Genomic DNA, 230,686 nt, shown 5'->3' on the forward strand with positions numbered 1-230,686 from the left:
AAAAAAATTCTTGAAGCTATCACATACTCGTTAACACAATTTGAAAATGTAAAAAGTGTTCAGTTGCAGATGCAAGGAAAGGCGCTAAAGGAAATGCCAGTGGATGGTACCCCAATTGGTAAAGGATATTCACGAGCTAATGGTATTAATGTAAGTGACGAAGGAGCAGCAAATTTAATTGAAAGTCAAACAGTTACGATGTTCTACCCAGCTGAACATAACGAAAATCGCTATTATGTACCTGTAACTCAATATGTGGAGCAAAAGGAAGATATTGATGAATTACGCGCAGTTGTTGAAAAGCTTATTGAGGGGCCGGGGCTGGAAAAGAATGTGACACAAGTATTTGACCCTAAAACAACATTGACAAATAATCCTTCCTTAAAAGATGGTATTTTACATTTAGAGTTTAATGATGAAATATTGATGGATGGTAAAAAATCAGTTATTTCTGATGAAGTGATGGAAACGATTGTACGAACAATGACGGAAATAAATGGAGTAGATGCTGTACAAGTTGGCGTAGAAAATGTAGAAAAGCTAGTAAATGAAAATGGAGAAGCTTATACAAAACCAGTAACAAAAGAACAATTCACACCGACAGAAAAATTATAACTCAAGGGAGGCTTATCGATTAGGCCTCTTTTTTCTTGTCTTTAAAATTCATATAGGTCACCCTGCTAAATATCATGTATTTCTATAGTGCTTTTGATAAAAAATATGTTAAGCTAAGGATTGTACAAGGAGGAATAAGTCTGAAATAACCTATAATTACTTTTTAAATTAAAACGACATACCAAATAAGCCATCACAGATGACTTTTAAAAAAATTATAAACGGGATAGCATTTATCTAAGTTACTGTAGTTTCCGGCATAGCAATACGAAAACTTTGAGATTTTGTAAGGGCAATAGCTTGTTCTACCGTTATCTCACGATTTACAGGAAGAACATCTGATTTTCTATATAATCTGGGTTATAAGATTCTTTTTTCTTCAAAATGTGGTAAATTGCAGTTAACAGCATTCGTGCTATGGCGATAATGGCACGCTTGTGACCGCGACGCTTTTTAATGCGTAAGTAGCGGTTTCGGATTTCGGGATGCTTTTCGCTTTTGACTACAGCGGTAGCGCACTGTACCAAAAGAGGTTTGATATATACTCCAGCTCTCGACACCCTAACTGACTTTTTCTCTGCCGGCACTTTCGTTATTCGTTGGTGTAAGCCCTGCCCAGGAACACAAATGCTTAGCTGTCGGGAACACGTCCATAGAAACTCCGATCTCAGAAACCACGGCAATGGCAGAGAAGATGTTTTTAAAAGACGGAACAGTTAAGATCAAGTTAATTTCTTCCATATAGGGCTCGGCAAGAGAAAGTATCAGTTCTTCAAGGTCAGCTTTTCGTGCTTGAAGGTTTTCAACATGCTGATTAATAACCGTTAGCTTACCAGCTTGTTCGGGTGTGATAAAACCTTCGATGGCAAGTTTCAGTTCTGGGATTTTTTTATCCATGGAACCGTGAATAAGAGACTTTATTTCAAATTCTGTGTTCGTTGGATCTTCCAGTAGTTTACGGATGATGTTCATAGAACTTTCGCCAAACATATCTGAAACTACACTGCCAAGTTGGATGTTTGAAACCGTCAAGCTGTTTTGAAACCGATTCTTTTCACTTGTTCTAAAATTCGTCAACTTAAAACGATAACGCATGAGGTCACGAAGTTGTCGAATCGCTAATGGAGCATAAAGCTTCCGGATACAAGGTCATGCTTGAATAAATCAGTAATCCATTTGGCATATTTTTATCCGTCTTTTTGCCACGGATAGCATTAACGTATTTCGGATGTCCAAAGTGATGTTGCAGGAATCCTCTAATATATTAAACACGGGAATCCAGTATTCCCCAGTAGATCCCATACAGACATCCTTAAAATTGTTTTCACAAAGCCATTGTGACAGCTCATCCAGCCCTTTGGTGAAGGTTGAAAAGCGATGGCGTTTGTAGGAAGTAACTCCTTTTTTGTTTGTTGAAGCGATACAAGCAACAACAAAGGTTTTTGTGGACATCAATTCCACAGCATATTGGGTAAAATTTTTAAACCCATAAATGTATTTCCTTTCTAGAATAAACAGGGATAGAACAGTATTGATTGATTGCCCGGCTATAAACGAGCATGTTTATACAAAGATAAGTCTGCGTGCTTAAAATCACACTTATTTGTGCTTGAAAAGGCAACCTACACATATAATAATGCGGTCACTCGGTACAGCACCTCACGTGATTTGTAGTTAACTGAGCATCCCTATACATCTAGAATAATAAAAAAATCGCTCGGCACAAGTACATTTCATGCAGTTTTGTGCCTTGAGCGAGAGCGAAAGGAATGGTTATAATAATGAGAAGTGATCAACGTAATGTAAATAGTTTACGACCAATAACAATTATAACTGATTTTCTTCAGCATCCGGAAGGTTCTGTGCTGATTCAGATAGGTAATACAAAGGTGATATGTAATGCCAGTATTGAAGATCGGGTTCCTCCGTTTATGCGTGGCCAAGGGAAGGGCTGGATTACTGCGGAATATGCGATGCTACCTCGAGCAACGGAACAAAGAAATATTAGGGAATCGTCCAAGGGAAAAGTAAGTGGGAGAACAATGGAAATCCAACGGTTAATTGGCAGAGCACTTCGCTCTGTCGTTGATTTGGATAGTATTGGTGAACGGACGGTTTGGGTCGATTGTGATGTTATTCAGGCAGATGGAGGAACAAGGACTGCTTCCATAACTGGAGCGTTTGTTGCAGTTGCCTTGGCTTTGGCAAAGCTGGTAAATGATAAAGTGATACCTAACATGCCAATCACGGATTTCCTTGCTGCCACTTCCGTAGGTGTCATGCCGGATGGTCAGGAAATTTTGGACTTAAATTATGTGGAAGATTCCCAAGCATATGTTGATATGAATATTGTAATGACTGGCTCCGGTGAATTTGTAGAAATTCAGGGTACAGGAGAAGAAGCAACTTTTACAGGTAAACAGTTGAATGTTATGTTGCAATTAGCTGAAGAAGGATTACTCACACTGTTTGACAAACAACGTGAAGCATTAGGAAGTGTTGCCGAACTAATTGATCAACGCATTTCCCAAAAAGGAGAAACAGAATGAAACGTGTGATTATTGCTACGAAAAATGAAGGAAAAGCAACGGAGTTTAAGGAGCTTTTTAGAGCTTATCAGATTCAGGCTGTTTCATTAAACGACTTAAAAGAGTTGCCTGATGTGGAAGAAACAGGCTCTACATTTGAAGAAAATGCCACCTTAAAAGCAGAAACAATTGCTTCCCTTTTATCTTTACCTGTTATTGCAGATGATTCAGGTTTAGTAATTGATGCTTTAGATGGTAGACCTGGTGTTTATTCAGCAAGGTATGCCGGTGAAGAAAAAAATGATCAGGCCAATATAAACAAGGTTTTGTCAGAACTAAAAAATATTCCTGAAAATAAGAGAACAGCAAAGTTTGTTTGTGTGCTAGCTTTTGCAAAGCCTGGTATGGAAACAATGTTGTACAAAGGATATTGTCACGGTAGAATTGCCAACTCGCCAATAGGAACAAACGGTTTCGGTTATGATCCAATTTTTATACCAGATGCCAGACAGTTAACGATGGCTCAGTTGACCCAAGAGCAGAAGAATGCCATTAGCCACCGTCATCATGCACTTAAACAACTAGAAGCAAGTCTTAAAGAACAGGATATAATTTTTGAAAGATAGGATGAAGGTCAATGCCAAAAGTACTTATATTGAGTGATAGTCATGGATTAAAAAAAGAACTTGAGATTATTAAGGATCGACATCAAGTGGATTATATGATTCATTGCGGCGATTCAGAATTGGGACTTGATGATAAGGAAATGTCTGGCTTTTATTCCGTTAAGGGTAATTGCGATGTAGATACGCGCTATCCTGAGGAGCAAACTTTGACAGTTGATGGACTTGGTTTCTTAATAGTCCACGGCCATTTGCACTCCATTAAAAGTAATTTATTGCAGGTTGCTTATCGAGCGGAGGAGTTAGGGGCACAAATCATTTGCTTTGGTCATACACATGTCGCTTTTAGAGAGCAACATGGTAAACAATTGTTTATTAACCCCGGCAGTATCCGACTACCACGTGGAAGAAAAGAAAAAACATATGTTATTTTAGAATGGGATGTAAAAGAAAATATACACGTTCATTTTTACACGACTGACGGCGACCGCTTAAAAGAAATGAATTATACAGCCTCATTGTAATTATTTAAGTATATACAAAAAGCTCACTTATCTTTAGTGATATGCTCCCCTTAGCTGGACAGATTAAAAAATAAAATCTGTTGACTTGAAGGGGAGTTTTTTGTGTAAATAAACGGTTTTCCAAAGAGGGAAAAGAGGAAATATTGTGATATTTAATTAGGAGGGAGTAATTACAAGGGCTTATTTTCGCCGAATGGTAGGAAGAAAGAAAATAAAGGATGGTCATTAAAATTAATCAGCCATCCTTTACGTAACGTCAATTTGAATTTGCGGATCGTTCATCGCATTAGAAATGGTTTGCTGCCAGCGTTGAAATGTTTCGTTTCGAACACCATAAATAATCGCACCAGCTGCACTCATAGCAAGCAATAAAGTCATCATATTTCTACGATTATTTATTGAAATCACCACCTTGTTTTTAAAATTTTTCCTAGAATATGTTGTAGTTGTAACAGTATTATTAATATATTCGCTAATAATATGCTGGAATGATTTTCCACGCATTTAGATTGTGAGTATTCTTAGAAAAATTGGTTAAGCTAATTATGATCAATTTGAAAGGAGAATTAGCTTGAAGGATAGAAAATTTTTTCTTGGTTTTTTATCGATCGTTATGTCGTTAGCTTTCTTATTTGGATGTGACGGAGTCGATGAAGATGAACCAGATCCAACAGAAGAACCGTCTGAACAGCAGCAGGAGAATAATAACGATGAAAATAATAGATAAGAATCCTATTCCCAAAAGTTTAAAAAGACTTTTGGGAATAGGATTAAAACACGAAATTTCAATTTAATGACACCAATTATGAGTAAATAAATTTGGACTTTTCGTTAGTCTTAAAAAGCTGATTATGGGATAGATTAATAGTAAGACCTATACATCCTGCTGAAAGGAAAGACCTTTAGTAAAAGTAAAATAAATAGCAATATCATTATTAACTCCTCATCAAAAGTTAACATTTATAAAGGTTATCTAAAAGGTAATGGAAAACATGCCGCATCCAAATTTAAGGATGGAGCAAAACTATTATCCTATCATACAGCGAGAAAAGAACATTCATATGTAGGAGTGCTTAAAGATGAATATATCATGGTGGATGTTGATGATATAGAAGAGACTGAAATACTTCTCGACATAGTCGAAGACAAAGATATTCAATGCTCAGTCTTAGAAACAACCACGGAATGCACTTTTATTTTCGTGGCTATGATCTAACTGCTAATAAAATAAAATGATACTCCAATATTGGTATTTATTGTGATTACAAACTTGGTATTAAAAATACAGTGGATCCCATTTACGACTAGTATTCATGGATAAGGGTACCGTTTATCCAGAAAAGGCAGTGATTACGCCCACGAAAGAACATGACAGGAACCAACTGGAGGTTCTTGTGGATGATAAAGAAGCCGTGTATGTGTTTGATCGCGGCTATGTAGACGATGAACGTTTTGATCGAATGACAGATGATGGCTATTTCTTCGTTTCAAGACTAAAGAAGAATCCCGTCATTCGTGAAGTTTATTCTTTTTCACTTCCTGATGATAATACGGTTCTATCCGACAAAACGGTCTACATCGGAACGACAAAAAAACGCACAGAAAACGTCTTTCGTCTCCTTGAAGTCATGGATACAAAGGGAAATCTGTACGTTTAATCACGAATCGCTGATTCAAGTGCCGAAGAAATCAGTGGCATTTACCGATCTCGCCGGGCAATTGAACTATTTTTCAAATGGCTGAAGCAACATGTAGAAATAAAGCACTTTTATGGAATGAGCGAAACTGCTGTACAGAATCAAGTGTTTTTAGCGCTCATTACCTACTGCTTGCATATTCTCGTCCAACTTGAGATAAGAAGTAAAAAATCTCTACTGCGAATTGCTCGCCGGTTAAAGAGAGCGTTCTGGAAACCATCCTACGTCTGAACTAGAAAGTTTGAAGGAAGATCCAGTCCGTAAATCAGCTGTTGCCGTTGTCGCCTTGGGTTAATTGTATATTTTTATCAAATGGACAGTGCCAACTTTCTTCAGGTTTTGACTTTTTGGCTCAAAATCATAGAAGGTCGTTAACTGAATATTCTTGTTTTTTTATGTAATGCTAGTGACTAAAAATATTAAAAACAAAAATAAGCGTGGTACCTTCTCCATTTTATGGTGGTTACCATACTTATTTTTTTACTTACTGGGTTTTGTCCCAACCTCATACGTAAAAAAGAGGAATGATTAAGGTGAAGGTTCAAAAATAATATGTCTTAGTAAAATTTATATACTTTGTTTAAATTTACTTGTAAAGGGTAACTCTCCTTGCGCTGTCTAGCTTTAGTTCAGTTTAATCGTTAATCTAGGGCTATTTATCATTCCCCTTTTTCTCACGTCTATGGAGAACGTTATTAAGTTTTATACAGAAACTAATTACCTTTTGGTTATTCTGTCGTAAAAATATAGAAGAAAATATAGTCCTTATCATGATCATGGTTAAAGGGATTTATTTAGTTGTTAAATTTAACATAACAAGGCGTATACAATAGAAGTAGTATTTATAGACGGTAACTATACATTTTGAATTATCGCTATTTCCGAGTGTGAAGCGAGTAAGCGTAAGGTGTCCATTGCCTTCTTCAAATTAACTCGTCTTTGAAGGAAAATAGTGGGATGTTACACTGCTCCACAAACATTAACTAATCATGGCGTTTTTTACGTTTTTTACGTTTTTCTTCATCAATATCAATATCAACACGTTCTCTTTCATCAATATCAACATCAACGGAAGAATTACCACTTCTAATGACTTTAGCAATATTCAAATTACGGTTTTTATTTTTTAGATTATTATCATTATCATTGTCATTATCATTATCTACTCGGATGTCGCTATCAAAATCTACGTCCGCTCTTGCATCAGCGTCAGCATTAGCGTCTGAAAAACTGAACTCTTCTTCTCTACGCTTGTTTCTTTTTTTCTTATTTGCTTTCCTCCACATATAGATTTACCTCCTTCATTATTTTCGTTCTAATTTATCTTATTCGTTATTTACTTTTTGGAGTTGGCTTTTATCTTGAGTAAATAGTCTCTTTTAATTACATAATACAAATTAAAAAAGAGTTAATTTCCATAAACAATTCAATAAATTTTGCACTTTTAGTATAATGCAACTAACAGGGGAATTAAGTTTCAACTAAGATGGGAGATGTCAGTCAAGGCGCTTTATGTAGGGGAATGTCATAGCCTTATCGACAAAACATTAGCGCAGGCTAAACAGATACATACACAAATCAAAAACGTCCAGAAAAGCATAGAAGGCATTATAGCCTTAGAGGAAGCTTTTAAAGGGAAAACAGCTAAATTCTATTCGAACATTTTACAAAGAGGCACACAAGCCATTTCTGTTGTTTCTAGAGGGGTTCATCGCCAATTACTCGGATACGTTACGTGAAATAAAACAGTCCGTTGATGAACTGGAACCGGACAGGAATGGAGTTATTTCGAGAGGACTTTCTTGCGGGTGGTGTTCAGCGAGGACTTAAACGGGCAGAACATGCAATGATGCTAACCGATGAAGCAAATGCCGTCCTCCGATCAGTCAGAGATATTATTAACATTCGGAATATAGATGACGGAGAGTTCCTGGATAAAGTACAACATGCAAAGAAAATGACTCATCAAACGATTGAAAAGCTTCGGCACAATACAGCTAAGCTAGAGCCTGTGGAGCAAGATCTTCATACAATGAAAGGCTATGTAAGTCAAATTAGAGAACTAGGAAACAGTGGTCAGATAAATATTGCAACGTGCCAGGCAAGAAAGATAGCTGATCAAAAGATTCATCAGAAACTGATGCAAGGTCTCGTGAAAAAGGCTGGAAAGAATGCCATAGATTTAGAAGTAATCATGGGGGAGCTTGAAAACGGTGATTTTCAAAGTTTATTCCACTAGCAGCGATTCCCATTAATTATTTGCAGAAACATTTTGGGCTGAAAACAATGAATTACAGCTATCGTGCTATGCATGCCGTTTTAGCAGCAACAGGAGATAGTTTAACTGTAGATGAATTTGCCACGCTTAAGCATCAGATTGTTTCAAAAGTAAAGTTTTCGGATTAAAGGGAGTAAGACAAGGAATTTATTACGTGAGTAATCATCAAGCTAGATGTATTTGTTTGTCTAACTATATAATAAGGAATTGCTTTGCTTTTTTAAATCATGAGCAAATCGGTATCCTATTGATATCTTTTTAGAATTTACGTACCCCACTTAACAAAATAAAAACCCTTGTAAACACAGTGTTTACAAGGGTTCCTCAATACGTCCCAGGAGAGATTCGAACTCCCGACCCACAGCTTAGAAGGCGTTCTGTTATAAATACGCACACTTATACGCACACTCAAACGTTATTCTGACGGGTGTAGTAACGATATATAAAGTCTCACAGCTAACTAATACGGCTTACATACTCCGAATATTTAGTCTTACAGCGCAATTATAACAGTTTATCTAAATTTTGTCATTATTATTCTTCGTCAACCAATACTAAGATTTCATCTACTGACTTTAAATTTAATTCATTAACTATTTTTGTTAAAACTTCAATTGGAATTTGTTTACTTTTATTATGGTAGAGATCATGTATTGTTGCTCTCCTAACTCCAATGGCATCCGCAAGTTGTGCTTGAGTATAACCTTTTTCTTTTAATACCTCATCTAATCTTATTTTTATCTTCTTCATATAAGTTCTCTCCTTATTTGTTTTTCTTAGTACAAGTATAAATTTAATTACGAAAATAGTAAATTCATTATTGACAATTACGAAAATCGTAATTATAATAGATGTATAAATTACGAAAAACGTAATCAGAGGAGCGAATCAAAATGAAAACAATTAATGACAACAACGGAACTGTAACAATCACTGCAAACTACGGAGAAGTAGCCGTTTTGCAACTTGCGCTTAGCAAGTTAATTGCGTACTCAGATGAAAAAGAAGTGGAAACGCTAGCGACTCGACTGCTTCACGAAGTTAGTAATCCGGAAGTAAATAACTCGGAGGGCAAGTGTGCGCACTGCAACAACGGAATTCTAGACGTTAACAACGCATGGCACGGGATTGGCGAAGCTGAATCGGAAAAGTACGTCGTTTGTTCACTCGCCTGCCTAGCGAAACATACTAAAAGGCGACAAGCTATCCGAGACTACCTATACCAATACGTACACCCGGCGCAGTTACCGGAATGGGTCGAGGAAATACTTTTAGATTATAATTACTCGCCGGAACAACTAGACGAAATCAAAAAAGAACTACGAGAGGTTGGATATACATGTTAAATTACTATAACGAAATAAACAAGCTACGCCAAAAGATAAACGAAGATTTTGAGTTTTACCGCAAGAAAAACAGCTTGATTGATCGGAGGCTTAATGAACTAGGCAAGCGAGGGGATATCCGAAGGACAGCCGACGAAATGCAAGAACTGTTAAAGCAACGTCAGAAAGTAAAAGACGCTTCACTACAATTAATGCCGATATGGGATTTGTTTAGGCACGGTTGGGACGAAGCAGAAGAACGCTTTCAAAGAGCATTAAGTTATTCAAAAAATTCGAAAGGGGAGAATTAAAAATGAAAAAAGAAACGGCACAAGTAGTAGTTAAAAAGACGGTTGTAGGCTGGTTCAACGTGTATTTATTCGACGGGGAAAAACAAGTCGGCTGGGGGAACGTATCTCCGCAGCGGTTCGTAGAGTTGTTTCCGGGCAAGTCGCTCGACTTTAGGTTAATGGCGGAGGAGGTTACGCAAGGACAAGTCGATAGGATTTTCGGGGCGGGTGTTTTAGTGGCGTGAAAGGAAAAAGCGAGGGACGAAATTAGGAAGTTGTTGGAAAATATAAACTTTAATTTAATTGACCCAAATTTTCATTTTTACGATCTATATAAAGTAAGAGGGCAGAAAAAGTAAAGATAGTTGCCCCACTTTTGGCAATCAATGTGGCAATAAGTAGTAGGGGAGAAAAATAATCGTAAAAGTACGCAACTTTGCTATGGATTTTCGTTTATATAGATGAATGATAGAAAATCGAATGTCCCAAACAGTGGTAGTTACTAGGGAATGTAAAGTAGGGGATGAAAAAATTAAATTTATTTGTACCAAATTTATCAATTTGCGTCGTGTGCATAGTAGAGGGCATTACGGGGCTTTGCTTCGTTAATATAAAAAACAATTTAAAGGAGAGATTTTTAATGGAAAACGTAATGAGCAGTAAAAAAATCGAATTAATAAGAGAGTTTATGTCTACTGGTCAAGATGAGGAAGTAGTACAGGACGATTGGGCGGGTTTTTTAGTAGATGACGCAGTTATAGAAGTTATACACGAATCAGAGTTTGTTAAGTATATTTGCGAGAGAATAGAAAGCACCTTAAATATTTATGACTTTGATATAAATTTCCTAGAAAGAGCTACCGGGGTAAGTAAAAATGTTTTCGAGTCCTTAAAAAAGGAGTGTTTCGAAAATACGTACAGTCAAGCAGTAGCTTCTATTATCGCAAACACAAAAGGCGTAATAGAGACGGCAAAACTAGCACTTTATTATTACGGGATAAACCATTTTTTCGGATTATCTGGAAGAAGAGAACCAGATTATAAAACAGACGATGGTTTTTGCTTGTGGGTCGTTAACTGATCCGCAAGTTTCTCTTTGTACTATAGGGCGGGCGAGTGCGTAAGCAATGATTTCGGAAATTACGTGTAGTTATGGGGCATTTCCACTACGTTTCATTTGCCCCCAAGCCTTTTTTGCAAAAGCCTTGTATCGTCCAGTACTTATATTACTTTATCGGAGTTACTTATTTTTGGAAACAGATCAAATAATACATAGCCCGGCTTGTAAGTGATTTTCTTACAAGACGTAGGTTTTTAGATGTCGTAGATACATGACGCAAATACATGGCGGACATATAAAACGCATGTTGTTTCCAACCTTTTTCGGCGGTATATGTACTATGTATTTTTCGGAGTATCTTTTAACGTAAGTGGGACTGATATAGAAGATGAGTAAGCAAATCCGAAAATCAAAGAAAAAAGGAGTAAAATATTGATATATAGGTGTATTTTGACGATAAACGAGATTTTAAAATGCACACAAAATGGTACCTATTTTTTCGATAATGCACACAAAATGGTACCTATTTTTTAATATGGAAAAACCAAGAACTACAATGTAAATTTTCTGTGACAATTTTAGTTTTTACCCTGTATTTTTGCCGTTTAGTTGTCTTATATAGATGCGGGAGGGCGAGTTTGGAGGTTGTTCGTTCTTTCTTTATATTTTCAAACTTTACTGTAATTACATGCAGTAATTATTTTAAATGGCGACACTTTTACAATAGTAGGGAGGGTTTAAAATGGCTGATAAAAAATATAAAGTTATATTGAATATAGCAGTTGCTAGATACCTACTCAAGAAAGGGTTTATTATTAAAGATGTTAAGCCATCAGTAAAAATTAGAGGGAGAGTAGCATTTGTCTTTGAGTTAACACCGGAATTAAAACAAACCCTCTTACATTATAGTGAAAACAAAAAATAGTAAGTTTACAACCTCTTAAACAACTAATAAAACCACAAAAAGGGGAAATGTAGAGATGGAACCGGGAACAGGGGCGAAACAATTCGCAAAGGAATATTATGGTGTAACAAACGAAATAGACATTATTACCGTTCTGCAAAAATTGAATTACGAAGGTCTACACAGTATAAGCGTCGATAACCGAATGAAGAAATGTGTTTACTGCGGTTATTATTGGAGAGACGATAGTTTACGTAATACTAAAAAGACGTGCTGCGAGGAATGCCATCGGGGTAAAAAGACATTACAAAGACGTAAGCAGAGGGCAGATAAAGCCTTAACAAATCCTAATAAGAGGACACAAAAAGACGACTACATAAGTTGGTTAGACTATCCTTTTTGGATTGGCGAAAGTTCTATGGAAAATGTAACTGCAAATTACGAAGTGTCTTACAGTATTGATCACATCGATTATATTTACACTAAAAATCGAATATACGGAGAAGGAAACAGGAAAAGAGTTACGGAAAATATAGACTATGATGAAATGGATTACGATTAATTTAAAATAGCGACACTTTTACATATATAGAGGGGCTATAAACAAAGGCTATTTTTTTAGCCTAATTACTAGATAAAAATAAAGAAAGGAGGTAGTTTAATTGAGTGATTTCCCGATTGAACATAATAGTTTATATGTTATTAGGAAAGTATATCGACTAACTATGGCAGAGATGGCGAAAATACTCGAGGTGAGTCCAACTTATATAAACGCCATTGAAAAAGAACGAGAACCTTTGACGGACAATATACGTTTAAAATTAATTAAGCAATTCAAATTAAATCCTGCAAGATTAGCTGAAATAAACGCTATTCACGATAGGTACACATATCAACTAAATACTTTAACTAATTGATAAAGCGCTAGGTACTTAAGGTAACCGGCGTTTTTATATTTTATATTTTTAGGAGTGATCAACTAAAATGACAACCAATAATTATCGTGATTTTAAGGCAGAACAGCAGGCGTACAAGGAATTAAATCCAAAAACACGGAAACAAGTCGTAGAAATGACGCAAAACTTTATTATGCAGGACGGAGTAGCAATTGACTTGGAAACAGGCGAAGTAATTACGGATAAGTTATATATCGAGCCTAAGATTAACGGCGAAGTATTTAAAGGTAAGCAGACGGTTGACAATTTAGCCAAACATCAAACGGTACACGGCGGCTTTGTATTTGCGTTTTTTGAGGCATACAGATCAATGCACGAGAGATTCCCATTTTTAAGTAAATCGGACTTAGCTAGATTAATGTTTGTTGGGACGTATATAAGTTGGGAAACTAATCACTTGGTATACGATAATGGTAGACCGATAAACAAGAAAAACCTAGGGGAGTTGTTAGGGATGAGCCGTAATGCTTATGCAACTTTTTATAGGTCTTTAACAAAAAACGGAATACTGTCCGAAGCTGAAACAGGGTTGATTGTCGACTCTTCATTGTTTTTCCGTGGCGACCTTAGTAACGCACCAGAGCAAACTAAGAATTTACAGTACACACGAATGTTCCGAAAAACAATCCGGGACTTGTATAACATGTTCAATGGGCGAAGTATTAAAAAACTAAGTGTAATCTATGAAATTTTACCATATGTAAATTTTAACTATAATATAATCTGCCATAATCCAAGTGAAGTACAACAGGATAAAATCACACCTATGACAATAAAAGAATTAGCTCAAAAGTTAGGCTATGCGGATTATCGTAAATTAATGCGAGCGTTAAGAGATATAAAAATAGACGATATTTCTGTATTCGGTTTTTTCTCTGTTGAAAGAGACTCCCGGAAAAAGAAAGTAGTTGTTAATCCAGCGGTAGTTTATGCGGGGAACGGCAAGCATTTAGAAGCAATAAAAATACTATTTCGATAATAAACGCTAGTTACAAAAATAAAAAGTAACGGCGTTTTTTATATTCAATTTAAAAAAAAGAGAGGAATTTTAAACTATGGAAAAGAAAAACGACTGGCTTGAAAAGCGAAAAGAACTAGAACGAGAATTACTCGAGGCTATGCAAAAGGTACGGCACTACAACAGAACCTTGCGCCCTTATCGTACTGTAACCGATAGCGACTACAAGCAAGCTAAAAAGGACGTAACCCGGTTAGCTACCGAAATTAGTAATGGCGACCGGGAAGCAACCAAGCCCGCCGATCCGTACGAAGGCATGTCCGTCGCTCAATTACAGCAACTTTACGACGACAAAAAAGCCGAATACAAAGGCGGAGCAGGTAGCGGACGACAAGCAGCGGAGTTATTGACGATTAACACGCGTATTCAAGCTTTAGAAGCAGGCGAGGCAGGTGAGTAAGCATAACAACGAACTGTGGAAGCAAGAACCGGGGTGGCTAGCAGGCTACACGGAAGATCGCGAGTTGATAAGGCGGATTAAGCGATACAAACATGATTGGCGTATCACTGCCGACTACTTCAAAAACGGAAAGCTGATCGGCGTCCATTTCAAAATACCAAGCGAGCAGAGACGCCCGGCTGAACGTATGTTTGAATGTAAGGTTAAGTCAGATTAAGTCGTGGAGGGGATAAACTAGTGTACTGCATAACTAAGCAACACACGCATGTTGGTAACTTACCGCCTCAAACAACGTTAATCAAAATGGACAAGGACGGTAATAGTAGCCATTTAATCGATAACGAGGTCGTTTTAATCGTACAAGAGGACGAAAACAAGTACGAGATTACTTGCGGCAATAAGCTAATCGCACAAGGGATATACGACAATATATTTCAAACTGTCGATAGTTTGCGGAGGTTTGGATTGCCTTATCCTGATGTAGCCATATATACACACGAGGACGAGGAAACAGGAGAAAAACGTAGAGTAAGGCGGAAATACAGCCTCTTTGAAGAAGAAATACGACCAATAATTGTAAAGGTGGGGCAGTTAAATGGCGAAAAAATCGAACCAAAGTTTACGAGACTTGAAAGACCTCAATATGCGCAAAAAGATGACGGAGGGCAGGAACTGGACGCAGAGAATGCTTGCGGAGTTGGGCAACAAGCAGCGACAAAATAGAGTAAGGGAGGTCAATTAGTGCTATATAACGTTTATATTCACAAAGCAAGCGATGGCAAGAGATCGGTGTACGCCTATTTTATACAAAACGCATCAACGGGAAGCTACTCCGAGCATGTTATCGTCAAAAAGATTAAACGTAAGCAGGCGGAGGCGAGCGACAGGGAAAATGATTTTAAGGCGTTTCGAGCGATTATTAGACATACCTTCAAGCAAACCGATGTGCATAAAGCTAATTTCATTTTTGTTAATACACTTAACGAGTTTTTATATCAACTGGTCGGTGCTGAAGAAACCGAGCATACATATTTACGTGATTCCGCAAATTGGTTACTTCAGCGGTTTGTTGACTATAAATTAGAGTGGTCAGACGGTGAAGAACACCAAGCCATAGCGGTAATCGATAATGGAATGCAAGAATTAGAGCGACACAAAAGCGTATTATATCGTTTTCAGCGGTTAATCAAAAAGTTAAAAGGAGAGGAATTAACACATGAGTAAAGACGTAAGAACGGTAAAAGTTGAAAAATCGCAGGAACTAAAGGACTTAATCGCAAAATATCAACAACTGCAACGGCAAACAGAGGAACGTCGCAAGCAGGTGCAAGAACAGGCGGAGAAAGTGCAAGCGGAGTTATCGCAAGCCCATCAGCAATTAGAGCGCGCAATGGACGATACCCTCGCTGATCCAAGCAAAGAAAACGAAGAAAAGGAACGGCAGTTGCGTCGTAAAATTGCCGATCTACAATTCGATTTACAAGGCGCACAGGGGCGTAAAGATAGGGCGTTTAGATCGGGTTCATCCGACGCCAACGCAACTGCAAGGCAAGCGGTTCACCTCGCAAAACAAGAAGCACAAGACGCGATAGCACAGCACTTCGACACCGTTAAAAAGCGAATTGAGGACGCTAAGTACGAGTATTTAAAGGCGCTTGTTGGTTATCGACAATTTGAATTAGATGTAGAGCAGGGGATATTTTTTGATACGGTGCAGGCAGTGGGACAGGAAAATACAAACGTGCAACGACCAAGCGTGCCGATTTTATATCCCTTTAGGTTCCCGTCGGATGGTGATAATTTTTATGGAGTGGTTGATGTAGAGGTTAGCAGAGCATATAAACGCGGTATAATTACGCGCGGGAGTGTGCGACCGGAAAGAGAAATTAACTAACGGAGGGGCTGATGCCTCTCTTTTTTATTTAAGGAGGTGGTAAAAGTTGAAAAATAAGTTTGCTAAGGTATTTAGCTACACATTTGCAACCGTCATTTTAGTAGGCATGTTGTTAGCAGCAGTAGGATTAATGGCAATTGGATTAAACTTTATTTACAGCTTTTTATAAGCGATTGGGGGAGGGGTCAATTTGAACAACAAAAAAGACATACAAGATATAGTGGTTAGTTGCAATAATAAGGTTGAACATATGATAACTACTAAGCCAAGTCGCCTCACATATGAGAGAGCGGCTTTTTTAGTTGTGCAAGCTGAGTTAAAGCTTAAAAACTTAAAACTAAGCGCAGAGGATCGACAGCACTTCGCAATGTTACGTCTTGCCATGCAGGAACTCCGCAAAGCCCTACAAGCGGGCGCTAAGGGTGATCGCAAAAAACACGACGTACATATGCAAAAGTCGCAAGACCTAGCCAATGAGTACGCAAGGCGCGTTGATAGCTAATGGTCGGAGATGTACTGGTAAAAATAGGAGCAGATATATCGGACTTTACTTCCGGGCTAAACCGAGCCGCTCGAGATATGAGTTCGTTCGGCGATAGGATGAGTACGATAGGCACAACGGCAGCTACCGCATTCGGCGCGATTGCAACGGGAGGTGTAGTAGCGATAGGGGCTACGGTTAAAGCCGCGAGTGACTTTGAATCGGCGTTCGCCGGAGTCGAGAAAGTGCTATCAGGTTCGGAGCAAGACTTCGCAAAGTTAGCTAAAGGCATCCGCGACATGGCGAAGGAGATACCAGCAAGCACGGAAGAAATCGCAAAAGTTGCGGAGGTTTCTGGGCAATTAGGCGTAAGCAAGAAAGACTTGCTCGACTTTACACGAACAATGGTCGATTTAGGTAACACGACCAATTTAAGTGCGGAAGAAGCGGCGACGTCAATCGCTAGGTTTTCGAACATTATGGGAACGTCGTTAAGCGATGCTGACCGTTTAGGTTCGGTTATTGTGGACCTCGGTAATAATTTTGCCGTAACTGAAAGTGAGATTACCGCTATGGGTATGCGATTAGCTGGAGCAGGTAAGCAAATCGGATTATCAGAGTCGGAGGTACTTTCGTTTGCCGCATCTCTATCGAGTTTGGGACTTACGGCAGAAGCCGGAGGTAGCGCATTTTCTCGAGTTTTCCTAAACATGAAAACGGCGACTATGGAAGGCGGCGAGTCATTAGAAAACTTCGCTAAAGTTGCGGGAATGTCTACAGACGAATTTACAAAATCATTCGAAAAGGACGCAGCGGGGGCAGTATTATCGTTTTTAAAGGGATTAGACTCAATGAACCAAGAAGGCGGTAACACAGTCGGCATGTTAAAAGACCTCGGTCTAAACGAAATTATCGTTAGAGACTCGCTATTAAGGGCGTCAGAGGCTACTAACGTCTTTAGTGACGCATTAAAAACGGGAACATCAGCTTGGCAGGAAAACAGTGCGTTAACAGAAGAAGCGGCTAAGAGATACGAAACATTTGCCTCAAAAGCTGAGGTTTTGTGGAACAAGATACAAGATATCGCTATTTTAATCGGAACGCCGTTAATGGAAGCACTATCTCTTATGATTGAGGGTATAACTCCGGTAATTGACGCAATGGGGCGATTAGCCGAATGGTTTGCAAACACAAATCAGACGTTTCAAATGTTTATTTCGTTTGGCGTTATCATCGGAACTGTTCTCGCTGCACTTGCCGCGGGAATTGGAATAGTAATCGCTGTAGTCGGTCAAATGATGATCGGGTTTACGGCTGTAGCTACTGCCGTTGGTCTTACGTCAGTAGCGTTAGCTAAGGTAATCGCAATAGTAGGCGGAGTTATTGCTGCAATAACAGCTATTGTCGGTATAGTCGTGTGGGCGTATAGCGAATTTGATTGGTTTAAAAATACAGTAAACGCCGTTTGGGATGCGATTAAAACAGGAGTACAGGTCGCGTTTGAGTTTATCCGCGAGATAATTACGACGGTGGTTAACGCGGTAGTTTCGTTTGCAGGGGAACAACTAGCGAAGTTTCAAGCGCTTTGGAACGAACACGGAGCGGCGATAGTTGCCGGAGTAAAGGGCGGATTTGGGATAATCAAAGCCGTAGTGTCGGGAGGAATGTCGTTTATTAAAGGGATTTTTCAAATCGTCTGGCCGCAAATCTCAACCATCGTAAAAATAGCTTGGGGCTTGATAAAAACAATCGTAGGTTCGGCTATTGACATTGTTGTAGGTCTGATCGATGCTGGAATGTCGATAATGAAAGGCGATTGGGAAGGCGCTTGGGATGCGATAAAAGGTATCGGTGAAGATATTTGGCACAACATCGAAGAATTCTTTAAAAACATCGATTTAATGGAAATCGGTAAGGACGTAATCGGCGGTTTTATCAATGGTATCTCTAGCATGGCAGACGGCGCAATCGAAACAGCTAAAGAAGTCGGAAATAACATTAAAAATACGCTAATAGACTTCTTCGACATCAACTCACCGTCTCGTGTTATGCGCGATGAAGTGGGTAAAATGATCGGTAAGGGTCTAATCGAAGGTATGGACGCAGAGTTACGGTCGATACAAAAAATGGCGGAAAGAATTGCCCAAGCGGCTACTCCAGAACAACCTAAACTAGCCGGCTTCGACACCGGACAAATGCGCGCACATACTCGTACAGCTACGGCAAGGCTACAAGCAGAGTTGAGTGCGAGCGGTTCGGGCAGTGGGAGCGAAGTATTTTACGAGATGCGGGACGAGATTCACGAAATGCGAATGGAGTTGAGAAAACAAAAGCAGATGATCGTCGAAATGGATGCTAGAGAGGTAGGTAGAGCGGTCGAACGCTATGTAACCGAGGAGCAGAAATTTAACGAACGAGTGCGGAAGAGCTTCCTTTAACCAGTTGAGGCGTTCCTTTTTGGAGGGGCGTCCTCTTTTTTTTTGCCAAAATTAGGTTATTATGCGAAAATACTTATAAATTAAGTAAATTGAATTAGGTAGTAAGGAGGGGGAGGTTGGATGAAGAAAATAAGAGAGTGGCACAAAAACCTATCTAAGCCAAAGAAAATTGTGTTATGGGGTATCATTTGTTGGTTATTTATTGCAAGTGCGGTTAGACAGTACATCGGGGAGGACTCAGCTTATTCACAGGAGAAATCCAAAGAAGCGGTAGAAATTGAAGAGAGGGAAAAAGAGTTAGAAGAACGGGAAGGTAAATTAAAAGAAGCTGAGAGAAAAACTAAAGAGGAACAGCGGAGAGCGGAGAAGGAACGGGAAAAGGCAGAAAAAGAAATGGAAGAATTGGAGCACGAGAAAAAAGAGCTAGAGGAGAAAAAAGAGAAAGAAGCTAAAGAAAAGCGTGAGAGATCAGAGAAGAAAGCGAAGGAAGAAAAGAAAAAAGTAGATAAGGAGGAGAAGAAGAAACAAGAGAATAAGAAAACCAAAAAAGAAAATAAAGTAGCTGTTAAAGAAAAAGACAAAAAGAATCCTAAACCAAAAAAGAAAAAAGACCTTGAAAGTTGGGTCGTTAAAACAATAAATGATGAACTAGGAAAAGAATCCAATACAGATAAAAAACGTATAGCAAAAGTTGATTTGATAGATTACGTATTCACCGAAGATAATGACAAAGACCGAATTGTGAATGTACATATTAATGCCGACGATAGTTTTACTTCAAAAATGATTGGTACAGGAATACTATCTAATTCATCTGATGTATTCCAAAGGCTTTTTAAAGATAAAAGAGTCGCAGAAGTCGGATTGTTTTGGCAGCTAGGAACGGTGGATAAATATGGAAACACTTCGGAGGATGTTATCGCTAGGATAATATTGAAACGCGATACCTTTGAAAAGATAAACTTTGACAAATTCCTTTACCAAGACTTTGAGCATGTAGCAGATTCCTTTTTTATGCGAGATGAATTTAAAGAACATACAAACTAAACGTAAAACCCGTCAAGGCTAATTCGGACTGGTCGTTAACTCCGGCAAGGTACGGAGGGTTAACTTACGAAATCCTCGGCGAACCATATCCGCACGTAGTTACGGTTAAAACTGGACCAGGTAAGCGTAATATTTACATACATCCGAGTACGGGCGCGCTGATTAAATAGCGGAACGAATTAAAGAGCGAATTTCCAAACGGACATTTTCGAAATACATTCGGAGGTGTCCGTTTTTTCGATTACGTAGATTTTCACTAAAACTAAAGCGTATGAGGCGTTTTGTGTGTCGCGGGTATTAATACATTCGCAATTAAATACAGACGCCTTTTTCTCGCTTATTTTTATAAAAAGCTGTCAGTTACACACATTTTTGAGCGGAGTATTTGTGGTCGACGTCTACCACAACCTAAAACGGACGATGTCGTCCTAATTGTGCCACGTGGAATATTTTGAATCAAATCTTGCTTGTGACAATTTCTCACGACCATATCTAATGCTGAATAGGTTCTTCGCATTTTGCGAATAGCTCCTCCCATTTTGGGAGAATCGGGCGTATATTCTTGTTTGTCAAAATTACGATTGGTATTTCGGTAGATTAGGTTGATTCTGCGGAATGCTTTTGTAAAATTTGCAAGAGGCCGGTTCGCTTTCCTCCTAAAACTCAAATACGTTGTATGTTATGGCATCGTCATTTCCGACCCTCCTCGTATTTTCTTCGTATATAGTGGAATCTCCATATAGCCTACGATAAGTATCGTTCTCCCTCCGCAAGTCCTCGTAGTCCTCCGGCTGTATATACTCCGTTTTTATTTCTAGTTCTCTTTCCGCCAACTGCTCGTACTTTCTCGCCGCTATCTCTGCACTGTTACGTGCCTGCTCTAACTGACGCTCCGTTTGTTTCAATTTACGCTTAACTTCCCGTAACTCTCTAACGGTCATTTCATCAACCGTTTTGGTTTTACCGTTAGAAAGAGTGTGTTCTTTGTTTCGTTCTTCTTGTGGAAGCGTTGCTATTTCATAAAGAGCTCGGAGTCCTTTTTGAGTGTACGTACACTCATTTCCTAATTCATCAGCAACTTTAATGAACTTATCTGCCTGCGCTCTATCTATTTCGATTTCTTCTTTACACCATTTCGACCATTCCCCGTGGACAAGATCATTCTCTTTTACGTGTTTCAATCGCCTCCCAATCTCGAAAATTGCTTCGCCTGCTACTTGTTTGTAGGCATTTATTTCGGCTGTTATTATGTTTATGTCAGAAGATAGCTCCTGATTTGGTTGTTCTCTTACTTCGTTCAACTTTCTCACTCCTTTATTCAGTTAGCATTTTCCGAAGTATCTTTATAGTAGTTATTTTTCGGAATGTATTACATGACCCGGACTTGAAAGTGATTTTCTTTCAAGGACGTAGGTTTTTCTTTTTTTTTTACTTACTCCGAAAAGGTACTTAATTACGTCTATTTTTTAGCGCTGGTATCTTTTCTTGTTAAAAGAATAGTTCTTGTTAAAACATGGTTCTAGTTAGTGCAACCTACATCCATGGTGGCTACAGACCACGTGACTACAGGTTGCATGGATAGCTATGTTAACTCCTCCGGCTCTTCGTCTTTTTTCATTTGCGTATATGCTTTGTTGATCGAGTAGTTCCCGCTAAAGACTAATTCGAACAAGTCTGGACGACTTTTATAGACTGCGAGTAAATAAGCCATTGACGATTTACCTATTCCGGCTTTCTTTGCGAGGATTTCGTTTGTTTTTCCTCCTTCAATCGATTGTTCCAAATTTGGAACATTTGTTAATCTTCCTAATTCTCTATTCAATCTCTCTGCGTTCTCCGCCTGTCTTTCCCTAGCCTTCCTCCGTTCTTCCTCGTAAAACAGTCGAATTACAATCGCAGCTTTTTGTCCGTTTTTCAAGTCGTCTCGATTTAGTTTGGTTTCGGTAATATACATAAAAATTGTACAAAATCGGTCATAAGTACTTATTTATTTATCTACGTAAGTATCTGTATGTGTCTAAGTAATTAAGTAAGCGGACGGAAAGGTCGAAGTTTTAAATTTTGTAGGAAATTTTTTTTAATGACGGAGTTGTTTCGGCTTTTCCTCTCGTTTCCTTGTTGTATCCCATAATTTAGGAGGTCAAAATGAAAAAATGTTGTACGCAAATTGCGCAGGTCAGGCAAACCCGATCCAAAAACGAACACCCCCGCCCCCTTTCCTCGTTTACTTTTCCGATCATTTATTCTGTTTGTTTTCAGTGGAGCCTTAAGCGGGTTTGAGGACGTTACGCCTTCCCTTGCTTGCCTTTGCTGTGCTCGTCTTGGCTTGTCTTGTGCTGTGCTTACTTACTCTGTTGTTCTTTCATTGGGTTATGTCTGTGTGTTGAATGTAATCTTATACCTATTTCCTTACATACGATATCTTGTATTATAAGCGTTATATAGTTGACTATCATTTGAATGTACGTTAATATGGAATTACCACATATAATCATACATACGATTTGCTATAAAAGGGGTGGGGAAATGACGAATACGGTAGACGTACAACCGTTAAGATCTACCGAAGAAATAGAGGAGTTCCGAGAAGCCTTAAAAATAGCAGGAAAAGGCGTTGGGCAAATGAATCAATCAGCACGTAATTTGCTGCTCTTTACTATTGGAATTAATACTGGGCTAAGAATCGGCGATATAGTAAGGCTAAAAATAGCAGACGTAAAAGGACGAACAAACTTCACAATTCGAGAAGGCAAAACGCAGAAAAAGCGGACTGTTCACTTAAACGCAATAATGGCGGACATAGCCGAGTACATAACAGAATATTTACCAGACAAACCAGACGACTATTGGCTGTTTCCTAGTCGTAAAGGAAACGGACATATCACAACGACGCAGGCTTATCGGATACTTAACAAGGCGGCAGACTTGATCGGAAGGAACGACATAGGAACGCATACACTCCGAAAAACATTCGGCTATCACTATTACCAGCGTACAAAAGACGTAGCAACGTTAATGGAAATATTTAATCATGCAGATCAAGCGACTACTAAACGATACATCGGAATACGTGAGCAGGAAATTGCGAAATCACTTCGGGATTTTCGGCTGTAAAGGGCGGGCTAATATCGTAGCTCGCCTTATTTTGTTACGTGAAAATTTCGGAGGGTTCGTCTCGTGAACGCGTTGCCCGGCAAAAAGAAGCCAAAACGTTTTGGAAGGCACGCGCAACCGTCCGATGCCCTGCATATACTATCCGCAAGTTTAGCCGACTTGGGATCGCTTTGAATCGCGGAGAAATGCCTTATAATGTCGTATACAATTCCGCTTAATTTTCGATTCCCTCATTATATGCTACGGAAAAGGTAAATAAGTCACAATGACTCTAAGAAAATATCGGCATATGTAAACGAATCATAACAATAGTAAATCGTGATGTTTCCGATTCCTTCATTAATATGTTACGTTTCAGTACGTAGTCACAATCCGTTTACATTGCCCTTTGCCCGTTTTACACTTTGCTCAGCTAAATAGGTGCAGTCTAAGCACCGAGTCGAAGCATTACCTCATAAAAAATATAATGTGTTTTCAAATTACTAATTTGTAAGTCATTGGTTAATGTTTAGTTATTTTTCTTATATGGTGTTCCTGTATACTTACGTAATGGCGAGTGTTTTGAATGTTGTTGCCTTATGTGATCAGAGTTCATTTGAATATATTTCCGAGTAGTTTTAATGTCCGAATGATCTAGTATTTTTTGTAATGTAAATAAATCTCCTCCATTTAATAAGTAATCCCTAGCAAAAGTGTGCCTAAATTGATGAGGGTGTAATGTTTCCATTCCAATTTTCTTTTTAAGCCTATTTAAACGTTTTCTGAAAGCTTCTGAATTAAAAGGTTCACCGTAAGCATTTAAAAATATTAAATTACTCTCTCCAAAATATTCTTTTGATTCTTGGTGTAATTCTAATAACCTTTTAGTAACCTCTCGGCTTATTGGAACATCTCGATATTTTCTGTTTTTTGCTACCTCTGATGTTACAGTTACTTCGTTAAATTTTGTGTTTACTTGATCGATGGTTAACGTAACAGCCTCATTAATACGTAGTCCACTATCCAATAATAGATAAATTAACGTTTTGTCTCTCCATTGAGCGTACTGTCTCTCGTCCAAGGAACCTAATATACGACTTATTTCTTCTTCCGATAAACCTTGAACTTCTTCTACTTGATCTGTCCTTACGGGTTTGATCGTTGCCATTGCGTTGGTGGTTGTTATTCCTTCTGTATACCAAAAACGGCACATCGTCCGTAACGTCCGTAGCCTTATATTTACTGTATTAGGGGACAAACCCTCTTTTTTACTTTTTCTATTCTCATCTTCCTCGTAAGTTTTTCTTTCTTTTAATAGATACATAATATATTTGCGGATTATATTCGGTGTCAACTCCTTGAGAAGAAAATCAGGATTTCCAGTATAATCGAGGAGATAACGAATATGGCGACGATATTCTTCCACAGTTCTACTGCGAACTCCTTCCGCTTCTTTTGCCTGAATGAACATTTCTAATGCTTCACTTACTGTAATATCAGTTTGTTGGACATCGTAAAGCTGTTGGACGTTTTGACGATCTGTGTCCCTTTTATTAGGTTTTCTCGTTCCTATGATTTTTTTACCCAAAATAAAAAGCCTCCTTTTCTACGGATTATGTCCCGTAAAAGGAAGCTTCTGAGTCCGACAAACTGTAGCGAAAATACATCGTTACACTTATCGACAAACTTTAATATCAACACTCATCGAATATTCTCTACGTAGTGTCATGCGTGGGTTTATAACGTTCAATACGTCCCAGGAGAGATTCGAACTCCCGACCCACAGCTTAGAAGGCTGTTGCTCTATCCAGCTGAGCTACTGGGACAAATAATATATGGAGCGGGTGAAGGGAATCGAACCCTCGTCATCAGCTTGGAAGGCTGAGGTTTTACCATTAAACTACACCCGCATTGAAATAGGTTTGAACGATCGTCGTTTTTACCGACAAGAATCATTATATAAACTTACGTCAGATTTGTCAACACTTACCGGTAGAATAATTATATTTGTTATTTTAGTAAAAATGTGAAAATATATAGCGCAATCGAAAAGAGCTCTATAGCTAATTTAAGTTTTAGAGCTCTTTAGAAAAATATATGTTAATTAATTTCATTGGTTAATACTTCAATATGCGTTTTTAATTTATTTGTTATCTCATTTCATTCTTCAGTCATTTGTAAAGGTCTCAGCTTCGGCTTCTTAGCTTTGGACGGCTTGGGTTATGTCTGTTAATTGTTCAGATGTCTGTTCAATATTTTGCATAATATCATCAATAACAGTTTTAATTTTATCTGTTGCATGAGAAGAGTCTTTTGCCATCTTCCGGACATCTTTAGCAACGACTGAAAAAGTGCGTCCCTGTTCCCAAGCTTTAGCTGCTTCAATCGCTGCATTAAGACCAAGCAAATTCGATTGTTCGGAAACGTTATTGATAAATTGAGTCACTTCATTAATTTCCTCGGAATTCTGTTTGAAGCATTCGGAATGTGCAGCGATTTCCTGAACAGTTGCTGATAGTTCTTCCGTTTGTGAGAGCATATGATGTACTCTTCCTTGGATATGATCGGACAGGCCTTCCAAAGACTGAGTAATTTCAAGGAATTGGTACTCTTGATCTAAACTGACTCCAATGCCTAGACAGCCTGCCAGTTCACTGTTATCGAATAATGGAATGCCAACACCTTTAAATGGTTCCCCATATTCTGGTAGAGTTTTAATAATCATGCGTCCTCGGTTGTAAATTACTTGTCCAAATAAATCATGATAATAAAATGGATCTCCAGTATTTACTTTCGCATCAAGCGTTTTGCCTGGTGCATAATATAAGAATTTTTCTAAATCAAAACACCAACAAATATATTCTCGTTTTGTAACAACTCTGTTATGATTGGTGCAGTCTCAACTACATTACGCAGTACAGCAGAATTAATTTGTTCCGCATTCTTCATATTGTTCACTCTATACTAAAGACTTTTAGCGACTGCAGATCGCTTGTCGTAAAAATCTGCTAAATATGCTTGCTCAAAAGCAAATCCTGCACGAATTAACAGAGATTCATAGTTATATATACTTACAAGTTGAAGTCCAATTGGTAATCCATCATTAGTTAACCCCATAGGAAGCGATAATGCGGGATGACCAGTTAAGCTAAATAAGCGAGTAAATCTAGTCAGAGAACTAAAGATATCTTCTTCTAAATCGTCGATTTCAATTACTTCTGTATGAATTGGTTTAGGGCTAGCAGGCAAAGTAGGTGTTGCGATAATATCGACCTCCATTAGAACTTCGTCAACTTCACTGGTTGCTATCTTTTGCCAATGTAGGGCTTTTAGATAATTTATTGCAGGGATGGTTTTACCTTGTTGTAGATGTGTTTTTACATCTTCGCCGAATTGATTCAACTTACCAAGAAGATTTTTTTCGTGTGTAGATGCTCCTTCAACTAGTGCAATCGGAAATACTTGGCCGCTAGCTTCTTGTACAGATGGCAGCTCTATTTCCATAAGAATCGCACCGAGTTTTTCCAATTTTTGGAGGGATTTTTGATATGAAGTGCGGATTTCTGGCTCTAAATATTCGGTAAAATATTTAGTAGCAACACCGATGCGCATCCCTTTAATATCTGTTTGACAATGTTCAAGATAAAATCTATCTGTTAATCCGTACATAACAATGGCTAAATCTGTGATGTTTTGTGTCATAGGACCAACGTGGTCTAATGTCCATGATATTCCCTGCAATCCATTTGTTTTTATCTTTTGTCTAGTGGGCTTGAGCCCGACTATTCCACAAGCAGAAGCAGGAATGCGGATCGAACCTCCTGTATCAGTACCAATGGAAGCAAATCCTAAGCCAGCAGCGACAGCAGCTGCTGACCCACCACTAGACCCTCCCGGGATGTGATCGAGTTTCCATGGATTTTTAACTGCACCATAAAATGGATTGTTTGAAGTGATGCCAAAAGCAAATTCATGTAAATTTGTTTTCCCTAAATTAATTGTATTCGCTCTTGTGAATTGTTTTACAATGGTAGCATCCTCGTTTGGGATGAAATCTTTAAAGATGTACGAACCGCTTGTCGTTTTTATTCCTTTTGTAAAAATTAAATCTTTATACGATATCGGTACCCCTTGAAGCACATTTAATTGCACTCCATTCAGCCAGTTTTTTTCAGCAATGCGAGCTTGAGCTAAAGCTTGCTCATGAGAAATGGTAATAAATGCATTTACCGTTTTGTTGACCTCATCTATTCTCTTTAGCTGTTCCATTGTAATCTCGATTGGCGAAAATTCTTTATTTCTGTAGCCGTTGATAAGATCGGATATTGACATCGTTTCTATCATGAATAAGCCCCCTATAATTACGGTTTAAGGATTTTATAATATTTTCTTATCCAAATGGTGTGATTAAACATAGTCAAAAACTGAGCCGTTATGTTTCGTTATTGAAAGAATATTCCGGGTTCTTCAAAGTCTCACTTTATTATTATCGGTTCTAGCAATTAAATAGTTTACTAAAATTTAAACATATTTCGGTTAGATTGAATGTATATTATTTTTTATTTAAAAAGATAAATTTTAGTTCAATTATAGATTTTTAATAAAATATGATGTGATTCGAGTGTGGCAAAAAGAGGTGTGGACAGATGATAAAAGAGTTACCGGATTGGATAGAAACTCTAGAAAGTGAAGATCTTGAATTTATTAAGCAGTTTGTTTTAAATTCTGGATCCTTAAAGCAAATTGTTAAAATTTATGATGTATCCTACCCAACGGTAAGAATTAGATTGGAGCGGTTAATAGGAAAAATCAAAGTGACAGAAACAACGGAACAGAAAGCCTTTATTAAGCAGTTATCAATTGATGATCGTATTCGAATCGAAGACGCAAAACAGTTATAGAAAAATATAAAGAAGAAAGGAAGAAATATAATGAATAAAATTGAACCTGTGTTTATTTACGCTGGTAACTGCAATATTTCCTTTCCTTAAGCCGTAATAAGTATTTTGGGGACCGGTACATCCAGCGATGCTAGTAATGTTTATGGGAAAATGGAGCCTTTTGTTGCTGTGCTGATTCTTACGATTGTCGGATTACTTTTTTTGACAGAACAAACACAAAAAGCGAAAAAAGAGACACAAGAACGCAGTAGAAAAGAATTAAATAAAATGAAAACACAAGATATTAATTAGGAGAGGCAATTAGTAGGATAAAAAGTGCTACGTATAGTATCCAATCAATAGAAAAAGAACCCAATTTTCCAGGATAACCATTTCTGGAAAATTGGGTTAGAATGACTTTGTAACAAGTTAAAGTAAATTTTCCCTTGTACCAACGTGTTTGCAGATGTCTTTCTATTTCACCAGAGTTAGTATTAACATAAAAAGCTTCATTAATATAGTTGCTTTTGATGATTATTTTCCATTTTCTTTCCATCCTCTAAATAAAAATTTAAATGCTTAATTACACGTAAGGTATAAAAATTACAGTAGGTTAAATGTATAGGTGGATGTTGAAAAAGCCTGTCTATAACACATTATCTTTTTTTGTTCTTAGCACCCCATGCTAAAAGCACATCTTCATGCTCACAAAACCTAGAAAAGCTTCGACAGCGATACCTCACGTAGGGAAACATCGCATCGACACGTCTCGATCTTTCAATGATATCTGTGATCTTAGCTGACCTCTACCTTTTTTAAACCCGCACTTATAAGCATTTTATTAATGAAGAGCAATTGTTTTCCGTTTATACTGAAAATGATAAAATATATTAATATCCATATATATTTATTATTTATGATTTTTTTGAATCTATCTAGCAAGTGCAAACGTATTAATAAATGAAGGGTTAAAAATAATTTCTTTGTACAAAAGATCATAAAATTTTTAAGCTGAAAATAAGACGACATCAGTGGTAAATTAAACTCCGTAAAGGATTGGTATTGCTCTTTCTTTAAACATCTTATATTAGATGGACGATATTATGAGAGAAATGGTTCCTCAATACCCGATTGGTTTAGGGCTACAGGACAGAGTTGCTACGACAGCAATACTTAGCGGTTTTTCGAGGACAAGCTTCTTGAATAGTCATCGCGATTTTTCAAGGACAAGGAAAGCTTCGAGAGCGATGATTTTTCAAAACGTCACCGATCTTAGACTTTGATCTTAAAAAACATTCTTTGAATGGTGTTTCAACTAAATCTCGTCGGAAGATATCCGGAGCGATTGCGTTTTTGTTATTTACTTAATTATCTATGGTTATGTTTTAAATGTATACCTTCCACTCATTGAAATGTTGTCTTGGATTTCTCATATCTTTTAACTCCATTTAAATACGCATACGTACTTTAAGCCAAATTTGTTTAACAAATTATCGGAGTAAGGTTTCGAATTTCTTTGCTTAGGGAAAAAATATTTAGTACGTTATAGTTAATTCTGTTATGATAAACATAGAAAGGAGGAGCAGTATGCAGCAACCGGAAAATGTAATTCTTTTTCCGAAATGGCGCAATGTTTTAGAGGAAGAAAGCTTAGCAGCACTTAAAGCAAGAAGGTTCGAGGAAGCGCTAGAAAAATTAAATCAATTATTAAGCTATCAGGTAAATAGCTATGAGATTATTAGTGGCAAGCTTATTTGTTTAATTGAATTGGGTCGGTATAAAGAAGCTCAAGAAATATGTGAAGATGTACTGCAGCAAAAAGATAAATATTATTATCATTATTTACATATTTATTTGACAGTTCTATTTCAAACAAACCAATATGATTTGCTGATGGAACAGGTCGAAGAGGAATTTGAAAAACAAGAATTGCCAGCATTGTTAAAGGAACAATTTGATCAGCTATACGAAATGAGTAACAAAATGAAAGCTGATGTCGTTGTCGAACATACTACAGTATACTTAGATGATCTGGAACAAGCGATTGCCGCTAACGATTATCAAAAGCAGTGGCATTTGATAGAAGAATTAAGAAGAACAAAAAGTGAGCCTACTAGAAATGTACTGGCTCTCTTGGCAGCAGATGATATACACCCGGTAATTAAAACAGCTATTATAGTTTGGCTTCAGGATATTGAATATAAAGAAACTGTAGAAATACATAAATGGGGAAAAAATATTCAACTGCAACCACAAGCTATTGGTGATATACATAATCATACACTTGCAAGGAAAATATTGTTACTTATTAGTGATTTAGAGCAAAAAAATCCTACCTTGTATGAACTGTTAAAGCAGTTGTTATATCATTATATTTATGTTAGGTTTCCAATATTGCCAGCCAATAAGGAAGCAGAAAGTATTGCTACAGCTTTAAAAACCATTGGCACCAAGTATTTAAATAGTCATGATAAGCTTGGTGAAGAACAGCGGAATATAAATGATTACATAGAGGAAATTGAACAGTGTGAAACGCTGTATTCCAGTGTGATTGAAGAAAGCTAGAATGAATCGAAAATGCTTGAAAGGCATAGCAATTATGTTATAATAAAATGGTTGTAAATCTTGATCATTAATGCAATTGAACGTGTGAAAAATGAAGGACACAATAGATTTTGGAGGGAATTATATGTCAGTCAATTGGGAAAAACAAGAAGGAAATGAGGGTGTACTTACATTTGAAGTAAGTGCCGAAGAATTTAATAAGGCATTAGACAAAGCATTTAAAAAAGTTGTTAAGGATGTACAAATCCCTGGATTCCGTAAAGGAAAGATACCACGCGGATTGTTTGAAAAGCGTTTTGGGGTAGAAGCACTCTATCAAGATGCAGTTGATTTTGCATTACCTACTGCCTATATGCAAGCAGTAGAAGAAGCTGACATTGAGCCGATAGATCAGCCGGAAATTGATATCGATCAAATTGAAAAAGGAAAGCCGTTAATATTTACTGCTAAAGTAATGGTAAAGCCTGAAGTAAAGCTTGGTGAATATAAAGGATTAGAAGTAGAAGACGAAGAAGTAGAAGTAACAGATGAAGATGTAATGCATGATCTTGAACATCAACGTGAACGTCATGCAGAATTAGTAATTAAAGAAGAAGGGGAAATTGAAGAAGGCGACACGGCTGTAATTGATTTCGAGGGCTTTATTGATGGAGAGCCTTTTGAAGGTGGAAAAGCAGAGAACCATTCTTTAGAAATTGGATCTGGGCAGTTTATTCCTGGTTTTGAAGACCAACTAATTGGCAAGAAATCTGGAGAAGAACTAGAAATAAATGTTACCTTCCCAGAAGATTACCATGCAAAGGAATTTGCAAGTAAAGATGCTACATTTAAGGTCAAAATTCATGAAGTTAAATCTAAAGAATTACCAGAACTTGATGATGAGTTTGCAAAAGATGTAGATGATGAAGTGGAAACACTTGAAGAACTAAAAAATAAAACAAAAGAGCAATTGCTAGAGCAAAGAAAACAAAATGCTGAAAATAAAAAACAAGAAACATTAATCGAAAAAGCAAGTGAAAATGCTGAAGTAGATATTCCTGAAGTAATGATAGAAAATGAACTTGATCAAATGGTACAAGAATTTGAACAGCGTCTGCAAATGCAAGGTATGACATTAGAAATGTATTCTCAATTCTCCGGTCAAGATAAAGATGAGCTAAAAGAACAGATGAGAGAAGATGCTGAGAAACGTGTTAAAACAAGCCTTACTCTAGATGCAATTGTGGAAGCAGAGGGTCTGGAAGCATCTGATGAAGATGTGGAAAAAGAACTTGATAAAATGGCGGAAATGTACGGCACAGATAAGGAGCAGATCCGTAAAATGCTTGGTGCAAATACTGACGCCATAAAAAAAGATTTGAAGAAAAGAAAAGCAATTGATTTCTTAGTTGAACAAAGTAAAGCTGTTTAATGTTTTCAAATGAGGTATAGAGCATAGATAATTAGGTAACCATGAAAACAAGGTGTGGACACACACCTTGTTTTTCCGTATCTGGAGATTGAAGTATGTTGTTTTTGTCGAATTTTGAAAAATGAGCGATTGGTAAGTTCATTTTTGCACGGAGATAAATTTTAACCTAGAAAACCGTTAGCAAGTTTAACCAGTTGAAAGCTAGACGAGCCTCGTTAACAATTACATATATTGGGTTCTCTCGCTAATTTGTAATTCAACCGTATTTTTCCATAGACTTAAATTAAGTTTTTAACATATAGTATTACGAGTACACTTAAAAATGGATAAATAAAGCCTGACGTTGTATACTTATTTTCTAGGTTGATCTTATTGGCAAATTAGATTGTGGTGATTACAAGAAAATTGTTTAGTCATTTTACTTAGAATAAATGCAAAAAAGGTTTATTATTTTGTATTTTAAATTCGATCTGATATGATGACTATAAGTTGAAACCTGATAAGCAAATGAATGATAAGAGATTTAAACTTTTAGGGGTGAAAATGGATGTTTAAGTTTAACGAAGAAAAAGGACAATTAAAATGTTCGTTCTGTGGTAAAGGCCAGGATCAAGTCCGTAAGCTGGTGGCTGGACCGGGCGTTTATATATGCGATGAATGTATTGAATTATGTACCGAAATAGTAGAAGAAGAACTTGGAACAGAAGAAGAAACAGAGCTAAAAGAGATACCAAAACCACGAGAAATCTGTGCTATCTTAGACGATTATGTAATTGGTCAAGAAAAAGCAAAGAAAAATTTATCCGTAGCTGTTTATAATCATTATAAGCGGATTAACTCACCCAAGAACAGTACGGATGATGTGGAACTATCCAAAAGTAACATTGCCATGATTGGACCTACAGGTAGCGGAAAAACGTTGCTCGCACAAACACTAGCTCGAATTATCAATGTGCCTTTTGCGATGGCAGATGCGACTTCCCTAACGGAAGCAGGGTACGTTGGTGAGGATGTGGAAAATATTCTGCTTAAACTTATTCAAGCAGCGGACTATGATGTGGAAAAAGCCGAGAAAGGGATTATTTACATCGATGAAATTGATAAAGTTGCCCGTAAATCCGAAAATCCGTCGATCACTAGAGATGTTTCAGGTGAGGGGGTACAACAAGCATTATTGAAAATTTTGGAAGGTACAGTAGCAAGCGTTCCTCCACAAGGGGGAAGAAAGCATCCACATCAAGAATTTATTCAAATCGATACCACAAATATTTTATTTATTGTCGGGGGAGCATTTGACGGTATTGACCAGGTAATTAAACGCCGTCTTGGTAAAAAGGTAATCGGCTTTGGTTCTCATGAAAAACAACAAGATCTAGACATGGGAGAGATATTAGAGAAGGTGTTACCTGAAGACCTTTTGCGCTACGGTCTTATCCCGGAATTTATAGGTAGGATTCCAATAATTGGAAGTCTGACTCCATTAGATGAAGAAGCGCTTGTACAAATTTTGACAAGACCAAAGAATGCGCTTGTAAAGCAATATCAAAAATTGTTCCAGATGGATAATGTTGAATTAGAGTTTGAAGAAGAAGCACTTAAAGAAATTGCTGCAAAAGCTATTGAACGTAAGACAGGTGCACGGGGACTCCGTTCAATTATTGAAGGGATCATGCTTGATGTTATGTTTGAACTGCCTTCTAGAGAAGATATAGAAAAATGTATTATTACGAAAAAAACGGTGGAAAACAATGGTACACCAACACTTGTCTATCGTGATGGAACAGTAACCGAGGGTATTGAGAAGCACCCAAAAGAAAGTGCATAATTATTGAACGCCTAAATATGGATACATGGGAGACTGACTTTATTACACACCATTTGTAACAAGTCAGTCTCTTTTTATCACGCATCTGAGGTGCAGCAAGACTTCTCTTCAAGAGCTATTCTAAGTGGGAGATAACAGTACCTAAATCCCCGATTTGTTCGGATGACAGGACAAGGGAAGGTTTCGGCAGGAATACATCGCACGAAGAAAAAGCGCTTTTCTTTTTCAAGGACAAGGGAAGGCGCAGGAATACATCATATTTTTCAGGGACGCCCGAGATGATAGCCTTTGTTCCACTTCTTATCTGTAGAAAAAGCCCTACGTAGCGAAGTTTCACAGTTCATTGCATAGCTACTTCTGTTTTTTGGATATAATAAGTACAAAAGTTAGTTTTCCATTGATTTTTCCTAAAATCGCAATTATGCTTTTTTAATTGGGAGAAAAAATTTTTACGTTTACAAATGTAGTACTTTTATATAAAATTTAAGAACGTATAATAATACACATTACATATTTTTTGGAGGTACATACCATGACAAATGATAACAGGCAGCTTCCCCTCCTTCCTTTACGTGGATTAATCGTATTTCCATCAATGGTATTGCATCTTGATGTAGGACGAGAAAAATCAATTGCTGCATTAGAAAAAGCAATGATGAATGACCATTACATATTTTTAGCTGCGCAAAAGAAAGTGCGTTTGAAAGAGCCGGAACCAAAGGATATTTATCGAGTTGGTACCGTATCTGTGATTAAGCAAATGATCAAGCTGCCAAATGGCACGATGAGGGTACTAGTAGAGGGCATCTATCGTGGAGAAGTTGTTCGTTATGTGGAACAGGATCAGGAATTTATCGTTGACGTTGATAAACTACCGGATATTGAAGCGGATCATCATGAGCAAGAAGCACTGAAGCGATCTTTATTAAATCAATTCAAACATTATAGCCAGGTTTCACAAAAAATTACGAATGAGACTTTCGAAACGGTAGCAGATATAGACGAGCCTGGCAGAGTAGCGGATATTATCACTTCTCATTTATCATTAAAAATAACAGACAAGCAAACATTACTAGAAATACAAAATATTAAGAAACGTCTGCAAAAGTTGATTCGATATATTTCCAATGAACAAAAAGTGTTAGATTTAGAGAAGAAAATAGGTCAGCGTGTAAAGACGTCAATGGAGAAAACACAAAAGGAATATTATCTACGTGAACAGTTGAAGGCAATTCAAAAGGAATTAGGAGAAAGTGACGGAAAAACCGGAGAGGTTGGCGAATTAAAGGAAAAGATCGACCAGTCTACGATGCCGGATCGTATTCGAGCTGTAGCGCTTAAGGAATTAGATCGGTATGAAAAAGTACCACAAAGCTCAGCGGAAAGCTCTGTTATTCGTAATTATATTGAATGGTTACTTGTATTGCCGTGGACAGAAAAAACGAATGATACCATTGAAATAAAACGTGCAGAGGAAATTTTGAATAAGGACCATTACGGGCTTGATAAAGTGAAAGAGCGCGTTTTAGAGTATTTAGCTGTCCAAAAATTAACCAATTCGATTAAAGGACCAATTCTTTGTCTAGTTGGACCGCCAGGTGTGGGGAAGACATCGTTGGCCAAATCAATTGCAAATGCGATTAATCGAAAATTTATTCGTATGTCGTTAGGTGGTGTGCGTGATGAAGCAGAAATTCGTGGGCACAGGCGGACATACATTGGAGCGATGCCGGGACGAATCATTCAAGGAATGAAAAAGGTAAGAACGATTAACCCTGTATTCTTATTGGATGAAATTGATAAGATGGCACATGATTTTAGGGGAGATCCTGCCTCTGCACTTTTAGAAGTGCTTGATCCGGAGCAAAATAATCAGTTTAGTGACCATTTTATCGAAGAAACATATGACCTATCAAATGTGTTATTTATAGCAACTGCTAACTATATAAATAATATACCTCGACCTTTACAAGATCGCATGGAAGTTATCTCTATTTCTGGATATACTGAAGTGGAGAAGCTGCACATTGGTAAACGGCATCTATTGCCAAAACAATTAAATGAGAATGGATTGAGAAAAGGCCAACTGCAAATTCGTGATCAGGCACTGAAAAAATTGATCCGAATGTATACACGGGAAGCTGGAGTTCGTAATTTAGAAAGAAAGTTAGCAACTTTGTGTCGTAAAGCAGCAAAGATAATTATTTCAGGAACACAAAAACGAGTAGTTATTACGGAAAAAAGCCTTGAGGAACTTTTAGGAAAGCCGTTATATCGTTATGGACTGATGGAGCAGGAAGATCAGGTTGGAGCTGCAACTGGGTTAGCCTATACAGCTGTAGGCGGAGACACATTAACAATCGAAGCTTCCCATTATCCAGGAAAAGGAAAATTAACTCTTACCGGAAAGCTCGGAGACGTGATGCAAGAATCTGCTCAAGCAGCATTTAGCTATATTCGTTCACGTGCAAATGAATTAAAAATTGACCCACTATTCCATGAAAAATATGATATTCATATTCATGTCCCTGAAGGTGCTACGCCAAAAGATGGTCCTTCCGCTGGAATAACAATGGCCACTGCATTAGTTTCTTCATTAACAGGTCGTGCCATTAAGAAGGAAGTTGCGATGACTGGAGAAATTACACTGAGAGGGCGTGTTTTGCCAATAGGCGGATTAAAGGAAAAAGCGTTAAGTGCACATCGAGCTGGAATTACAAAGATCATTATTCCGGAGCTAAACGAAAAAGATATAGAATCCATCCCAGAGAGTGTACGAAAGGACTTAACCTTTATTCCTGTTCGTCACTTGGATCAGGTATTAGAACATGCATTGGCAGGAGGTAAAAATGAAGGTAACCAAAGCTGAAATTGTTATAAGTGCTGTGAGTGAACAGCAGTATCCAAATGATCAGCTTCCAGAAATTGCTTTAGCTGGTCGCTCGAACGTTGGCAAATCTTCTTTTATTAATACATTAATTAACCGAAAAAACTTAGCCAGGACTTCCTCAAAGCCTGGAAAAACACAAACATTGAACTTTTACAAAATTAACGATGCGTTTTACTTTGTCGATGTACCGGGTTACGGTTATGCGAAGGTGTCTAAAAAAGAACGGCAAAAATGGAGGAAGATGATGGAGGACTATTTTACAAAACGATCCTCTTTAAAAGCGGTTCTGCTGATAACGGATATTCGCCATGAACCAACGGACGATGATTTACAGATGTATGATTTTTTGAAGTATTATGAGCTTCCAGTAATTATCATTGGTACAAAATTAGATAAGATACCAAAAAATAAACGCGCCTATCATGTAAAGCGAACAGAAGTCACTTTTCAAATAGAAACGGGGGACATGCTCATACCATTTTCCGCTGAAACTGGGGAGAATAAAGATGAGGCATGGTCTAGTATTCGTCATTATTTAGGGCTCTAATTAAAGTATAGTTAAGAAATATAAGTATAGCAAAACGAGACAATCGCCTACGAAAAGACGATTGCCTCGTTTATTATTACACTATAGTAAAGTATAAAATTTTAGGGTTTATAGTATAAGAAAAACTACAGCTTTCGCTAAAGACTTGGCGACAAGCCAAGTTTTTCTAATCTAGGAAATTATTTTTGTATTAAATTTATCCCGCATGTAAGGTGCCGTAAGACTCCCATATTAAGATCCTGAGTTGGTACAAAAAGGTCTAAGAGGTAGAAAACGGCACCTAAATGCCCGATTGGTTCAACTAACATTCCGTGTAAAAAGCGTTCCACGGAATGAAGTTTCACTTTATCCCGCATGTAAGGTGCCGTAAGCCTCCCACTTCAAGATCCTGAGTTGGTACAAAAAGGTCTAAGAGGTAGAAAACGGCACCTAAATGCCCGATTGGTTCAACTAACATTCCGTGTTCCACGGAATGAAGTTTCACTTTATCCACACCCAGTTCCAATGCTTAGCCCCTCAAGGTGTACTTCACTCCTTCTGCAAACAGTCTCCTTGTTAGAGTTTCTTCCCTTATCAGAGCTGACCAAGGTCTTCTGGCTTTTGTTCTACTATAGGAAAGTATAAAATTTTAGGGTTTATAGTATAAGAAAAACTATAGCTTTCAGCCATAAAGACTTGGCGACAAGCCAAGTTTTTCTAATCTAAAATATATTTCTTATTTCCGTTTTTTTAATAAATAGATACCGGCAATGATTAATAAAATCGGCCAGAACTTTTCCATGTAATCAATGATGATATAAATCCAATTAAACCAGCTAGGAAGCCTTACAGAAAAGATCATGATAACACTAATGGCAATCAATATTAATCCAGGCACGAGACCTTTTTTCGTTTGAAAAAAGCGAATCACAAACGCAATGCCGACAATAAGGAGATACATTCCCCAATGATCAATCCAAAATGGATAGTATGCCAGTCCATAAAAATGAATGCCTAGCCCTAAAACAATTGTACCATTGAATAAATTCTGATAGTTTTTTGTTGCATAACTATGTATGACTAGAACAAGTCCAATTAAAATGATGATTGTCTGCCAAGAATAGAAATTATTAATAATGGGGATGTTTAATTGACGAAGTAAAAAAAACACGCCAATTCCAATTAATAAATAGGCTGTCAAGGTATGCTGCTTTTTCATTCTTTCACCTCATGTCATACAAATCGAATTCTTGCTTCTTTACTGCTATTATGTTAAAGTACAGTCGTGTTAGATGGTAACGACTTATACGTTTAATGCTATCATATTGTTTCAAATTATGTTCACATTTTATTAATTTGTAACGAAATATACATGTTATAATGAAAAATAACAAGCGATTTACTTTATACTTATTATTAAGTAAAAATTTATATTTATAATAGTGATAATAGGGGAATGAGAGCAGGATTATTTGGGGGTAGGTACAATGCATATTTTAAAGGTTGGATTCAATTATAAGACAGCCCCTGTTGAAATAAGGGAAAAACTTGCATTTTTAGAAGAAGATGTCGACCAAGCAATGAGAGCATTAAATGAGAGAAAAAGCATTTTGGAAAATGTTATTGTCTCCACATGTAATCGTACGGAAATTTATGCAGTCGTCGATCAGTTGCACACAGGGCGCTACTATATTAAACAATTCCTCGGTGATTGGTTTCATGAAGAAATGGCTACATTTACCTCTTTTTTACAGATTTCTGAAAATGATGAAGCTATGGAACATTTATTTCGTGTTGTTACTGGACTCGAATCCATGGTACTGGGAGAGACACAAATTTTAGGACAAGTTAGACAGGCATTTTTAACCGCTCAAAAAATGGAAACAACTGGAACAATTTTCAATGAATTGTTTAAGCAAGCAATCACTTTTGGAAAGCGTGTACAGAAGAATACAGCAATAGGCGAACATGCGGTATCTGTCAGTTATGCTGCAGTTGAATTAGCAAAAAAAATATTTGGCAACTTAACGGACAAGAAAGTTGCTATATTAGGTGCGGGGAAAATGGGTGAACTCGCAGTAAAAAACTTTCAAGGTTCAGGTGTAAGACAGATTACCGTAATTAATCGCACGAAAGAAAGAGCAGAATCTTTAGCAATGAAATTCACAGCTGATGTAGAACCAATTGAAAATTTACCAAATATATTACAGAAGGTAGATATTTTACTTACCTCAACAGGCTCATCCTCCGTTGTCTTAACAAAAATAATGATGGAATCGGTACAGAAACACCGAAAAGGAAGTCCATTATTTCTTGTAGATATTGCTGTTCCAAGAGATATAGATCCATCGATTAGTAAATTAGACAATGTTTTCTTATATGATATCGATGATTTACAGCATATTGTTGATGAAAATTTAGAAGCAAGAAAAAAAGCTGCACAACAAGTGGAATTAATGCTAGAAGATGAAATTGTCACTTTTAAAGAGTGGGTGAAAACGCTAGGAGTAGTACCAATTATTTCTGCATTAAGGCAAAAGGCGTTATCAATTCAAGCAGAGACGGTAAAAAGTATTGGCAGAAAAATGCCAGATTTAACGGAACGTGAGAAAAAAGTGATCAATAAGCATACGAAAAGCATTATCAATCAATTGCTTAAAGAGCCGATCAACCAAGCAAAGGAATTGGCAGCAAAGGATCGTTCAGGAGAAGCCTTAAAGCTGTTTATTGATATCTTTGGCATTGAAAGAGAAGTACAGGAAGAAATGGAAAAACAAACAAAAAAAAATCAGATAATCACGTCAATGAATGATAAACAAGTATCCTTTCCTTTAATGGATAAGATAACAACCATATAATGAGAGGATTTCACCATATGGTAGAATTAAAATGGCTTTATGAGTTTATATTAATTATTCACGGGTTAAGCTTGATGGGATACTTTATTGATTTTATTCAGCACAACCGGAGGGTTAACCAAACAGCCTTCTGGTTGCTTGGATTGGTTTGGATTATTCAAACCATTTTTTTATTCTATGAAATGTTTTTTGAAAAGAATTTTCCAATCGTTACGTTAAATGATAGTTTATTTTTTTATTCTTGGGTATTAGTAACCATCTCTTTAGCTGCCAACAAGGTATTTCCTGTTAATTTTATCGTGTTCTTTACGAATACATTCAGTTTTTTTATTCTACTATTCTATTTATTATCCGATGCACAAAAAAACTTAGAAACACATGGGGTGCAACTCGTCCATGAAATACTAATGGCACATATTGTCATTGCAATTATTTCATATGGATTTTTCACGCTGTCCTTTTTACTTTCCTTTATGTATTTAATTCAATACCGGCTGTTAAAAAGGAAACAAGGCTTTAAATGGATGTGGCGTTTCGGTGATCTGAAGCAGTTAGATGGTTATGCTTTTAAAACCGTTACAATTGGTGTGCCTTTATTGTTAATTGCTATCATTTTAGGGATAGTTTGGGCTTATGTGTCCAATTCCGTATTTTATTGGGTTGACTTAAAAACAATTGGTTCGTTCTTTGTATTAGCTGTTTATATTGTATATTTGGCCATACGGATCATTAAAAAGTATAAAGGGAGGTCTATTGCGATATATAACACAGCAGCCTTTCTTCTATTATTAATTAATTTCTTTTTGTTTAGTACATTATCAAATTTTCATTTTTAGTTATGGAGGAGGATTCATTTGCGAAAAATTGTTGTTGGTTCACGAAAAAGTAATCTGGCAGTAACACAAACAAATTGGGTAATAGAGCAATTAAAGCTAGCGGGGATACCAAACGACTTTGAAGTTAAAAAAATTGTTACAAAAGGGGATCAAATACTTGATGTTACGTTATCTAAGGTAGGTGGTAAGGGACTATTCGTTAAAGAAATTGAACAAGCAATGTACGATAAACAAATTGATCTAGCAGTACATAGCATGAAAGATATGCCGGCTTTGATGCCAGAAGGTCTTGTTATTAGTTCTATTCCTGTCCGAGAGGATCATCGTGATGCACTTATTTCTAAACAAAATGTTCGATTTCAGGATTTGCCAAAAGGGGCAATTATCGGCACAAGCAGTTTGCGCCGAGCAGCTCAATTGTTAGCTGCTCGACCTGATATCAAGATAAAATGGATACGTGGAAATATCGAAACACGAATCAGGAAGCTAAAAGAAGAAGATTATGACGCAATTATTTTAGCAGTATCGGGTTTAAAGCGAGTTGGATTAAGCGAATCCTTGATAACAGAATATTTGGCTCCGGACATCTGTGTGCCAGCAGTGGGTCAAGGTGCGCTTGCAATTGAATGCCGGGAGGACGATCAGGAATTACGAGAGATCTTGGCAAAAATAAATGATGAACCGACTGCTCGTACTGTCCGAGCTGAGCGGACTTTTCTTCATTTACTAGAAGGAGGGTGCCAAGTTCCAATTGGTGGCTATGCTTACTTAGAAGAAGATACGATCATTCTTACGGCATTAGTAGGGACTCCAGATGGTAAGACGATTTTAAAAGAAGTGGTACGAGGAAAGGATCCAGAGACTGTCGGAAAAGAAGCTGCTGATTTATTAAAGCAACGAGGTGCTGATCAAATAATTAAACAGGTAAAAGAGGAGCTTGACCAGTAATGGAATTGCCTTTTAAGGGACAGCGGATTCTAATAACCCGGGAAAAAAATAAAGCTGCTGTGTTTGCAGAAAAAATTCGCAGTTTAGGAGGGGAACCATTACAAATCCCCCTCTTAACCATTGTATGTAAAGATACAAAAGACACTTTTTATTATCTTAAAGGAGTAAAGGATTACAGCTGGATTTTTTTCACCAGTGCTAATGGGGTCGATTGTTTTTTTCGGCTTGCTGAACATTATCATATTGGTTTAAACTGGATTGGAAATGTTAAGATAGCAGTCGTTGGTAAAAAAACTGCTAATGCTCTAGCAAAATGGATCAATTATGAGGTTGATTTTATTCCAACCTGTTTTAATGCTGATACGATGGCAGCTGAATTTTTACAAGAATATCCCTTAGCTGATAATCTTTTGCTTATTCGCGGAAATCGTTCACGAGATGTATTACCGAAATGCTTTACAAGAGCTAACAAAACATTTGCTTCACTTGAAGTGTATGAAACACATATAAATAGGCAAATGGAACCTTCATTAAAAACTGCTATTGGAAATTCAATAATTGATTATATTACGTTTACCAGTCCATCTACCGTAGAAGCCTTCGCAGAGATGACGCCAATTCGAAACAAAGCACCATGTGTTTGTATCGGTACGACAACGGAACAGCGGGCAAGGGAGCTTGGCTTTCGGCCCGTGCTCACATCAAGCGAATTTACGATTGATGGCATGATTCAGTGCATGCTGAAAGATCTTAAACAGAAAGGAAGATAACCGTGATTAAAACACCGGAATTTGCTCGTCATCGGAGATTAAGAAATTCTCAAGCGATGCGAGATTTAGTAAGAGAAACACATTTACATGTTGATGACTTTATTTATCCAATGTTTGTTGTAGACGGAGAAAACATCAAACGAGAGGTCCCGTCTATGCCTGGCGTATATCAGGTTTCATTAGATTTATTAGCTGAAGAAGTAAAAGAACTTGAACAGCTAGATATAAAGGCTTTAATTCTATTTGGTGTACCTAAGGAAAAAGATGAGCAAGGTACGGGTGCCTTTGTTGAAGATGGTATTGTACAAGAAGCAACGAGATTAATTAAGAAGGAATTCCCGACGATGCTCGTACTCGCAGATACATGTTTATGTGAGTATACATCACACGGTCATTGTGGTGTAATTCATAATCATGATGTCGATAATGATGCATCATTAAAATTATTGGCAAAAACAGCAGTTTCACAAGCAAAGGCCGGAGCGGATATTATCGCACCATCTAACATGATGGATGGATTTGTAGCAGTTATTAGAAAAGCATTAGACGAGGCTGGTTATACAGAAATTCCGATTATGTCGTATGCTGTTAAATATGCTTCTTCATTTTATGGACCATTTCGTGATGCAGCAGATAGCACACCACAGTTTGGTGACAGGAAAACATATCAAATGGATCCAGCTAATCGATTAGAAGCAATTCGAGAAGCAAAATCAGATGTAGCTGAAGGTGCTGACTTTTTAATCGTGAAGCCAGCTTTAGCCTATTTAGACATCGTTAGAGAAGTAAGAAATAATTTTGATGTACCTATAGTAGCTTATAATGTTAGTGGTGAATATGCTATGGTTAAAGCTGCAGCACAGAATGGCTGGATTGATGAACAAGCGCTCGTCATGGAAAAGCTTGTGTCGATGAAGCGTGCTGGAGCAGATCTCATCATTACCTATTTTGCAAAAGCTGCAGCAAGATGGTTGAAAAATAAGGAATAGGGGGATTTATGGATGGCTAATTTTACGAAATCAGTAGATGCTTATAAAGAAGCAGTAAATTTGATGCCTGGTGGTGTGAACTCACCTGTACGTGCATTTAAGTCTGTTGGGATGTCACCTATTTTTATGGATTCAGGAAAAGGCTCTAAAATCACTGATATCGATGGTAATGAATACATTGATTATGTGTTAAGCTGGGGTCCATTGATTTTAGGTCATGCGGATGAGCGTGTCGTAACAAAGCTAAAAGAAATAGCAGAAAAAGGGACGAGCTTCGGTTCGCCAACTTTACTGGAAAATGAACTTGCTCAATTAGTAATCGAACGTGTGCCATCAATCGAAGTTGTGCGGATGGTTAACTCGGGAACAGAGGCCACGATGAGTGCCCTACGAGTTGCTAGGGGCTACACAGGAAGAGATAAAATTGTAAAGTTTGAAGGAAGTTATCATGGGCATGGAGATTCGCTTTTGATTAAAGCAGGTTCAGGTGTAGCAACACTTGGGCTTCCTGATAGTCCTGGTGTACCAAAATCCATCGCACAAAATACGATTACTGTACCATACAATGATTTAGATGGTGTACGCGATGCTTTTAAAAATTATGGAGATGATATTGCTGCTGTCATCCTTGAGCCTGTTTGCGGTAATATGGGGGTCGTACCACCAAAAGACGGTTTTTTACAAGGCTTAAGAGAGATAACGGAACAACACGGTACATTGTTAATCTTTGATGAAGTAATGACAGGTTTTCGTGTTGACTACAACTGTGCTCAAGAGCATTTTGGGGTTACACCGGATATGACTTGTCTTGGTAAAGTAATCGGTGGTGGTTTGCCAGTGGGTGCATTTGGTGGTAAACGAGAAATAATGGAAAAGGTAGCACCAACCGGTTCTATCTACCAAGCAGGTACGTTATCTGGAAATCCATTGGCTATGACGGCAGGTCTTGAAACATTAAAGGCATTAGATAAATCCTCTTATGAAAAAATTAATCAAAAGGTAGACCGATTAGCAGCAGGTTATAAGGAAGCTAGTGAAAAGTATGATATTCCACTTCATATAAATCGTGCTGGTTCAATGATGGGTGTCTTTTTTACTAATGAAGAAGTAATTAATTTTGCAACTGCTCAAACTGCTAATCTCGATCATTTTGCAAAATATTACCGTCTTATGATTGACCAAGGTGTCTTCTTACCGCCATCACAATTTGAAGGTTTATTCCTATCTACTACACATACAGATGAGGATATCGAACATACTGTTCAAGCGATTGATATTGCTTTTTCAAAATTAAATGAAACAAATTAAAGGGATTTTCATTCATAATTTCTTTTTCCTCCTTAGGTAGACAGATTCAATTAAAAAATCTGATTGCTTAAGGAGGATTTTTTGTACTATAGGAAAGTATAAAATTTTATGGTTTATAGTATAAGAAAAACTACGGCTTTCGCTAAGGACTTGGCGATAAGCCAAGTTTTTCTAATTTTAATCACATTTAAAAAGGATCCACGCGGTGTAGACCTTCTGGTTTAGAGTATGTATTAAGAAGTAACAATAAAGAAACCATGGCTAATAGTAAGTGTAAAGCAGATGATAGCCCCAGTTAGACTTACACTTAAAACCTGAATATTTTCAGAACATTGAGATATGTTTTTAAGCTAAAATTCCATCCTTCTTTAATTTGTATTAACAAAACAACAGTGGTCCAAGTGATAGCCTGGTTGTAACTTATACGTTGAACATTAAAATCTCTACTGCTTGTCTGATCTTCAGTATGTATGTACCAAGAAATAATGTGAGGTGTCTTTTTGATCGACTGTTTAAACATCTTCCATAAGATGTTCTACTTCGAATGTTAGCATTTCTTTTTTGTACTTTACAGATTGGATTGAAAGGCATATCCGAATGATCTAATTCATATAAATGGAATTAGGTATTTACATCATATATGCCACCATATGATGGAAGGAGGAGAAAGCACGTGACAAACGATAGTTCGGTATTTCGTTTTGAATTAAATGAAACGCTCTACTTTGAAAAAGGACAGGAAGTAAACGAAATGCGAGGTGTTTCTTTAGAACCGGACATTTCTATTCATTCCTTTCACGATTATATTACCATCAAAGGGATCATTGAGTTGAAAGGAGAATATGAAAAAAGCGATCGTTTTCAAGTGAAAGAAGATATAGAAACGGATGATTTTCATGCTAAGCGATATGTAGAAGCAGTGGAAGAAATGGATAACGATCTTGCTATTTTTTCTCATCGCTTTCCGGTAGAAATTTCTGTACCAGTAAATCGAGTAGCCGATCTAAATGACGTCAGCGTTTATATTCAAAGCTTTGATTACGAAGTCCCAGAACCGTCTAGGTTCCGCTTATATTCCACGATTGAAATCCATGGCCTCAATAAATATGGCCAATTTAGTCAATCCGAGAATAATAGCGAATTAGATTCTGTACTTTCGGATATGGACAGAGAAACGGAGAGTAACACAGATGTAGAGGAGGAGCAATTCGAATTTGAATTAAAACGCCCAGATGAAGAAACGATGGAGGAGCAGCCAAAAGAAGCGGTGGATTTGCCAATGTTTTCTACTGATGAAGAACAGAATCAGGAGACCGAAAGAAATAATACTTTTAATGATGCAATTGTTGAAGAAACAACTAAGGAGGAAGAAGCAAAAGACATCGTACAAGAAGATACGAAAAGGAAAGAAAATGAAGAAAAAGAGTCTGCAAGCAAAGACGATAAAGAAACCGATGAGACTGGAAGATGGAAATATAAAGAGACCAAATCATTAAAAGAATTTTTTGCCAACACTTCTAAGGATAAAGCGGAAGAGGTAGATGACGAAGAGGATGAATATGATGAGGAAGATTTACATGACGAAGATGAAGAGTACGATGATCAAGACATACACGATGAAGATCATGACATGGAAAGAAAAAAAGCAGAAGATTTTTCACCGGAAATAAGGGAAAACAGTGATAACCAGGAAGATAACGAACGAGTACGAGCTGTTAGTTATTTGTCGGATATGTTTAGTAATTCAGAAGAGGAAAGCTATACAAAGATGCGGCTTTGCATTGTGCAAGAACAGGACACGATTGATTCCATTGCTGAACGGTATCAGATTTCTGCACTGCAGCTAATTAAACTAAATCGATTAGATGAAGATTATGATGTGAAGGAAGGACAATTATTATTTATACCCCATAAGAAAAAATAAAATCTTCCATCCGTCGGAGTAATGGAAATTCCCACGAATGGTTTATTGAAGTTTCACTTTATCCCGCACAGGTGCCGTAAGACTTTCACTTCAAGAGCCTCGAGTTGATACAAAAAGGCCTAAGTGGGAGAAAACGGCACCTAAATGCCCGATTCGTTCAAGGGCCTTTAGGTCATACCCTTGTGGTACTAACATTCAGTAGGAGATGGAAGAAAACTCCTACTGAATCGAAGTTTCACTTTATCTCTTGCCCTTTCTGTTTTCCGAGATAGAAAGGGTATTAAGTTAGTAGAAAGAAGCATGATAAAATTTGATTATTTCTATAAGTGATGTAGGTAGATTATTTCTATAAGTGATGTAGGTAGTCACCTACGTGAGAAACTCGTTGCGCTCTCCTATTTTCGTGACAGGTAAGAACACAAATAATAGTTTGTGGATACAGCAAAGTATAGCCGTAGTTTTAAGGTGTTTTTACATCGTACATATTTTTCAAAAAAAACAAATTGGGTCAAGTAAACAAACAATGAAAAGGGAATTCTCATATCTAACATAAGCATTGGAATTAGGTGGTGACAAATGTGGAGGACATAAAAGCAGTTTTGCAAGCATATTCGGTTCAGCCATTTTACATTGAAAAGAAAACTGACCACCTCTATTGGGTACAGGATCATCAGCAGCAATATGCATTAAAACAGAGCCACTTAACTCTTGAACTGATACCGATGTGGGAAAAGGTATACAGAAAAGCATATGAACAAAATCTATACGCTGTTTTACCTGTATATTTAACGAGGCAGGGAAATATTTTCCAGTATTATAAAGGTAGTATCTATTATTTAACACCTTGGAGAGGCGAAGCGGTAACTACATTTGATAAGCTAACAGCGGAAAGATTCTTTCATAACATTGGCAGGGTGCATGCTAAAACAAAACAGCCACATTCGGTTGTGACAGAGGATTTTTCAACAACCTTTCAACAATATAGAGACCATTGTGAACAGCTAAAACAACAACTGCTCGGTTTTGTTGAACAATACGAAAAGAACCGTTATATGTCCCCATTGGAATTACTTATTTGTACCCAATACAGAGATATTGATTTTTGCTTACAGGAGGGCATCCGGCGAATCGATCAACTCATTTATGAACAGGAGACGGAAAAAAATTGGAATTACAGCCTCTGTCATGGGAACATATACGCATCACATATCCTTAAAAATAAGGAGCAGCTCTACTTTATTAATTGGGAAAAAGCAAGGTTTAATTATCCTGTTTATGATTTAGCTGACTTTTTCAAACACGAAACAAACCATTATGATACGCCTATGGATACATTTCTACAAGCATTTGAATATTATATGAATGAAAATAAATTATCTAAAAAAGAGCTTTATTTACTTATTATCCAATTGTTAGATGCACAACCATACTTAAAACAATTAGAAATGCATGCCAGATCTAGAAAAACAACGATTGAGCAAATCGTTGAATTACAATACGAATTTCGCCGGATATTATTTGGGTTGCATTTTTCTGCTTATGTTGAGAATAAATACGAGACATTGAATTTGGATGATTTAGATGATGAGGAAGATTAAATCCATTCCAAGTAAAACGCAATAAATAGACCAACAAGGATGCCCAATAAAAACACATCAAGCGTAGTCGGAAAAAACAGTGTACGAATTAATTGAAAAATTAATATCGGTAAGGTTACCCTTTCAATTATGATAATACAGTTTCTCGCCCAAGGCGGAAGTCGGTACCGATAATAGCGTGCCATTTTATTCGCCTCGCTTTCACATGATTTTGAATATGTAATATACTATATGTATAGAAACAGGTTAGTTGTGCAAACCTTATAAGGATGTTCAAAAAATCAGGTGAAAAAACTACAAAAATACTATTGTACGAATCAGCGCTGGCGTGCCATCTTTTGTTGTTTAGGAAACGATATTCGTTCCTAAATAGTGAATAACTTTTTTAAAAAGTAGCTTCATCGTCTCAGCCACACATCGCGATTTTTCAAGGACGCCTACGAACTTAACCTTTGATCTATTGCTTCAAGGACAAGGAAAGCTTCGGCAGCAATACATCGCACGCAGAAAAAGCGTTCTTCTTTTTCAAGGAGAAAAAGCACTCCTTGAATGAAGTTTCCCTTTTTTCGTCAGAAGATCTGCCGTTTGTACGTCGCTAACCGAGCGCTTCTAGCTTTTGTTCATACCTACTAATAGAAAGAAGTTGACGGAACTATAGATTACATATAAAATAAATCTATTCCTAATATAATTTCATTAAATGTGTAGAGTGGGAAGAGTACAGAAAAATTGTCACAAAGAAAGGGAAATCAAAGGCTGAAAGTTTCCTTGACGGATGATCTGGAAGGTCGCCCATGAACAGCTTCTTTGAACAAAGCTTTGCGGGTTTGCCTAAGGTTTTAGTAGAAGGAGCCGGTTTGTATACCGTTATCAACCAATGAAGTGTGTATACTGCATTTTTTCCTATTGTCAAAGATGATTGGTGAGAAGCCAAAAAGTATACAAATAAAGGTGGTACCACGGAAAGCATACCCTTTTCGTCCTTTCTTTAAGGATGAAAAGGTTTTTTTATACTATAGGAAAGTATAAAACTTTAGGCTTTATAGTATAAGAAAAACGATAGCTTTCGCCATAAAGACTTTGCGACAAGCCAAGTTTTTCTAATGTTAGAAAGGAGAAACTTTAGTGCTGAAGAGTAATACGGTATCGTGAATATTCTAAGCTTAAGCGAAGGCTAGGCTGTTGCTTGTACCAAAGCTTATCGTCAACTGAGTTCTCGTTAATTAGACGTTATAAAGTGAAACTTCCATGAGTGGGGTTTTCTTTCACCCCCCACTCATGGTTAGTACCTTAATGGTATGACCTAAAGGCCCTTGAACCAATCGGACATTTGACTTTCCGTTATCCCCCACCTAGACTTCTTCGATCCCTCTTACTCTTGAGGTGGGGGTCTTACCGCCAGTTAGATGTGGGATAAAATTGTATAGAAGTTGATTCTTTCAAGTAAGGTACAATTCGCATGTCATCTCTACCAGCGGTTAGTTAAATTGAGAAAAATGCAAATATTCGTCTATAATGTTCTAAGTTTCCATCTGGAACAAAGGAAAAAATTACTTTATCAATTAAGGAGGAATTATGATGAGTGAAGAACAAAAACCATCACTTTCTGCTAAATATAATCCACGTGAAGTAGAAAAAGGGCGTTATCAGTTTTGGTTAGAAGGAAAGTATTTTGAAGCAACAAATGATAAAGAAAAGGAGCCGTTTTCTATTGTTATACCACCACCAAACGTTACTGGTCGCTTACATCTAGGTCACGCTTGGGATACAACGATGCAAGATACGATTTCACGGATGAAGCGAATGCAAGGCTATGATGTACTGTGGCTGCCAGGAATGGATCATGCCGGTATTGCTACACAGGCAAAAGTAGAAGCTAAATTAAAGGAAGAGGGGACGAATCGTTATGAATTAGGAAGAAAAAAATTCCTTGAAAAAGCTTGGGAATGGAAGGAAGAGTATGCTAAGTTTATCCGCAAACAGTGGGGAAAGTTAGGTCTTAGCTTAGATTACTCCAGAGAGCGATTTACTTTAGATGAAGGTTTGTCGGATGCAGTAAAAGAAGTATTCGTTAAACTGTACGAAGAAGGGTTGATTTACCGGGGCGAATATATTATCAACTGGGATCCGGAAACGAAAACGGCTTTATCTGATATCGAAGTAATTTATGAGGAAGTTCAGGGGAAATTTTATCATATGCGCTACCCGTTGAAGGATGGTGAAGAAACGATTGAAATTGCGACAACTCGTCCTGAAACGATGCTGGGAGATACGGCTGTAGCTGTACATCCAAATGATGAAAGATACAAGCATTTAATTGGTAAAAAGGTAATTTTACCGATTGTTGGCCGTGAAATTGAAATTATCGCTGATGAATATGTTGATATGGAATTTGGTTCCGGAGCAGTAAAAATAACCCCTGCCCATGATCCAAATGACTTTGAAATTGGTAACCGTCATAATTTGGAACGTATATTAGTTATGAATGAAGATGGATCCATGAACGAAAACGCTGGAAAATATGAAGGTTTAGATCGGTTTGCTTGTAGAAAACAAATTGTCAAAGATCTTCAAGAACAAGGGATATTGTTTAAAATTGAAGACCATGTTCACCAAGTCGGTCATTCAGAGCGGAGCGGAGCTGTTGTAGAACCGTATCTTTCTACACAATGGTTTGTTAAAATGCAGCCGTTGGCAGATGCGGCGATTAAATTGCAACAGGGAGAAGAAAAGGTTAACTTTGTTCCCAAACGTTTTGAACGAACGTATTTAAATTGGATGGAAAATATACGCGACTGGTGTATTTCCCGTCAATTATGGTGGGGACACAGAATTCCTGCTTGGTATCATAAAGAAACAAATGAAATTTATGTCGGTAAAGAACCTCCAGCTGATATTGAAAATTGGGAGCAAGATGAAGATGTTTTAGATACATGGTTTTCATCAGCATTATGGCCGTTTTCTACAATGGGGTGGCCAAATACGGATGCAGAGGACTTCAAACGTTATTTTCCGACTGGTGTTCTTGTTACAGGCTATGATATTATCTTTTTCTGGGTTGCTAGAATGATTTTTCAATCGAAGCATTTTACGAAGCAGAAGCCGTTTCATGATGTGCTAATCCATGGATTAATTCGTGATGCAGAAGGAAGAAAAATGAGTAAGTCATTAGGAAATGGCGTTGATCCAATGGATGTCATTGATAAATATGGTGCCGACTCATTGCGGTATTTCTTATTAACAGGGTCAACTCCCGGTCAGGATTTGCGATTTCATTGGGAAAAGGTAGAATCAACTTGGAATTTTGTCAATAAAGTTTGGAATGCATCCCGTTTTTCACTAATGAATTTGGAAGGTTTCACTTATGAAGATATTGACCTATCAGGAGAAAAATCACTTGCTGATAAATGGATTTTGACTCGCTTAAACGAAACCATTGAACATGTTACAAAAAACACGGACAAATATGAGTTCGGTGAAGCCGGACGTCATCTTTATAATTTCATTTGGGATGAATTATGTGACTGGTATATCGAAATGGCAAAATTACCATTATATGGTGATGGTGAGGAAGAAAAACAGACAACTCGCTCTATCCTTGTCTATGTTTTAGATCAAACGATGCGCATGCTTCATCCATTTATGCCATTTATTACGGAAGAAATTTGGCAACAATTACCACACCGAGGCGAGTCGATAACGGTAGCTAAATGGCCAGAGAAACGAGAAGAACTTCACGATGAAAAAGCTGCGAAAGAAATGAAACGACTAGTTGCCATTATTAAGTCCGTCCGTAATATTCGTGCAGAAGTCGATACACCAATATCGAAGCCGATTCAACTTATAATTCAGGCAGAAAGTGACCAAATTGTTCAAGAATTAGAAAGTAACCGTCATTATTTAGAGCGTTTTTGTAATACGAGTGAACTAATAATTTCGGTAAATGTTAAAGCTCCAGAAAAAGCGATGACCAGTGTCGTAACGGGTGTAGAATTATTCTTACCGTTAGAAGGTTTAATTGATTTCGATAAGGAAATTGCTAGGCTCGAGAAAGAACTTGCAAAATGGACAAAAGAAGTAGAACGGGTGCAAAAAAAACTTGCCAATCAAGGGTTTATTAATAAAGCACCAGAAGCTATTGTTGAAGAAGAAAAACAAAAAGAAAAAGATTATCTTGATAAACAAGCGAAAGTGCAAGCAAGACTGAATGAACTGAAAGGATAAATTAGGTTACACAAAGGCAAAGGAAAATGAACAGGCTGGGGGCCTATAATCCCTGCCTGTTCATTAATTGTTCGCTTATATGTTTTACATATAAGCGCAGAAGATTGATATCACTGACAGCACTTAATGTACGAGAACCAACCACATCTTCAATTTCATTAAAAAGTAATTCTCCATTTAAGCCAACTAAAAAATCAATTCCTACCATGTCAAATGGGAAATGGTCCACGATTTTTTGCACCATACGGTATTCCTTTTTCGTTAGGTGATATAAGCTTGCACTCCCTCCAAGCTTATAGTTTGCTCGAAAATCTGTGTGACTTTTTCGTAAAACAGCAGCGATAATATGTTTTCCGATTACAAATACCCGGACATCTTGTCCGTGCCTTACCTGGCTGGACTGAAGGACGAAATCGGTTGCCGGTAGTGATTTCTTATAAGCTGTATATTCCTGTTCATTTTTGATGAAATAAACTTGTTGTCCACCTCGTCCGCCTACCTCTTTCATAACAAAGGGGTACGGAAATGGCGGATTTGCTGGTAAGTCTAATTTTTTACAATAGACCGTATCAACCATGGGGATACCTAATGGATTAACGTAGTGATGTGTCAATGCTTTATGATTACAAATCGTTGCTATTCGTGCATTGTTACATACCACCACTCCACATGTTTCCAGATGCAGGCTAAGCATTGGATCTACCGTACGGACAACAGCAAAATCTGGTAAGACAGGAAGGGTTTTATTTAATAACACAGTATGTTTATTATTCAGAACACCGATGGTTAGATTTTCCCGATGGATTAGTTCAAGCTCGATCGATTGTAAAGCAGCTTCTTTAATGAACCAATCGATGTAGGCCTGATTGATACCAATATCTTTTTTACTGTAGATTAACCACCCTTTAAGCATTGTACACTCCTTCCATTCAGTCACTTTCACTGATTGCATGTAAAATATAGTCTATCATAAAATCTGCTACATTTATTCCGGTACAGTCGTATAAATTATGAATATGCGCATTGGAGTTAACTTCACAGACAATGGGGTTCTGATCAGGACCAAATAATAAATCCACACCAGCAAAATCAGCACCAATTGCTTTCGTTGCTTTAATTGCCAATTCTTGCTCGATGTCATTTGGCTGATATGCTTCCATCGTTCCACCTGCTGTAACATTGGCCCGAAAATCATTTGCCGATTGACGTTTCATTGCTGCTACAACTTGATCGCCTACAACATGCAGCCGTAAATCTACACCATAGCTGGAAGTAATAAATTCTTGCAACATAAAAGGATTTGTCCCTAACGTTTCCATTTTTGTAGACAATTCCTGCTCTGTATGTACAAGATATACCTGTTCACCAAAAGAACCAAATGCTTCTTTAACAATCATAGGGAAACCAAACGCCTCGACTGTTGATTGAATAATCGTTTCTTTAACCTCGGTTGCGAAAAATGTCTTTGGATAAATAATCGTTCTTGGAATAGGCAAGTTGACTGCCGCCAGTTTTTGATAAGTAGCAATTTTATCATCACTGATTCGAATTGCCTCTGATTGATTAAATACAGGAATGCCAAGCAACTCCAGCTGCTTTGCTAAGTAAATATCTTTATCCGTAAAGACAACATAATCCGGTAGCATCTGTAAATGGTCTACTAAAATTTGCAAATTGCTTTTTGCTAAATAAGCGAGCACATCCCTATTGGAAAAAATAGTAGCCTTGCTTCCATTCTGTTCTGCCGCTGATTGAATCCATTCAGCAAAGTCAATAAATTTATTACCTGGTAAACTATCATTATATATAATCCAACCATTTTTGTGCATGTTTTCGTTCCTTTCTGATATACTGATAAACATCGACAGAATTAGCATGGATGGAACCAATACTTAGTAATGTTTGAATAGTATATGTAATCGGTTTTTACTGGATAAATCTAAAAAACATTTATGAGAGGATTGTACATAATTGCAAGCAATGAAGCAAATAGAATCATTTTTAACGAAACGAAAAAAGTTAGGAATAAAGCCCGGATTAGAGCGAATGGAGCTATTGCTCAAGTTGCTTCAACATCCGGAGCGTCAACTAACTGCTATTCATATTGCTGGAACGAATGGAAAAGGGTCTACCTCTGAATATATCAAGCAGGGACTCCAAGCAAACGGCTATACGGTGGGTGTTTTTACGTCACCTAGTTTAACAGGGCTACGCGGTCATATTGTTTTTGGAAATAAGCCTATTTCTGAGAAATCCTTTTTAGCTAGTTGGGAAGAAGTTTATCCAGCTATCGAGTCACTAGATGAAAAAGGAATGCACCCAACGGAGTTTGAAATTTTGACTGCAATTGCGTTTCTCTTTTTTTCAAGACATGCAGAAATTGCAGTCATCGAAGCAGGAATGGGAGGAAGAGAGGATACAACGAATTGTCTTCATCCCATAATATCGATCATAACAACGATTGCGAAAGATCATACGGCATACCTTGGGGATACAATCACTGATATCGCTTCCCATAAAGCTGGTATTATTAAACGAAAAACACCTGTTATTATCGGAGAATTGCCACAAGAAGCGAAGGATGTTGTGAAAGACGAAGCAGTAAGTAAACAGTCATCCATCTATCAGTTAGGCAAGCAATTCTATTTTCGTCAACTTCCTTATTCAGATAACCAACTAAACATGGAGTGGAAACTAGCTGGTGAAAAACCAATACAGCTTACATTATCCATGTGTGGAAAGCATCAATTAGCGAATGCCTCACTTGCATTGATGGCTTTACATCTTCTAAGACAGAAAGGGTTAGCTCTGGATTTAGTTTGCGTCCAATCAGCGTTTAAAAAGGTGCAATTAGAAGGAAGGTTTGAGTTAGTTTCTCAACAACCACTGGTCATTGTTGATGGGGCACATAATCCTGAAGGTATAAAAGCTTTTAAAGAAACGGTAGAAAGCTATTTTCCAAATCGAGAACGTCATCTATTATTTGCAGTATTTAAAGACAAGGATATGGATAGGATGATCGGGCAATTGCAACATACATTTACATCCATTAATCTTACAACATTTGATCATCCGCGGGCAGCAAGTGTACGTGAATTACAGAAGTTTGAAGTTAAAAATAAGATTCAAGTCCATCCTTCATGGATAAAAGCAGTAAAGCGAATGAATAGTCAAGAAGCTGTTTATTTTATTACTGGATCCATCCATTTTATATCTTTAGTTCGCGCTTATCTAAAACAGCGAAACAAATAAGATTATGTAGAAGATTTTCTTAAATTGCTGACAAGCTTCGTCTTACTTTTTAGTCCTGCTATGCTAGAGTTGAGAGGAACTCTACGAGTAGGGAGGAAAGACAGTGAATGAGGACAAGCGTAAAATAACTGTATGGAAGAACGGAAAACAAGTAAAACTGTCGATGCACCAACCGAGCAGTAATGACTATGCTTCCGGAAAGAAAGAACAAGCTGCTACATTATCTGATGTGGACGAAGAACCAATCCCAACGTATACGAGAATAACAATAGATGAGGAACCCGAGCCCCATCCCTTTTTAAAGATGTTAATAAAGTTTAAGCCTGTTATCGTTGCAGTTGTTTCTGCCTTACTTATTGGTTCATTTCTTGGTGTAATGCTATTAAAAATGTTTGTAACTATTGATAATAACGGAAATGCAAGTGAAGAAATTAACCAGGTAACGGCTATTAACAATGATGAAAAACAAACTAATGCAACTTCAACTACTATCATTGAACCGCTCCAAGCTTTTGTCATACAAGCAGGAGTATTTTCTACCGAAGAAAATGCTAAAAGGTGGCAAGCAACATATCAAGACATTGGTTTTCCTACGGTTGTCTGGGAAAAGGATCGTCAGTATTACTTATTGTTAGCTGCTGCCCCTACAAAAAATAAAGCGACAGAGCTCAAGAATCAAGCAGCTTTGTCAAAAATGGATGTGTATGTAAAAGAATGGGAAACGGATAAAAAAGAGCTTGCTTTAACAAAGGAAGAAAGCAAATGGCTTGAGAGTTTCATAAACACGTGGGAAAAAAGTATGGAGCAACAGACATTTGATAATGATACATGGGCTTCTTTACAAAAAACGGTTCCTGAAGGTTCAAAAAAATTCCAAGATTTATCAACTTTAATGAAGCAGTATATCAACATTAAAAATCAAGTTGATCCTTTAGAAACAGGCACGCAATTGTTAACGTTGTGGCATACACTATTTGTTTCACTGGAAGCAAAATAACTGATCTTGTTTAACGAATCATCGTCAATTCTACTTTTTCACTAAAGGATAAAGGAATTTTAAAGTTAAATTGCCCACTTATTTTATTAAAATGGCTGTTTGTCTATGATGTTTTTCCTTTGTAAGATATTAGTTATATCTGACAAAGGAGGAGATGTAATGGTGATGTCGCCAATTATGATGAAAGACGTACCAAAGCTTGACCGACCAAGAGAAAGATTATTGAACATTGGTCCAAAACATGTGTCCAATGCTGAATTGCTTGCTATTATTTTAGTTAGTGGTACAAAGGAAGAATCTGTTATTTCACTTGCAAATCGGGTTTTGATACATTTTGAGGGACTAAAACTATTACGTGATGCAACCATTGAAGAATTAATGACCATTAAAGGGATAGGTACAGCAAAAGGAGTCTGTATCTTAGCGGCTATTGAATTGGGTAAGCGAATGCAGAACATAGTCTCTAAGGAGCGGTATGTCATTCGTTCTCCTAAAGACGGAGCGGACTACGTAATGAAAGAAATGCGTTCATTAAAGCAAGAGCATTTTGTTGCTCTTTTTTTAAACACAAAAAACCAAATTATCCATCGGCAAACGATTTTTATTGGTAGCCTTAATTCTTCTATTGTGCACCCCAGAGAAGTTTACCGTGAAGCCATAAAGCGCTCAGCAGCCTCGATTATTGTAATCCATAATCATCCTTCTGGTGATCCAACTCCTTCCCAAGAAGACATCCATGTTACGAGAAGATTGACCGAATCTGGTAAAATGATCGGTATTGAACTTTTGGACCATATTATTATTGGCGATCATACATTTACTTCTTTAAGAGAAAAAGGATATATTCAATAATCTATTAAGTTTCTTGGAAACCAAATATATAAAGTCTATGCTCAAAAGAGGATGAAAAAGCTCAAAGTTGGTGAAGATTACAACATCATTAGAATAACTTAGCTTATCGCCAAGTCTTTAGCGAAAGCTGTAGTTTTTCTTATACTATAAACCCTAAAATTTTATACTTTCCTATAGTATTAAAAAAGAATTTTTTCTTCGCTCGATGTATTCCTTTCTTTTAAAATCAGGTACTAGCACGTCCTCTACAAGAAGTTCAGATAGAAGTGGTGCAGTTTCGAGTAAAGAAAGTGTATGTCGTTAAGCACAGCTTTGAAGAAATTCGCTTGCGTTATTTTTACTGGACTTTTTGTCCATCCTTTATAAAGAAAGAAGTATCCAGATTTAAGATAAATAAAAAACTACTATAAACACTATCTATTTTACTTTTTTTTTCGTATAATATTATAGACGAGTCATTGGTTAAGCGCCATTTTTCAATTAGTTATGGAAAGTGGCGCTTGTTGAGCTTATATTTAGAGAGTAAGCCTATCCTAAGATTGGAGTAGGGATATATAAGCATATAAGAATTGTTTTACTTTTTGTTAAGAAAACGAGATAATAAAAGTTAACTATGGAAATAACTACATAATATTCACTCACATGTATGTTACTGGAAAGGGAGATTTTTTTGGGATTATTTAGTTTTTCTCAGGATTTAGGTATAGATTTAGGTACAGCAAATACGCTTGTATTTGTAAAGAGCAAAGGTGTAGTTGTAAGTGAACCTTCTGTAGTGGCAAAAAATAACCGAACAGGAGAAATTGAAGCTGTTGGTAGCTCTGCACGCAATATGATTGGACGTACGCCGGGAAATATTACCGTTATTCGGCCAATGAAAGACGGGGTAATTGCTGATTATGATACGACATCAATTATGATGAAATATTATATTAATAAGGCAATGAAAAACCGTTCGTATTTTGCTAAAAAACCAAATGTCATGGTTTGTGTACCCTCTGGAATTACCATGGTTGAAGAAAGAGCGGTTATTGATGCAACGAAACAAGCTGGAGCTAAAGAGGCTTTTCCAATTTCTGAACCTTTTGCAGCGGCTATTGGAGCTGGGCTTCCAGTTTGGGAGCCGACGGGAAGTATGATTGTAGATATTGGTGGAGGAACGACAGAAGTAGCCGTGATTTCTTTAGGAGGCGTAGTCACTAGCAGGTCGATACGAACTGCTGGAGATAATATGGATGAAGCAATTACGAACTATATTCGTAAGTATTATAATTTGATGATAGGTGAAAGAACCGCTGAGTCCATAAAATTACAGATCGGTGTAGCTGGAGAAGTAACAACGAATGAAGAAATTGATATACGAGGTCGTGACCTTTTAACTGGCTTACCAAAAACGATTACTATTACTGCGGAAGAAATTTCTAAGGCGTTAAAGGATACGGTGGATTCCATTGTTGATGCTGTGAAGAATACTTTGGAAAAAACACCACCAGAGCTTGCTGCAGATATCATGGATCGGGGCATCGTGTTGTCTGGCGGAGGTTCTTTACTAAAAAATATAGATAACGTCATTAGTGAAGAGACAAAAATGCCCGTATTTGTGACGGAGAATCCATTAGAAAGTGTAGCGATAGGTACTGGGAAATCATTAGAATACATTCAGCATTTCCGATCCCAAGCGAATGTGTCCTCTCGCTCTACTATGGAATAAGTTGGTGTTCTTATGTCTTTTTTACGAAAAAAGAAATTATTTATCTTTTTAATCGCCTTCATCTTAATTGTAGCGTTAATTGGTTTTTCTTTAAGGGATCGGGAGGACCTGACAATAGTAGAGGAAATTGTCAATGACACAGTTGGTTGGGGGCAAACGATTATTCATGCTCCAATTAATTTTGTAACAAATATCATTACTAATATAGATGACTTTAAAGATACGTATAATGAAAATCGTATATTAAAAGAAAAATTAGCTGAATATAAAGGCCTTATTTATGAGGTTCAAGAGCTTAAAAAGGAAAATGAAGATTTGCGGAATACACTGGAGCTTACAGAGTCGGATTCGATACGGCATTATAAGCCGATTCAAGCAGCGGTTATCTCGAGGTCACCAGAACGTTGGTTAGAGCAGATAACGATTAATAAAGGGAAAGACGATGGTGTAAAAGAAAACATGGCTGTCATTACACCAGAAGGAATGGTTGGCAAGGTTCTGACGCCGTCTAAAAATACGGCTACCGTACAATTACTTACTGGGTTTGACCAATTTAATCGTATTTCTGGAATGATTTCCCGGAAAGAAAAGGAAAATAATATTTTCGGAATGATTGAAGGCTTTGATAAAGAAAGCAAGCATTTAATCTTTCGGATTATTGAAGAGTCTAAAAAAGATGTTAAAAAAGGCGAATTGGTAGTTTCATCAGGAATGGGCGGTGTCTTTCCTGCTGGGTTACCTATTGGAAAGGTGAAAGAAGTCGTTCCAGACAAATATGGATTGACAAAAACTGCTTTAGTAGATCCATCCGCAGATATTTATGAGATCAATCATGTTATAGTTGTGGATCGTTCTCTGCAAACGGATAATATAGAAAGTGAAAAGGAGGGCGAGTAATGAAACGCGTATACTTGCCTCTCATCCTTTCTCTAGTTCTTGCTCTTGAAGGCGTAGCATTAGAGTTGCTGCCTAGCAATTTATTAAGAACAGACCTATTGATCGTTCCGCATTGGGTACTTGTTATTCTGGTGTTTCTGACGATTTTTTATGATTATGATAGTACGTACTATTCAGTAATGTATGCATTAATATTTGGCTTGTTAGTTGATATTGTTTATACGGATGTATTGGGTGTATATATGTTTTCATATGCTCTAACCATTTACGCAATTCATAGTATGAAAAAACTTTTACACGGTAATATTTTTGTAACAGTTTTATTAGGTGCGGGTGGATTAGTACTTAGTGATATTATGATTTATCTTATTTATATGATTGTTGGATTAACAGATACTGTTTGGGTGGATTATTTATCTAGTCGTCTCCTACCAACCGTATTGTCCAACTTACTCTTTCTGCTCGTTTTATATCCAATTCTTGCTAAGAGGCTTATGAATTGGAGAAAAGAGCATATAAACAAAGACAGTATGCTATAATTAGACGGCTTTTCTAAATGGATAGAAAACAGTTCTCAATGCTAAGCCAAGTTTTCTAATGGATAAAATGAGGTGAACGTGTGGCACAGGAGAAGAGACAATTAATCACTATGAAAGGCACAAAAGATGGATTAACTTTATTTATCGATGATTCCTGTTCGTTTAATCAAGCGTTGCAGGAGCTAAAATATAAAATGAATGAAAGTAAACCTACAACTACAGAACCCGTTGTGGCTGTACGAGTGAAATTGGGCTCGCGTTATCTGCGAGAAGAGCAAATATCAGAGTTAAGACAGATCATAACAAATGAAAATCGCTTCACCATTCATTCCATTGAATCTGATGTTGTATTGCGAGAGGAAGCTCGCCAATGGCAAGCAAATAGTGAAATTAAGGCGGTCAACCGAATTGTCCGTTCTGGCCAAGTCCTTCATGTCACAGGTGATTTATTGCTTATTGGTGATGTGAATCCAGGTGGAAAGGTAATGGCTACTGGTAATATCTACATAATGGGAAATTTGCGTGGTATTGCGCATGCAGGGGTCGACGGGGATACGCGAGCATTTATAGCAGCATCTTATATGAACCCTAGTCAGTTAAGGATTGCACATTATATAAGTCGTGCTCCAGATTATGAATCTGATGGTGTGTATATGGAATGTGGGCTGGTTGATGAAGAGCAAGATAAGATAATTATTGATCGACTCCAGGTTCTTCCACAAAAGCGTAAAGAAATTAACAGATTCGAAAGGAGAATGCAAAATGGGTGAAGCGATCGTTATTACATCTGGAAAAGGTGGAGTTGGAAAAACAACGACTACAGCGAATATAGGTACAGCTTTGGCTTTAATGGAGAAAAAAGTATGTTTGATTGATACAGATATTGGTTTAAGAAACCTAGATGTCGTTATGGGGCTTGAGAATAGGATTATTTATGACATTGTCGATGTGATTGAAGAAAGATGTAAGCTAAAGCAGGCACTAATTAAAGATAAACGATTTGATTATTTAACATTATTACCAGCTGCTCAAACAAGCGATAAATCTTCTGTTACAACAGATGGAATGAAACGGATTATATCGGAACTCAAACAAGAATACGATTATATTCTTATTGACTGTCCTGCAGGTATTGAACAAGGATTTCAAAATGCGATTGCCGGCGCAGATAAAGCAATTGTTATTACAACACCAGAGAAATCTAGTGTTCGGGATGCAGACCGAATTATTGGGTTATTAGAAAAAGAGGAAGTGGTAGAACCGCCGCGTTTAATTATCAATCGTATACGGAATCATATGATGAAAAATGGAGATATGCTTGATATTGACGATGTACTGCAAATTTTATCCATTGACTTAATTGGCATTGTCATTGATGATGATGAGGTAATTAAAGCATCTAATAAAGGAGAGCCTGTAGCTTTTAAACCAAGCTCGAAAGCATCGATTGCTTATCGTAATATTGCAAGAAGAATACTAGGGGAAACGGTGCCTTTACAAAGTTTAGATACAAATAAAGGAATGATGCAAAAGGTAAAAGAGTTTTTTGGTATACGTGCTTAATTTGCATGCACGTATCTGTTAGATGGTTCACAATTAATACTACTAATTCTTCCGACTGTATAGAAATGTAGGGGAATCCCTGCATTTTTTATTTTACTATAGGAAAGTATAAAACTTTATGGTTTATAGTATAAGAAAAAATATAGCTTTCACCATAAAGACTTGGCGATAGGCCAAGTTTTTCTAATCTAGGAAATTATATCTCCTGCCTACATGGCGAATAATTTTTTGAAAGAGGAGTGTTGTTGTCCTAGCCTAAGCGCTAAAGCTAACGAGCAAACTTCGATATCTTCTGGTTTTTATAAAAAATGATTCTCTCATTTCTAACATATATTCTCATGCTACTTCATAGACTTGTACAAAAGCATCAGAAGGAATGTGAAGATGATGAGCAAAAGAATTAAGCAGGTACGCCGATCGATTGAACAAAGAAAAAAAGTTCGTGGAATTCAAACAAACGGAATTGCGCAGCAGCAGATGTTTTCTCCTTTTGTACAAGAAGAAGAAAAGCACGGTTATTCGCCTATCTACGATGATTCAGGATCATCTAGTACGATGAAAAGTAAAGTGGTAAGTAATTTTTTATTAAAAGCAATTCTTTCTGTTCTGCTATTTTTATCTATTGCTATTCTTTGGCAAATTAATTTACCTCAGTTAGAAGAACCTAAAGCTTGGTTAACGAATGCCTTGACAGAGGAATTTCCATTTGCCAAAGTTAATGCGTGGTATCAAGAAACATTTGGAAGCCCCCTTGCACTTTTACCTGGAAGTGATTCAGCGGTCGAATCAAAAGATAAACAAGCAATGCCTGTTAATGGAAGCGTGTCTGAATCATTCCAAATGAATGGGACAGGAATAAAAATAACACCAGAGGGAAAAACAGCTGTTACAGCATTAAAACAAGGTGTGGTAATTTTTGCAGGAAATGATCAAAAAACGAAGCAGACAATCATTGTGCAACATCCTGATGATAGTCAAACGACGTATGGTTTTTTAAGTAATATTGATGTTCATTTGTACCAGCATGTATCTGCCAATCAAGTAATTGGTCAATTTAATCCTAGCAAAGAAAATAAATCCGTTTACTTTTCTATCGAAATGGACAACCAATATATTGATCCAGTACAGGTGATTCAAGTTGACGACGTGGAATAATCTATTCCCAAAAATTCACTTTCATCCAATACTACTATTGTTTATTATGATTTCTTTTCTTACTGGTACATTTGTAGAGCTGTTTATTTTATTCTCTATCGTTCTGTTTCATGAACTTGGTCATTATTTAATGGCTGTTAAGTTTAACTGGCGAATACGGAAAATAATGCTCTGGATATTTGGTGGAGTAATGGATACAGAAGAACACGGAACAAGACCAATTTATGAAGAAATGTTAGTTATTTGTGCAGGGCCATTTCAGCATCTGATTCTTCAGTTTATCATCGTCATCGTCTCCGAAGCCCATTTATTTTCGCAGTCCATTTTGGATTTGCTTTTTTATTATAATACCGTTATCTTTTTATTTAATTTATTACCTATTTTCCCTTTAGATGGGGGGAAATTATTGCAGTTATTCATGTCAAAATATATTCCGTACAAAAAATCCTATTATTTTACAGTTTTCTTTTCCATGGTTGTATGTCTTTTATTGATTATATTACAGCTCACAGTATTTTCATTTACATTAAGTACCTTTTTTCTGTTTATTTTTTTGTTTATGGAAAATAGAATGGAATGGAAACGGCGAACGTATGCATTTATCCGATTTTTACTTAAACGTTATGAAAAGCGTAATAAGTTTAGAAAACGAACGAGTCAAATTCAAGTTATGGCTAGTGATTCTTTAATGGATGTATTTTCAAATTTTTACCGAGAAAGAAACCATACGATCTATATTAAATATCCTAATCATACAACTCAAGTTTTGCATGAATCTGTATGTTTGCACCATTTTTTTTCTAAAAAGAGTTATATTCAAACAATCGGGGAGGTAGCAGATAAAATGAAGTGAAACTTTATTCCGTGGGGCATTTCCTTCATTCCCTACGGCTAAGAACTTGATCAAATGGTTATCATCTCGAGCGTCTTTGAAAAAACGCGATGTGTCGCTGTCGTAGTCTTCCATGTCCCTGAAAAAGTAAAGCGCTTTTTCTACATGTGAGTATATTCAAGAAGTTTTCTCCTACTGAATGAAGTTTCACTTTATTTACAAATAAGAGCGCCAATTCGGTAACGGATAAGTTTTACTTATTCCTAAAAACTAAAAATTAGGGAATGAAGCTGTTTTCTTTGTTTCCTATTTATTAGCCCCAATTTTATTGTAATAATATTACAGAACAACCTTGACAAATTATAAACATACATGGTAGCATAAATACGTTATTCAAAAGTAGCACCAGTGCTACAACCGCACAGAATAGGTTTAAAATCCCGGTTTGTGGGTACCTGTATGGCGAGTCTGAGTAAAATAGGAGGTGCAAAACGTATGTATGCTATTATTGAAACAGGTGGCAAGCAAATCAAAGTAGAAGAAGGACAAGAAATCTACGTTGAAAAAATTGCTGCAGACCAAGATGAAACGGTTACATTTGAGAAAGTTCTTTTCGTAGGCGGAGATGATGTGAAAGTTGGAGCTCCTTATGTTGATGGGGCATCTGTAACTGCAAAAATTGCTAAACATGGACGTCAAAAGAAAGTGACTGTTTTCAAATATAAACCAAAAAAGAACTATCATCGTAAACAAGGTCATCGTCAACCGTATACAAAGTTAGTTATCGAGAAAATTAATGCATAAAGGATTAGCCTATGATTCAAGTAACTGTATTTCGTGAGGGTGGACAAATTAAAGCATTTGAACTTTCAGGACATGCTGGAAGCGGTCCGTATGGATATGATTTAGTATGTGCTGGAGTATCTGCCGTTTCAATTGGTTGTGTAAATGCAGTTATGACTTTATGTGAAGTAGATCTTGTTATTGAACAAGGCGGTGATGGTGGTTATCTTCATGTAACGATACCAGATTATATCTCTAAGCAAAAGATGGAGCAGGTACAGCTGTTATTTGAAGGGATGCTAGTATCACTAACTTCCATTGAACAAGAATATAATGAGTTTATTCATATTCAAACGAACTAAGGAGGTGCATTGTTATGCTACGTCTTGATCTTCAATTTTTCGCAACGAAAAAAGGGGCGGGTAGCACAAAAAACGGTCGTGATTCTGAAGCTAAACGACTAGGTTCGAAGCGAGCTGATGGTCAGTTTGTTACTGGTGGATCTATTCTTTATCGCCAACGTGGTACAAAAATTTACCCTGGTGTAAATGTTGGTCGCGGTGGGGATGATACACTATATGCAAAAGTTGACGGTGTTGTAAAATTCGAACGTTACGGTCGTGATCGTAAAAAAGTAAGTGTTTATCCTGTTGCAAAAGAAGCATAAGGAATAAAAAAACTCCAGCCACATGTTGGCTGGAGTTTTTTACACATGAAGACATCGTAAGATTTTAACGGAAACCCATCCAATATTGTGAAAATTAGGTGATGGGCTTAGTGTAGTAAGGTAATTTTCGCTGTGCTAAAACTTATCACGAACACAGTTTTTTAATAAGATCTTTCAATTTTTTAGGATAAATATAATTAATTCCTTGATGGAACGTTTTCTTCCAGCAGATGATGAATGAACTTTTTGAGTTTTTCTGTTATACTTTTTGACATGGTGGGAGGACGTTATATGAAAGCGGAAGATGTTGTTCAGCTTATTCAACATTACCGGCATGATTTATTGAATCATTTACAAATTATTCATGGTTATGCTTCTATGGGAAACATCAAAAAAGTAGAAGAAAAGATAACAAAGGTCATTTCTTCGTATGACGAAGAACGTAAATTAATGTATTTACAAGCAGTTGAATTTTTTATATGGGTGCTTGAATTTCCATACATGTATGAAGATTTACGATTAGAATACGATATACATACAGAAAAAAGCTCCATTTCCCGATCAGATATACACATAACAAATCAATGTAAACAATTGATGCGACTTATTCAAAAGATAAAACATGAAGATGATCTGGTAAATATTCAACTGAAAGTAAGTAATGAAATACACCACATGCTGAAGTTTTATTTAGCTGTTTATGGTCTGGAAAATAAGCAACAGCTAAAAATACAGCTTGAAAGAACAAGTTTTCCTTTTTCCATATCCTTAATAAATGAGACAGACAGTATAGCATGTTCCTTTCTAGTTCCTTGTGATGAAAAGAGGTGAATGTATGTTTGTAGATCAGGTTAGTGTCTATGTTAAAGGAGGAGATGGCGGTAATGGGTTAGTTGCTTACCGCCGTGAGAAATATGTTCCTAAAGGAGGACCAGCTGGTGGGGATGGCGGTAACGGCGCAGACGTTATCTTTAAAGTAGATGAAGGATTGAATACCCTAATGGACTTTCGATATAATCGTCATTTTAAAGGAAAACGCGGCGAAAATGGCATGAGTAAAAATCAACATGGAAAAAATGCTAGTCCATTAATCGTTTTTGTACCACCGGGAACTACTGTCATAGATGAAGACACGAATGAAATAATTGCTGATTTGACAACGCATGGTCAGCAAGCGGTTATTGCAAAAGGCGGACGTGGCGGTAGAGGTAATACTCGTTTTGCAACACCGACAAATCCTGCTCCAGATATTGCAGAAAATGGTGAGCCGGGGCAGGAGCGAATGGTTAAGGTAGAACTAAAATTAATTGCTGATGTCGGATTAATCGGTTTCCCTAGTGTTGGAAAGTCAACCTTTCTATCGGTTGTGAGTGCCGCTAAACCAAAAATTGCGGATTATCATTTCACAACGCTTACGCCAAATCTTGGAGTTGTGGACACAAATGATCAGCGCAGCTTTGTAATGGCAGATTTACCTGGATTAATTGAAGGCGCTCATGAAGGGGTTGGATTAGGCTATCAGTTTTTACGCCATGTGGAAAGAACGAGAGTACTTGTTCATGTGATTGATATGGCAGCTATGGAAGGCAGAGACCCTTATGAAGATTTTGTGAAAATAAATCAGGAGTTAGAGAAGTATGATGAAAAGCTAAAGAAACGTCCGCAAATCATCGCAGCCAACAAGATGGATATGCCGAGCGCAAAAGAAAATATTACGAAGTTTAAAGAAAAACTGCAAGATAAGTATCCGGTATATGAAATATCCGCGCTAACAAAGGAAGGGCTTCGCGATATATTATTTGCTATTGCGGATAAGCTTGAAGAAATTCCAAAAGAGGCGATCGACGAAGATATAGAGGAAAAAGAAAAAGTAATTTACCGATATCGTAAAGAAGAAACACCATTTACGATTGCTAGAGATGATGATGGAACTTATGTGTTAACAGGTCAAAAATTAGAAAAGTTGTTTAAGATGACTGACTTTAATCATGATCAAGCCGTGCAGCGTTTTGCTCGTCAGCTCAGAAGAATGGGAGTAGATGAAGCGCTACGGAAGCGCGGTGCGAAAGATGGAGACACGGTACGGATTTTAGATTTTGAGTTTGAATTTATTGATTAGCGGTTAAGAATTATTTAAATAGATGAAAAAGCGTCAGTTAAAATGGAGTAGCAAATCGTCTTGGCTCGTTTCCAAGCGGTTTAGCTACTCGAACTATATGTTGTCAGAAAATTCATGTTCCAGATAATGATTGAAAAAATAAGGGGGATATAGCAGTGGCAACAACGATTGGCTATTTAGGGCCAAAAGGAACATTTACAAAGTTAGCAGTAGATAAAGCATTTAATGGAGAGGCAAAGCACAGTTTTGCTACCATACCAGAGTGTATTGATGCTGTAGAAGCAGAAAAAATAGATATTGGTGTTGTGCCGCTGGAAAATGCGATTGAAGGGACTGTACAATTAACTGTCGATTATTTAGTCCATCAAGTGCGGTTGCCTATCATGGCAGAAATTGTTGTACCAATCCAGCAACATCTTTTAGTTCATCCAGAATTCTCAGGTGAATTGGTTGATATTAAGGAGGTCCATTCTCATAGCCATGCTATCGCCCAATGTCATCAATTCATACATCAGCATTTACCGAACGCATCCATTCATTATTCATCATCAACTGGAAAAGCAGCAGAAATGATTAGTGAACGAAAAGGACCGATTGCAGCGATTGGTAATCAATTGGCTGCACATTTATATGAACTGAAGATGATCCGAAAAAATATTCACGATTTTCCAAATAACCATACACGATTTGTCGTGTTGAGTAAGAATAAAGAGTGTGTAAACATTCATCATCCTGTACAATCTGAAAAAACAACTTTACTGATTACTCTTCCAAGTGACTTTGCTGGAGCACTTCACCAAGTATTATCTGCCTTTGCTTGGAGAAAAATGAACCTATCAAAAATTGAATCACGACCAATGAAAACAGGTTTAGGCAATTATTTTTTTATTGTAGATGTAGATCAACCTTATGATAATGTTCTATTTCCCGGGGTGAAAGGGGAATTAGAAGCATTAGGATGTCAGCTTACGATTCTTGGTACGTATCCCGTCTATCAATTAGATAAGCTTTAAGAGAATGTTCAAACAGTTAGGTATAAAAAACATAGCAATTTCAGTGAGAATCTGATGAAAAATTTTAGCTTGAAGTTATCCAACGAAGTCAACCTATGTAAGTGGTCCCTCTCTTTTTAAACATCTTGTACTAACTTGACAATATTTTGAGAGAAACGGATCCAAGTCAAAAGGACAGGAAAAGCTTTAGCAGGCACACATCACATGCAGAGAAACTGTCCTTCTTTCTCCACAAGCGGCGTTAGTTGACCTTAGGTTTTTTATATGCACTTTAAGTAGTGTAAATAAACGTCGAAAAGAAATATAATAGCTATTCCATTTATATAGCTTGGCTGTGGACTTAAATTAATCAACATTTAATCTTTCCTTGCATATGTTGGTATAGAGAAATTAGCCCAGATATGACAAGAGAGGAGTTTGATTAATTTTGAAGATACACATTGTACAAAAAGGGGACACTATGTGGGAAATAGCTCAACAATATGGTGTGGATTTTGAAGAGCTAAAGCAGTTGAATAGCCAAATTTCCAGTCCAGATATGATTATGCCGGGAATGAAAATTAAAATACCAGGTTCATCAAAAGCTGTAAAGCAAAAACAACACCAAATGAAGCCAAAAGAAAAGCCGATGCACCCGTATAAAGAAATGAAAACAAAGCCAATGCCAGTGATTAAGGAAGATGACAAGAAAAAACCAAAAATGCCAAAACCCAAAATGCCAATGCCATCTATGCCGGCAATGCCTGTTCAACCCATTATGCAAACGCCAGTGATGGGGCAGGAATTTCAAAACTACACGACAATTAATTTTCCGCAAATGCCAGCAAAACCCGAGCATAAAGTGAAGCCTGTCAAAAAGGAAAAGCCAAAAAAAGAAAAGATTAAGGAGAAACCAATGCCGAAACCAATGCCAATGCCACACGTACCAATGGTGCCCCTATGCTGCTATGTAATGGACCCTTGTTACCCGCAGATTCCTTTTCAAATGATGGCACCTTTACCATATCATAGTGTAGGTATGTATCCAATGCCGCACTACGATCATCATGGACATCACCATCACCATATGCATCACGGGTCGCATGACCACCATTATGAGCACCACCATGACCATCATGACAGTATGATGGATTGGGATGATGATTGCGGGTGTGATGACACGATGCATTGGGGTTCACCGTCAATGTATCGTAGCCAAGAAGAAGAAGCTTCAGCACAACCGGTTGAATATGAGTGGCAAACACCAACCCATATGTATCCACCATTTGCTTATGGGGCAACCTATCCAATGCCACCTGGCTTTACATCCTCGTCTCATTCAAATAGTGAGCAACAATCAGATAATGAACAACAAAGTGAATAAGTTGTTGAAAAGAGACGAAATGATTATCGTCTCTTTTTTTCCATCACTCACAAGAACAAAAGCGCAAGCGCTCATTTAGCGACATATACTGGAAATCTTCTGAAGCGATAAAACCGAAACTTTATTCTGTGGAACGCTTTTTCCAAAGAATGTAGATGACCAATCAGCATTTAGGAGTCGTTATCTCATCAACGCAAAATCATTAGCACTTTTTGAATTGAGAAAAATACGTCTTTACATTCGGATAAAGGAAACATGTCTCTAAAACAGGGGTATGTCGACGCCTGAGCGGTAAGCCCGCTTTTAATCGGCCTTCCTTTAGATTCGAGTCAATGTTGGCTTATCGTAGGAAAAAGGTTGAAGTTTGCGACGAAGAACTTTTAAAAATGATATTCACTACGAAAAACAAGATCGTTTCCTAAACAATGAAAAAGGTGGCACAAAACTAGTCTTTTAATCTTTATCTAGCATATAAGATACCGTAAGACTCTCGCTTTAAGATTATAGAAAAAAATTTCATCTAAATGCCCGTTCGTTTAAAGGCCTTTAGGTCATACCCTTGGGTACTAATATTCCGTGGAAAAAGCGTCCCACGAAATGGAGCTTCCCTCTATCCTATTTTAGAATTGATCTGGACAACCATTTTTTCAATTTCTAGTATTTAATGTTAAAATAAATATTAATAAAAAATCGGCATTTGACGAAATTTTAATCATGTAATTACTGTGGACCAAACTACTAACTGAGATGAGGAGCGATAGCATGAAACAAGAAGTAGATGAAATTGTTAGTTGGTTACAAACCCAAGTTGAAAAAACAGGTGTAAATGGATTAATGGTAGGTATTAGTGGGGGGATTGATTCTGCAGTTGTTGCTGCTTTAATCAAACGAGCATGTCCTGATCATTCATTAGGTGTGATTATGCCGATTAATACGAGTGATGCAACGATGCAAGATGCGAAAGCTGTTGCTGAGGCAACGGGTATTGATTATATGACGGTTGACTTAACAGAAGTACATGCTAATATGTATCAAATGATTAAAACCCAATTAGAAAATAAACATGTGTACGAGGAACAAAATACTCAATTAGCGCAAGCCAACTTACGTGCAAGGCTACGAATGAGCACATTATATACGATAGCAACAAATTATAATTATCTTGTTGTCGGTACAGATAATGCTGCTGAATGGTATACAGGCTATTTTACAAAATATGGTGATGGCGGTGTTGATATCTTACCAATTGTGGAATTCACAAAGGGAGAAGTAAGAAAAATGGCAGAGTATTTAGATATACCATCATCTGTTAGAATTAAACAGCCTAGTGCAGATCTTTGGGAAGGGCAAAGTGATGAACAGGAAATGGGTATAAGCTATACAACAATAGATGCTTACTTGAAAGGGAAAGCTATACCAAAAGAAGATCAAGAAAAAATTGAAGGGATGCACAAACGTTCTGCTCATAAGCGAGAAGCATTACCGCATTTTTCACGGAAAAAGTAAAAATTGCCTTAAATTTACTGTGTAAAAATACCTCTCTTATCCAAACTATTCATAAATGGAGGTATTATTTATGCGGATAAAATTAGGATTAATCATTCTTATGTTTGGCGCAGTAACTGCTTGTACAAATGAGCCAACAGATAAAGCTGAAAATGGCAATCAGCAGTCTGCGCAACCGATTCATTATGAAACAGAACAAGAGAAAAGAGAGCGTCTAGGTATTCTTGAGGAAAACGATAAAAAGGAATATCCACAAAGTGAACAGAAAAAAGGAACTGAAGCCAACTTTAAAAATGGTTACTCTGACTCTTTTACAAATGAAGAAACTGAAATGATAACCCGTGCATTAAAAAATAAAACTCAAATTGTACAAGCACAAGTTGCAGCAACGGAAGACCGAATTATCGTAGGTGTCATGTTAAAAGATGATGTAAGACAGGATATTGGGAATGAAATTAAGCAAGAGGTAAAGAAACTTGTTCCAAATTCGAATAAAGAAATAATTGTCTATACCGATGAAGAACATTGGAATAAAATGAAAAACTTAGACAACAGATTGAAGCCAAAATATAACGGCGAAAAATTGGAGGAATTTCTCACTCCGTAAGACCATATGTATTAAACTTAGATGAATAAAAGCAACGGACTTCAAAGAACTAATTAGAAAAACTTGGCTTGTCGCCAAGTCTTTAGCGAAAGCTGTAGTTTTTCTTATACTATAAACCATAAAATTTTATACTTTCCTATAGTAGAACAAAAGCTAGAAGCGGTTGGTTGTAAAGTAAAGCTTCATTCAAGGAGCGTTTTTCTCCTTGAAAAAGAAGAACGCTTTTTATTCGTGCGATGATTCTTCGAGAAGTCTTACTTCTCCTTGAAAAAGAAGGTCACTTTTTCTGCGTGCGATGCCTATTCAAGAAGCTTTTCTTGTCCTTGAAAAGGAAAGCACTTTTCTGCGTGCGGTGTAATGCTCCCGTAGCTTTTCTTGTCCTGTCGCCAAACGAATCGGGAATTTAGGAGACGTTTCTATCATAAAGTTCGAAAAATAATAAGCAGATTTTTTTAAAAGGTAGAAATACGGCTCCTTACATTCGGAATAAAAAAACATGCCTCTAAAACAGGGATATGCCGACGTCGACAAGCCCGCTTTTAGTCGGCCTGAGCCGATGTGGACTTATCTAATAAGAATAGCGAAGTTTACTTGTTAGCTTTAGCACTTAAGCTAGAACGAAGCAACTCTTCAAACAAGTTATCACAAACTGGAAACAACTGTAATTTTATGATAATTAAAACGTGACATTTCAAAAACACTTTATGAAATGCCAACAACACATAAATATTACCTAAATTTTTGTCTGAAGTTTTACTTCAACAAAGTACTTCTATGCACTATCTCTTTAAGAATTAGACTTTTTTTGATATAGTAATAAAGGAAATTTCTAGAGAGGAGAATGTCCTCATGGCTGGTCATTCTAAATGGAAAAATATTCAGAGAAGGAAAAATGCACAAGACGCAAAAAAGGGAAAAATCTTTATGCGTCATGCAAAAGACATTTACACTGCTGCTAAGCAGGGAGGCGGTGATATGACAACAAATCCGAGCCTTCGTTTAGCTGTTGAAAAAGCAAAGGCAGATAATATGCCAAATGATAACATAGATAGAGCAATTAAGAAGGCAACAGGGACATTAGACGGCGTTAGCTATGAAGAGCTTACCTATGAAGGATACGGTCCTGGTGGTGTAGCTGTTATCGTTCACGTATTAACGGATAATAAAAATAGAACCGCAGCGGATATTCGGCATGCATTTAAGAAAAACAATGGGAACTTAGGAGAAAATGGCAGTGTTTCCTTTATGTTTGATCGACGCGGTTATATTGTAATAACCGATGAAAATAATACCATGAATGAAGATGAATTAACATTGGAAGCACTAGAAGCGGGTGCTGAAGATATTCAGCCTCAAGATGGTGCTTATGAAATATTCACTGCTCCTGAAGAATTAGCCGCAGTTGTTGACCACTTAAGATCAGCAGGATACGAAATTGCTGACTCAGAGGTCACACTAATACCACAAACAACTACTACTGTATCAGAGAACGACGTAGAAAAAATGTTAAAATTAATTGAAACGTTAGAAGAAAATGAAGATGTACAAGACATACATCATAATCTTGAGTTGACGGATTAATGCTCTTAACTTCTATTTCTTTACGAAGAAATAGAAGTTTATTCATTTATGACCACTTATGATAAAATAAATGGATGAGACAAAGGAGCAGATAAAATGATTGCTTATATTAGAGGAATGCTTACATATATACAAAGTGATACGATTATAGTTGATGTAGAAGGGGTTGGCTATGAAATTATTTGTCCCAATCCATATGCATTTCAAGCTTTGGAAAATGAGAAAGTATTTGTTTACACATACTTGCATGTGCGTGAAGACGCCCAGTTACTTTATGGCTTTAAAACGGAAGAAGAAAAATATTTATTTACTAAATTAATCTCCGTATCGGGAATCGGCCCAAAAGGTGCCCTTGCGATTATGGCTAGTATTGATGTTGCAGAATTTGTAGCAGCAATAGAACGAGAAGATGAAGCGTTTTTAAAAAGTTTTCCTGGCATCGGTAAGAAAACAGCGAGACAAATTATTCTTGATCTAAAAGGAAAATTAGCTTTAGCTGTTCCACCAGTTCAAGATGAACAGGCGAAAGAAACAGGCTTAACGAACGAGGTAACGTTAAAAGAAGCGCAAGAAGCATTAAAAGCGTTAGGCTATACAGACAGAGAGATTAAAAGTGTTGTACCGAAACTACAATCAGATGCATCATTAAATACCGATGAATTGATCCGTAAAGCACTTAGTTTACTCATGAAAAATTAGGAAAGGGGGAACGATAAATGGAGGAGCGGATGGTAACTGGTGAGCTTCAAGCAGAGGATGCTTCCGCTGAGCTCAGCTTACGACCAACAACATTGAATCAATATATTGGTCAACATAAGGTGAAAGAGAATTTAAGCATCTTTATCCAAGCAGCTAAAATGCGTGAAGAACCATTAGATCATGTTCTCCTATACGGACCTCCGGGATTAGGAAAAACAACTTTGGCAGCTATCATTGCCAATGAGATGGGAGTGCAGTTTCGCTCAACTTCAGGTCCTGCAATTGAAAGGGCAGGCGATTTAGCGGCTATTCTTTCTTCGCTTGAACCAGGGGATGTGCTGTTTATTGATGAGATACATCGCCTTCCAAGGGCAGTGGAAGAAGTACTATACCCGGCTATGGAGGATTTCTATCTTGATATTGTAATTGGGACAGGCCCTAGTGCTAGATCCGTTCGAATTGATTTACCGCCTTTTACATTAGTTGGCGCTACAACAAGAGCAGGATTATTATCAGCACCGTTACGCGATCGTTTTGGTGTTTTAAGCAGGCTTGATTTTTATCATGCGGAGGATCTATGTATGATCATTGAACGTACAGCAGATATTTTTAACACAGCCATTACAAAAAAAGCCGCTATAGAAGTTGCTCGTCGATCCAGAGGTACCCCAAGAATTGCCAACCGTTTATTAAAACGGATTCGAGATATATCACAAGTAAAAGGAGAAGATGAAATTAGTCTGACTACGACAAATGAAGCATTAGAAATGCTACAAGTCGATAAACATGGTTTAGATCATCTTGATCATAAGCTACTAAAAACAATTATTACGAACTTCCAAGGAGGGCCGGTTGGTTTAGATACAATCGCTGCTACAATCGGTGAAGAAGCACAAACGATTGAAGATGTCTATGAACCGTACCTATTGCAAATAGGTTTTATTCAGCGAACTCCCCGAGGGAGAATAGTAACTACACAAGCTTATGAACATTTTGGATGGAAGGATTTGGGTGACGATGAATCTAGGTAGATTATTTTTTTTACTAGGATTAATTTTCCTTATCATCGGCATTTTATGGAGTTTTATTGGAAAATTACCTGGAGATATAACATGGAAAAAAGGAAATGTTGTATTTCACTTTCCCATTGTTACATCTATTGTAGTCAGTCTGATTCTAACAATCCTATTTTACATTCTTGGAAAGTTTCGCTAAACAAGTAAGGAGATTCATGATGAATATTGAAGAATTTGATTTTGATTTACCTGAGGAATTAATTGCACAAACTCCATTAAAGGAACGATCAGCCTCAAGGCTACTCGTATTAAATAAACAAGAAGGTTCCATCGAACATCGACATTTTACCGATATTAAAAAATACTTAAAAAAAGGTGATTGTCTTGTATTGAATGATACTCGTGTCCTCCCTGCAAGATTACACGGAGTGAAAGAAGAAACCGGTGCACGGATAGAAATTTTGCTATTACATCAAATAGCAGGGGATAATTGGGAAGTCCTCGCTAAACCTGCTAAAAAGGTAAAAGAAGGAACCGTTATTAAGTTCGGAGATGGTCGACTGCAAGCAACGTGTATTAAAATAAAGGATCATGGCGGTCGTATCGTTCAATTTGCTTATGATGGGATTTTTTATGAGGTACTTGATCAACTAGGTGAAATGCCATTACCTCCTTATATTAAAGAGCAGTTACCTGAAAAAGAACGATATCAAACGGTTTATGCTAAAGAGGAAGGGTCAGCAGCTGCACCAACTGCAGGACTTCATTTTACAAATAAGCTATTGAATGAACTAAAAGAAATGGGGGTCATCATTACCTTTATTACATTACATGTAGGTTTAGGTACGTTTCGTCCGGTAAGTGCAGATACGATTGAAGAACATGAGATGCATGCGGAATTTTATCATATGAGTAGTGAAACTGCTTTAACTCTAAACCGCGTAAAGCAAGATGAGGGCAGGATTATTTCGGTTGGAACGACCTCGACACGAACATTGGAAACAATTGCTCGTGATCAAGATGGAAAATTTGTCGAAGCAAGTGGATGGACAGATATTTTTATCTACCCTCCATATCAATTTAAAGCAATTGATGGCATAATTACAAACTTCCATCTGCCGAAATCAACATTAATTATGCTAATTAGTGCATTTGCTGGAAAAGATATGGTCATGAAAGCGTATAAAGAAGCAGTAGAACAGCGATATCGCTTCTTTAGTTTTGGGGATGCCATGATGATTTTACCCTCTTAAATAGAAGTAGCAGAAATAGATGGATAATTTATAGATAAAAGGAAGCGTAGTCTATGATACCAATTACTTATGAGTTAATAAAAACATGTAAACAAACTGGTGCCAGGCTTGGACGAGTACACACACCACATGGATCATTTGATACACCAGCATTTATGCCAGTGGGCACGCTGGCGACAGTGAAAACAATGAGTCCAGAGGAATTAAAGGAAATCGGAGCAAACATCATTTTGTCAAATACGTACCATCTTTGGCTTCGACCCGGAGAAGATATTATTAAAGAGGCTGGCGGTCTACATCAGTTTATGAACTGGGATGGTGCAATACTTACCGATTCTGGTGGTTTTCAAGTTTTTAGTCTAAGTGAAATGCGAGAAATTACAGAAGAAGGGGTACATTTTCGCAATCATTTAAATGGAGAAAAACTATTTTTATCACCAGAAAAAGCGACGAATATCCAAAATGCTCTAGGGTCAGATATTATGATGGCATTTGATGAATGTCCACCATATCCAGCAGATCATCAATATATGAAAGATTCCGTAGAACGAACATCGAGATGGGCTGAGAGGTGTTTAAATGCTCATCAAAGAAAGGAAGAACAAGGCTTATTTGGCATTATTCAAGGTGGGGAATATGAGGATTTACGGAAGCAAAGCGCTAGAGATCTTGTATCCTTAGACTTTCCTGGATACGCAATAGGAGGGCTCTCCGTTGGTGAACCAAAGGAAGTGATGAATCGTGTTCTTGAATTTACCACACCATTAATGCCAACCAATAAACCTAGATATTTAATGGGAGTTGGCTCACCGGATTCATTAATAGATGGGGCAATTCGAGGTGTAGATATGTTTGACTGTGTTCTTCCTACGAGAATTGCCAGAAACGGGACTTGCATGACTTCAAATGGCCGATTAGTGGTTAGAAATGCAAAGTACGCACGTGATTTTTCTCCAATTGATCAAAATTGTGATTGTCATGTGTGTAAAAAATATACAAGAGCTTATATCCGCCATTTAATTAAATGTAATGAAACGTTTGGATTTAGACTTACTACTTATCATAACCTATATTTTCTGTTAAAATTAATGGAGCAAGTACGAATAGCTATTAGCGAAGATCGTCTTGGCTCATTTAGGGAAGAATTCTTTGAGCAGTACGGATTTAATAAACCGAATGCAAAGAATTTCTAGCTTATGGAAGGGAGGAATAGAATTATGGAAATGTTAGCATCATTACTGCCATTAATTTTGATGTTTGTGCTTTTGTATTTCATCCTTATTCGCCCACAGCAAAAGCGACAAAAGCAAGTAAGACAAATGCAAGCAGACTTGCAAAAAGGAGATGCAGTTATTACGATTGGCGGTTTCCATGGTGTGATTCATGCTATGGATGAAGATACAGTCGTTATTCAAGCAGGTGATGGATCGAAGCTGACATATGATCGCTCTGCGATTCGTGAAGTTAAACAACAATAAAAAGTTTTTCGCGCTATCGGAGTAAGCAATAGACTAAAGTCTGTTGCTTCTACCACGCGAATGGAAAGACGCTACATAAAAAAACAACACAGAGAGATTTTCTCCTGTGTTGTTTTTTGTCTTGGTAAAAAATTGAAAGAAAGGAACAAATCATAGAAAACCTAGATATGGATTTTATTCTAGGAACCTTTATCTGTTTCCGATGGGGATATCTTTTTAAAATACTTCGTCGTCTAGCTTAAGCGCTCGAGCGACTAGCAAACTTCGATCTCCTTCCTGCGATAAGTCAACATCGGCTCCTCCAAAGTCGCCGTGTTTTCTTTATCTCGTCAGGAGTTCTCCAGTTTGTACGTCGCTAACCCGAGCGCTTCTTCTTTTGATGTCTAGCTTAAGCGCTCGAGCGACTAGCAAACTTCGATCTCCTTCCTGCGATAAGTCAACATCGGCTCGAATCTAAAGGAATACTGACTAAAAGCGGGCTTGCCGCTCAGGCGTCGGCATACCCCTGTTGCAGGGGCATATTTTCTTTATCCCGTATTAAGTGCCATAAATCCTCCCTTCAAGAGTTAAAGAGGAGAATACGGAGAAGGAAAAAAGGGAGAAAACGGCACCTAAATGCCCGATTGGTTTAAGAGCCTTTGGGTCATACTCTTACGGTACTAACATTCCGTGTAAAAAAGCGTTCCATGGAATGAAGTTTCCCTTTATGTCGTCAGAAGACCTCCAGTTTGTGCGTCGCTAGATGAACGTTTTTCGCTTCGTTCTTTTTGGATTTAGTTTTCATTCATTGGCCCACCACTAAGATTAACGCCTATTGTACCGCCAAATAAAGCCACTGCAATGTAACCAAGGTGGTGTAAACCTTGTTCCAGTGAAAAACCTTGCTGATACCCTAAGTACTGCACGGAGAAAATAAATAATGTGAAACCTGCTCCAGTAAGTATGCCAACGATCCACCCTTTCGCTTTTCCCTTAGCTCCTGCTACTAATCCCCCAAGAAATAGAGAGATAAGACCAATAACAAAGGTGATCCATGATAAAGCGGGATCACTAAACGTAGTAAACCGAAGCAATAGAGTTAAAACAAAGCTCGCTACCATTATTAAACCTAATACAACAATCCATCCATATAATAACGCAATCCATTGTCTTTTTTGCAATTCACTGAACCCTCCTTTTAAGATTGTCCGCTTACTCCATTCTATTCATTAGGGAAAATAATAGAAGAAAATATTTTCTTTTTTTATATATAGTGAAGTAAGCCATATAAAATTGACTCGCATTAAATTAGGTGGGAAATGGAAATTGTAATTGCTTCACTAATTTTTATTTGCTGTTATTTTCTATTATGACCGAACGGATAAATCGAGCAGTTATAACATTGACAGGTGAAGTTCTATTTTTAACAGGTATCTATTCTATTGAGCAATGTTACTTTCGCTATATCGATTGGAAAACGATTGCTTTATTGTTCTCCATGCTGGTATTGGTAGCTATTACAGAAAAACAGACCTATTCTTTTTTATTGCTATTCGTTTTGCTCAACGGGTAAAAGGAAACCCGATACCCCTATTAATAGGAGCAGGTGTATTATCAGGGGTAGGTTCAGCTTTATTGGATAATGTAACTACCGTCTTTAATATTCGCTCCAGTAATGCTTAAAATAACAAAGCTGTTAAAGTTGCCTGCTTTTCCTGATTAGATGATTTATTTGGATCTAATATGTTGGGCGTTGGCGTTAGATGCTTGCTTAGGAGGAAATGTAACGTTGATTAGAGTTCTGTAAATGTGGTAGTAGCAGACTTGGCAGAGGTGCAAAACAAAAAATTCCTTTTATTCGTTTTTTGCTTTATGGCCTGCCGCTTGTTATTATTTCTTTAATCATATCTACGCTTTAAAACTATCCAAGGTATTTGGTAAAAAATTTCTCCGTCCTTTTGATATGTTCCCCTTGAGGTAAACAGATTAAAAAATAAAATTTGTTTTTCCTTAGAAGGAGCTTTTTATGTCCAATAAGTTTTACTCAAGTCAGTTTAAGTACAAAGTGTTATTGAATATAGGCTATTGAATAAGAGAATTATGTACAAAATATTGTATTTCGGTTAGGGCATAGGAATAATCACCGGCCTGTCTTTAAGACAATAGAACTGGCTACAGACAAATTAAACGAAGATGAGTACCCGCTTATCCAGGTTCCACTACACCTCTTATAGCCTTAAACGTAGGATAGATAAATTAATAATGACACACAGTATGTCTTGAGGCAGGAATGCATTGATAATGGAACGATAGAATCCTTTTAAACAAATGGGAGACATTTTATGAACTCTATAAAACGATCGATGATGACATAACTTTTTATAATCATGATAGATCCCAAGAAAAATTAAACGGCTTTAGCCCTGTGGAATATAGAGCTAAAGCCGTTATTATAACCCCTGTCTACTTGATTGGCGAGGCAGTTCATTTAGTGTGTTAGTTGGCGGCAACTGGTCGATTAAGTTCTAACTGCTCGGGACGTTTCGCCTTTTCGATAGGTTCTAGGACTAGACAAGTTATATACCTACTATAGATCCACCCATTTTTGTAAAAAAGGGATTTGTTTAAGTTCTTCTTTCGTGATAAAACGAAGTAAGAACAGAAATAGAATATAAATAAACACGAGGAGACCTAATAAAATGATAAACAGAATAAGTCCTGCATTTGTTTGATCATAGATTCCCTTAATTAACTGGCCAGTTCCCCAGGTCAAGAGAATGAGTGCAATCATTTTTAGGATGTCCTTAAATGGGATACCGAAGCCAATAGCTTTATACAGTGAAGCTAGGTGAAGAAGAGTGATCAAGACGACACTTAAGGAAATCGCAATCGCAACACCCATAATTCCAAATTTTGGGTTAGACGCAAGAAAAACTAAGGCTCCAAGTTTACAAAACGCCCCGATTAGACTGTTCCACATAGCGGCTTTGGCCAAGTCGAGCGCTTGTAAAGCTGCTTGTAAAGGAGATTGAATATAAAGTAAAATAAAAAATGGAGCCATTAACAAAACAAATTTACTCGCTTCAGCTGTTCCATACATATATGTTAAAATAGGTACGGAAAATAAAGATAGAACAATGGTAGCTATTGCCCCGGAAGCAAAAGATATACGAATCGATTGATGGATTCGATAATGAATCAATTGTGTGTTTTTCGTTGCTTCTGCCTCAGAAATCGAAGGGACTAACGCAATGGACAACGAATTTGTAATGAAAGTTGGAAGAAATAATAAAGGCAGCACATAACCGGTTAATTCTCCATACTGTTTCGTTGCTAATGTACTAGATATACCTGCTATTGCCAAACTTTGAGCCACCAAAATCGGTTCAAGAAAATGAGAAATTGAAGCTATAAATCGACTGCCTGTACTAGGTAGAGCAATGGAAAAAAGTTCCCGGACTGTATCTTTGCTGGCTGATAAATAGGAGAAAAAACGTGTGCGCAATTTAATTCGTTTCTTTCGTTTAAACATTTGCAGCATGTATAATAAAGACATTAACTCGCCTATGATAATACTGAACATTGCGCCGGCAGCTGCAAATTCGAGACCATAAGGTAAAAGCAGTTTTACGAAAAAAGCTACACAGGTGATGCGGACAATTTGTTCAATGACTTGGGCATAGCTTTGTGGTTTCATATTTTGTTTTCCTTGAAAGTAACCACGTAGTACGGATGAAATCGCAATAATTGGGATGATTGGGCTAATGGCTAAAAGAGGATATAATGTGCGTTCATCTGTTAGTAATCTCGTGGCGACAAAGGGTGTAGCTATAACCATTAATACCGTAAATACGATACTTGATAATCCGGTAATAACGAGTGATACAATTAATATTTGTTTAATTTTTGCATAATCCGTTCTTGCTTGTGCTTCTGCAATTCGTTTAGAGATAGCCACTGGTAAACCGAGTTGGGTTAAGGTGATAACAAGAAAGAAGGTTGGAAGTGCCATCATATAGAGACCAACACCTTCTTCGCCAATCAGACGAGCAATAACAATCCGGTTAATAAAACCGAGAAATCGAGTAATCATACCTGCTGCTATTAAAATAAGAGTCCCTTGTAAAAATGTTTGTCTGGTCATTTTTTTTACGACCTGCCTTCTCAAAAAATGGAATATCATATACAATGATATATATGCTAAGGAGTGGGCCAAGCATGACAAGATCGGAAATTTTTCATACTCCATAAAGGAGGGTTCAGTTTTGGAAATTGTACAAACTGTGTCAGAGTGGAAAGAAATGGTTCTGCCTGTGTTAAAAAGTAAGGCGGAAGAATTTCATTTAATGGGATATAAAGAAGCAACTACAGAAGATGTTTGGAAATGCCTGATGGAAAAGGTATGGAAAGGTTATCCAGAAAAGCGAATTTATGAGGTAGTGGGGGATATATTTCAATTAAATACGACTACCTATATAAGTTATTTAACCATGAACGCATATAAAAATGATGATTTACTAGCATCCATTCAAGCTGTAACGAATATGAATAACGATTAAAAGTAATTTATCCCGCATGTAAGTTGCCGTAAGACTCCCACTTTAAGAGCCTGAGTTGGTACCAAAAGGGGCTAAGTGGGAGAAAACGGTACCTAAATGCCCGATTCGTTCAACTAACATTCAAGGAGAAAAGTACTCCTTGAATGAAGTTTCACTTTATCCCGGATGTAAGGATCCGTATTTTTCTTCTTTCCAAAATGTGCTAATGATATTGCGAACATGATGAGAAAAACGGTTCCTAAATCCCCGATTCGTTCAACTAAATTCAAGGAGAAAAGTACTCCTTGAATGAAGTTTCACTTTATTTACATAAAAATTTTACCCTAAATAAACAAGGGAGGCCACAATGGAATGAAAAGTAGAGGCAGAATTGTTGCCTTTTTTCTAATCGTACTAATTTTTGCTGGTACAATTGGAACAACGGTTACAGGAATAACGAAAGATATCAACCTGGGTCTTGATCTCCAAGGCGGATTTGAAGTTTTATACGAAGTAAGTCCAGTAGATGAGGGACAAAAAATCAGTCGAACGTCACTGGAATCTACAGTGGAAATATTGAATGATCGAGTAAACCGTCTTGGTATTAGTGAAGCTAGCATCGATATTGAAGGAGAAGACCGTATTAGAGTACAGCTAGCTGGAGTAGAAGATCAAACAGAAGCAAGGGAACTATTGTCCACTACTGCACAATTGTCTTTCCGTGATGTAAATGATCATGAACTGTTAAACGGAAATGATGTAAAGGAAAATAGTGCAAAGCAGGACTTTGATCCAAACAGTAATCAGCCAATTGTTACATTGAAATTGAAGGATGCTGACAAATTTGGTGAGGTAACGAGTAAAATAAAAGATATGAATGACCCTGAAACACCGTATGAAGATAATTTATTAGTGATCTGGATGGATTATAAAAAAGGTGATTCATTTAGAGAGGAATATACAAAAGAAGACCCGAAATATGTTTCTGCACCACGTGTTACAGAAACATTAAATACAAAAGATGTAATGATTAGTGGTAATTTCACTGTAGAATCTGCACAACAGCTGGCAAATGTTATTAATTCCGGTTCTCTACCAGTGCACATGGAAGAAAAGTATTCTACTTCGGTAGGAGCACAGTTTGGTGAGCAGGCCTTAAATAAAACGATTTTTTCTGGCTTTATTGGTGTAGGCCTGATCTTCTTGTTTATGATTTTCGTTTATCGGTTCCCGGGATTAATTGCTTCCATTAATTTAACGATTTATATTTATTTAATTCTACTTGTGTTCGAATTAATGAACGGTGTCCTGACCTTGCCAGGTATTGCTGCACTTATTCTTGGAGTTGGGATGGCAGTAGATGCCAACGTCATTACCTTTGAACGAATTAAGGAAGAACTGCGATCCGGTAAATCACTTATTGCTTCCTTTAAAGCAGGTACCAAAAACTCTTTATCATCGATTTTAGATGCAAATATTACGACGTTAATAGCGGCTTCTGTATTGTTTATTTTTGGTACAAGCTCGGTTAAAGGATTTGCGACAATGTTAATTGTCAGTATCCTAGTGAGCTTTTTAACAGCAGTGTTTGGTACACGCCTATTGCTAAGCCTTTGGATTAAAACCAAATTCTTAAAAAAACGTCCAGGTTGGTTTGGTGTTAAAAAAGCAGAGATACAAGATATAAAAGATAAAAGTGAAGTGGAACCAACTGTGTTTAATCGAACTCCTAACATAGTAGGTCATCGAAAGAAATTTTTCTGGATTTCTGCTATCATGGTTGTACTTGGATTAGCTTCTTTATTCATGTTTAAGTTAAATCCGGGTGTTGATTTTACAAGTGGTTCCAGGATTGAAATTTTAGCTGAAAACAGTATTTCCACAGAAGAAATTGAACAAGATTTTATTGAACTAGGCATTGAAGCAAAGTCGATTGTATCTTCAGGAGAAAATGGAGAAATGGCTGTTGCTCGATTTGACAAAGTGCTTGGAAAAGATAAGATTGCTGAAATAAAAGCTTATTTCGTTGATAAATATGATCATGAGCCAAGTGTAAGTGTTGTTTCACCTATTGTTGGTGAAGAACTTGTTAAAAATGCCGCTTTTGCCGTTGCAATTGCTTCTGTTTTTATGATCATTTATGTGACGATTCGCTTTGAATTTTTCTTTGCCATTACGGCAATTATTGCTTTATTGCATGATGCTTTCTTTATGGTTGCTATTTTTAGTATTACACAAATTGAATTTGATATCACAATCGTTGCAGCAATTCTTACCATTGTTGGTTATTCGATTAATGACACTATCGTTACATTTGATCGAATTCGAGAAAATATACGCAAGCGGAAAAAAATCAAAACCTTTAAGGAACTTGCTGATGTCGTTAATCGGAGTCTGGTACAGACATTTACTCGAAGTATCAATACAACCCTTACGACACTAATTGCTGTGTTGGCGTTTTTGTTCCTTGGTGCTGAATCCATTAGTGGGTTTGCTGTTGCTCTTACGTTTGGACTTATTGCTGGTACCTATTCTTCACTCTTCTTAGCTTCACAACTATGGTTGATTTGGCGAGGAAAAATGCTGAAGAAAAAACCGGTTGATTTTAGAAAGAAAAAAAGAGTACAAGGACCACAAGTATAATAGTGACCTCTGTTCCAATTGGGACAGAGGTTTTTACGAATCAAAAAAGGCTCTATACTGAATGTGGTGGTGTCTTTTATCCCGACAAGGTTTATAAGCAAACAAAAAATACACGCCTTCCCCTCTCCTTTGTTAGCCCTAAGTTGCACAAAAGGTAAAGGAGAGGGAAAGCGTGCAACATCCTTTTATCATAAGTTATTAGGGATTAAAGACAAACATGTGGACGTATGGAATATAGAAAAGTATTCTAATAAATGGTTGATCGAACTTCATACCAAAGTAAAAAAACAAAAATGCCCATTCTGTAAGGAACGAACCAAGCGGATTTATAGCTATCGAAAGCAGTCTATACAGGGGCCAATCTTATCCAATACACCTGTAAAAATAATAGTAAAGAAAAGGCGATACTTGTGTACGTATTGTCCTCATACCTTTTATGAACGATTACAAATGGTGGATATCTACCAAAGGTGTACGAATTCTGTACAGACTTCTGCTTTAACGTATTCTGCCGTGGGCTTCTTTACCTTGGTGGCGCGATTAACAGGAATCAGTACCAATCGGTTAATCCGTCTATTTGACCGACATCAACTCTTTTATGTACCCATTTAACAATGGCTATATAGAAGGAGTAAATAACACCATAAAAGTGTTAAAGCGTAATTCATTTAGAATGAAGAGTTTTGAGTAAATGAAAAAGAAAATACTGTGGCAACAAGAGATTAAAAAAAATATCTAAGGGTCAAAAGAGATGGTGGAGTCGATTTTCCACCACCACATTTGATAGAGAACCTCAAAAATCTGTTTTCATGAGTTTAGAAGCGTATATAACTTGGTTGATTTGTGCGCTTTGTTTTTTGTCTATATCGGTTTCTGCATTGCGAATATCTTTTTTGGAAAGTAGCTTCGTCTAGTTTGAGAGCCCAAGCTGTAGCGATTTTAACGACCTCGGGTTTATTCATTCTCTTTTTTAGCGAGAACGTTAGAAAAATTGAAATAAGTAAATCTCTAGTTGCTACCTCTGATAATATTTATGTATAATAGATTGGTCAGGGGTGAAATTATGCTACAAAGTAAAGCAAAATGGAATTTTGTAGGAATAGAAGAAACAGAGGTAAACTTGGTGGCTGATTCACTTCAACTATCACCAGTTATACAAAAACTTTTACTTCAAAGAGGAATTACAACGGAGCAAGCAGCAGCGAAATTTCTTCAACCTGATTTTGCTGATTTACACAATCCCCATCATCTTCAATCCATTGATAAAGCGACAAAGCGTGTTCATCAAGCAATTAAACAAGATGAAAAGATTCTCGTCTTTGGTGATTATGATGCAGATGGAGTAACTGCCACAGCGGTATTGGTAAAAGCGTTACTGGAATTAGGGGCATATTGTGATTACTATATTCCGAATCGATTTACGGAAGGGTACGGTCCGAATGAAGCAGCATTTCGTCATGCCTATGAACAAGGATATCAATTAATTATTACAGTAGATAATGGAATAGCAGCAATTGAAGAGGCTGAAGTAGCAAAAGAATTAGGAATGGATTTGATTATTACGGATCATCATGAAATCCAAGACCGATTACCGGACTGTTATGCTATCATTCACCCAAAATGCTCACCTAATTATCCTTTTCATGAACTGGCTGGAGTAGGCGTCGCTTTTAAGTTTGCCCAATCCTTGTTGGGTTATTTTCCGCATCAATTCCTAGATTATGTTGCTATTGGTACGATTGCTGATCTCGTTCCCCTCATTGATGAAAATAGAATATTAGCATATCATGGGTTACGTGCTTTAACGCATACAAAGCACATAGGGTTAAAAGCGTTAAAACAAGTTTCTAAAGTGGAAGGAACAGTGACGGAAGAAGATGTCGGATTTCTTATTGGTCCAAGGCTAAATGCGGTAGGGAGACTGCAGTCTGCTGATATGGCTGTTGACTTATTGCTTACAGAAGAACCTGATGATGCAAGGGAGATCGCCCATACAATCGAAGCATTGAATGAAGAGAGACAATTGCTCGTTCAACAAATCGTAACAGAAGCTGAACAAATGCTTGCTGAACAAGAAGACCAAGATGTTATTATTGTTGCAAAAGAGGGCTGGAATGAAGGAGTACTAGGAATTGTCGCTTCCAAATTGGTTCGTAAAATGGACAGACCTGCTATTGTACTTACATTGAAAGCGGAAGAAGGAATTGCTAAAGGATCTGCAAGAAGTATTTCAGCTTTCGATTTATTTCAAAATTGTATACAGATTCGTCATTTATTTAATACTTTTGGAGGTCATTCACAAGCAGCAGGAATGACACTTCCGATCGAGCAAATAGGGTCACTGCAGCAAGCATTAAATAAACAAATTTCTGAGCAACTTCAACCTGATGATTTTAAACAAGAGATTCAAATCAGTCAGACGTTATCACTTTCGGAAATAACGACAGAGCTAATCGAGGATATTCAACGGTTGGCGCCTTTTGGTATGCACAATCCAAAGCCTTTATTCCATATCCAGGAAACTCCGAGACAGCCAAAGCAAATTGGTAGTATGAAAAATCATTTAAAGCTTCAATTTAAAAACGAAAAGACGATGTTAGATGGGATTGGTTTTGGTATAGGTGAACTTTTCCATTATTTAACTCCTCAAACAACCGTCAATGTAGTCGGAGAGTTATCAATTAATGAATGGAACGGACACCGTAAGCCCCAAATAATGATTGAAGACATCTGTATAGCAGATTGGCAATTGTTTGATCATCGTGGCAAAAAAGCTGTTGATTTAGCAATGTTTGTTAATGCCAATTCAACTTGTGCTGCAGTGGGGGATAAATTACAAGCGCAATTGTTAGGTATTCCACATCGAACTTATGAGGACGATTGGTCAAATTTAAAGCAGGTCGATACATTATTTATATTTTCAATGCCGGAAAAATGGAGTGACTTGGAGGAAATCCTTATTGATACCAAACCTAAGAATATTCATCTATGTTATTATATAGAGGATAGTACATATTTACGTGCTTTTCCTTCAAGAGATGATTTCAAATGGATGTATAGTAAATTACTTTTTCATAAATCAATTCATATTGACAGGAAATTACCCGTATTAGCCCAATCACGAGGGTGGAATAAAGATAAATTGCTGTTTATTATTCACGTATTTTATGAACTACAATTTATACACATAGAGGATAGAATTATTAAACTGAATCCGAATCCAGCAAAGCGAAATTTACAGGACTCTGAGACATATCAAAAGCGATTGCAACAAGCTGAGATCGAAAGGATAATGTATTATTCTACCTACGAAGAACTAAAAAACTATTTTGCAAAATATATGGATCATTTGGGAAGTCCCAAGGAGGAACCTAGTTATGGATTATAAAAGATACATTAAAATTGTTGAAGACTGGCCAAAGAAGGGAATTCAATTTAAGGACATTACACCATTGATGGCTAATGGTGATGCCTTTCGCTCAGTTGTAGATGAAATTGTAACATATGCAAAGGAAAAAGAAATTGATGTGATTGTGGGCCCTGAAGCAAGAGGGTTTATTATTGGTTGCCCAGTTTCTTATGCCCTGGGAGTGGGTTTTGTGCCGGTAAGAAAGGAAGGTAAGCTTCCGCGAGAAGTAGTAAAGATTGATTATGGATTAGAATATGGTAAAAACATATTAACGATTCATAAAGATGCGATTAAACCTGGGCAACGCGTCTTAATTACAGATGACTTATTAGCGACAGGTGGTACTATTCAAGCAACTATTAAGCTGGTGGAGGAGCTTGGTGGAATTGTTGTTGGTTGTGCATTTATTATCGAATTGAGCTATCTGGGCGGTATGGAAAAGTTACAAGGGTATGATGTATTATCCTTAATGAGCTATTGACATGGTAAGATAGGTCTGGCGATGTGAAGTCGTTAGGCCTATTATTGTAATATAATTACATAGTAATGAGTTCGAAAAGCAGGGAAAATAATGGCGGCGGTAGATGGGAACGTCTACTGTTTAGCAACCTAATAACGTAAATTTTTATGAAGTCATCCTAATTTTGGCTGATTCTTATAATGGACACATACAAGAGAAAAGCATATAATTAAACTATTTAAGAAATTAGACTTGATATAGCGAATAAAGGTGATTTTTAATGGCGAAAAGCGATATTATGACAATAGATAACATTTTGAATAAGGCTAGTCAGTATCTGACCGAAGAGGATGCTGCTTTTATTCGCAAAGCATATGAATTTGCTGAAAAAGCTCATGCGGATCAATTTAGAAAATCTGGAGAGCCATATATTATTCATCCTGTTCAGGTGGCCGGTATTTTAACGGAGCTGGGAATGGATGCAGAAACCATTACAGGCGGCTTTCTTCATGACGTAGTAGAGGATACTGACGTCACGTTAGAAGCGATTGAAGAGGTATTTAATCATGAAGTTGCCATGCTTGTAGATGGTGTTACTAAACTAGGTAAGATTAAGTATAAATCAAAAGAAGCCCAACAGGCAGAAAATCATCGAAAAATGTTCGTTGCAATGGCGAAAGATATTCGTGTAATCTTAATTAAATTGGCAGACAGGCTTCATAATATGCGCACATTAAAGCATTTGCCACCTAATAAACAGCGTAGAATTGCTAATGAAACATTAGAAATATTTGCTCCATTAGCCCATCGGTTAGGGATTTCGACGATTAAATGGGAACTGGAGGATATAGCACTACGGTATTTAAATCCACAACAATATTATCGAATTGTGCAATTAATGAAGCAGAAAAGAGAGGAACGAGAATCTTATATAAAAGAGGTTATAGAGGAAGTTTCCAAACAATTGAAAGAAATGAATATTAAGGCAGAACTTTCTGGAAGACCAAAACATTTGTATAGTATTTACCGAAAAATGGTAAAACAACATAAACAATTCAATGAAATATATGATCTGCTTGCTGTTCGAATTATTGTTAATAGTATTAAAGATTGTTATGCCGTATTAGGAATTATTCACACTTGCTGGAAACCAATGCCTGGCAGATTTAAGGACTATATTGCGATGCCAAAGCCGAATTTGTATCAGTCATTGCATACTACTGTAATCGGGCCAAAAGGTGATCCGTTAGAAGTACAAATCCGCACAAAGGAAATGCATGAAATCGCAGAATATGGCATTGCTGCACATTGGGCTTACAAAGAAGGAAAGCGAGTTAATCTGGATAAGCAATCGTTTGAAGAAAAGTTAACTTGGTTCCGTGAAATCTTGGAATGGCAAAATGATACACACGATGCAGAAGAATTTATGGAGTCTTTAAAAGTAGATTTATTTTCTGATATGGTGTATGTATTTACTCCTAAGGGGGATGTTATTGAGCTTCCATCTGGTTCCGTACCTTTGGATTTTGCTTATAAGATTCATACCGAAATCGGTAATAAGACAATTGGTGCAAAAGTAAATGGAAAAATGGAGCCACTTGATTATAAGCTGAAAAACGGAGACATTGTTGAAGTAATGACTTCTAAGCATTCCTATGGACCATCACAGGATTGGTTAAAAATAACACAAACATCCCAAGCAAAAAACAAGATTAAACAGTTTTTTAAAAAGCAGCGGCGTGAAGAAAACATCCTTAAAGGAAAAGAAGCTGTTGATAAAGAAATTAGGAACTTAAATTTAGAACCGAAGGAAGTTCTAACGCAGGAAAACTTACAACGTGTATACGAAAAATATAACTTCTCCAATGCGGATGATATGTATGCGGCTGTTGGCTATCAAGGAATTACTGCAGCTTCTATTGCTACACGATTAACTGAAAAAATAAGACAAACGAAGGAAAAACAACAAGAACTTGAACAAACGATAGAAGAAGTAAAAACGGATGTTAAAGATAAAAAGGATAAAAAGCTAAATAAGCGCGATATCGGTGTGAAAGTAGAAGGTGTTGATAATCTGCTTGTTCGTCTATCGAAATGTTGTAACCCTGTTCCTGGTGATGACATAATAGGATATATTACAAAAGGAAGAGGTATTTCTGTCCATAGAAAGGATTGTCCTAATGTGCAGACAGAAGAAGCGAGGGAACGCTTTCTCCATGTGGAATGGGAAAATAATCGAACCGAACAAAAGCAATACCATGTTGACCTGGAAATATCAGGCTATGACCGACGTGGTCTAGTAAATGAAGTCTTGCAAGCAATTAATGAGACAAAGACGAACATCACCTATGTGAACGGTCGTTCTGACCGTAACAAAATGGCGTTCATTCAAATTACGATTTTAATCCATAATACGAGACATTTACGAAAAATTGTAGAAAGAATTAAACAGATTACAGATGTGTATACAGTGAAACGAACCATCCAGTAACGAAGAAGAACATACTTTCTCATTCCAAACAATAGGATTAGAAAAAAGGAGCATAATAATGAAAGTAGTAGTACAACGATCGAAAGAAGCCAGCGTTTCTGTAAACGGTAAGGTAATTGGAGAAATTGCACAAGGCTTTGTTGTTTTAGTAGGGATCACGCATGATGATACAGAAGAAGATGCAGCCTATTTAGCCAATAAAATTGTCCATTTACGAGTATTTGAAGATAAACAGAACAAACTTAATTTATCTTTAAAAGATGTTGGTGGCAGTATTCTTTCTATTTCTCAATTTACATTGTATGGAGATACAAGAAAAGGAAGAAGGCCTAATTTTATGAATGCTGCGCGTCCAGAATATGCTAATGATTTGTATGTGAAATTTAACCAATTATTAGAAAAAGAAGGTGTTTTTGTGGAGAAGGGTGCATTTGGTGAAATGATGGAAGTTCAACTAACTAATGATGGACCGGTTACATTGATCATTGACAGTAAGGAAAAGTAATAAGAACAATCCTCATCAGGTTTGTTCTTATTACTCATTTGCGAAATATTTACCCAAACCGTTAATGATACCGGAAACCAATTGTTGCTGATACATTGTTGTTTGTAATAAGGAAGCTTTATTTTTATTGGATATAAAGCCGAGTTCAACTAAAATAGCAGGTTTATAATTTTGTCTAAGTACGAGAAAGTCCCCAAAGCTTGTTCCGCGATTATCGGCACCAGTTGATTTTATCAATTCAGCTTGTACATAGGTAGCTAATGAACGATTACGGCGTTGGTAATAATAAGCTTCGATTCCGGTAACGTTTGGCAGTTGAGGAACACTATTATAATGTAGGCTAATAAATACGTCTGTGTTTAATGTATTACTAAAGCTGATCCTGCTGTTTAGTGAAATAAAGTCGTCTCCTAGCCTAGTCATTTTAACGTTAGCCCCTAACATATCTAATTCTTTTTTTAATTCCTGTGCAGTTAAATACGCTACATCTTTTTCAAATACTTCCGTTGCTCCAATCGCCCCAACATCTCTTCCGCCATGTCCAGCATCTATCACAATCGTTTTATTTGCAAAACTACTCTGAGAAGGTGTGTTTACTGGCTTGGTAAGTTGTTTATATATATAGCCACGTCCATGTTTATTTTCGATTTCATACCAATCACCATCAGCGCTTCGAACATTGTATATGCTGCCTTCATCAGCAAAGTGATTAATCGAATAATCGGTTGATGGTCCATTGCGTATATGTGTCTTCTTATTTGAAATGGTAATCGTTTCTGGAGGTTGTTCTGAATGAATTTGTATATAATCCGCAGCAATCCAACCTTCCCTATGTTTTAATTTAACTTTGATCCAATCATCAGCTTGTAGCAAAACTTTGTATATATCTCCTTTATTAGCCTGTTCTATGTTGGAAAATTGCGTTCCTGGACCACTGTGAATATTCACTCTGCTTTCGGTAACGATCCCTTCCAATGCATGGGAAATTGGTGTAAATGATAGCATAAATACGATTATAATTGGTAAGACGACGATTATTTTTGTCCTTTTCATTTATTGCCTCCTTATTATGAGCTAAGATTTTATCCTGCATTCTAGGTGTCATAAGAAAAAAGTGTTCTTCTTTTTCAAGGGAAAGAAAAGCTTAAACAGTAATACATTGCAATTATAGTGTTGTAACCTTAGCCTTTGATTTATTCTCTTGAGATAAAAACATGTCCTTGAATGAAGATTCATTTTGAGTAATAATTGTATAAATTGTCTAGAAACTCTGAAGCACTACGCACCCATAGAAGCAGTTAGGTGTTTTCGACAGAGGTTCGTCATTAACGCAGTGTTGGTTCGACGTAGTAAAAAGTTTAAGTCTTAAGTATAAGTGCAGTTAAGCAATTACCAACGCTATCGTGCCGCTCTCCAAGTTTTCTTTATCAATTATTTCCATTTAAGTTCATGTTATACCTTTCCAGAATCGCTTATATAGGCAAATGAGATATATCTAAATGATTAAGTTAGGTTGAATTTTAAAAAAGGGGAGGCGTTTTGCTTATGGAGTAATATTAATTAGAAAGAAAGATCAGATACTCAGTACGGTTTAATCATGGTAGTCCGGTATTTACCAAGTTACGTATAAATACAACCAGAGAATCGCCGTTTAAAGTTTAAAATTTTGCGCCTCTTGCTAATTTTTCTTTTAGTGCGTGTTCAAAAAGAAGGTAAAAAGATCGAGAAGTTCGAGGCGGCGAAGTGTCGAGTAGCGCAGTTGTATGCAGTACAGATACATGAGCACTAGTGAAGCTTCCTCGAAACACATTCTCACGCAGGAAAAGGGGATATCCTTTTCCAAGGAACGGAGAAGCAAGCCAATAAAGAAAACTTGGCTAGCAGCAAGCGAAGCACAGACGATAGCCTAGTTGCACTTATACTTAGAACTTAAAAATTTTTAACTACGTTGAATGAAACTTCAACGCTAAAAATTTTATCCGTTCCAACGTGCGAAGAAATTCGATGTATCATTTTTAGTGCACTTTTTGAACAACCTCTTTTAGCATAATAAAAAATAAAATGCTAGGCAAACTAGTCCTATAAAAAGGAGGTAGTTTTCCGTGCAATCATCCGAAAAACAGTCGCATGTTTATCAAGAAAGCCAAGTGTTTGGTGTTAATTTACATCGCTTTCTGGAATTAACTGAAGGAGAGGCTAGTCATATGGAAATAGCAGAAGAGTTAGGGATTTCATTAGGAGAAGTTAAGATGTTAAAGAAAAAATTAAATCGCGCTTGACATAACTATGTAGAACGATTAATATAATATACATTCATGGTTATGAAAATCAGTAGTTGCCGCAAGGAATTGTATTTTACATTGGAAAAAATTTTTATCCCGCATGTAAGGTGCCGTAAGACTCCCACTTTAAGAGCCTGAGTTGGTACAAAAGGGTCTAAGTGGGAGAAAACGGCACCTAAATGCCCGATTCGTTTAACTAACATTCAGTAGGAGATGGAAGAAAACTCCTACTAAATGAAGTTTCACTTTATTTTATTGTCCCACATGTAAGTGCGATGTGGCAACAAATTGTATATATAGTTAGATTACCAATGAAGGAAAAAGTAATTGGCAACCAAATGCCCAGAGAAGAAATGCCATAGGCTGGAAGCATTTCACATGATGGTCCAATGAAAGACATTCCAGAGGTTTTATATCGAAAGGGACAGTAGGTATAAACGTATCACAGGCGTTAACTGTATAAAGGCGGATGTATACATAACATCAATTAGGGTGGCAACGCGGGCTAAACTCCCGTCCCTTATTATTCATAATAAGGGACGGGAGTTTTTTAATATCTAATTTTAGTGTAGAAATTAAATTCAACATCGTAAAAATTCTTCCACTTAGAAGTATACGTTTAACAATATAATTAACTTTGTCAGAGGTTAGACGGGCTATACCTTTCTTTATGGTAATCGGTTCGTGACGGGAGACGATGTTAATCTATCGTAGGGAAAACAATCGAAGCTACTACGGATTGAGTAAAAGCTAGACGATATGTAAAAATGGATATCGTTTTCTATACAATAAAAAAACATTCACTACAATTGCACTTACTACATGAATAATCATATACATTATTAATATTAGGAGGTTTTTCCGATGAATTATAAGGCACCGAGAGGTACTGCAGATGTCTTACCAGAAGATGCTAAGAAATGGCAATTTATTGAAAGTACAATAAAACAGATTTGCCACCAATTCCATTATGAAGAGATACGGACACCTTTATTCGAGCATACCGAAGTATTTCAACGAGGAGTAGGAGACTCTACGGATATTGTGCAAAAGGAAATGTATACATTTGAAGATCGCGGTGGGCGAAGCATTACTTTACGTCCTGAAGGAACGGCTCCCGTCGTCCGAGCATTTGTGGAAAATAAATTATATGGATTAGCCAACCAGCCTACGAAATTATATTATTTTGCTGAAATGTTCAGATATGAACGTCCACAAAAAGGGCGGATGCGACAATTGAATCAATTCGGTGTAGAAGTATTAGGCAGTGCAGACCCAGCCGTTGATGCAGAGGTTATTGATTTAGCGATGAGCTGTTATCAAGCTTTAGGATTAAAGTCGATTAAGTTAGTGATTAATTCCCTTGGGGACAAAGAAAGTCGAGCCAAACACAGGAAGGCTTTGATTGAACATTTTACTCCATATAAGGGTGAGCTTTGCTCTGATTGCCAACAACGTTTGGAAACTAATCCATTACGTGTGCTTGACTGTAAAAAGGATCGTGAGCATCTAGCCATGCAGTCTGCTCCATCGATACTGGATTATTTAAATGATGCTTCGCAAGATTATTTTGAACAAGTTAAAGCATATTTAACCTTGATGGGAATTGAATATGAAGTAGATAAAAATCTTGTTCGCGGCCTTGATTATTATAATCATACGGCTTTTGAAATTATGAGTGAGGCAGAGGGCTTTGGTGCGATTACTACTCTTGCCGGTGGTGGAAGGTATAATGGGCTTGTTGAAGAACTTGGAGGACCGAGTACGCCAGGAATTGGTTTTGGTATGGGATTGGAAAGGTTGTTAATGGCGCTTAAAGCAGAGAACCAAGATATATCAATAGATTGCTCGCTGGATACGTATGTTGTTGCTGTTGGGAATGAAGCGGAAAAAGAAGCAGTTTGTTTAGTACATCAATTAAGAAAGCAAGGAATTCAAGCTGACAAGGATTACCAAGACAGAAAAATGAAGGGACAATTAAAAGCTGCTGATCGGTATCAAGCAAAATACGTATTGATTCTAGGAGAAAATGAACTAAAAGATAGAACAATAGTTATAAAAGAAATGGCAACAAGTAATCAGGAAACCATTGCATTAGATAGTGTAATAGCTGTGTTAAAGGAAAAGCTTTTAGGAGGAAAGGATCATGAGTGAGAATGTGCGTACGATGGCGGGATCGTTAACAGAGACGGATGTTGAAAAATCAGTGGTATTAAAGGGGTGGGTACAAAAACGCAGAGATTTAGGAGGCTTAATTTTCATCGATCTTCGTGATGTATCTGGCATGATACAAGTTGTGTTTAATCCGGATCGTTCACTTTCTGCTTTAGAAATTGCTGAGACAATTCGAAGTGAGTATGTGGTAGAGGTTAAAGGGAAAGTCGTGAAACGAGATGCTGGAACTGTTAATCCGAATATGCAAACAGGTACCATTGAAGTGGTAGCACAATCGATAACCGTTTTAAATAAAGCTAAAACACCGCCATTTTCGATTCAAGATGAAACAGACGTGTCCGAAGATCTAAGATTAACTTATCGATATCTTGATCTACGTCGTAAGCCATTACAAGAAACATTTAAATTACGCCATCAGATTACACAAGCTGTTCGTCAATACTTGAATGATCGTGGATTTTTAGAAATGGAAACACCAATCTTAACGAAAAGCACGCCAGAGGGGGCAAGAGATTATCTTGTACCAAGTCGTGTACATCGTGGAGAATTTTATGCCTTACCACAGTCGCCGCAACTGTTTAAGCAACTAATTATGATGGGCGGCTTTGAAAAATACTATCAAATTGCTCGTTGTTTCCGTGATGAAGATTTACGAGCAGATCGTCAACCTGAATTCACACAAATTGATATTGAAGCATCGTTTTTAACTAGTGATGATATTATGAAACTCACTGAAGAAATGATGCAATATGTGATGAAACAAGTAAAAGGAATTGATATTCCACTGCCTCTAAAGAGAATGCCTTATGAGGAAGCGATGGCACGTTTTGGCTCAGACAAGCCGGATACACGCTTTGGCATGGAACTTATACATGTATCGGAAGTAGTCAAGCGGTCTAATTTTAAAGTGTTTCAAAGCGCAATTGAGGCTGGTGGCCTAGTAGCTTTATTAAATGTCAAACAGCAGGCGAATCATTACTCTCGCAAGGATATCGATAAGCTGACGGACTTTGTTAGAGTATATGGTGCCAAAGGTTTAGCCTGGTTGAAAGTAGAAGGTGCTGAGTTGAAAGGACCAATTGTTAAATTTCTTTCCGAAGTAGAAAAATCAGGTTTAATGACTGCTGCTCAAGCAGAGGATGGAGATTTACTGTTGTTTGTCGCTGACAAGACAAATGTTGTGTATGATAGTCTTGGCGCACTTCGTTTGAAGCTAGGAAAAGAATTAAAATTAATTGATGAGTCTGCTTATAACTTCTTATGGGTGACCGATTGGCCACTGTTAGAGTATGACGAAGAAGAGAGTAGGTATTCTGCTGCCCACCACCCGTTTACTTCACCTGTTGAAGCAGATATTGATAAATTAGATACAGATCCGGAAAAAGTGAAAGCTAATGCCTATGATTTGGTGTTAAATGGCTATGAGCTTGGTGGGGGATCGATTCGTATTCATAAAACAGAGGTGCAACAGAAAATGTTTCAAGTGTTAGGGTTCTCTAAAGAAGAAGCAGACGAGCAATTTGGTTTCTTGTTAAAGGCGTTAGAGTATGGTGCACCTCCACATGGAGGAGTTGCATTAGGGCTGGATCGCATTGTTATGCTGTTAGCAGGCAGAACGAATTTGCGTGACACGATCCTATTTCCAAAAACAGCTTCTGCTTCCGATTTGCTGACAGATGCACCAAGTGAAGTAGGTTCAGTACAGCTGGATGAGTTGGGAATTAAACTGATGAATGATGAGAATTAAAGATTAGCTGTAGAAAAAAATGTAGGGATGACGCAAAACACTCCTACTTAAAGTGTTAAAGAGAATATGAAGAAGTTTAAGTGGGAGATACGCCCTAAATACCGGACTCGTTCTGGGTGACAGGACAAGGAAAGCGACGACAGCAATACATCGCACGAAGAAAAAGCGTTCTTCTTTTTCAAGGACGTTGGAACCTTAGCCTTTAATCTAATCTTTCGTAGAGAAAAGCCCACTGAATGATTTGACTTTATAACACTTTGAGATACGAACCTTAAGGATTGATTTTTTGAGAAATGACATGTTAAAATATATTTACAAATAAGAGCAAAATCCTGATGTGTTCGTCCATGAAAAGTGTTTTGACCGAACAACTTTAAAAATGGGAGTTCGCATGTTTCTATATTGCGTGCACGCCTCTTAACCTGAGGAAGCACAATAAATATAGAACAGAGCACCCACCTGCTGAGAGCGGGATCAAAACTTCTAAGTGGACGGCACGATCGGGAGCCAATAGAAAGCCCTAAATTGCGAGATTGGAATCTTCCTTCTAGCAATTCAGGGCTTTTTTCGTTGTCTTGGAAACGATATCTGTATTTACTTGATGGGTATTTTATGAAAGTAGCTTCGTTTAGCTAAAGCGCTCGTGCTGCTAGTAAACTTCAATCTTCTTTCTACAATAAGTCAACATCGGATCGAATAGAAGCCGTATATCTCTCATTATTATTTTGCGAACTTTATCAAAGAAACGGCTCCTAAATCCCCGATTGGTTCAGAGGCCTTAGGTCATACCCTTGCGGTACTAACATTCCGTGTAAAAAGCGTTCCACGGAATGAAGTTTCACTTTATCTCGTTAGAATATTCTCCAGTTTGTAAGGTCCTAACCGAGCACTTCTAGCTTTTTTTTTCTTTCTTATGCTTTTAGTTTGACCCTTGAGCTAATTGTTGCAGGTTGCCATTTTTGTCCATTCGGAAAGCTGGTGCGGGCATCATTCCCTGGTCTTCTAACACCGTCATTTTGCGCGCTCTTTCCATAATTTGGATAAATGCTTGGTAATCTTCTTGAATCGTTGTTAATCTTTGTTTCGTTTCCTCTAATTCTTTATTCAATGTATCTACTTGCTTTTGCAGTGTTTCTTTTTCCCGCTTAGCCTGTTCAAGAGAAGCCAGGGACTGATGAGAAGCCATTGTTTGTTTTTTTACACCTTTTAAGAAACTAATAACCATATCCATTGTAAGCTGTGGATCATTATTAGATATACGGTGGCTGGAATTGCCCTTCGTTTCTCCTTGAGAGAAGGATACAGCGGATTTATTCGCTTTATTAGCCTTTGCCATCGCACGTTTCTTTTCTTTTCGTTGTCGTTTTGCAAGATCAATAGCATTTACGTATTTATTACGAATCTCAGCATTCCAGCGAAATCCACATGCTGCGGAGGTACGATTCAATTTATCTCCAACCTCTTCAAAAGCGTTCAATTGTGTACTTCCTTCGCGAATATGACGTAGTACGGTTTCTGCTAATAATAGGTCATCCTCATGTGACCAGGCATCTTGTCTAACTTTTGCCATTTGGTTCAACTCCTTTTAAAGTAACAATTTTACAATGATTTTTAAATAGATTTGTTTGTATTCTACTTTCATTGTTACCACAGGAGATCGAACTTATACGTCAAATCTTTTTATCTTTCTGGATTTTATCATAAACTTGTTTCATAGCTTGTTCAAATTTTCCGGTAGCTTTAGGTATATAGTATTGTTTATTTTTTATAGAATCTGGCAAGTATTGCTGCTTCACCCAACCATGTTCATACTCATGCGGATACAAATATTCTAAGCCTCGGCCTAATTTCTTGGCACCACTGTAGTGAGAATCCTTTAAGTGGGCAGGAATTTCCCCGCCTTTACCGCGTCTTACATCTTCTAACGCTGCATCCAATGCTTTATAAGCAGTGTTTGATTTTGGTGAGAGACATAATTCGGTAATCGCCACACTAAGCGGAATTCTAGCCTCAGGAAAACCTAACCGCTCTGCAGCCTGAACTGCTGCCAGTGCCCGTGGACCAGCTTGCGGATTTGCAAGTCCAATATCTTCATAGGCCGTAACAATCATTCTTCGAGCAATGCTATCTAGATCACCAGCTTCAATTAATCTTGCTAAATAGTGAAGTGCTGCATCTACATCACTACCACGGATTGACTTTTGGAAAGCAGATAGAACATCATAATGGGCATCCCCATCTTTATCATGAGAAAAACTTTTCTTTTGCATACATTCTTCTGCAATCGATATAGAAATATGAATTATATCGTTCTTATCCTCTGGTGTGGAAGATACGGCGAGTTCAACTCCATTTAAGGCAGCACGCATATCTCCATTGGCACTTTGCGCAAAGTGCTCTAATGCTTCCTCTGATAACTGGATGTTTTTATCCCCAACCCCTTTTTTTGAATCTGTCATTGCACGGGTAATTGCTTGTTTGACATGATCCGCTGTTAAACGATGTAATTCAAATAAATGACATCTACTGCGAATAGCCGGGTTAATAGAATGGTAAGGATTACTCGTTGTACAGCCAATCAAGATTATTAAATTACTTTCTAAATGAGGCAGTAAAAAGTCTTGTTTTGCCTTATCAAGACGATGAACCTCATCTAAAATAACTACGACCTGTCCGGTAATTTTTGCTTCTTCTACAACAATTTCCATATCTTTTTTCTTATCGGTCACTGCATTTAATAATTTTATTGGTTTTCCAAGACTTTTTGCAAGTGCCATTGCCATAGATGTTTTTCCAGTTCCGGGAGGTCCAAAAAGAATCATGGAAGCTAACTGCTCAGCAGTTACCATCCGACGAATAATTTTTCCTTCACCAACTAAGTGCTCTTGACCAATAATTTCATCAATATGCTCCGGTCTCATTCGAACTGCGAGTGGTTTTTGTTTCATTTATACCGTCCTTTATATTATAATAATACACTGTTTACAAATTCGATTACTTTGTTATTACTTGATATAGGTTTTCCAATCATGCAAGTAGAATGGGTTCCATGCTATAATATCATGTATGAAGATAATTGGAACGTAATTAAAATTGAGGTGTCAGTATATGAAAATTTCAACTAAAGGGAGATATGGTCTTACTCTTATGATACATTTAGCGAAATGTCATGGCAAAGGACCTACTTCTCTTAAACAAATAGCAAAAGAGAATAATTTATCTGAACATTATTTAGAACAATTAGCATCACCATTACGAAACTCAGGTTTAATTCGGAGTATTCGCGGTGCGTATGGTGGTTATGTGTTAGCTAAAGATCCGATTGATATTAAAGCAGGAGACATTATTCGTGTTTTGGAAGGCCCTATTACTCCTGTTGAAGGAATTGAAGATGAAGAGCCTGCAAAGCAAGCCTTATGGTTACGTATTCGTGATGCTGTAAAAGATGTATTAGACACAACAACATTAAAAGATTTAGCTGATCATAATAATGATGAACCGCAAGAAGCATATATGTTTTATATTTAAGCCAGGGAAGGATAGATAGACGTGGAACAAATATACTTAGATCATGCCGCCACAACACCAATTCATCCTCTTGTCTTGGATACGATTTATTCTGTAGAGAAAGAGGTTTTTGGTAATCCATCAAGTGTCCACTATTTTGGAAGAAAGGCAAGACAGTTATTGGACGAAGCTAGGTATGATCTGGCTAAAAGTATTAACGCCCAGGAAAAAGAGATTATTTTCACCAGTGGTGGAACAGAAGCTGATAATTTAGCAATACTAGGAACTGCTAGAGCAAATCGTCATAAAGGAAATCATATCATTACAACCCTTCAAGAGCATCATGCTGTGCTTCACACCGTAGAGCAATTGGAAAAAGAAGGTTTTGATGTGACATACTTACCAATTGCTGAAAATGGTAAGGTGTCTGTAGAAGCTGTAAGTAAAGCACTTACAGATCGGACCATTCTTGTTTCGATCATGTACGTCAATAATGAAACAGGTGTTATCCAACCAATTAGGGAAATTAGTAAAAACCTAAAATCTCATCAAGCCTATTTTCACACAGATGGAGTTCAAGCATTTGGTCTTACTGATATAGATGTGGCTGCATTAGGAGTCGATATGCTGACCGTTTCATCTCATAAAATGAACGGTCCAAAAGGTGTTGGCTTTTTATATGCGAAAGAAAATGTAAAGCTTTCTTCCCTCCAGTTTGGTGGTGAGCAAGAGCGAAGACGACGTGCAGGCACGGAAAATTTGTCCGGGATTGTTGGCTTTCAAAAGGCAGTAGAACTAGTGAAAAAGGAAAGAAATGAACGAATTGAAAAATATCAAGGTTATAAACAGCAGTTTTTACAAATTCTGCAGGAACAAAACGTGGAGTTTCGTGTAAATGGCGATTTAGATGATTCGGTTGCTTCCATTGTAAATATTAGCTTTCCAAAAACGAATGTAGAAGCGCTGCTAACAAATTTTGATTTAGAAGGTGTAGCAGCTTCTAGTGGAAGTGCTTGTACTGCTGGATCGGTTGAGCCTTCTCACGTATTAACAGCCATGTACGGGAAAGAACATGAATGTACAACCAATTCGATTCGATTTAGCTTTGGCTTAAGCAATACCTCTGAAAATATAGAAACAGCTGCCTTACGAATAGCGAAAATTGTAAATCGGTTAACAAGCAATAAAGGATGATTAGGATGAATAATAAGCAAGATATAAGAGTTGTAGTTGGAATGAGTGGAGGTGTTGATTCTTCTGTTGCTGCCCTTCTTCTAAAACAAGAAGGCTATGATGTGGTTGGCATCTTTATGAAAAATTGGGACGATACAGATGAATTTGGAGTTTGTACGGCAACAGAGGATTTTGATGACGTTGTTCGTGTTTGTAATCAATTAGATATTCCGTATTATGCCGTCAATTTTGAAAAGCAATACTGGGATAAAGTGTTTACGTACTTTTTAGATGAATACAAAGCAGGTAGAACACCAAACCCTGATGTAATGTGTAATAAAGAAATTAAATTTAAAGCTTTCCTTGATCATGCCTTGTCACTAGGAGCAGATTATGTTGCAACCGGGCATTATGCACGGGTGCGTGAGCGAAATGGCCGATATGAACTCTTGCGCGGTGTAGATGATAACAAAGATCAGACATATTTTTTGAACCAATTAACCGAGGATGTTTTAAGTAAAGTGATGTTTCCACTTGGCAACATGCATAAATCAGAGGTTCGAAAAATTGCTAAAGAGCATGGTCTGGCTACAGCAACCAAAAAAGACAGTACAGGGATATGCTTTATTGGTGAGCGGAACTTCAAAGAATTTCTAAGTGAATATTTACCTGCACAACCGGGCGAAATGCAAACATTGAATGGTGTCATTAAAGGACAGCATGATGGATTAATGTATTATACGATTGGTCAACGTCAAGGTCTTGGTATTGGTGGAGCAGGTGAACCATGGTTTGTCGTGGGAAAAAATATTAAAGAAAATATCCTCTATGTAGAGCAAGGGGATAAAAACGAGTATTTGTATTCGGATGCACTGATCGCAACAGATATCAATTGGATTCATCCGGACCGGGTAGAGGACAGTTTTACATGTACGGCAAAATTTCGCTATCGTCAACAGGACAGCCCGGTAACTGTCACAAAAATCGATGATGAACGGGTAAAAGTTACGTTTGGAGAAAGGCAGCGTGCTATTACGCCGGGACAAGCAGTTGTATTTTATAATGGTGATGTTTGCCTTGGCGGCGGAACGATAGACGAAATTTTAAAAAGAGATCAGCGACTGGATTATGTAGGTTAAGTAAGGAGTTATACAATGGATACTAAGCTACAACAAGCAATCACTTGTATAGAGGAAAGTAATTTTGAAAAAGCTGCTGTATTATTCATGGAAATAATTGAGGAACAACCAAATGATCCGGTTGGCTATATTAACTTTGGTAATTTATTATTCCATATGAATGATATGGAACGAGCACAGCGATTTTTTGAAAAAGCGATTCAACTTGATGCACATGCAGCAACTGCTTATTATGGGTTAGGTAATCTCTATTATGAACAGTCTTTATATAAAGAAGCTCAGGGGAACTTTCAAAAAGCAATTGAATTTGGTTTAGCCGAAGCAGATGTTTACTATTTACTAGGGATGACGCTACAACAGCAGGAGCATTATAAATTAGCACTCCCTTATTTGCTACGAGCTACCGAATTAGCCCCGGAAGATACAGAAATATTATTTCAATATGGGCTAAGTTTGGCGCAAATTCAACTTATTAACGATGCGGAGCAAATTTTTCAGCAGGTACTGGCTATACAAAAAGATCATAGCGACGCATATTATAATTTAGGGGTTATCGCTTTGTACAGAGAGCAACTAGAGAAAGCATTGCATTATTTTGACGAAGCATTACGTATTCAACCTGAGCATGTTTTAGCTCTAAACGGTAAAAAAGAAACGACTGCATTACTTAATGATGCGAAGTAAAATAATGGAGTGTTTGGAATGGATCAAGATAACCAAGCGGTTGAGAATCAGCGGTATATTCGTGGTGAATTGCTTCATATGATCTTTCACAACGAACTGGAGCACTTTTCGATTGCAAAAATAAAAGTTATCGAGACGAATGAAGCCTTTGAAGACAAAACAATTGTTATCAAAGGCTATTTTTCCAATTTGCAACCGGAAACGAGCTATTATTTCTATGGCATGTTTGAACGCCATCCTCGGTTTGGCACGCAATATAAAGTAGTTTCTTATCGAACGTTTGTTCCTGCTACAAAGGACGGGTTAATTGCTTATTTATCAAGTGATTTATTTTATGGTGTTGGTAAAAAAACAGCTCAAAGGATCATTGATACGTTGGGAGATACTGCCATCTCAAAAATTTTGGATGATCCAGAAGCATTATCTACCGTTCCAGGTATTAAAAAAGAAACCGCCAAATCTCTCCGGGAAACGTTACTGGAGAATCAAGGCTTTGAACGTGTCGCCGTTTATTTAGCTAATTATAATATTGGCTTAAAGATGGCACAGAAAATTTATGAGCATTATAAAGATGAAGCTGTTGATTTAATTGAAGCCGATCCTTATCAATTCGTGTTTGATATTGAAGGATTTGGTTTTCGGACAGCTGATGAAATTGCTAGACAAATGGGCCTACCTGCCAGTCATCCTAATCGTATTGGGGCAGGTTGCATCTATGTTTTACAACGTTCTGTCCTAGATGGTCATGTTTATTTACCAATGGATGTATGCCTAGCTTCTGTTTTTGACCTATTAGCTCCAGGTGAGATTTCTGAAGCAGTCATTACAGAACAACTGATTGCCTTAAATAAGGATAAAAAGATCATTATTCAAGACGGAAATGTATACTTACCTGTCCTTTATTACGCTGAAGATGGTTTTAGCTCACATTTACAACGAGTGCTTAAGAAAAAGGTAGAGCATCACACGCCATTAGCTGAGCTAATGAAAATTATTGGTGCTATTGAGGAAGAAGAAATCTTATCTTATGGAAAAGAACAATTTGCCGCAATTAATCAGGCGATTCACTCTAAAGTAATGATTCTTACAGGAGGCCCAGGAACGGGGAAAACAACGGTGATTAAAGGGATTTTAAAGGCATATGCAGCGATTCATGAGCTTTCATTAGATAAACAGGATTATAAAAATAATGATGACTTTCCGTTTGTTTTAACTGCTCCAACCGGACGAGCCGCTAAACGGTTAAATGAATCGACTGGTCTTCCGGCGATGACAGCTCATCGACTATTAGGTTGGGACGGCAATCATAACTTTGAAAAAAATGACAGCAATCCATTGTCCGGCAGGTTTTTAATCATTGATGAATTTTCGATGGTTGATATTTGGTTAGCTAATCAATTATTTAAAGCCATCTCTGATGAAATGCAAGTGCTGATTGTCGGTGACGAAGATCAGTTGCCTTCTGTTGGTCCAGGTCAAGTGCTATCCGATCTTTTACGTACAGGGCAAATCCCATACGTTCGGTTAACTGAAGTATACCGTCAGCAAGAAGGTTCCAAAATTATCCAACTTGCCCACGAAATAAAAAATGATCAAGTTATTAACTTAGAAAAAGATAAGGACTTTAATTTTATCCCATGTAATGAGTCACAAATGGTCGATGTGATAACGACCATCTTCACGAAAGCTTTGGAGAAAGGTTTTGACACAAAAGATATTCAAGTACTTGCTCCGATGTATCGTTCGGAAGCTGGCATTACAAAGCTTAATCAAGAGTTGCAAGGAGTTATTAATCCAAAAACCAGGAAAAAAAGAGAAGTCAAAACAACGGATGCGGTGTTTCGAGTGGGCGATAAAGTCATTCAGCTTGTCAATCAACCAGAGGATGGAGTTTATAATGGGGATATTGGAGAGGTTGTCGCTATTTTTCGCGAAGAAGAGAACACAGAACAAGTAGAACAGCTCGTGGTAGCTTATGATGATCGAGAAATAGTGTATGAGCGGAAAGATTATCAAAATATTATGCTTGCTTACTGTATATCGATTCATAAGTCGCAAGGTAGTGAATTTCCAATTGTTATCTTACCTGTAGTACGAGCGTATTATCGGATGTTACGAAAAAATTTATTATATACCGCGATTACAAGAAGTAAACAATCATTAATTATTTGTGGGGAAAAGCAGTCTTTTTTATACGGCATTTCTACAGTTGATACAAACCAGCGCTATACAAGCCTTGTAGAAAATTTACATGCTAAACTTGGCGATGATGACAAAACAGTTAGCATGGAAAAGGCAGAGGAGGATAGTGAAACAGTTACTAAAGAAGATGCCGATCTTTCTCCATATGATTTTATGTAAGGAGGAAGTATATTTTTTCCAAATTTGGGTTAGCATGATGATAAAGTGAAACTTCATTCCGTGGAACGCTTTTCCACGGAATGTTAGTACCGCAAGGGGTATAACCTTAAAGGCCTCCCGAACGAATCGGGCATTAGGAGTCGTTACCTCCCACTTAGACTTCTGCGTGTTTTCCATAACCTCGGAAGTAGGAATCTTACGGTACCTTAGATGCGGAATGAATAATACAAGAACATTAAATTTAAAAGGAGTACTTGATCATGCGATGCCCAAATTGTCATGGAAAAGATATCGGAAAAATTGGTACGAGTCAATACTATTGTTGGAATTGCTTCATTGAAATGACCGTGCAAAATAATAAATTAACGATTCATCAGGTAGAAGCAGATGGTTCATTAAGCTCGTTAAATGACTTATTCAATGAGGATGAAAGAACGATCTATGGCAACTTCTAAACTTTTATATTTACAGCTAGTGGGAGGCTAAACCTATGTTTAAAAACAATCGGAGTTTAAACTTCCTTTATTGGCTGCTAATTGGTATATCTCTTTTCCTATTCTTTTATTTAATGATTAAACTGTTCCCTTTTTATAAAGCAGTTTTTTTAGTTATTTGGCGTGTATTAGCTCCATTTGTTATCTCCTGCTTGATCGCATATTTATTATATCCGATTGTCCGTATGATTCATCAATACAATGTTCCAAAAGGGGTTGCAGTATTAATTATCTATGTGCTCTTTTTTGGTGGCACCGCTTATTTAATTTATCGAGTTTATCCAATGATTGTTATGCAAGTAAGAGAATTAAACGAACAATTTCCGCAATTTGTAACGATGTATGAAAAAACTATTTATCAAATGTATGAATATACCTCGTTCTTACCTGAAACGGTGCATGATAAATTTGATCAATTGCTTATACGTATTGAAAATGGCCTGGATCGTTTGTTGGAACGATTGGTAAATGGCTTTACGAAGGTATTCGACTTCGTTGTTTTTATCACTGTTATACCAGTGCTTGTTTTTTATTTTTTAAAGGATTATGACCAAATTAAAGACTATACAAAACAATTTATCCCATTCAAATATCGATCTACCTCTAGTAAAATATTGCATGGCATTGATGAAAGCTTAGGCAATTACATTCGTGGTCAGCTTATTGTTTGTTTATTTGTTAGCCTTACATCATTTGTGGTTTTCAAATTCGTCTTGGGGCTGGATTTTGCCCTGTTATTAGCGATCTTAATGGGAATAACGAATCTAATCCCATATTTTGGTCCTATTATTGGAGCGGCTCCCGCTGTATTAATTGCTTTCACTATCTCCACTAAGCTTGTTTTTTTTGTGATTTTGTCTGTGTTTGTTATTCAATTAATTGAAAGCAATTTGTTGTCACCTTACATTGTAGGAAAAAGCATTAATATCCATCCAGCAGCGATTATCTTCGCTTTATTACTAGGAGGTCAATTGTTTGGAGTAATTGGTATGATTATTGCTGTACCACTGATGACAGTGCTAAAAGTAGTAGTCAAAGATGTTCTGATTGGGAGAAAATACAGCCAAAACCATAAAGCTTCTAATCCATCGGCTCCAACATAATTGACATTTTAATAGATGTTTTTTATAATAACGTATAACAAGCATATAGTCCATAATGCGTTGAAGGTTCTGAGTACATGATACGTGCTTTTTCTAGAGAGGGGATTCCATGGCTGTAAGAACCCCCAAAGTTCACATCATGGAAGCTGTTCTGGAGTGCGTCTCATCCCCGCCGGTTACATACCGTTATCATGTATAAGTGATGAATACGAATGTATTCATAATAAGGGTGGTACCGCGATTAATCTCGTCCCTGCAAATGCAGAGAGGGGATTTTTTTAATTTTATCCCGCATATAAGGTGCCGTAAGACTCCCACTTCAAGAGCCTGAGTTGGTACAAAAGGCTCTAAGTGGGAGAAAACGGCACCTAAATGCCCGATTCGTTCGGGAGGACTTTAGGTCATAGCCCTTGCGGTACTAACATTCATAGGGGGTAAAGGAAACCTCCTACTGAATGAAGTTTACTTTATTATAATTAGAACTTTCGGTACAAATAGGGTAAAAATTGAACCTTAGCGTTTTACACTTAAATATAGTTACTTTTAATTACTCGTTCAAAAGGAGAAAAAAGGTAAGACTTTTGAACAAGAATCTTTAAATAAAGTTGCAGGAGGAAGGAATAATGAAACGATTAACTTCAGCACAAGTAAGACAAATGTTTCTTGATTTTTTTAAGGAAAAAGGGCATCGTGTAGAGCCTAGTGCACCGTTAATTCCAAAGGACGATCCGACTTTACTATGGATTAATAGTGGTGTGGCTACCTTAAAGAAATATTTTGATGGACGAGTCATTCCTGATAATCCACGGATTGTTAATGCCCAAAAGTCGATTCGTACAAATGATATTGAAAATGTAGGGTTTACAGCAAGGCATCACACGTTTTTTGAGATGCTGGGAAACTTTTCAATAGGTGACTATTTTAAACAAGAAGCGGTTGAATGGGCATGGGAGTTTCTAACGAGTGATAAATGGATTGGTTTTGATAAAAATCGGTTGTCCGTTACGGTACATCCGGAAGATGATGAGGCATACGATATTTGGCTAAACACAATTGGTTTACCAGAAGAACGAATTATTCGTTTAGAAGAAAATTTTTGGGATATTGGTGAGGGACCTAGTGGACCAAATACGGAAATCTTTTACGATCGTGGGGAAAAATATGGCAATGACCCCAATGATCCTGAGCTTTATCCGGGTGGAGAAAATGATCGTTATTTAGAAATATGGAATCTGGTTTTCTCACAATTTAATCACAACCCAGATGATACATATACGCCACTACCTAAAAAGAATATAGATACAGGACTTGGGCTAGAACGAATTGTATCCGTAATTCAAAATGTTCCAACTAACTTTGAAACGGATCTGTTTATGCCGATAATAAAAAAGACAGAGGAATTAGCTACAACGAAATATGGAGAAAGTAAGATGGGAGATACTGCCTACAAAGTAATTGCCGACCATGTTCGTACGGTTAGCTTTGCGATAGGAGATGGCGCTGTACCTTCAAATGAAGGAAGAGGTTACGTGCTACGAAGGTTAATTCGCCGCGCTGTTCGGTTTGCTAAAGAAATTGGCATCGAAAAACCATTTATGTATGAGCTTGTTTCTGTTGTTGCTGATGTTATGAAAGATTTCTATGATCAAGTTGTAAAGAAGCAGGAATTTATTAAAGAAATGATCAAAGTCGAAGAAGAGAGATTCCATGAAACACTTCATGATGGTTTAGAAATATTAACAACGATTATCAACCATGAGAAAGCGAAGGGAAATTCCGTATTTCCGGGTGTCGAAGTATTTCGTTTATACGATACGTATGGTTTCCCGAAAGAACTAACCGAAGAATATGTGAAAGCAGAAGGTTTTTCTATTGACGAAGCAGGTTTTCAAGCGGAAATGGAAAAACAAAGAGAACGAGCTCGCAAGGCTCGACAAAAGGTAGATTCCATGCAGGTGCAAGGAGGTGCGCTGTCAGAAATAGACGTTGAGAGTGAATTCGTCGGATACACAAGCACAAAACAAAATACGACGATTGCAGCGATCATTAAAGGAGATGAGCATGTTAAGCAAACAAAAGCAGATGAAGAAGTATATCTACTATTGCATCAGACTCCTTTTTACGCTGAAAGTGGCGGACAAATCGCTGACAGAGGGATGATTTATACGAAATATGCAACTGCCCAGGTTGAAGATGTACAAAAATCTCCCAAAGGACAGCATGTTCACCGTGTTCGCGTCATTAAAGGAGACTTGTCTGTAGGTGAAACGGTTACGGCAGAAGTGGATGCATCCAAACGCTCGTTTATTGTAAAAAACCATACCGCTACACATTTATTACATCAAGCTTTAAAAGATGTGTTAGGAGATCATGTCAATCAAGCGGGATCTTTAGTAACATCAGAGCGACTCCGTTTTGACTTCTCGCATTATCACGCAGTTACGAAACAAGAACTAGCAAAAATCGAGCAAATTGTTAATGAGAAGATTTGGGAATCTATTCCATTGCAAATTACGAATGAGACATTAGAGGATGCAAAAAACATGGGGGCGATGGCCCTATTTGGGGAAAAATATGGTGATATTGTTCGAGTAGTTAAAGTCGGTGATTACAGTATAGAATTATGCGGTGGTTGCCATGTTATCAATACTTCAGAAATCGGTTTGTTTAAAATTATTTCTGAAAGTGGAATAGGAGCGGGAGTAAGGAGAATTGAAGCTGTAACAAGTAAACAAGCTTATGAACTATTGTCAGGAAGATTAGAGATATTACAGCAAGCAGCGCAATTAGTAAAGGCGAACGAAGCAGCTGTTCCTGAGAAAATCGAAGGTCTATTCCATGAAATTAAGCAATTGACAAAAGAGACGGAATCACTCCGCGCGAAAATAACAAATAAGGAAGCTGCTTCCATGCTAGATAATGTTGAAAAAGTTGCTGGTATTTCCGTTCTGGCACAAAAAGTAGATGTTCGTGATATGAAGCAATTGCGTAGTATGGTGGATGATTTAAAACAGAAACTGGATTCTGGTATCATTCTACTAGCAATGGAGAATAATGATAAGGTACAATTAGCGGCTGGTCTATCAAAGGATTTAGTCGATAAAGGTTTTCATGCTGGTCACTTAATTAAACAAGCTGCTGAAGCTTGTGGTGGTGGCGGTGGCGGCCGTCCAGATATGGCCCAAGCCGGAGGAAAGGATCCTTCAAAAATAAACCAAGCATTACAGACCGCTGTCGATTATGTAAAAGAAAAGGTTAATCCATAAATTGTATATCTTTTCGTAAAAAAGATATAATTAATTCTACAAACATGTTAAGATAAGATAAAAGATGTTACGATATGATGAAGCTAATAGATGAATGATCCCAAGATTGAGGTGTCATGATGAGTTCAATTGATAAAACAATGAAATTTAATTTTTCGGAAGAGCCATTTGACCAAGATATTAGAGAAATACTTAACAAAGTATATGAAGCATTAAAGGAAAAAGGGTATAATCCGATTAATCAGATTGTCGGCTACTTATTATCCGGTGATCCTGCATATATTCCAAGATACAAAGATGCACGTAATTTAATTCGGAAAATTGAACGAGATGAATTGATAGAAGAGCTGGTTAAATTTTATTTAGAACACCAGAAGATAGACAAATGAAACTAATGGGATTAGATGTCGGGTCTAAAACGATAGGGATCGCGGTCAGTGATCCCTTTGGCTGGACCGCACAAGGCATTACGACAATAAAATGGAATGAAGCAGACATAACATCTGCAGACGAAGCGTTAAAAAAAATTATAAACGAGCATCAAGTTGGGAAAGCTATTGTTGGACTTCCTAAAAATATGAATGGCACAATTGGCGAGCGTGGTGAAGCATCAATTGCTTTTGCCAAGCATATCGAAAAAACATTTGGAATTCCAACGGAACTTTGGGATGAACGTTTGACGACAATGGCAGCTGAAAGAGTTTTACTTGAAGCAGACGTCAGTAGAAAAAAACGTAAGAAAGTAGTCGATAAAATGGCGGCAGTAATGATTTTACAAGGCTACTTAGACCAGAAATAAAGGAGTGGAAAAATGGCACTTGAAGAAAAAGAACGAATTATAATTCCGGATGAAAACGGTGAAGAACATTTGTTCGAAGTCTTATTCACTTTTGATGTGGATGAAAATCATCAATCTTACATCGCAGTGACACCTGTTGAACAATCGGAAGAAGAGGAAGTAGAAGTATATGCTTTCCGCTATGAAGAAAAAGATGAAGATGATTTATCACTGTTTCCAATCGAATCGGACGAAGAATGGGAAATGGTAGAAGAAATGCTCAACACACTTGCAGATCAGGAAAACGATTCATAATAAAGGATCTGGCAATAAAAGCTGATGTCTGAATATGGGCATCAGCTTTTATTTTTACATAAAATGATGGCATCTGTTGCCAAGTTTTAGTATAATATAGCGGAACGAGGAGGAAACCGATATGTCCAAACAGAAAAATACAAATGATTTTAAGGACAACCTCATAGCTCGTAGCGAAGAAGCTAAAACAGTTCGTAAGATTGCAGCTTTCATTATTTTAGCGTTGTTGACAATTTTTATTATTACTGTTGTTTTTGGTTATTTTTATATAAAGTCTGCTTTAGGACCCGTTGATCCAGACAGTAAGAAAGAAATTGAAATAACCATTCCAATTGGTTCTTCGTCTTCTGAAATTGCAGCAATGCTGGAAGAAAAAGGCGTTATTAAAAATGCACTTGTATTTCGCTTTTATACTAAATTCAATAATGAAACGAACTTTCAAGCTGGAGAATATACATTCACCCCGTCCATGAGTTTAAATGAGATTATTGAATCATTAAATAATGGGAAATTAATGGCGGAAGCATTATATAAGGTAACGATTCCTGAGGGCAAAACAATTGATGAAATAGCCGAGATCTATGCGAAAGAATTAAACTTCACGAAGAAAGAGTTTTTGAAAAAAGTAAACGATCAGGACTATATTAAAGAATTAATGGATCGTTATCCTTCCATTTTATCGAAAGAAATCTTAAACAAGGAAATTAGGACACCGTTGGAAGGCTATTTATTTGCTTCGACGTATGAATTCTATGAGGAAGATCCAAGTGTAGATGTTGTTGTTAATGAAATGATGGAAAAAACAGAAGCAATTTTAACCAAATATTTAGATGAAATAAAAAATCAAGGCTATACGGTACATGAAGCTGTAACATTTGCTTCGGTAGTAGAAAAAGAAGCAAGCAGTGAAGACCAACGTAAGAAGATTGCTGGTGTATTTTTAAATCGTTTGGAAAAAGGAATGAAGCTTCAGACAGATCCCACTGTATTATACGCACTTGGTAAGCATAAAGACCGGGTATTATATAAGGATTTAGAAGTAAAATCACCATTTAATACGTACTATATAGAAGGATTACCGGTTGGACCAATTGGAAACTTTGCAGAAAGTTCTTTACAAGCAGTGCTAAAACCGGAAAAATCTAATTATTTATACTTTCTTCATAGTAAAAAAGGAAAAATTTATTATGCTGAAACATTAAAACAGCATAATAAAAACAAACAGAAGTATATAAAATAACTGCCACCTATCATCCCCCTATCTTTTCTGGTATAGGGGGATGAAGTCGGTTTTAAATCGAAAAAAGAGGGAATTTCATGAATGACAACATAAAAGCTTATTTAGCAAGCAATATACCAGAGCGAAATTTTAAAGTTCAACAAATGGAAGAGTATGCACAAGCAAATCGTATTCCAATAATGGATCCGGTCAGTATCCATTTCGTACAACAACTGCTCTATCTAAACAAGCCAAGACGAATTTTAGAAATTGGTACGGCAATTGGTTATTCAGCGATACGCATGATAGAGGCTAGCCCTAAGGCAAAGCTTGTTACTATTGAACGAGATGAAGTACGGTACAACGAAGCAGTGAACAATGTTCGAACATATGGCTTACAAGAACAAATTCAAATAATCTTTGGTGATGCATTAGAAGAGCTAAAAGACTTGCAAAATGATGAATTATTTGATGTAATATTGATCGATGCTGCTAAAGGGCAGTATCGTCGTTTTTTTGAACTTTCCTCCCCTTTATTAACAGAAAATGGCATTATCATTACAGATAATGTGTTATTCCGAGGATATGTTGCTCAACCAGAGTTAACACCACCAAGATATAAAAAAATGGTCGAGAAACTAATTTCTTATAATGAATGGCTCATGCACAATCCCGGTTTTACGACAAGTATTGTTCCGGTCGGCGATGGTATAGCGATCAGCATAAAGCAAACATAGAAGGGAGCCTATATCCAATGAAAGATCAACCTGTTGTTATTGGCGTTGCAGGAGGAAGCGGTAGTGGCAAAACCTCGGTTACACGGTCTATTTGCCAGCGATTTTCTGACCAAACAATCCTTGTCATTGAACAAGATTATTATTATAAAGATCAAAGTCATTTGCCGTTTGAACAGCGTTTAAATACAAATTATGACCATCCGCTAGCTTTTGATAATGATCTGTTAATTGAACACTTGCATTGTTTATTAAATGGTCAGTCTATAGATCAACCTATTTATGATTATAAACTGCATACTCGTTCAAAAGATGTCGTCCGTGTAGACCCAAAGGATGTTATTATTTTAGAAGGTATATTAATTTTGGAAGATCCACGTCTTGTGAATTTAATGGATATAAAAGTGTATGTAGATACAGATGCTGATTTACGAATTATTCGCAGATTAATGCGTGATATTAAAGAACGTGGTAGATCTTTGGAATCTGTAATCGAACAATATATTCAAAAGGTGAGACCATCACATTTGCAATTTATTGAACCGACCAAGCGCTATGCGGATATTATTATTCCGGAAGGCGGTCAAAATCATGTAGCTATCGACATCATGGCTACTAAAATCGAGAAAATACTTTTAAAACATCAGCAACAATAATTTGATAAAAGGTATTGAAAATTAGCTGAAATTCTGCCATAGTAATGGTTAGTACATTTTTAGATTATGGAGCGCTTACATTTGAAAAAATTTACAGGCTCCATGTTAAAAGTATCAGATTGCTTCATATCGATGATTGAACTAGTTTAAACAGAACGGTTGAAGTAATAAAAAGGAGTGTTTGGAAATGGCTATAGAGAAAAGTTATTACATGACACAAGAGGGGAAAGAAAAATTAGAGCAAGAATTGCATTATTTAAAAACTGAGCGTCGGCAAGAAGTCGTTGAGCGCATTAAAATAGCTCGTGATTTTGGAGATCTTTCAGAGAACTCCGAGTATGATGCGGCAAAAGATGAGCAGGCGTTTGTAGAGTCGCGAATCGCTCAGCTTGAGAAAATGATTCGAAATTCAGTCATTATTGAAAATGATAATGAAAATCCAAATGTCGTCACTTTAGGTAAATCGGTAACATTTCAAGAACTTCCTGATGGAGAAAAAGAAACGTATACGATTGTTGGAAGTGCAGAAGCGGATCCGTTTGAAGGCAAAATATCAAATGATTCACCAATGGCACAGAGTCTAATTGGGCAAGAAGTTGGAGCTGAGGTTTCTGTTACGACACCAGGTGGAGATATTCAAGTTAAGATTGTTAGTGTGGAATAAATTTATCCTACACCTGCCGTAAGATTCCCCTTCAAGGAGAAACTCCTCGTATGAAGTTTCACATTATTGTAGTTTAAAAAGACAGCGAATTCCGCTGTCTTTTTTTCTTCGAAGGTATAAAACTCTTTAACGTAGAAGTTAATTTTGGGAAGTAAGGATAGCCTATGTATCCAATATAAGTGCAACTAGCTCCTCTTTACTAAACTTTCTTTACTTGATGCTTTAGAAAGTGTAGCTCTCTAATTCATGAAATTGAATCATATTTGATTTGCATGCTTTCGATAAGTTAATCTTCGTCTACGTATCGAAAGCGTTGGATTCGCTTTTGGTAACAATGTTGAAGGTTGTTTCAACATAGCAAAAAAAATGTTATACTCCTGGCATGTAATTCTATGTTATAAATATGATATTATAATAGAGTAATGATAGGAGGGCTCCAAGACATGGAAGATTTTGATAGAGTTTCTCGGGTCGATAAATTTGAAAAACGTAGAAAAAACACAAAATCGATTTTAATTTTAGTTGTGATAGGTGTGATCTTACTTGTTTTCCTGCTAGGTTTTTGGATGTTTGGCGGCAAGGATGATGAAGCTGCTAAGGATGAGAACAATAATGCTGCTCCTCAATCTGAAGAAAACAATTCAGAACAAGATGGTGATGAAGAAGCAGATCAATTTACTAGAATTGAGGAGAAGGAAGAGCAAGCATCTGATCAAGACGCAAATCAAGAACAACAGGATAAAGAAGGAGAAACATCTGAAACTAATGCAGTGGTGGAAACTGAGCAGGTACAGCCTTCTGATGACAATGTAATCGAAGCCTATATTGGAGATTGGCAACCCATTGGTACGGAGCAGACAGGATCACATACAACTGATTACAATGATGGTTCTCAAGATAGAAAGGAAATAGCAAAAGCGGTTTCTGAAGTAACAGGTTTACAGGAAGAGTCAATGGTTACTCATTGGGTAGGTAATGGAGGAGAACAGAAGGTAGAAGCGACCGTATCGGATGCAAATAACTCACAAATTTACCGAGTTTATTTAACCTGGATAGATGAACGGGGTTGGAAACCAACAAAAGTAGAAAAACTAAAGCAAGTGATGATACACTAACCTATTTCTTTATGGAGGCATTTTATATGACGATAGGAATTATTGGAGCAATGGATGAGGAAGTAGCTTTATTAAAGGAGAAGTTGCGTGATAAAGAGGAACTTAAAGTAGCAAATTGCTTATTCGTTCAAGGTAACTTATTTGATAAACAAGTAGTTTTGCTAAAATCTGGTATTGGTAAAGTAAATGCTGCAATGGCAACTACTATTTTACATGAACGTTTTTCACCTGAATATGTGATTAATACCGGATCTGCAGGTGGATTTGCTGAGGATTTAGAAGTAGGAGATGTAGTTATTTCCACTCAAGTAGTACATCATGATGTGGATGCGACAGCATTTGATTACGCCTATGGTCAAGTACCAAAAATGCCAGCTATGTATGATGCTGACATAAGATTAGTGGCAAAGGCTGCTAACATAATTAAAGAGATGAATATCGCTTATAAAGAGGGGATTATAGCTACTGGTGACTCATTTATGGCTGATTCAGACCGTGTTACATTTGTACGGAAAAAATTTCCGACCATGATTGCTGCAGAAATGGAAGCAGCAGCTATTGCCCAAGTATGCTATCAATATGGTACACCATTTGTTATCATTCGAGCACTGTCTGACATTGCGGGTAAAGAATCGGCCATTTCATTTGATCGATTTTTGCAAACAGCAGCAACGAATGCAGCAAATATGATTATAAAGTTTATCCGAACTAACTAGAGATCTCCTACACATAGTTATAACTTACTCGCTCATAATAATAGATATTAACGAAATAAACAAATATTCAGATGCGTGTTTGTAGAATTATCCAATAATTACCTCCTAAACTTTCTTCTAATCTATGATACATTATTAAAGTGAAGGAGGTAATTTTACGTGATAGATGAAAAACAGAAGCAATTGGAAGAAAAATATATAGACTATCAACGATTTGTAGGGGCATTACTAATTTTAGCGAGCTATTTATTTTTAGGTGCGATGATTTATACGTATATTCGACCTTCTGATGATGGGAAGTGGTTGTTAGGGTTAACACTACTTGCGTTAGCGGTAGGTTTTTGGTTTACTTATAAACAACGGCGAATTAAAAAAACAATTAATGAGAAGCGCTAACGCTTTAGATAAGAGTTGGCGCTTTTAAGATGTTCATATAAATAAAACATATGTTCATAAAGTGGATGATCTATGTAAATAAATTCACATGGATGCCAATTTATTAATCAGCTCCTAGTTCCGCTTCCGTTTTAATCTTAACTTCTGTCATTATGATTAATAATAGAAATACTGCTACAAGAACGAAAAATAATTTCTTCAATTGATTTCTCCCCTTTTAGTAATTATAAATAAATTATGTAGGAGTTTGGTTTTGAGTGATAGGATTACCTGCTAGTCATGAAGTTGAGTGTAAAAGAGCAGTATTATTGTATTAAGATAATCCGGAATATAACCGTCATAAGTATCGTTTTATTAAGGTGAAGATACCAAGTTATTTGGAAGATAGCGTAGAATTAGTGTCAGCTAAGGAAAAAATGAAGTTTTATGACGCAAAAATGATAAATAAGGAATGCGATGAATAACCCCCATCAACTCTGTTTATCTAATATACATATTTTTATATTAAGGCTGAATCATGTGATAAGAGACTATTTCGGTGGCCGCTTTTTCATTTAGCAGATATCTTTAAGGTGACAAGATAACACGCTGTTTAAACAGTAAACTGAGATAAGTAGTTCATGCATTTAAAACTATCAAATCAGAATTAAGAACATCTTTTTCATTGTGGTTTTCAAAATAATCCTTCTATATTTTTATTTAATTAACTATGATAGGATTAATATAAAGTATTTGGGGAATTCTGAACATATTATATCGAGCTTTTTTGTTTTAGGTACGCACGCTATTACCAAAAATATTACACAATAAAGCTGTACACTAAAAAGGTATTGAAGGATAAAGGAATATAAGTTTATACAAAAAATCAAAGGAGCGGGGAGTAGATGAAATTACAGCGGGATGTAAAAATAAAAAACAAAAAGTAATGTATTTAAGCATTTTATTTTTTATATATTTTGTTATTGGAATGCTTGTTTTGTTTTATATAGACTTTTCTCCTATTATTAAATTTGTGCTTTTAGTTATTTTAATTTTTTCCACACAATTTTTCAAAAAACGAATTCAAACTAAAACAGTAAATAGTTGATTTGGATACTTAAACTTCAATGGATATATATATAATTTTTTCAGAAGGAGCAATTTTAAGAAAAACAACAACCTCAAAAGAAGCATACTTGTTTACTAAAGGAAGAATTAAAGGGAGTTCTGGATAGAGTGTTGGTGGTAAAAATATTAATATTGCTAAAAAGCATAAGCTTCTTGAAAAGTTAAAAGGTTAATCATCTCAGCTTGAAAGTACGGTTGTAGATAAGGTTAGTAAGGAAATTATTGAAGACTAAGAGATATCAATTATTCTACAGATGCTGATTATGATGCAGGAACCCGTACTTAATATTTGCCTCCCACAATTGATTAGAACCGTTAATGATACGGTTTTGTGCTAGTTTTCGGGATGTGAGATTTTCTTTTGGCGTTGTGGGCGTAAAATACTCAACTCCTTGCATAATCGATAACTTTTTTCTCATTAATTTTTAAGAAGGTTTCGTAAAATGGCTATTTCAAGATCCTTTTCACTGAGTAACGTCTTAAGTTTTTCGTTCTCTTTTGACAACACTTTTGCATCAAGAAGAATAACGACAGCACATCCCCATATTTGCGGATTTTTACTCAGTACACCAACGGCTTACCATGTTCAGGCTTTAGATTATACCGACGGGTTCACTAAGGACTTATTTCCCGTTTCTGTGGCACATAAGAGGATTGAGTGAACAGAATTTTAAAGTCCTAAATAAAACTGATTTCGAAAAAATATAATATACATTTTCCTAGTAAATTTATAAAATAATTAGAAGATAGGACTATCTCCCGCTGATCTTAAATGACTTTTTTATTTGGTCTGCTTTAGTTACTCATTTATGATAAAAATGAACACAAGGAACAGAATTTGTTAACCATCTATACATTAAAGTTGTGGGCATAACAAGAAGGCTCTTCATGCCCTGCCTTCTTGTTATGTATATTACCTGAACACCATTGAATGCGGCAGTGTTATATTAAAATAAGAAACAGATCCAAATAATTGCTAAACAATAGTTATCGACTATAAATTCTTCTAAGGTCATTAATGTCGTTTTCGGTTGGCTTTGTAATTCTGGTTAACCAATAGTTATTCATTATAGAATAATCCGACCTGTGGTTCAGTTTTAATACATGTCCAATTTCATGAGTAGCTAGAGCTTCTAAATAAGAAGCGCTTCTCTGGTTTACTCTATTCCATTGAATGACTGTACCGCCTGTAACATTTGAACCATAGGATTGCCACCATCCATATCCATCATAACCTCTGGCATAACCTTCACCTAAAGTTATAGGGGCATTTTGTGATTGTGACAACCAAACAACACCGGTATTATTCCAGTTTCGTATAGCATTTTCATAAGCCTGTATAAAAGCTGGAATATCCGTGGTAATTCTTACATTATACGAAACTAACGCTCGATTTGGTTGAGTTGGTTGATTGGCATCAGGTGGGTTTCCATTAATAAAAGCTGATGAAACATAATACTTTACACCATTTCTCTCATAAAAAAACCATCTGTTATCAGGTGCGTTTGTCCAGTAGTCATGAAACGAGCTGCCTGTCGTCCAGCCAGAAAATTGTACACGCGTATTTGGATATATCTGGTCAACGATACGCGCAGTATCTGACGGCGCAGTCCGGACATTTACCAGGATCGGGGCGGATACACCACTAAAATTAACAATATACGAGTCAGATGGCTTATTTACTCCTGTCTCAGGTGGGTTTCCATTAATAAAAGCTGATGAAACATAATACTTCACACCATTTCTCTCATAAAAAAACCATCTATTATCAAGTGTATTTGTCCAGTAGTCATGAAACGAGCTGCCCGTTGTCCAGCCAGAAAATTGTACACGCGTATCTGGATATATCTGGTCAACGATACGCGCAGTATCTGACGGCGCAGTCCGGACATTTACCGGGATCGGGGCGGATACACCGCTAAAATTAACGGTATATTCCGATTGAGCTTGTGCATTTGACGAATTTATAAAATGACCGTTTACAATAATAATAAACGTTATGGTGAGTAATAATATTTTACTTAAAGTTCTCTTTGACATCAAAATCTGTCCCCTTATTGAATTTTTAGTTTTCAATTCAGTTTTCCATGACAAAAAGTGTATTCGTTTAAACGATTCATACGATAGTATCATCTTATAGAGTTGCGTTCGTTGTAGCTGCGACGTATTTGCTTGCAATTTCATTTTTTATTATTGTATCGTTTCAATAAATCCCCTTCCATCCAAATAGAGTGAATATGGAATCTTTGCATTTACACTCAACCATTTCGTTAGATATACTAGTGTTTCAATTGTGTTATGTCTTTATCTATAGTATCACCCCTCCTTGATTACAGCTCTTGAAGCAGCTCAAGGCCATAATAATTATAGCAAACAAGACTTCATTATCCTGAGTTATTCATAGAAATACACAATACTTTTAAACTTCATGTCGATTAAAGTTAGGCAAATTGTTCATTCATCAAATAAATATACAGGTTCATGTAAAAATTCTATAAAATAAGTTATAAAAATCATCGAAATAGTTCGGCTCTTAATACTATGCGAAGTATAATAGAAGTATAAAAAAGAGATGAACAAGTGGAATACTTAAAAAAAGTAGAGCCTCAGCCATTTCAATTCTTACTACTTACAAACCTTGGTTGTCAGTTCAAAAGTCATGGTTAGAAAATGAAAAGCTGAGGCAAAAAATAGTTTTACTCATTATTATGCTATCTATTTTAGCGGTATTAGGTGTATGGAACCTGTTCTTGCTCAATACTAAAAAAGAAATTACAGACGGAAAAGGAGAGGTTAGGAGATGAACAATCAAACAGAAGCAAATAAGCGTTGGCAGAAGAATAACAAGGATCGGGCTAAATATCTTAGCGATAGATCAAAAGCAAGGAACTTCATTCGCAACTTGGCTACACTCGAAGATATACAAGAATTTAGACAATTATTAAAGGAACGTGAGGATCATTAAAGTAGTGAAACAAAAATTGAAGTTCAGCATGCGAAAGCCTAGCCTTAAAAAGCGTGTAGCTGCTAGGGACAAGCATAAAAAGACAGGTGATCCATCGTGTGGGTTTTAAAATTTCCTAAGGATATGGATGGACATATAATAAGGTTTATAACAAAACCACATTTATATCTTTAAACTGTTTGAATAGCTTAGCTTTCTAGTTTGATAAAAGAGCTTTTTTTGTAAAAAGTAACTGTTGATAAACATAATCTACTTGCATACAATGAGAACAAAAGTTCCTTCATGTAGGTGAACAACATGAATAACGACCTAAGAAAAATTACTATTAATTTTATTGTTATTCCATTAGTAATAGCTGTCTTTAGGAATGATCAAAACCATTTTAGTTAATCTTCAGGAGTCTAACATATATTTGGATTTAACTGATGAAGCAATTAGACTTTCAAAAAAAGACCTTATCACAACTAAGCAAAAAAATGTACAGCAAACTACCTTTTAGACATAAAAAGAATCGGTAAAACAGAATATAAATGGTTTAGAGTTAGAAAAGGAAGAAGAGTAGAAAGGAGATGCAACTTTGACTCAATACTATTACATATCATCACCGCATAAGCTTCCTAAAGGTAATTTTGGTTCTCAACCTGTATCCGAAAAACAGCCTAATTTCTTTAGTAATGAGCTAGATGCAATAGAACTAATATTTGAAGATAATTACGACTCTAAAACAAAAAAAAGATTTAAATATGTACCAATACTACCATTTAAATATCAAGTAGCTGTTTATAATAATTTTTTACCTATTAAAAATCATGAAATAGGAAACTCTTTCGAGGAAAAATGCTTACACTTATTATATGAATATCTCCATACTGCATTACATGGAAGTGGAATACTAGAATTCTGCACTTGTCTAAACGGTACCGAAGAACGAGGTGATTGGACTAAAAAAACCTTACATTGGTCTGATATAAAATCTCCTTATGATTTAGTTCTTAAAGATAGAGAATTATGCGAGATATTAATATAGCAGGCTAACTATAATGTCTTTTTAATTTATTGAGTTTCCCGAAATTATTGACATTCTGTACCCCATCCAACTAAGGACGGGACTGTTTTTTATTTCACACGCATTTTTTACCCAACAGGAATCTTATTTACATCAATACTGGGGACAGCATTTGTGGGCAAGAGGATATTTCTACGCAACGGTAGGCAAAGTGGATGAAGAGAACGATAAGAAACTATATAACGAATCAGTTTAATGAAGAAAAGAACGATATATTCCAAATAGAAGATTGAGTTCAGTCAACGTTTAACGTGCTTTAGCATGGGATTTCAGATGACTTGAGTCTTAACAACGACTTTAGTCGTCGACATTCATGTCCAAATCCACCGCTTTAGCAGGTCGGTCGTTTAAGGAGAAAATTGAAATGGGAACTATAAAATTTATCCTGGATATAAGGTCCGTAAGACTCCCATTTCAAGAGTTGTAGGCGATACGAAGAAGTCTAAGTGTGTTCTACCTCTATCAGTAGGAGATATGAGGAAAACACCTACTGATAGAAGTTTCACTTTATAATTAGATCACATTAAAAACTTGTACACCTTTTCTGAATAAATTTTCTTTAGAAGAGATGAAAGAAAAATATACATAACTGCTGATCGACTGTTTGCACAAAAAATAAATTGAATATTTCCTATTTAATTTTGTAATCAAGACAAAGACCACATCTCCTGCTAACCTTATATAACTTTTTTATTTCCTCTGCCTTTGTTACTAATTCATGATAAAATGAACATAATGAACCGAACATGTTAACCATCTATACAATAAAGTTACGGGGCATAACCAGAGAGCTCTTCCCGCCTTGCCTTCTTGTTATAGGGAATGAAATATTAATGCATTTACGAGCATTAAAAAAAGTGAAAAAAGATGTATCTTTACATGATCCAATTGGTCAAGATAAAGAGGGTAATGAAATCAGCCTAATCGATATTTTAGAAGCAGAAAACCAAAATATTATTGAATTTATTCAATTAAATATGGAAATAGAAAAATTAGAGGATTACTTTGGAATTTTAGATAATCGCGAGCGTGAAGTAATTATTTATCGTTACGGATTAAACGATCAAAAAGAATTAACTCAGCGTGAGATAGCTAAGAAGTTAAACATCTCAAGAAGCTATGTATCTCGTATTGAAAAACGAGCATTAATGAAGGTCTTTCATGAATATTACCGAAAGGAAAGAAGGCAGTAAAGAAAGTCTTTTTAAATTTTTATAGATGATTGTTTTTCCTAACAGAAATTTAAATACAGGGAAGGTTTTCCAATTAAATTACTGTAACAATAAATTATAAATACCGTAGTTTTTAACTTTCTCTCTGTTCTTTAGTACTTTTTTCCAAACTATGAGCAATCTAATTGAAACATTAAGCGAAGAACTTCTACATGATTTAAATTTTAACGAAAATGAGAATGGAGATGTAATGGTCTTTAAGGTGTATTACCTTCTCTTAAAAAAAACAAATAAAGACCTTCAACAAAAAATGAGAGAAACAGAGAAGTTTTTGAAACTTAGTTCTACCAGATAACTGGAGGACACTGAATGACAGCTATTGCAGCTGTCGTTCGGTGTCCTTTTTAAATTTTTTCTAAAAAAGAAAGGGTGAGAAAATGTTTGCTTTCATCGTTCTTGTAGTTACCGTTCTTTCATTTGTTGTCTCGAATTTTGTATTGTTTTCCAATCTTCATCGCTAAGCGTAATTACTTTTGAATAATGTTTGTAGTATTTTCTTGTTGCTGCATATGGATTTTTTCTTAGGGTTTTAATCGCAAACTTAATAGGTAAAAAAGTAAGGTTAAATGCAAATTAGATAATTTAATAGCGATTTCAAAAACTCCTATAAGTTGAGTTAAGCTAGAACCTCTATAAATCTTTAAGTACAATTTATTGTTGAAAATATTGGTAATACTATAATTTGGTTTGATATTGTTTTTATTATAGATAGGAGATGCATAATTCTTTAAGTTGATATTGAAGAATAGAGAGGAGGGGTTGTATAAAAAAATATGTATTTTCTTTAATTATAATAATAGTATTAATACTTATATTCATCTATTTTATTACTTCTAATAGTAAGAACAAAAAAGAAGTAAATGGAGAAACCGACAGGGAAAATTGGGCATTTGAGTATTTGAATATTATGGATATTAGAAAAAACTATAATATAAACGGACAAGGAATTAAAATTGGTTTAATAGATACAGGGATTTCTAATAAAGGCTTTGCAACTGATGGAATTAACTTAATTGATAATAACAAAGACTTTACTGATCATCACTGTCACGGAACTCATATTTCCGGGATTTTAAAAGATGAAAAATATGGAGTCGCTCCTAGTGCGGATCTATATGTTGTAAAGGCATTAGATAAAAACTTAAACGGAAAGATTAAGGATATAGCTAATGGAGTTGAATGGTTGATAGACAAGAATACAGATATTATATTATTGCCATTGGGAACATCTGAAAACTCTAAAGAGCTGAGAAATGTAATTTCTAAGGCAAATGAGAGTAATATTTTGGTTGTTTCTTCTATAGGTAATTATGGGTTAAATATTGAAGTAGAAGTTTTATATCCAGCCAAATATAAGGATGTAATTGGAGTTGGAGCGTTATCTGCTAATGGAGAAATTTGGAGTGGAACCACTCTAGGACAAGGTTTAGATATACTGTTACCTGGACAAAGGGTGAAGAGTTTGTCGCTAGAAGGAGAAACTTTACTTGCTAGCGGAACATCTATGGCTTCAGCCTATATGGCTGGTTTCTTAGCGCTATATTTAGAACATTATAACTATTTTGATAGACATGAGATAAAGGAGCAGTTTTTTCGTCAAATGAATAGGCTACCCTTAATAAACAAGGTTAGAAAAATGGAAACAGAAATTTTTATAAAAAAGTAAGTGGGAGATATATAATTATGAAAAAAGGTTTTATAACTTTAATATCTATTTTTATGCTTAGTTACTTAGTATTTAGTACTTCAATTACACATGCTTCACCTAATAATTTGTATTCAGACAATCTTGTGGAAATTGACCAAAATTATATAGAAGAACTGAGTAAGGAAACAGGTGTGGATTTTTCCACAGTTAATATGGAAAATTTCGAAGAAGAATTTTCATTTTTAGTAAATGATCCAGTGTTTCGACAACTTGAAGAAAGGTTAGTTCTTGACTCTCAAGAAGTATATATTCATGAGGGCGAGGTTGCTGGTCAGTGGGTGCCATTAATTGCTGGACCTGTTAGAGTTTTAGCTTCCAAGGTTGGGAAAAAAGTCATGGGAAAAGCGTGGAAAGTGGCTAAGCCTCATGTCACTAAAGCGATGAAAAATTTAAAACGGTATAAGTTCTACTCTAAACCAAAAAGTGGTAGGTATATTGGTATAATAGATAAAAAGTCTAAGAAAAAACAAAAGACCATCTTCGCTTTAGATTATCATAAGTATAGTGTGAAGGGAAAAAGAACTACAAAACCAGTTTTGCATTATCATAAGGCTCCTAATTTAAAAACACATTATAACATTTATCCGAGAAAGCCAAAAATGAAATAGGGAGTTGGGTTGTTATGAATAAATATATTTATGAATTGGAAGATGATGTTTCAAATGAAAAGTTGAATGAGATTATAACTACCATTTTTCCTAATAATCAAATTATTTACTTTATGATGTCAGAAGTTCACAGCGATTTTAAGAAAGAGCTGGATGAATTTTATAAAACTGATATTAACTACCTTATTAATAATAAAAAGAAATATGTAGTAGGTTGTATAGAAAAAATGTCAATAAAATACTTATATGAATTTTACGAGAGGGGGATGGAATTACCATTTGTTGTAACTGATCAAAAAGTTGATTTTTCTTTTAAAAGTAGCCTTTCATGGAATCACGACAAGTTTTATGATTTATTTGAATTAAATAAAGTCCCTCACGTTAAATTTGGTCCAGATAATGAAACCTTAATTTATATAGACTATGAAAGTGATAATAATTAGTATATAAAATATGGCAGTAACTAACTTAAAGAATGTTAAAAAGTTTGGCACATAAGTTGAAAAATAATTCATTTTTGAGCCAGTCTTTTCTTTTAACTAATCCATACAACATGTTACATCTTTTTATTAATGGGTGGCATGATGTAAATTTATGCCACCTCAAAAAGTGGGTTTTAAGTAAGATGAGAGTGTGATATTAACATTTTGTTAGCATTGAGGATAATTAATGGAGGCTTCTCATAAGTTGATCAAACTTTTGAGGAAGCTTCTTTTTTTAAAAAAGAAAAGGGGGCTGGGACATAAACAAATACTAAATAGCAAAAAACGAACAATTCATTTATAATTGTTTGGTTTGTTTGTGTTAAAAAAATTCCTATCATCGCTACGTCAAAATATTTCGCTTTCCGCGGGCACGGCCTCAGCTTCCTCGGAAAGCAAAGATCGCTTTCCTGCGGGATCTTCAGCTCGAGCTATTCCCGCAGGAGTCTACATATTTTGACTACGCTAAAAACTTGCGTATACACAAGGACGATTTATTGTTCGTTTTTTAATCAGCTGTTTTAGTTTTGTCCCAGCCTCTGTATCACTTAAACAACTTCTTAATCAGTTTAAACACATCAAATGTTGTTTTATTATATACCTTATTATATGCTGCTTTTTTAGGATTACGTACCCATCCATATCCTTTAGGCATTTTTAAACCCGCACGATGGACAACCTGCCTTTTTATGCTTGTCCTAGCAGCTATACGCTTTTTAAGGCTAGGCTTACGTATACCGAACTTCAATTGGATTCACTCCTTTGACAACCCTCTTTTTGCTTCATATTTTTTTATATCTTCCTCTAAGTAAAGAGGGAGAGAGTTATCATGTACCCACATAACGGGCTTTGGAAAATCATTATGTCTTAACTCCCAATTTTTAACTACTTGTCTAGTGACGTTCCAACGACGTGCAAGGTCAGCTTTAGAGTATAGTTTTGGTAAATCTGTCATCACATTCACTTCTTTTCTTTTGCTGGTAATATCATTTTAATAATAAAGAGTATAAACCATAATACACTTACTACTAATCCAATCCAGCTTAATGTAGTCATGTTGTTAAAGTCAATCTCTAAAAGCAGTATCGCCATTAAAACAAACGCCAATAAGTCAGTACTATTTATTCTATTCATAAGCATATGGAGAATGTGGTATAATATTTATAGGGAGGGGCTTTCACCTCTCTTGCTGTTAGTCCTTGTCATTGCTTTTGGTTAATCTGTCATAAATATCAAGTAGCGCCTTGATACTACCGATTATTCCAGCAATGATGAGGACTATATTTCTTACATCCTCCATTTCTTTCCCTCCTTTCTATATTTATATTATAGCATAAGTTGTTTACGTTGTAAACAACTAAATGAAAAATGTTTTATTTATGGATAATATTTCTATATTTTAAAGAAAAAGAGAGGATAATCTTGTACTACTATAACCTATGAAGGCTTTTTTGTCGCAACAAACCACCTCCTCATGACCATAATCGAAATGAGTTACGGGGAGGTGGCATTTTTTATTTCCTCCATAAACAATTCAATAAATTTGGCGCTTTTAGTATAATGAACTAACAGGGACAATTGAATTTCAACTAAGATGGGGGGAGATATCCATTAAGGCGCTTTATGTAGGGGAATGTCATAGCTTCATCGACAAAACATTAGCGCAACTAGAACAGATACATACACAAATCAAAAACATCCAGAAAAGCATAGAAGGAATTATAGCTTTAGAAGAAGCTTTTAAAGGGAAAACAGCCAATTCTATTCGAACATTTTACAAAGAGGTACACATGCCGTTTCTGTTGTTCTTAGAAGGGTTCATTGATAATTATTCGAATACGTTACGTGAAATAAAACAGTCCATTGATGAACTGGAACCGGACAGGAATGGAGTTATTCGAGAAGATTTTCTTGCCGACGGTGTTCAACGAGGACTTAAACGGGCAGAACATGTGGCAATGATGCTAACCGATGAAGCAAATGCTATTCTTCAATCGGTTAGAGATATTATTCATATTCGGGATATAAATGATGGAGAGTTCCTGGATAAAGTACAACATGCAAAGAAAATGACACACAAGACCATTGAAAAGCTGTATTTATTTGATCAGCACAATACAGCTAAGCTAGAGCCTGTGGAGCAAGATCTTCATACAATGAAAAACTATGTAAGTCGAATTAGAGAGTTAGGAAACAGCGGTCAGATAAATATTGCAACGTACAAGGCAAGAAAGATAGCTGATCAAAAAATTCATAAGCAGCTTATGCAAGGTCTCATGAAAAAGGCTGGAAAGAATGCCATAGACTTAGAAGTAATCATGGGGGAGCTTGGCAAACGTCTATTTTCGAAGTTTATCCCACTAGCAACGATTCCGATTAACTATTTGCAGAAGCATTTTGGACTGAAAACGATGGATTACAGTTATCGTGCTATGCATGCCGTCTTAGCAGCAACGGGAGATAGTTTAACTGCAAGTGAGTTTTCAACAATCGAGCATCTTGTTGTTTCAAAAGTAAAGGTTTCGGATTACAAGGGAGTAAGACAAGGAATTTATTACACCTTAGCTGATGGCAGGAAAGTGCGGGAGTTTGAATCAGAAACAGGTATAAATTATGAACTGGTTCGTACGATTCCAGCTAATCGACATAAGCCAAAGGAGCCGGAAAAAAGCTGGTTAGAAAAGGCTGCCGATGGTGTAAAAGATACATTTGTAAAAGCAGGAGAATTTGGTGCAACGGCAGTAAAGGAAACTGCTGACTTTCTCATTTTAGATGATGTTAAAACGGTAATGGATCCAGAGGCTTCTACAGTTGATAGAGTAATTTCTGGAGCTTCGATTATTCCAGCAGGAAAGGCTTTAAAGCTGATTAAAGCTGGCGAAGGTGCATTTAAATTTGCGAACAAAGGTAAACATACAGCGAAAAGAGTTAATAAGCCGTATTCAAACCCCCAAAATAGACCAAAGTACGGAAAAGGACAAGTTGAAAAGGTTTGGGGAGATGCACAGGACATAGATGGAAAAGTGTATGATCCAAACACTGGTGAAGAATTGTTTTGGAATAAAAGTAAAACTAGAGCTGGTCAATGGGATATGGGGCATACGCCTGAAAATAAATATAGTAAGTGGCATAAAAAATATATTGAAGGTGAATTAACAAAAGAAGAGTTTTTGAAGTGGTACAGGGACCCTAAAAATTATAGACCTGAAAGTCCTTCTGCAAATAGAAGTCATAAATACGAATAAAAAGATTAGGAGATGGTAGAATGCCAACTGAAAAGGCAGATCTTTTTACTTTAGCAAAGTTTGGAGACTTGAAATCATTTAAAGAAAAATTTGATATTGAGTTAATAAATAGAAAAAGCGATGATGGTTCAGGCTTATTACATTATGCTATATCAGGAAATAATTTTGATATTTCTTCCTTTCTTATTAAAAAAGGTATTGATATAAATATGAAAAATACTGATGGGCAGACTGCGTTACATCTTATATGTGTGAATCAAGATTTAGAAGTTGCAGAAAAGCTATTACAAAGAGGTATAGACGTGAACATAAAAGACAAATATGGAAATAACGCATTGTGGGTTGCTGTGTTTAATTGTAAAGGAAAGAATTATAAAATGGTGGAGTTAGTTATGAATTACAATCCAGATATTTTAAACAAAAATAAAGCTGGAAGGTCTCCTTTGGATTTTGCAAAGCAAGTAGGTAACGAAAGGTTAATAAATATACTTACAAGAAAATAATTTAAAATTAATTAGGTCTACTCATCCGGGTAGGCTTTTCCTGTGGGACGCAGTTACTTTTTTAAAAAGAAAAAAAGCTCTCTATAATACTAGAGAGCTAAGCTATTTAAACAGTTTTTTAATCAGTTTAAAGATATTAAATGTGGTTTTATTATATACCTTATTATATGCTGCTTTTTTAGGATTGCGTAACCATCCATATCCTTTAGGCATTTTTAAACCTGTACGATGGACAACCTGCCTTTTTATGCTTGTCCCAGCAGCTACACGCTTTTTAATGCTAGGCTTACGCATACCGAACTTCAATTTGTTTCACTCCTTTAATGATTCCTCACCTTCCTGTATCAACTGTTTTGATTCTTCTAAATCTTCTATGGGGATAATAAAACATCACAGGAACTGTTCGGTAAGTTTGCGGGGAAGGGAACTTCGATTAACAAAAATAAAGAAAGAGTAGACTTTGGTGAACCAATAGGGAAATACTATGATCGCAATACTGGTGAATACCGTGAGACTACTAAAGCAATGATACATTATGGAAAAGACGGTAGCTCATATAAGTACCATCCAGACCATAAAAACATAAGAAAAGAGGATGCATATGGGGTATGACTTTTTAATAGGAACATTAATAAATTATGAAGATAGTGACATGATACTAGAATGGGAGAGTGGATTGAAAATTCTTGGTGAACCAGATACACTTTTCGAGACAGATAATGGTCTAGAAGATGATGATGAGAATTATACAGAGTATCATGCGGTTGCATTTCAAGTTAATCGTATTTTATCACATCCTTCTACTAATGAAGGTAGTGTATATAATTGGTTAAGACAAGAGAAAAGTTCATTGGTTGAAATCTCTCTCTACGATGATCCGCCAAATGCAGTTTATTTAGCTGACGGACGATGTGTGTGGAAAAGAGATAGCTAAAAATAATAACGTAGTTAACATAAACACCTTGATTGGCCAAGCCTTTCAAGGTGTTTCTTTTTCATAAAAAAGAACAAACGTTTCTGTAACCCTGAACTTTGTACGCCCCTGCATTTATAATTAAATCCATATAAGCATTTGTACAGGCCGTTGCCACATATCTTCTGTTGAAGGGGTGGTGCAGCTTGAAGATTAAAGTCATCAAAGGACCTCATTATGATAAAGTCATCCAGGAATGTTACCGATATTTATTTGAGGCATACAGAAGGGAGAAAATGCGAAACGATGATAGCAGTGTATGTAAGGGTGTCAACGGAAGAACAGTTAAAGGGATACAGCGTCGAAGGACAGATGAATGACTGCATGGAACTTGCAGGAACAAAAAATGTTCTAAAATATGTAGATGATGGTTACACTGGCGAGATACTTAATCGGCCGGAATTAACAAAATTACTGGATGATGTGGAAAAGGGAGTAATAGAGAAAGTTATTTGTTATGATCCAGATCGTCTTTCTCGTAAATTATTGAATCAACTTTTGATTACAGAAAAGCTGGAGAAGCACCAAGTTGGTTTGGAGTTTGTAAAAAGCGATTATAAAAATGATGCAGAAGGACAGCTGTATTTTCAGGTACGCGGTGCTTTTTCCGAGTTTGATAAAGCGAAAATCAAGCATAATACGATGACAGGAAGATACCGAAAAGCTAAAAAAGGCCTCGTTGTAAAAGATGCTGGTATGTATGGTTATGATTATGATAAAGAAAAAGAAACCTACTGCATTAATCAACAAGAAGCGAAAGTAGTGCAAATGATATTTGATTACTTTACGGATCCAAATACAGTGTTCAAAGGCATAAATGGCATTGCTTTACATTTAACGGAGCTTGGTATACCTACAAAAAAAGGCGGTAAAGTATGGCATCGACAAGTTGTAAGACAGATCCTAATGAACGAATCGTATACGGGTGTTTATTATCAAAATAGATATGATACGGTAGGAGATTATGTAAAAAGGCAGGCAGGGGAGAAATTTAAATCTGGAAGAACCCGACCAAAAGAGGAGTGGGTGAAGACAGAGATACCGCAAATTATAAGTAAAGAGAAGTATGAATACGCTCAAGTTTTGTTGAAACAGGCTAGGAGAAGGTATGCAGGATATAATAGACACCATTATTTACTTTCTGGATTGGTTCGGTGTGGACGTTGTGGGCAGACAATGACCGGTAAAAAAAGAAAATCACATGGAAAGGACTTCTATGTTTATGAATGTAGAAAAAACTATGCTGGTGCAAAGAATAAAGGCTGCGGGCGAATGATGAGTGAGAACAAGTTAAATAATTTTGTTTGGTCTCAAGTGGTAGACATCCTTAATAATCCCACTAAAATCAAACAACATACCCACATACAAAAAAAGAGCTACATTTTTGAGGAGATTGGCCATATCAAGGAGCAGATTCAGAAAAAGAAAAATGGAAGGAAACGATTATTAAATTTAGTCAGTATTAGTGAAGATGATGAGATGGATATAGAAGAAATAAAGGATAAAATGAAAGAGTTGCGAGAACAGGAAAACACATTGCAATTAAAATTGGATGAACTGCAGAAAGAAGTAGCAGATGATGAATCCAAGAAGGCCACTTTTGCTTTGGAAGAAGCAGTGAAGTATTACATGCAAGTGAAAGGATCAAATTTAGATACGAAAGAAAAACAGAGGGTATTGCGGATGATTGTTCAAGAAGTGGAAGTCATTGATTCGGAAAATATCCATATTCATACATTTTAAGGGCTTGTTATGCTTTGACTTGCCCTATTGTAATTAATATTTCATTCTCTATACATCGAGCTGCATAAGTAGCAAGCTTCGTACCTTTATCAGAGGAATAGCTTTCGACACCCTTGATCAGTCCAATTGTACCAATTGAAATAAGATCTTCGGCATCCTCTCCTGTGTTTTCAAATTTCTTCACAATATGTGCTACAAGTCGGAGATTATGTTCAATTAATTTGTTTCGCGCTGTTTCGTCTCCATCTTGCATTTGCTTAATATACTTTTTTTCTTCTTCAGGTGGTAAAGGTTGGGGAAAAGCATGGTTTTTGACATAGGATACGAAAAACATCGCTTCTTTAATAAAGAGTGCGAGGGCACTTAGAATGCCGGACAAATATATCCTCCTCCTCATGTATCAGTCTGGGCAAATGCCTACATTTATACTTATGTATGATCTGAATAGAACGTGTCTGTCCGGCTGATAATCTACTTCATATTAGTTTTTTCTGTGTCGTTAGATAAGCAAATGATTGTTAGGATAAAATAAATTTTTAATGCATATAGTTTAGAGGGGAATTATTAGCATTTACTTGATTTCTTATCCATATAAATCAGTTCAAACATTATCAGGAGACATTGTTTTTATCTCCATAGACTAAGCAATATTTGGAAAATTGTTTCTGAATCAGAAATAATTAGTCCTTCAGTCGATAAAATTTGGCTTTAAAAATATAGTGAGATAAAAAGCATATTTTACAAGTGGTTATATATTTTTTAGAATTTATAATTGATTTGTAATTATTTGTAAAACATTCTAAAAAATAAGCTTTATTTTCAGAAATAAACGGGTTTAGCAGATTCCTTGTTGGCCTTAGAATATATGACTGCAAACAATAACCATTATGATCCCTCAATATTACAGCTCTATTGTTAAAAATATTTGATAAGGTAATGAAATGTTATTTCATTTAATTTTAAAATAAATTGACATAACGTTTTGAAAACATGTACACTAGAGATAGTTAGATGAGGGAGTGGGTACGATGTTTAATAAGTTAAGCACTGAAACAAGGAACCAATATACTAAAAACCTAGATGAAAAGTCTGTAATGGATATTATTACCATGATGAATGAAGAGGATAAGAGCGTACCAAAAATAATTGAAACACAACTTTCCTCGATTGAAAAAGCCATTCATTTAGTAATTCAATCATTCAATCAGGAAGGAAGGCTTATATATATAGGGGCTGGAACAAGCGGTAGACTTGGTGTATTAGATGCTGTAGAATGTGTGCCAACCTTTGGGGCAGAACCCGAGATGGTACAAGGGCTTATAGCTGGTGGTGAGGCAACTTTTACAAAAGCTGCTGAAGGTGCAGAGGACGACTCGCATCTGGGAAAAAAGGATTTACAGACCATCGGGCTTACCAAGAAGGATACTGTTGTTGGGATAGCAGCTAGTGGGAGAACGCCTTACGTTATAGGGGCTTTATCATATGCAAGAGAACTGAAAGCTAATACTGTGAGCATAGCCTGTAATAAGGAGGCGAAGATGAGCGAATATACAGACATTGCGATTGAATTAGAGACAGGCCCAGAAGTCCTAACCGGTTCTACACGTTTAAAAGCTGGATCTGCACAAAAGATGGTATTGAATATGATTTCAACAGCTTCCATGATACGCATTGGTAAAGTATATCAAAATTTAATGGTTGACCTTAAGCCTACGAATCACAAATTGGTGGAAAGGTCAAAACGAATTATCATGGACGCTACAGAAGTAGATTATGAGACAGCCAGTGATTATCTTGAAAAGGCAAAGCATAACGTAAAAGTAGCCATTGTGATGATCTTACTCCAATGTTCCTATGAGGAGGCAAGAGAAAAGGTTCTCCAAACAAATGGTTTTGTGCGAAAAGCATTATTAAATTAAAGGGGAGGAGTTCGTTATGAGGAAAGAGGAGAGAATGGCACAAGAAATTTTAAGCCAAATAGGTGGGGATAATGTACAGCGCATTGCCTACTGTATGACAAGATTAAGACTTTCTTTGAAAGATGAGACGAAAGTGGATCATGATGCATTAAAGCAGGTAGATGGAGTAATGGGTGTAGTTATTGATGAGACGTTACAAATTGTCATAGGTCCGGGAATGGTAAATCGAGTTGCAGAACAATTAAGTCAGATTACCGGACTGGGCATTGGCGAAGAAAGAGGTCCAGATGTAGATAATTTGACATTTGAGGAAAAAGCAGCACTGCAAAAACAGCAAATAAAGCAAAAAAACAGAACACCATTTAAAAACTTTTTGCGCCGACTTGGCAATATTTTCATTCCGTTAATTCCAGGTTTGGTTGCCTCTGGTATTATTAATGGAGGCGCTAACTTCGCAAAAAACGCAGGTGCTGACCCAGAAACAACCTTGATGCAAATTTTACTTCTTCTTGGAAGCGGTATCTTTACGTATTTGGCAGTACTTGTCGGGTGGAATACTGCAAAAGAATTTGGTGGAACTCCTGTATTAGGTGCGATTGCGGGCATGTTCTTATTTAATCCATTGCTTGCCGATATTACGATCTACGGTGAAGCACTAGTTCCAGGACGTGGTGGACTATTTGGAGTCATTTTTGCAGCTTGGTTAATGAGCTTTTTGGAAAAACGAGTTAGAAAAATTATTCCAGCAGCAGTGGATATTATTTTCACTCCATTGATTACCGTTTTAATTGTAGGTTTTGCGTCTTTATATGCAATAATGCCAGTAGCTGGACTTCTATCGGATGGAATTACAGATGGGTTAACTACATTAATTAATATGGGTGGATTTATTGCTGGTGCAGTATTAGCTGGTTTCTTTCTTCCCCTGGTAATGGTAGGACTGCATCACGGATTAACACCGATTCATTTAGAACTTATAAATACGTATAATAATACAGCTTTGCTTCCAATTCTAGCAATGGCAGGAGCGGGTCAGGTCGGTGCAGCGATTGCCATTTATATGAAAACAAAAAATAATCGATTACGGAATATTATCAAAGGTGGTCTGCCGGTTGGATTTCTTGGAATAGGAGAACCTCTATTATATGGGGTTACCTTGCCTTTAGGTCGTCCGTTTGTTACAGCGTGTTTAGGTGCAGCAATTGGCGGAGGATTTCAAGCGGTGATTCAAACTGCTGCTACAGGGATTGGTGTTTCCGGTTTATCACTTATCCCATTAATTGATGACGGCAAATTTATTCAATACTTTTTAGGACTTGTTATCGCTTATGCTGGCGGTTTCATCTTCACTTATTTATTTGGGTTTAAGGAAGAAATGGCGAGAGATATATAGATAATTGCAGGTATATCGAGGGAGGAACTCCTCTCTCGATTATTTAACAGACAAGGAGAATGGTATCAATGCTAGGAATTTCTGTTTATTTGGGTAATCAACAAATGAAGGAACAAGAAGCTTATATAAGAAAAATGAAACAATACGCGTTTGATTCGATTTTTACTTCTCTGCATATACCAGAAGATGATCCGGCCATGTATAAGGATCAACTGAAAGCATTAGGTTCTCTAGCTAACGAGTTAAATATGGAATTGATGGCTGATATTTCTCCAACTTCTCTTCAGACATTAGGGTTTAATTGGGAAAATGCATCGGAATTAGTAAAGTGGGGCGTCACCGGTTTACGAGTGGATTATGGGGTAGATGAAAAAACCATTGCTCATTTATCCAAACAGATGAAAGTGGCACTTAATGCTAGCACACTAACATCTTCCACTTTAAAACAATTAAAACAAAACGGACTAGTAACAACATCAACGGAGGCTTGGCATAATTTTTATCCACGACCGGAAACCGGACTAGATTGGGAGGATTTTTTAGAGAAAAATAACTGGCTAAAAAATGAAGGAATTTCCATCATGGCTTTTATCCCGGGTGATCAAAATTTGAGAGGACCACTTTATGAAAAGCTTCCTACTTTGGAAGTGCATCGTTTCGTGTCACCGTTTGCTGCCTATCTTGATTTAAAAAATAAAGGAAAGATTGAAAAAATATTAATTGGCGATAACGGAATTAGTGAGTCTACACTCGAACAGTTCACTGCTTATCAAAAGAAAGAAGAAATAATCCTTCGGGCAGTACCAGCTCCATCTGTTACAGAACAGGAAATTAAAGTAGCTTCAGGACGGCATACAAATCGAGTTGATCGAGCACGTGACTGTATACGATCGGTTGAATCTAGGCATTATGCTTCGATAGGAAAGGATAAAATTTCCCCTTCGCATTGTATAGAACGTTTAGTTGGATCGATTACTGTTGATAATGAACGTTATAAACGTTACCAAGGAGAAGTGCAAATAACGTTACGAGATTTACCAAGTGATAATCGAGTGAATGTGTTGGGAAGAGTAGTACCAGAGGATGTATTATTATTACGCTGGATCAAAGGCAATCAAACATTTCGAATTAAATGGATATAATTTACTTATCATAGAAAATAAAAACCATCTATCGTAAAAATTTCAATCCACTCGATAGATGGTTTCTTTTTACGACTTTGATTGGATGTCGCAAATATTTGAATTCGAATAAAAGGAATCTTTACAGTTATCGTTGTCTTTTAGCTAAACGATAACTATTCTGCTCACTCGATTTACATAGCTTTGACGTACCATTTTAACCAAAAACTATACGTATTGCTCTTGAAGGCTGATGTAGCTAAAAAAGTCCAATAATAATTCACTTAGATAGGTGGACGATTGTTATGCAGAGATTAACAAATTAATCGATTATTTTCTAAAAATTAAAAGATGACTTCTACTGGAATGAGCAGAACCATCTTTAATTTCTCGATAAAAAGCTTACGTATGTTTTGTTAAATTGTATCCTTTTATCCTTGATTTTCTTCTTCTCTAAGCTGATCGACAGCTTCCTGATATTCGTCTTTACGTTTTTTAAGGTATGGCTTCACTCCGGCTGTATGGGCAGCACGACCAAGCATGTGCCCCCCAACTGGTGCTGTCAGCATAATAAACAGGATCGCCAAAAGCAGCTTACCACTAACAATAGCGTGTTCTACATAAAGGAAGATAAAGGCACCGATTAGTATAAAGGAGATGCCTAATGTAGAGGCTTTAGTAGCAGCATGCAGCTTTGTATATACATCAGGAAAACGGACAACTCCAATGGAAGCAGATAGTATGAAAAAAGTACCTGCAAGAATACATAGGGCGATCAGCACATTTAAAATGATGTTAATCCAAGTCTCTATCAATGATAACACCCTTTTCTAAATATTTTGCGATTGCAAGCGTTGAAAGGAATGAAAGGATACCGATGAGCAGAATGACATCATTTAAATTTGGTGTAACCAGATAAATTGACATGATACCTGCAACAGCCATTAAGTTTATGCCCATTGAATCTAACGCAACAGCCCGATCAGGCTGAGTAGGACCTGTAATAACTCGATATAACAAACATGCTAGTGAAATAGATATTCCGATAAACGAAATAATTACAGCAATATTTATTAAGTTTTCTGAAGCAGTTAATATGTTTGTCATTGTGTCACCTCCATAATCGCTTTTTCAAATGTATTTTTTATGGAGCGAATGGATTCATTGCTGTCATTAATATTCATGGCGTGAACAAAAAGTTTCGTATTATCACGGGAAACGGCAACTGATAGGGTACCTGGTGTCAGAGTAATTAAGTTAGCAAGTAACGTTATTTCCCAATTGCTTTTAAGCTCTGTCGGCAGTGCAAAGATACCTGGCTCGATATCTGGTTTTGGTGTATAAACAAGCTTCACGATTTCAATATTTGATGAGACCAGCTCTTTAATAAATAACAAAATTAAATTAATAATCTTTATCACTCGTTTTAAATAGAAGGTGTCAGGAATAAATCGTCGCAATATAAGGAGAAGCACAATTCCTAATATATACCCTGAAATAAAGCTTGGAACAGAATAGGATTCTTTTAAAAACATCCACATGAATGCAATAATTAAGTTGATAACGATCTGAAAAGCCATTGGTCACTACTCCTTTAAAACAGAATCAATGTATATTTCCGGATCAAGTAGATACGTAGCAATCGACTCGATGTGCGGATAGAATAATTCTGCTCCAACACCTAATAGTACAGATAATGCTAGTAGGGAAACAATAGGTGTTAATAAGCCGTTAATAGGTTTCTTTTCTATATGTGTCATCGCTTCTTTATCGCCCCAAAAGCCGTTAATAAAGATTTTTACAATGGAATATAGGATAAGAAGACTTGTAAGTAAACCAATAATAACAATGGCAATTTCGCCTTCTTCAAATGCACCTTTTAGTAATAACAGCTTTCCAATAAAACCACTGAATGGAGGTAAGCCTGCTAATACAGCCCCGGATAGGAATAATAACCAGCCCAATGATGGATAATAATGAATAAGCCCACCCATTTTTCGTAGATCGGAGGTTCCGGCGACAGAAGCGATTACTCCGACTAATAAAAAGAGCGCAGTTTTAATAATCATATCATGAATTAAGTAATAGATAGATCCGCTTATTCCATCTGGATTTAAAACACCAATACCTAAAATGATAAACCCGATTGCCGGAATAATATTATAAGCAATAATTAGTTTTATATTCGAAGTAGATAATGCACCAATTACGCCAAAGATCATCGATAAGCCAGCGATCCAAATAAACATGTCATGTGTTAAATCTGTTTTATGGATAAAGATAAGTGAAAATGTGCGTAAAATCGAGTAAATTCCTACTTTTGTCAGTAATGCGCCAAATAGGGCGGATATGACCGGATTTGGGACAATATATGATTTTGGCAACCAGTAATATAATGGAAACAAAGCTGCTTTCGTAGCGAAAACGAAAAACAATAGAATCCCGATAGTAGTAATGATTCCCTGCTGTTCAACTTCTTGAACTCTCTCTGCAATTTGTGCCATATTTACGGTACCAACAACTGCATATAGAAATGCAACAGCGGTAACAAAAAGCATAGAAGAGAATAAATTAATTAACAAATATTTTAGAGATTCTCTTAATTGTACCTTTCCACCACCAAGTACGATTAAGCCATAAGAAGCCATTAACAGCACTTCAAAAAATACAAATAAGTTGAATAAGTCTCCAGTAATAAATGCTCCGGATACACCTGTGATAAGGAAGAAGAAAAAGGGGTAGAAATAATAAATTTCCCTTTTTTCTAATCCTGCATACGGTGCATAGAAAGCACATGCTGTTGCAATAACATTTGTTGTCAACACTAATATCGCTGCTAATCCATCCATTACTAAAATAATTCCGTAAGGTGCGATCCAGTCCCCGGTATTCAAAATGATCGTACCGTTTTCCAGCACATACCAAGTGATATAACCGGCAGTTCCTAAACTTATTAATGAAAACAGCTTCGTTAATACCCTAGATAACTTCACCTTGCGATGAAAGAAAATTAGAATGATAGCTGATATTAATGGAATAATGATTGGTAATACTGCTAAATTACTCATTTTCGTTACCCCTTAACTCTTCCATAATGTCTGTATTATTTTCTTGAGAAGCCCGATAGGCTAACACCAAAAGGAGACTTGTAACACCAAAGCTGATTACAATGGATGTTAAAATCAGTGCCTGTGGCAACGGGTCCGTATAATTGGAAATACCTTCTCTTAGTATTGGAGGTTGTCCAGCTTTTAACCGTCCCATCGTTAAAATAAGAATATGCGCACCATGAGAGATAAGAGCTGTACCAATGATAATCCGTATTAATTGCTTTTGTAATAAGTTATAGATCGCAGTTGCAAACAAAACTCCTGCTAATATGGATGTGATAATTTCCATAATTATTCAGCCTCCTTATTCTTTTTCATTTTAATGAGGCCAACTACTGCTAAAGCGGCGATACCCAGTACAGAAATTTCGAATAATGTATCTAAGCCACGAAAATCAACTAAAATAACATTCACGATATTATCTCCGCCACCTAGCTTGTAGGAATTCTCTACAAAGTAATCGGCAATGGAATCAAACCATCTGCTGCTGTTTGCCGAAATAGCTACAATGGTAATTAATGCACCAAAGGCAATGGAGATAATTGCATTTATTGTTTTTGTTTTAATGGAGTCGGTTGACTTACGCATTTTTGGTAAATGATAAAAACAAAGCAAGAACAAGGCAACCGTAACTGTTTCAATAACTAACTGGGTTAATGCAATATCTGGTGCTCGGTAAATAACAAACAGTATAGCTACACCAAAACCGACTACCCCAAGTACTAAAATAGCAGCAACATTATGATTCATATAAATGGTAGCAATAGCAGCAATAATCATAACGGCTACCACTGCAATTTCAATAAAAGATGGTTCAGCTAATTGGTCTGTACTAAAAGCAAATCCATCCGTTAAAAACATGTATACAACGGAAACGATAAGGACAGTGCTTAGTATTAAGGACATGTATGTCTTTAATGAACCTGTCATATAAAAGTTAGTAATACGATTAGAAAGCGTGTCCAGCTTGCTAATAATCCCATTATATATATGATTAAAACTAGCTTTACCAGGTAGAAAGTTGTACACAGCTTGCCATTTCTTTCTGGTTATAAACAATACCGTACCAATGCCTACAACGGCTAGTGACATGAAAAATGGTGATATAAAACCATGCCAAAAAGAAATTTTTTTGTATTCGACGGCGTTGTTGACTGCAGTTGCAGCGTGTTGTAAAAATGGAGCATTTACCATATTTGGGAACAGACCAATCAGAATAACACCTGCTACTAAAAGAATCGGCGCGATAAGCATGCCAATCGGTGCTTCATGCGGTTTTTTCGGTAATTGATCCAATTGTTTTTTGCCAGTAAATGTTCCAAAAAAGAAATACATGGAATACACAAATGTAAAAATACTACCGATAACTGCTAAATAAGGAATAACTTGACTCCAACCACCTGATCCTAAACCAAGTGTGGCGTCAAAGAACATTTCCTTGCTATAAAAACCATTTAAAAACGGCAACGGTACTCCAGCCATCGAGAATGTACCAAAGATTGCCAAAGTAGCTGTGATTGGCATGAGTGTTGCTAAACCGCCAAGCTTGCGAATATCTCTTGTACCCGTTTCATGATCGACAATACCTGCCACCATAAACAGACTACCTTTAAATGTTGCATGGTTTAAAATATGAAAAACAGCTGCAAATATAGCGATCGGAGTTCCAAATCCAAGCATTGCCATAATCATCCCAAGCTGACTAATGGTAGAAAACGCTAGAATTGCTTTTAGATCGGTTTGTCTCACGGACATATAAGAGCCCCAACATAATGTAATAATTCCAATAACACTTACAACAATAAAGAACCATTCATATGTTGCAAATATCGGAGAAAAACGAGCAACTAAAAATAAACCAGCTTTTACCATTGTGGCTGAGTGTAAATAGGCACTGACTGGAGTGGGTGCTTCCATAGCATCAGGTAGCCAAATATGGAAAGGAAATTGAGCAGATTTTGTAAATGCCCCTAATAAAATAAAGCCTAAAATCAATGGCAAGTAATTACTGCTTAAAATCATATCTGCTTGCTGAATCATCTCCTGTATGCTCGTTGTCCCAGTAACTACATACAACAAAATGAATCCGCCCAACATGTTTAGCCCGCCAAAGACAGTAATTAGCATTGATTTTAATGCACCATAACGTGAGCGTTCCTTGAAGTGCCAGTAACCAATAAGTAAAAATGATGATATCGATGTTAATTCCCAGAATGTATAAAGCACAAAAATGTTGTCAGATAGTACGACACCGAGCATTGCACTCATAAACATGAGTAAATAAACATAAAAATTACCTAGCTGTTCGGACTTGTCTAGGTAGTAGATGGAATAAAATACAACTAATGCACCTATCCCACTAATTAACAAGACAAACAACAGACTTAAACCGTCTAAGTACAAATCAAAATTAATTCCTAGCGATGGAATCCAACTATATTGCTCCATAACCGGTGAAAAATCAGTGCCGATAAAGGAAGCAAAGTAAATAAAAATAAAGAATGGCACAAAGAAAATAAAGATTCCTGTATGTATTTTTGTTTTTAATTTACTTAATGCAGGTATAAAACATGCAATAAGAAGTGGAATGAGTATTGCATATAACATGGATTGGAATTCCTCCTTTATAGACTGAAACGGCTTTTAAAATAATTTCTAGGAACACAAGTAACCGGCTTTCAATTGGTTCTCGGCTTACATGCGTGGGCTTGACCCATAACACAGGATAAATAATCATATTTTGTTATTTTTATACGTAATTACTTATTCCATGCATTAATTAGAGAATGGTAAAATGTAGTGTTAAATCCATAAAAGGATTGGTCGGATCAAACTTTTGTCTTGGAGTAGAAATATAAGAAATGGATGGACTACTACCTTTGTGTGTATGAAGCCTTATACAAAAACATTTTAACACATTAAATTATCAATAAAAATAAAAAACCCTTAGAAATCATAAATTCGTAAAGGGTTTTTTAGTCTCTTCATATTTAATATAGTGATAGAAATTTTAACCTGATTTTATGTTTTTTATTTTATCCGATAGCTGTCTTCTATGAATTTCTTCTTCAATTAAAGAGAGAAAATCAGGGCTTAGATTTAATTCATTTGCTGTAATGTATGATTCGAGCAATAGTTCGTCCGACAAATGTTCCATAAATACAGCCCTCCTAAAAGTAAAAATCTTCTGTAATAAGTTATTAATAATTTACCATGAACCTAAATCTAGGACAAGGTTGAAGTTATCTACAGTCGGCTGTAGATAACCTGTGTACAAATTTGGTAAAAATGCTAGAAACGCACATAAATCAACTCGAAAAATGTTAATAAAGTTATCCACAGTGCAAAAAAAGGGGGGATTTGTCGAACGATTTATTCAAATAACTTGCATATTATACGACGTTCATTAAAACTAAAAGCAACGATATAACGTGTTATGAATAAAATTCAAGGCAAACAGCTTATTAAAAATTAAAAAGGGCTTCCCTTTATTTTTCTAGAAAGTTGAAAAGGATAAGGTTATAATTGTATTCTTGTAGTAAGTAGAAAGATGATAATGAGGTGTAACTGTGCTGAAGAAGTTTTTGCCAAATGAGCATGTAAAAAGTATATTTGAAATCCATCCGAGTGCTTTAAAAGAGAAGGGAATTAAAGGTATTATTACCGATTTGGATAATACATTAGTCGCTTGGGATGTTAAGGATGCAACTTCAGAAGTAATTCAATGGTTTCAATTAATGGAGGAACACGACATTAAAGTTACAATTATATCGAATAATAACAGAGAAAGAGTTAGGGTCTTTTCGGAACCGTTAGATACGCCATTTGTATTTAGTGCTCGCAAACCTTTAACGAAGGCGTTTAAAACGACCGCTAAAAAAATGGGATTAAAAAAAGAGGAAATTGTTGTCATTGGCGATCAAATTTTAACGGATATATTTGGTGGAAACATCGCGGGATTTTATACTATATTAGTTGTTCCCATCATTCAAACAGATGGGCGATTAACGAGAATTAATCGGAAAATTGAACGTCGAATCCTTGCATATATGCGTAAAAAAGGAAAGATTAGCTGGGAGGAATAAATTTGAAAACAATCTATTGTCAAGGCTGTGGGGCGGTTATTCAGACAACTGATAAAAGTGAGCCTGGGTATACACCACCATCTTCACTAACTAAAGAAGATGTATTATGTCAACGATGCTTTCGATTAAAGCATTATAATGAAATACAGGATGTCTCTTTAACGGATGGCAACTTTTTAAAAATGGTTGGAACGATCAGAAATACGCGAGGTCTTGTCGTTCATATTGTTGATATTTTCGATGTAGATGGAACTTTAATTAGCGGCTTATCACGTATTGTTGGTGATAAACCGATACTGTTAGTCGGTAATAAAATGGATCTTATTCCTAAATCTGTAAACAAAAGAAAATTATTGCAATGGCTTCGTGCTCAAGCGAAAAAAGCCGGAATAAAGGTAGTAGATTGTTTTTTGATTTCTTCTATGAAAGGTCATGGGTTGGAAGCATTAACAGAACAAATTGAAAGACAGCGAAAAGAGAACAATGTTTATATCGTCGGTACTACGAATGTAGGTAAATCAACGTTTATTAATCGATTAATCAAGCAATCCACCGGTTATAGCGAAGTAATTACCACTTCTTATTTTCCCGGGACAACGCTTGGGTTTATTGAAATCCCATTAGATGATAATTCATCTCTAATTGATACTCCCGGTATTGTAAATAAACAGCAGATGGCGCATTATATTTCTAAGGAAGATTTAAAATTAATCACGCCGAACAAGGAAATAAAACCACGAGTATATCAGTTAAATTATGGACAGACTTTATTTTTTGGTGGTTTAGCAAGATTAGATTTTATAAAAGGGGATAAGCAATCGTTTGTTTGTTATTTTTCAAATCAACTACCCATCCATCGAACGAAGCTGGAAAAGGCAGACGAACTATACGAAAACCATTTAGGAGAATTATTATCCCCACCAACAAAAGCCTCTGTCGATAAAGTTCCACCGTTTATTAAGAGTACATTTCGAATAGAGACAGGTAAGTATGATATTGTTTTTCCTGGTTTAGGTTGGGTAAGTATTTTAGGAAAAGGGGCTACCGTAACAGCCCATCGGCCAAAAGGTGTTGCTGTTTCGATAAGAGATTCATTTAATTAGGAGGAGAGTACTAGTGGTATATCGTTTCGGCTTAATCGGATATCCAATTTCTCATTCGTTATCACCGTGGATACACGAACGGTTTATGGAGAAAACGTCAACCAAAGGAACGTATTCGCTATTTGAGTTTGCGCAACAAACACCTGTAGAAGAGATTGTCAAGCATTTAAAGTCCATAAACGTACATGGTTTTAATGTAACTGTTCCTTTTAAACAGCAGATCATGACTTTTCTGGATGAGATAGATCCGGTTGCTAATAGAACTGGAGCTGTTAATACGGTAATAAATAAAAATGGAAAATGGATAGGTTATAACACAGATGGAGTCGGCTATGTACGTTCTTTACAGGATAGGTTTCCAAACTTGTTTAAAATGACACCTCGTCGTGCGCTGATTCTTGGTGCGGGTGGTGCTGCTCGAGGGATCTTTACTGCACTGGTTCAGGTTCATTTTGATCAGATTGACATTGCTAATCGAACAAAAGAAAAGGCTGTTGCTATTTGTCGTCATGCAAATAATGACTCCCAAGTATTGTCCTTTGAAGAAGCAGAAGCAAGATTAGCGGATTATGATATTGTGATTCAGACAACTTCTGTAGGTATGAAGCCTAATATAGAGCAAACAATAATTACAAAAGAGGATTTTCCGTCGGCTGTGATTTATAGCGATATTATCTATCAGCCGATAAAGACGAAATTTTTGCAGCAGGCAGAAAAGAGCGGAGCACCTGTCCATTATGGTCATACGATGTTACTTTATCAGGCACAATATGCCTTTGAGATCTGGACCGGGAAAAAGCCGGATATTGGAATGATGGATGATGAGTTAGAGCAAATTTTGAAAGGAAGATAGTATGTTAACAGGGAAACAAAAACGTTTTTTACGTGCTGAGGCAAATCAACTGAAACCGATTTTTCAAGTTGGTAAAATAGGTGTAAATCAAAATATGGTTGCTCAAATTGAAGATGCCTTGGAGAAAAGAGAACTATTAAAAGTAAGCATTTTACAAAATTGCCTAGAAGATAAAACGATCGTTGCCGAACAATTAGCTGAAAGAACAGGTGCTGAAATTGTGCAAATTATAGGGAATAACATCGTTCTTTATAAAGAATCCAACAAAAATAAGCATATTCAGCTTCCGTAAAGGGTGGTATCATGCAACGAATTGGTATATTAGGGGGAACTTTTGATCCACCACATATTGGACATTTAATTATTGCAGAAGAAGTTCGGCTCGCATTACATTTAGCTGAAATTTGGTTCATCCCATCTTATACACCTCCTCACAAAGAAGAGGCGAAAACAAGTCCGGATCATCGGTTAGAGATGGTTCGGCTTGCTATTAAGGATAATCCTTATTTTAAGGTGAATACAGTGGAATTAGAGAGAAGCGGAAAGTCATACACGATTGATACGATAAAGGAATTGCAAAAAAGGTATTCAGATAAGGAATTTTATTTTATTATTGGTGCAGATATGGTTGAATATTTACCGAAATGGTATCGGATTGAGGAACTTTCCGAATTAGTTACTTTCGTTGGGGTGAAACGGCCAAATTATCAATTAAAAAGCAGTTTTCCTGTTAAAGAAGTTGATATACCGCTAATTGAAATTTCATCAACATTGCTGCGAAAACGATGTGCTAAAGGGGAATCTGTAAACTATTGGTTACCTCAATCCGTTTATCATTATTTGAAGGAGCATCATTTATATGGATATTGATACCGCGATAGAGAAAGTAAAACCACAGCTTACGAAAGAGCGATTTGCTCATTCATTACGAGTGGCTGATTTGTCTAAAAGATTGGCTAATCAGTTTGGAGAAAATGAATATAAGGCGGAATTAGCCGGTGTGTTACATGATTACGCCAAATATCGTTCAAAGGAGGAAATGGCTCGGTGGATTTTGACTACTTCTTTACCAAAGGATTTGCTTCAATATCATCATGAGCTATGGCATGGTCCGGTTGGTGCTCTGTTATTAGAAAAAGAACTCGGTATCCAAGACAAAGTGATCCAAGAGGCAGTTCGCTACCACACAACTGGTAAGGCGTATATGAGTAAGCTGGAAATGATTATTTTTTTAGCGGACTATATTGAACCGGGTCGAAAATTCCCCGGAGTGGATAAAGTAAGAGAAGTAGCAAAAAAGAATTTAGAACAAGCTTGTTTTATGGCATTAGCAAAAACTATTCAGTATTTACTCGGAAAACAGACTACCATCTACCCTGATACATTTCACGCATATAATTATTTTAATCGAAAAATAAGGAGGAATTAATTAGTGGAAAAAAAGAACATTGTGCAATTAGTGGCAGAAGCTTGTGATGATAAACGTGCAGAAAATATCTTGGTACTTGATATGAAAGAGGTCTCTTTAATAGCTGATTATTTTTTAATTTGTCATGGTAATAATGAGCGTCAAGTACAAGCAATTGCCCGAGGAATCAAAGAAAAAATGGAAGAAAATGAAGTTACTTTATATCGATTAGAAGGCTTTGATCAAGCTAGATGGATTTTAGTAGATATAGGTGACGTCGTTTGTCACGTCTTCCATAAAGATGAACGAGGTTATTATAACTTAGAGCGGCTTTGGGGAGATGCTACAGAAATTCCAGTTTTAACAAGACAGGATCAATAGCTATGGCATATGAACGAATGGCGGACCTCTATGATATATTTATGAATGACGCACCTTATGATAAGTGGGTTAAATTTACCGAGTCATTACTCGGTAATAAAGCAATCACTATAGCTGATTTAGGTTGCGGTACAGGAGAGCTTACATTAAGATTAGCGCAAAAGTTTGATCAAGTTATTGGTATAGATAGTGCTCCTGAGATGTTAGCTTATGCGGAACAAAAAAGTCGATTAGCGGATGTATCGGTTCAATGGGTCTGTCAAGATATAAGAAAACTTGACGGTTTCCGTAATCTTGGTGCAGCGGTTAGTTTTTGTGATGTCATCAATTATATAACGTCAGAGAGTGAGTTAATCCAGGCCTTTCAACAGATCAACAATGCTTTAAGTCCTGGAGGGATTTTTTTATTTGATATACACTCCATTGACTTTATAAGGAATTACTATTTGGACAAAACATTTGCTGATGTTACAGAAGATGCTGCATACATATGGTTTTGCTCAGAAGGAGAACACTCAGGTGAAATGTATCATGACTTAACATTTTTTGTAAAAAATAAAGAAGGCAACTACAAGAGATTTCATGAAGTTCATCAACAACGAACATTTTCAGTTGATTTTTATAAAAAAATTTTAGATAGGATAGGCTTTGAAAATATAAAAATATACGGTGATTTTTCGATAAAAGAAAATAGTGTAACCGAAAATACATCAAGAATTTTCTTTTCAGCAGAAAAAAGCAAGTAGTTATCTCTTTTTTTATGAAAAAGGAGTTTACATGGTACATGTGGAATAGACAGTATGAAAGGAGATTATGTTTTATACTGTCTCATACCTCTTCAGATAAAGCCTGAGCTAACTGTTATAAGTTAGCTAAAAGGAGGTGAACCCCAATGTATCCCACCAGTAAATTAAAAAAGTTTTTTTTCTTTATTGCAGTTCCTATAGCCATTATTATCGTGTTATTATTAGCGAATGAAAGAAATGAAAACCAAAAAGAGTCGTCTATTATAATTAATGAAAAGCCAAAGGAGGACTCAACAGACCCATTAGCCAATCAATCCTCAGAAGAAGCATCAGCAAGTACCCCTGTTTTTATTGATATAAAAGGAGAAGTAAAACAACCAGGAGTATATGAAATGAAAGCACAAGATCGGGTGATTGATGCTATTGAAACTGCAGGTGGATTTACAGCAAACGCAGATCAATCACAAGTTAATTTAGCACAAAAATTGCAAGATGAAATGGTAATTGAAGTAATTGCCAATAATGAGGATTCAGCTATCTCGACCACTTCGGGAGCTGCAACAACGGAAAAAATAAACATCAATCAAGCAACTGCTGAGGAAATTGAAGAATTAAACGGAATTGGGCCAAGTAAAGCAGCAGCAATTATCCAATACCGAGAGGAAAATGGAATATTTAAACAAATGGAGGACTTATTGAATGTATCTGGAATTGGCGAAAAAACGTTAGAAGCAATTCAAGATGATATTCAAATACCGTAGAAGTATATGTTCAAAAAGGGGATGAAAAAAGCGTAAGGCAGCTAAAATCGTCATTCTTTTTTGGACGACCTCTAGAGATATTAAATTATGATAACATTTTAAACAGAAGGGGAAACGGATATGGAACGGATTTCGTGGAATCAATATTTTATGGCACAGAGTCATTTATTAGCACTTCGCAGTACATGCACAAGATTAATGGTTGGTGCAACGATTGTACGTGATAAACGAATTATAGCCGGAGGATACAATGGTAGTGTTTCTGGCAGTGTACATTGCATAGATGAAGGCTGTTATGTGATTGATGGTCATTGTGTGCGAACGATTCATGCAGAGGCAAATGCATTATTGCAATGTGCTAAGTTTGGCGTTGTTACAGAAGGAGCGGATATTTATGTGACACATTTTCCTTGTTTACAATGCTGTAAGCAGTTAATCCAGGCTGGAATTCGCACCGTTTATTATGCAGAAGATTATCATAATCATCCATATGCTATTTCGTTATTTGCTGAAGCAAACGTAGCGACAAAAAAAGTGAAGTTGGATTATTTAATGGTAGATACGAATTATCGAGAGAAACAGCAGCTAATTCAAGAACTGTTCGAAAAGTTGGAACAAAACAAACTGGAAACGAATGAAATAGAACGATTAAAAGATGAAGCAATACGCTTATTTCACTTAAATGATAAAGGTGAGTAGATGACTGGATATTGGCATTTTCCTGCATTAGCAGCTGTCATAAGTATGTTTTCCATTTGGACTTCACCTTTAATCATCGGTGTATTTCTTATTTGGTTAAGCTATTTATTTTTAAAAAAGCGGATAGCCCTTCTTCCTTCCGTGCTATCCCTTCTATCTCTTCTATTTTTCTTCTCATATCTCGAGCCACTTGCAATAAAGGAACAGACACTTCGTTTTAATCAATCTAGAGAGCTTAGCGGAAAAATTATTAGCCTTGTTAAGCAAACCGATACTCACTTTTCCTTTACCCTACAAAATGATCAAACATCAACTAACATTCAAGTTATCCACTTTTATAAGAAGCCTCCAAAATCATTCGAAAAAAATATTCAGTATGGTTCTACATGTAAGTTAAATGCTGAAATAAAACTTCCAGAGACCAATAGTAATCCCGGACAATTTGACTATCGCTCTCATTTACAAACAAAAGGAATTTCCTATCAAGCTGTGTTAGCGGATGTGACCCAACTGCAATGTGAAGCTGGTAGAGGTTTATTACCAATTATTTATCAATTTAGAGATACCGTCTTAATCTATGTAGGTCAAACTTTAAGTGATGAAGCGGCGGCTTGGGTAAGAGCGTTAGTCTTTGGCGATGATTCCTATTTAGATGAAGATACGATAGAGATGTTTCAACGCTGGGGTATGAGTCATTTATTAGCAATTTCGGGATTACATGTGGGAATTGTTATTGCTTTGTTATATATGTTACTGGTAAAGCTGAATCTAATGACAAAAGAAAATGCACAGTGGGTGATATTCGGTTTTCTTCCATTGTATGCAGTTATAGCCGGCGGTGAACCCTCCGTCTGGCGTGCCAGTCTAATGGCCTGCCTGTTTATTCTTCTTTATAAAACAGGGATAAAATGGAGTGGTACGGATGTATTAAGTATTATATTTATATTGCTAGTTATTTTAAATAAGTTAATTATTTATCATGTAGGGTTTCAACTTTCATTTGCGGTTACTTTCGCTTTATTAATTTCGAAACAGCTGATTTTGAGTACAACATCAAGAATAGTGCAGATAATCTATATTAGCTTTATTGCACAAATTTCTATATTGCCAATTCAAATTTATTATTTTTCTTTATTTCAGCCATTTTCTATTTTGGTTAACATGGTAATGGTACCATACTATTCTTTTTTTGTTATTCCAATGATGTTTGGTTTACTGATATTTTCACCGCTTGCAATCGTTTCATTTCTAGATGGGATTTTTCTGGCTATTCACGAACAAGCAATGAATATTGTAAAGTTTCTCGATAACTATGTAAATTACCCATGGATAGTCGGCCCGTTACCTTGGGTAGTAGTCCTTGGTTTTTATATGCTATTTATTTTATTTATGCAGTTTTGGGAAAATAATAAGCAGTATAAAGCATTCTTGTGTGCTTGCTTGATGACAATCGTAATTATGGGATATACTTTACGACCTTATTTATCTCCCTGGGGCTTGGTGACGGTATTAGATATTGGTCAAGGAGATGCATTTGTCATTGAACTGCCTTACCGAAAAGGTGTCATATTAATTGATGCAGGTGCAACATTTTCGTTTCAGGAAAAGCAACCTTCCAGACGTATTTATGAACAAATTTTAAAGCCTTATTTATTCTCAAGAGGAATTGTTAAGATTGATGCGGTGTTTATCACACATGAAGATCTCGATCATAATGGCAGTATTCCGTTTTTGGTTGATGATTTTACGGTGGATTCAATTATAATAAGTAACTACTATGATACAAAACAAAAAAGTATTGTTCCCTTACCCGAAGAAACGAAGCAAATATTTGTAGAAGCCGCTTCTACAATTAATTTGCATGGTCAGCTCTTCCATGTTCTTGGTCCGATACGGGATAAGCGAGCTGCTAATGAAAATTCGCTTGTATTGTATACGAAATTTGGAGAAACATATTGGCTGTTTACTGGGGATATAACAAAGGATGAAGAGAGAGAAATAGTTAATGCTTATCCAAATCTTCAAGTAGATGTACTTAAAATCGCTCATCATGGCAGCAATACTTCCACCGATAAAAACGTATTGCAACAGCTTAAACCTCAGGTAGCGTTATTATCAGTTGGGAGAGAAAATCGTTATGGGCATCCTGCTTCTGAAGTAATTGAGACCTTGGATTCCATTCTGTTACTTCGTACAGATGAAAATGGAGCTATTCAATACCGGTTTAATCAACATACTGGAACATTTAAAACGTTTTGGCCATAAGCTATCATGAATTTCTTTATATTTTATCCCGTATGTAACTGGCAGTAAGACCTCCCTTCCATACTATGAGGTGAAATCTAGAAGGATAAGTGGAGGGCCAACTGTAAATCAAATGTCCGATTCTGTTCAGAGACCTTTAGGTCATACCTTTTGAGGTACTAACAATCAGTGAGGGATAAAAGAAAACCCCTGCTGATTGAAGATTTACTTTATCGAATTTAAATTTTTATCCCGTATGTAAGGTGCCGTAAGACTCCCACTTCAAGACCTGAGTTGATACAAAAGGGTCTAAGTGGGAGAAAACGGCACCTAAATGCCCGATTCGTTCAATTAACATTCAGTAGGAGATGGAAGAAAACTCCTACTGAATGAAGTTTCACTTTATCCCTGCCATAAGACTCTCATTTCAAGAGTTAAGGGAATACGAAGAAGTCTAAGCATTAGATAACGGCATCTAAATTTCGTTCGTTTGGGCTGACAGGACTAGAGAGACTGCTTGAATAGGCATCGCACGCAGAAAAAGCGTTTTTCTTTTTCAAGGACAAGGAAAGACTGCGTCAGCGATATATCACGATTTTTCAAGGACAGAGAGGCCACGGCAACAATACATCGCGATTTACAAGGAAAAACTTGACAGGAATACATCACGTTTTTTAAAACAATAGCCTCATTCTACTTCTTATCATTAAGATAAGGAAAAACTTATAAAAGACATAATAAAGCACACAATGATAAAAATATTTTAAAAAATAAAGAAAGGCATCCATATTCTTTAAACAATATGCTTAATAAATATACTAGCATTCGAGAGTACAAAAGGTTGGGAAATGAGAAGATCCTCTTTTTTATCAACTTTAATTATGAAACAGTCATCCATTTGATCCATTTATTTGTAGAAAATCTTAATCCGTTATTCCATATTTAGAAAAAAATAAAAGAACAAAGACAGGAAGTCGCTCGTTTAGTGACATACAAACGGCAGAACTTTTAACAATATAAAGAAAACATGCCCCTAGAACAGGGGTATGCCGACACCTCTAGCGGCAAGCCCGCTTTTAGTCGGCCTTCCTTTAGATTCGAACCGATGTTGACTACCGTAAGACAGATCGAAGTTACTTCGCTTAAGCGTATAAGCTAGACGAAACGATATCCACCATATAGAAACGGATATCGTTCCTATAATATTAGAAAAACTTGGCTTATCGCCAAGTCTTTAGCGAAAGCTGTAGTTTTTCTTATACTATAAACCCTAAAATTTTATACTTTCCTATAGTATAAAAAAGAGACTTTAAACAGTCTCTTTACGATCCCAACACACTGATTGTAACACCGATAGTGAATATTAATAAAAAGAAAACAAATGAAAGGGTGAAGCCCTTGATATTATCAACTACATCATTTGTTTTTGATTGCGTATCTTTTTCAAACTCGTTCATGTTAACCCCTCCCCATATATAAGTTAGATACGATAAAAAATCCACTGTATATCATATTCTAACACATAAACGTCTTCATTCCAAAATTAGAAAGACTTAACATCAATACTTTTACGTAAAAGGGAAAGTCTATAAGTAAAACAAATATCGTTTGGCTAGCTGTTCCTAGGGCAGTTATCCAAGCGTTGATATAGATTGGAGAGGGATCATTTCCAAGTAAAGTATCCCTCTCTGTTACCCTTTATGTTAAATCCTTTTAGACATTAAACAATAAATCGAAAAATGTATACAACAATTTCGCTCTTGCGATTATCTTTACAACGATTTACCATAAAGATATGTTGAAAAAGTTGGAGTGAATGGGATGGCTTATTTAGACACTTTAAAAAAGATTAAGAAAAAACAACTATCACCTGTATATTTATTTTATGGAAATGAATCCTTTTTTATACAAAATTTAATTATACAATTAAAGCGGGTTGTAATTCACAATGATGAAGACAATCTTGCCGTTTACGATTTGGAAGAAATGCCGATTGAAGATGTTATTGCTGATGTTGAAACATATCCTTTTTTTGGTGAACGGAAGCTCCTAATTGCTAATAACGCATCGTTCTTAAAAGCAAAGCAAGATAAAAATTCCGTTGAACATCAGTTGTCGATGTTAGAAACGTATCTAACAGCACCTGTAGATTATTCTATCTTAGTATTAACAGCACCCTATGAAAAAATAGATGAACGGAAAAAAATAACGAAATTAATAAAAAAACACGCTGTTGTTGCGAATTGTAATCCGATAAAGGAATATGAACTAAAAAAATGGATTGACGAACTTGCAAGTCAATTTAAGATTGAGCTGGCAAATGAAGTTTACGATATGCTGGAAGCAGAAGTGTCTACAAACCTATTGTTGTTGGAAAATGAGTTACATAAATTTTCGCTCTATGTAGGTGAAAATGGTCAAGTGACAAAAGAGATCGCTGAGGATTTAATGGCGCATACACCAACGAGTACTTCTCTCCGCTTAGTCGATGCCGTTATGAACCGTGACTTATATAGGGCAATAGCAATTTATAAAAATTTAGAAAAACAAAAGGAAGATCCAATTGCCATGATTGGACTGCTTGCTTTTCAGTTTCGGACTCTTTTACGGGTTAAACTATTAAGGCAAAAAGGGTATACACAAGCGCAAATGGAGAAAATACTCGCAATTCACCCATATGTAATCAAAATTGCATTAAAACGAGAAAAGCATTTTACAATTGATTTGCTTACATATATTATGAATGAGTTTGCCGAAACAGACAGGGTAATAAAGCAAGGTAAAATGGAAAAAGAGTTGGCATTCGAAATGCTACTTTATCATTTGGTCACAGGCCAAGCAACGAAAGCACAATAAATAATAAAAAAACGATCCTGTGGGATCGTTTTTTTATGCTCCAAGCTGATTAATTCGTTGCTCTAAACGGGATTTTTGACGGTTGCCAAAATTTTGGTGTACAATTCCTTTTCCTATTGCTTTATCAATTGCTTTCTTTGCAGCTTGATAAGCAATGCTTGCATTTTCTTTATCTTTTGCTTCAATAAGTTTTTCTACTTGTCTAATTTGTGAACGCATTGCAGATTTTTGTGTATTGTTATTCAAACGTTTTTTGTTATTCGTTTCTACACGTTTAATTGCAGATTTAATATTAGCCAATGTCTTTCACCTCCTAAATCATCTTTGTAGAGATGTATATGGGTTATTATCCTCAGGCAAATTATTCCGTTGATACAATTATGCTTTGTCTTTGGACAAAGGTCATTTTACCAAAGGAAACGGTTGTTTTCAAGTAGCTTTGTCGAAGAATAGAAAAGTTTTTCTAAATACAAAGATAAGATTAACAAGAAATTTAAAAAATTAAACTTATGACAATCTGTAAATAGATATTCAAACAGCCAAGTGAAAATGATGCAGCGAATTTCCATTTTACATTAGCGTATATAAAAATTTTATGTAGAAGGATATTTTTCTCCCACATGTAAGGATACTTATTTTTCCACTTTAAACAATATTTATTAGCTTGAGAACTATGTCAGAGAATCATCTTCTAAATCCCAATTCGTTCTAGATGAATGAGTTTGCAAAATTGGTTCAAGCTAGAAATAAAGGAAACTTCATTCAATAAGTTTTTCCTTCACCCTCTATGGAATGTTAGTACCTTAGGGTATGACCTAAAGGCCTTTGAACCGAATCGAGTATTTAGATGTCGATTTCCTCCTATTTTCTATCCCTCTTGAAGTGGGAGCCCGGCATCTTAAATGCGGATAAAACATATGTAAAGGATGAGCGATGGATGGATCAAGCAAATGAGAATATTGTCCCGTATCAAGTTAGAACCGATCTTGCCGTGGAAGCAAAGGATATGTATGTTGAAAATCAACAAAAAACAGAACAGGAAATAAAAGGGGTAACCATCAAAGAACGTGAAGAAAAAGGAATAAAAATATCCTGTGTAGAAATTGATGAAACAGGAGCTGAGCTACTGCAAAAGAAGGCGGGAACATATATTACCATCTATGCTGATGGGGTGAAACGTCAGGACACGAAAAGACAGGAGCAAGCAGCGAAAGTATTAGCAAAGGAGTTAGAAGCATTAATTGCTGCCAACAATATCTTTAAAGATGGTAAATGCTTAATCGTCGGATTGGGAAATTGGAATGTTACACCAGATGCGCTAGGGCCGATGACGATAGAAAAAGTGCTAGTGACAAGTCATTTATTTGAACTGGAGCATGAAACGGTTGCAGAAGGCTACCGGCCTACTGCTGCTATAACTCCCGGTGTGATGGGGATAACCGGCATTGAAACGAGTAATATTATTTTTGGGATTGTAGAAAAATTTAAGCCGGATTTTGTTATTTGTGTTGATGCCTTAGCTTCAAGATCAATTGAAAGAGTTAACGAAACCATTCAATTGTCCAATACTGGTATTCATCCAGGCTCTGGTGTTGGTAATAAACGTAAAGAAATCAGTAAAGAAACACTAGGTATTCCAGTTTTTGCTATCGGTGTTCCTACTGTCGTAGATGCGGTGACGATTGCTAGTGATACGATCGATTTTTTGTTGAAGCATTTTGGAAGGGAATGGAAAGAAAAAGATAAGCCATCTAAATCTTTAACTCCTGCTGGTCTCTCATTTGGAAATAGAAGTTTAACGGATGAAGATATGCCAGACAAGGAAAAACGACAAACGTTTTTAGGTATTGTCGGCAGTCTTGATGATAAAGAAAAAAGAAAACTGATTACCGAAGTCTTAACACCGCTTGGACATAATTTAATGGTTACACCAAAAGAAGTCGATGGGTTTATGAAAGATATGGCAAATTTACTAGCTAATGGTGTTAATGCTGCATTGCATGAAACCGTGGATGTTGATAATTTTGCTTTTTATTCAAGATAAAAAAGAGTATACAAAAAATGTAGTGAGCATTCTAGTATTCAGCTTAAAGACAGACGTATTCAAATGAAAGAGCTGAATAGGAATGCTCTTTTATTTTTTCGAAATCATAGAAATACTAAAGATATGCTTACGCGAGGGACTTTTTTACTCTGGATTGAATCTATTTTGAGGTTCTAGTTTTGGAATTCACTTCATAGAGTGAACTATAGAAAATGATAGTGTTATGAAGTTGCATTTCAGAAAGGGTGGAACCATGCAATGGAAAAGTAACTGGCTGCGCTTATTTTATCAAAAAGGCAGTGTTTATTTCATTGGTTTTGTTCTATTATTTTTATTTATTGGAATAATGACTACGGTAAAGCCTGCTTATCGACTATCATCTGAAATTATTACCGGATGGACAAGTGATATTGATAGTTCATTTTTCTATTATTTACTGAGCTTGGAAAATCGTGCCTTTCAACAAAGTTATCCAACTGATAAAAACAAGCCAAATGTCTTAACAACCTTATTTAAAGTAGCAACCAACCTTACACCCAAAGATCCCCGTAGCTTAATAAGAAATGAAATACCTGGGTTCTCCAGTTTTGATAATCAAATTTTAATTGCTGGTAAGGGAACCAACTTTACTAATTTTCCTATTGAATCCTCACCCCCCTTAAAGAACGTTTTAAAAGAACGACAAGCTTTTATTGATCAGCAAGATAAAGAAACGGAGCAAAACGAAGAATCTAAAAATGATAACCGCACAAAAAAATCACATCCTACAACCGGAGATAAAAATGTTGTGTTTTTGTATAACACGCATAACCGAGAATCATTTTTACCACATTTACCTGATGTATCTGATCCAAATGAAGCTCATCATAAAGAAGTAAATATTACCAAGGTAAGTGAACGGTTAGCAACATCGTTAAAAGCGAATGGCATAGGAACAAAGGTGGATAATACTGATATTATGAGTGAACTGAACAATAAGGGCTGGGACTATGGAAAATCTTATAAAGCCTCAAGAGAAATTGTTCGTGAGACTGTTGCAGCGAATAAAGACATTACCTATGTTTTTGATCTGCATCGTGATTCAATCGATAGGAATAAAACAACAACGAAAATTAACGAACAATCATATGCTCGAGTTATGATTGTTATTGGTGCAGAGCATGATGCGTATGAAAAAAATCAAAAACTAGCAGCAAAATTACATTATTTATTGGAAGAAAAGTACCCTGGCTTAAGTAGGGGAGTGTTTACTAAGAAAGGTGCAGGGACAAATGGTATATTTAATCAGGATTTATCAGAAAATGCGTTACTGTTGGAGTTTGGTGGAGTAGAAAATAATATAGACGAGCTGTATCGTTCAGCTGATGCATTCGCAGATGTATTTAGTGAATTATACTGGGATGCCGAGAAAGTAAACGCCGATTCTTAGGAGGGTTAATATGGCAAGATCTGTGATTATTCTTTTGTTACTGGCAATTTGTTTTTTAACAGGGGTAGTTTACGGTAATCAAGGTACAGTGAATAAGGAACAAGAATCCATTGCCTCAGACAAGACGGAGGAAATAACTTTACCATCTATCGAAAAGATAAATAAAGCAACTAGTGAGGAAAACAGTGCTCCTCTTGCAGAAGTAGAAGCTCCGGCCCCGGTAACGGAGAAGACAGCTTCTATACTGGAAGCAAGTATTACAGGATTTTATGAGATTGTGGTCGAAATTTTATATCAAATATCACAGCTGTTTTTTTAAGTTGTTAAGAAACTATCCGTTCTGATACTATTAAAGGTCGCTGTTAAAAATGTTAGGTTCTTACAATTTATCAACAAGTTGATCGATTGTAAGAACCCTGGTACGTCCATTAACCACCTTGCCAATTTCTGCTAGTAATCGAGCTTAGCTTAGTTTGACTGATCCCTAATTGGAAAATTCTTGAACATGATATACTATTGGTTTTGACGAATTTAACTTATTATTTTTCTATATGTGATGCTTGAACAGATTGAATTATTCAATATGTAGTATAGTATCACGTTTTTATTCTTGTCTAGGAAATGATATCCGTTTTGCATGGAGGATAACTTTTTGAAAAAGTTGCTTCGTCTAGCTCCAGCGCTCAAGCGACTAGCAAACTTCAGTCTTCTTCCTACGATAAGTCAACATCGGCTCCTGCGTCACCGTGTTTTCTTTATCTCGTCAGAAGACCTCCAGTTTGTCGTCGCTAAGCGAGCGCCTGCGCTTTTGTGTCTAGCTTCAGCGCTCAAGCGACTAGCAAACTTCAGTCTTCTTCCTACGATAAGTCAACATCGGCTCCTGCGTCACCGTGTATTCTTTATCTCGTCAGAAGACCTCCAGTTTGTACGTCGCTAAGCGAGCGCCTGCGCTTTTGTATCTAGCTCCAGCGCTCAAGCGACTAGCAAACTTCAGTCTTCTTCCTACGATAAGTCAACATTAGCTCGAATCTAAAGGAGGCCGACTAAAAGTGGGCTGCCGCTCAGGCATCAGTAAATCCCTGTTTAGAGGCATGTTTTTTTATCCCGAATGTAAGGAGCCGTATTTCTACCTTTGAAAAATATCTGCTTATTATTTTTCGAACTTTAGAAACAAACGCTCTTAAATGCCCGATTCGTTTCGGTAGACAGGACAAGAAAAGCTTCGATAGCAATACCATCGCACGCAGAAAGTGATTTCCTTTTCAAGGACAAGGAAAGCTACGACAGGATACATCGCGGTTTTTTAAGGGAAAAAGTACTCCTTGAATGAAGTTTCACTTTATCTCGTCAGAAGACCTCCAGTTTGGTACGTTACTAACCGGGTGCTTCTAGCTTTTGTTCTTGAATATCAATGGTTCTACTGCTATAATCTAACCTAGTCATTGGCGTAGTTAATTTTGGGATTTCTATCTGTTGGAATACAGGTGGAAGGAAGTAGGAGTGAACATCATTAATGGCAGAAAATCAAAGAAATGTACGGAACTTTTCGATTATCGCTCATATTGACCATGGAAAGTCAACATTAGCTGATCGGATTTTAGAGCGAACACAAGCAATTTCACAACGAGAAATGAAAGATCAGCTGCTTGATGCTATGGATTTGGAGAGAGAGCGTGGTATTACAATAAAATTAAACGCAGTTCAGCTTAATTATACAAGTAATGCTGGAGATGAATATCTTTTCCATTTGATCGATACACCTGGACATGTTGATTTTACATATGAAGTATCGAGAAGTCTTGCAGCTTGTGAAGGTGCTATCTTGGTGGTTGATGCTGCTCAAGGAATAGAGGCGCAAACGTTAGCAAACGTTTATTTAGCTTTGGATAACGACTTAGAGATCATTCCTGTCATCAATAAAATAGATTTACCAAGTGCAGATCCAGAGCGTGTCAAACAAGAATTGGAAGATGTAATTGGGATTGATAAAGATGATGTGATTCTTGCTTCAGCAAAAGCAAATATTGGAATAGATGAGATTTTAGAACGAATTATTGAAACAATCCCGGCCCCATCTGGTGATCCAGAAGCACCTCTGAAAGCTCTGATTTTTGATTCTCTCTATGATTCGTATCGTGGTGTTATCGCAAACGTTTGTATAAAAGAAGGGTCTGTTAAAGTTGGCGACAAAATAAAAATGATGGCAACTGGCAAAGAATATGAAGTTAACGAGGTTGGTGTATTTCATCCTAAACCAGAAAGTAAAGATGAATTAATTGTTGGTGATGTCGGTTATTTGACAGCATCGATTAAAAATGTAGGCGATACTCGGGTTGGTGACACGATCACACTGGTAAGCCGCCCGGCAACAGAACCTTTACCGGGATATAAGAAATTAAACCCAATGGTATTTTGCGGTCTATATCCGGTAGACTCTAAAAATTACAATGACTTACGAGAAGCATTAGAGCGGTTAGAATTAAACGATTCATCCCTTCAGTATGAAGCGGAAACATCTCAAGCATTGGGCTTTGGCTTTCGCTGTGGCTTTTTAGGATTATTGCATATGGAGATTATTCAAGAACGCATTGAAAGAGAGTTTAATATTGATTTAATTACAACCGCCCCAAGTGTTATTTATGAAGTGGAGCAAACGGATGGAGAAACCATTTCTATTGATAACCCATCATTTATACCCGACCCTCAACAAATTAATGAAATACGAGAGCCATATGTAAAAGCAACGATCATGGTGCCAAACGAATTTGTTGGTGCGGTAATGGAAATATCACAAAAAAAACGCGGTCAATTTATTGATATGGAGTACTTAGATGATATTCGGGTTAATGTAATTTATCATATTCCATTATCTGAGATTGTTTATGATTTCTTTGATCAGCTCAAATCACAAACGAAAGGTTATGCTTCGTTTGATTATGATTTAATTGGTTACCGTCCGTCAAAATTAGTGAAGATGGATATATTACTAAATGGGGAAACAATCGATGCATTATCGTTCATAGTTCACCGTGATTTTGCTTACGAGCGTGGAAAGCAGATTGTAGAAAAACTAAAAGATCTTATCCCAAGACAGCAGTTTGAGGTTCCCGTACAAGCTGCGATTGGCAATAAGATTATCGCTCGTTCAACGATCAAAGCAATGCGAAAAAACGTACTCTCTAAATGTTACGGGGGAGACATTTCACGAAAACGTAAATTACTGGAAAAGCAAAAAGAAGGTAAAAAACGAATGAAAATGATTGGATCCGTGGAAGTTCCCCAAGAAGCCTTTATGGCAGTTTTGAAGATGGATGATGATTAAATCAAGGGTACAAGCTGGAAAAATTGTCATTAGCTCATATGATCACCCGTCCTGCCACCGTTTTAATGGTCGGCTAGGACGGTTTTTAAAAATGAAAAATAATTAAGCGTTGTTTATAACAGTTATGAGATATGTTAGTTTTTTAGCCGCTTAACAACTTTAATTGTTTCATTCGCTTTTAATAATCTGTATAAGTTACAATATTATTCTGCTTATTATTATAAAGAAGGGGTATGTTATGAATTTAATTCAATCTGTTTATGTGCACATACCATTTTGCCAGCAAATTTGTCATTACTGTGATTTCACCAAGTTTTTTTATAACGAACAATTGGCAAATGACTATATAGATGCGTTAAAACAGGAAATTTCCACTTATGTAAAGGAAAATAATACAAAGATCCGTACCATTTTTATTGGTGGAGGAACCCCGACTGCTTTAACTGTTGATCAATTAGAAGGAGTGTTAGAACAACTAAGTTTGAAATTTGATTTAACAGTATGCGAAGAGTTTACGATTGAAGCTAATCCGGGAGATTTTAGTGAGGAAAAAATAAAATTATTGACGTCGTATGGAGTTAATCGAGTGTCTTTAGGTGTTCAAGTATTTGATAATGCCATGCTAAAGGAATTAGGCAGAATTCATACCGTGCAAGATGTATATCATACGATTGAACTTTTACAGAAACATGGCATAGATAATATTAGTACGGATTTAATCTATGCACTTCCAAATCAGTCGATTGCTCATTTTAAAGCATCTTTACAGGCAGCAATGAGTTTAAATCTACCACATCTTTCGACATATGCCTTGCAAATTGAGCCCAAAACCGTTTTCTATCAACGCTATAAAAAGGGCAAGCTACATCGTCCTGCACAAGAGGACGAAGTGCAGATGTATGAAATTTTAAAAGCAACAGCTAAAGCAAATGGATTATTACAATATGAGATTAGTAATTTTGCTCGGCCAGGATTTGAAAGCAAGCACAACTTAACTTATTGGAATAATGAATATTATTACGGTTTTGGCGCAGGAGCTTATGGTTATTTACCCGGTAAACGTTATGGTAATATTCGTCCACTGCCTGCCTATATCAAACAAGCAAAACTAGATGGAAAACCAATCTTACACATCGATTCAATTGGTAAAAAAGAACAAATGGAAGAAGAAATGTTTCTTGGATTACGAAGGATGCAAGGAGTAAATAAACGTCATTTTGCAGCTAAATTTGGAATTTCGGTGGATCAAGTATACCGTTCGTCTATTGAAGAACTCATACAAAAAGGTTGGTTAATAGAGGATGTCAATACAATTGTATTAACGGAAGAAGGTAAGTTATTGGCTAATGAAGTATTTGAGAGGTTCTTACTTGAAGAGGAAATGCTAAAATAGTCAATGTTTTAACAATAGCCTGTATGCTATGATACAGGTGTTTTTTCTTTCTGTTTAGAAATGATAACCGTTTTCTATAATATGGCTGTTTAAAAGTAGCTTCATCTAGCTGATGTGCTTCAAGCGACTAGCAACAACATGCAGAAAAAGCGTTTTTCTTTTTTAAGGGTAAGAAGAACTACGACAGCAATACATCGCTCAAAGAAAAAGTGTTTTTTCAAGGACAGAGTATCTTCGACAGTAATACACCGCAAAAAGTTCTTTTTTCATGGACGCTTGCGATCTTAGCCTTTGATCCACTACAAGGAGAAAAACAATCCTTGAATGAGGTTTTACTTTATCCCGCATGTAGGGTGCCGTAAGACTACCAGTTCAAAATTATAGAGAATACGGAGAAGAGTCTAAATTGGAGAAACGGCACCTAAATGCCCGATTGGTTCATCTAACATTCCGTGTAAAAAGCGTTCCACGGAATGAAGTTTCACTTTACCACGTCAGATATCTCCAGTTTGTACGTCGCTAACTGAGCACTTCTCGCTTTTGTTCTAAAAAAAATCAATCGTTGCTATGCCATTTCATTGACAAAAAAAAGCTGATTTGATACTTTATTATTAGAATTAGCACTCGAAAGGTATGAGTGCTAACAGAGGTGATCATCATGTTATCAAAAAGGCAGTTAATGATACTACAAGTCATTATTGATGATTTCATCAAGTCAGCACACCCTGTTGGCTCACGTGCTATTGCAAAAAAGGAAGTTATTCCATATAGTGCTGCAACTATTCGAAATGAAATGGCAGACTTAGAGGATCTGGGGTTTCTTGAGAAAACTCATTCATCATCTGGTCGTATTCCTTCTGAGAAAGGATATCGCTACTATGTTGACCATCTAATTTCGCCAACTATTTTAAAACAAGAAGGTAATGTAATTAAACACATTATTAAAGATGGCTTTTTTGAGTTTGAACAACTTGTACAAATATCAGCGGAAGTTTTATCGGAGTTGACGAATTATACCTCTATTATACTGGGGCCAGAAATTTTCGATACGAAATTAAAACAAATACAAATTATTACGATATCACCTAATACAGCTGTTGCTATTCTTGTAACAAACACTGGTCATGTAGAACATCGGACTTTTTCCATTCCAGAGAAAATTAACCCTTCTGATTTGGAAAAAATGGTCAATATTTTAAATGAACAGCTTCATAGTGTGCCGATCCTACAATTGGCGGAAAAATTCAATTCGGAAATTGATGCCATGATGGAAAAGTACGTATCCAATTTGGATAAATCGTATCAATACTTGAAAAATATTTTCTTTCAGGATCATCCGGTAAAAGTATATATTGGTGGTAAGTCGAATATGTTAATGCAGCCAGAGTTTAATGATGTTGATAAGATACGTGATTTTTATGCAATGATTGAGAATGAAGAAGAGATTGCCAACTTATTGAAGCAGGCAAAAGACGGCATAGAAGTATCGATAGGAAAAGAGAACGATATCGAAGCAATCAAGGATTTTAGTTTAATTACTGCATCCTATCATTTGGCTGAAGGACAGATGGGAACGATCGCATTGTTAGGTCCTACGAGGATGGAATACCGTAGAGTCATCTCATTATTAAACATCCTTTCTCATGAAATGACAGAGGCATTAGATATGTGGTATAAACACAATGAGTAACTTGGTTTTAGCGGTCCATTTGTTATGAATGAATTAGCAAACAATGGGCAAGTTTCAGTAAAAGCCCATTGTTTCGTTCCGGAGCTTAACATGTTATAGTGTAAGGTGGTTAATTTAAATTGGAGGTGTCTGACGTGGAGGAACAGAAGAAACAGGAAAATACAGCTACAGATGAAGGAATGGATATAAAAGAACAGGTGACAGAAGATGCAGTTGAATCTGCTGAAGTCATTGATACCGAAGAAACAGATGAAGCAAATGACGTTAACGATGAGACATCAGAGTTAGAACGTAAACTGGAAGAGCTGGAAGTGGAAAAAGATAAACTTTATGATCGCTTATTACGGATTCAAGCAGAGTATGATAATTACAAAAAACGAACGTTGAAAGAACGGGAAGCCGATCGTAAATATAAGTCACAAGATCTGATTGAAGAATTATTACCAGTTTTAGATAACTTTGAACGTGCATTGCAAGTAGAAAAAACAGAAGCAACCGCTAGTATTATAGAAGGCATTACAATGGTCTATAACCAGATTAAAGAAGCACTTGCGTCACAAGGTGCCGAAGAGATCGCTTCTGTCGGAGAAGAATTTGACCCTAATATACATCATGCGGTTATGCAAATTGAAGATGAAAGTCAACCATCGAATATAGTCATAGAAGAATTACAAAAAGGGTACAAACTAAAAGATCGCGTTATTCGACCAGCAATGGTTAAAGTAAATAAATAATCGTTTTTGCTAGTTAAGGAGGAAATAATGATGAGTAAAATAATCGGCATTGATTTAGGTACTACAAACTCTTGTGTTGCAGTAATGGAAGGCGGCGAAGCAGTAGTTATTCCTAACCCTGAAGGAAACCGCACGACACCTTCTGTTGTTGCATTTAAAAATGGTGAAAGACAAGTTGGTGAAATTGCTAAACGTCAGGCTATAACAAACCCAAATACAATTCAATCCATTAAACGTCATATGGGCACAGATTATAAAGTTAAAATTGAAGATAAAGAATATACACCACAAGAAATTTCAGCAATCGTCTTACAGCATATCAAATCGTATGCAGAAGATTATATTGGCGAAAAAGTTGAAAAAGCAGTGATTACTGTGCCAGCATACTTTAATGATGCAGAACGGCAAGCAACGAAAGACGCTGGAAAAATAGCAGGATTAGAAGTTGAACGGATTATTAACGAGCCAACCGCTGCTGCTTTAGCCTACGGGATTGATAAAGAAAATGAAGATCAAACTATTTTAGTGTATGACCTTGGTGGAGGAACATTTGACGTATCTATCTTAGATATTGGTGACGGTACGTTTGAAGTTATTGCAACCGCAGGGGATAACCGTTTAGGTGGAGACGATTTTGACGATGTGATCATCGATTACATGGTGGAAGAATTTAAGAAGGAAAATGGTATTGACCTGTCTAAGGATAAAATGGCTACACAGCGTCTAAAAGATGCAGCTGAAAAAGCGAAAAAAGAATTATCTGGAGTTACACAAACACAAATTTCCTTACCATTTATTACGGCAGGAGAAGCTGGACCACTTCATTTAGAAATGACACTAACACGAGCAAAATTTGAAGAGCTTTCTTCAGATTTAGTAGAGCGTACAATGATTCCAACTCGTAAAGCTCTATCCGATGCTAATTTATCAGCAAGTGATATTGACAAAGTAATTCTTGTAGGTGGTTCTACACGAATTCCGGCAGTTCAAGAAGCGATTAAACGTATTATTGGTAAAGAACCTTCTAAAGGTGTGAACCCGGATGAGGTAGTTGCACTGGGAGCAGCAATCCAAGGTGGTGTGTTGCAAGGTGATGTAAAAGATGTTGTATTATTAGACGTTACTCCGCTTTCTTTAGGTATTGAAACAATGGGTGGTGTAATGACAAAATTAATTGAACGTAATACAACAATTCCTACAAGCCATTCACAAATTTTCTCAACTGCTGCCGATAACCAAACAGCAGTCGACATTCATGTGTTACAAGGCGAGCGTGAAATGGCAGCTGATAACAAAACATTAGGTCGTTTCCAATTAACCGATATACCGCCAGCACCACGCGGTGTTCCACAAATTGAAGTTACGTTCGATATTGATGCTAATGGCATTGTGAATGTGCGCGCTAAAGATTTAGGTACGAATAAAGAACAGTCCATTACCATTAAATCTTCTTCTGGTCTTTCTGATGAAGAAATTGAACGCATGGTGAAAGAAGCCGAAGAAAATGCAGATGCTGATAAAAAACGCCGTGAAGAAGTTGAATTGCGAAATGAAGCAGATCAGTTAGTCTTTACTACAGATAAAACAATTAAAGACCTTGGTGATAAAGTTTCTGAAGACGAAAAGCAAAAAGCTGAGGCTGCTAAAGAAGAATTGAAATCCGCATTAGAATCAAATGATATAGAAAAAATTAAAGAAAAGAAAGATGCTTTACAAGAACAAGTGCAACAGCTTTCTGTGAAATTATATGAACAAATGGCAAAAGAGCAACAACAGCAAGGAAATAATAACAATCACGATAACAATAACAATGACGATAATGTTGTTGATGCAGAATATAAAGAAGTGGACGACGAAGAAGATAAAAAATAAATGGTATAAACAGGATCAGTTAAATCCGGGAAGTTTTGAAATAAACGCCCCCTCCATTATCCTGTAGTTTAAAAGTCAAAGTCAGGGATCCTCTTGGCTTTGACTTTTTACACGTTATTCGTTTATGTAGATATTTGCCACGTAAGCACAGATGGTGGTAAGATAAAAGTTATGCAAAAGTGTGTATCGGGGAGAGTGATCAAGTGAGTAAGCGAGACTATTATGAAGTTCTGGGCGTTGGAAAAGATGCGACAAAGGATGAAATAAAAAAAGCATATCGTAAATTAGCAAGAAAATACCATCCAGATGTAAACCAAGAGTCAGATGCAGCGGAGAAATTCAAGGAAGTAAAAGAAGCTTATGAAGTTTTAAGTAATGATCAAAAGCGAGCACAGTATGATCAATTTGGTCATGCAGGTCCACAAAGTCAAGGTTTTGGTGGTTTTGGTGGAGCGCAAGATTTCGGCGGTTTTGGTGATATCTTTGACATGTTTTTTGGCGGTGGCGGACGCAGAAGTGATCCTAATGCTCCGCAGCAAGGTGCAGATCTTCAATATACGATGGAATTAACCTTTGAAGAAGCGATTTTTGGTAAAGAAGCAGATATTAAAATTCCGAAAGAGGAAACTTGTGATACTTGCTCAGGATCAGGTGCAAAACCTGGTACGAAAATAAAAACTTGTTCTCATTGTAATGGAACCGGTCAATTAAATATGGAACAAAACACTCCATTTGGTAAAGTGATCAATCGCCGAGTATGTAATTACTGTAACGGAACAGGAAAAGTTATACCTGAAAAATGTAGAACATGTGGTGGTACTGGAAGAGTAAAAAAACGTCGAACCATTCATATTTCTATACCAGCAGGAATTGATGAGGGACAACAAATACGGGTTTCAGGAAAAGGTGAAGCAGGTATAAATGGAGGACCTCCTGGAGACTTATTTGTCGTTGTCAAAATTCGACCACATGAATTCTTTCGTAGAGAAGGAGATCATATATTCTGCGAATTGCCACTAACCTTTACGCAAGCAGCACTTGGTGATGAAGTAGAGGTGCCAACCGTTCACGGAAAAGTAAAACTGAAAATACCAGCAGGAACACAGTCTGGTAAAACTTTCCGTTTAAAAGGAAAAGGAGCACCAAATGTACGTGGCTATGGTCACGGCGACCAGCACGTTAAAGTGAGGGTCGTAACACCGACTAAACTTACAGAAAGACAAAAAGAATTATTACGTGAATTTAATGAAATTAGTGGAAACCAAGCAACTGACGAACAAGATAATTCGTTATTTGGGCGATTTAGGAAAGCTTTTAAAAGTGAGTAACTTTAAAATTTAATTACTTTTGAGTGTAAAATGACAATATATAGAGCGTGTTTCAAAAAGAGGACAAAAGGGACTAAGGTTGGGTCGGCTAAGGGTCGCAACGTTCTTGTTGCAATACCTACACTGGTTTGTCCTGTCGAGTCGAATTTCAAGGTGGTGGTGTAGTTTTGTCAAGAATGCATGAGTTAAAGTACAAAGCTATAAAAAACAAGCCAGCGATGAATTGTTAGCTTTTATTTTCACCCGACTTTTTGAACATCCTCCTGATACTTTGGCTAACTCACTTTCTTCAGTAAGCGGAGTAAATGATTTTTTTGAAAATAGAAAAGGGTGGTTCCAATGAAGTGGTCAGAGCTCTGTATTCATACGACAAATGAAGCTATCGAGCCAATCTCAAATATTTTACATGAAAACAGCGCAAGTGGACTAGTGATCGAAGAAGCACTAGATCTAGTGAAAGAACACTCGTCTAAATATGGAGAGGTATATGAGTTAAATCCTGAAGACTATCCGGAGGAAGGGGTTTATATTAAAGCATATCTTCCCGTAAATAGCTTTTTAGGAGAAACAGTTGAAGAGATAAAGCAAGCTATTAACAACTTAATGCTATACGATATTGATTTGGGAAGAAATCAAATTACGTTAAGTGAAGTACATGAAGAAGAATGGGCTACTGCTTGGAAAAAGTACTATAAACCTGTTAAAATATCTAAGCGTATTACCATTACGCCAACTTGGGAAGATTATAGACCTGTAGATACAGATGAATTGATTATTGAGCTAGATCCCGGTATGGCATTTGGTACTGGGACGCATCCGACGACAGTACTTAGTATTCAAGCATTAGAACAATTCGTTAAAAGTGGAGATATAGTAATTGATGTTGGTTCTGGCTCTGGTGTCTTGAGCATTGCGGCTGCTTTATTAGGAGCAAGCCATGTTTATGCGTATGATTTGGATGATGTGGCAGTGAAAAGTACAATTTTAAATGCAAAATTAAATCGTTTAAATAGTCGCATTACTGCCAAGCAAAATAATTTATTAGATCATGTCACAGTAGAAGCAGACTTAATTGTTTCTAATATTTTAGCTGAAGTAATTGTACGCTTTGTAGACAGTGCATGGAATCGTTTGAAACCCGGTGGCTATTTTATTACTTCAGGAATTACCCAAACAAAGAAGCAATTGGTTAAAGATCGTATCGAACAACAAGGCTTTAACATTATCCAAGTCAATGAAATGGAAGATTGGATTTCTATTGTAGCACAAAAGATCCAATAATTATTTTTCTGAAGAAGGTGATAGCCATTGCAACGATATTTTATTCCTGAACAAACATGGTCGGACAAAACAATAAAAATAATTGGCGACGATGTTCATCATATAAAACGGGTCATGCGTTTCCAAATTGGTGATGAAATTATTTGTAATCACCCAAATGGTAAAGCTGCTGTATGCAAAATAACTTTTTTAGATAATGATGTTGTTTATGCAGATATTATGGAATGGCTTGACCGAAATGTTGAAATGCCCATTGAAGTTGCTGTTGCACAAGCCCTGCCAAAAAGTGATAAGCTGGAGTGGATATTACAAAAAGGAACTGAGCTCGGGGCTTCCAGCTTCTTTGTTTTTCAAGCGGCTCGATCAGTTGTAAAATGGGATGATAATCGCCGTGAGAAAAAGCTGAAGCGCTGGAATAAAATTGTCAAAGAAGCTAGTGAGCAAAGCCACCGAAATAAACTACCGAATGTTAATGTTTGTAAATCGTTAAAATCAGTGGTGGAAGCAGCTAATAGCTATGATTTGAAGTTGTTTGCTTATGAAGAGGAAGCAAAAACAAGTGATTACCGATCATTAGCTGCTGCTCTATCATCATTAAAGCACAATCAGCGCTTAGTTATTTGTATCGGTCCTGAAGGCGGTTTTACGGAAAATGAGGCTGTATCACTAAGAGCAGCTGGTTTTCAAGCTGTTCGTCTTGGTCCGAGGATTTTACGAACAGAAACTGCTGTATTATATGCTTTAGCAAGCATATCGTATCATTTTGAAGAAATGGGGTGTTAGGCATGCCAACAGTAGCCTTTCATACACTAGGGTGTAAAGTAAATCATTATGAAACAGAAGGTATTTGGCGCATGTTTATGGAACGTGGATATGAGCGTGTTGATTTCGAGAAAAATTCGGATGTTTATGTTATTAATACATGCACGGTAACGAATACTGGCGATAAAAAGAGCAGACAGGTAATTCGTAGGGCAATCAGAAAAAATCCTGATGCTGTTGTATGTGTAACTGGATGCTATGCTCAAACGTCCCCTGGAGAAATTTTAGAAATACCAGGAGTGGATGTCGTTGTTGGAACACAGGATCGTAAACATATGATTGATTATATTGAGCAGCATAAGAAAACGAAAGAACCAGTTAATGGTGTATCCAATATAATGAAAAACCGAGTGTTTGAGGAAATGGAAGTTCCTGAGTTTTCAGATCGTACAAGAGCTTCCTTAAAAATTCAAGAAGGATGTAATAATTTTTGTACGTTTTGTATCATCCCGTGGTCTCGCGGTCTGCTTCGTTCCAGAGATCCAAAGAACGTAATTGAACAAGCACAAAAACTTGTTGATGCAGGCTACAAAGAAATTGTATTAACAGGTATTCATACAGCAGGCTATGGTGAAGATATGAAAGATTATAACTTTGCTATGCTTCTAAAAGATTTAGAAACAAAAGTAAATGGACTGAAGCGGATTCGTATTTCTTCGATCGAAGCAAGTCAAATTACAGATGAAGTGATTGACGTTTTAGATCAATCGGAAAAAATTGTAAGACATCTTCATATTCCTTTACAATCAGGTTCTGACTCTGTACTAGCTAGAATGCGCCGGAAGTACGCTAAAGCTTATTACAAGGAAAAAGTGATGAAGCTTAAACAAGCCTTACCTGGCTTAGCAATTACTTCGGACGTCATTGTAGGATTTCCTGGTGAAACAGATGAGGAATTCCAAGAAACATATGATTTTATTAAAGAAATCGGATTTTCAGAGTTACATGTATTTCCATACTCACGTAGGACAGGTACTCCTGCTGCTCGAATGGATGGACAAGTTGATGATGAAGTGAAAAATAACCGTGTCCACAAACTCATTGAACTTTCTAACCAATTAGCGAAGGAATATGCTGCCAATTATGAAGATGAAGTTCTAGAAGTGATTCCTGAAGAGCACTCTACGGATAAAGATAATCCAAATCAGCTAATTGGATATACGGATAATTATTTAAAGGTAGCCTTTGATGGTACTTTAGATATGATTGGAAAGCTTGTTCGTGTTAAAATCGCTAAAGCAGATTATCCATTGAATCAAGGAAGGCTTGTACGTGTATTGGATGATTTTGCATATGAAAATGTCAAGGTAAATTAATAGAAGCAACCTGGTCAAAAGTGATCGGGTTGCTTTTTTTGAAAGTAGCTTAAGCACTTCAAGCATTAGCAAACTTTAATTTTCTATTTACGATAAGTTAACATCGGTTCGAATCTAAAGAAAGGCCGACTAAAAGCGGGCTTGCCGCCCAATTGTCGGCATACCCTGTTTTAGAGGCATGTTTTCTTTATCCTTCATGTAAGGTGCCGTAAGACTCCCCATTCAAGAGTTATAGAAAATAAGTAGAGAACAGTACCTAAATACCCGATTCGTTCGGGGCGACAGGACAAGGAGAAACTACGTCAGCGATACATCGCACGCAGAAAAAGTGTACTTCTTTTTCAAGGACAAGAAAAGCTTCGAAAGTGATCATCGCACGCAGAAAAAGTGTACTTCATTTTCAGGGACAAGGAGAAACTACGTCAGCGATACATCACGCAGAAAAATTGTACTTCTTTTTCAAGGACAAGAAAAGCTTCGAAAGCGATACATCGCACGTAGAAAAGTGCTTTCCTTTTCAAGGACAAGGAAAACTACGTCAGTGATACATCGCACGCAGAAAAGTGTTTTTCTTTTTCGAGGAGAATTACGACAACCTCTATCTGATTAAATACATTATACCTTGAGTGGTACAACGATTTAAAACTAGTAAAAATACTAGTTAATAATAATATACGAGGAGAAAAGAGTTCCTTGAATGAAGGTTCACTTTATCCCGCATGTAAGGTGCCGTATGATTACTGATTCAAGATTATAGAGAAAACGTCACCTAAATGCCCGATTAGTTCAAGGGCCTTTAGGTCATACCCTTGCGGTACTAACATTCTGTGTAAAAAGCGTTTCACGGAATGAAGTTTTACTTTATCTCGGTGGAGCTTTCCAGTTTGTATGTCGCTAACCAGTTGCTTGCGCTTTTCTTGCTTACTAAATACATGTAAGGTTAGCGGTTCGTGACGTCAAGGTTTTCGCGTTATTCGTTTGTGGCATTCTAATTTAGAGCTAGTTTCAATTTCTTTTAAGAAAATTCGCCAATCATAATACTCACGTGAATAGATTTCTATACTAATTAATGCTATGATACTTAAGAGGTACGTACAACATAATCTAGGAAGGAAGGAAAAAATGATTAAAAATTTAGCGAAGTACATCGACCACACGCAACTGAAACCAGATACAACAAAGGAGAAAATTGATCAGATTGTAGATGAGGCAAAAGAATACGAATTTGCTTCTGTTTGTGTTAATCCATATTGGGTTTCTTATTGCTATGATAAATTAAAAACTACATCAGTTAAAGTTTGTACAGTCATTGGTTTTCCACTTGGAGCAACAACTACTGCTATGAAAGTGAATGAGACAAAGCAAGCAATTAAAGATGGGGCAACAGAAGTAGATATGGTTATTAATGTTGGCGCTTTAAAATCTGGTGACGACGAAACCGTAAAAAAAGACATTGAAGCGGTAGTTAAGGCTGCTGAGGAAAAAGCACTAACTAAAGTAATTATTGAGACTTCTTTATTAACGAAAGACGAAAAAATTCGTGCTTGCAAGTTGGCAAAACAAGCGGGAGCAGATTATGTAAAAACCTCGACAGGGTTTTCTGGCGGAGGAGCCACCGTTGAAGATATTCGTTTAATGCGTGAAGTTGTAGGTACTGATATGGGAGTAAAAGCTTCTGGTGGCGTCCGTGATTTACAAGCAACGAAAGCTATGATTGAAGCAGGTGCAACTCGAATTGGAGCAAGTGCTGGTGTTTCGATTATAAAAGGAGAAAAAGGAGAAACTTCTTATTAAAAACAAGCATAAAATACCTATAGTTGGATAAGAAGCAGTTGACCAAAATAAAGGATTATATTATACTTTAAAAAGCATATGAATTGAAAGTCATATGCTAGTACAATCTGTTTTGTGCTTCGGAGGGAGGGAAATTAGCATGTCAAATACAACTCGCGTTCGTAAAAACGAGTCTCTTGAAGATGCTCTTCGTCGCTTTAAGCGTAGTGTGTCCAAAAGCGGTACATTGCAGGAATATCGTAAGCGTGAACACTACGTAAAACCAAGTGTACGCCGCAAAAAGAAATCTGAAGCTGCTAGAAAGCGTAAATTCTAAAGAGGGTGCAATAGATGACATTACTTGAAAAATTAAATCAAGATATGAAGCAAGCGATGAAGAATAAAGACAAAGAGACCCTTAGTGTTATTCGCATGGTGAAGGCTTCTTTACAGAATGAATCAATTAAACTTGGAAAAGATGTATTATCAGAAGACGAAGAATTAACTATCTTGTCTAGAGAAGTAAAACAAAGAAAAGATTCCCTCCAAGAATTCAAATCAGCTGAACGCGAAGATCTTGTTCAAAAAACTGAAACAGAATTGCATATTTTGGAAAAATATATGCCAAAGCAGCTTACAAATGAAGAGCTCAAGGCAATTGTTCAGTCAACCATCGAAGAAGTAAATGCAACTTCAAAAAAAGATATTGGAAAAGTAATGAGTGCGATTATGCCTAAGGTAAAAGGTAGAGCAGATGGTTCACAAATTAATAAACTTGTACAAAAACAGTTGAGTAACTAACAAAAGGCCCTAGTCAGTTAATTGATTAGGGTCTTTTATTATACCTTAAGCCTAATGAAATTTAGCGTGGAAGGAAATTCGACGTAGTAAAATTGATTTGTTTAGGCAGACTAATCAGTAAGAATAAAATAGAGTGTGATTGAAAATTTTTTATGGTATATTTTTAAATAGTCCCATTTAAATTGAAACCATTTGTAAAATTATTCGTATAAGTTAATACATCATTAAAGGGGTGAATATATTTGCCTGCTAACAGATTTATTACATATTTTATATTGTTTTGCGCATTTTTCTATATCATTTTTAACAGTGAAACCCTAATTTATGCAAATAAAGGAAGTGGGAAATCTGTTCATGTTATTCCAATTGAAAAAGAAGTAGAAAGAGGATTACAGGCATTTCTATCCAGAGCAATAAAAGAGGCTGTGGAAGAAGGAACCGATCACATCATTTTTGAAATAAATACACCTGGTGGTAGAGTTGATTCAGCAGGAGAAATTGCCCGTCTTTTACAAGATATTAAACTTCCTACAACATCATTTATTGTTAATAAGGCTTTGTCTGCAGGTTCTTATATTGCCTTAAATACGGACTATATTTATATGAAGCCGCAAGCTACAATGGGGGCAAGTGGTGTGATTACTTCAGATGGAAACGCTGCTGATGAAAAGGCCCAATCAGCTTGGATAGCTGCTATGAAGAGTGCAGCTGAATCAAAAGGGAGAGATCCATTATATGCAATGGCAATGGCAGATAAAAGCATTGATTTACCCGAATTAGATGCAGGCAAAGGAAAATATTTAACGCTTGGTCCCTCCCAAGCGATAAAAGTTGGTTATTCAGAAGGAACAGTTGCAGATCGACAAGAGCTTCTTCAGGATTTAGGTTTAGAAAATGCAACAGTCGTGGAGAAAGAACCAACTTTAGCTGAGGGGATTGCCAGGTTTTTAACTCATCCTGTCGTTATCCCAATATTGCTTTCTCTAGCAAGTTTAGGATTAGTAGTAGAATTATATTCACCAGGATTTGGGGTAGCGGGTATAATGGGACTTGTCTCTCTCGTGTTGTTCTTTTATGGTCATATTGTAGCTGGGTTAGCCGGAATGGAAGCAGTTATTTTACTTATGTTAGGTATTGTGCTAATTATTGCAGAATTTTTTGTTCCTGGAGGAATAATGGGACTCCTTGGAACGGCTTCGGTTATTGGTTCATTGTTTATGTCTGGCTATGATATTGGGCATATTGCTATGAGTATTGGGATTGCTTTTTTATTGTCCATTATTGTTTCTGTGATTTTATTTCGCCGAATCGGCATGGATAAAGGGATTTTTCGTCATATTATTCTTAAGGATCAAACGAGTACCGAGCTGGGTTATGTTTCCTCTGTGAATCGCTTGGAATTAATTGGTTTAGAAGGTGTTACAGTCACACCATTACGGCCGGCCGGAACTGCTGTTTTTGATGATGAACGTCTTGATGTAGTATCAGAAGGTCGATTTATTGATCAAAATGAAAAGGTGAAGATTGTTAAAGTCGAAGGTGTACGCATTGTAGTAAGACAATTGAATTAGTTGTTTAACTTCATTTATATTGGCAGACCAGGCCGATAGAGTGAAGTTTTTACAAATATAAATTAGGAGGTTATGAAATGGATTTACAAAGTTTAATGCCGATAATTATTATTGCGGTTATTTTAATTGCTGTAGCTATTTTATTTACATTTATCCCTATTATGCTATGGATCAGCGCCTTAGCTGCCGGAGTCAAGGTAGGGATTTTTCAACTAGTTGGAATGCGTCTGCGCCGAGTTGTACCTAGTCGAGTAATCAACCCATTAATTAAAGCTCATAAAGCTGGTTTAAATGTAAAAACAAATCAACTGGAAAGTCACTACTTGGCAGGCGGAAATGTTGATCGAGTTGTAAATGCCTTAATTGCTGCGCATCGTGCTAATATTGAACTTCCGTTTCAACGCGGTGCAGCAATTGACCTAGCTGGACGAGATGTTTTAGAAGCAGTGCAAATGAGTGTTAATCCAAAAGTAATCGAAACTCCTTTTATATCCGGAATTGCTATGGATGGAATTGAGGTAAAAGCAAAAGCAAGGATTACTGTCCGTGCTAATATTGATCGACTCGTCGGGGGTGCTGGAGAAGAAACAGTAATTGCCCGTGTCGGAGAAGGTGTTGTAAGTACAATCGGTAGCGCTCATTCTCATACAGAGGTATTAGAGAATCCCGATTCTATTTCTCATAATGTACTAAATCGTGGTTTAGATGCAGGTACTGCTTTTGAAATATTATCCATTGATATTGCTGATGTAGATATTGGCAAGAATATTGGAGCAATACTGCAAACGGATCAGGCTGAAGCTGATAAAAATATTGCACAGGCAAAAGCGGAAGAGCGTCGTGCGATGGCGGTTGCTCAAGAACAGGAGATGCTTGCACGAGTTCAGGAAATGCGTGCAAAAGTAGTGGAAGCAGAAGCAGATGTACCACTTGCACTTGCCGAAGCATTAAGATCTGGACATCTTGGCGTAATGGATTATATGAATTACAAAAATATTGATGCAGATACGGATATGCGAGGCTCTATAGGAAAGCTTACCAAAAATAACCATGATGACCATGAACAAAATTAAAAGTTCAGCAATCGAAAAGGAGCGGGTTTGATGAAAGAGATTGTTGACCTGATTTTTAGTAATATCTTTGTAGTTTTAGCTGTCGTTGCAGGGGCTATTGGTTTTTTTAAAAACAGTGTTTCAAAAAAACAAGAAACGGAAAAGAAAGATATAAGACCAAATCGTCCAAATCGACCAACCCCTCCTTTTGGCGGGGAAATGAAAAGGCAATGGCATGATCCAACAAAAAGGCGGCAGCTTCCAAATAAAGAAACTCCAACTATGACAAACACTACTTCTACGCAAGAACTAAAATCACAAACGGATCAGTTAGTGCAACAAGTTGAAACAAGCTTTATGGAAAACGTCGACAAGTTTTCCAGTAGTGCGTATTCTACTCCTTTAAACCGGTCTCTAAAAAGCCAGCCTAAGAGCGTTCAATCAAGAACGAAGATGGAACGTCAAGTTTCAAGTAATTTGACGGAAAAAGGGCTGGTTAATGGAATTATTATGGCAGAAGTGTTAGGTCCGCCAAGAGCGAAAAAGCCTTATCGTAGTGTTTTGTCTGAACGAAGAAAATAATATAGTTAATGAAAGCCATTTGGTGTATGCGCCAAATGGCTTTTTTATGTGCGCCAGGCATGGTGACTATCTAGGTGGTGAAAGTCCACTGTGGGGGTATACATCAACCAACCACTAGAGAAGCGCAAGGCACTTATCGTGAGGTAAGGGCTGAAGGAAGCGTGTATCAAAATCTTGGCTCGACGAACAGAAATCTGATACAAAGGCTCTGTAGGTGGATAAGGCTCCATAACAAGTCGAAGTCCTAAAAGATGTGCGTAATCCTACAAAGTAAATCAGGCGAGTAAAAGAGGAAAGATAGTAGTCTTACCCTGGGAGGTCTCACGGACAGTTGAGGAGTCCCCTTACAGCCTTATTTTTGTCAAAAGCGAGAAGGTCGCAAATAGAGTACTTACTTCCATCACAAAATTTATCGAGCAGAAATTCATTCTTGAAGTCCATGAAAGTAGTATTTTACTTTAACCATATATTTTTTTGCTTCACTGCTAGTTTTTCTCCTTAACTGTTCTTATCTCTTCTGTTATTTCATAAATATAAATGTGAGAGGGGGCTGCATTTGTGAAAAAATGGCATCAAGGAATCCGACCATGGTTAACGAAATATTTTGCACTTCCTTCAGATGTAGTACTTGAACTTCCTAGAATTACCGTAATTGGTCATATACATGTTTATATTGAAAATCATAAAGGTGTAGCTACGTATTCTGATAACGAATTAAAACTAAGAGCGAACAAAGGTTTTATTAGGATTACCGGCTCATCATTTGTATTAAAATTAATGCTTCCAGAAGAGATATTACTAGAAGGTACTATAAAAAATATTACTTTTATACCTGACGATTAAGGAGGAGGACATGAAGCAAAAAGAAGAATCCATTATAACAGGTTCTGTGACAATTTCCGTTAGAGGAAACAAGCCAGAGCTTTTTTTCCAGCATTGTACAAGTTATGGAATCCGCATCTGGAATGTCACAAAACCAAAAGGTGATACATGTAACGGTACAATCAGATTAACAGATGTAAAACATATTAAACGCTTAAGGCGAGGAACAAATTATAAAATCAAGTTTATCGATAGAAAGGGTTACCCATTTGTTATCCGTCGTTATTTACGAAAAAAAGAATTAATTATTGCTTTTATTTTAAGTATGTTACTTATATTTGGGTTATCTAATATCGTGTGGGAAGTAAAAATTACAGGCGTCCCAAAAGATATTGAAGAAAAAATAAACAAACAGCTAAATCAATACGGTATCCATCCTGGATCATGGATTTTTTCACTTGATTCACCAAAGGAAATTCAGCAGCAGTTATTAGATGATGTTCCTGAATTATTGTGGGTGGGGATTGACCAAAAAGGCACTACTTTTTATTTAGAAGGTGTAGAGAAGGTTGTTGTGAAGGAAGAAGAGAAAAAGAAACCTAGAAACTTGATTGCAGCAAAAAAGGGAACTATTAAAAAGATGTATGTTTCCCAAGGAGTAGCACAAGTAGAAGTGCACGATTTTGTTGAAAAGGGTGACTTACTTGTTTCAGGAAAGATGGGTACGGAAGCAGATAATAATGAGGGAAAAAAAGGTAAAGACAAGAAAAAGAAAATCAGGTATGTTGCTGCCGATGGTGAAATAACTGCTACTACATGGTATGAAGTTAAAGTGACAGCACCACTAGAAACAAGTACGGAACGACTAACTGGTAATCAGGAAGAAAAATATCATATTGCGTTTGGCGATGTTAAATTACCGATATGGGGGTTTGGCTCTCCTGAATTTACTGAAATTCATCGAGAAGAGATGGAAAAACCGCTTCGTTTTTTTAAATGGGACTTGCCTATAAAATTTATTGAAACAAAACTTTATGAAAAAACGTATATTAACTATAAGCGAACAGAAAAAGAAGCAATAGAAGTCGGGATTAAACAAGCAAAAGAACAATTAAAACTACAATTAGGTCCTGAAGCTAAAATCTTGTCAGAAAAAGTTTTGCATGAATCTATACAGAATGGTAAAGTTAAACTACACTTATATATAAGTGTAGAGGAAAATATTGTTGAAGCACAACCTTTAGGTCAAGGAGATTGAGTATGCCAGAAAATCTTACAGTAATTGATTTACAATTAACAAGTCCAAATGAAGCATTGGCACTGTTTGGAAATAATGACAAGAATCTTCATCAACTTGAACAACTGCTTGATATTTCCATCACTACAAGAGGAGAACTTTTGCATGTTTCTGGAGAGGAACAAGCAGTTACTTTAGTTCAAGATATATTATTAGCACTGCTATCTGTTATTCGTAAAGGATTAACGATTACAGAGAGAGATGTAGTGTATGCAGTAGATTTAGCAAAAAAAGGTAAAATCAACCAATTTGAAACATTGTTTGAAGATGAGATAACAAAAAATGTAAAAGGAAAATCAATTCGTGTAAAAACGTTGGGACAAAAGAAATATGTTTCTGCTATAAAAGCAAATGACCTTGTATTCGGAATAGGTCCTGCTGGTACAGGAAAAACGTATTTAGCCGTTGTTATGGCTGTTCACGCTTTAAAAAATGGTTTTGTCAAGCGGATCATTTTAACAAGACCTGCAGTTGAGGCTGGCGAAAGCTTAGGATTTTTACCCGGTGATTTGAAAGAAAAGGTAGACCCGTACCTACGACCACTTTATGACGCTTTACATGATGTATTAGGTGCTGAGCATACGATGCGGCTTATCGAACGGGATACGATTGAAATAGCACCACTTGCATATATGCGAGGTAGAACACTAGATGATGCGTTTGTCATTTTGGATGAGGCACAAAATACAACACCGGAACAAATGAAAATGTTTTTAACTCGACTGGGTTTTGGTTCGAAAATGGTCATTACTGGAGATATTACACAAATTGATTTGCCTAAAGGTGTACAATCAGGGTTAATAGTTGCAAGTTCATTATTGTCCGAAGTAAAAGGAATCGACTTTGTATATTTAGAGCAAACAGATGTAGTAAGGCATCCACTTGTGCAGCGAATAATTGAAGCTTATGATAAGCATAAGTAACTGATGTCAGGTAAGGCCCGAACACTGGGTCTTATTTGCATCATTTGCTTATGAGAGGAGGATCGCAGTGGATAAAAAGAAATTTAATCCACGTAGGTGGTTTGTATTTAAACAGCGATACAGTAAGTGGAGCATTATAACAGTTGCAACTCTCCTGCTAGGCTTGTTTTTCTTTTTTTTGACTATTAATAATGTACATACAGAAATTTATGAAATTGAACGTTTCAGTAGAGCAAAAGAAACGATTCGCTCTCCTGTAACGATAGAAAATGAACAGGAAACGGAACGAAAGACGAGAGAGACCGTTCAGTCTGTTAAAGATAGATATAATATTGATCAAGAGGTTACTGATGAACGAATTGCGTATACAAAGGAAATTTTTGCGGCCATTACTAAACTTGAAGAAGAGCTGAAAACATCTGCACAAGGTAAAGAAGATAAAGGTAAATTAGAACCGCTTACAAATCAAGAAAAGATTCAACAACTAAAACAAATCTTATCACCGGAAATCAAAGAGGGTTTAAGTGATGATTTACTATTACAGCTTATGCAAGTGCCAAAGGATGAACGAGATAAAGGAGAAAAACTGTTTCTTCATTCTTTATCTGATTCGTTAAATAATGGTGTTCGTACAGAAAATACTCAAAGTGCTATTTCTAATTTGAAACAAGATATTAAGTATACTGAGTTAGATGCAAATTTAAAAGAAGCGCTAACTCGCATAAGTGAATTTGCAGTTGTTGAGAATTCTTTTTTTGATGTCGATGAAACTGCAAATGCAAGGAAGGAAGCAGCTAGTAATGTAGAACCAGTAATAATTCGGGCTGGAGAAATTATTGTTCGGGAAGGACAGGTTATCACAAACGAAGTATATGAAAAGTTGAAGCTTGTTGGTGTACTGGATAAAGAACGAAATTTATTTCCAGTAATTGGATTAGCTCTATTAATTTTAGTTATTTGTAGTGTAATCGCTCATGAAATGAATTGGTTATCGAAACAGGGTCAATTAAATAATCGAACCGTTGTCACACTCACTATTATTAGTGTGATCATTGTTGCCTTAATGAAAATCGCAAGCATTTATACAACGCAGGTAAATCAGCTGTTTTACGTGATGCCAATTGCTACCGGAGCCTTGTTAATCAAACAGCTTATTAATGAACGAACAGCCATCATTTTTAGTTGTGTATTTGCAATTTTAGGCAGTATGATTTTTAATAATCAAATACCAGGTTCCTTAAATGTTGAGGCGGGTATCTACTTTTTACTTTCACAGCTGGCAGCTATTTTCTTTTTACGTAACGTCAAGGATCGACTTGCTGTTGTAAAAGCTGGATTAGGTATTGGGGTCGTTAATATTGTTATCGTACTATTATTTATATTTCTGTCGTTTGATAAATATGCCCTCGGTGATATTATTATACAATCGTCGCTTGCTACCGCATCAGCATTTTTATCTGCAGTTTTAACGATCGGTTTGCTACCGTATTTTGAAACAGCTTTAGGAATTTTATCAGATATAAAATTGCTTCAATTGTCAAATCCGAACCATCCGTTATTAAAAAAGCTATTAACAGAAGCACCGGGAACCTATCATCATTCTATTATGGTTGCCAATTTAAGTGAAACTACTTGTGAAGCAGTTGGAGCAAATGGTTTATTAGCACGTGTGGGCTCTTATTATCATGATTTAGGAAAAACAGTTGCACCTCATTATTTTATTGAAAATCAATTAGCGATTCGAAATCCACATGATTTTATCGAACCAGAGGAAAGTGCTAAAATTATTATTAGTCATCCATATGATGGAGCAGAGATGTTGAAAAAACATCGACTTCCGAAAGAGATTATTGATATTGCAAAACAGCATCATGGCACATCGTTATTAAAGTATTTTTATATGAAGGCTAAAAAAGAAAATGAAGAGGTCCAAGAACTAGCTTATCGTTATCCAGGTCCAAAGCCACAAACCAAAGAAACGGCGATTATTAATATTTGCGATTCTGTCGAGGCAGCAGTACGGTCGTTAAAAGAACCTACAGAAGAAAAAATTGAGCAAATTGTTGCTTCTATTATTCAAGATCGATTAACAGATGGACAATTTGATGAGTGTCCGTTAACATTAAAAGAATTGCATACAATTCAAGAAACAATTTGTGGAACATTGAAAGGGATTTTTCATTCCCGCATTCAATATCCTGAGAAGGAGGTAAAGTAAGTGTACATTGATTTCCATGACGATACTAACTCTGTTGAGAGTGATTATATTGATATTATTCAACGGCTTATTACATTCGCTGCTGATAAAGAGCGAGTTTCGCAGGAGGCAGAGCTTTCCATAAATTTTGTCGATAATAAAAAAATTCAAGCGTTGAATCGTAATTATAGGCAAATAAATAAACCGACTGATGTACTATCATTTGCTATGCAGGAAATCGGGGAAGGAGAAATTGATATTCTAGATGAAGGCCTTCCTCTCTTACTCGGAGATATTGTCATATCTGTTGATAAAGCAAAAGAGCAAGCGAAAAGCTACGACCATTCTTTAGAAAGGGAGTTATGTTTTTTAGCATTGCATGGTTTCCTTCATTTAATTGGTTACGACCATATGACAAAAGAGGATGAACAACAGATGTTCTCAAGACAAAAAGTCATTTTAGGTGAATTTGGCATTGAAAGGTAAACAGAAGTCTGTTGGTTTCGCTTATGCTTGGCAGGGGATTTTATTTGTCATTCGAAATGAACGAAATTTTCGGCTTCATTTATTAGCTGCTGTTATTGTTATATTCATTGGGACATTGTTACATCTTAGTATGCTGGAATGGGTTGTTATCATTGTTGCTATTGCTAATGTATTAATTACTGAAATGATCAATAGTGCCCTCGAAGCGATAATGGATTATTTGAGTTTGGAATTTCATCCAGCTATTAAACAAATTAAAGATATGGCAGCAGGGGCGGTACTTATTGCGGCTATTGCTGCCGCTGTCATCGGCTGTATTATCTTTATTCCAAAGATTATATCAATCGTATAAAAGCCGGTTACGAACCCAACCTAACGATAGAGGGGCAGTTCGTAGCCGGCTTTTGGTGTGTTAATTAACATCATAGAAGCTTAATCCGCCGGGTAACATTTAGGTTGTTACATATAAGTGTAGCTAGACAGTGAGTTTGTATTAAAGGCTTTTTTAACAATATTAAAAAGGGAATAAAATGTTGACAAAAGCGGTTTTAGTTCACAGTTAAGCGTGAAATTTGTCAGTAAAAATGCTATTGTTGAGAGAAGAACCAAAAGTTTTTAAAGCTTTTGTCGATTATATGAAATGAGTGCTTTTTTGTAGTATTATATGATTAAGCATATCTAAAATTCGCGGAGGCAACAACATGAACAAACCATTTAAATCTGGGTTTATATCAATCATTGGTAGACCAAATGTTGGAAAATCAACGTTTATGAATCAAGCAATCGGGCAAAAAATTGCTATTATGAGTGATAAACCGCAAACTACAAGAAATAAGATTCAAGGCGTGTTAACACAGCCAGATGCGCAAATGATTTTTATTGATACACCTGGTATTCATAAACCGAAGCATCGACTTGGAGAATTTATGGTAAGAACGGCTGAAAATACGCTGAATGAAGTAGATGTTATTTTATTTATGATAAATGCTAGTGAAGGGTATGGAAAAGGAGATCAATACATTATCGATTTATTACAAAAAGTAAATCGACCTGTGTATTTAATTATAAATAAAATAGACCTTATTCATCCTGATGAATTATTACCCTTGATTGAACAGTACAAGGATAAATATGATTTCGCTGAAATTATTCCGATTTCTGCCTTACATGGAAATAATGTAATTCACATGCTTGAAGTTATCAAGCAACAGCTGGAAGAAGGTCCAAAATACTACCCTGATGATCAAATCACAGATCATCCGGAACGTTTTATTATTAGTGAACTAATAAGAGAAAAGGTGTTACATTTTACCAGAGAAGAGGTTCCGCATTCTATAGCTGTTGTCATTGAAAACGTGGACCAAAACGGAAATAATAAGTTGCTTATTCAGGCTACAATTGTTACTGAAAGAAAAACACAAAAGGGTATATTGATAGGTAAACAAGGAAGTATGTTAAAAAAAATCGGTAAAGCGGCACGCAAAGACATTGAAGCTTTACTGGGCACAAAGGTTTATTTAGAACTTTGGGTTAAAGTAAAGAAAGATTGGCGAAATAAACAAAGTCAGCTCCATGAATTTGGTTTCCGTAGTGACGAATATTAATGACATGACATATCAATAGAACGGCATTTTTCCTTTTACATGCTAATATAAGAAGCGATTAAAAGAATGGAGAAGTTTAAAGTATACCGTATCCGGTGAACGAAAAGTTAGCATGACTCGTCAGAAATTACTTGACAAAAAATAAAATACAGCGTTTATCTCGAAATTTTTAAACATCCTTTTTAACAAAATACATGGAAAATTTTTATACTAATTCTTTTACCTGTTGTGGTCATTCTAAGTAATAGGTTCCATTTCAAATATTGAAGAAAGGTGGGGTTTATTGTGATCGATTTAACCTGGAAACTATTTAGTCAAACAGGAAATATTGAAACCTATTTGCTAATGAAAGAGTTAGAAAATGAACAAAACCCTTATAAACCTAGACAACGTGAAGATCAAAACAGAACTCCAATCGATACGAATTTGTAAATAACTATAAATGAAAGTAGTTTCCTTAGTAAGAAAGGTGAAGTTAATTGCTTGAAAAGATACAAGGTATTGTATTAAAAACACGAGATTATGGGGAAACGCATAAGATTGTAACGATTTATAGTAAAAAAATTGGGAAGCTCTCAGCAATAGCAAAAGGAGCAAAAAAGCCAAAGAGCAGAATGGCTGCTGTAACGCAGCCATTCATATATGCTGAATTTTTAATGTATATAAATAAAGGGTTAAGCACGATACAACAAGGTGAGATTCTTTATTCCTTTCGATCAATTCGTGAAGATATTATTAAGACTGCATACGCAGCTTATGCAGTCGAACTTACGGATAAATTATTAGATGATAAACAGCCAGATCCTTTTATTTTCGATCAACTTTATCAAACTATGTCATGGATTGAAAAAGAGGAGGATGCTCGTATTCCCCTTATGATGTTTGAAATAAAGCTATATAAGAAAGGCGGCTTTGCTCCAACATTGGCTTACTGCTCAAATTGCAAACAACGACATCTTCCTTTTGCTTTCTCTATTAAAGAAGCGGGGCTACTATGTTCATCATGTCGAAGCATGGATCTCCAAGCTGTTTTATTACCTGATGCTGTTGCAAAATTATTACATATTTTTTCTACTGTTGAGCTTAAGCAAGTAACCAGTATATCAGTAAAAGAGGAAAACAAACAGCTGCTCAGGCAATTGTTAGATAACTATTATGATTATTATGGAGGATACTTCCTAAAATCAAGAAAATTTTTACGTCAACTGAATTCATTGAAATAAGTTGACAGGTCTTATAGTTTCCCTTATTATTTGACATAGAATAATATATGTTTATGCGAAGATGAAGAGAAGTACTGTTGAAATCTCTATAGCGAGTTCAGAATGGTGGGAGCTGAGCGAGAAGACAATTAGGAAGGGCGCTTCGGAGCATGTTGAATAAAGCGGCTTATAAGTTATAAGCAAGTAGGGTGGAACCGCGGATTAACCCCGTCCCTATGTCTATTCGCTAGACATAAGGGCCGGGGATTTTATATTGTATTAACTGTATTGGAGGATGCGAACTGATGAATATTCAAGAAATGATCTTAACACTACAAAAATATTGGTCTGAACACAATTGTATTTTAATGCAAGCATATGATGTCGAAAAGGGAGCAGGTACAATGTCACCTATGACATTATTACGAAGCCTAGGTCCGGAGCCTTGGAATGTAGCTTATGTTGAGCCTTCAAGAAGACCGGCAGATGGGAGATATGGCGAAAATCCAAATCGGCTATATCAGCACCACCAGTTTCAAGTTATTATGAAGCCTTCTCCGGATAATATTCAAGAACTCTATTTAGCATCTTTAGAGAAATTAGGCATTGATCCGCTTGCTCATGATATAAGGTTTGTAGAGGATAATTGGGAGAATCCGACCTTGGGTGCAGCTGGATTAGGTTGGGAAGTCTGGTTAGATGGGATGGAAATCACACAATTTACCTATTTTCAACAAATCGGTGGCTTAGAAGCAAATCCAGTTTCAGTAGAATTAACGTATGGAATTGAGCGATTAGCCTCGTATATTCAAGACCAAGAGAATGTATTTGATTTAGAATGGACAAAAGGAGTGACTGTAAGAGATATCTTTTTCCAACCAGAATATGAACATTCTACGTATACATTTGAAACATCTAATACGGAAATGCTTTTTGAGCTGTTTACCAATTATGAACGAGAAGCAAAGACGACGATGGAAAAGGGGCTCGTATTCCCTGCATATGATTATGTGCTCAAATGCTCGCATACATTTAATCTTTTGGATGCTAAGGGCGTCATATCTGTTACTGAACGAACAGGATACATTACAAGAATCCGTAATTTAGCAAGAGGTATTGCCAAAGCTTATGTTGCTGAAAGAGAACGATTAGGGTTCCCTATGCTGAAAAAGGAGGAGCAATAAACATGACAAAGGACGCTTTATTTGAAATCGGATTGGAAGAGTTACCAGCTCGATTTATTGATGATGCTGAACACCAATTAAAGGAAAAAACCGCAGCTTGGCTGAAGGGATTACGTATACCTTTTGAAAGCTTAACAACGTATTCTACACCTAGACGATTAGCGGTACTTATAACAGGTCTATCTGAAGAGCAAACAACGATAGAGGAAGAAGTAAAGGGACCAGCTGAAAAAATAGCTAAAGATGAATCCGGTAATTGGACAAAGGCAGCGATTGGATTTACGAAAGGACAGGGGAAGTCAGTAGAAGACATTTATATCAAGGATTACAAGGGTACAGCTTATATATATGTGAAAAAGCGTATTGAAGGGAAACCAACCAAGGAATTATTACCTGATTTTCGAGATATTATCACCTCAATAACTTTTGGTAAAAATATGCGCTGGGGAACGCATTCTTTGCGTTACGCACGTCCGATCCGCTGGTTAGTCGGTTTATTTGGATTCGAAATTATTCCGTTTGAAATAGTAAAAGTATTAAGCAGTAATGTTACTTATGGTCATCGTTTTTTAGGAGAAAAAGTAATCATTGATGCTCCGGCAAACTATGAAGAAATAATGAATCAACAGTATGTTATGGTAGATGCTCAAAAACGGGAAGCCTTTATTTTACAAGGTATTCAAGAATTAGAGCAAGAAAAATCCATTCAAATCCCGGTAGATGAGGATCTACTAAATGAAGTTCGAAACTTAGTAGAATATCCTCACGTATTTCTTGGTGAATTTGAAAATGAATTTTTAGCGATTCCTGAGGAAGTATTAATTACATCCATGAAGGAGCATCAACGATATTTTCCTGTACGATCGCAAACAGGAGAATTACTGCCTTACTTTGTTGGTGTACGCAATGGTAATGGAGACAATTTGGAGACAGTTATTAAAGGGAATGAAAAGGTATTACGTGCCCGCTTATCGGATGCTGCCTTTTTCTATGATGAAGATCGGAAGCAATCGATTGATTTTTACTTGTCTAAATTGGAGCGCGTAGTCTTTCAAGAACAACTTGGAACAATACACGATAAGGTAAACCGATTAATTTCCTTGACAAAGCATATTAGTCAATGTTTAGCACTATCTGCGGATGATATGGAAAAGGCATTACGTGCTGCAGAAATTTGTAAATTTGATTTAACGACAAGTATGGTCAATGAATTTACTGAATTACAAGGAGTTATTGGTGAAAAATATGCACGCTTCTACGGTGAAGATCATATCGTAGCACAAGCTGTTCGTGAGCATTATTTACCAAAACAAGCAAATGGTGATTTTCCAGAGACAGTAATAGGGACGATTATAAGCATTGTGGATAAGTTAGACACAATTACAGGATGTATAGCTGTTGGTTTACTACCAACTGGCTCACATGATCCTTATGGTTTACGTCGTCAAGCTATTGGCATTTTAAAAATGGTTCATCAAAATAAGTGGCATGTTTCGATAGAAGAGCTAATTCAATTAGCATTGACTGTACTTACTGAATCAACCGTACAAATCTCTGAAAAGGAATCAGTTGCTGTAAATATCCAGGACTTTTTCCTGCAACGGGCCGCTTACTTGTTTAAGGAAGCAGGGGTCGAACAAGATATTACTCAAGCTGTACTACATGAACAGATTGGTGATTATGAATATAGTTTAGCAAAAGCTAATCTGTTGTCATTAAAGAGAAATGATGATAATTTTAAACCAATTCAGGAAGCGTTTGTTCGAGTTTTAAACTTGGTACAAAAGTCAGAAGCTAGTGAGGTTAATCCAAATTTATTTGAAACGGAATCGGAAAAAGTATTATACCAAAAATTTTGTACGGTTGAAGAAGCGTATCAAACAACATCAAGAAACGCTGAAAAAGATTTGCAATTACTTGGACAACTGGCAACTCCAATTCATGCGTTTTTTGATCATAATATGGTAATGGTGGACAACATCGAAATTCGCAATAATCGTTTAGCATTGCTTTACCAAATTGCTACGTTAATCAAGCGTTATGCAGACTTAACTAAGATTGAATGGAAGCAAAGTTTTTAATTAAATCTTACTTAAATAGCCGGTATGATTCTCATTCCCTCTCATTTCGTCTATAATAGTATATGGGTTACATCGTTTGTAGGTGGTGAGGGAATGGAATTATCAAAAAGGCAAGAAGAAATCATTGAAATTGTTAAAGCAAATGGGCCAATAACTGGGGAAAACATTGCAGAGCGTCTTCATTTAACAAGAGCAACTTTACGACCAGATCTAGCAATCCTAACGATGGCGGGCTTTCTTGATGCCCGTCCTCGGGTTGGCTATTTTTACACAGGTAAAACCGGAAATGAATTGCTCACCGAACAGGTGAAAAAACTAAAGGCTCATGAATACCAACATGTACCAATTGTTGTAAAAGAGAGTGCTTCTGTTTATGATGCAATTTCAACGATGTTTTTGGAGGATGTTGGAACATTGTTTGTCATAGATGACAAAGCTTGCTTAGCAGGGGTGTTATCGCGAAAAGATTTATTACGAGCCAGTATAGGAAAACAGGATTTAAATGCAATCCCTGTTCATATTATTATGACTAGAATGCCGAATATAACGGTATGTCGAAAAGAAGATCCATTAGTAGACGTAGCTCAGAATTTAATTAATAAACAAATTGATGGTATACCGGTTGTTAAGGATACAGATTCAGGCTTAGAAGTTGTTGGTCGAATAACAAAAACAACCATTACAAAAGCATTTGTTGAACTGGTGCTGGGCGATCATATCTAAGTTGAGAGGAGTAGATTCATGTATACACATACCGTCTATATATTATCCGATTCGGTCGGGGAAACAGCAGAATTGGTAATTAAGGCAGGCTTAAGCCAGTTTAATCATGGTTCTTACAAGATTCAGCGAATTCCATACGTAGAAGATAAAGCAACCATTGATGAAGCATTACAGCTTGCTAAGGAAGGTAAAGAACTTATTGGTTTCACACTTGTTGATCCAATGCTTAGAAATTATTTAAATGAACGTGCGAAGCAAATGAATATAGAAGCGATAGACATCATGGGGCCTGTGTTAAAATCGATGGAGCGCATATTCGATCATTCGCCGAGATTAGAACCAGGCTTAGTCCATAAATTGGATGAAGATTACTTTAAACGAATAGAAGCGATTGAATTTGCAGTAAAATATGATGACGGACGTGATTCAAGAGGCATTGCAAGAGCAGATATTGTGCTTATAGGTGTTTCTCGCACCTCGAAAACTCCTCTTTCTCAATACTTGGCCCATAAAAGATTAAAGGTTGCAAACGTTCCAATTGTGCCAGAAGTCGATCCTCCTGAAGAGCTATTTGAGGTTGATCCGGCAAAATGCATTGGACTTCGAATAAATGCAGATAAACTATATGAAATTCGTAAAGAACGATTACGAGCTTTAGGTTTAGGAGAACAAGCAACTTATGCAAATCTTGACCGGATTCAAAAAGAACTCGATTATTTTGATAAAATCGTTAAAAAAATTGGCTGTAAGGTAATTGATGTTTCGAATAAAGCTGTTGAAGAAACAGCCAATAGTATTAGACAAATCGTTCATAAATAAACATACATTTTACTCAAAAACATTCTATCTTCATAGAATGTTTTTTGCCCTTATAGATTATCGTTGCTTTAAGATGTATGTTTTAACTTTAATAGCTAAAAGAGAAGATCAACAAAACTATGATTAGGAAACTAAACGATTGGTAATAATGAAATCTTAGGAGCATTTTAATAGCTTTTTTTTTCGAAGTATACTATAATATTTTTTTGGACTGTACAGTTGTAGAGTTTTTTAAGAAGTCAGTCAAATTAAGTATTTAACCTTACTCCATATATTTTAAAAATCATTCTTTTTTATACTATAGGAAAGTATAAAATTTTAGGGTTTATAGTATAAGAAAAACTATAGCTTTCGCTAAAGACTTGGCGATAAGCCAAGTTTTTCTAATATGGAGTGATGAGATAAAGCAGGAATTTTAAATAGTTCTTAAACATTTTTCAATTATTGCAAGAACATTCAACTGCTTTTAACCAATCAGATAACATCAATTTGAGCACAGATTTTACCTGCTCATTAAACTAACTCGCATGGCAATAGGTATTTCCTTTTATTTTCAGGACTTTAGAAACGGGACTTATGAAATAAACTTATCTTTAAAAGCAGGACTTTTTAGAAAAGATGTAGAAGTATGTAATATAGCGTGACTCTAAAAAGTTCGCTGCTTCAGGAACTGATTTATGTAACTAAATATTTATTACATGCAATAAATAATAATGTGTGTTCAAAAAGAGAGCAAATAAACGGGAGCGGCTAAGATCACAACGTCCTTGAAAAAATCGCGATTGTCGCTATCAACGTTTTTATTGTCGTGTGTGCCGATCTCAATTGGGCATTTAAATGCTGTTAACTCAATACTTTGTCTTTTTGTTTAAAAACCATTACAGTGATAGAGTTTATCTCACATTCCAGATTAAAATTCTCATTCGTGTCGTCTTAACTTTAGCGGTTAAAATTTTATTCATTCAAACGTACACTGAAATCCAATACGTCATTTTTACCGATTTTTTAGCGAACTTTTTGAACAACCTCTAAAATATGCATGTGAAAAAGCCGATCCTTCAGCTAAGTTATTTAATATATAGAGAAGGTATTTTTTTCGAGATAAGAAAAAATATTGTCGAAAAATAAAGGGTTTTTTTTATGAGAGGCGAATATTAAATACCATGGTGATGTTTTATGTCTAATCAAATTCCTGAGGAAGTAATCGAAGCAATTCGTAAAGCAAATGATATTGTAGATGTTGTAGGAGATTATGTTCAATTAAAAAAGCAGGGAAGAAACTATTTTGGATTATGCCCGTTTCATGGTGAAAAAACACCATCATTTTCCGTAACCAAAGACAAGCAAATTTTTCATTGCTTTGGTTGTGGTAAAGGTGGCAATGTAATTACGTTTTTAATGGAGATAGAGAATTTTTCGTTTTATGAAGCATTACAATTTCTGGCAGATCGTAGTGGGGTTCCATTACCGGATAATCTTCAGCTAAAAAAGGAAAGCTCTCTTTCTCAGGAAAGTCAAGATATGTTATCTGCACATGAGTGGTTAACAAAACTTTACCATCACTTATTACGTTATACAAAAGATGGTAAAGAAGGGTATACCTATTTAAAAGAAAGAGGGATTAATGATCCAACTATTGATGCTTTCCAACTTGGATTTAGTCCAAATGTGGCACAATTTACTGCTGAATTCCTCGAAAAAAAAGGATACCATCAACAATTATTAGTAAAAGCTGGGTTACTTCGTGTTACTGACTCTGGAGAAGCAACAGATCGTTTCCTAGGCAGAGTTATTTTCCCTATTCGTAATCATTTAGGTAAGATAGTCGCTTTTGGTGGACGAGCTATTGATGATCATAAGCCGAAATATATCAACAGTCCCGAAAGTGAACTTTTCCACAAAGGCAAGCTGCTATACAATTTTGATTTGGCCAAAAGACATATTCGCAAACAAAATGAAGCTATTTTACTTGAGGGGCAAATGGATGTTATCGCAGCATATCAGGCCGGGATTCGTAATGTAGTTGCTACTTTAGGAACTGCATTGACTGATTTTCAAGCAAAATTACTAAAGCGGTATGTTAATATGGTGGTTATTTGTTATGATGGTGATCGAGCTGGTCTTGATGCTGCTTATAAAGCTGCTGTGTTATTACGGCAATCAGGGTGTGAAGTAAAAATTGCCCACCTTGATCCTGATATGGATCCAGATAGTTATATACATGCGTATGGAGGAGAAGCTTTTGAAAAAGATGTAATTAAAGCTAGTGATACGTTTATGAGTTTTTATATGCGATTTTTGAAGAAAGATTATAATTTAAATTATGAAGGAGATCGCATAGACTATATGGAAGCAGTATTAAAGCAGCTGGCGAAGATTGACAGCCCGTTAGAACGGGAATACTATATAAAGGAATTGAGTAATGAATTCAATATTTCTATAGCTGCATTACAAGACGAAATTTTCGATTATCGGGAAAAGTTTGGATTAAATAAGGATAATCAACAAAAGAACAGATATACTAGTAGTAAACTATGGAATGCTAGAAAATCCCAATTATTACCAGCTTCTCATAATGCAGAACGTTATCTACTTGCTTATATGCTACAAGATGTACGAATAGCTGATAAGGTGCAAGATAAAATTGGAGCAGGCTTTCAGTTAGATGCTCATAAAATTATTGTTACTCATCTATATGCATTTTATGAAGAAGGAAATGATCCAGATGTTAGTTTATTCCTAGGACGAATCACTGAACCTGGTTTGCAAAAGATAATTACAGAAATTGCAATGTTGCCATTACAGGAGGATATAAGTGATAAACAATTAGATGATTATATCCATATAATCATAACAAATCGAACAGATAAGGTAACAATAAAATCATTAAAGGAACAGCAGAAAATAGCAGAACAACAAAATGATCCAATAAAAGCAGCACAAATTGCCATGCAAATTATTGAGATAAAAAAGCAATTAAAAAATATGAATTAATATTTGGTGTAGTCTGGAAGGAGGGGGACTCATGGCCGATAACAAGCCTTCACAAACAAAAGAAAACGAACATGAATTAACCCTAGATCAAGCGAAAGATCGCTTGGTGGAAATGGGAAAAAAGCGTGGCACTTTAGCGTATGAAGAAATTGCTGATCGCTTATCTAATTTTACCATTGAATCAGATCATATGGATGAATTTTATGAGTACCTAGGAGATCAAGGAATTGAAGTTATAGGTGAATCGGAAGAAGATCCCAGCATGAAAGAAATTGAAAAAGAAGAAGAGTTTAATTTAAATGATCTCAGTGTACCACTAGGTATTAAGATAAATGATCCTGTTCGTATGTATTTGAAGGAAATTGGTCGTGTCGACTTATTGTCCGCTGAAGAGGAAATAGAATTAGCTACAAGAATAGAGCAAGGTGATGAAGAAGCAAAGCGTCGTCTTGCAGAAGCAAACTTGCGCTTAGTAGTCAGTATTGCAAAACGTTATGTTGGTCGAGGAATGCTGTTTTTGGATTTAATCCAAGAAGGTAACATGGGGTTGATCAAAGCAGTTGAAAAATTTGATCACCGTAAGGGATTTAAATTTAGTACCTATGCAACTTGGTGGATCAGACAAGCAATTACAAGGGCAATTGCCGACCAAGCAAGAACCATTCGGATACCTGTGCATATGGTAGAAACCATTAATAAATTAATTCGTGTACAAAGACAGTTATTGCAGGATCTTGGAAGAGAGCCGACACCTGAAGAAATTGGAGAGGAAATGGATCTTTCTCCAGAAAAAGTACGAGACATCTTAAAAATTGCTCAAGAGCCTGTCTCGCTTGAAACACCAATTGGTGAAGAAGATGATTCACATTTAGGTGACTTTATTGAAGATCAGGAAGCAGTTTCTCCATCTGATCACGCTGCATATGAACTACTAAAGGAACAACTTGAAGATGTATTAGATACACTTACAGATAGAGAAGAAAATGTGTTGAGACTTCGCTTCGGTCTAGACGACGGGCGCACAAGAACGCTAGAAGAAGTTGGTAAAGTGTTTGGTGTTACGAGAGAAAGAATTCGTCAAATTGAAGCAAAGGCATTGCGTAAACTAAGACATCCAAGCAGAAGTAAACGACTAAAAGACTTCTTAGATCAGTAATTAACCTGTCATTGGACAACTTTATGTTTGTCCAATGACCTTTCCCATTTTATATTTGAAATGGAGGTAACGATAATTGACCAACGTAAGCAATTAGTCATAGAAGAAATCTTATTTTGGAAAGAACATAAACTTTTACCACCTGAATATTGCGATTTTTTACTTGCCTTATATTCAAAAGGTGATGGTTTTCAGCAAAAATTAACATATAAACAAAAAATCGTTATGTTTATCCAACTATTTCTTTTATCAGTATTGATACCGTTTTCATTTCTTATTATTTATTGTACGCAATTTCAGATAATTTTGCAACTAACTATTTTAATTCTTTTTCTTGGGTACTCCGTATGGATGTATTATTCGCTAAAACATCGAAGAAAGTACAAAAATTATTACCATTGGCCACTAGTAACAAGCTTCTTGTTAGCATTATTCATTTCGGTACACCTATCTAAACACTATTTGCATGAAAGTTTTAGCTTTTGGATCATTTCTATTCATTTTGTATTTTGGATTCTATACGGTCTTTATAAGCACGTGCACTATTTAGTCATAATCGGGATAACATCTCTATTATTCTTGCTTATATATGCCGTTTTATAAAAAATTCATAGCGAAACACTTTAAAGAAAAGTATTTTTCAAGTAAAATGAATATAGTCTTTTAGAGTATGTTTGTTCAAAAAAATGGTTAATTGATATCATGAAGAGGGTTTGCTGTTTAAGAATGTGAACTCTTATAATGAAACGTTTATTAAGTACGTGTTCAAAAAAGAGGGTAAATGGTTCTGCTAAGTTTGATGCGGGGGTACGGTTTCGAGTAACGGATTGTACACGGTTAGGAGCATGAGCTTCTAGAAACAAACCAGCTTTGAAATTCGAGGCATCACTTTTATCGGACCTTTTGAGCATTTTCTTATAAGCATCACCTCGTTTATATGAATAAACTTTTTGAACAACATCTAATATCAAATGGGGAGATACATAAGGAGGAAAGGCAATGAAAAGGAACCCTGTTGTACCTTATGCATTAATTGCTATTTTAGGGATACTTGCTGTAATTGTAATATCATTCGTAGGCTTAAATCAACGAGAGGATATTAAAAAAGCCGAGGAAGGCGGCGGGGAACAAACAGAGAAGAGTCAAGAAGGGGAAACTACTGACGATCCTGAAGCCATTTATGAATCAAACTGTTCCAGTTGTCATGGTGCTGACTTATCAGGGGGAGCGGGGCCAGACTTAACCCAGGTAGGCAGCAAATTATCAAAAGATGAAGTTAAAAATACAATTATTAATGGTAAGGGGCAAATGCCTCCTGGATTAGCCACAGAAGCCGAAGCTGAAGTTTTAGCAAAGTGGTTGGCGGAGAAAAAGTAAGATTAAAAATAAGACAAAGTAAAAGCTTTCTGCTTTATAACAGAAAGCTTTTCTTTTTCAGTATAGTTACCGTAATAGAAGTTAAGGATTTTATGTTTGACTACACATCCCTGATCATAGTAGCCGAGGTAATTTCTTAGGTCTTGGGTGGGACTAATGTACAGTTAGAGTTTCGTTTATCCTTTAATTAAAATGCTGTGATACTCCACTTCAGGAGTTATAGAGAATACGAAAAAGTTGTAAGTAAGAGATAGTGGCACCTAAATACCGATTCATTCGAGTTAAGGACAAGGAAAGCTACGGCAGTGATACATCGCACGCAGAAAAAAGTGTTTTTGATTTTTCAAGGACAAGGAAAGCTACGGCAGCGATACATCGCACGCAGAAAAAGTGTTTTTCTTTTTCAAGGACAGAGGAGCTATAACAGTAATACATCGCGTTTTTACAAGTATGTCTCAGTGTTTCATTTCAAGGAGAAAAGCCTTCCTTAAATGAAGTTTTATTATGGTAACTAGAAAGAAGTGGGTGTTTTATGGTGAAAATGAACATATCGAAACGATTGCAACGGGTTGCTTCATTCCTGCCGAAAGGAGCCAAATTTGTTGACATTGGCTCTGATCATGCTTATTTACCTTGTTATGTTTGCCAGAATGATTTAACAGCCTTGGCAATTGCCGGAGAAGTAAACGAAGGACCGTATCAAAAAGCGCTAGAGACGGTACAAGCTTTCTCGCTAACTGATCGAATTGATGTACGGTTGGGTGATGGTCTTGAAGTCGTTCAGGCAAACGAAGTAAAACAAATTGTTATTGCTGGAATGGGAGGATCATTGGTACGAAAGATTTTGAATGACGGGAAGGAAAAATTACAGACAACGAAGCAAATTATTGCACAACCTAATGTAGAAGCAAAAGCTGTGCGTTTCTGGTTGTATCAGCATGGATTTATGATTGCAGATGAGGATATAATGGAAGAGAATGGTCATTTTTATGAAATCATCAATGCAGAGCGTTTAACCAAACAAATAGAACAGCAATTAGATGAACGAGCAATGCTATTTGGTCCAATATTGTTACAAACAAAACCAACTGCTTTTTATAAAAAGTGGAGGCAAGAGGCTGTAAAGCTGGAGCATGTGCTTCAGCAAATCAAGCGTGCAAAAGAAATAGATACGAAAAAACTAAACCAATTAACTCAGGAATGGGAATGGATGAAGGAGGTTATTAAATTATGAATCGTGAACGAACAACCGGACATATTTTTGGTCTTATGGAACAATTAGCACCAAAAGAGCTTGCCTATGATTGGGATCCAGTCGGTTTACAAGTTGGAAGTTATAACAAGCCAGTACGTACCATAATGGTTACATTGGATGTATTGGAAGCTGTTGTTGACGAGGCAATTGAAAAACAAGTTGATTTGATTATAGCTCACCATCCATTATTATTTAAATCATTGCGTCAAATTAACACAGATACATCGAAGGGGAGAATAATTCAAAAATTATTACATCATGATATTACCGTTTATGCTTCACATACGAACTTAGATATAGCCGAAAATGGGGTCAATGATGCAATATGTAATCATATTGGAGTTCGTCAAGTAAAGCCGCTTGTTGATATTCGAACGGAACAGCTGTTAAAGCTAGTCGCTTATGTACCGCTCACTCATGTAGAGCAGGTTAGAAATGCAATCAGTGAAGCGGGTGCTGGACATATTGGAAATTACAGTTATTGTACGTTTCAAACACAAGGTCAAGGGACTTTTAAGCCTTTAGAAGGCACAAATCCATTTATCGGAAGTATTAACCAGCTCGAAAAAGTAGATGAGGTAAAGCTGGAATCCATTATGGAGGAGAGCAAGTTGAGAGCAGTTTTATATGCATTGCTACAAGCACATCCTTATGAAGAGCCGGCATATGATATCTTTCCGCTAAAAAACAAAGGGAAAGCTTTCGGACTGGGGAGAATTGGTAAGTTGGATCAAAGCTTAAGTTTAGAGGATTTTTGTGAACATATAAAATCAGCTTTACAAATACCCGACCTAAGGGTTACAGGTAATCTGGACAAACAAGTCCGTACAGTAGCAGTTATTGGCGGAAGTGGGGAAAAATATATCCATCAAGTAAAGCGAAACGGTGCTGATGTTTATATAACAGGTGATATGTCCTTTCATTATGCTCAAGATGCACAGGAGGCTGGTTTAGCAGTAATCGATGTTGGACATTATGCTGAAAAGGTCACGAAAACATTGGTTAAAAATTATTTGGACGTAGAACTTAAAAATACAGACATAAAAATTATCACTTCAACTACGAATACAGATCCATTTCAATTTATTTAGTTTGTATGAAATAGAAAAGGAGGACATGTATGAACAAAAAATTTCAGGTCTTTTCATTTACGCCTACTATAAATCAAGTCATCGACCGTTTGGGTTTTAACACACCTACGGAAATACAACAACAAGTAATCCCGGCTATTTTAGAGGGCAAAAGTGTTATAGGCCAATCTAGAACTGGTTCTGGGAAAACCCATGCCTTTTTATTGCCACTCTTTCATCGGATTCAAGAAGATAAACGAGAAGTGCAGATAGTAATTACTGCACCAACTAGAGAATTGGCTACACAGCTTTATGATGAAGTAAGAAAAATAATTGAGTTTGCTGATAAACAACAAAAATGGATTGCCAAGTTATTAGTAGGTGGAACAGATAAACAGAAAATGATGGAGAAGCTAAAAGAGCCCCCGCATATTATTGTAGGTACTCCTGGACGAATTCTTGATATTGTTAAAGAGAACGCCTTATCCATTTATACTGCTAATAGTTTTGTCATGGATGAAGCAGATCTTATGCTTGACTTAGGATTTATTGATCAAATCGATCAATTACTAGTACGTTGTCATCCTTCTATTCAATTGTTGGTGTTTTCAGCGACCATTCCGCAACGCTTACAGCATTTTTTAAAAAAATATTTAGAAAATCCATTGTATGTTAAAGTAGCAGATGATTTATCACCGGAAACGATGGAGCATCGCCTTATCTACTTAAAACATAGAGATGAAGCATCGATTATAGCAGATATTGCAAAAACAATTCATCCATATTTAGCGATTATTTTTACAAACGGGAAAGAAAAAGCGAATGAATTAGCTGCCTCTTTACAACAAAAAGGTGTAAATGTTGGCCTTATCCATGGTGGCTTACCACCTCGTGAACGAAAGCGTATGTTAAAAGAAATTCAAAATTTACGTTATCAGTATATTGTTGCGACTGACTTGGCAGCTAGAGGTATTGATATTAAAGGTGTTAGCCATGTCATAAATGCCCAACTGCCAAAAGAAGACCATTTTTATATTCATCGTGTTGGCAGGACAGCAAGGGCTGGTATGGAGGGTACCGCCATTAGTATTTATCAAACGGAAGATGTACCGCTTATTAAAAAGTTGGAGGAAAAAGGTTTAACTTTTACGTATATGGATATTCAAAATGGGGAATGGCGTGAGGCTAAGCCATGGAATCATCGTTCATTACGTACGAGTCAAAAATCAGAGGTAGATCGAGAAGCTTGGAAACGAGTAAAAAAAGTTAAAAAAGTAAAACCCGGCTATAAGAAAAAAATGAAGCAAGAAAAAGAAGCAATTAAGAAACGGTTAAAGAAAAATAAATATAGAAAGAAATAGGTTTTTAATTAGGGGAGATGAAGGTATGTTAAAAATTGGTTCCCACGTTTCAATGAGTGGTAAAAAAATGCTAAAAGGTTCATCAGAAGAAGCTGTATCCTATAGTGCAAATACATTTATGATTTATACAGGCGCACCGCAAAACACACGGAGAAAGCCAATTGAGGAATTGAATATTGAGGCTGGAAGGGAACATATGGAGGAAAACGGCATAGAAGATATCGTAGTACATGCTCCATACATTATTAATATTGGTAACACAAATAAGCTTGAAACCTTTAACTTAGGTGTAAATTTTTTAAGGAGTGAAATGGATCGAACCTTTGCCATTGGAGCAAAGCAAATTGTTTTACATCCAGGAGCTCATGTTGGAGCAGGTGCAGAAGCAGGAATTAAACAGATTATTAAGGGCTTAAATGAAGTTTTGGAAAAGGATAATGAGGTTCAGATAGCACTGGAAACAATGGCTGGCAAGGGTTCAGAAATAGGGAGAAGCTTTGATGAGTTAGCCAAAATTATTGATGGGGTAACACACAATGAAAAGCTGTCTGTTTGCTTGGATACTTGCCATATTCACGATGCTGGTTATAATGTGATCGATGATTTTGATGGGGTGCTTAATGAATTTGATAAAATTATTGGGGTGGATCGAATAAAAGTTGTCCATGTTAACGATAGTAAAAATGAAATAGGAGCTCAAAAAGATCGTCACGAAAATATTGGATTTGGTCATATCGGCTTTGAAGCTTTACTGTATGTTATCAATCACCCGCAATTAAAGGAATTGCCGAAAATATTAGAAACTCCTTATGTTGGGAAAGATAAAAAAAATAAAAAAGCACCATATAAGTATGAAATTGATATGATCAGATCTGGTGAATTTGATCCTGCTTTAAAAGAAAAAATTATGAATCAATAAATTTCTGTTATTATTAGCGTCAAGGGGCGCTTTAAATATAGTTTTAAACAGAAAACTGTGGAGCTTAATGCTCTACTTTATCCTGCATCTAAGTGCTGTTATCTCCAACTTCAATACCGAGAAATCGAAGTGGAAGTTAACGGCACTAGACGCCTGATTCGTTCAATCGACAGAACGGAGGAGATTCGGTAGGAACAAACATCCACGTAAAAAAGCGGTTTTCTTTTTCAAGGACAAGAAAAGCTACGACAGCGACACATCGCGCGCAGAAAAAGTGGTTTTCTTTTTCAAGGACAAGGAAAGCTACGACAGCAATACATCGCACGCAGAAAAAGCGTTTTTCTTTTTCAAGGACAGAGTTGCTACGGTAGCAAAACATCGCACGCAGAAAAAGTGGTTTTCTTTTTCAAGGATACCGGAGATTTTAGCCTTTATTCCACTTTAAGGAGGAAAAATCCCACTTTAACGGAATAAATGATCTAAACCATAAGATGTAACCATATCATTAAATAATTGTTGCGCTTTTTGCGCAGTTGTTTGGTCTGTAATCCTCGCTAATTGTTGAATCATTTTTTTTCTTCCTTCAACGCTAAATGGATCAACTTCATACTGTCTTAAGTACATAATTATTTGTTTTGTTTCTTGCTGTGTTAATGAAAAGCCATATTGGTTAGCATAATTCATAAGCTCTCCTGCTGATAATTGAGTTAACTTTTTTCTAATTATTTCTTTTATGATTTTTGACATTCGACATTGCTCCCTTAATAAAGCTCTACGTTACTATATGTAAATAAAAATAAAAATCATCTTGTCCTGTTTATTATTTTTATAGGAAAGGCTTCCATTAAATAACATCTGTAAAAAAATCAAAAATCCATAACCTAAGCTTGTACCTCAAAACAAAAGGAGGTCTTAGCTAATGGGTCAAAATCCGAACAAAGGTATGAAGGATGTTGAAGAAGCACCAAATTACGAAGAACAAAGAAAAAATCAAGACTTTATTGGCGTCAAACCTGATAGCTCAAGAGACGAAGAATTCGCTACAGAAATGACCACAGATGATTATGAGCCTGAAGTCACAGATGATGAAGTAGATGCAAATACAACATTTGGCTGGATTGGCATCGCCTTATCCATTATTTCCTTTTTTGTTTGGCCAGTGATCTTTGGTGTAGCAGGAATCGTACTCGGCTTCATGTCTAGAGGTAGAGGAGCAGACGCACTGGGAAATATTGCTATTGCTGCAGGAGTAATATCAATTCTCATTGCTTTATTTATATTGCCATTTGTTTAGGGAAGGTACATTTGCCTTCCTTTTTTTTGTCTCTATCGGGATAACTTTTTTGAGAAGTAGCATCGTCTAACTTAATTGCTCAAGCTGTTACTCAACTTGGCTCTTCTTCCTACGATAAGTCAATATCGGCTCGAATCTAAAGAAAGGCCGATTAAAAGTGGGCTTGCCGCTAAGGCGTCGGCATACCCTGTTTTTGGCTGTGTTTTCTTTATCCCGAATGTAAGGATACGAAATTTTCTCATTTTTAAAATCCGCTTATGCCAATACGATGAGAAAAACGGCTCCTAAATTCTCGATTCGTTTGGGGCGACAGGACAAGAAAGACTACGACAGCGATACATCGCACGCAGAAAAAACGTTTTTCTTTTTAAGGAAGAAACAACGACAGCGACATTACGGTTTTTCAAGGAGGCCTGAGAACTTAGCCTTTTGATCCACTGTTTCAGTTGCCCTTTATCTCCTCAGAAGATCTGCTGTTTGTCCGTCGCTAAATGAGCACTGCTAGCTTTTGTTTTTAAAGATCTTAGTATTAGATTTATCAATGTTGAAAAACTTTTAGACATATTCTCCATAGACTCTATTAACTATGGTTAGGAAAAAATGAATCGGTTGCTTAAATTTTTTAAAAACATGAATATCACAGTAAAAACAGTTATGGTTTATTACTTTTAAGTATGCCTCAAACAATAATGATTTGTATTCCACTTGAAAGTACTACCCGAATTTAATACTCATTTGGAGATGTATTATTTTTCATACTTTGGAAAATAATAAATATCTCCTGGAGTGAGTGAAGACGGATCACTTTCTGGATTAACCAGTTGAAAATCAGCAAATATGTTTATGTTATGAATGTCATTTAAATGAGGGTTTAGCCGTTCTACAATGGAAAGAACAGTATCTCCTGCTTGGACTTTAATTGGAATGACATGATAAGCTAAAGGTTCTGGGTTAGCTTTTTGTTCAAACTTATATTTATCTTTTTCAGAATGTGTCGCTACCTGTGTAAGGTCTTGATAAATAACGAAAATAGCAATTATACTAAACAATAAAACAGTAAGTTTTTTAATAAAATACATAGAATTTACTCCTTATAATGAAACAAAATATACCTTATATACGTATAAATAAATGAACGATGAGAGGAGGAGCATATTGGCTATTTTTGAGATGGAATGGATTGGGCTTATTATAACTGGCTTTGCTACATTATTTTTAATTGGCGAAGTATTAGTAAATATGCGTGGAGTTTTTGCATTATTAGGAATTGGATTCATTACAGTATATTTTGGAGCATATGTTGAGGCGGACTCCATTATTATTATGCTTATTATTTACTTTATTGGATTATTACTTATTATTATTGATGGAAAACTCCTTAATGACGGTACGTTAGCTACCATTGGATTAGCAAGTATGTTGACAGCAGTAGCACTTCCAGCTCCTAGCTTTACCTCTGGATTGTATGCGGTTTTAGGGGTGTTATTAGGAGGTGGTGCCTCGTTTTTTTTCTTAAAAGTATTTAAGCGAAGAGAGATGTGGAATAAAATAACATTAAAAGATCAGTTAACAAAAGAAGCTGGTTACAATTCATTGAATATAAGCTATGAACAATTAGTAGATAAAGAAGGACTGACTTTAACCGATTTACGACCGGTTGGAACGATTCGCGTCGATCGTAAGAATTATAGTGCAATTTCTAATGGACAATGGATTTCTAAAAACACAAAGGTGAGGATTATAAAAGTAGATGGAACCAAAATATTAGTTGAAACTGTTGAATGAAAATAAGAAGATAACCAAAAAAAGGTTATCTTTTATATGTTTAAGTAAGTTAAATTTAATGCCAACTATGTTGTTATATTTAAAAAGGTTGCTCAAATCGACAAAATTAACATAGCAAACTTTTTCCTTGTCTGTTTTAATCTATACATATGTAGTTTAAGGAAAGTTCAGCAAAGTTATTACAATTAGATTTAATCGTACACTTTTATGGCTATTATCTCTTCACATAATCTATCCATGGTTTTATGAAGAAGATTATAATTGTCGATTTATGGGTAATCTATTAGGAATGTTGTTAACAATTAACCTGTGGTGGTTAGTTACCTATTCCGCATTTAAAATGCTGTAAGGTAACACTTCAAAAATAGTGAATACGTAAGAAATTTTAGAGAGATAACGGCGTCTAAATACCCGATTCATTGACAGGATAAGAAATAACCACGACAGCGATACTTCGACGCAGAAAAAGTGTACTTCTTTTTCAAGGACAAGAAATAACCACGATAGCGATCATCGCACACAGAGAAAACGCCTTCCTCTTTCAGGGACGCCTGAAATGTTATCGTTGTTCTACTTCTAATCAGTGAAGAAGAAATCCCATTGAATGAAGGTTCTCTTTAGCCACATTGAGTTTGAAAAAAAGCGTTTGTTCGTATAAAAAACAACGCTTTTTTTCGATTGTAAATTTAATGTTAAATATAATTATAACTCCTTTACAAAAACTTTATATATACTTAATATTGTTATGGTGCGACAAGATTCAACATAAAGAAGGGTAGGTATACATTTTGGAAATTGATGTTCAAAAACTGATTTTTGAATTTATTGGTGGTCTCGGTATTTTTCTTCTAGGTATTAAATACATGGGTGACGGATTACAAAAGTCAGCAGGTGACCGCTTACGAGATATATTGGATCGTTTTACAAGTAATCCATTTTTGGGTGTGCTCGCAGGTATTATTGTTACTACTTTAATTCAAAGTAGTTCTGGAACAACCGTATTAACTGTAGGTCTTGTTAATGCAGGCTTTATGTCATTAAAGCAAGCTATTGGGGTTATAATGGGGGCAAATATTGGTACAACTATTACTGCATTTATTATAGGAATTGATATTAGTGCCTATTCTTTGCCAATTCTTGCTGTAGGTTGTTTCTTACTGTTTTTCTTTAAAAGTCAGAAAGTTAATGCTATAGGACAAGCAGTTTTTGGTTTTGGAGCGCTATTCTTTGGTTTAGAATTAATGAGTAATGGTATGAAGCCGTTGCGGAGCTTAGAAGCGTTTCAAGAGCTAACAGTTAGTATGAGTGATAATCCCATCTTAGGTGTAGTGATTGGTACTGTATTTACTTTAATTGTACAAAGCTCAAGTGCAACTATTGGTATTTTGCAGGGCTTATTTTCTGAAGGAGCAATAGAATTAAAGGCAGCACTTCCTGTTCTATTTGGAGATAATATTGGTACGACCATTACTGCAGTTCTCGCCTCCATAGGTGCAACAATAGGTGCTAAGCGAGCTGCACTTACCCATGTTATATTCAACTTGGTAGGAGCAACAATCTTTCTTATTTTTTTGGGGATATTTACAAGTTTTATTACCTTTTTACAAGGTCAGTTTCATTTGAACCCTGAAATGACCATTGCGTTTGCTCACGGGACATTTAACATAACCAATACGATTATGCAATTTCCATTTATTGGTGCTTTAGCTTGGCTGGTAACCAAAATTATACCAGGTAAAGATTCCATTATAGAATATAAGCCAAAGCATTTGGATCCCATATTCATTCAACAATCACCTTCTGTAGCATTAGATCAAGCTAAGTCTGAGTTAGTGAGAATGGGTGAGTATGCATATAAGGGTTTAGAAGAGACCAATAAATATTTAAATACTCATTTGATTAAGCACTCGGAGTTGGCAATGCAAATCGAAAGTGCGTTAAATAATCTTGATCGAAAAATTACTAATTATTTAATTGAATTATCTACAGAATCACTGTCTGAATTAGAAAGTGAAAAACATTCTTCTATCCTTGATGCAGTTCGTGACGTTGAGCGAATTGGAGACCATTTTGAAAATATTGTTGAACTCATTGAATATAAAATCTCTAATAAATTATACTTAACAGATTATGCGAAAGAAGATCTTAATGAAATGTTTGAGTTAACGATTTCTACTGTTAAGCAGGCAGTTTACGCCATTCAAGAAATGAACCGTGAAGAAGCACTTTCAGTTATTCAAAAAGAGGATCAAATCGATAAAATGGAGCGGAAATTTCGAAAAAAACATATTATTCGTATGAATGAAGGGATTTGTAGTGGATCCGCTGGAATGGTATTTGTAGATATTATTAGTAATTTAGAGCGAATCGGTGATCACGCAGTAAATCTTGCTGAAGAAGTTCTTGGCGAGTAGTGGATAAAATTAAATTACGGTACTATTTCACTTTTTTATCTATCTAAGGTGACATACGACTCCTACTTCAAGTGTGATAGAAAATCCGAAGAGTCCAAGCGGGAGATAAAGACATTTTTACCTGATTCATTGACAGGACAAGAAATAACCACGACAGCGGTACATCGCACGCAGAAAAAGTGTACTTCTTTTTCAAGGACAAGAAATAACCACGACAGCGGTACATCGCGGTTTTTTAAGGACAAGAAAAGCTTTGGCAGCAATACATCACAACGTATTGAAGAAAAGGCGTTTTTTAAGCATATTGTGATTTTAGTCTTTGTTCCACTTCTAATAAAAAAATCCCACTGAATGAAGTTTCACTTTATTATAAATTTACATCGTTCTAATTAATTAGAACGATGTAAATAATTCATTTTGGTGGGTGATTAATTCTAATTTTCTAATTTTAAATTAAGTCTTGAAATCCATATAGAAAGATGCTATAGTAAATATTGTCGTTTTAAAGCAATATATAAATGAAATACATATATAATAGTTTGTTAAGATTTTGTAAAAAAAGATATTGACAGAAGTTGTTGAACATGGTAAATTATATCTTGTCGCTATAATTTAAACAAATTATAGCATGCCCGTTCCACAGTAGCTCAGTGGTAGAGCAATCGGCTGTTAACCGATCGGTCGTAGGTTCGAATCCTACCTGTGGAGCCAAAAATGGCGGTGTAGCTCAGCTGGCGAGAGCGTACGGTTCATACCCGTGAGGTCGTGGGTTCGATCCCCTCCACCGCCACTTAAATATCAACTTGTATGGCGGTCGTGGCGAAGTGGTTAACGCACCGGATTGTGGCTCCGGCATCCGTGGGTTCGATCCCCACCGGTCGCCCCATTATATTAAAATTATATCAAACGGACCCTTAGCTCAGTTGGTTAGAGCTATCGGCTCATAACCGATCGGTCGCAGGTTCGAGTCCTGCAGGGTCCACTAGTCTATTTGGAGGTATACCCAAGTCTGGCTGAAGGGATCGGTCTTGAAAACCGACAGGGGTGTAACAGCCCGCGGGGGTTCGAATCCCTCTACCTCCTCCATACATATAGTGCGGTTAAGAAGTAGAAAATCAAATCAATTTTATATTCTGATGGCTCGGTAGCTCAGTCGGTAGAGCAAGGGACTGAAAATCCCTGTGTCGGCGGTTCGATTCCGTCCCGAGCCACCATTTTTTAAACAAGCATCTGCTTGTTTTTTTATTGTCTGGCCAATTATACCTGTTTCTACATGGCGGTATTTTGTAAAAAACATCGTCTGTCTAGGTCAAACGCTCAAAGCGACTAGCAAACTTCAGTCTTCTCCTTTAGATAAGTCAACATTGGTTCCTTATCTAAAGGAAGACCGAATAAAAGCGGGCGTGTCGCTCAGAACGTCGGCATCTCTCTGTTTTAGAGACATGTTTTCTTTATCCCAAATGTAAGGCTCTGTATCTTTCTCATCATATTGAGAAAACGGTCCTAAATTCCCGATTCGTTTGGGTTGACAGGACAAGTAAGACTTCTTGAATAAGCATCGCGGTTTTCAAGGACAAGAAAAGCTTCGACAGCGATACATCGCACGCAGAAAAAGTGTTTTTCTTTTTCAAGGACAAGGAAAGCTACGACAGCGATACATCGCACGCAGAAAAAGTGTTTTTCTTTTTCAAGGACAAGGAAAACTACGACAGCGATACATCGCACGCAGAAAAAGTGTTTTTCTTTTTCAAGGACAAGGAAAACTACGACAGCGATACATCGCACGCAGAAAAAGTGTTTTTCTTTTTCAAGGAGAAAAGCACTCTTTGAAAGAGGTCTCACTTTATCCCGTCGGAAATTTTCCAGTTTGTACATGTCTAAACAAGTGTTCTTTATACATCTTAGTCGTATAGCATTTGTCAATGCATATAATTTGCAACACTAAAAAACCTTTGGTAGGCTTGATTAAAAGGGTGATATTAGATCCTTTTTAATTAAAATGGATTTATTAGAGGAGGAAGGAATAATGTCAAAATTTGAATTACCCGAACTACCATATGCATACGATGCACTTGAACCTACAATCGATAAGGAGACCATGAACATACACCATACAAAGCATCATAATACGTATGTTACAAAATTAAATGACGCTTTGGAGGGACATGCAAACCTTCAGAATAAATCATTAATGGATTTAATTAGCAACCTAGATGCTGTACCAGAAAGCACTCGTACTGCTGTAAGAAATAATGGCGGTGGACACGCTAACCATAGTCTTTTCTGGAAGATTCTTTCACCAAATGGTGGCGGAGAACCAACTGGCGAGCTTGCTGATAAAATTAACGAGACTTTTGGCAGTTTCGAAAAGTTTAAAGAACAGTTCGAAAGTGCTGCAACTGGACGTTTCGGTTCAGGATGGGCATGGCTTGTTGTAAATAATGGCAAATTAGAAATAACTAGTACACCAAACCAAGATTCACCATTAATGGAAGGAAAAACACCTATTTTGGGCTTAGATGTTTGGGAGCATGCTTACTACCTAAAATATCAAAATAGACGTCCAGAATATGTTTCTGCATTTTGGAACATCGTTAACTGGGATGAAGTTGCAAAAAACTATAACGAAGCAAAATAAAGGACGTTATAAAAGAAATAAAAAGTCACCGATAAGGTGGCTTTTTATGTTTCGTTAAGAATCAAGTGGATTCAATAGGATTAATAAAACTTTTATCACGTATCTAAGAGCCGTAAGACTCCCACACGGTGTGATAGAAATTTACGAAGAAGTCTAAGCCAGAAATAGCGCCGCTTAAATTCCCGATTCGTTCAGGTCGAAAGAACAAGGTACGCTTCGAAAGCGATATATCGCGCTTTTTTAAGACCTGCGATTTTAGCCTCTGTTCTTGTCTGGAAAACGATATCTGCTTCTATTTGAGTGGTCACTAGCTTCGTCCAGTTTAGGTGCTGGTGCTCCTAGCAAGCTTCACTCTTCTTTCTATGATAAGTCAACATTGGCCCGAATTTAAAGGAAGGTCGACTAAAAGTGGGCTTGTCGCTCAGGCGTCGGCATCCCTCTGTTTTAGAGGCATGTTTTCTTTATCTCATCAAAGTTCTCCAGTTTGTCGTTACTAACTGATCGCCTGTTTTTTGTTCTACTTCTTATCAGCAGGAAGAAAAAGCGAACTGGATAAAATTTTAATTTATAACTGGATACTTTTAAGCAAGATAGATTGATGTAATTTTTTATTATTCATATAATAGAATAATGACAGTAATTAAATAGAAATGAGTTGATATGATGGCGACAAGTGGCGGTATAGTAATTCTTACAGAGATGCTTTCTTCACTTCCACCTTCTGAAAGAAAAATTGCGTCCTATATTATAAATAATCCAGAGGAAGCGTTGACCTTGACAGCTGTTGAGTTGGGGAAGAGAAGTTCAACCAGCGGAGCTGCTGTTATTAGACTTTGTAAATCATTAAACTTAAAGGGATTTCAAGATTTAAAGTTAAGAATAGCAGGAGATCTCCATAAAACAGAAGAGGTTGGATTCAGAGATATAGAGCCTAATGAACCTTTACTTTCTGTTATTAAGAAGATGACGAATAATAGCATTCAAACAATTCGGGAAACTGCTGAATTATTAAATGTTGAACAGTTGCAAAAAGTAGTAGAAAAAGTGAAAAATGCAAAAAGTCTTCACTTTATTGGGGTCGGCGCTTCCAGTATAATTGCACAGGATGCACAGCAAAAATTTTTGCGAATTAATAAAAATGCATATGCATTTACGGATATACATATGGCAGCAACCCAGGTTGCCAATACAACAAAGGAAGATGTAGTTTTAGGAATTTCTTTTTCCGGAGAAACTGTAGAAGTCGCTAAGATTCTTCAATTAGCGAAAAAAAATAATGCTACCACGATTAGTCTGACTAAATATGGGAAATCTTTAGTGACAGAAGAAGCAGATTTAAAATTATACACTTCTGCAACTAAAGAGCCTACCTTTCGAAGTGGCGCAACTTCATCTCGTATCGCCCAACTTCACGTAATCGATATTCTGTTTATGTCAGTAGCATCATTACAATATGATGATACAGTTGAGCATTTGAATGCAACTAGAGAAGCGGTAGAGTTTTTATCTAAAAAAGGTAAACGCTCTAATCGTAACTGATTAAAAGAGATAAATGACACGTAAAGGTGTAATATATGGTTAATTTTAGCAGAAGAAAGGATTATACGAATGAAAACTTGACAGTAGAATTACGAGGTAGTAAACTGTGATTTTTCTTTCCTCTAATTATTAGTTTTGTGGTCTGAAATGGACAATTTTTATATTGTAGCTTACATACGTAATTACATATGGCTTATGGAATGGAAATATATTGCTAACTAATGAAAGCATAATCTAAATAGAAAATAATTGAAGTTATTTATGTTGTCATTAATTTAACTTGCTTCATATATAGAAATTAATCAATTCTATCGTATGTTTGTATATCTGATTCGTATTTGTTCAAACTAATATTGACTTGAAAAAGGGGTATCAGATATGCAGAAAATCCATGCAATTAATCGCCATATGAATATAAATAAAGATCTTATTTTATTACTTCTTATTGGAGGTTTATACTCACTAGGACTATTTCTATCCAACACGTTTGTCAATATTTATCTTTGGAAGCAATCAGGAGATTTTGTTACAATTGCAGTCTATAACTTAGCAATCTACACCTTTTTACCAATTACTTTCATTATAGCTGGAATATTAGCGAAAAAAGTTGATCGAATCATTGTGTTACGATTGGGGGTATTTTTTTTATCGCTCTTTTTTTTAAGTGTGCTTGTAATAGGTGAAAAAGCTGCTTATTTCAATTTCATGCTTGGAGGTCTTTTAGGAATTGGTTATGGATTTTATTGGCTTGCATTTAATGTGTTGACCTTTGAAATTACAGAACCAGACACACGTGATTTTTTTAATGGTTTTTTAGGAATATTACAATCATTTAGTGGTATGGTCGGTCCTTTACTCGCTGGAATGATTATTTCAAAAATGAAGGCTAATATTGGTTATTCTGTTATTTTTACTGTTTCATTCCTGATGTTTATTTGTGCAGTCATTATTAGCTTCTTTTTAAATCAGCGTAAGGCAGAGGGAAGCTTTCACTTTCGCAGAGTGTTTGCAGAACGGTTCCATAATAAGAACTGGAAACGGATTCAAAATGCCCATATTTTTCAAGGATTACGAGAGGGAATATTTGCGTTTATAATTGCGATTTGGGTGTTTTTAATTACCCAAAGTGAATTTGCACTAGGAATGTTCAATTTAGTATTTTCTGGACTGTCGCTTATTTCTTATTTTGTTGGCACGAGAATGATTAAGCCTTCTTTAAGAAAAAAGGCAATTTTACTTGGCGGTTTAATTCTCTATTTTTCAATTGCAATAATTATTTTTAACATTAGCTATATACAGTTACTTATTTATGCCATTTGCATTGGTATTGCTTATCCTATTTTGACAATCCCATATGTTTCATTAACATATGACGTAATTGGAAAAGCATGGAGAGCCAAAGAATATCGAGTAGAATATATTGTAGTAAGAGAGCTATTTGTAAATATCGGCAGGATCATCTCCATTTCAATATTCTTAATTACACTTTCGTTTACTTCAGCAGAAGTAATCATTCCTTATCTGTTAGCAATTTTTGGTGCAGGGCACGTCATTATTTATTTCTTTGTGAAAAATATATACTTGGAAAGCGAAACAGGTAAACAGGTTTTAATTAAGGAACAGTTAACAGATGATAAAAACAGATAGAAGTAATTGTATTAGAAAAGCTTGGCTTGTCGCCAAGTCTTTAGCGAAAGCTGTAGTTTTTCTTATACTATAAACCCTAAGTTTTATCCTTTTCTATAGTATAAAAAAGATAATAGATCAGTTTGAACGATGAATTGAGCGATATAAAAAAATAGATGAATTGCGTTGCTAGAAATGATATAATAAAGTGAAACTTCATTCCGTACTCTTTTTTTCATGGAATGTTAGTACTACAAGGGTATGACCTAAAGGCCTTTAAACGAATCGGATATTTAGGTCACCGTTACCTCCATAAAGATTGACTGTATGAAAAGAGAATCATACGGTTCTTAGGTGTGGGGTAAATAAAGCATGGTAAACTGTAACATTATTTGGGGGAGAGAATATGAGGAAAAAAAAGAAAAAGGAACAACTTCCCTTCCGTGTTAACATATTATTTTTTATCATTTTTCTAATGTTTGCTGTACTGATTTTGCAACTAGGTATCGTGCAAATATTAAATGGTGAAGAATATCAAGAAGAAATTAATCGAACAGTGAAAGATACGACAAAGGTTCCTGTGCCTAGGGGGAAAATTTATGACAGCAATCATCAAGTTGTTGTCGATAATAAGCCATTATATTCCATTACGTATACACCACCAAAAGGAACACAAGCGGAAGATCGTTTAGAATTGGCAGAGAAGCTTGCTAAATTTATCTCGATGGATAGTGAAGAATATTTAGACACTATTACTGAACGTGATAAAAAAGAATACTGGTATTTGAAAAATAATAAAGAAGCAGATAGCCGGTTATCAAAGAAAGAAGCAGCTGAGCTAGATAATGCGAAACAATATAAAACAATTTTAAATCGGATTACGAAAGATGAAGTAGCTCATTTTTCCAAACAACAGTTAGAAGTTATTGCGATAAAAAAAGAGTTGGACAAGGCATACTCCTTAACACCGCAGATTGTCAAAAATGAAGATGTAACTGCGGAAGAATATGCTCAAGTTTCTGAGCATTTAGCTGAGCTTCCGGGAATAAACGCTACAACCGACTGGAATAGAGATTATCCTTTTAAAAATTCAATTAAAAGTTTGCTTGGATCGATTACTTCTCAAGAACAAGGTATTCCAGCTGATAAAGAGGAATATTTTCTAACAAGAGGCTATAGCCGTAATGATCGAGTAGGAAAAAGTGGACTGGAGGAATATTATGAAGATATCCTTCGTGGTCGTAAAGAGCAAATACAATATACGACATCAAAGTCCGGAGAAGTTGTCGGCACCAAAACAGTAGTTGAAGGCAGCCGAGGAAAAGATCTTGTATTAACCATCGATATGGAATTTCAGAAGGAAGTAGATAAAATTGTTCGGGAAGAGTTAAAAGCGGCGGTACCAATGAATCCATATCTAAAAGACGCACTTGCAGTTGTCATGAATCCTAAAACTGGGGAACTTTTAGCTGTCAGCGGTCAAACGAGAGACGGTAATAAGTATAAAGATGCTGCGATTAAGACCATTTCCGACGGGAATCGTCCCGGGTCGGTAGTAAAGGGAGCAACTGTGTTAGCTGGCTTTGAGTCGGGAACGATTTCACCAGGACAAGTTTTCGTTGACCGGCCAATAAAGATTAAAGGTACACCAATAAAAGGATCATACAGTAGCAGTATTGGTGCAGTTAATGATGTTACTGCATTAAAACGGTCCTCTAACGTGTATATGTTTTATATTGCACTGAAAATGGGGGGAGAAAATCGTTATCCATTTCCAAATAGTGGAAAAGCAAGTTTTAATCCAGCTGCTTGGCAGGAAATGCGAAATTATTTTCAACAATTTGGTTTAGGAGTAAAAACCGGTATCGATTTCCCTTATGAAAGTGTTGGTTATCAAGGTCCTTCACTTCCTAGAGCGGGGCTTTTAATGGACCAAGCTATCGGCCAATATGACACGTATACGACGATGCAATTAGCACAATATGTTTCCACCATTGCGAATGATGGTTATCGCGTGCGCCCGCGCTTTTTAAAAGAAATTCGTGAACCTGGTCGTTCTGATAAACAACTAGGAAAAGTATATCGAAGTGAAGATACAGACGTATTAAACCGAATTGAAATGAAACAGTCGTATATTAAACGTGTACAAGAAGGATTTAAGCAAGTTTTTCAAGCTCAAGGAGGTACGGGGTACTTACATTGGTCTGGTAAGGATTATAAACCAGCAGGAAAAACAGGTACGGCGCAAAATGCAATTTATCAGGATGGTAAACAACTTGCTGAAACGGAGAACTTGTCCTTAATCGGCTACGCACCATATGATGATCCTGAAGTAGCGTTTGCGATAATGGTTCCTAATACATCACCTAGTAGGGGAAATGCTATTAACCATAAGATTGGCACAAAAATTATGGATACGTATTTTGATTTAAAAAAAGAGCGTAGTGAAGAATAAACCTTATATACCAAGGGTTTTCCCTCTTTGCTCTTATAAAGCAGAGAGGGCTTTTTCATGTCCAAATCTGGAATTGAATACCCTTTGAATATCCCAAGTCAAAATTTCATGTACTTCTGGAACATCTCGGCTGTTTCCGCCTTCGCTTCATCGGTCACATGAGATTAAAGGATTTATAATTATTCAGCAGTCCCTAATTAACGAACGAAGCAGTAAATAAGAATGGGGTTCAAGACGTTTTTCCTAAATATCGCGATTGTAGTGCTGCTGGATGAAATGGAAAAATAACGGTGCGGAATGATAGACGACTCTGACTAGGGGCGTCTTTGTTCTGCCAGTTACAATAAGATATTACGTAATATGTAATACATTTATGAAAGAGGCTTCCGTAACAAAAAAAGACCAACAGCCGGTGAGAGCTAGGTACCCTATCGGTCTTTTCGATTAATCGTGCATTGCCGATTCGTTGCTCACTCGAAATGCGCAACGATTTCTGAAAGGTTATGTTTAGTAGATCTTTACTGGTGGGAGTAATTAGATCAGCCCTTAATGATAAAGACTTTATGTTAAATACAAAGAAAGACGCGGGTATCTATTTTTATCCCTGTGACTAATTAACAAAGTCTTTGATTTAAATATACTGAAGTCTGTAACATAACATGTATTACGTAAGATGTAATAGTACCAGGTAATCACGAAAAAGACCGACAGGCTGTGAGGTTTATCGGTCTTTACGATTATCTTTTATCAAGCCTTTGCTGATGAGGCTAGGCTCTTTTTCTTTCAGTTTTAGTTCCTTCTCTTTTAGATTTAGCTCATCGGCCTTTCAAGCTATTCGCTCGGTGCATCTCGATGCGTACGTCGTTTAGTGTTGGTGTGAGCCCCGGTACATCGTGGTCGAAGAGCTTTCGCCCCATTCCACTTTTAAAAAATTCTGGCATAATGGGTTTAAGTATTTTAATGCGACGCTAGTGAAATCATATAATAAAAAAATCGACCACAGTTCCAGCTGTGGCGATAGATACCCATCCTTCTGATAGGGGATTGGCGTTATCTAATCTGAAAAGAAAAAATAGCGACACGACTGCGATTAACGCTATCTATTAATTTATTAATATCACACGGGTAGAGCGCGTAGGTTTCTATAAAAGGTTTTGAAGAAACGTAAAATTTTAAAATAACGTGCAGCGTGTCGATTCTATCATTAATTGAATGAAAGTGTATTACGTATTATGTAATAGGGCGAAGTAACAGGAAGTTTGAACAGGATGGGGTTTGCATAAAATATTACCTATTATGGAATTGGGGTGAATAATAGGTGCCTATAAACAGGTGAAGAAATCATCATAAAGTGTCAGGAAGATATGTCATATAATTACTACTCCGGCACACAAAAGGTGAAGAATGATAAAGTATTACGTATGATGCAGCAGGAAATGGTTTTGCGATTGTTGTATATAGAATACGTATACAATTATCTATTACATATTATGTAATATTACTTCTTAATATAAAGTGATAATAAAAAACCTCTCCATATTCCGTATCATGAGATAAAAATATGTCATATGAAATAAAATAGAAATTATTTATTACTATCATGTAATCATACTATGTAATACTATTTCTGATTTATGTCACATGATGGTATTACGTCGAAATAAGATTTGGAACAATTAAATTTCACTCTTATCATTAGAGAAGTCATACCAAAAAAATTTTCCAGGCAACAAAGAGAACACGCTATGAATTTGCTATAAAGTTATTCTTATAAAGAAGTAGAAGCTATGACAGGAATTTCAAAAAGTAAACTGATTAGAGTAAGAAATTAAAACCGTACATCGACCAGCAAAATGAAAAAAATGTTACGTTTTCCGTGACAATAAATTAGAGGATTTGCTAATATATAAATAGATACAACGAAGTCCTAGGCGACGAATCTAGGGCATTATAAAGATCAACCAAGGGGCCTCGACGCAGGGTTCCTATTATATTATTTATAGGCGTTCTCTTATCGTTGGGGGGACGTAGCTAACTAATAAGAAAAATATGGTTGAAGATAACCCATTATTTACAAATTGATCTTTTCCCCTTGCTTAATAAAGCAAAGCGAATATACTAAAACTCGGCATGAGAGTATGGTCCGGTATTTCGGTGCGTCAGGCGATAACTGTCTGGTTTTGAAAGGTGAGACGGGTTTGTCTGCTGAATAAAAAAAGAGAACGAGGTTGCGAATAACAATCCATATCTATCATATACTGCACAATGTACCGAATACTATACGCACGAAATATCTAATTATTTATGCATGTGGTACAACACTCCTTATTTTATGCATACCGTAACGTAAATTACGCATAGGATATACGCACGCCATCATTCATCTGATGCACATAACCTATGTGTTTACAATATGTCGTATAGCATACGTATATCGTGTGATATTTATATAGACATCAGATGGGCACCAATAACTCGCGCCCCGCAATTCACACAACATACAGCATGAGATACGTACATAATACGTACATTTACACGGTTTAACATTCCGTGCCGGCATTTATGCTTATATCATTTCATATAAGATTCGCATACCGTGTAACATTCCATGCAATAGTACGTCATAACGCATCGCATACGCACCAGATGCCGATAGGATATCACAATAAGTATCTATTTCCGTATTTATCAGTGAGTTATCCGGTGCGTAGATGATGTTATATACCATCAGCTGTGGATTTAAAATAAAGTCGCGACGTTTGTAAAAAAGTTGCGAAGCTTTACCTTTTTGGATTTTTTATCTAAAGGCGTGTTTCTTGTGTAAAGGACTTACTTAATTAAGTAGTTCAGTGTACTGAATTTATAGAAATAATTGAAATGAAATATGTAGTTTGTGAAGAAAAACACTTAAACTAACTGGGCAGGATTGTCCAATAATAATGAGTAAATTATACTCTGATTTTTGCAGTTAAAGTGATTAAAAAACAGCCTTGAACTCCCATGAATGTAGGGTTTTTGGCTGTTTTTATTTGTCGAAAAGTTGTAGTGTGATTCACCCTTTTTTGAAGATCCCTAATTTTTTTTAATTTCTCCTAATGACAAGCATTTTTTTCCTAAACCAATTTCCAATTCCTTTTCGATTTCAGCCAACACCTTATCATAATAATCAAACAGATAATAATTTTCCTGTATATGGCTATAGGACACCTTCCTTAGACTATCAAGTATGGCAGTAATGGAGTACTTCCCCTTCAATTGGTGCTCTAATAATCTTGCGATGACAAGCGATACAAAACAAGTTAAGAAATGAGCTTCGATGTGTTCTTGCCTTGAAAGATAGACCGGTCTGCTTTCTAAATCACTTTTTGTTACTTAAAAGATACTTCAATTTTCTACAGTCCCCTGTACAGTTCGACAATCCGTTCATCGGATTCCTGATATTCACTGGTTATAATGGCGTAGTAGCCATCCAATTCTTCTTCCTTCTCAACTTTCCTCATCAAAATGCAACGAATGTTTTGCACTGTCAAGTATCTCGCCAGTTTTGGAATCAAACATTAACTTTTTCACATATTTGGAAGCTCCGAACGCTGTTGCTCTTTTATATTTCGAAGGATTGGTAATAAGATCCTAAGCTTTTTCTAGTGCGGCTGCACGATCAGATTTTGCTTTCAAATCATATTTTCTACTGTAAAAAATGACTTGTTTTTCATCTAACTTTTTGCGGTCACTGTAATCTCTTTTGGATAGAGCCTAGATTTTATTTTGAAATCTTCCCCGATAGAACGATAACCAGTTTGATCAAGTACATAATCTTTGAATTTCTTGTTTGCGCCACAGATGGAATAACTTAGGATATATCCATTTTTGGCCGAGAGGGTATACCAGAAATTATCTCCAGTGGTAGGCTCCTTTATCTGCGACAACGGTTGTTTTTTCCAAGCATTGGAATCAATGTTTGTTTATCTAGCGTGTTTCCTGTATAGAGTCCATATGAAATGGGAATGCCATCTGTATCCATGAACAACCCCATTTGTACGATGGGATCGGGAGGGTGTTCTTTGAAAACCCCTTTTCTTCTTAATTTATCTTGTTCATCGATTTCAAAATAATAATTCGTCAAATCATAGTAGACTAGGCTTGTGTCGCGACCCTGCTGTTTCTTGATTCATTCATGAATCCATAGTTGAAGAGTGTCCTTATGTTTATGGAAAAAGGAAAGACAACGATAGAGGTCATCTAATGAAAAGACCATTTTCTTAAAAAATATTTCTTTGTTCTCATATGTTTTCCTTTTGGATGCAGGGTAAAGCAGTCGCGCAAACACAAGCAGCTTCATAATGCTGTTGGCATCGTAATCATTTTTGGGTGGCGCTGCCTATTAATCAGAAAGGTATGAATACCAAGTTCATGATAGATCTTGCTCAGTTTCGCATAGCCCAAATTTTTACGGTTTATCCCATCGGTTTGAATGCGTTCTCCTTTGTCAATACTGAAAGTAATGGGTGAACAATCCATGTCCTGTTGCTTATTCATTCGTTGGATTTCTTCTGTAAAAAAGGTAATGGGGTCCTCATATTGCTTTTCCAAATCGTCTAGGTAACCAAGAGATTTAATGTTTTTGATCGGGTTGTTTTAGTGACCTTATCACGGTAGCTATGTACTATTAATAAATATATTCTTCCCAGTTTTTTTATTTTTCATTTTTCGAAGATACATATGACTTCCCTCACGATATCAAAAGCCTTGTAATACCTATATTATACTATATTACTCCATATTAATTTACTTATATTTGACAAAAAAATATAATAAAAATACCCGAAACCATTAATACTATCAACGGTTTCGAGTTATGTGATTATTATAGGTGCTGCAAAAGTAGGGGAGTATTATTGAGACTTAATTATATCGTAATATTTATTTTAAATTTCCTTGTCAAAAAATGTCGAAAAATAGAATAACAAGGAGAAAAAATATAAATAAAATTTAATTAATTCATAAAGTGTTGAAAAGTCATTCAATTTAGTGTATTATTGTTTTGTAGTTAATTACTAGTATTGCATAAATAAAATTATAGTTTGTCAAGCACTCTCGCTCTATAAAATTGTTTGCGGAATATTGGGAGTTATAGGAATAAAATGCTTTAAATCCATTAAAAAACCCCTTATTAAGAGGAATAGGTAGTTCTGTCCAAATCCCATTATAAGGAGCAGCATATGGACAAGAATACCACAAAATCCACAATAAATGAACTATTAAACATTCTTGATGAACAGAAATTTTTAAACGTGATCAACGTTTCGGATATCGATCAGTACATAAAGAAACTGACAGCCTACAAATTCTTGGAAGGAACTTTCAAAACAGCTCAGAGATACGGCGTTTGAAAGTGTTTTTCCGTGCTTGAGATCCACGAGCTGGTGCGGTATACTTTCGAAGATCTTGCGTTATGTTGACTTTATAAACCTATTGACAAATACCTTAGTTGGCCAAAGGACAGTCACTACATTCTTTTGGTCTTGTGTATTTCAATGTTTCATATTTAGGATCAAAACTGTCATAACGGTAGGATTTATCGAGAAAACAGGTTAGGGCAAAGTGTTTATCAAACCCTATTGGCTCTCCTTCGTTTCGCTTGTTATATGCAATCACGGATTGTTGTTCCATTTGATGCACCTGTTCGTATATTGGCTCATAATCATAACCAGCATCCATGGTTTGATAGCGCAAAAATGGAAGAGGAAGACCCTTAAGTAATGGATAGCTGCCTTTCCATCATTTAAACTTCCGGGTGAGAAGAGAGATTGTAAAATGTATTGACTAGATGTGCCAACGGCTAAGTGTCCTTTGTAGCCAAATCAATAGACATTCTTCCCTTCTGAGTTCTTTTTCACGCCCATTTTGGGTCTTGAGGAACCTCGGCACCTAGTTCGGCTAATGGAACGTCATTTTACAAGCCGGGAATAAGAAGCTTCGGAAGGAATGTTATCTGAAACTAGATATCCGCAGTTCAACTTAAAAGCAATCTCATCATGAAGACGTTTACCCAAATTCTTAATCGTTGGGATACGCTTAGCATATCTCACATTTAGATGAGTGAAAATTCTAAATCATTTATACTAATTATAACTAAATTATATGTTCGAGTGTCTAACTTAAAATACTATTTTTATGATAGTTTTTTGGGAGGGGAGGGAGATTTAATACAATGAACTCCGTCATGATTAATCAGAAAACAACTGGTCTTGATTGTGCAAATTTAGCAATTAATAGTCTGCTTGATTATAAAGGATATAAATACTATAGCACCCTATGGAAGCAGTGTGGACTTATGTACATAAAAACAAAAGGAGATAGCTTCGGCCAAATTAAGGGTAATTACATGAAGATGGAAGAAGAATTTTGGCTAGTTAATGGGGTGACAGTAAAAACTTGCAGACAAGAGAATCCTAATTTGCTATCAAAAGAAATTTGCGACTTTCTAAAAAAAGATGAGCCTATAATTGTATACGTTGACGTGTTTGAATTACCTTACAATAAGTATTATAAAAAGATGCATGGAAGTCACTGCGTTACAATAATTGACCAGCAAGACAAAAGTTTCACCATAATCGACAATGTATTTAGGTATACTGGTCAACTTTCCTTCGAACATTTATTAAATGCTTTAAATATTTCTTTAACAGAGAATTCAACTACATCTTTGGAATATACTTATTTTTCTTTATTAAATGCAAAAATTCCCAAAAAAGAAGAAATGTTTGAAGTGGTCAATAAGAATAATCGATTTCTAAGAGGAAATATAAATAAAGAAGAATATGAGAGGATAAAACTTGATAATAAAATAAATGAAATCGAAGTTGGATTGAATTCTATAAACCTTTTAATGGAATCATTAAAGAAAAATATGGGAATAAGAGAGTCTAAAGAAAAAGAATGGTATAAAATCCATCGAGATCTTTCAAATATAGCAAACTTACATTATTCCTATTCCTATTTTTTAGAGTATCTGGCAAAAGACGTTCCAGATTTTGAAAAAATACAAAAGAGGTATTATAATTTAGCGAAAAATTGGAACATGGCTTCAAATTTAGCTTTAAAGGCCTCCATTAATTTTCAGGAGAGCCTGCTAGATAGATTAATTAAGAAACTGACACTTATTAGGCAAAAAGAAGAAGATGTCATAGAGAACAGTGAAGATTTATATCAAAAAAACATTACGTTACTCTAAGAAGGTGTTTAATTTGAAAGAAAATTATTATTCTTTAACTCATCCTCAACGAAGAATTTGGACGGTAGAAAAGGTGTATCCGGCAACCTCGCTACATAATATTGTGGGAGCATCTTTATTAACAGGGGAAGTTGATTTCAGTGTTTTAGAAAAATCGATACAACTCTTTATCCAGAATAATGATGGAATTAGAATTAGGCTAATTGAAAAAAGCGGTACTTGCTTTCAATTTGTGAAACCTTACGAAGACGAAAAAATAACTTTCCAGGATTTTAGTGAAAATGATTTCGAATACAATCAATGGGCCAACAGTGAAGCTAAAATACCAATAGATATTTATGAAAACAAATTATATACCTTCACACTAGTCAAAACAACTAGTAAGCAAGGTTTCTTTTTTAAATTCCATCATATAATAACAGATGGTTGGTCAACTAGCTCTATGGTAGATAGAATTTGGGAAGTCTATCTTAAGATAAAAAATGGCGAAGATTATGAAGTTAAAAGTACAAATTCTTACTTAGAATATATTAAAAAAGAGGAAGAATATCTATCATCTACAAGATTTAATAAAGACAGGGATTTTTGGTTAGAAAAACTGAAGGATGTAGATATTTTACCAAAACACAGTTTCTCCACAAACCTAGAAGGGGACAGAAAAACGTTTATTTTAGAAAGAGATTTAACAGAACAAATAATAAAATTAGTTAAGGAAAGAAAATGCTCCATTAGTTCTTTGTTTATAGCAATTATCATCATTTATCTCCATAAGTTTTATCAAAAGGAAGACATTACAATAGGAACTCCTGTTTTCAATCGCTCTGGAAAAAAACAAAAAAACATATTTGGCATGTTCACAAGTACGATTCCGTTCCGTTCGGATATTGATCCAAAAGAATCCAGGATTAATTTTATCGATAGGGTACATAAAGAATTATTTAAATGTTACCTACACCAAAGGTATCCATATAATATCTTATTAAATGATTTAGGTTTTGATAAGGTAGGTTTAGATGGTCTCTTCAACATATCTGTCAATTATTATAATAAGGAAATCTTAAAAAAGATTGATGGAGACTTGGTAGAGTTATTTGAATATTACAGTGGATGTCAACAAGATTCTTTGCAAATTGTTATTAAAGATTGGCAAGAAGATGGAAGATTATCTTTAGATTTCGATTATAAGACGGACGACTATTCTTCAGAAGAGATTGACTACATCTTCAATCGTATTAATTTTTTAATGAAACAACTAACATCTAGACCATTACATAAGATTTCTGAGTTAGAGATACTGCCCCCACATGAGAAGCAATCATTAATTTCTAATAATACGAGTAAATTATCTGTTCCCGAGGATTTGACTGTTGTGGAACTTTTTGAAAATCAGGTTAAAAAAACGCCTAATAATATCTCGTTGGAATATAATGGGAAATATCTAACGTATAAAGAATTAAATCAGAAAGCCAATTACTTAGCAAAATTGCTAAGGGGAAAAGGAATAGGTAGGAATAATCTTATTGGAATTAAGGTACAGCATTCCATTGATATGATTATTGGAATATGGGGAATTTTAAAGTCTGGAAGTGCCTATTTACCTATTGATCCTGATACACCGAATGAACGGGTTCATTATATGATTCATAATTCTAATACAACCTTGCTTCTAACGGATGAATACAATTTTATTCACGAAAATATAGAGATTTTATATTTACCTAATATATTAAATGAAGAGGTTAGCTTGGAGTTTGAAACAAACCTACCATTGATAAATGAGCCAAATGATATGGTTTATACAATTTACACTTCAGGGTCAACCGGGAATCCAAAAGGAGCCATGATTAATAACGTAAATCTTCTTAACTATATATGTTGGGCTAAGAACACTTATATTAATCATCAAGATGAATCCTTTGGATGTTTTACCTCACTTGCCTTTGATCTAACTGTTACATCAATCTTCGTTCCATTAATAAATGGAAATAAGATTATCATTTATAACGAATATAATTACGATGAGTTTATCTTAGATATAATTCTAAAGGAAAATAAAGTAGATATATTAAAGTTAACTCCAGCTCACTTATCCGCAATACAACATATTAAGAAATCTAAATCTAAGCTTAAAAGGTTAATAGTAGGCGGAGATGACATAAAGGAAAGACTAGCCAGAACGATTTCTAACAACTTTGATAACCAAATAACTATTTACAATGAGTATGGACCTACGGAAGCGACCGTTGGATGTATGATATATAAATATAACCAAGAGGAAAATCAAGGTTCTGTGCCTATTGGCAAACCAATTTCTAATGTAACTATTTATGTGCTTAATAATGATCGGGAACTTGTTCCTCACGGTGCAATAGGCGAAATATATATATCAGGTAAAGGCCTTTCAAGCGGCTATATTTCTAATGAACGTCTGACAAACAGTAGTTTTATTCCTCATCCTTTGATAAAAGGGGAAAGATTATACAGAACGGGGGATTTAGGTAAAGTTTTATTAGATGGAAATATTATATATATGGGAAGGATAGATAGCCAGGTAAAAATAAATGGTTATCGAATAGAAATTAAAGAAATTGAATCTCTCATGATGAGACATGAGGGAATTGAGGATGCTTACATTGTTACTAGAACCAATACTAAAGGAAACAAAATATTGTATGCCTATTATAAGTCACCAATAAACTTAGAAGAAAATCGCGTTCGAAGTTATTTATTAGAATATCTCCCTTTATATATGATGCCGCACCAAATAATACGAGTGGATACAATACCTTTAACAAGAAATGGGAAGATTAATAAAGACGCTCTTCCTCTAACTAGTAAAAATGTAGACAGAGAACATAATAACTCCATAATGAATGGAACGACTTTGGAAGTAATAGAAGTTCTGCAGGAAATATTAAATCAGAATTCCATTACACTGGAGGATAATTTCTTTCATTTGGGTGGGGACTCAATAAAAGCCATACAGATTTCCACCAAGCTAAATAATGTGGGAATAAGGTTAAATGTTAAGAATATTATGTCTACTCCAAGAATACGTGATTTAATAGAAAAAACTACTTTAATAAAAAGAAAACATACGTTGATGAAGCCGGTAGAAGGAGAAATAGGAAATACTCCGATAGCAGCATGGTTCTTTAGACAAAACTTTAGTGTAATCCACCATTGGAATCAATCACTAGTATTAAAGTTTAATAGCAAAGTAAATATAGAAAAGTTACAGCTAACCTTTAATCATTTAATTCGGCATCATGATGGTCTTAGAATAAATGTCGATTTATCAAGAAAACAAATGTTTTATAATCAGGAACATCTAAAGATGGAGCACGAAATTCTATTTTATCAGCTAGATTCTTTCACGAAGGAAGAGGCATTACATCATATGAACTATATTGGGGAAAAAGTGAAATCTAGCTTTGATCTCGAAAAGGATTTACTAATAAGGGCAGTTTATTTTAGTATGGGAGATCGACATGAGGATTACTTATTAATAACTGCTCATCATTTAGTTATAGATGGTGTATCTTGGAGAATTCTCTTAGAAGATTTGGTGACTGTATACCAATCCTTAATAAACAATGCTGAAATCGAATTACCACCAAAAACAGATTCCATTAAAGAATGGTCCAGGGTTTTAGAGAATAAACAAAAAGAATTCTATGCTTCACAAAATTATTGGGACGACATGTTAACATCTATAAAAAAACTGCCACTTATAGATATGGTTAAACTTCATACAAATGAGGAAGTAAAAATTAGTAATGAAAAAGAATACTTGAATAAGGATGATACCGCACTACTGATGGGTGTTGCTAATAAAGCGTTTGGTACCAAGACAAACGAATTGCTAATATGTGCTCTGGCAAGAACATTAAATGAATATACTGGTGACAATAAAATTTTAATCGAATTGGAAGGCCATGGAAGAGAAGATTTGTTTGATGAAGTAGATGTATCGCGGACAGTTGGATGGTTTACGGCTATGTATCCTATTTTGCTAGAATTCAACCAATTAGAACTAAATTCGCAAATAAAATCAGTCAAAGATCAAATTAGAAATGTACCTAATAACGGTTTAGATTATGGAGTTCTGACCCAACTAAGTAATGTTATTGACGATAAAACAAAGAATAAATTGGTTCGATTCAACTATTTAGGAGACTTTTCTCAGGCTCGGAATAATTTTTTCACAATAGCAACGGATGTTATAGGAGAAGACATTTCCAAAGCTAATCATATGACGTGTTTGATGGATATAACAGTAATGATCATCAACGAAGTCATGGAGATTAAAATACAATATAGCAAAGGATTGTTTAGTAGTAAATTCATTCAGGGGTTTTTGTCAACGTATATAAACGCGATTAAAACTGTCATGGATTATTGTGCTAACAATAAAGAAATAGAGTTTACCCCTACTGACTTCGATACAATTAGTCTGTCACAAATAGAATTAGATAGGCTATTTAAATGACAAAGGATTCTAGTATGAAGATGGTACAACATAATCTAATGCAGGAAAAAATCTCAGAATTATTACCAGTACTAATGGAAAAGTATAATGTCCCAGGTATGGCTATAGCCATAATGGAAGATGGAGAAAATTGGGTGAAAACACTAGGATTCGCCAATAAAAATACAGGAAAAAAAGTAGAAGGAAATACAGTCTTTCAGGTAGGCTCTCTTTCCAAGATCGTGACAGCTTGGGGGATATTGAAACTCGTTGAACAAGGGAAAATCCAATTAGATCAACCTGTAATGAATTATATTTCAAGGTGGCAATTCCCGCGGTCAAAATATAGTCTCAATGAAGTAACGATTAGACGTATTTTATCTCATACTGCCGGCCTTTCCGTTTCCGGTTATCTAGGGGTCCACCCTAACAAAAAGTTAAAAACTCTAAAAGAATCTTTATCTGGTTTCCTCGGAATTAATAGATTAAAAATTAAGCATGAACCTGGTAAGAATGCTAACTATTCAGGAGGTGGTTATACAATCCTTCAATTGCTCATTGAAGAAGTAACAGGTAAAACTTTCCATTCATTTATGGAAGATGAGATATTTCATCCTTTAGGAATGAGAAGCAGTACATTTATATGGGATCAATCATTAATTGGAAGGGCAGCAGTGGGATATGGTAGAGGTAATAGTAAACCGTTATCTAATTACCGTTTTATTGAACAGGCTGCGGCGGGTCTTCGAACTACAATCTTTGATTTAGCCCTATTTTTAAAGGCACATCATGATACTGCAAAGCAGAGAATAGGGCCTAATGTGATAACAAGTGATAGTTTACTACTAATGCAAAAAAGAATTGATAGAGTAATACCTTATGGTCTAGGGTACCAAATCGTAACAATACCAAAGGCAAATAAAGTTCTCCTACACGGTGGAATTAATAGGGGATGGCGATCTCGATTTATTTTACTGCCTAAGATGAATACTGGATTAGTTGTCCTTACGAATAGTAACAGTGGTGAATATTTAATACGTGAAATTATTAGAGTGTGGCTGGAAAGTAAGGTTGGGAAACTTTCTGATTTTAATAGAAAGGCGCTAAATTTAGGGGAAGTTGAATCTAAGATAATCCATAAATTATTGGGTTTTTAACTTTTGTTTATAAAAACTTACATTTTTACAAAGGATGTATAGATTGGAAAAAATAAAATTTTTTTGCCTCCCTTATGCAGGAGGGTCATCTTTCGTATATCAAAATTGGAGAAAATATTTGAATGAA

General features: G+C 36.3%; 214 protein-coding genes, 8 tRNA genes, 1 other RNA gene, 7 pseudogenes and 4 other annotated features (2 of these 234 running past the window's edge). Of the genes and pseudogenes, 192 read left to right on the plus strand and 38 right to left on the minus strand.

What is annotated here, in order from left to right:
- Positions 1–615, plus strand: partial view of a GerMN domain-containing protein gene (locus KQI21_RS02295; RefSeq protein WP_216482385.1) — the 3' portion only. It extends 456 nt beyond the left edge of the window; 615 of the gene's 1,071 nt are visible here — the last part of the coding sequence; its start codon lies beyond the left edge, outside the window; its stop codon occupies positions 613–615.
- Between the two features lie 561 nt (positions 616–1,176).
- On the opposite strand, the gene KQI21_RS15970 is transcribed toward KQI21_RS02295, so the two are convergent.
- Positions 1,177–1,710 (minus strand): transposase, encoded by a 534-nt coding sequence (locus tag KQI21_RS15970; RefSeq protein ID WP_253291251.1) that lies wholly within the window; start codon positions 1,708–1,710, stop codon positions 1,177–1,179.
- A gap of 686 nt (positions 1,711–2,396) precedes the next feature.
- Here KQI21_RS15970 and rph point away from each other — a divergent pair.
- Genes rph through KQI21_RS02315 form a run of 3 tightly spaced genes read left to right on the plus strand, consistent with a single transcriptional unit; the run spans position 2,397 to position 4,290 of the window.
- Positions 2,397–3,164 carry a ribonuclease PH gene (gene rph / locus KQI21_RS02305; protein WP_216482677.1) on the plus strand — a complete coding sequence of 256 codons (768 nt, stop codon included), beginning with the start codon at positions 2,397–2,399 and terminating at the stop codon, positions 3,162–3,164.
- Positions 3,161–3,769, plus strand: a complete 609-nt coding sequence (locus KQI21_RS02310) for an XTP/dITP diphosphatase (RefSeq protein ID WP_216482386.1) — start codon at positions 3,161–3,163, stop codon at positions 3,767–3,769. Before rph ends, KQI21_RS02310 begins: the two co-directional genes overlap by 4 nt.
- 11 nt (positions 3,770–3,780) lie before the next feature.
- Entirely contained in the window at positions 3,781–4,290 is a 510-nt protein-coding gene (locus tag KQI21_RS02315) for a metallophosphoesterase family protein (RefSeq protein WP_216482387.1), read from the plus strand.
- A 246-nt stretch (positions 4,291–4,536) separates the two neighbouring features.
- Here the strand turns inward: KQI21_RS02315 and KQI21_RS02320 are convergent, their stop codons facing one another.
- Complete coding sequence (locus KQI21_RS02320; RefSeq protein WP_216482388.1) at positions 4,537–4,794, minus strand: hypothetical protein; 258 nt, start codon at positions 4,792–4,794, stop codon at positions 4,537–4,539.
- Positions 4,795–4,861: 67 nt separating this feature from the next.
- Between KQI21_RS02320 and KQI21_RS02325 the strand changes: the two genes are divergently transcribed.
- Both KQI21_RS02325 and KQI21_RS02330 read left to right on the plus strand, forming a co-directional pair.
- Positions 4,862–5,017: a hypothetical protein gene (locus KQI21_RS02325; protein WP_216482389.1), complete on the plus strand. Its 156-nt coding sequence runs from the start codon at positions 4,862–4,864 to the stop codon at positions 5,015–5,017.
- Between the two features lie 586 nt (positions 5,018–5,603).
- A pseudogene (locus KQI21_RS02330) lies at positions 5,604–6,218 on the plus strand (IS4 family transposase).
- A gap of 752 nt (positions 6,219–6,970) precedes the next feature.
- On the opposite strand, the gene KQI21_RS02335 reads toward KQI21_RS02330, so the two are convergent.
- Positions 6,971–7,273, minus strand: coding sequence for a hypothetical protein (locus KQI21_RS02335; RefSeq protein WP_216482390.1), 303 nt, complete (start codon positions 7,271–7,273; stop codon positions 6,971–6,973).
- 207 nt (positions 7,274–7,480) lie between these two features.
- On the opposite strand from KQI21_RS02335, the gene KQI21_RS16640 reads away from it, so the two are divergent.
- From KQI21_RS16640 to KQI21_RS02345, 3 genes are read left to right on the plus strand one after another with little or no spacing between them, the layout of a single operon-like run.
- Entirely contained in the window at positions 7,481–7,726 is a 246-nt protein-coding gene (locus tag KQI21_RS16640; RefSeq protein WP_216482391.1) for a T7SS effector LXG polymorphic toxin, read from the plus strand.
- Positions 7,677–7,817: a hypothetical protein gene (locus tag KQI21_RS16645; RefSeq protein ID WP_373687621.1), complete on the plus strand. Its 141-nt coding sequence runs from the start codon at positions 7,677–7,679 to the stop codon at positions 7,815–7,817. The genes KQI21_RS16640 and KQI21_RS16645 overlap by 50 nt, the downstream gene beginning before the upstream one ends.
- Positions 7,765–8,226 (plus strand): T7SS effector LXG polymorphic toxin, encoded by a 462-nt coding sequence (locus KQI21_RS02345; RefSeq protein ID WP_216482392.1) that lies wholly within the window; start codon positions 7,765–7,767, stop codon positions 8,224–8,226. Before KQI21_RS16645 ends, KQI21_RS02345 begins: the two co-directional genes overlap by 53 nt.
- Before the next feature lie 573 nt (positions 8,227–8,799).
- Here the strand turns inward: KQI21_RS02345 and KQI21_RS02350 are convergent.
- Positions 8,800–9,015: a helix-turn-helix domain-containing protein gene (locus tag KQI21_RS02350; RefSeq protein ID WP_216482393.1), complete on the minus strand. Its 216-nt coding sequence runs from the start codon at positions 9,013–9,015 to the stop codon at positions 8,800–8,802.
- Positions 9,016–9,158: 143 nt separating this feature from the next.
- On the opposite strand from KQI21_RS02350, the gene KQI21_RS02355 reads away from it, so the two are divergent.
- The 17 genes from KQI21_RS02355 (at position 9,159) to KQI21_RS02430 (ending at position 20,078) form a co-directional block, all read left to right on the plus strand.
- Positions 9,159–9,611 (plus strand): hypothetical protein, encoded by a 453-nt coding sequence (locus KQI21_RS02355; RefSeq protein ID WP_216482394.1) that lies wholly within the window; start codon positions 9,159–9,161, stop codon positions 9,609–9,611.
- On the plus strand, positions 9,605–9,901 hold the full coding sequence (locus tag KQI21_RS02360; RefSeq protein WP_216482396.1) for a hypothetical protein: 297 nt from the start codon (positions 9,605–9,607) through the stop codon (positions 9,899–9,901). Before KQI21_RS02355 ends, KQI21_RS02360 begins: the two co-directional genes overlap by 7 nt.
- 2 nt (positions 9,902–9,903) lie before the next feature.
- Positions 9,904–10,125 (plus strand): hypothetical protein, encoded by a 222-nt coding sequence (locus KQI21_RS02365; RefSeq protein ID WP_216482398.1) that lies wholly within the window; start codon positions 9,904–9,906, stop codon positions 10,123–10,125.
- Between the two features lie 395 nt (positions 10,126–10,520).
- The gene (locus tag KQI21_RS02370) at positions 10,521–10,961 is read left to right on the plus strand and encodes a hypothetical protein (protein WP_216482399.1); all 441 of its coding nucleotides are present in this window, start codon (positions 10,521–10,523) and stop codon (positions 10,959–10,961) included.
- Positions 10,962–11,682: 721 nt separating this feature from the next.
- Complete coding sequence (locus tag KQI21_RS02375; RefSeq protein ID WP_216482401.1) at positions 11,683–11,865, plus strand: DUF5659 domain-containing protein; 183 nt, start codon at positions 11,683–11,685, stop codon at positions 11,863–11,865.
- A gap of 55 nt (positions 11,866–11,920) precedes the next feature.
- On the plus strand, positions 11,921–12,406 hold the full coding sequence (locus KQI21_RS02380; protein WP_216482403.1) for a hypothetical protein: 486 nt from the start codon (positions 11,921–11,923) through the stop codon (positions 12,404–12,406).
- 100 nt (positions 12,407–12,506) lie between these two features.
- Positions 12,507–12,761 (plus strand): helix-turn-helix domain-containing protein, encoded by a 255-nt coding sequence (locus tag KQI21_RS02385; protein WP_216482404.1) that lies wholly within the window; start codon positions 12,507–12,509, stop codon positions 12,759–12,761.
- 67 nt (positions 12,762–12,828) lie between these two features.
- A complete protein-coding gene (locus tag KQI21_RS02390) occupies positions 12,829–13,779 on the plus strand; it encodes a hypothetical protein (protein ID WP_216482406.1) in 951 nt (316 codons plus the stop codon).
- A 76-nt stretch (positions 13,780–13,855) separates the two neighbouring features.
- Positions 13,856–14,218, plus strand: a complete 363-nt coding sequence (locus KQI21_RS02395; protein WP_216482408.1) for a hypothetical protein — start codon at positions 13,856–13,858, stop codon at positions 14,216–14,218.
- The gene (locus KQI21_RS02400) at positions 14,211–14,435 is read left to right on the plus strand and encodes a hypothetical protein (RefSeq protein WP_216482410.1); all 225 of its coding nucleotides are present in this window, start codon (positions 14,211–14,213) and stop codon (positions 14,433–14,435) included. The genes KQI21_RS02395 and KQI21_RS02400 overlap by 8 nt, the downstream gene beginning before the upstream one ends.
- A gap of 20 nt (positions 14,436–14,455) precedes the next feature.
- Positions 14,456–14,941 (plus strand): hypothetical protein, encoded by a 486-nt coding sequence (locus KQI21_RS02405; RefSeq protein ID WP_216482411.1) that lies wholly within the window; start codon positions 14,456–14,458, stop codon positions 14,939–14,941.
- A gap of 18 nt (positions 14,942–14,959) precedes the next feature.
- On the plus strand, positions 14,960–15,442 hold the full coding sequence (locus tag KQI21_RS02410; RefSeq protein WP_216482412.1) for a hypothetical protein: 483 nt from the start codon (positions 14,960–14,962) through the stop codon (positions 15,440–15,442).
- The gene (locus tag KQI21_RS02415) at positions 15,435–16,112 is read left to right on the plus strand and encodes a hypothetical protein (RefSeq protein ID WP_216482413.1); all 678 of its coding nucleotides are present in this window, start codon (positions 15,435–15,437) and stop codon (positions 16,110–16,112) included. The genes KQI21_RS02410 and KQI21_RS02415 overlap by 8 nt, the downstream gene beginning before the upstream one ends.
- 46 nt (positions 16,113–16,158) lie before the next feature.
- Positions 16,159–16,281 carry a hypothetical protein gene (locus tag KQI21_RS16340; protein ID WP_257790345.1) on the plus strand — a complete coding sequence of 41 codons (123 nt, stop codon included), beginning with the start codon at positions 16,159–16,161 and terminating at the stop codon, positions 16,279–16,281.
- 21 nt (positions 16,282–16,302) lie between these two features.
- The gene (locus tag KQI21_RS02420) at positions 16,303–16,614 is read left to right on the plus strand and encodes a hypothetical protein (protein WP_216482414.1); all 312 of its coding nucleotides are present in this window, start codon (positions 16,303–16,305) and stop codon (positions 16,612–16,614) included.
- Between the two features lie 98 nt (positions 16,615–16,712).
- Entirely contained in the window at positions 16,713–19,031 is a 2,319-nt protein-coding gene (locus KQI21_RS02425; protein ID WP_253291271.1) for a phage tail tape measure protein, read from the plus strand.
- A 120-nt stretch (positions 19,032–19,151) separates the two neighbouring features.
- Positions 19,152–20,078, plus strand: coding sequence for a hypothetical protein (locus KQI21_RS02430; RefSeq protein WP_216482418.1), 927 nt, complete (start codon positions 19,152–19,154; stop codon positions 20,076–20,078).
- Between the two features lie 656 nt (positions 20,079–20,734).
- Here KQI21_RS02430 and KQI21_RS02435 read toward each other — a convergent pair.
- Both KQI21_RS02435 and KQI21_RS02440 read right to left on the minus strand, forming a co-directional pair.
- Positions 20,735–21,379 (minus strand): DUF3102 domain-containing protein, encoded by a 645-nt coding sequence (locus KQI21_RS02435; protein ID WP_216482420.1) that lies wholly within the window; start codon positions 21,377–21,379, stop codon positions 20,735–20,737.
- A 281-nt stretch (positions 21,380–21,660) separates the two neighbouring features.
- Positions 21,661–22,032, minus strand: coding sequence for a hypothetical protein (locus KQI21_RS02440; RefSeq protein ID WP_216482421.1), 372 nt, complete (start codon positions 22,030–22,032; stop codon positions 21,661–21,663).
- A gap of 572 nt (positions 22,033–22,604) precedes the next feature.
- Between KQI21_RS02440 and KQI21_RS02445 the strand changes: the two genes are divergently transcribed.
- Positions 22,605–23,192 carry a site-specific integrase gene (locus KQI21_RS02445; protein WP_216482422.1) on the plus strand — a complete coding sequence of 196 codons (588 nt, stop codon included), beginning with the start codon at positions 22,605–22,607 and terminating at the stop codon, positions 23,190–23,192.
- A gap of 508 nt (positions 23,193–23,700) precedes the next feature.
- On the opposite strand, the gene KQI21_RS02450 is transcribed toward KQI21_RS02445, so the two are convergent.
- The 5 genes from KQI21_RS02450 to KQI21_RS02470 all read right to left on the minus strand — a co-directional run bounded on the left by KQI21_RS02450 (position 23,701) and on the right by KQI21_RS02470 (position 27,515).
- Positions 23,701–24,759 (minus strand): tyrosine-type recombinase/integrase, encoded by a 1,059-nt coding sequence (locus KQI21_RS02450; protein ID WP_216482423.1) that lies wholly within the window; start codon positions 24,757–24,759, stop codon positions 23,701–23,703.
- A 164-nt stretch (positions 24,760–24,923) separates the two neighbouring features.
- Positions 24,924–24,997, minus strand: a tRNA-Arg gene (locus KQI21_RS02455).
- A 10-nt stretch (positions 24,998–25,007) separates the two neighbouring features.
- Positions 25,008–25,081: transfer RNA gene (locus KQI21_RS02460), tRNA-Gly, on the minus strand.
- A gap of 290 nt (positions 25,082–25,371) precedes the next feature.
- On the minus strand, positions 25,372–25,896 hold the full coding sequence (locus KQI21_RS02465) for a methyl-accepting chemotaxis protein (protein WP_216482424.1): 525 nt from the start codon (positions 25,894–25,896) through the stop codon (positions 25,372–25,374).
- A gap of 239 nt (positions 25,897–26,135) precedes the next feature.
- A complete protein-coding gene (locus KQI21_RS02470; RefSeq protein WP_216482425.1) occupies positions 26,136–27,515 on the minus strand; it encodes an amidase in 1,380 nt (459 codons plus the stop codon).
- 302 nt (positions 27,516–27,817) lie between these two features.
- Between KQI21_RS02470 and KQI21_RS02475 the strand changes: the two are divergent.
- The 7 genes and pseudogenes from KQI21_RS02475 (at position 27,818) to yihA (ending at position 37,289) form a co-directional block, all read left to right on the plus strand.
- A pseudogene (locus KQI21_RS02475) lies at positions 27,818–28,110 on the plus strand (DUF2089 family protein).
- A 112-nt stretch (positions 28,111–28,222) separates the two neighbouring features.
- Positions 28,223–28,363 (plus strand): hypothetical protein, encoded by a 141-nt coding sequence (locus KQI21_RS02480; RefSeq protein WP_216482428.1) that lies wholly within the window; start codon positions 28,223–28,225, stop codon positions 28,361–28,363.
- A 1,275-nt stretch (positions 28,364–29,638) separates the two neighbouring features.
- Positions 29,639–30,616, plus strand: a complete 978-nt coding sequence (locus KQI21_RS02485) for a tetratricopeptide repeat protein (protein WP_216482429.1) — start codon at positions 29,639–29,641, stop codon at positions 30,614–30,616.
- Between the two features lie 124 nt (positions 30,617–30,740).
- Positions 30,741–32,027: a trigger factor gene (gene tig / locus KQI21_RS02490; protein WP_216482431.1), complete on the plus strand. Its 1,287-nt coding sequence runs from the start codon at positions 30,741–30,743 to the stop codon at positions 32,025–32,027.
- Positions 32,028–32,574: 547 nt separating this feature from the next.
- Positions 32,575–33,852 (plus strand): ATP-dependent protease ATP-binding subunit ClpX, encoded by a 1,278-nt coding sequence (gene clpX, locus KQI21_RS02495; protein WP_216482432.1) that lies wholly within the window; start codon positions 32,575–32,577, stop codon positions 33,850–33,852.
- 532 nt (positions 33,853–34,384) lie between these two features.
- Positions 34,385–36,721, plus strand: a complete 2,337-nt coding sequence (lon, locus tag KQI21_RS02500) for an endopeptidase La (protein ID WP_216482433.1) — start codon at positions 34,385–34,387, stop codon at positions 36,719–36,721.
- Positions 36,702–37,289 carry a ribosome biogenesis GTP-binding protein YihA/YsxC gene (gene yihA, locus KQI21_RS02505; protein WP_216482434.1) on the plus strand — a complete coding sequence of 196 codons (588 nt, stop codon included), beginning with the start codon at positions 36,702–36,704 and terminating at the stop codon, positions 37,287–37,289. Before lon ends, yihA begins: the two co-directional genes overlap by 20 nt.
- Before the next feature lie 715 nt (positions 37,290–38,004).
- On the opposite strand, the gene KQI21_RS02510 is transcribed toward yihA, so the two are convergent.
- Positions 38,005–38,487 (minus strand): LiaI-LiaF-like domain-containing protein, encoded by a 483-nt coding sequence (locus KQI21_RS02510; RefSeq protein WP_216482435.1) that lies wholly within the window; start codon positions 38,485–38,487, stop codon positions 38,005–38,007.
- 268 nt (positions 38,488–38,755) lie between these two features.
- Between KQI21_RS02510 and hemA the strand changes: the two genes are divergently transcribed.
- The 8 genes from hemA (at position 38,756) to KQI21_RS02550 (ending at position 48,499) form a co-directional block, all read left to right on the plus strand.
- Entirely contained in the window at positions 38,756–40,126 is a 1,371-nt protein-coding gene (gene hemA / locus KQI21_RS02515) for a glutamyl-tRNA reductase (protein WP_216482437.1), read from the plus strand.
- 17 nt (positions 40,127–40,143) lie between these two features.
- Positions 40,144–40,962: a cytochrome c biogenesis protein CcsA gene (gene ccsA / locus KQI21_RS02520; RefSeq protein WP_216482439.1), complete on the plus strand. Its 819-nt coding sequence runs from the start codon at positions 40,144–40,146 to the stop codon at positions 40,960–40,962.
- A gap of 18 nt (positions 40,963–40,980) precedes the next feature.
- Positions 40,981–41,910: a hydroxymethylbilane synthase gene (gene hemC / locus KQI21_RS02525; protein ID WP_216482440.1), complete on the plus strand. Its 930-nt coding sequence runs from the start codon at positions 40,981–40,983 to the stop codon at positions 41,908–41,910.
- A complete protein-coding gene (locus tag KQI21_RS02530; protein WP_216482442.1) occupies positions 41,910–42,680 on the plus strand; it encodes a uroporphyrinogen-III synthase in 771 nt (256 codons plus the stop codon). The genes hemC and KQI21_RS02530 overlap by 1 nt, the downstream gene beginning before the upstream one ends.
- A gap of 2 nt (positions 42,681–42,682) precedes the next feature.
- Entirely contained in the window at positions 42,683–43,669 is a 987-nt protein-coding gene (gene hemB, locus KQI21_RS02535; RefSeq protein WP_373687618.1) for a porphobilinogen synthase, read from the plus strand.
- 12 nt (positions 43,670–43,681) lie between these two features.
- Positions 43,682–44,977, plus strand: coding sequence for a glutamate-1-semialdehyde 2,1-aminomutase (gene hemL, locus KQI21_RS02540; protein ID WP_216482443.1), 1,296 nt, complete (start codon positions 43,682–43,684; stop codon positions 44,975–44,977).
- Between the two features lie 673 nt (positions 44,978–45,650).
- The gene (locus KQI21_RS16480; RefSeq protein ID WP_216482444.1) at positions 45,651–46,901 is read left to right on the plus strand and encodes a LysM peptidoglycan-binding domain-containing protein; all 1,251 of its coding nucleotides are present in this window, start codon (positions 45,651–45,653) and stop codon (positions 46,899–46,901) included.
- Positions 46,902–47,479: 578 nt separating this feature from the next.
- Positions 47,480–48,499: a phosphotransferase gene (locus tag KQI21_RS02550; RefSeq protein ID WP_216482445.1), complete on the plus strand. Its 1,020-nt coding sequence runs from the start codon at positions 47,480–47,482 to the stop codon at positions 48,497–48,499.
- Here KQI21_RS02550 and KQI21_RS02555 read toward each other — a convergent pair.
- On the minus strand, positions 48,496–48,684 hold the full coding sequence (locus tag KQI21_RS02555) for a YszA family small membrane protein (protein ID WP_077321147.1): 189 nt from the start codon (positions 48,682–48,684) through the stop codon (positions 48,496–48,498). The genes KQI21_RS02550 and KQI21_RS02555 overlap by 4 nt on opposite strands.
- A 267-nt stretch (positions 48,685–48,951) precedes the next feature.
- On the opposite strand from KQI21_RS02555, the gene KQI21_RS02560 reads away from it, so the two are divergent.
- Positions 48,952–49,098 carry a hypothetical protein gene (locus tag KQI21_RS02560; RefSeq protein ID WP_216482448.1) on the plus strand — a complete coding sequence of 49 codons (147 nt, stop codon included), beginning with the start codon at positions 48,952–48,954 and terminating at the stop codon, positions 49,096–49,098.
- A 97-nt stretch (positions 49,099–49,195) separates the two neighbouring features.
- Positions 49,196–49,487 (plus strand) — a binding site (T-box leader).
- A gap of 590 nt (positions 49,488–50,077) precedes the next feature.
- Positions 50,078–52,723 (plus strand): valine--tRNA ligase, encoded by a 2,646-nt coding sequence (locus tag KQI21_RS02565; protein ID WP_216482449.1) that lies wholly within the window; start codon positions 50,078–50,080, stop codon positions 52,721–52,723.
- 43 nt (positions 52,724–52,766) lie between these two features.
- Here the strand turns inward: KQI21_RS02565 and KQI21_RS02570 are convergent, their stop codons facing one another.
- Complete coding sequence (locus tag KQI21_RS02570) at positions 52,767–53,636, minus strand: ATP-grasp domain-containing protein (protein ID WP_216482451.1); 870 nt, start codon at positions 53,634–53,636, stop codon at positions 52,767–52,769.
- 16 nt (positions 53,637–53,652) lie between these two features.
- Entirely contained in the window at positions 53,653–54,552 is a 900-nt protein-coding gene (locus KQI21_RS02575) for an ATP-grasp domain-containing protein (protein ID WP_216482453.1), read from the minus strand.
- 151 nt (positions 54,553–54,703) lie between these two features.
- On the opposite strand from KQI21_RS02575, the gene KQI21_RS02580 reads away from it, so the two are divergent.
- From KQI21_RS02580 to yajC, 26 genes are all read left to right on the plus strand, one after another.
- A complete protein-coding gene (locus KQI21_RS02580) occupies positions 54,704–55,975 on the plus strand; it encodes a bifunctional folylpolyglutamate synthase/dihydrofolate synthase (protein ID WP_216482679.1) in 1,272 nt (423 codons plus the stop codon).
- 103 nt (positions 55,976–56,078) lie between these two features.
- Positions 56,079–56,972 (plus strand): SPOR domain-containing protein, encoded by an 894-nt coding sequence (locus KQI21_RS02585; protein ID WP_216482454.1) that lies wholly within the window; start codon positions 56,079–56,081, stop codon positions 56,970–56,972.
- A gap of 159 nt (positions 56,973–57,131) precedes the next feature.
- Positions 57,132–57,824 carry a RadC family protein gene (gene radC / locus KQI21_RS02590; protein WP_301281718.1) on the plus strand — a complete coding sequence of 231 codons (693 nt, stop codon included), beginning with the start codon at positions 57,132–57,134 and terminating at the stop codon, positions 57,822–57,824.
- 670 nt (positions 57,825–58,494) lie between these two features.
- Positions 58,495–59,535: a rod shape-determining protein gene (locus tag KQI21_RS02595; RefSeq protein ID WP_301281719.1), complete on the plus strand. Its 1,041-nt coding sequence runs from the start codon at positions 58,495–58,497 to the stop codon at positions 59,533–59,535.
- 12 nt (positions 59,536–59,547) lie between these two features.
- Entirely contained in the window at positions 59,548–60,432 is an 885-nt protein-coding gene (gene mreC / locus KQI21_RS02600; RefSeq protein ID WP_216482456.1) for a rod shape-determining protein MreC, read from the plus strand.
- A complete protein-coding gene (gene mreD, locus KQI21_RS02605) occupies positions 60,432–60,971 on the plus strand; it encodes a rod shape-determining protein MreD (RefSeq protein ID WP_216482458.1) in 540 nt (179 codons plus the stop codon). Before mreC ends, mreD begins: the two co-directional genes overlap by 1 nt.
- A gap of 80 nt (positions 60,972–61,051) precedes the next feature.
- Entirely contained in the window at positions 61,052–61,741 is a 690-nt protein-coding gene (minC, locus tag KQI21_RS02610) for a septum site-determining protein MinC (protein ID WP_216482460.1), read from the plus strand.
- Entirely contained in the window at positions 61,734–62,534 is an 801-nt protein-coding gene (gene minD / locus KQI21_RS02615; RefSeq protein WP_216482461.1) for a septum site-determining protein MinD, read from the plus strand. Before minC ends, minD begins: the two co-directional genes overlap by 8 nt.
- Positions 62,535–62,918: 384 nt before the next feature.
- A complete protein-coding gene (locus KQI21_RS02620; RefSeq protein WP_253291252.1) occupies positions 62,919–63,689 on the plus strand; it encodes a M23 family metallopeptidase in 771 nt (256 codons plus the stop codon).
- Positions 63,673–64,542: a M50 family metallopeptidase gene (locus tag KQI21_RS02625; protein ID WP_253291253.1), complete on the plus strand. Its 870-nt coding sequence runs from the start codon at positions 63,673–63,675 to the stop codon at positions 64,540–64,542. Before KQI21_RS02620 ends, KQI21_RS02625 begins: the two co-directional genes overlap by 17 nt.
- Before the next feature lie 384 nt (positions 64,543–64,926).
- Positions 64,927–65,001 (plus strand) — a sequence feature (ribosomal protein L21 leader region).
- A gap of 15 nt (positions 65,002–65,016) precedes the next feature.
- Positions 65,017–65,325, plus strand: coding sequence for a 50S ribosomal protein L21 (rplU, locus tag KQI21_RS02630; protein ID WP_216482462.1), 309 nt, complete (start codon positions 65,017–65,019; stop codon positions 65,323–65,325).
- Positions 65,326–65,336: 11 nt separating this feature from the next.
- On the plus strand, positions 65,337–65,666 hold the full coding sequence (locus KQI21_RS02635) for a ribosomal-processing cysteine protease Prp (protein WP_216482463.1): 330 nt from the start codon (positions 65,337–65,339) through the stop codon (positions 65,664–65,666).
- 14 nt (positions 65,667–65,680) lie between these two features.
- Positions 65,681–65,971, plus strand: coding sequence for a 50S ribosomal protein L27 (gene rpmA / locus KQI21_RS02640; protein WP_077321124.1), 291 nt, complete (start codon positions 65,681–65,683; stop codon positions 65,969–65,971).
- A 291-nt stretch (positions 65,972–66,262) separates the two neighbouring features.
- A complete protein-coding gene (locus KQI21_RS02645; RefSeq protein WP_216482464.1) occupies positions 66,263–66,802 on the plus strand; it encodes a Spo0B domain-containing protein in 540 nt (179 codons plus the stop codon).
- Positions 66,803–66,806: 4 nt separating this feature from the next.
- A complete protein-coding gene (obgE, locus tag KQI21_RS02650; protein ID WP_216482466.1) occupies positions 66,807–68,090 on the plus strand; it encodes a GTPase ObgE in 1,284 nt (427 codons plus the stop codon).
- A gap of 155 nt (positions 68,091–68,245) precedes the next feature.
- On the plus strand, positions 68,246–69,103 hold the full coding sequence (gene pheA, locus KQI21_RS02655; protein ID WP_216482467.1) for a prephenate dehydratase: 858 nt from the start codon (positions 68,246–68,248) through the stop codon (positions 69,101–69,103).
- Between the two features lie 427 nt (positions 69,104–69,530).
- Positions 69,531–70,466 (plus strand): SafA/ExsA family spore coat assembly protein, encoded by a 936-nt coding sequence (gene safA, locus KQI21_RS02660; RefSeq protein WP_216482469.1) that lies wholly within the window; start codon positions 69,531–69,533, stop codon positions 70,464–70,466.
- 762 nt (positions 70,467–71,228) lie between these two features.
- Positions 71,229–71,972 carry an NAD(+) synthase gene (gene nadE, locus KQI21_RS02665; RefSeq protein WP_216482470.1) on the plus strand — a complete coding sequence of 248 codons (744 nt, stop codon included), beginning with the start codon at positions 71,229–71,231 and terminating at the stop codon, positions 71,970–71,972.
- 70 nt (positions 71,973–72,042) lie between these two features.
- Entirely contained in the window at positions 72,043–72,579 is a 537-nt protein-coding gene (locus tag KQI21_RS02670; RefSeq protein ID WP_216482471.1) for a YhcN/YlaJ family sporulation lipoprotein, read from the plus strand.
- 849 nt (positions 72,580–73,428) lie between these two features.
- Positions 73,429–74,160, plus strand: coding sequence for a YebC/PmpR family DNA-binding transcriptional regulator (locus KQI21_RS02675; protein ID WP_216482473.1), 732 nt, complete (start codon positions 73,429–73,431; stop codon positions 74,158–74,160).
- Between the two features lie 96 nt (positions 74,161–74,256).
- Positions 74,257–74,859 carry a Holliday junction branch migration protein RuvA gene (gene ruvA, locus KQI21_RS02680; protein ID WP_216482475.1) on the plus strand — a complete coding sequence of 201 codons (603 nt, stop codon included), beginning with the start codon at positions 74,257–74,259 and terminating at the stop codon, positions 74,857–74,859.
- 17 nt (positions 74,860–74,876) lie between these two features.
- Positions 74,877–75,890, plus strand: coding sequence for a Holliday junction branch migration DNA helicase RuvB (gene ruvB / locus KQI21_RS02685; protein WP_216482477.1), 1,014 nt, complete (start codon positions 74,877–74,879; stop codon positions 75,888–75,890).
- Positions 75,877–76,074, plus strand: a complete 198-nt coding sequence (locus tag KQI21_RS02690) for a DUF2905 domain-containing protein (RefSeq protein ID WP_216482683.1) — start codon at positions 75,877–75,879, stop codon at positions 76,072–76,074. Before ruvB ends, KQI21_RS02690 begins: the two co-directional genes overlap by 14 nt.
- A 19-nt stretch (positions 76,075–76,093) precedes the next feature.
- Positions 76,094–77,128: a tRNA preQ1(34) S-adenosylmethionine ribosyltransferase-isomerase QueA gene (queA, locus tag KQI21_RS02695; RefSeq protein WP_216482479.1), complete on the plus strand. Its 1,035-nt coding sequence runs from the start codon at positions 76,094–76,096 to the stop codon at positions 77,126–77,128.
- A 53-nt stretch (positions 77,129–77,181) separates the two neighbouring features.
- On the plus strand, positions 77,182–78,321 hold the full coding sequence (gene tgt / locus KQI21_RS02700; protein WP_216482481.1) for a tRNA guanosine(34) transglycosylase Tgt: 1,140 nt from the start codon (positions 77,182–77,184) through the stop codon (positions 78,319–78,321).
- A gap of 24 nt (positions 78,322–78,345) precedes the next feature.
- Complete coding sequence (gene yajC, locus KQI21_RS02705; RefSeq protein ID WP_216482482.1) at positions 78,346–78,606, plus strand: preprotein translocase subunit YajC; 261 nt, start codon at positions 78,346–78,348, stop codon at positions 78,604–78,606.
- Positions 78,607–79,379: 773 nt separating this feature from the next.
- Here yajC and KQI21_RS02710 read toward each other — a convergent pair.
- A complete protein-coding gene (locus KQI21_RS02710) occupies positions 79,380–79,766 on the minus strand; it encodes a TIGR04086 family membrane protein (protein WP_216482483.1) in 387 nt (128 codons plus the stop codon).
- Positions 79,767–80,034: 268 nt separating this feature from the next.
- Here KQI21_RS02710 and KQI21_RS02715 point away from each other — a divergent pair, with 268 nt between their 5' ends.
- Positions 80,035–80,268 (plus strand): hypothetical protein, encoded by a 234-nt coding sequence (locus tag KQI21_RS02715; protein ID WP_216482485.1) that lies wholly within the window; start codon positions 80,035–80,037, stop codon positions 80,266–80,268.
- 631 nt (positions 80,269–80,899) lie between these two features.
- Positions 80,900–81,085 (plus strand): IS3 family transposase, encoded by a 186-nt coding sequence (locus KQI21_RS16650; protein ID WP_216482684.1) that lies wholly within the window; start codon positions 80,900–80,902, stop codon positions 81,083–81,085.
- A gap of 87 nt (positions 81,086–81,172) precedes the next feature.
- On the opposite strand, the gene spoVB is transcribed toward KQI21_RS16650, so the two are convergent.
- Positions 81,173–82,729, minus strand: a complete 1,557-nt coding sequence (gene spoVB / locus KQI21_RS02725; RefSeq protein WP_216482486.1) for a stage V sporulation protein B — start codon at positions 82,727–82,729, stop codon at positions 81,173–81,175.
- Positions 82,730–82,850: 121 nt separating this feature from the next.
- Between spoVB and KQI21_RS02730 the strand changes: the two genes are divergently transcribed.
- From KQI21_RS02730 to dtd, 8 genes are all read left to right on the plus strand, one after another.
- Positions 82,851–83,144 (plus strand): post-transcriptional regulator, encoded by a 294-nt coding sequence (locus KQI21_RS02730; protein ID WP_253291254.1) that lies wholly within the window; start codon positions 82,851–82,853, stop codon positions 83,142–83,144.
- A gap of 351 nt (positions 83,145–83,495) precedes the next feature.
- A complete protein-coding gene (gene secDF, locus KQI21_RS02735; RefSeq protein WP_216482488.1) occupies positions 83,496–85,766 on the plus strand; it encodes a protein translocase subunit SecDF in 2,271 nt (756 codons plus the stop codon).
- A 219-nt stretch (positions 85,767–85,985) separates the two neighbouring features.
- Positions 85,986–86,378, plus strand: a complete 393-nt coding sequence (locus tag KQI21_RS02740) for a transposase family protein (RefSeq protein WP_216482489.1) — start codon at positions 85,986–85,988, stop codon at positions 86,376–86,378.
- Positions 86,365–86,457, plus strand: a complete 93-nt coding sequence (locus KQI21_RS16655) for a transposase (protein ID WP_216482490.1) — start codon at positions 86,365–86,367, stop codon at positions 86,455–86,457. The genes KQI21_RS02740 and KQI21_RS16655 overlap by 14 nt, the downstream gene beginning before the upstream one ends.
- Positions 86,458–86,829: 372 nt before the next feature.
- Positions 86,830–89,154 (plus strand): single-stranded-DNA-specific exonuclease RecJ, encoded by a 2,325-nt coding sequence (gene recJ / locus KQI21_RS02750; RefSeq protein ID WP_216482491.1) that lies wholly within the window; start codon positions 86,830–86,832, stop codon positions 89,152–89,154.
- Positions 89,144–89,656, plus strand: coding sequence for an adenine phosphoribosyltransferase (locus tag KQI21_RS02755; protein ID WP_216482493.1), 513 nt, complete (start codon positions 89,144–89,146; stop codon positions 89,654–89,656). Before recJ ends, KQI21_RS02755 begins: the two co-directional genes overlap by 11 nt.
- 259 nt (positions 89,657–89,915) lie before the next feature.
- Positions 89,916–92,126 (plus strand): RelA/SpoT family protein, encoded by a 2,211-nt coding sequence (locus KQI21_RS02760; protein ID WP_216482495.1) that lies wholly within the window; start codon positions 89,916–89,918, stop codon positions 92,124–92,126.
- A gap of 58 nt (positions 92,127–92,184) precedes the next feature.
- A complete protein-coding gene (gene dtd / locus KQI21_RS02765) occupies positions 92,185–92,631 on the plus strand; it encodes a D-aminoacyl-tRNA deacylase (RefSeq protein WP_216482497.1) in 447 nt (148 codons plus the stop codon).
- A 30-nt stretch (positions 92,632–92,661) separates the two neighbouring features.
- Here the strand turns inward: dtd and KQI21_RS02770 are convergent, their stop codons facing one another.
- Positions 92,662–93,684: an N-acetylmuramoyl-L-alanine amidase family protein gene (locus KQI21_RS02770; protein WP_216482499.1), complete on the minus strand. Its 1,023-nt coding sequence runs from the start codon at positions 93,682–93,684 to the stop codon at positions 92,662–92,664.
- Between the two features lie 1,049 nt (positions 93,685–94,733).
- Here KQI21_RS02770 and KQI21_RS02775 point away from each other — a divergent pair.
- From KQI21_RS02775 to ssrS, 4 genes are all read left to right on the plus strand, one after another.
- Complete coding sequence (locus KQI21_RS02775) at positions 94,734–94,910, plus strand: hypothetical protein (RefSeq protein ID WP_216482500.1); 177 nt, start codon at positions 94,734–94,736, stop codon at positions 94,908–94,910.
- Positions 94,911–95,215: 305 nt separating this feature from the next.
- Positions 95,216–95,437 (plus strand) — a binding site (T-box leader).
- 340 nt (positions 95,438–95,777) lie between these two features.
- Positions 95,778–97,067 (plus strand): histidine--tRNA ligase, encoded by a 1,290-nt coding sequence (hisS, locus tag KQI21_RS02780; protein WP_216482502.1) that lies wholly within the window; start codon positions 95,778–95,780, stop codon positions 97,065–97,067.
- Complete coding sequence (gene aspS / locus KQI21_RS02785; RefSeq protein ID WP_216482503.1) at positions 97,060–98,835, plus strand: aspartate--tRNA ligase; 1,776 nt, start codon at positions 97,060–97,062, stop codon at positions 98,833–98,835. The genes hisS and aspS overlap by 8 nt, the downstream gene beginning before the upstream one ends.
- A 326-nt stretch (positions 98,836–99,161) precedes the next feature.
- A non-coding RNA gene (gene ssrS / locus KQI21_RS02790) (6S RNA) lies at positions 99,162–99,346 on the plus strand.
- A 408-nt stretch (positions 99,347–99,754) separates the two neighbouring features.
- Here ssrS and KQI21_RS02795 read toward each other — a convergent pair.
- On the minus strand, positions 99,755–100,405 hold the full coding sequence (locus KQI21_RS02795) for an RsfA family transcriptional regulator (protein ID WP_216482504.1): 651 nt from the start codon (positions 100,403–100,405) through the stop codon (positions 99,755–99,757).
- A gap of 100 nt (positions 100,406–100,505) precedes the next feature.
- Positions 100,506–101,783 (minus strand): replication-associated recombination protein A, encoded by a 1,278-nt coding sequence (locus tag KQI21_RS02800; RefSeq protein ID WP_216482506.1) that lies wholly within the window; start codon positions 101,781–101,783, stop codon positions 100,506–100,508.
- A gap of 160 nt (positions 101,784–101,943) precedes the next feature.
- Between KQI21_RS02800 and cymR the strand changes: the two genes are divergently transcribed.
- The 18 genes from cymR (at position 101,944) to KQI21_RS02890 (ending at position 119,155) form a co-directional block, all read left to right on the plus strand.
- Entirely contained in the window at positions 101,944–102,363 is a 420-nt protein-coding gene (gene cymR, locus KQI21_RS02805) for a cysteine metabolism transcriptional regulator CymR (protein WP_216482508.1), read from the plus strand.
- Between the two features lie 21 nt (positions 102,364–102,384).
- Complete coding sequence (locus KQI21_RS02810; RefSeq protein ID WP_216482509.1) at positions 102,385–103,536, plus strand: cysteine desulfurase family protein; 1,152 nt, start codon at positions 102,385–102,387, stop codon at positions 103,534–103,536.
- 5 nt (positions 103,537–103,541) lie between these two features.
- Positions 103,542–104,654 carry a tRNA 2-thiouridine(34) synthase MnmA gene (gene mnmA / locus KQI21_RS02815; protein ID WP_216482511.1) on the plus strand — a complete coding sequence of 371 codons (1,113 nt, stop codon included), beginning with the start codon at positions 103,542–103,544 and terminating at the stop codon, positions 104,652–104,654.
- Between the two features lie 15 nt (positions 104,655–104,669).
- Positions 104,670–105,338 carry a tetratricopeptide repeat protein gene (locus tag KQI21_RS02820; RefSeq protein ID WP_216482512.1) on the plus strand — a complete coding sequence of 223 codons (669 nt, stop codon included), beginning with the start codon at positions 104,670–104,672 and terminating at the stop codon, positions 105,336–105,338.
- Between the two features lie 18 nt (positions 105,339–105,356).
- The gene (gene recD2 / locus KQI21_RS02825; protein WP_216482513.1) at positions 105,357–107,699 is read left to right on the plus strand and encodes an SF1B family DNA helicase RecD2; all 2,343 of its coding nucleotides are present in this window, start codon (positions 105,357–105,359) and stop codon (positions 107,697–107,699) included.
- Positions 107,700–107,956: 257 nt separating this feature from the next.
- Positions 107,957–108,154 carry a YrzR-like zinc ribbon domain gene (locus tag KQI21_RS02830; RefSeq protein ID WP_216482686.1) on the plus strand — a complete coding sequence of 66 codons (198 nt, stop codon included), beginning with the start codon at positions 107,957–107,959 and terminating at the stop codon, positions 108,152–108,154.
- A gap of 35 nt (positions 108,155–108,189) precedes the next feature.
- Positions 108,190–109,296 carry an AI-2E family transporter gene (locus KQI21_RS02835; protein ID WP_216482515.1) on the plus strand — a complete coding sequence of 369 codons (1,107 nt, stop codon included), beginning with the start codon at positions 108,190–108,192 and terminating at the stop codon, positions 109,294–109,296.
- 623 nt (positions 109,297–109,919) lie between these two features.
- Positions 109,920–112,562 carry an alanine--tRNA ligase gene (alaS, locus tag KQI21_RS02840; RefSeq protein ID WP_216482517.1) on the plus strand — a complete coding sequence of 881 codons (2,643 nt, stop codon included), beginning with the start codon at positions 109,920–109,922 and terminating at the stop codon, positions 112,560–112,562.
- Between the two features lie 119 nt (positions 112,563–112,681).
- Positions 112,682–112,951 carry an IreB family regulatory phosphoprotein gene (locus KQI21_RS02845; protein ID WP_216482519.1) on the plus strand — a complete coding sequence of 90 codons (270 nt, stop codon included), beginning with the start codon at positions 112,682–112,684 and terminating at the stop codon, positions 112,949–112,951.
- Positions 112,948–113,361, plus strand: coding sequence for a Holliday junction resolvase RuvX (gene ruvX / locus KQI21_RS02850; protein ID WP_216482521.1), 414 nt, complete (start codon positions 112,948–112,950; stop codon positions 113,359–113,361). The genes KQI21_RS02845 and ruvX overlap by 4 nt, the downstream gene beginning before the upstream one ends.
- 12 nt (positions 113,362–113,373) lie before the next feature.
- A complete protein-coding gene (locus KQI21_RS02855; protein ID WP_216482523.1) occupies positions 113,374–113,655 on the plus strand; it encodes a DUF1292 domain-containing protein in 282 nt (93 codons plus the stop codon).
- Positions 113,656–113,776: 121 nt separating this feature from the next.
- The gene (mltG, locus tag KQI21_RS02860) at positions 113,777–114,895 is read left to right on the plus strand and encodes an endolytic transglycosylase MltG (RefSeq protein ID WP_216482524.1); all 1,119 of its coding nucleotides are present in this window, start codon (positions 113,777–113,779) and stop codon (positions 114,893–114,895) included.
- 77 nt (positions 114,896–114,972) lie between these two features.
- Complete coding sequence (locus KQI21_RS02865; RefSeq protein ID WP_216482525.1) at positions 114,973–115,611, plus strand: O-methyltransferase; 639 nt, start codon at positions 114,973–114,975, stop codon at positions 115,609–115,611.
- A 17-nt stretch (positions 115,612–115,628) separates the two neighbouring features.
- A complete protein-coding gene (gene udk / locus KQI21_RS02870; RefSeq protein WP_216482526.1) occupies positions 115,629–116,264 on the plus strand; it encodes a uridine kinase in 636 nt (211 codons plus the stop codon).
- A 187-nt stretch (positions 116,265–116,451) separates the two neighbouring features.
- Entirely contained in the window at positions 116,452–116,928 is a 477-nt protein-coding gene (gene greA / locus KQI21_RS02875) for a transcription elongation factor GreA (RefSeq protein ID WP_216482528.1), read from the plus strand.
- Positions 116,929–117,371: 443 nt separating this feature from the next.
- Positions 117,372–118,043 (plus strand): YrrS family protein, encoded by a 672-nt coding sequence (locus KQI21_RS02880; RefSeq protein ID WP_216482529.1) that lies wholly within the window; start codon positions 117,372–117,374, stop codon positions 118,041–118,043.
- 26 nt (positions 118,044–118,069) lie between these two features.
- The gene (gene mtnN, locus KQI21_RS02885) at positions 118,070–118,759 is read left to right on the plus strand and encodes a 5'-methylthioadenosine/S-adenosylhomocysteine nucleosidase (protein ID WP_216482531.1); all 690 of its coding nucleotides are present in this window, start codon (positions 118,070–118,072) and stop codon (positions 118,757–118,759) included.
- A gap of 159 nt (positions 118,760–118,918) precedes the next feature.
- Complete coding sequence (locus KQI21_RS02890) at positions 118,919–119,155, plus strand: YrhC family protein (protein WP_216482532.1); 237 nt, start codon at positions 118,919–118,921, stop codon at positions 119,153–119,155.
- A gap of 2,094 nt (positions 119,156–121,249) precedes the next feature.
- Here KQI21_RS02890 and KQI21_RS02895 read toward each other — a convergent pair.
- Positions 121,250–122,302 (minus strand): matrixin family metalloprotease, encoded by a 1,053-nt coding sequence (locus tag KQI21_RS02895; protein ID WP_216482534.1) that lies wholly within the window; start codon positions 122,300–122,302, stop codon positions 121,250–121,252.
- 760 nt (positions 122,303–123,062) lie between these two features.
- Between KQI21_RS02895 and KQI21_RS02900 the strand changes: the two genes are divergently transcribed.
- From KQI21_RS02900 to KQI21_RS02930, 7 genes and pseudogenes are all read left to right on the plus strand, one after another.
- Positions 123,063–123,227 (plus strand): hypothetical protein, encoded by a 165-nt coding sequence (locus KQI21_RS02900; RefSeq protein WP_216482535.1) that lies wholly within the window; start codon positions 123,063–123,065, stop codon positions 123,225–123,227.
- A 577-nt stretch (positions 123,228–123,804) separates the two neighbouring features.
- Entirely contained in the window at positions 123,805–124,254 is a 450-nt protein-coding gene (locus KQI21_RS02905; protein WP_216482536.1) for a hypothetical protein, read from the plus strand.
- A 91-nt stretch (positions 124,255–124,345) separates the two neighbouring features.
- Complete coding sequence (locus tag KQI21_RS16660; protein ID WP_373687622.1) at positions 124,346–124,489, plus strand: transposase; 144 nt, start codon at positions 124,346–124,348, stop codon at positions 124,487–124,489.
- Positions 124,490–125,108: 619 nt separating this feature from the next.
- Positions 125,109–125,486 (plus strand): annotated as a pseudogene (locus KQI21_RS02915) (sigma-70 family RNA polymerase sigma factor); the annotation flags it as partial.
- Positions 125,487–126,432: 946 nt separating this feature from the next.
- Positions 126,433–127,191 carry a S8 family serine peptidase gene (locus tag KQI21_RS02920; protein WP_253291280.1) on the plus strand — a complete coding sequence of 253 codons (759 nt, stop codon included), beginning with the start codon at positions 126,433–126,435 and terminating at the stop codon, positions 127,189–127,191.
- Positions 127,192–127,208: 17 nt separating this feature from the next.
- On the plus strand, positions 127,209–127,841 hold the full coding sequence (locus KQI21_RS02925; RefSeq protein ID WP_216482539.1) for a hypothetical protein: 633 nt from the start codon (positions 127,209–127,211) through the stop codon (positions 127,839–127,841).
- 14 nt (positions 127,842–127,855) lie between these two features.
- Positions 127,856–128,284, plus strand: coding sequence for a hypothetical protein (locus KQI21_RS02930; protein ID WP_216482540.1), 429 nt, complete (start codon positions 127,856–127,858; stop codon positions 128,282–128,284).
- 583 nt (positions 128,285–128,867) lie between these two features.
- Here KQI21_RS02930 and KQI21_RS02935 read toward each other — a convergent pair.
- Both KQI21_RS02935 and KQI21_RS02940 read right to left on the minus strand, forming a co-directional pair.
- Positions 128,868–129,071, minus strand: a complete 204-nt coding sequence (locus KQI21_RS02935) for a hypothetical protein (RefSeq protein ID WP_216482541.1) — start codon at positions 129,069–129,071, stop codon at positions 128,868–128,870.
- Positions 129,072–129,077: 6 nt separating this feature from the next.
- A complete protein-coding gene (locus KQI21_RS02940; protein ID WP_216482542.1) occupies positions 129,078–129,278 on the minus strand; it encodes a hypothetical protein in 201 nt (66 codons plus the stop codon).
- A gap of 655 nt (positions 129,279–129,933) precedes the next feature.
- Here KQI21_RS02940 and KQI21_RS16485 point away from each other — a divergent pair.
- Positions 129,934–131,568, plus strand: coding sequence for a T7SS effector LXG polymorphic toxin (locus KQI21_RS16485; protein WP_309245494.1), 1,635 nt, complete (start codon positions 129,934–129,936; stop codon positions 131,566–131,568).
- A gap of 20 nt (positions 131,569–131,588) precedes the next feature.
- The gene (locus tag KQI21_RS02955; RefSeq protein ID WP_216482543.1) at positions 131,589–132,071 is read left to right on the plus strand and encodes an ankyrin repeat domain-containing protein; all 483 of its coding nucleotides are present in this window, start codon (positions 131,589–131,591) and stop codon (positions 132,069–132,071) included.
- A 102-nt stretch (positions 132,072–132,173) separates the two neighbouring features.
- Here the strand turns inward: KQI21_RS02955 and KQI21_RS02960 are convergent, their stop codons facing one another.
- The gene (locus KQI21_RS02960; RefSeq protein WP_216482544.1) at positions 132,174–132,377 is read right to left on the minus strand and encodes a hypothetical protein; all 204 of its coding nucleotides are present in this window, start codon (positions 132,375–132,377) and stop codon (positions 132,174–132,176) included.
- 93 nt (positions 132,378–132,470) lie between these two features.
- On the opposite strand from KQI21_RS02960, the gene KQI21_RS02965 reads away from it, so the two are divergent.
- The 3 genes from KQI21_RS02965 (at position 132,471) to KQI21_RS02975 (ending at position 134,787) form a co-directional block, all read left to right on the plus strand.
- Entirely contained in the window at positions 132,471–132,683 is a 213-nt protein-coding gene (locus tag KQI21_RS02965) for a polymorphic toxin type 50 domain-containing protein (protein WP_253291282.1), read from the plus strand.
- Positions 132,673–133,005 carry a YxxD family cognate immunity protein YxxD gene (locus KQI21_RS02970; protein WP_216482545.1) on the plus strand — a complete coding sequence of 111 codons (333 nt, stop codon included), beginning with the start codon at positions 132,673–132,675 and terminating at the stop codon, positions 133,003–133,005. The genes KQI21_RS02965 and KQI21_RS02970 overlap by 11 nt, the downstream gene beginning before the upstream one ends.
- Positions 133,006–133,290: 285 nt before the next feature.
- Positions 133,291–134,787 (plus strand): recombinase family protein, encoded by a 1,497-nt coding sequence (locus KQI21_RS02975; RefSeq protein ID WP_216482546.1) that lies wholly within the window; start codon positions 133,291–133,293, stop codon positions 134,785–134,787.
- Between the two features lie 13 nt (positions 134,788–134,800).
- Here KQI21_RS02975 and KQI21_RS02980 read toward each other — a convergent pair.
- Positions 134,801–135,166: pseudogene (locus tag KQI21_RS02980) on the minus strand (sigma-70 family RNA polymerase sigma factor); the annotation flags it as partial.
- Between the two features lie 649 nt (positions 135,167–135,815).
- Here KQI21_RS02980 and murQ point away from each other — a divergent pair.
- The 3 genes from murQ (at position 135,816) to KQI21_RS02995 (ending at position 139,241) form a co-directional block, all read left to right on the plus strand.
- Positions 135,816–136,706 (plus strand): N-acetylmuramic acid 6-phosphate etherase, encoded by an 891-nt coding sequence (gene murQ, locus KQI21_RS02985; protein ID WP_216482548.1) that lies wholly within the window; start codon positions 135,816–135,818, stop codon positions 136,704–136,706.
- A 16-nt stretch (positions 136,707–136,722) separates the two neighbouring features.
- Complete coding sequence (locus KQI21_RS02990) at positions 136,723–138,099, plus strand: PTS transporter subunit EIIC (RefSeq protein WP_216482549.1); 1,377 nt, start codon at positions 136,723–136,725, stop codon at positions 138,097–138,099.
- A gap of 68 nt (positions 138,100–138,167) precedes the next feature.
- On the plus strand, positions 138,168–139,241 hold the full coding sequence (locus KQI21_RS02995) for a DUF871 domain-containing protein (RefSeq protein ID WP_216482550.1): 1,074 nt from the start codon (positions 138,168–138,170) through the stop codon (positions 139,239–139,241).
- 410 nt (positions 139,242–139,651) lie between these two features.
- Here the strand turns inward: KQI21_RS02995 and mnhG are convergent, their stop codons facing one another.
- From mnhG to KQI21_RS03030, 7 genes are all read right to left on the minus strand, one after another.
- The gene (gene mnhG, locus KQI21_RS03000) at positions 139,652–140,035 is read right to left on the minus strand and encodes a monovalent cation/H(+) antiporter subunit G (protein WP_077321024.1); all 384 of its coding nucleotides are present in this window, start codon (positions 140,033–140,035) and stop codon (positions 139,652–139,654) included.
- A complete protein-coding gene (locus KQI21_RS03005) occupies positions 140,016–140,327 on the minus strand; it encodes a Na(+)/H(+) antiporter subunit F1 (RefSeq protein ID WP_077321022.1) in 312 nt (103 codons plus the stop codon). The genes mnhG and KQI21_RS03005 overlap by 20 nt, the downstream gene beginning before the upstream one ends.
- Positions 140,324–140,800: a Na+/H+ antiporter subunit E gene (locus tag KQI21_RS03010; protein ID WP_216482551.1), complete on the minus strand. Its 477-nt coding sequence runs from the start codon at positions 140,798–140,800 to the stop codon at positions 140,324–140,326. Before KQI21_RS03010 ends, KQI21_RS03005 begins: the two co-directional genes overlap by 4 nt.
- Positions 140,801–140,806: 6 nt before the next feature.
- Positions 140,807–142,288 (minus strand): Na+/H+ antiporter subunit D, encoded by a 1,482-nt coding sequence (locus KQI21_RS03015; RefSeq protein ID WP_216482552.1) that lies wholly within the window; start codon positions 142,286–142,288, stop codon positions 140,807–140,809.
- Positions 142,281–142,619: a Na(+)/H(+) antiporter subunit C gene (locus KQI21_RS03020; protein ID WP_216482553.1), complete on the minus strand. Its 339-nt coding sequence runs from the start codon at positions 142,617–142,619 to the stop codon at positions 142,281–142,283. The genes KQI21_RS03015 and KQI21_RS03020 overlap by 8 nt, the downstream gene beginning before the upstream one ends.
- Before the next feature lie 2 nt (positions 142,620–142,621).
- Positions 142,622–144,937, minus strand: a complete 2,316-nt coding sequence (locus tag KQI21_RS03025) for a Na+/H+ antiporter subunit A (RefSeq protein ID WP_216482554.1) — start codon at positions 144,935–144,937, stop codon at positions 142,622–142,624.
- A gap of 403 nt (positions 144,938–145,340) precedes the next feature.
- Entirely contained in the window at positions 145,341–145,487 is a 147-nt protein-coding gene (locus KQI21_RS03030) for a sporulation histidine kinase inhibitor Sda (protein ID WP_077321013.1), read from the minus strand.
- Positions 145,488–145,899: 412 nt separating this feature from the next.
- Between KQI21_RS03030 and KQI21_RS03035 the strand changes: the two genes are divergently transcribed.
- The 12 genes from KQI21_RS03035 to KQI21_RS03090 all read left to right on the plus strand — a co-directional run bounded on the left by KQI21_RS03035 (position 145,900) and on the right by KQI21_RS03090 (position 155,265).
- Positions 145,900–146,415, plus strand: coding sequence for a YqeG family HAD IIIA-type phosphatase (locus tag KQI21_RS03035; RefSeq protein ID WP_216482555.1), 516 nt, complete (start codon positions 145,900–145,902; stop codon positions 146,413–146,415).
- A 2-nt stretch (positions 146,416–146,417) separates the two neighbouring features.
- Entirely contained in the window at positions 146,418–147,518 is a 1,101-nt protein-coding gene (gene yqeH / locus KQI21_RS03040; protein ID WP_216482556.1) for a ribosome biogenesis GTPase YqeH, read from the plus strand.
- Positions 147,519–147,531: 13 nt separating this feature from the next.
- Positions 147,532–148,371, plus strand: a complete 840-nt coding sequence (gene aroE, locus KQI21_RS03045) for a shikimate dehydrogenase (RefSeq protein ID WP_216482557.1) — start codon at positions 147,532–147,534, stop codon at positions 148,369–148,371.
- A 1-nt stretch (position 148,372) separates the two neighbouring features.
- Positions 148,373–148,663 (plus strand): ribosome assembly RNA-binding protein YhbY, encoded by a 291-nt coding sequence (gene yhbY, locus KQI21_RS03050; RefSeq protein WP_216482558.1) that lies wholly within the window; start codon positions 148,373–148,375, stop codon positions 148,661–148,663.
- Positions 148,664–148,674: 11 nt separating this feature from the next.
- Positions 148,675–149,241: a nicotinate-nucleotide adenylyltransferase gene (locus tag KQI21_RS03055; RefSeq protein WP_216482559.1), complete on the plus strand. Its 567-nt coding sequence runs from the start codon at positions 148,675–148,677 to the stop codon at positions 149,239–149,241.
- The gene (yqeK, locus tag KQI21_RS03060) at positions 149,231–149,800 is read left to right on the plus strand and encodes a bis(5'-nucleosyl)-tetraphosphatase (symmetrical) YqeK (RefSeq protein WP_216482560.1); all 570 of its coding nucleotides are present in this window, start codon (positions 149,231–149,233) and stop codon (positions 149,798–149,800) included. The genes KQI21_RS03055 and yqeK overlap by 11 nt, the downstream gene beginning before the upstream one ends.
- A gap of 3 nt (positions 149,801–149,803) precedes the next feature.
- The gene (gene rsfS, locus KQI21_RS03065) at positions 149,804–150,160 is read left to right on the plus strand and encodes a ribosome silencing factor (RefSeq protein ID WP_216482561.1); all 357 of its coding nucleotides are present in this window, start codon (positions 149,804–149,806) and stop codon (positions 150,158–150,160) included.
- Positions 150,161–150,162: 2 nt separating this feature from the next.
- Entirely contained in the window at positions 150,163–150,906 is a 744-nt protein-coding gene (locus KQI21_RS03070; protein ID WP_216482562.1) for a class I SAM-dependent DNA methyltransferase, read from the plus strand.
- A 146-nt stretch (positions 150,907–151,052) separates the two neighbouring features.
- Entirely contained in the window at positions 151,053–151,667 is a 615-nt protein-coding gene (locus tag KQI21_RS03075) for a ComEA family DNA-binding protein (protein WP_216482563.1), read from the plus strand.
- Between the two features lie 120 nt (positions 151,668–151,787).
- Positions 151,788–152,366 (plus strand): ComE operon protein 2, encoded by a 579-nt coding sequence (locus tag KQI21_RS03080; RefSeq protein ID WP_216482564.1) that lies wholly within the window; start codon positions 151,788–151,790, stop codon positions 152,364–152,366.
- Positions 152,367–154,631 (plus strand): DNA internalization-related competence protein ComEC/Rec2, encoded by a 2,265-nt coding sequence (locus KQI21_RS03085; protein ID WP_216482565.1) that lies wholly within the window; start codon positions 152,367–152,369, stop codon positions 154,629–154,631.
- Between the two features lie 496 nt (positions 154,632–155,127).
- The gene (locus KQI21_RS03090) at positions 155,128–155,265 is read left to right on the plus strand and encodes a hypothetical protein (RefSeq protein WP_216482566.1); all 138 of its coding nucleotides are present in this window, start codon (positions 155,128–155,130) and stop codon (positions 155,263–155,265) included.
- Between the two features lie 667 nt (positions 155,266–155,932).
- On the opposite strand, the gene KQI21_RS03095 is transcribed toward KQI21_RS03090, so the two are convergent.
- The gene (locus tag KQI21_RS03095) at positions 155,933–156,067 is read right to left on the minus strand and encodes a YqzM family protein (RefSeq protein WP_216482567.1); all 135 of its coding nucleotides are present in this window, start codon (positions 156,065–156,067) and stop codon (positions 155,933–155,935) included.
- A 364-nt stretch (positions 156,068–156,431) separates the two neighbouring features.
- Between KQI21_RS03095 and holA the strand changes: the two genes are divergently transcribed.
- Positions 156,432–157,466: a DNA polymerase III subunit delta gene (gene holA / locus KQI21_RS03100; protein WP_216482568.1), complete on the plus strand. Its 1,035-nt coding sequence runs from the start codon at positions 156,432–156,434 to the stop codon at positions 157,464–157,466.
- 33 nt (positions 157,467–157,499) lie between these two features.
- On the opposite strand, the gene rpsT is transcribed toward holA, so the two are convergent.
- Positions 157,500–157,766 (minus strand): 30S ribosomal protein S20, encoded by a 267-nt coding sequence (gene rpsT, locus KQI21_RS03105; protein ID WP_216482569.1) that lies wholly within the window; start codon positions 157,764–157,766, stop codon positions 157,500–157,502.
- A gap of 637 nt (positions 157,767–158,403) precedes the next feature.
- On the opposite strand from rpsT, the gene gpr reads away from it, so the two are divergent.
- The 41 genes from gpr to KQI21_RS03310 all read left to right on the plus strand — a co-directional run bounded on the left by gpr (position 158,404) and on the right by KQI21_RS03310 (position 204,391).
- Positions 158,404–159,510, plus strand: a complete 1,107-nt coding sequence (gene gpr / locus KQI21_RS03110; RefSeq protein ID WP_216482570.1) for a GPR endopeptidase — start codon at positions 158,404–158,406, stop codon at positions 159,508–159,510.
- A gap of 253 nt (positions 159,511–159,763) precedes the next feature.
- Positions 159,764–160,939 carry a stage II sporulation protein P gene (gene spoIIP, locus KQI21_RS03115; RefSeq protein WP_216482571.1) on the plus strand — a complete coding sequence of 392 codons (1,176 nt, stop codon included), beginning with the start codon at positions 159,764–159,766 and terminating at the stop codon, positions 160,937–160,939.
- A 10-nt stretch (positions 160,940–160,949) separates the two neighbouring features.
- The gene (locus tag KQI21_RS03120) at positions 160,950–161,258 is read left to right on the plus strand and encodes a hypothetical protein (RefSeq protein WP_216482572.1); all 309 of its coding nucleotides are present in this window, start codon (positions 160,950–160,952) and stop codon (positions 161,256–161,258) included.
- A gap of 1,194 nt (positions 161,259–162,452) precedes the next feature.
- On the plus strand, positions 162,453–164,261 hold the full coding sequence (gene lepA, locus KQI21_RS03125; protein ID WP_216482573.1) for a translation elongation factor 4: 1,809 nt from the start codon (positions 162,453–162,455) through the stop codon (positions 164,259–164,261).
- A gap of 238 nt (positions 164,262–164,499) precedes the next feature.
- Positions 164,500–165,654 (plus strand): radical SAM family heme chaperone HemW, encoded by a 1,155-nt coding sequence (gene hemW / locus KQI21_RS03130; protein WP_216482574.1) that lies wholly within the window; start codon positions 164,500–164,502, stop codon positions 165,652–165,654.
- Between the two features lie 658 nt (positions 165,655–166,312).
- Positions 166,313–167,344, plus strand: coding sequence for a heat-inducible transcriptional repressor HrcA (gene hrcA, locus KQI21_RS03135; RefSeq protein WP_216482575.1), 1,032 nt, complete (start codon positions 166,313–166,315; stop codon positions 167,342–167,344).
- A gap of 179 nt (positions 167,345–167,523) precedes the next feature.
- Entirely contained in the window at positions 167,524–168,078 is a 555-nt protein-coding gene (gene grpE / locus KQI21_RS03140) for a nucleotide exchange factor GrpE (protein ID WP_216482689.1), read from the plus strand.
- 30 nt (positions 168,079–168,108) lie between these two features.
- Positions 168,109–169,950 (plus strand): molecular chaperone DnaK, encoded by a 1,842-nt coding sequence (dnaK, locus tag KQI21_RS03145; protein ID WP_216482576.1) that lies wholly within the window; start codon positions 168,109–168,111, stop codon positions 169,948–169,950.
- Between the two features lie 203 nt (positions 169,951–170,153).
- Positions 170,154–171,278 carry a molecular chaperone DnaJ gene (gene dnaJ / locus KQI21_RS03150; RefSeq protein ID WP_216482577.1) on the plus strand — a complete coding sequence of 375 codons (1,125 nt, stop codon included), beginning with the start codon at positions 170,154–170,156 and terminating at the stop codon, positions 171,276–171,278.
- A gap of 339 nt (positions 171,279–171,617) precedes the next feature.
- Positions 171,618–172,559, plus strand: coding sequence for a 50S ribosomal protein L11 methyltransferase (gene prmA, locus KQI21_RS03155; protein ID WP_216482578.1), 942 nt, complete (start codon positions 171,618–171,620; stop codon positions 172,557–172,559).
- Positions 172,560–172,586: 27 nt separating this feature from the next.
- Entirely contained in the window at positions 172,587–173,342 is a 756-nt protein-coding gene (locus KQI21_RS03160; protein ID WP_216482579.1) for a 16S rRNA (uracil(1498)-N(3))-methyltransferase, read from the plus strand.
- A 2-nt stretch (positions 173,343–173,344) separates the two neighbouring features.
- Positions 173,345–174,697: a tRNA (N(6)-L-threonylcarbamoyladenosine(37)-C(2))-methylthiotransferase MtaB gene (mtaB, locus tag KQI21_RS03165; RefSeq protein ID WP_216482580.1), complete on the plus strand. Its 1,353-nt coding sequence runs from the start codon at positions 173,345–173,347 to the stop codon at positions 174,695–174,697.
- A 328-nt stretch (positions 174,698–175,025) separates the two neighbouring features.
- Positions 175,026–175,307 (plus strand): hypothetical protein, encoded by a 282-nt coding sequence (locus KQI21_RS03170; protein WP_216482581.1) that lies wholly within the window; start codon positions 175,026–175,028, stop codon positions 175,305–175,307.
- Between the two features lie 512 nt (positions 175,308–175,819).
- A complete protein-coding gene (deoC, locus tag KQI21_RS03175) occupies positions 175,820–176,491 on the plus strand; it encodes a deoxyribose-phosphate aldolase (RefSeq protein WP_216482582.1) in 672 nt (223 codons plus the stop codon).
- 139 nt (positions 176,492–176,630) lie between these two features.
- Entirely contained in the window at positions 176,631–176,807 is a 177-nt protein-coding gene (gene rpsU / locus KQI21_RS03180) for a 30S ribosomal protein S21 (RefSeq protein ID WP_216482583.1), read from the plus strand.
- A gap of 14 nt (positions 176,808–176,821) precedes the next feature.
- Entirely contained in the window at positions 176,822–177,271 is a 450-nt protein-coding gene (locus KQI21_RS03185) for a GatB/YqeY domain-containing protein (protein ID WP_216482584.1), read from the plus strand.
- A gap of 242 nt (positions 177,272–177,513) precedes the next feature.
- Entirely contained in the window at positions 177,514–178,842 is a 1,329-nt protein-coding gene (locus tag KQI21_RS03190; RefSeq protein WP_216482585.1) for an NfeD family protein, read from the plus strand.
- Between the two features lie 77 nt (positions 178,843–178,919).
- Positions 178,920–179,915 (plus strand): flotillin-like protein FloA, encoded by a 996-nt coding sequence (floA, locus tag KQI21_RS03195; protein ID WP_216482586.1) that lies wholly within the window; start codon positions 178,920–178,922, stop codon positions 179,913–179,915.
- A 30-nt stretch (positions 179,916–179,945) separates the two neighbouring features.
- The gene (locus KQI21_RS03200; protein WP_216482587.1) at positions 179,946–180,476 is read left to right on the plus strand and encodes a YqfB family membrane protein; all 531 of its coding nucleotides are present in this window, start codon (positions 179,946–179,948) and stop codon (positions 180,474–180,476) included.
- 558 nt (positions 180,477–181,034) lie between these two features.
- The gene (gene yqfC, locus KQI21_RS03205; protein ID WP_216482588.1) at positions 181,035–181,319 is read left to right on the plus strand and encodes a sporulation protein YqfC; all 285 of its coding nucleotides are present in this window, start codon (positions 181,035–181,037) and stop codon (positions 181,317–181,319) included.
- A 10-nt stretch (positions 181,320–181,329) separates the two neighbouring features.
- The gene (gene yqfD, locus KQI21_RS03210) at positions 181,330–182,556 is read left to right on the plus strand and encodes a sporulation protein YqfD (protein WP_216482589.1); all 1,227 of its coding nucleotides are present in this window, start codon (positions 181,330–181,332) and stop codon (positions 182,554–182,556) included.
- A 2-nt stretch (positions 182,557–182,558) separates the two neighbouring features.
- The gene (locus tag KQI21_RS03215; protein WP_216482590.1) at positions 182,559–183,518 is read left to right on the plus strand and encodes a PhoH family protein; all 960 of its coding nucleotides are present in this window, start codon (positions 182,559–182,561) and stop codon (positions 183,516–183,518) included.
- 67 nt (positions 183,519–183,585) lie between these two features.
- Positions 183,586–185,736 carry an HD family phosphohydrolase gene (locus KQI21_RS03220; RefSeq protein ID WP_216482591.1) on the plus strand — a complete coding sequence of 717 codons (2,151 nt, stop codon included), beginning with the start codon at positions 183,586–183,588 and terminating at the stop codon, positions 185,734–185,736.
- Positions 185,737–186,201 (plus strand): rRNA maturation RNase YbeY, encoded by a 465-nt coding sequence (gene ybeY / locus KQI21_RS03225; protein ID WP_216482592.1) that lies wholly within the window; start codon positions 185,737–185,739, stop codon positions 186,199–186,201.
- Complete coding sequence (locus KQI21_RS03230) at positions 186,191–186,553, plus strand: diacylglycerol kinase (protein WP_253291256.1); 363 nt, start codon at positions 186,191–186,193, stop codon at positions 186,551–186,553. Before ybeY ends, KQI21_RS03230 begins: the two co-directional genes overlap by 11 nt.
- A 349-nt stretch (positions 186,554–186,902) precedes the next feature.
- On the plus strand, positions 186,903–187,805 hold the full coding sequence (gene era, locus KQI21_RS03235; protein ID WP_216482594.1) for a GTPase Era: 903 nt from the start codon (positions 186,903–186,905) through the stop codon (positions 187,803–187,805).
- 285 nt (positions 187,806–188,090) lie between these two features.
- On the plus strand, positions 188,091–188,237 hold the full coding sequence (locus KQI21_RS03240; protein ID WP_216482595.1) for a YqzL family protein: 147 nt from the start codon (positions 188,091–188,093) through the stop codon (positions 188,235–188,237).
- A 47-nt stretch (positions 188,238–188,284) separates the two neighbouring features.
- On the plus strand, positions 188,285–189,028 hold the full coding sequence (gene recO / locus KQI21_RS03245) for a DNA repair protein RecO (protein WP_216482596.1): 744 nt from the start codon (positions 188,285–188,287) through the stop codon (positions 189,026–189,028).
- Between the two features lie 49 nt (positions 189,029–189,077).
- Positions 189,078–189,246: a binding site (T-box leader), on the plus strand.
- 66 nt (positions 189,247–189,312) lie between these two features.
- On the plus strand, positions 189,313–190,191 hold the full coding sequence (glyQ, locus tag KQI21_RS03250; RefSeq protein WP_216482597.1) for a glycine--tRNA ligase subunit alpha: 879 nt from the start codon (positions 189,313–189,315) through the stop codon (positions 190,189–190,191).
- Between the two features lie 2 nt (positions 190,192–190,193).
- Entirely contained in the window at positions 190,194–192,272 is a 2,079-nt protein-coding gene (gene glyS, locus KQI21_RS03255; protein WP_216482598.1) for a glycine--tRNA ligase subunit beta, read from the plus strand.
- 93 nt (positions 192,273–192,365) lie between these two features.
- Positions 192,366–192,995, plus strand: a complete 630-nt coding sequence (ccpN, locus tag KQI21_RS03260; protein WP_216482599.1) for a transcriptional regulator CcpN — start codon at positions 192,366–192,368, stop codon at positions 192,993–192,995.
- Positions 192,996–193,013: 18 nt separating this feature from the next.
- On the plus strand, positions 193,014–193,814 hold the full coding sequence (locus KQI21_RS03265) for a pyruvate, water dikinase regulatory protein (protein ID WP_216482600.1): 801 nt from the start codon (positions 193,014–193,016) through the stop codon (positions 193,812–193,814).
- Between the two features lie 1,176 nt (positions 193,815–194,990).
- Positions 194,991–196,808 (plus strand): DNA primase, encoded by a 1,818-nt coding sequence (gene dnaG, locus KQI21_RS03270; protein ID WP_216482601.1) that lies wholly within the window; start codon positions 194,991–194,993, stop codon positions 196,806–196,808.
- Positions 196,809–196,839: 31 nt separating this feature from the next.
- Complete coding sequence (gene rpoD, locus KQI21_RS03275) at positions 196,840–197,964, plus strand: RNA polymerase sigma factor RpoD (protein ID WP_077320912.1); 1,125 nt, start codon at positions 196,840–196,842, stop codon at positions 197,962–197,964.
- Positions 197,965–198,963: 999 nt separating this feature from the next.
- Entirely contained in the window at positions 198,964–199,341 is a 378-nt protein-coding gene (gene cccA, locus KQI21_RS03280) for a cytochrome c550 (protein ID WP_216482602.1), read from the plus strand.
- 253 nt (positions 199,342–199,594) lie between these two features.
- On the plus strand, positions 199,595–199,765 hold the full coding sequence (locus KQI21_RS03285) for a hypothetical protein (RefSeq protein ID WP_216482603.1): 171 nt from the start codon (positions 199,595–199,597) through the stop codon (positions 199,763–199,765).
- Between the two features lie 108 nt (positions 199,766–199,873).
- Positions 199,874–200,575 carry a tRNA (adenine(22)-N(1))-methyltransferase gene (locus KQI21_RS03290; RefSeq protein WP_253291257.1) on the plus strand — a complete coding sequence of 234 codons (702 nt, stop codon included), beginning with the start codon at positions 199,874–199,876 and terminating at the stop codon, positions 200,573–200,575.
- A complete protein-coding gene (locus KQI21_RS03295) occupies positions 200,572–201,687 on the plus strand; it encodes a Nif3-like dinuclear metal center hexameric protein (protein ID WP_216482604.1) in 1,116 nt (371 codons plus the stop codon). Before KQI21_RS03290 ends, KQI21_RS03295 begins: the two co-directional genes overlap by 4 nt.
- A 29-nt stretch (positions 201,688–201,716) precedes the next feature.
- The gene (locus tag KQI21_RS03300) at positions 201,717–203,027 is read left to right on the plus strand and encodes a DEAD/DEAH box helicase (RefSeq protein ID WP_216482605.1); all 1,311 of its coding nucleotides are present in this window, start codon (positions 201,717–201,719) and stop codon (positions 203,025–203,027) included.
- Between the two features lie 25 nt (positions 203,028–203,052).
- On the plus strand, positions 203,053–203,946 hold the full coding sequence (locus KQI21_RS03305) for a deoxyribonuclease IV (protein WP_216482606.1): 894 nt from the start codon (positions 203,053–203,055) through the stop codon (positions 203,944–203,946).
- A 274-nt stretch (positions 203,947–204,220) separates the two neighbouring features.
- Positions 204,221–204,391 carry a hypothetical protein gene (locus KQI21_RS03310; protein WP_216482607.1) on the plus strand — a complete coding sequence of 57 codons (171 nt, stop codon included), beginning with the start codon at positions 204,221–204,223 and terminating at the stop codon, positions 204,389–204,391.
- A gap of 17 nt (positions 204,392–204,408) precedes the next feature.
- On the opposite strand, the gene KQI21_RS03315 is transcribed toward KQI21_RS03310, so the two are convergent.
- Positions 204,409–204,693, minus strand: coding sequence for a DUF2624 family protein (locus tag KQI21_RS03315; protein ID WP_216482608.1), 285 nt, complete (start codon positions 204,691–204,693; stop codon positions 204,409–204,411).
- Positions 204,694–204,865: 172 nt separating this feature from the next.
- On the opposite strand from KQI21_RS03315, the gene KQI21_RS03320 reads away from it, so the two are divergent.
- Both KQI21_RS03320 and KQI21_RS03325 read left to right on the plus strand, forming a co-directional pair.
- The gene (locus KQI21_RS03320; RefSeq protein ID WP_216482609.1) at positions 204,866–205,240 is read left to right on the plus strand and encodes a YybS family protein; all 375 of its coding nucleotides are present in this window, start codon (positions 204,866–204,868) and stop codon (positions 205,238–205,240) included.
- A gap of 268 nt (positions 205,241–205,508) precedes the next feature.
- Entirely contained in the window at positions 205,509–205,673 is a 165-nt protein-coding gene (locus KQI21_RS03325; RefSeq protein WP_216482610.1) for a hypothetical protein, read from the plus strand.
- Positions 205,674–205,986: 313 nt separating this feature from the next.
- On the opposite strand, the gene yqfZ is transcribed toward KQI21_RS03325, so the two are convergent.
- A complete protein-coding gene (gene yqfZ / locus KQI21_RS03330) occupies positions 205,987–206,319 on the minus strand; it encodes a protein YqfZ (protein ID WP_216482611.1) in 333 nt (110 codons plus the stop codon).
- A gap of 76 nt (positions 206,320–206,395) precedes the next feature.
- On the opposite strand from yqfZ, the gene KQI21_RS03335 reads away from it, so the two are divergent.
- The 15 genes and pseudogenes from KQI21_RS03335 to KQI21_RS15985 all read left to right on the plus strand — a co-directional run.
- Positions 206,396–207,025 (plus strand): NfeD family protein, encoded by a 630-nt coding sequence (locus tag KQI21_RS03335; protein ID WP_216482612.1) that lies wholly within the window; start codon positions 206,396–206,398, stop codon positions 207,023–207,025.
- Positions 207,026–207,813: 788 nt separating this feature from the next.
- Positions 207,814–209,439, plus strand: coding sequence for a Na/Pi cotransporter family protein (locus KQI21_RS03340; RefSeq protein ID WP_216482613.1), 1,626 nt, complete (start codon positions 207,814–207,816; stop codon positions 209,437–209,439).
- Between the two features lie 129 nt (positions 209,440–209,568).
- Positions 209,569–209,790, plus strand: coding sequence for a hypothetical protein (locus KQI21_RS03345; RefSeq protein WP_216482614.1), 222 nt, complete (start codon positions 209,569–209,571; stop codon positions 209,788–209,790).
- Positions 209,791–210,075: 285 nt separating this feature from the next.
- A tRNA-Asn gene (locus KQI21_RS03350) sits at positions 210,076–210,150 on the plus strand.
- Positions 210,151–210,155: 5 nt separating this feature from the next.
- Positions 210,156–210,229 (plus strand) — tRNA-Met (locus KQI21_RS03355).
- A 20-nt stretch (positions 210,230–210,249) separates the two neighbouring features.
- Positions 210,250–210,325, plus strand: a tRNA-His gene (locus tag KQI21_RS03360).
- 22 nt (positions 210,326–210,347) lie between these two features.
- Positions 210,348–210,421, plus strand: a tRNA-Ile gene (locus KQI21_RS03365).
- 11 nt (positions 210,422–210,432) lie between these two features.
- A tRNA-Ser gene (locus KQI21_RS03370) sits at positions 210,433–210,525 on the plus strand.
- A gap of 52 nt (positions 210,526–210,577) precedes the next feature.
- A tRNA-Phe gene (locus tag KQI21_RS03375) sits at positions 210,578–210,653 on the plus strand.
- 400 nt (positions 210,654–211,053) lie between these two features.
- Positions 211,054–211,269 (plus strand): hypothetical protein, encoded by a 216-nt coding sequence (locus KQI21_RS03380; protein WP_216482615.1) that lies wholly within the window; start codon positions 211,054–211,056, stop codon positions 211,267–211,269.
- A gap of 196 nt (positions 211,270–211,465) precedes the next feature.
- Positions 211,466–212,077: a superoxide dismutase SodA gene (sodA, locus tag KQI21_RS03385; protein WP_216482616.1), complete on the plus strand. Its 612-nt coding sequence runs from the start codon at positions 211,466–211,468 to the stop codon at positions 212,075–212,077.
- A 660-nt stretch (positions 212,078–212,737) separates the two neighbouring features.
- Entirely contained in the window at positions 212,738–213,616 is an 879-nt protein-coding gene (locus KQI21_RS03390) for a MurR/RpiR family transcriptional regulator (protein ID WP_216482617.1), read from the plus strand.
- Positions 213,617–213,994: 378 nt separating this feature from the next.
- Positions 213,995–215,263, plus strand: coding sequence for an MFS transporter (locus tag KQI21_RS03395; protein ID WP_216482618.1), 1,269 nt, complete (start codon positions 213,995–213,997; stop codon positions 215,261–215,263).
- Positions 215,264–215,648: 385 nt separating this feature from the next.
- The gene (locus KQI21_RS03400) at positions 215,649–217,697 is read left to right on the plus strand and encodes a peptidoglycan D,D-transpeptidase FtsI family protein (RefSeq protein WP_216482619.1); all 2,049 of its coding nucleotides are present in this window, start codon (positions 215,649–215,651) and stop codon (positions 217,695–217,697) included.
- 1,763 nt (positions 217,698–219,460) lie between these two features.
- Positions 219,461–219,529 (plus strand): annotated as a pseudogene (locus KQI21_RS15985) (recombinase family protein); the annotation flags it as partial.
- A gap of 1,220 nt (positions 219,530–220,749) precedes the next feature.
- Here KQI21_RS15985 and KQI21_RS17025 read toward each other — a convergent pair.
- Positions 220,750–222,416 (minus strand): annotated as a pseudogene (locus KQI21_RS17025) (IS1634 family transposase).
- Positions 222,417–223,076: 660 nt separating this feature from the next.
- A pseudogene (locus KQI21_RS03415) lies at positions 223,077–223,786 on the minus strand (transposase); the annotation flags it as partial.
- 122 nt (positions 223,787–223,908) lie between these two features.
- Here KQI21_RS03415 and KQI21_RS03420 point away from each other — a divergent pair.
- The 4 genes in view from KQI21_RS03420 to KQI21_RS03435 are tightly spaced (at most 34 nt apart) and all read left to right on the plus strand, a layout consistent with a single transcriptional unit that may run on beyond the window.
- Complete coding sequence (locus KQI21_RS03420; RefSeq protein ID WP_216482620.1) at positions 223,909–224,931, plus strand: BtrH N-terminal domain-containing protein; 1,023 nt, start codon at positions 223,909–223,911, stop codon at positions 224,929–224,931.
- Between the two features lie 13 nt (positions 224,932–224,944).
- Positions 224,945–229,423 (plus strand): non-ribosomal peptide synthetase, encoded by a 4,479-nt coding sequence (locus KQI21_RS03425; protein WP_216482621.1) that lies wholly within the window; start codon positions 224,945–224,947, stop codon positions 229,421–229,423.
- A 14-nt stretch (positions 229,424–229,437) separates the two neighbouring features.
- Positions 229,438–230,559, plus strand: a complete 1,122-nt coding sequence (locus KQI21_RS03430; RefSeq protein ID WP_216482622.1) for a serine hydrolase domain-containing protein — start codon at positions 229,438–229,440, stop codon at positions 230,557–230,559.
- 34 nt (positions 230,560–230,593) lie between these two features.
- Positions 230,594–230,686, plus strand: partial view of a thioesterase II family protein gene (locus KQI21_RS03435; protein WP_301281720.1) — the 5' end (the start) only. 630 nt of this gene lie beyond the right edge of the window; the window shows 93 of its 723 coding nt (coding positions 1–93); the start codon lies at positions 230,594–230,596; its stop codon lies off the right edge, out of view.

It is taken from the genome of Virgibacillus proomii (genome assembly GCF_018916875.1).
Classification (GTDB): domain Bacteria; phylum Bacillota; class Bacilli; order Bacillales; family Amphibacillaceae; genus Virgibacillus; species Virgibacillus proomii_B.

Bases quoted from the DNA above. Each gene is read 5' to 3' on its own strand.
- KQI21_RS15970 (WP_253291251.1), bottom strand. From the start codon at position 1,710: ATGCGTTATCGTTTTAAGTTGACGAATTTTAGAACAAGTGAAAAGAAT.
- rph (WP_216482677.1), top strand. From the start codon at position 2,397: ATGAGAAGTGATCAACGTAATGTAAATAGTTTACGACCAATAACAATT.
- KQI21_RS02310 (WP_216482386.1), top strand. From the start codon at position 3,161: ATGAAACGTGTGATTATTGCTACGAAAAATGAAGGAAAAGCAACGGAG.
- KQI21_RS02315 (WP_216482387.1), top strand. From the start codon at position 3,781: ATGCCAAAAGTACTTATATTGAGTGATAGTCATGGATTAAAAAAAGAA.
- KQI21_RS02320 (WP_216482388.1), bottom strand. From the start codon at position 4,794: ATGCGTGGAAAATCATTCCAGCATATTATTAGCGAATATATTAATAAT.
- KQI21_RS02335 (WP_216482390.1), bottom strand. From the start codon at position 7,273: ATGTGGAGGAAAGCAAATAAGAAAAAAAGAAACAAGCGTAGAGAAGAA.
- KQI21_RS16640 (WP_216482391.1), top strand. From the start codon at position 7,481: ATGTCAGTCAAGGCGCTTTATGTAGGGGAATGTCATAGCCTTATCGAC.
- KQI21_RS02345 (WP_216482392.1), top strand. From the start codon at position 7,765: ATGGAGTTATTTCGAGAGGACTTTCTTGCGGGTGGTGTTCAGCGAGGA.
- KQI21_RS02350 (WP_216482393.1), bottom strand. From the start codon at position 9,015: ATGAAGAAGATAAAAATAAGATTAGATGAGGTATTAAAAGAAAAAGGT.
- KQI21_RS02355 (WP_216482394.1), top strand. From the start codon at position 9,159: ATGAAAACAATTAATGACAACAACGGAACTGTAACAATCACTGCAAAC.
- KQI21_RS02360 (WP_216482396.1), top strand. From the start codon at position 9,605: ATGTTAAATTACTATAACGAAATAAACAAGCTACGCCAAAAGATAAAC.
- KQI21_RS02365 (WP_216482398.1), top strand. From the start codon at position 9,904: ATGAAAAAAGAAACGGCACAAGTAGTAGTTAAAAAGACGGTTGTAGGC.
- KQI21_RS02370 (WP_216482399.1), top strand. From the start codon at position 10,521: ATGGAAAACGTAATGAGCAGTAAAAAAATCGAATTAATAAGAGAGTTT.
- KQI21_RS02375 (WP_216482401.1), top strand. From the start codon at position 11,683: ATGGCTGATAAAAAATATAAAGTTATATTGAATATAGCAGTTGCTAGA.
- KQI21_RS02380 (WP_216482403.1), top strand. From the start codon at position 11,921: ATGGAACCGGGAACAGGGGCGAAACAATTCGCAAAGGAATATTATGGT.
- KQI21_RS02390 (WP_216482406.1), top strand. From the start codon at position 12,829: ATGACAACCAATAATTATCGTGATTTTAAGGCAGAACAGCAGGCGTAC.
- KQI21_RS02395 (WP_216482408.1), top strand. From the start codon at position 13,856: ATGGAAAAGAAAAACGACTGGCTTGAAAAGCGAAAAGAACTAGAACGA.
- KQI21_RS02415 (WP_216482413.1), top strand. From the start codon at position 15,435: ATGAGTAAAGACGTAAGAACGGTAAAAGTTGAAAAATCGCAGGAACTA.
- KQI21_RS02425 (WP_253291271.1), top strand. From the start codon at position 16,713: ATGAGTACGATAGGCACAACGGCAGCTACCGCATTCGGCGCGATTGCA.
- KQI21_RS02430 (WP_216482418.1), top strand. From the start codon at position 19,152: ATGAAGAAAATAAGAGAGTGGCACAAAAACCTATCTAAGCCAAAGAAA.
- KQI21_RS02440 (WP_216482421.1), bottom strand. From the start codon at position 22,032: ATGTATATTACCGAAACCAAACTAAATCGAGACGACTTGAAAAACGGA.
- KQI21_RS02445 (WP_216482422.1), top strand. From the start codon at position 22,605: ATGACGAATACGGTAGACGTACAACCGTTAAGATCTACCGAAGAAATA.
- KQI21_RS02465 (WP_216482424.1), bottom strand. From the start codon at position 25,896: ATGATTATTAAAACTCTACCAGAATATGGGGAACCATTTAAAGGTGTT.
- KQI21_RS02470 (WP_216482425.1), bottom strand. From the start codon at position 27,515: ATGATAGAAACGATGTCAATATCCGATCTTATCAACGGCTACAGAAAT.
- KQI21_RS02480 (WP_216482428.1), top strand. From the start codon at position 28,223: ATGGAGCCTTTTGTTGCTGTGCTGATTCTTACGATTGTCGGATTACTT.
- KQI21_RS02485 (WP_216482429.1), top strand. From the start codon at position 29,639: ATGCAGCAACCGGAAAATGTAATTCTTTTTCCGAAATGGCGCAATGTT.
- tig (WP_216482431.1), top strand. From the start codon at position 30,741: ATGTCAGTCAATTGGGAAAAACAAGAAGGAAATGAGGGTGTACTTACA.
- clpX (WP_216482432.1), top strand. From the start codon at position 32,575: ATGTTTAAGTTTAACGAAGAAAAAGGACAATTAAAATGTTCGTTCTGT.
- lon (WP_216482433.1), top strand. From the start codon at position 34,385: ATGACAAATGATAACAGGCAGCTTCCCCTCCTTCCTTTACGTGGATTA.
- yihA (WP_216482434.1), top strand. From the start codon at position 36,702: ATGAAGGTAACCAAAGCTGAAATTGTTATAAGTGCTGTGAGTGAACAG.
- KQI21_RS02510 (WP_216482435.1), bottom strand. From the start codon at position 38,487: ATGAAAAAGCAGCATACCTTGACAGCCTATTTATTAATTGGAATTGGC.
- hemA (WP_216482437.1), top strand. From the start codon at position 38,756: ATGCATATTTTAAAGGTTGGATTCAATTATAAGACAGCCCCTGTTGAA.
- ccsA (WP_216482439.1), top strand. From the start codon at position 40,144: ATGGTAGAATTAAAATGGCTTTATGAGTTTATATTAATTATTCACGGG.
- KQI21_RS02530 (WP_216482442.1), top strand. From the start codon at position 41,910: ATGGAATTGCCTTTTAAGGGACAGCGGATTCTAATAACCCGGGAAAAA.
- hemL (WP_216482443.1), top strand. From the start codon at position 43,682: ATGGCTAATTTTACGAAATCAGTAGATGCTTATAAAGAAGCAGTAAAT.
- KQI21_RS02555 (WP_077321147.1), bottom strand. From the start codon at position 48,684: ATGGCACGCTATTATCGGTACCGACTTCCGCCTTGGGCGAGAAACTGT.
- KQI21_RS02565 (WP_216482449.1), top strand. From the start codon at position 50,078: ATGAGTGAAGAACAAAAACCATCACTTTCTGCTAAATATAATCCACGT.
- KQI21_RS02570 (WP_216482451.1), bottom strand. From the start codon at position 53,636: ATGCTTAAAGGGTGGTTAATCTACAGTAAAAAAGATATTGGTATCAAT.
- KQI21_RS02575 (WP_216482453.1), bottom strand. From the start codon at position 54,552: ATGCACAAAAATGGTTGGATTATATATAATGATAGTTTACCAGGTAAT.
- KQI21_RS02580 (WP_216482679.1), top strand. From the start codon at position 54,704: ATGAAGCAAATAGAATCATTTTTAACGAAACGAAAAAAGTTAGGAATA.
- radC (WP_301281718.1), top strand. From the start codon at position 57,132: ATGGTGATGTCGCCAATTATGATGAAAGACGTACCAAAGCTTGACCGA.
- mreC (WP_216482456.1), top strand. From the start codon at position 59,548: ATGTCTTTTTTACGAAAAAAGAAATTATTTATCTTTTTAATCGCCTTC.
- mreD (WP_216482458.1), top strand. From the start codon at position 60,432: ATGAAACGCGTATACTTGCCTCTCATCCTTTCTCTAGTTCTTGCTCTT.
- minD (WP_216482461.1), top strand. From the start codon at position 61,734: ATGGGTGAAGCGATCGTTATTACATCTGGAAAAGGTGGAGTTGGAAAA.
- KQI21_RS02620 (WP_253291252.1), top strand. From the start codon at position 62,919: ATGATGAGCAAAAGAATTAAGCAGGTACGCCGATCGATTGAACAAAGA.
- rplU (WP_216482462.1), top strand. From the start codon at position 65,017: ATGTATGCTATTATTGAAACAGGTGGCAAGCAAATCAAAGTAGAAGAA.
- KQI21_RS02635 (WP_216482463.1), top strand. From the start codon at position 65,337: ATGATTCAAGTAACTGTATTTCGTGAGGGTGGACAAATTAAAGCATTT.
- rpmA (WP_077321124.1), top strand. From the start codon at position 65,681: ATGCTACGTCTTGATCTTCAATTTTTCGCAACGAAAAAAGGGGCGGGT.
- KQI21_RS02645 (WP_216482464.1), top strand. From the start codon at position 66,263: ATGAAAGCGGAAGATGTTGTTCAGCTTATTCAACATTACCGGCATGAT.
- obgE (WP_216482466.1), top strand. From the start codon at position 66,807: ATGTTTGTAGATCAGGTTAGTGTCTATGTTAAAGGAGGAGATGGCGGT.
- nadE (WP_216482470.1), top strand. From the start codon at position 71,229: ATGAAACAAGAAGTAGATGAAATTGTTAGTTGGTTACAAACCCAAGTT.
- KQI21_RS02670 (WP_216482471.1), top strand. From the start codon at position 72,043: ATGCGGATAAAATTAGGATTAATCATTCTTATGTTTGGCGCAGTAACT.
- KQI21_RS02675 (WP_216482473.1), top strand. From the start codon at position 73,429: ATGGCTGGTCATTCTAAATGGAAAAATATTCAGAGAAGGAAAAATGCA.
- ruvA (WP_216482475.1), top strand. From the start codon at position 74,257: ATGATTGCTTATATTAGAGGAATGCTTACATATATACAAAGTGATACG.
- ruvB (WP_216482477.1), top strand. From the start codon at position 74,877: ATGGAGGAGCGGATGGTAACTGGTGAGCTTCAAGCAGAGGATGCTTCC.
- KQI21_RS02690 (WP_216482683.1), top strand. From the start codon at position 75,877: ATGAATCTAGGTAGATTATTTTTTTTACTAGGATTAATTTTCCTTATC.
- queA (WP_216482479.1), top strand. From the start codon at position 76,094: ATGAATATTGAAGAATTTGATTTTGATTTACCTGAGGAATTAATTGCA.
- tgt (WP_216482481.1), top strand. From the start codon at position 77,182: ATGATACCAATTACTTATGAGTTAATAAAAACATGTAAACAAACTGGT.
- yajC (WP_216482482.1), top strand. From the start codon at position 78,346: ATGGAAATGTTAGCATCATTACTGCCATTAATTTTGATGTTTGTGCTT.
- KQI21_RS02715 (WP_216482485.1), top strand. From the start codon at position 80,035: ATGTTACTTTCGCTATATCGATTGGAAAACGATTGCTTTATTGTTCTC.
- spoVB (WP_216482486.1), bottom strand. From the start codon at position 82,729: ATGACCAGACAAACATTTTTACAAGGGACTCTTATTTTAATAGCAGCA.
- secDF (WP_216482488.1), top strand. From the start codon at position 83,496: ATGAAAAGTAGAGGCAGAATTGTTGCCTTTTTTCTAATCGTACTAATT.
- KQI21_RS16655 (WP_216482490.1), top strand. From the start codon at position 86,365: ATGTACCCATTTAACAATGGCTATATAGAAGGAGTAAATAACACCATA.
- recJ (WP_216482491.1), top strand. From the start codon at position 86,830: ATGCTACAAAGTAAAGCAAAATGGAATTTTGTAGGAATAGAAGAAACA.
- KQI21_RS02755 (WP_216482493.1), top strand. From the start codon at position 89,144: ATGGATTATAAAAGATACATTAAAATTGTTGAAGACTGGCCAAAGAAG.
- KQI21_RS02760 (WP_216482495.1), top strand. From the start codon at position 89,916: ATGGCGAAAAGCGATATTATGACAATAGATAACATTTTGAATAAGGCT.
- dtd (WP_216482497.1), top strand. From the start codon at position 92,185: ATGAAAGTAGTAGTACAACGATCGAAAGAAGCCAGCGTTTCTGTAAAC.
- KQI21_RS02770 (WP_216482499.1), bottom strand. From the start codon at position 93,684: ATGAAAAGGACAAAAATAATCGTCGTCTTACCAATTATAATCGTATTT.
- hisS (WP_216482502.1), top strand. From the start codon at position 95,778: ATGAATTATAAGGCACCGAGAGGTACTGCAGATGTCTTACCAGAAGAT.
- aspS (WP_216482503.1), top strand. From the start codon at position 97,060: ATGAGTGAGAATGTGCGTACGATGGCGGGATCGTTAACAGAGACGGAT.
- KQI21_RS02795 (WP_216482504.1), bottom strand. From the start codon at position 100,405: ATGGCAAAAGTTAGACAAGATGCCTGGTCACATGAGGATGACCTATTA.
- KQI21_RS02800 (WP_216482506.1), bottom strand. From the start codon at position 101,783: ATGAAACAAAAACCACTCGCAGTTCGAATGAGACCGGAGCATATTGAT.
- cymR (WP_216482508.1), top strand. From the start codon at position 101,944: ATGAAAATTTCAACTAAAGGGAGATATGGTCTTACTCTTATGATACAT.
- mnmA (WP_216482511.1), top strand. From the start codon at position 103,542: ATGAATAATAAGCAAGATATAAGAGTTGTAGTTGGAATGAGTGGAGGT.
- KQI21_RS02820 (WP_216482512.1), top strand. From the start codon at position 104,670: ATGGATACTAAGCTACAACAAGCAATCACTTGTATAGAGGAAAGTAAT.
- recD2 (WP_216482513.1), top strand. From the start codon at position 105,357: ATGGATCAAGATAACCAAGCGGTTGAGAATCAGCGGTATATTCGTGGT.
- KQI21_RS02835 (WP_216482515.1), top strand. From the start codon at position 108,190: ATGTTTAAAAACAATCGGAGTTTAAACTTCCTTTATTGGCTGCTAATT.
- alaS (WP_216482517.1), top strand. From the start codon at position 109,920: ATGAAACGATTAACTTCAGCACAAGTAAGACAAATGTTTCTTGATTTT.
- KQI21_RS02845 (WP_216482519.1), top strand. From the start codon at position 112,682: ATGAGTTCAATTGATAAAACAATGAAATTTAATTTTTCGGAAGAGCCA.
- ruvX (WP_216482521.1), top strand. From the start codon at position 112,948: ATGAAACTAATGGGATTAGATGTCGGGTCTAAAACGATAGGGATCGCG.
- KQI21_RS02855 (WP_216482523.1), top strand. From the start codon at position 113,374: ATGGCACTTGAAGAAAAAGAACGAATTATAATTCCGGATGAAAACGGT.
- mltG (WP_216482524.1), top strand. From the start codon at position 113,777: ATGTCCAAACAGAAAAATACAAATGATTTTAAGGACAACCTCATAGCT.
- KQI21_RS02865 (WP_216482525.1), top strand. From the start codon at position 114,973: ATGAATGACAACATAAAAGCTTATTTAGCAAGCAATATACCAGAGCGA.
- udk (WP_216482526.1), top strand. From the start codon at position 115,629: ATGAAAGATCAACCTGTTGTTATTGGCGTTGCAGGAGGAAGCGGTAGT.
- greA (WP_216482528.1), top strand. From the start codon at position 116,452: ATGGCTATAGAGAAAAGTTATTACATGACACAAGAGGGGAAAGAAAAA.
- KQI21_RS02880 (WP_216482529.1), top strand. From the start codon at position 117,372: ATGGAAGATTTTGATAGAGTTTCTCGGGTCGATAAATTTGAAAAACGT.
- mtnN (WP_216482531.1), top strand. From the start codon at position 118,070: ATGACGATAGGAATTATTGGAGCAATGGATGAGGAAGTAGCTTTATTA.
- KQI21_RS02895 (WP_216482534.1), bottom strand. From the start codon at position 122,302: ATGTCAAAGAGAACTTTAAGTAAAATATTATTACTCACCATAACGTTT.
- KQI21_RS02900 (WP_216482535.1), top strand. From the start codon at position 123,063: ATGAACAATCAAACAGAAGCAAATAAGCGTTGGCAGAAGAATAACAAG.
- KQI21_RS02920 (WP_253291280.1), top strand. From the start codon at position 126,433: ATGGATATTAGAAAAAACTATAATATAAACGGACAAGGAATTAAAATT.
- KQI21_RS02925 (WP_216482539.1), top strand. From the start codon at position 127,209: ATGAAAAAAGGTTTTATAACTTTAATATCTATTTTTATGCTTAGTTAC.
- KQI21_RS02930 (WP_216482540.1), top strand. From the start codon at position 127,856: ATGAATAAATATATTTATGAATTGGAAGATGATGTTTCAAATGAAAAG.
- KQI21_RS02940 (WP_216482542.1), bottom strand. From the start codon at position 129,278: ATGACAGATTTACCAAAACTATACTCTAAAGCTGACCTTGCACGTCGT.
- KQI21_RS02955 (WP_216482543.1), top strand. From the start codon at position 131,589: ATGCCAACTGAAAAGGCAGATCTTTTTACTTTAGCAAAGTTTGGAGAC.
- KQI21_RS02970 (WP_216482545.1), top strand. From the start codon at position 132,673: ATGGGGTATGACTTTTTAATAGGAACATTAATAAATTATGAAGATAGT.
- KQI21_RS02975 (WP_216482546.1), top strand. From the start codon at position 133,291: ATGATAGCAGTGTATGTAAGGGTGTCAACGGAAGAACAGTTAAAGGGA.
- murQ (WP_216482548.1), top strand. From the start codon at position 135,816: ATGTTTAATAAGTTAAGCACTGAAACAAGGAACCAATATACTAAAAAC.
- KQI21_RS02990 (WP_216482549.1), top strand. From the start codon at position 136,723: ATGAGGAAAGAGGAGAGAATGGCACAAGAAATTTTAAGCCAAATAGGT.
- KQI21_RS02995 (WP_216482550.1), top strand. From the start codon at position 138,168: ATGCTAGGAATTTCTGTTTATTTGGGTAATCAACAAATGAAGGAACAA.
- KQI21_RS03005 (WP_077321022.1), bottom strand. From the start codon at position 140,327: ATGACAAACATATTAACTGCTTCAGAAAACTTAATAAATATTGCTGTA.
- KQI21_RS03010 (WP_216482551.1), bottom strand. From the start codon at position 140,800: ATGGCTTTTCAGATCGTTATCAACTTAATTATTGCATTCATGTGGATG.
- KQI21_RS03015 (WP_216482552.1), bottom strand. From the start codon at position 142,288: ATGAGTAATTTAGCAGTATTACCAATCATTATTCCATTAATATCAGCT.
- KQI21_RS03020 (WP_216482553.1), bottom strand. From the start codon at position 142,619: ATGGAAATTATCACATCCATATTAGCAGGAGTTTTGTTTGCAACTGCG.
- KQI21_RS03025 (WP_216482554.1), bottom strand. From the start codon at position 144,937: ATGTTATATGCAATACTCATTCCACTTCTTATTGCATGTTTTATACCT.
- KQI21_RS03030 (WP_077321013.1), bottom strand. From the start codon at position 145,487: ATGGAACATTTGTCGGACGAACTATTGCTCGAATCATACATTACAGCA.
- yhbY (WP_216482558.1), top strand. From the start codon at position 148,373: ATGTTAACAGGGAAACAAAAACGTTTTTTACGTGCTGAGGCAAATCAA.
- KQI21_RS03055 (WP_216482559.1), top strand. From the start codon at position 148,675: ATGCAACGAATTGGTATATTAGGGGGAACTTTTGATCCACCACATATT.
- yqeK (WP_216482560.1), top strand. From the start codon at position 149,231: ATGGATATTGATACCGCGATAGAGAAAGTAAAACCACAGCTTACGAAA.
- KQI21_RS03070 (WP_216482562.1), top strand. From the start codon at position 150,163: ATGGCATATGAACGAATGGCGGACCTCTATGATATATTTATGAATGAC.
- KQI21_RS03075 (WP_216482563.1), top strand. From the start codon at position 151,053: ATGTATCCCACCAGTAAATTAAAAAAGTTTTTTTTCTTTATTGCAGTT.
- KQI21_RS03080 (WP_216482564.1), top strand. From the start codon at position 151,788: ATGGAACGGATTTCGTGGAATCAATATTTTATGGCACAGAGTCATTTA.
- KQI21_RS03085 (WP_216482565.1), top strand. From the start codon at position 152,367: ATGACTGGATATTGGCATTTTCCTGCATTAGCAGCTGTCATAAGTATG.
- KQI21_RS03095 (WP_216482567.1), bottom strand. From the start codon at position 156,067: ATGAACGAGTTTGAAAAAGATACGCAATCAAAAACAAATGATGTAGTT.
- holA (WP_216482568.1), top strand. From the start codon at position 156,432: ATGGCTTATTTAGACACTTTAAAAAAGATTAAGAAAAAACAACTATCA.
- gpr (WP_216482570.1), top strand. From the start codon at position 158,404: ATGGATCAAGCAAATGAGAATATTGTCCCGTATCAAGTTAGAACCGAT.
- spoIIP (WP_216482571.1), top strand. From the start codon at position 159,764: ATGCAATGGAAAAGTAACTGGCTGCGCTTATTTTATCAAAAAGGCAGT.
- KQI21_RS03120 (WP_216482572.1), top strand. From the start codon at position 160,950: ATGGCAAGATCTGTGATTATTCTTTTGTTACTGGCAATTTGTTTTTTA.
- lepA (WP_216482573.1), top strand. From the start codon at position 162,453: ATGGCAGAAAATCAAAGAAATGTACGGAACTTTTCGATTATCGCTCAT.
- hemW (WP_216482574.1), top strand. From the start codon at position 164,500: ATGAATTTAATTCAATCTGTTTATGTGCACATACCATTTTGCCAGCAA.
- hrcA (WP_216482575.1), top strand. From the start codon at position 166,313: ATGTTATCAAAAAGGCAGTTAATGATACTACAAGTCATTATTGATGAT.
- grpE (WP_216482689.1), top strand. From the start codon at position 167,524: ATGGATATAAAAGAACAGGTGACAGAAGATGCAGTTGAATCTGCTGAA.
- dnaK (WP_216482576.1), top strand. From the start codon at position 168,109: ATGAGTAAAATAATCGGCATTGATTTAGGTACTACAAACTCTTGTGTT.
- prmA (WP_216482578.1), top strand. From the start codon at position 171,618: ATGAAGTGGTCAGAGCTCTGTATTCATACGACAAATGAAGCTATCGAG.
- mtaB (WP_216482580.1), top strand. From the start codon at position 173,345: ATGCCAACAGTAGCCTTTCATACACTAGGGTGTAAAGTAAATCATTAT.
- deoC (WP_216482582.1), top strand. From the start codon at position 175,820: ATGATTAAAAATTTAGCGAAGTACATCGACCACACGCAACTGAAACCA.
- rpsU (WP_216482583.1), top strand. From the start codon at position 176,631: ATGTCAAATACAACTCGCGTTCGTAAAAACGAGTCTCTTGAAGATGCT.
- KQI21_RS03185 (WP_216482584.1), top strand. From the start codon at position 176,822: ATGACATTACTTGAAAAATTAAATCAAGATATGAAGCAAGCGATGAAG.
- floA (WP_216482586.1), top strand. From the start codon at position 178,920: ATGGATTTACAAAGTTTAATGCCGATAATTATTATTGCGGTTATTTTA.
- KQI21_RS03200 (WP_216482587.1), top strand. From the start codon at position 179,946: ATGAAAGAGATTGTTGACCTGATTTTTAGTAATATCTTTGTAGTTTTA.
- yqfD (WP_216482589.1), top strand. From the start codon at position 181,330: ATGAAGCAAAAAGAAGAATCCATTATAACAGGTTCTGTGACAATTTCC.
- KQI21_RS03215 (WP_216482590.1), top strand. From the start codon at position 182,559: ATGCCAGAAAATCTTACAGTAATTGATTTACAATTAACAAGTCCAAAT.
- era (WP_216482594.1), top strand. From the start codon at position 186,903: ATGAACAAACCATTTAAATCTGGGTTTATATCAATCATTGGTAGACCA.
- glyQ (WP_216482597.1), top strand. From the start codon at position 189,313: ATGAATATTCAAGAAATGATCTTAACACTACAAAAATATTGGTCTGAA.
- glyS (WP_216482598.1), top strand. From the start codon at position 190,194: ATGACAAAGGACGCTTTATTTGAAATCGGATTGGAAGAGTTACCAGCT.
- ccpN (WP_216482599.1), top strand. From the start codon at position 192,366: ATGGAATTATCAAAAAGGCAAGAAGAAATCATTGAAATTGTTAAAGCA.
- KQI21_RS03265 (WP_216482600.1), top strand. From the start codon at position 193,014: ATGTATACACATACCGTCTATATATTATCCGATTCGGTCGGGGAAACA.
- dnaG (WP_216482601.1), top strand. From the start codon at position 194,991: ATGTCTAATCAAATTCCTGAGGAAGTAATCGAAGCAATTCGTAAAGCA.
- rpoD (WP_077320912.1), top strand. From the start codon at position 196,840: ATGGCCGATAACAAGCCTTCACAAACAAAAGAAAACGAACATGAATTA.
- cccA (WP_216482602.1), top strand. From the start codon at position 198,964: ATGAAAAGGAACCCTGTTGTACCTTATGCATTAATTGCTATTTTAGGG.
- KQI21_RS03290 (WP_253291257.1), top strand. From the start codon at position 199,874: ATGGTGAAAATGAACATATCGAAACGATTGCAACGGGTTGCTTCATTC.
- KQI21_RS03295 (WP_216482604.1), top strand. From the start codon at position 200,572: ATGAATCGTGAACGAACAACCGGACATATTTTTGGTCTTATGGAACAA.
- KQI21_RS03300 (WP_216482605.1), top strand. From the start codon at position 201,717: ATGAACAAAAAATTTCAGGTCTTTTCATTTACGCCTACTATAAATCAA.
- KQI21_RS03305 (WP_216482606.1), top strand. From the start codon at position 203,053: ATGTTAAAAATTGGTTCCCACGTTTCAATGAGTGGTAAAAAAATGCTA.
- KQI21_RS03315 (WP_216482608.1), bottom strand. From the start codon at position 204,693: ATGTCAAAAATCATAAAAGAAATAATTAGAAAAAAGTTAACTCAATTA.
- KQI21_RS03320 (WP_216482609.1), top strand. From the start codon at position 204,866: ATGGGTCAAAATCCGAACAAAGGTATGAAGGATGTTGAAGAAGCACCA.
- KQI21_RS03325 (WP_216482610.1), top strand. From the start codon at position 205,509: ATGAGAAAAACGGCTCCTAAATTCTCGATTCGTTTGGGGCGACAGGAC.
- yqfZ (WP_216482611.1), bottom strand. From the start codon at position 206,319: ATGTATTTTATTAAAAAACTTACTGTTTTATTGTTTAGTATAATTGCT.
- sodA (WP_216482616.1), top strand. From the start codon at position 211,466: ATGTCAAAATTTGAATTACCCGAACTACCATATGCATACGATGCACTT.
- KQI21_RS03390 (WP_216482617.1), top strand. From the start codon at position 212,738: ATGATGGCGACAAGTGGCGGTATAGTAATTCTTACAGAGATGCTTTCT.
- KQI21_RS03395 (WP_216482618.1), top strand. From the start codon at position 213,995: ATGCAGAAAATCCATGCAATTAATCGCCATATGAATATAAATAAAGAT.
- KQI21_RS03400 (WP_216482619.1), top strand. From the start codon at position 215,649: ATGAGGAAAAAAAAGAAAAAGGAACAACTTCCCTTCCGTGTTAACATA.
- KQI21_RS03420 (WP_216482620.1), top strand. From the start codon at position 223,909: ATGAACTCCGTCATGATTAATCAGAAAACAACTGGTCTTGATTGTGCA.
- KQI21_RS03430 (WP_216482622.1), top strand. From the start codon at position 229,438: ATGAAGATGGTACAACATAATCTAATGCAGGAAAAAATCTCAGAATTA.